General features: G+C 34.1%; 190 protein-coding genes, 3 tRNA genes and 1 rRNA gene (1 of these 194 only partly in view). 145 read left to right on the top strand and 49 right to left on the bottom strand.

Going from position 1 to position 190,991, the window contains the following annotated elements; genetic code table 11:
• Positions 1-4: 4 nt before the first annotated feature.
• The 4 genes from rrf to FDM27_RS15405 all read left to right on the top strand — a co-directional run bounded on the left by rrf (position 5) and on the right by FDM27_RS15405 (position 5,800).
• Positions 5-114: ribosomal RNA gene (rrf, locus tag FDM27_RS15420) — 5S ribosomal RNA — on the top strand.
• A 507-nt stretch (positions 115-621) separates the two neighbouring features.
• Positions 622-4,194 carry a LamG-like jellyroll fold domain-containing protein gene (locus FDM27_RS15415; protein WP_140487804.1) on the top strand — a complete coding sequence of 1,191 codons (3,573 nt, stop codon included), beginning with the start codon at positions 622-624 and terminating at the stop codon, positions 4,192-4,194.
• A 504-nt stretch (positions 4,195-4,698) separates the two neighbouring features.
• Positions 4,699-5,178, top strand: a complete 480-nt coding sequence (locus tag FDM27_RS15410; RefSeq protein ID WP_140487802.1) for a hypothetical protein — start codon at positions 4,699-4,701, stop codon at positions 5,176-5,178.
• A gap of 190 nt (positions 5,179-5,368) precedes the next feature.
• On the top strand, positions 5,369-5,800 hold the full coding sequence (locus FDM27_RS15405; protein WP_140487800.1) for a hypothetical protein: 432 nt from the start codon (positions 5,369-5,371) through the stop codon (positions 5,798-5,800).
• A 130-nt stretch (positions 5,801-5,930) separates the two neighbouring features.
• Here the strand turns inward: FDM27_RS15405 and FDM27_RS15400 are convergent, their stop codons facing one another.
• Both FDM27_RS15400 and FDM27_RS15395 read right to left on the bottom strand, forming a co-directional pair.
• On the bottom strand, positions 5,931-8,672 hold the full coding sequence (locus FDM27_RS15400; RefSeq protein ID WP_140487798.1) for an AsmA-like C-terminal region-containing protein: 2,742 nt from the start codon (positions 8,670-8,672) through the stop codon (positions 5,931-5,933).
• A gap of 54 nt (positions 8,673-8,726) precedes the next feature.
• A complete protein-coding gene (locus FDM27_RS15395; protein ID WP_071183897.1) occupies positions 8,727-9,308 on the bottom strand; it encodes a tRNA-(ms[2]io[6]A)-hydroxylase in 582 nt (193 codons plus the stop codon).
• A 107-nt stretch (positions 9,309-9,415) separates the two neighbouring features.
• Between FDM27_RS15395 and FDM27_RS15390 the strand changes: the two genes are divergently transcribed.
• The 3 genes from FDM27_RS15390 (at position 9,416) to FDM27_RS16125 (ending at position 11,320) form a co-directional block, all read left to right on the top strand.
• Positions 9,416-10,657, top strand: a complete 1,242-nt coding sequence (locus FDM27_RS15390) for a glycosyltransferase (protein ID WP_140487796.1) — start codon at positions 9,416-9,418, stop codon at positions 10,655-10,657.
• Between the two features lie 27 nt (positions 10,658-10,684).
• Positions 10,685-10,978: a hypothetical protein gene (locus FDM27_RS15385; protein ID WP_140487794.1), complete on the top strand. Its 294-nt coding sequence runs from the start codon at positions 10,685-10,687 to the stop codon at positions 10,976-10,978.
• Between the two features lie 198 nt (positions 10,979-11,176).
• The gene (locus tag FDM27_RS16125) at positions 11,177-11,320 is read left to right on the top strand and encodes a hypothetical protein (RefSeq protein ID WP_181161686.1); all 144 of its coding nucleotides are present in this window, start codon (positions 11,177-11,179) and stop codon (positions 11,318-11,320) included.
• Positions 11,321-11,538: 218 nt separating this feature from the next.
• Here FDM27_RS16125 and FDM27_RS15380 read toward each other — a convergent pair whose 3' ends face one another.
• From FDM27_RS15380 to porV, 4 genes are all read right to left on the bottom strand, one after another.
• Positions 11,539-13,179: a dihydrolipoamide acetyltransferase family protein gene (locus FDM27_RS15380; protein ID WP_140487792.1), complete on the bottom strand. Its 1,641-nt coding sequence runs from the start codon at positions 13,177-13,179 to the stop codon at positions 11,539-11,541.
• 7 nt (positions 13,180-13,186) lie between these two features.
• Positions 13,187-14,185, bottom strand: a complete 999-nt coding sequence (gene pdhA / locus FDM27_RS15375) for a pyruvate dehydrogenase (acetyl-transferring) E1 component subunit alpha (RefSeq protein ID WP_035659309.1) — start codon at positions 14,183-14,185, stop codon at positions 13,187-13,189.
• A gap of 145 nt (positions 14,186-14,330) precedes the next feature.
• The gene (gene cdd, locus FDM27_RS15370; protein WP_140487788.1) at positions 14,331-14,813 is read right to left on the bottom strand and encodes a cytidine deaminase; all 483 of its coding nucleotides are present in this window, start codon (positions 14,811-14,813) and stop codon (positions 14,331-14,333) included.
• A 75-nt stretch (positions 14,814-14,888) separates the two neighbouring features.
• Positions 14,889-16,091 carry a type IX secretion system outer membrane channel protein PorV gene (porV, locus tag FDM27_RS15365; RefSeq protein WP_071183893.1) on the bottom strand — a complete coding sequence of 401 codons (1,203 nt, stop codon included), beginning with the start codon at positions 16,089-16,091 and terminating at the stop codon, positions 14,889-14,891.
• A gap of 338 nt (positions 16,092-16,429) precedes the next feature.
• Here porV and gldJ point away from each other — a divergent pair, with 338 nt between their 5' ends.
• From gldJ to FDM27_RS15350, 3 genes are all read left to right on the top strand, one after another.
• On the top strand, positions 16,430-18,100 hold the full coding sequence (gldJ, locus tag FDM27_RS15360; protein WP_071183892.1) for a gliding motility lipoprotein GldJ: 1,671 nt from the start codon (positions 16,430-16,432) through the stop codon (positions 18,098-18,100).
• Positions 18,101-18,164: 64 nt separating this feature from the next.
• On the top strand, positions 18,165-19,451 hold the full coding sequence (locus FDM27_RS15355; protein ID WP_071183891.1) for a UDP-N-acetylmuramoyl-tripeptide--D-alanyl-D-alanine ligase: 1,287 nt from the start codon (positions 18,165-18,167) through the stop codon (positions 19,449-19,451).
• Positions 19,452-19,561: 110 nt separating this feature from the next.
• Complete coding sequence (locus FDM27_RS15350; RefSeq protein ID WP_071183890.1) at positions 19,562-21,115, top strand: glycerol-3-phosphate dehydrogenase/oxidase; 1,554 nt, start codon at positions 19,562-19,564, stop codon at positions 21,113-21,115.
• A 52-nt stretch (positions 21,116-21,167) separates the two neighbouring features.
• On the opposite strand, the gene FDM27_RS15345 is transcribed toward FDM27_RS15350, so the two are convergent.
• The 9 genes from FDM27_RS15345 to FDM27_RS15305 all read right to left on the bottom strand — a co-directional run bounded on the left by FDM27_RS15345 (position 21,168) and on the right by FDM27_RS15305 (position 28,385).
• Positions 21,168-22,340: a chromate transporter gene (locus tag FDM27_RS15345; RefSeq protein ID WP_071183889.1), complete on the bottom strand. Its 1,173-nt coding sequence runs from the start codon at positions 22,338-22,340 to the stop codon at positions 21,168-21,170.
• 4 nt (positions 22,341-22,344) lie between these two features.
• Positions 22,345-22,842 (bottom strand): hypothetical protein, encoded by a 498-nt coding sequence (locus tag FDM27_RS15340; RefSeq protein WP_071183888.1) that lies wholly within the window; start codon positions 22,840-22,842, stop codon positions 22,345-22,347.
• A gap of 60 nt (positions 22,843-22,902) precedes the next feature.
• Complete coding sequence (locus FDM27_RS15335) at positions 22,903-23,769, bottom strand: chromate resistance protein ChrB domain-containing protein (protein ID WP_071183887.1); 867 nt, start codon at positions 23,767-23,769, stop codon at positions 22,903-22,905.
• Positions 23,770-23,887: 118 nt separating this feature from the next.
• Positions 23,888-23,965, bottom strand: a tRNA-Val gene (locus FDM27_RS15330).
• A gap of 84 nt (positions 23,966-24,049) precedes the next feature.
• A complete protein-coding gene (locus FDM27_RS15325) occupies positions 24,050-25,270 on the bottom strand; it encodes a bifunctional folylpolyglutamate synthase/dihydrofolate synthase (RefSeq protein WP_140487786.1) in 1,221 nt (406 codons plus the stop codon).
• A 23-nt stretch (positions 25,271-25,293) separates the two neighbouring features.
• On the bottom strand, positions 25,294-26,091 hold the full coding sequence (locus tag FDM27_RS15320) for an energy transducer TonB (protein ID WP_140487784.1): 798 nt from the start codon (positions 26,089-26,091) through the stop codon (positions 25,294-25,296).
• Positions 26,092-26,126: 35 nt separating this feature from the next.
• A complete protein-coding gene (locus tag FDM27_RS15315; RefSeq protein ID WP_140487782.1) occupies positions 26,127-26,519 on the bottom strand; it encodes an ExbD/TolR family protein in 393 nt (130 codons plus the stop codon).
• A 2-nt stretch (positions 26,520-26,521) separates the two neighbouring features.
• Positions 26,522-27,226 carry a MotA/TolQ/ExbB proton channel family protein gene (locus FDM27_RS15310; RefSeq protein WP_140487779.1) on the bottom strand — a complete coding sequence of 235 codons (705 nt, stop codon included), beginning with the start codon at positions 27,224-27,226 and terminating at the stop codon, positions 26,522-26,524.
• Positions 27,227-27,320: 94 nt separating this feature from the next.
• Entirely contained in the window at positions 27,321-28,385 is a 1,065-nt protein-coding gene (locus tag FDM27_RS15305) for an anhydro-N-acetylmuramic acid kinase (protein WP_140487777.1), read from the bottom strand.
• A gap of 184 nt (positions 28,386-28,569) precedes the next feature.
• On the opposite strand from FDM27_RS15305, the gene FDM27_RS15300 reads away from it, so the two are divergent.
• From FDM27_RS15300 to FDM27_RS15285, 4 genes are all read left to right on the top strand, one after another.
• Entirely contained in the window at positions 28,570-29,703 is a 1,134-nt protein-coding gene (locus FDM27_RS15300) for an acyl-CoA dehydrogenase family protein (protein ID WP_140487775.1), read from the top strand.
• A gap of 72 nt (positions 29,704-29,775) precedes the next feature.
• Entirely contained in the window at positions 29,776-30,453 is a 678-nt protein-coding gene (locus FDM27_RS15295) for an SDR family NAD(P)-dependent oxidoreductase (protein WP_140487773.1), read from the top strand.
• Between the two features lie 35 nt (positions 30,454-30,488).
• On the top strand, positions 30,489-31,100 hold the full coding sequence (locus FDM27_RS15290) for a SprT-like domain-containing protein (RefSeq protein ID WP_140487770.1): 612 nt from the start codon (positions 30,489-30,491) through the stop codon (positions 31,098-31,100).
• 152 nt (positions 31,101-31,252) lie between these two features.
• Positions 31,253-31,654, top strand: coding sequence for a hypothetical protein (locus FDM27_RS15285; RefSeq protein WP_140487768.1), 402 nt, complete (start codon positions 31,253-31,255; stop codon positions 31,652-31,654).
• Between the two features lie 125 nt (positions 31,655-31,779).
• Here the strand turns inward: FDM27_RS15285 and FDM27_RS15280 are convergent, their stop codons facing one another.
• From FDM27_RS15280 to gcvP, 6 genes are all read right to left on the bottom strand, one after another.
• Positions 31,780-32,541, bottom strand: a complete 762-nt coding sequence (locus FDM27_RS15280; RefSeq protein WP_140487766.1) for an ABC transporter ATP-binding protein — start codon at positions 32,539-32,541, stop codon at positions 31,780-31,782.
• Positions 32,538-33,287 carry an MlaE family ABC transporter permease gene (locus FDM27_RS15275; protein WP_071183878.1) on the bottom strand — a complete coding sequence of 250 codons (750 nt, stop codon included), beginning with the start codon at positions 33,285-33,287 and terminating at the stop codon, positions 32,538-32,540. Before FDM27_RS15275 ends, FDM27_RS15280 begins: the two co-directional genes overlap by 4 nt.
• 54 nt (positions 33,288-33,341) lie before the next feature.
• Positions 33,342-34,190: a glycosyltransferase gene (locus FDM27_RS15270; protein WP_140487764.1), complete on the bottom strand. Its 849-nt coding sequence runs from the start codon at positions 34,188-34,190 to the stop codon at positions 33,342-33,344.
• 89 nt (positions 34,191-34,279) lie between these two features.
• Positions 34,280-34,807 carry a methyltransferase gene (locus FDM27_RS15265; protein ID WP_071183876.1) on the bottom strand — a complete coding sequence of 176 codons (528 nt, stop codon included), beginning with the start codon at positions 34,805-34,807 and terminating at the stop codon, positions 34,280-34,282.
• A gap of 192 nt (positions 34,808-34,999) precedes the next feature.
• Entirely contained in the window at positions 35,000-36,058 is a 1,059-nt protein-coding gene (locus FDM27_RS15260; RefSeq protein WP_140487762.1) for a 3-oxoacyl-ACP synthase III family protein, read from the bottom strand.
• Between the two features lie 242 nt (positions 36,059-36,300).
• Positions 36,301-39,150, bottom strand: a complete 2,850-nt coding sequence (gcvP, locus tag FDM27_RS15255; RefSeq protein ID WP_140487760.1) for an aminomethyl-transferring glycine dehydrogenase — start codon at positions 39,148-39,150, stop codon at positions 36,301-36,303.
• Between the two features lie 228 nt (positions 39,151-39,378).
• Between gcvP and FDM27_RS15250 the strand changes: the two genes are divergently transcribed.
• Complete coding sequence (locus FDM27_RS15250) at positions 39,379-40,191, top strand: hypothetical protein (RefSeq protein ID WP_140487758.1); 813 nt, start codon at positions 39,379-39,381, stop codon at positions 40,189-40,191.
• 96 nt (positions 40,192-40,287) lie between these two features.
• Positions 40,288-41,550 (top strand): cation:proton antiporter, encoded by a 1,263-nt coding sequence (locus FDM27_RS15245; protein WP_140487756.1) that lies wholly within the window; start codon positions 40,288-40,290, stop codon positions 41,548-41,550.
• An 84-nt stretch (positions 41,551-41,634) separates the two neighbouring features.
• Here FDM27_RS15245 and FDM27_RS15240 read toward each other — a convergent pair whose 3' ends face one another.
• The 6 genes from FDM27_RS15240 to FDM27_RS15215 all read right to left on the bottom strand — a co-directional run bounded on the left by FDM27_RS15240 (position 41,635) and on the right by FDM27_RS15215 (position 46,778).
• On the bottom strand, positions 41,635-43,662 hold the full coding sequence (locus tag FDM27_RS15240) for a M3 family metallopeptidase (protein ID WP_140487754.1): 2,028 nt from the start codon (positions 43,660-43,662) through the stop codon (positions 41,635-41,637).
• Positions 43,663-43,766: 104 nt separating this feature from the next.
• A complete protein-coding gene (gene purE / locus FDM27_RS15235) occupies positions 43,767-44,252 on the bottom strand; it encodes a 5-(carboxyamino)imidazole ribonucleotide mutase (RefSeq protein ID WP_140487752.1) in 486 nt (161 codons plus the stop codon).
• A gap of 92 nt (positions 44,253-44,344) precedes the next feature.
• Positions 44,345-45,508, bottom strand: coding sequence for a 5-(carboxyamino)imidazole ribonucleotide synthase (locus FDM27_RS15230; RefSeq protein ID WP_140487750.1), 1,164 nt, complete (start codon positions 45,506-45,508; stop codon positions 44,345-44,347).
• Positions 45,509-45,520: 12 nt separating this feature from the next.
• Positions 45,521-45,970, bottom strand: coding sequence for a type II toxin-antitoxin system VapC family toxin (locus FDM27_RS15225; RefSeq protein WP_255510568.1), 450 nt, complete (start codon positions 45,968-45,970; stop codon positions 45,521-45,523).
• A complete protein-coding gene (locus tag FDM27_RS15220; RefSeq protein WP_071183864.1) occupies positions 45,939-46,187 on the bottom strand; it encodes a DUF6364 family protein in 249 nt (82 codons plus the stop codon). Before FDM27_RS15220 ends, FDM27_RS15225 begins: the two co-directional genes overlap by 32 nt.
• Positions 46,188-46,220: 33 nt before the next feature.
• A complete protein-coding gene (locus FDM27_RS15215; protein ID WP_140487748.1) occupies positions 46,221-46,778 on the bottom strand; it encodes a hypothetical protein in 558 nt (185 codons plus the stop codon).
• Positions 46,779-46,878: 100 nt separating this feature from the next.
• Between FDM27_RS15215 and FDM27_RS16265 the strand changes: the two genes are divergently transcribed.
• From FDM27_RS16265 to obgE, 4 genes are all read left to right on the top strand, one after another.
• Positions 46,879-47,409, top strand: coding sequence for a phosphoribosyltransferase (locus FDM27_RS16265; protein WP_255510567.1), 531 nt, complete (start codon positions 46,879-46,881; stop codon positions 47,407-47,409).
• Between the two features lie 27 nt (positions 47,410-47,436).
• A complete protein-coding gene (locus FDM27_RS16260) occupies positions 47,437-48,009 on the top strand; it encodes an adenylate kinase (RefSeq protein ID WP_255510566.1) in 573 nt (190 codons plus the stop codon).
• An 88-nt stretch (positions 48,010-48,097) separates the two neighbouring features.
• Complete coding sequence (locus FDM27_RS15205) at positions 48,098-49,369, top strand: hemolysin family protein (protein ID WP_140487746.1); 1,272 nt, start codon at positions 48,098-48,100, stop codon at positions 49,367-49,369.
• Between the two features lie 150 nt (positions 49,370-49,519).
• Positions 49,520-50,521, top strand: a complete 1,002-nt coding sequence (gene obgE, locus FDM27_RS15200) for a GTPase ObgE (RefSeq protein ID WP_071183860.1) — start codon at positions 49,520-49,522, stop codon at positions 50,519-50,521.
• 84 nt (positions 50,522-50,605) lie between these two features.
• On the opposite strand, the gene FDM27_RS15195 is transcribed toward obgE, so the two are convergent.
• Complete coding sequence (locus FDM27_RS15195; RefSeq protein ID WP_140487744.1) at positions 50,606-51,595, bottom strand: glycosyltransferase family protein; 990 nt, start codon at positions 51,593-51,595, stop codon at positions 50,606-50,608.
• Between the two features lie 140 nt (positions 51,596-51,735).
• Here FDM27_RS15195 and FDM27_RS15190 point away from each other — a divergent pair, with 140 nt between their 5' ends.
• From FDM27_RS15190 to FDM27_RS15170, 5 genes are all read left to right on the top strand, one after another.
• Positions 51,736-52,434, top strand: a complete 699-nt coding sequence (locus tag FDM27_RS15190) for a tetratricopeptide repeat protein (protein WP_071183858.1) — start codon at positions 51,736-51,738, stop codon at positions 52,432-52,434.
• Positions 52,435-52,472: 38 nt separating this feature from the next.
• On the top strand, positions 52,473-53,828 hold the full coding sequence (locus tag FDM27_RS15185; protein ID WP_140487742.1) for a UDP-N-acetylmuramate--L-alanine ligase: 1,356 nt from the start codon (positions 52,473-52,475) through the stop codon (positions 53,826-53,828).
• Between the two features lie 122 nt (positions 53,829-53,950).
• The gene (gene radC, locus FDM27_RS15180) at positions 53,951-54,643 is read left to right on the top strand and encodes a RadC family protein (protein WP_071183856.1); all 693 of its coding nucleotides are present in this window, start codon (positions 53,951-53,953) and stop codon (positions 54,641-54,643) included.
• Between the two features lie 9 nt (positions 54,644-54,652).
• The gene (locus tag FDM27_RS15175; protein WP_140487740.1) at positions 54,653-55,342 is read left to right on the top strand and encodes a YjjG family noncanonical pyrimidine nucleotidase; all 690 of its coding nucleotides are present in this window, start codon (positions 54,653-54,655) and stop codon (positions 55,340-55,342) included.
• Between the two features lie 93 nt (positions 55,343-55,435).
• Positions 55,436-56,194 (top strand): hypothetical protein, encoded by a 759-nt coding sequence (locus tag FDM27_RS15170; protein ID WP_140487737.1) that lies wholly within the window; start codon positions 55,436-55,438, stop codon positions 56,192-56,194.
• Between the two features lie 115 nt (positions 56,195-56,309).
• Here FDM27_RS15170 and FDM27_RS15165 read toward each other — a convergent pair whose 3' ends face one another.
• Positions 56,310-57,587, bottom strand: a complete 1,278-nt coding sequence (locus tag FDM27_RS15165; protein ID WP_140487735.1) for a replication-associated recombination protein A — start codon at positions 57,585-57,587, stop codon at positions 56,310-56,312.
• A 222-nt stretch (positions 57,588-57,809) separates the two neighbouring features.
• On the opposite strand from FDM27_RS15165, the gene FDM27_RS15160 reads away from it, so the two are divergent.
• Complete coding sequence (locus FDM27_RS15160; RefSeq protein ID WP_140487733.1) at positions 57,810-58,583, top strand: rhomboid family intramembrane serine protease; 774 nt, start codon at positions 57,810-57,812, stop codon at positions 58,581-58,583.
• A 77-nt stretch (positions 58,584-58,660) separates the two neighbouring features.
• Here FDM27_RS15160 and rlmB read toward each other — a convergent pair whose 3' ends face one another.
• The 4 genes from rlmB to FDM27_RS15140 all read right to left on the bottom strand — a co-directional run bounded on the left by rlmB (position 58,661) and on the right by FDM27_RS15140 (position 65,269).
• A complete protein-coding gene (gene rlmB, locus FDM27_RS15155; RefSeq protein WP_071183851.1) occupies positions 58,661-59,395 on the bottom strand; it encodes a 23S rRNA (guanosine(2251)-2'-O)-methyltransferase RlmB in 735 nt (244 codons plus the stop codon).
• Between the two features lie 65 nt (positions 59,396-59,460).
• Positions 59,461-60,360, bottom strand: coding sequence for a hypothetical protein (locus FDM27_RS15150; RefSeq protein WP_140487731.1), 900 nt, complete (start codon positions 60,358-60,360; stop codon positions 59,461-59,463).
• A 15-nt stretch (positions 60,361-60,375) separates the two neighbouring features.
• Positions 60,376-62,070: a SusD/RagB family nutrient-binding outer membrane lipoprotein gene (locus FDM27_RS15145; protein WP_140487729.1), complete on the bottom strand. Its 1,695-nt coding sequence runs from the start codon at positions 62,068-62,070 to the stop codon at positions 60,376-60,378.
• A gap of 10 nt (positions 62,071-62,080) precedes the next feature.
• A complete protein-coding gene (locus FDM27_RS15140; protein ID WP_140487727.1) occupies positions 62,081-65,269 on the bottom strand; it encodes a SusC/RagA family TonB-linked outer membrane protein in 3,189 nt (1,062 codons plus the stop codon).
• A gap of 253 nt (positions 65,270-65,522) precedes the next feature.
• On the opposite strand from FDM27_RS15140, the gene rpsL reads away from it, so the two are divergent.
• The 73 genes from rpsL (at position 65,523) to FDM27_RS14775 (ending at position 129,791) form a co-directional block, all read left to right on the top strand.
• Positions 65,523-65,906, top strand: a complete 384-nt coding sequence (rpsL, locus tag FDM27_RS15135; protein WP_007136570.1) for a 30S ribosomal protein S12 — start codon at positions 65,523-65,525, stop codon at positions 65,904-65,906.
• 116 nt (positions 65,907-66,022) lie between these two features.
• Positions 66,023-66,499, top strand: coding sequence for a 30S ribosomal protein S7 (rpsG, locus tag FDM27_RS15130; protein ID WP_012022493.1), 477 nt, complete (start codon positions 66,023-66,025; stop codon positions 66,497-66,499).
• A 10-nt stretch (positions 66,500-66,509) separates the two neighbouring features.
• On the top strand, positions 66,510-68,666 hold the full coding sequence (gene fusA, locus FDM27_RS15125) for an elongation factor G (protein ID WP_071183847.1): 2,157 nt from the start codon (positions 66,510-66,512) through the stop codon (positions 68,664-68,666).
• Between the two features lie 11 nt (positions 68,667-68,677).
• Positions 68,678-68,983, top strand: coding sequence for a 30S ribosomal protein S10 (gene rpsJ, locus FDM27_RS15120; protein ID WP_007803605.1), 306 nt, complete (start codon positions 68,678-68,680; stop codon positions 68,981-68,983).
• Positions 68,984-69,136: 153 nt separating this feature from the next.
• Positions 69,137-69,754, top strand: a complete 618-nt coding sequence (gene rplC / locus FDM27_RS15115; protein ID WP_071183846.1) for a 50S ribosomal protein L3 — start codon at positions 69,137-69,139, stop codon at positions 69,752-69,754.
• A complete protein-coding gene (gene rplD, locus FDM27_RS15110) occupies positions 69,754-70,383 on the top strand; it encodes a 50S ribosomal protein L4 (RefSeq protein WP_071183845.1) in 630 nt (209 codons plus the stop codon). Before rplC ends, rplD begins: the two co-directional genes overlap by 1 nt.
• A gap of 6 nt (positions 70,384-70,389) precedes the next feature.
• The gene (gene rplW, locus FDM27_RS15105) at positions 70,390-70,680 is read left to right on the top strand and encodes a 50S ribosomal protein L23 (protein ID WP_071183844.1); all 291 of its coding nucleotides are present in this window, start codon (positions 70,390-70,392) and stop codon (positions 70,678-70,680) included.
• Positions 70,681-70,689: 9 nt separating this feature from the next.
• Positions 70,690-71,514 carry a 50S ribosomal protein L2 gene (gene rplB / locus FDM27_RS15100; protein WP_035659232.1) on the top strand — a complete coding sequence of 275 codons (825 nt, stop codon included), beginning with the start codon at positions 70,690-70,692 and terminating at the stop codon, positions 71,512-71,514.
• Positions 71,515-71,521: 7 nt separating this feature from the next.
• Positions 71,522-71,800: a 30S ribosomal protein S19 gene (rpsS, locus tag FDM27_RS15095; protein ID WP_024981511.1), complete on the top strand. Its 279-nt coding sequence runs from the start codon at positions 71,522-71,524 to the stop codon at positions 71,798-71,800.
• 6 nt (positions 71,801-71,806) lie between these two features.
• Positions 71,807-72,217, top strand: coding sequence for a 50S ribosomal protein L22 (rplV, locus tag FDM27_RS15090; RefSeq protein ID WP_140487725.1), 411 nt, complete (start codon positions 71,807-71,809; stop codon positions 72,215-72,217).
• A 6-nt stretch (positions 72,218-72,223) separates the two neighbouring features.
• Positions 72,224-72,973, top strand: a complete 750-nt coding sequence (gene rpsC, locus FDM27_RS15085; protein WP_071183842.1) for a 30S ribosomal protein S3 — start codon at positions 72,224-72,226, stop codon at positions 72,971-72,973.
• A gap of 18 nt (positions 72,974-72,991) precedes the next feature.
• Positions 72,992-73,417, top strand: a complete 426-nt coding sequence (gene rplP, locus FDM27_RS15080) for a 50S ribosomal protein L16 (RefSeq protein ID WP_008464295.1) — start codon at positions 72,992-72,994, stop codon at positions 73,415-73,417.
• A gap of 11 nt (positions 73,418-73,428) precedes the next feature.
• On the top strand, positions 73,429-73,620 hold the full coding sequence (gene rpmC, locus FDM27_RS15075; protein ID WP_035659227.1) for a 50S ribosomal protein L29: 192 nt from the start codon (positions 73,429-73,431) through the stop codon (positions 73,618-73,620).
• Between the two features lie 16 nt (positions 73,621-73,636).
• Positions 73,637-73,894: a 30S ribosomal protein S17 gene (gene rpsQ, locus FDM27_RS15070; RefSeq protein ID WP_024981515.1), complete on the top strand. Its 258-nt coding sequence runs from the start codon at positions 73,637-73,639 to the stop codon at positions 73,892-73,894.
• A 2-nt stretch (positions 73,895-73,896) separates the two neighbouring features.
• On the top strand, positions 73,897-74,265 hold the full coding sequence (rplN, locus tag FDM27_RS15065) for a 50S ribosomal protein L14 (RefSeq protein ID WP_026714640.1): 369 nt from the start codon (positions 73,897-73,899) through the stop codon (positions 74,263-74,265).
• An 11-nt stretch (positions 74,266-74,276) separates the two neighbouring features.
• Positions 74,277-74,591 carry a 50S ribosomal protein L24 gene (rplX, locus tag FDM27_RS15060; protein ID WP_066329357.1) on the top strand — a complete coding sequence of 105 codons (315 nt, stop codon included), beginning with the start codon at positions 74,277-74,279 and terminating at the stop codon, positions 74,589-74,591.
• A 2-nt stretch (positions 74,592-74,593) separates the two neighbouring features.
• Positions 74,594-75,145 (top strand): 50S ribosomal protein L5, encoded by a 552-nt coding sequence (rplE, locus tag FDM27_RS15055; RefSeq protein ID WP_071183841.1) that lies wholly within the window; start codon positions 74,594-74,596, stop codon positions 75,143-75,145.
• A gap of 3 nt (positions 75,146-75,148) precedes the next feature.
• The gene (gene rpsN / locus FDM27_RS15050) at positions 75,149-75,418 is read left to right on the top strand and encodes a 30S ribosomal protein S14 (protein WP_071183840.1); all 270 of its coding nucleotides are present in this window, start codon (positions 75,149-75,151) and stop codon (positions 75,416-75,418) included.
• A gap of 72 nt (positions 75,419-75,490) precedes the next feature.
• A complete protein-coding gene (gene rpsH / locus FDM27_RS15045) occupies positions 75,491-75,889 on the top strand; it encodes a 30S ribosomal protein S8 (protein WP_035659221.1) in 399 nt (132 codons plus the stop codon).
• 18 nt (positions 75,890-75,907) lie between these two features.
• A complete protein-coding gene (rplF, locus tag FDM27_RS15040; protein WP_071183839.1) occupies positions 75,908-76,450 on the top strand; it encodes a 50S ribosomal protein L6 in 543 nt (180 codons plus the stop codon).
• A 13-nt stretch (positions 76,451-76,463) separates the two neighbouring features.
• Positions 76,464-76,814, top strand: coding sequence for a 50S ribosomal protein L18 (rplR, locus tag FDM27_RS15035; RefSeq protein ID WP_140487722.1), 351 nt, complete (start codon positions 76,464-76,466; stop codon positions 76,812-76,814).
• Between the two features lie 3 nt (positions 76,815-76,817).
• Positions 76,818-77,342 (top strand): 30S ribosomal protein S5, encoded by a 525-nt coding sequence (gene rpsE / locus FDM27_RS15030; RefSeq protein ID WP_085949269.1) that lies wholly within the window; start codon positions 76,818-76,820, stop codon positions 77,340-77,342.
• Positions 77,343-77,353: 11 nt separating this feature from the next.
• Complete coding sequence (gene rpmD, locus FDM27_RS15025) at positions 77,354-77,536, top strand: 50S ribosomal protein L30 (protein WP_026707002.1); 183 nt, start codon at positions 77,354-77,356, stop codon at positions 77,534-77,536.
• Between the two features lie 11 nt (positions 77,537-77,547).
• A complete protein-coding gene (gene rplO, locus FDM27_RS15020) occupies positions 77,548-78,000 on the top strand; it encodes a 50S ribosomal protein L15 (protein WP_071183836.1) in 453 nt (150 codons plus the stop codon).
• Between the two features lie 13 nt (positions 78,001-78,013).
• Entirely contained in the window at positions 78,014-79,360 is a 1,347-nt protein-coding gene (gene secY, locus FDM27_RS15015; RefSeq protein ID WP_071183835.1) for a preprotein translocase subunit SecY, read from the top strand.
• 4 nt (positions 79,361-79,364) lie between these two features.
• The gene (infA, locus tag FDM27_RS15010) at positions 79,365-79,580 is read left to right on the top strand and encodes a translation initiation factor IF-1 (protein WP_026714631.1); all 216 of its coding nucleotides are present in this window, start codon (positions 79,365-79,367) and stop codon (positions 79,578-79,580) included.
• A gap of 11 nt (positions 79,581-79,591) precedes the next feature.
• Positions 79,592-79,708, top strand: coding sequence for a type B 50S ribosomal protein L36 (gene ykgO, locus FDM27_RS15005; RefSeq protein WP_002987490.1), 117 nt, complete (start codon positions 79,592-79,594; stop codon positions 79,706-79,708).
• A gap of 2 nt (positions 79,709-79,710) precedes the next feature.
• Entirely contained in the window at positions 79,711-80,085 is a 375-nt protein-coding gene (gene rpsM / locus FDM27_RS15000) for a 30S ribosomal protein S13 (RefSeq protein ID WP_035659214.1), read from the top strand.
• Positions 80,086-80,093: 8 nt separating this feature from the next.
• Complete coding sequence (gene rpsK, locus FDM27_RS14995; RefSeq protein ID WP_026714629.1) at positions 80,094-80,477, top strand: 30S ribosomal protein S11; 384 nt, start codon at positions 80,094-80,096, stop codon at positions 80,475-80,477.
• An 88-nt stretch (positions 80,478-80,565) separates the two neighbouring features.
• Positions 80,566-81,171: a 30S ribosomal protein S4 gene (gene rpsD / locus FDM27_RS14990; protein ID WP_035659213.1), complete on the top strand. Its 606-nt coding sequence runs from the start codon at positions 80,566-80,568 to the stop codon at positions 81,169-81,171.
• A 21-nt stretch (positions 81,172-81,192) separates the two neighbouring features.
• Entirely contained in the window at positions 81,193-82,185 is a 993-nt protein-coding gene (locus FDM27_RS14985; RefSeq protein ID WP_071183834.1) for a DNA-directed RNA polymerase subunit alpha, read from the top strand.
• A gap of 63 nt (positions 82,186-82,248) precedes the next feature.
• Positions 82,249-82,743, top strand: a complete 495-nt coding sequence (rplQ, locus tag FDM27_RS14980) for a 50S ribosomal protein L17 (RefSeq protein WP_071183833.1) — start codon at positions 82,249-82,251, stop codon at positions 82,741-82,743.
• A 192-nt stretch (positions 82,744-82,935) separates the two neighbouring features.
• Positions 82,936-84,036, top strand: coding sequence for a glutamine-hydrolyzing carbamoyl-phosphate synthase small subunit (gene carA, locus FDM27_RS14975; RefSeq protein WP_140487720.1), 1,101 nt, complete (start codon positions 82,936-82,938; stop codon positions 84,034-84,036).
• A 219-nt stretch (positions 84,037-84,255) separates the two neighbouring features.
• Positions 84,256-85,548 carry a phosphopyruvate hydratase gene (gene eno, locus FDM27_RS14970; protein WP_071183831.1) on the top strand — a complete coding sequence of 431 codons (1,293 nt, stop codon included), beginning with the start codon at positions 84,256-84,258 and terminating at the stop codon, positions 85,546-85,548.
• Positions 85,549-85,704: 156 nt separating this feature from the next.
• On the top strand, positions 85,705-86,982 hold the full coding sequence (locus tag FDM27_RS14965; protein ID WP_140487718.1) for a citrate synthase: 1,278 nt from the start codon (positions 85,705-85,707) through the stop codon (positions 86,980-86,982).
• Positions 86,983-87,071: 89 nt separating this feature from the next.
• Positions 87,072-88,007: a citrulline utilization hydrolase CtlX gene (gene ctlX, locus FDM27_RS14960; protein WP_140487716.1), complete on the top strand. Its 936-nt coding sequence runs from the start codon at positions 87,072-87,074 to the stop codon at positions 88,005-88,007.
• 288 nt (positions 88,008-88,295) lie between these two features.
• Positions 88,296-88,661 carry a CoA-binding protein gene (locus tag FDM27_RS14955; protein WP_071183828.1) on the top strand — a complete coding sequence of 122 codons (366 nt, stop codon included), beginning with the start codon at positions 88,296-88,298 and terminating at the stop codon, positions 88,659-88,661.
• A 104-nt stretch (positions 88,662-88,765) separates the two neighbouring features.
• A complete protein-coding gene (gene recR, locus FDM27_RS14950) occupies positions 88,766-89,386 on the top strand; it encodes a recombination mediator RecR (protein WP_140487713.1) in 621 nt (206 codons plus the stop codon).
• 69 nt (positions 89,387-89,455) lie between these two features.
• On the top strand, positions 89,456-90,241 hold the full coding sequence (locus FDM27_RS14945; RefSeq protein WP_071183826.1) for a polysaccharide biosynthesis/export family protein: 786 nt from the start codon (positions 89,456-89,458) through the stop codon (positions 90,239-90,241).
• Between the two features lie 15 nt (positions 90,242-90,256).
• Positions 90,257-92,710: a polysaccharide biosynthesis tyrosine autokinase gene (locus FDM27_RS14940; protein ID WP_140487711.1), complete on the top strand. Its 2,454-nt coding sequence runs from the start codon at positions 90,257-90,259 to the stop codon at positions 92,708-92,710.
• A gap of 20 nt (positions 92,711-92,730) precedes the next feature.
• On the top strand, positions 92,731-93,714 hold the full coding sequence (locus FDM27_RS14935) for an SDR family oxidoreductase (RefSeq protein ID WP_140487709.1): 984 nt from the start codon (positions 92,731-92,733) through the stop codon (positions 93,712-93,714).
• A 109-nt stretch (positions 93,715-93,823) separates the two neighbouring features.
• Positions 93,824-95,215, top strand: coding sequence for a UDP-glucose 6-dehydrogenase (locus FDM27_RS14930; RefSeq protein ID WP_140487706.1), 1,392 nt, complete (start codon positions 93,824-93,826; stop codon positions 95,213-95,215).
• 234 nt (positions 95,216-95,449) lie between these two features.
• The gene (locus FDM27_RS14925; RefSeq protein ID WP_317133616.1) at positions 95,450-95,929 is read left to right on the top strand and encodes a UpxY family transcription antiterminator; all 480 of its coding nucleotides are present in this window, start codon (positions 95,450-95,452) and stop codon (positions 95,927-95,929) included.
• Between the two features lie 282 nt (positions 95,930-96,211).
• The gene (locus FDM27_RS14920) at positions 96,212-97,501 is read left to right on the top strand and encodes a nucleotide sugar dehydrogenase (protein WP_140487704.1); all 1,290 of its coding nucleotides are present in this window, start codon (positions 96,212-96,214) and stop codon (positions 97,499-97,501) included.
• 483 nt (positions 97,502-97,984) lie between these two features.
• Positions 97,985-98,992: a mannose-1-phosphate guanylyltransferase gene (locus tag FDM27_RS14915; RefSeq protein ID WP_140487822.1), complete on the top strand. Its 1,008-nt coding sequence runs from the start codon at positions 97,985-97,987 to the stop codon at positions 98,990-98,992.
• Between the two features lie 74 nt (positions 98,993-99,066).
• Positions 99,067-100,104, top strand: coding sequence for a glycosyltransferase (locus tag FDM27_RS14910; RefSeq protein WP_140487702.1), 1,038 nt, complete (start codon positions 99,067-99,069; stop codon positions 100,102-100,104).
• On the top strand, positions 100,104-101,261 hold the full coding sequence (locus FDM27_RS14905) for a polysaccharide pyruvyl transferase family protein (protein WP_140487700.1): 1,158 nt from the start codon (positions 100,104-100,106) through the stop codon (positions 101,259-101,261). The genes FDM27_RS14910 and FDM27_RS14905 overlap by 1 nt, the downstream gene beginning before the upstream one ends.
• Entirely contained in the window at positions 101,262-102,452 is a 1,191-nt protein-coding gene (locus FDM27_RS14900) for a glycosyltransferase (protein ID WP_140487698.1), read from the top strand.
• A gap of 26 nt (positions 102,453-102,478) precedes the next feature.
• Positions 102,479-103,615: a glycosyltransferase gene (locus tag FDM27_RS14895; protein ID WP_140487696.1), complete on the top strand. Its 1,137-nt coding sequence runs from the start codon at positions 102,479-102,481 to the stop codon at positions 103,613-103,615.
• A gap of 13 nt (positions 103,616-103,628) precedes the next feature.
• Positions 103,629-104,522 (top strand): glycosyltransferase family 2 protein, encoded by an 894-nt coding sequence (locus tag FDM27_RS14890; RefSeq protein WP_140487694.1) that lies wholly within the window; start codon positions 103,629-103,631, stop codon positions 104,520-104,522.
• 6 nt (positions 104,523-104,528) lie between these two features.
• Positions 104,529-105,089: an acyltransferase gene (locus FDM27_RS14885; RefSeq protein WP_140487692.1), complete on the top strand. Its 561-nt coding sequence runs from the start codon at positions 104,529-104,531 to the stop codon at positions 105,087-105,089.
• 4 nt (positions 105,090-105,093) lie between these two features.
• A complete protein-coding gene (locus FDM27_RS14880) occupies positions 105,094-106,257 on the top strand; it encodes a glycoside hydrolase family 88 protein (RefSeq protein ID WP_219846423.1) in 1,164 nt (387 codons plus the stop codon).
• Between the two features lies 1 nt (position 106,258).
• Complete coding sequence (locus tag FDM27_RS16255; protein ID WP_140487688.1) at positions 106,259-106,906, top strand: acyltransferase; 648 nt, start codon at positions 106,259-106,261, stop codon at positions 106,904-106,906.
• A 7-nt stretch (positions 106,907-106,913) separates the two neighbouring features.
• The gene (locus FDM27_RS14870) at positions 106,914-108,446 is read left to right on the top strand and encodes a lipopolysaccharide biosynthesis protein (RefSeq protein ID WP_140487686.1); all 1,533 of its coding nucleotides are present in this window, start codon (positions 106,914-106,916) and stop codon (positions 108,444-108,446) included.
• A 120-nt stretch (positions 108,447-108,566) separates the two neighbouring features.
• The gene (locus FDM27_RS14865; protein WP_181161685.1) at positions 108,567-109,091 is read left to right on the top strand and encodes an acyltransferase; all 525 of its coding nucleotides are present in this window, start codon (positions 108,567-108,569) and stop codon (positions 109,089-109,091) included.
• A 1-nt stretch (position 109,092) separates the two neighbouring features.
• The gene (locus FDM27_RS14860) at positions 109,093-110,190 is read left to right on the top strand and encodes a glycosyltransferase family 4 protein (protein WP_181161684.1); all 1,098 of its coding nucleotides are present in this window, start codon (positions 109,093-109,095) and stop codon (positions 110,188-110,190) included.
• The gene (locus FDM27_RS14855) at positions 110,187-111,305 is read left to right on the top strand and encodes a glycosyltransferase family 4 protein (protein WP_140487680.1); all 1,119 of its coding nucleotides are present in this window, start codon (positions 110,187-110,189) and stop codon (positions 111,303-111,305) included. The genes FDM27_RS14860 and FDM27_RS14855 overlap by 4 nt, the downstream gene beginning before the upstream one ends.
• A complete protein-coding gene (locus tag FDM27_RS14850) occupies positions 111,302-112,393 on the top strand; it encodes an EpsG family protein (protein WP_140487678.1) in 1,092 nt (363 codons plus the stop codon). Before FDM27_RS14855 ends, FDM27_RS14850 begins: the two co-directional genes overlap by 4 nt.
• Before the next feature lie 9 nt (positions 112,394-112,402).
• Positions 112,403-113,452 carry a glycosyltransferase family 2 protein gene (locus FDM27_RS14845; RefSeq protein WP_140487676.1) on the top strand — a complete coding sequence of 350 codons (1,050 nt, stop codon included), beginning with the start codon at positions 112,403-112,405 and terminating at the stop codon, positions 113,450-113,452.
• Between the two features lie 4 nt (positions 113,453-113,456).
• Positions 113,457-114,569, top strand: coding sequence for a glycosyltransferase family 1 protein (locus FDM27_RS14840; RefSeq protein ID WP_140487674.1), 1,113 nt, complete (start codon positions 113,457-113,459; stop codon positions 114,567-114,569).
• Positions 114,569-115,444 (top strand): glycosyltransferase family A protein, encoded by an 876-nt coding sequence (locus FDM27_RS14835; protein WP_140487672.1) that lies wholly within the window; start codon positions 114,569-114,571, stop codon positions 115,442-115,444. The genes FDM27_RS14840 and FDM27_RS14835 overlap by 1 nt, the downstream gene beginning before the upstream one ends.
• Before the next feature lie 35 nt (positions 115,445-115,479).
• A complete protein-coding gene (locus FDM27_RS14830) occupies positions 115,480-116,583 on the top strand; it encodes a glycosyltransferase family 4 protein (RefSeq protein WP_140487820.1) in 1,104 nt (367 codons plus the stop codon).
• 4 nt (positions 116,584-116,587) lie between these two features.
• Positions 116,588-117,706, top strand: a complete 1,119-nt coding sequence (locus FDM27_RS14825; protein ID WP_140487670.1) for an acyltransferase family protein — start codon at positions 116,588-116,590, stop codon at positions 117,704-117,706.
• Entirely contained in the window at positions 117,699-118,301 is a 603-nt protein-coding gene (locus FDM27_RS14820; protein ID WP_140487668.1) for a sugar transferase, read from the top strand. The genes FDM27_RS14825 and FDM27_RS14820 overlap by 8 nt, the downstream gene beginning before the upstream one ends.
• Complete coding sequence (locus FDM27_RS14815) at positions 118,291-118,908, top strand: acetyltransferase (RefSeq protein ID WP_140487666.1); 618 nt, start codon at positions 118,291-118,293, stop codon at positions 118,906-118,908. The genes FDM27_RS14820 and FDM27_RS14815 overlap by 11 nt, the downstream gene beginning before the upstream one ends.
• Before the next feature lie 129 nt (positions 118,909-119,037).
• Positions 119,038-120,180 carry a DegT/DnrJ/EryC1/StrS family aminotransferase gene (locus tag FDM27_RS14810; RefSeq protein WP_140487664.1) on the top strand — a complete coding sequence of 381 codons (1,143 nt, stop codon included), beginning with the start codon at positions 119,038-119,040 and terminating at the stop codon, positions 120,178-120,180.
• A gap of 83 nt (positions 120,181-120,263) precedes the next feature.
• Complete coding sequence (locus FDM27_RS14805; protein WP_140487662.1) at positions 120,264-121,040, top strand: polysaccharide biosynthesis/export family protein; 777 nt, start codon at positions 120,264-120,266, stop codon at positions 121,038-121,040.
• Positions 121,041-121,045: 5 nt separating this feature from the next.
• Positions 121,046-123,385 carry a GumC family protein gene (locus FDM27_RS14800; RefSeq protein ID WP_140487659.1) on the top strand — a complete coding sequence of 780 codons (2,340 nt, stop codon included), beginning with the start codon at positions 121,046-121,048 and terminating at the stop codon, positions 123,383-123,385.
• Positions 123,386-123,479: 94 nt separating this feature from the next.
• Positions 123,480-124,028 (top strand): dTDP-4-dehydrorhamnose 3,5-epimerase, encoded by a 549-nt coding sequence (gene rfbC, locus FDM27_RS14795; RefSeq protein WP_140487657.1) that lies wholly within the window; start codon positions 123,480-123,482, stop codon positions 124,026-124,028.
• A 406-nt stretch (positions 124,029-124,434) separates the two neighbouring features.
• The gene (rfbD, locus tag FDM27_RS14790) at positions 124,435-125,295 is read left to right on the top strand and encodes a dTDP-4-dehydrorhamnose reductase (protein WP_140487654.1); all 861 of its coding nucleotides are present in this window, start codon (positions 124,435-124,437) and stop codon (positions 125,293-125,295) included.
• 252 nt (positions 125,296-125,547) lie between these two features.
• Entirely contained in the window at positions 125,548-126,597 is a 1,050-nt protein-coding gene (rfbB, locus tag FDM27_RS14785) for a dTDP-glucose 4,6-dehydratase (RefSeq protein ID WP_140487651.1), read from the top strand.
• A gap of 20 nt (positions 126,598-126,617) precedes the next feature.
• On the top strand, positions 126,618-127,487 hold the full coding sequence (gene rfbA / locus FDM27_RS14780) for a glucose-1-phosphate thymidylyltransferase RfbA (protein WP_071183792.1): 870 nt from the start codon (positions 126,618-126,620) through the stop codon (positions 127,485-127,487).
• Between the two features lie 402 nt (positions 127,488-127,889).
• Complete coding sequence (locus FDM27_RS14775) at positions 127,890-129,791, top strand: polysaccharide biosynthesis protein (protein WP_140487818.1); 1,902 nt, start codon at positions 127,890-127,892, stop codon at positions 129,789-129,791.
• A 261-nt stretch (positions 129,792-130,052) separates the two neighbouring features.
• Here the strand turns inward: FDM27_RS14775 and FDM27_RS14770 are convergent, their stop codons facing one another.
• The gene (locus FDM27_RS14770; RefSeq protein ID WP_140487649.1) at positions 130,053-130,790 is read right to left on the bottom strand and encodes a tyrosine-protein phosphatase; all 738 of its coding nucleotides are present in this window, start codon (positions 130,788-130,790) and stop codon (positions 130,053-130,055) included.
• A gap of 468 nt (positions 130,791-131,258) precedes the next feature.
• Here FDM27_RS14770 and FDM27_RS14765 point away from each other — a divergent pair, with 468 nt between their 5' ends.
• From FDM27_RS14765 to FDM27_RS14605, 33 genes are all read left to right on the top strand, one after another.
• Positions 131,259-132,098: an ABC transporter permease gene (locus FDM27_RS14765; RefSeq protein ID WP_140487647.1), complete on the top strand. Its 840-nt coding sequence runs from the start codon at positions 131,259-131,261 to the stop codon at positions 132,096-132,098.
• Positions 132,098-133,300 (top strand): polysaccharide ABC transporter ATP-binding protein, encoded by a 1,203-nt coding sequence (locus FDM27_RS14760; RefSeq protein WP_140487645.1) that lies wholly within the window; start codon positions 132,098-132,100, stop codon positions 133,298-133,300. Before FDM27_RS14765 ends, FDM27_RS14760 begins: the two co-directional genes overlap by 1 nt.
• Before the next feature lie 7 nt (positions 133,301-133,307).
• Positions 133,308-134,000 carry a sulfotransferase family 2 domain-containing protein gene (locus tag FDM27_RS14755; RefSeq protein WP_140487643.1) on the top strand — a complete coding sequence of 231 codons (693 nt, stop codon included), beginning with the start codon at positions 133,308-133,310 and terminating at the stop codon, positions 133,998-134,000.
• 4 nt (positions 134,001-134,004) lie between these two features.
• On the top strand, positions 134,005-135,108 hold the full coding sequence (locus tag FDM27_RS14750; protein WP_140487641.1) for a glycosyltransferase family 4 protein: 1,104 nt from the start codon (positions 134,005-134,007) through the stop codon (positions 135,106-135,108).
• On the top strand, positions 135,101-136,183 hold the full coding sequence (locus tag FDM27_RS14745; protein WP_140487638.1) for a glycoside hydrolase family 99-like domain-containing protein: 1,083 nt from the start codon (positions 135,101-135,103) through the stop codon (positions 136,181-136,183). The genes FDM27_RS14750 and FDM27_RS14745 overlap by 8 nt, the downstream gene beginning before the upstream one ends.
• Positions 136,176-137,261 carry a glycoside hydrolase family 99-like domain-containing protein gene (locus FDM27_RS14740; protein WP_140487636.1) on the top strand — a complete coding sequence of 362 codons (1,086 nt, stop codon included), beginning with the start codon at positions 136,176-136,178 and terminating at the stop codon, positions 137,259-137,261. The genes FDM27_RS14745 and FDM27_RS14740 overlap by 8 nt, the downstream gene beginning before the upstream one ends.
• Positions 137,262-137,278: 17 nt before the next feature.
• Positions 137,279-138,145 carry a glycosyltransferase family 2 protein gene (locus FDM27_RS14735; protein WP_140487634.1) on the top strand — a complete coding sequence of 289 codons (867 nt, stop codon included), beginning with the start codon at positions 137,279-137,281 and terminating at the stop codon, positions 138,143-138,145.
• Positions 138,145-139,047 (top strand): glycosyltransferase family 2 protein, encoded by a 903-nt coding sequence (locus FDM27_RS14730; protein ID WP_140487632.1) that lies wholly within the window; start codon positions 138,145-138,147, stop codon positions 139,045-139,047. The genes FDM27_RS14735 and FDM27_RS14730 overlap by 1 nt, the downstream gene beginning before the upstream one ends.
• A 1-nt stretch (position 139,048) precedes the next feature.
• Complete coding sequence (locus FDM27_RS14725) at positions 139,049-140,083, top strand: glycosyltransferase family A protein (protein ID WP_140487629.1); 1,035 nt, start codon at positions 139,049-139,051, stop codon at positions 140,081-140,083.
• A gap of 34 nt (positions 140,084-140,117) precedes the next feature.
• Positions 140,118-141,044, top strand: a complete 927-nt coding sequence (locus tag FDM27_RS14720; RefSeq protein WP_140487627.1) for a GT-D fold domain-containing glycosyltransferase — start codon at positions 140,118-140,120, stop codon at positions 141,042-141,044.
• The gene (locus FDM27_RS14715) at positions 141,041-141,970 is read left to right on the top strand and encodes a glycosyltransferase (RefSeq protein WP_140487625.1); all 930 of its coding nucleotides are present in this window, start codon (positions 141,041-141,043) and stop codon (positions 141,968-141,970) included. The genes FDM27_RS14720 and FDM27_RS14715 overlap by 4 nt, the downstream gene beginning before the upstream one ends.
• Before the next feature lie 18 nt (positions 141,971-141,988).
• The gene (locus FDM27_RS14710) at positions 141,989-142,939 is read left to right on the top strand and encodes a glycosyltransferase family 2 protein (protein WP_140487623.1); all 951 of its coding nucleotides are present in this window, start codon (positions 141,989-141,991) and stop codon (positions 142,937-142,939) included.
• The gene (locus tag FDM27_RS14705) at positions 142,939-144,009 is read left to right on the top strand and encodes a glycosyltransferase family 2 protein (RefSeq protein ID WP_140487621.1); all 1,071 of its coding nucleotides are present in this window, start codon (positions 142,939-142,941) and stop codon (positions 144,007-144,009) included. The genes FDM27_RS14710 and FDM27_RS14705 overlap by 1 nt, the downstream gene beginning before the upstream one ends.
• Positions 144,010-144,327: 318 nt before the next feature.
• The gene (locus FDM27_RS14700) at positions 144,328-145,464 is read left to right on the top strand and encodes a glycosyltransferase family 4 protein (RefSeq protein ID WP_140487619.1); all 1,137 of its coding nucleotides are present in this window, start codon (positions 144,328-144,330) and stop codon (positions 145,462-145,464) included.
• Between the two features lie 199 nt (positions 145,465-145,663).
• Entirely contained in the window at positions 145,664-146,485 is an 822-nt protein-coding gene (locus FDM27_RS14695; protein WP_140487617.1) for a polysaccharide pyruvyl transferase family protein, read from the top strand.
• Positions 146,486-146,753: 268 nt separating this feature from the next.
• Positions 146,754-147,911: an acylneuraminate cytidylyltransferase gene (locus tag FDM27_RS14690; protein ID WP_140487615.1), complete on the top strand. Its 1,158-nt coding sequence runs from the start codon at positions 146,754-146,756 to the stop codon at positions 147,909-147,911.
• 136 nt (positions 147,912-148,047) lie between these two features.
• Entirely contained in the window at positions 148,048-148,293 is a 246-nt protein-coding gene (locus FDM27_RS14685) for a GIY-YIG nuclease family protein (protein WP_317133615.1), read from the top strand.
• A gap of 265 nt (positions 148,294-148,558) precedes the next feature.
• Positions 148,559-149,434 (top strand): N-acetylneuraminate synthase family protein, encoded by an 876-nt coding sequence (locus FDM27_RS14680; RefSeq protein WP_140487613.1) that lies wholly within the window; start codon positions 148,559-148,561, stop codon positions 149,432-149,434.
• 303 nt (positions 149,435-149,737) lie between these two features.
• Positions 149,738-150,085, top strand: coding sequence for a GIY-YIG nuclease family protein (locus FDM27_RS14675; RefSeq protein ID WP_140487611.1), 348 nt, complete (start codon positions 149,738-149,740; stop codon positions 150,083-150,085).
• Positions 150,086-150,417: 332 nt separating this feature from the next.
• The gene (locus FDM27_RS14670) at positions 150,418-151,827 is read left to right on the top strand and encodes a UDP-glycosyltransferase (protein WP_140487608.1); all 1,410 of its coding nucleotides are present in this window, start codon (positions 150,418-150,420) and stop codon (positions 151,825-151,827) included.
• Positions 151,828-151,940: 113 nt separating this feature from the next.
• Positions 151,941-153,374 (top strand): MBOAT family O-acyltransferase, encoded by a 1,434-nt coding sequence (locus tag FDM27_RS14665; RefSeq protein ID WP_140487606.1) that lies wholly within the window; start codon positions 151,941-151,943, stop codon positions 153,372-153,374.
• Positions 153,375-153,610: 236 nt separating this feature from the next.
• Positions 153,611-153,943, top strand: a complete 333-nt coding sequence (locus FDM27_RS14660; protein ID WP_140487603.1) for a GIY-YIG nuclease family protein — start codon at positions 153,611-153,613, stop codon at positions 153,941-153,943.
• Between the two features lie 223 nt (positions 153,944-154,166).
• Entirely contained in the window at positions 154,167-155,042 is an 876-nt protein-coding gene (locus tag FDM27_RS14655) for a hypothetical protein (protein ID WP_140487601.1), read from the top strand.
• Positions 155,043-155,045: 3 nt separating this feature from the next.
• Positions 155,046-156,248, top strand: a complete 1,203-nt coding sequence (locus tag FDM27_RS14650; protein ID WP_140487599.1) for a glycosyltransferase family 4 protein — start codon at positions 155,046-155,048, stop codon at positions 156,246-156,248.
• 496 nt (positions 156,249-156,744) lie between these two features.
• Positions 156,745-158,277: a glycosyltransferase family 2 protein gene (locus FDM27_RS14645; protein WP_140487597.1), complete on the top strand. Its 1,533-nt coding sequence runs from the start codon at positions 156,745-156,747 to the stop codon at positions 158,275-158,277.
• Positions 158,277-159,065 carry a glycosyltransferase family 2 protein gene (locus FDM27_RS14640; protein WP_140487595.1) on the top strand — a complete coding sequence of 263 codons (789 nt, stop codon included), beginning with the start codon at positions 158,277-158,279 and terminating at the stop codon, positions 159,063-159,065. The genes FDM27_RS14645 and FDM27_RS14640 overlap by 1 nt, the downstream gene beginning before the upstream one ends.
• A gap of 4 nt (positions 159,066-159,069) precedes the next feature.
• On the top strand, positions 159,070-160,092 hold the full coding sequence (locus FDM27_RS14635) for a hypothetical protein (protein ID WP_181161683.1): 1,023 nt from the start codon (positions 159,070-159,072) through the stop codon (positions 160,090-160,092).
• The gene (locus FDM27_RS14630) at positions 160,089-161,081 is read left to right on the top strand and encodes a glycosyltransferase family 2 protein (RefSeq protein WP_140487590.1); all 993 of its coding nucleotides are present in this window, start codon (positions 160,089-160,091) and stop codon (positions 161,079-161,081) included. The genes FDM27_RS14635 and FDM27_RS14630 overlap by 4 nt, the downstream gene beginning before the upstream one ends.
• 5 nt (positions 161,082-161,086) lie before the next feature.
• The gene (locus FDM27_RS14625; protein ID WP_140487588.1) at positions 161,087-161,638 is read left to right on the top strand and encodes a serine O-acetyltransferase; all 552 of its coding nucleotides are present in this window, start codon (positions 161,087-161,089) and stop codon (positions 161,636-161,638) included.
• 3 nt (positions 161,639-161,641) lie between these two features.
• On the top strand, positions 161,642-162,763 hold the full coding sequence (locus FDM27_RS14620) for a glycosyltransferase family 4 protein (protein WP_140487586.1): 1,122 nt from the start codon (positions 161,642-161,644) through the stop codon (positions 162,761-162,763).
• Positions 162,760-163,842, top strand: coding sequence for a glycosyltransferase family 4 protein (locus FDM27_RS14615; protein WP_140487584.1), 1,083 nt, complete (start codon positions 162,760-162,762; stop codon positions 163,840-163,842). The genes FDM27_RS14620 and FDM27_RS14615 overlap by 4 nt, the downstream gene beginning before the upstream one ends.
• On the top strand, positions 163,835-165,175 hold the full coding sequence (locus FDM27_RS14610) for an O-antigen ligase family protein (protein WP_140487581.1): 1,341 nt from the start codon (positions 163,835-163,837) through the stop codon (positions 165,173-165,175). Before FDM27_RS14615 ends, FDM27_RS14610 begins: the two co-directional genes overlap by 8 nt.
• 453 nt (positions 165,176-165,628) lie before the next feature.
• On the top strand, positions 165,629-167,023 hold the full coding sequence (locus FDM27_RS14605; protein WP_255510562.1) for an exopolysaccharide biosynthesis polyprenyl glycosylphosphotransferase: 1,395 nt from the start codon (positions 165,629-165,631) through the stop codon (positions 167,021-167,023).
• Between the two features lie 315 nt (positions 167,024-167,338).
• Here the strand turns inward: FDM27_RS14605 and FDM27_RS14600 are convergent, their stop codons facing one another.
• Positions 167,339-168,481: a DUF4105 domain-containing protein gene (locus FDM27_RS14600; RefSeq protein WP_140487579.1), complete on the bottom strand. Its 1,143-nt coding sequence runs from the start codon at positions 168,479-168,481 to the stop codon at positions 167,339-167,341.
• 156 nt (positions 168,482-168,637) lie between these two features.
• On the opposite strand from FDM27_RS14600, the gene FDM27_RS14595 reads away from it, so the two are divergent.
• On the top strand, positions 168,638-169,360 hold the full coding sequence (locus tag FDM27_RS14595; RefSeq protein WP_140487577.1) for a CDP-alcohol phosphatidyltransferase family protein: 723 nt from the start codon (positions 168,638-168,640) through the stop codon (positions 169,358-169,360).
• Positions 169,344-170,204: a glycoside hydrolase family 25 protein gene (locus FDM27_RS14590; protein WP_140487575.1), complete on the top strand. Its 861-nt coding sequence runs from the start codon at positions 169,344-169,346 to the stop codon at positions 170,202-170,204. The genes FDM27_RS14595 and FDM27_RS14590 overlap by 17 nt, the downstream gene beginning before the upstream one ends.
• 81 nt (positions 170,205-170,285) lie before the next feature.
• Here the strand turns inward: FDM27_RS14590 and FDM27_RS14585 are convergent, their stop codons facing one another.
• The 4 genes from FDM27_RS14585 to FDM27_RS14570 form a co-directional block, all read right to left on the bottom strand.
• Positions 170,286-170,522, bottom strand: coding sequence for a DUF5808 domain-containing protein (locus FDM27_RS14585; protein WP_140487573.1), 237 nt, complete (start codon positions 170,520-170,522; stop codon positions 170,286-170,288).
• 121 nt (positions 170,523-170,643) lie between these two features.
• The gene (lptB, locus tag FDM27_RS14580) at positions 170,644-171,384 is read right to left on the bottom strand and encodes an LPS export ABC transporter ATP-binding protein (protein WP_140487571.1); all 741 of its coding nucleotides are present in this window, start codon (positions 171,382-171,384) and stop codon (positions 170,644-170,646) included.
• A gap of 84 nt (positions 171,385-171,468) precedes the next feature.
• A complete protein-coding gene (gene tatC, locus FDM27_RS14575) occupies positions 171,469-172,278 on the bottom strand; it encodes a twin-arginine translocase subunit TatC (RefSeq protein ID WP_071183751.1) in 810 nt (269 codons plus the stop codon).
• Entirely contained in the window at positions 172,278-173,243 is a 966-nt protein-coding gene (locus FDM27_RS14570; protein ID WP_181161682.1) for an SIS domain-containing protein, read from the bottom strand. The genes tatC and FDM27_RS14570 overlap by 1 nt, the downstream gene beginning before the upstream one ends.
• An 85-nt stretch (positions 173,244-173,328) precedes the next feature.
• On the opposite strand from FDM27_RS14570, the gene FDM27_RS14565 reads away from it, so the two are divergent.
• The gene (locus tag FDM27_RS14565; RefSeq protein ID WP_071183750.1) at positions 173,329-175,524 is read left to right on the top strand and encodes an ATP-dependent DNA helicase RecQ; all 2,196 of its coding nucleotides are present in this window, start codon (positions 173,329-173,331) and stop codon (positions 175,522-175,524) included.
• Positions 175,525-175,618: 94 nt separating this feature from the next.
• On the opposite strand, the gene FDM27_RS14560 is transcribed toward FDM27_RS14565, so the two are convergent.
• Positions 175,619-175,858 (bottom strand): hypothetical protein, encoded by a 240-nt coding sequence (locus tag FDM27_RS14560; protein WP_071183749.1) that lies wholly within the window; start codon positions 175,856-175,858, stop codon positions 175,619-175,621.
• A 237-nt stretch (positions 175,859-176,095) separates the two neighbouring features.
• On the opposite strand from FDM27_RS14560, the gene FDM27_RS14555 reads away from it, so the two are divergent.
• Positions 176,096-177,676 carry an NAD(P)/FAD-dependent oxidoreductase gene (locus FDM27_RS14555; protein WP_140487569.1) on the top strand — a complete coding sequence of 527 codons (1,581 nt, stop codon included), beginning with the start codon at positions 176,096-176,098 and terminating at the stop codon, positions 177,674-177,676.
• A gap of 15 nt (positions 177,677-177,691) precedes the next feature.
• Here FDM27_RS14555 and msrA read toward each other — a convergent pair whose 3' ends face one another.
• Positions 177,692-178,309, bottom strand: a complete 618-nt coding sequence (msrA, locus tag FDM27_RS14550; protein ID WP_140487566.1) for a peptide-methionine (S)-S-oxide reductase MsrA — start codon at positions 178,307-178,309, stop codon at positions 177,692-177,694.
• 32 nt (positions 178,310-178,341) lie between these two features.
• Positions 178,342-178,887, bottom strand: coding sequence for a peptide-methionine (R)-S-oxide reductase MsrB (msrB, locus tag FDM27_RS14545; protein WP_140487564.1), 546 nt, complete (start codon positions 178,885-178,887; stop codon positions 178,342-178,344).
• Positions 178,888-179,198: 311 nt separating this feature from the next.
• Here msrB and idi point away from each other — a divergent pair, with 311 nt between their 5' ends.
• From idi to FDM27_RS14510, 7 genes are all read left to right on the top strand, one after another.
• Complete coding sequence (gene idi / locus FDM27_RS14540; RefSeq protein WP_071183745.1) at positions 179,199-179,726, top strand: isopentenyl-diphosphate Delta-isomerase; 528 nt, start codon at positions 179,199-179,201, stop codon at positions 179,724-179,726.
• Between the two features lie 15 nt (positions 179,727-179,741).
• The gene (locus FDM27_RS14535) at positions 179,742-180,152 is read left to right on the top strand and encodes a 6-pyruvoyl trahydropterin synthase family protein (protein ID WP_071183744.1); all 411 of its coding nucleotides are present in this window, start codon (positions 179,742-179,744) and stop codon (positions 180,150-180,152) included.
• Positions 180,152-180,601, top strand: coding sequence for a peroxiredoxin (locus tag FDM27_RS14530; RefSeq protein WP_181161681.1), 450 nt, complete (start codon positions 180,152-180,154; stop codon positions 180,599-180,601). Before FDM27_RS14535 ends, FDM27_RS14530 begins: the two co-directional genes overlap by 1 nt.
• A gap of 84 nt (positions 180,602-180,685) precedes the next feature.
• Positions 180,686-181,654 carry a type I phosphomannose isomerase catalytic subunit gene (locus FDM27_RS14525; RefSeq protein ID WP_140487559.1) on the top strand — a complete coding sequence of 323 codons (969 nt, stop codon included), beginning with the start codon at positions 180,686-180,688 and terminating at the stop codon, positions 181,652-181,654.
• A gap of 56 nt (positions 181,655-181,710) precedes the next feature.
• Positions 181,711-181,977, top strand: a complete 267-nt coding sequence (locus tag FDM27_RS14520; RefSeq protein ID WP_140487557.1) for a hypothetical protein — start codon at positions 181,711-181,713, stop codon at positions 181,975-181,977.
• 79 nt (positions 181,978-182,056) lie between these two features.
• A tRNA-Thr gene (locus FDM27_RS14515) sits at positions 182,057-182,130 on the top strand.
• A 58-nt stretch (positions 182,131-182,188) separates the two neighbouring features.
• A tRNA-Thr gene (locus tag FDM27_RS14510) sits at positions 182,189-182,262 on the top strand.
• Positions 182,263-182,411: 149 nt separating this feature from the next.
• Here the strand turns inward: FDM27_RS14510 and lgt are convergent.
• The 6 genes from lgt to FDM27_RS14480 form a co-directional block, all read right to left on the bottom strand.
• Positions 182,412-183,338: a prolipoprotein diacylglyceryl transferase gene (lgt, locus tag FDM27_RS14505; protein ID WP_071183740.1), complete on the bottom strand. Its 927-nt coding sequence runs from the start codon at positions 183,336-183,338 to the stop codon at positions 182,412-182,414.
• Positions 183,339-183,398: 60 nt separating this feature from the next.
• Entirely contained in the window at positions 183,399-183,647 is a 249-nt protein-coding gene (gene yidD / locus FDM27_RS14500; RefSeq protein ID WP_140487555.1) for a membrane protein insertion efficiency factor YidD, read from the bottom strand.
• Positions 183,648-183,710: 63 nt separating this feature from the next.
• Complete coding sequence (gene cysS / locus FDM27_RS14495; protein WP_140487553.1) at positions 183,711-185,189, bottom strand: cysteine--tRNA ligase; 1,479 nt, start codon at positions 185,187-185,189, stop codon at positions 183,711-183,713.
• Positions 185,190-185,240: 51 nt separating this feature from the next.
• A complete protein-coding gene (locus FDM27_RS14490; RefSeq protein WP_140487551.1) occupies positions 185,241-185,630 on the bottom strand; it encodes a four helix bundle protein in 390 nt (129 codons plus the stop codon).
• 33 nt (positions 185,631-185,663) lie between these two features.
• Entirely contained in the window at positions 185,664-186,335 is a 672-nt protein-coding gene (folE, locus tag FDM27_RS14485) for a GTP cyclohydrolase I FolE (protein ID WP_140487549.1), read from the bottom strand.
• A gap of 196 nt (positions 186,336-186,531) precedes the next feature.
• Positions 186,532-187,728: a pyridoxal phosphate-dependent aminotransferase gene (locus FDM27_RS14480; protein ID WP_140487547.1), complete on the bottom strand. Its 1,197-nt coding sequence runs from the start codon at positions 187,726-187,728 to the stop codon at positions 186,532-186,534.
• Positions 187,729-187,852: 124 nt separating this feature from the next.
• Between FDM27_RS14480 and FDM27_RS14475 the strand changes: the two genes are divergently transcribed.
• Entirely contained in the window at positions 187,853-189,178 is a 1,326-nt protein-coding gene (locus tag FDM27_RS14475) for a PDZ domain-containing protein (protein WP_140487545.1), read from the top strand.
• A gap of 47 nt (positions 189,179-189,225) precedes the next feature.
• Here the strand turns inward: FDM27_RS14475 and FDM27_RS14470 are convergent, their stop codons facing one another.
• Positions 189,226-189,615, bottom strand: a complete 390-nt coding sequence (locus tag FDM27_RS14470; RefSeq protein WP_071183734.1) for a DUF1573 domain-containing protein — start codon at positions 189,613-189,615, stop codon at positions 189,226-189,228.
• A 159-nt stretch (positions 189,616-189,774) separates the two neighbouring features.
• Here FDM27_RS14470 and FDM27_RS14465 point away from each other — a divergent pair, with 159 nt between their 5' ends.
• A protein-coding gene (locus FDM27_RS14465; protein ID WP_140487543.1) for a valine--tRNA ligase crosses the window boundary here: on the top strand, positions 189,775-190,991 show its start. It continues 1,417 nt past the right edge of the window; only the first 1,217 of its 2,634 coding nucleotides appear in the window; the start codon lies at positions 189,775-189,777; its stop codon lies beyond the right edge, outside the window.

The following is a 190,991-nucleotide window of genomic DNA, read 5'->3' as shown; positions in this document are numbered from 1 at the left end:
ACCTTAAGGTGGTTATTGCGGCGGGGCTCACCTCTTCCCATCCCGAACAGAGTAGTTAAGCCCGCCTGCGCAGATGGTACTGCAGTTTTGTGGGAGAGTATGTCGTCGCCTTTCTTTGAAAACCCTATCCTAATCAGATAGGGTTTTTTGTTTTTATAGCTCAAGTCTATCGGACTTACTCCTCTTAATATCAAATGTCGTATTTAGCTTCGTTCAGTTTAGACTAACGTCCTCGAGTCTTTGAAAACCCTATCCAACCGGATAGGATTTTTTGTTTTATAGTATTATCGATATTTGTTCAAGAGATAATAGGAAACGAATCAATTATAAAAAATGATTGATACCTAATTTATGTGCAAAATTAGTAATGCTATTTTATTCCAAAATATAATTGTTTTCTAATTATTTGACCAGACCAGTTTGTGTGGCTTAGATCATAGATTTGAGCTTGTTAGCTTGTGAGGTCTTATTTTATCAATATTCTTATTCATGGGATTTTATTTTATTTCTTTGTGTCTTTCATAATTGGTTTTAATGATACAGACCAGTACAGGACGGCGCAGGATACTAATAAAATGTTAAAGTTATAGTTTTGGAATAACCAACCTTAACTATTTATTTATGAAATTTAAAACTTTACTTTTTAAACAAGTCCCAAAAGCCTTAATGATTTGCGGACTTGTATTGAGTTCTGGGAATTTATGTTCCCAAACATTAGCCTTTCCAGAGGCTACAGGATTTGGAAGGTTTACCACTGGAGCAAGAGGTGCTGCTAATCCTCAAATTTATTTAGTTACCAATTTGAATGATAGCGGCCCAGGTTCGTTTCGTGATGCGGTAAGTCAAGAAGGTCGTTTTGTGATATTTAAAGTCGGTGGTATTGTTAACTTACAATCTCAGATTGTTGTGGCAAAGAACACCACCATTGCAGGACAAACAGCACCAGGAGAGGGAATTGTTTTTTTGGGACCAAGAGTCACATTTACAGGGGCCAGTAATACTATAGCCCGTTATCTTCGTATTCGCTATGGGGGAACTGCTCAAAATCAAGATGCATCCGGTTTAGCAAATGGAGCGAATATGATTTTCGACCACATGACTTTTACCTGGGGAACTGACGAAGTGTTTTCTATTAACTGGGATAGTAAAGGAACGAGTCCTGATAATATAACTATTCAGAATTCCATTATCGGTCAGGGATTGCACCGTCATAATCATTCTGCGGGCGGTTTAATTCAGCCTTCGGCAGGTGGTAAGATTAGTTTAATTGGAAATTTATACATCTGTAATAAGACTCGTAATAACAAAATAAAAGGAATTAATGAGTTTGTAAACAACGTTGTTTATAATTGGGGTAACTATGGAAATACTTATGGACATAGTGAATCTGGAGATGCTTATATTATGGGAGGAGATTCTGCAGGAAGTTCTGATGTGAATATTATCAATAATTATTTTATTGGAGGTCCTAATACAAGTACTTCTGTTTCTACACCTTTTAACAGAGGTAATGCTAATTTCTTTTTATATGGTGCCGGGAATTATTTTGACAATAATAGAAACGGAATATTAGATGGAACACTAGTTCCTCAAGATCTAACTGGTTATCCAACCGGGGATGCAGCAAGTATTTTGCCAAATCCTTATGATTATCCAATGAAGAATCCAAATCTTACAGCTCAAGGGGCTTTTGATAAAATAGTTTCAAGCGTGGGAGCTTCATATCCAAGACGTGATCAAGTTGATAATTTAATGATCTCCGATTTGTTGTCGAAAGGAACAACTGCAACTTATGTTTATGTTCAATCAGATTTAACTTCAAAGTTTGGTTTTGTAAATGATGGTGCAGGACATGTTTATGGCGCACCAGCTCCTTTAGATACTGATAATGATGGTATGCCGGATGCTTGGGAAGATGCAAATGGATTGAATAAAAATAGTGCTGATGCTTTGGCAGTAAGCACAACGCAGGCACCTTATTTGAATATTGAAGTTTATATTAATGGCTTAACAAATCAGACGCCTCCTGATTTTATAATTCCTCCAACAGCAATTACTTTTAATGCTAGTTCAGTTGAAACTCCTCCTTCGAGTACAGTTGTTTTAAATTGGAAAGACAATTCAGATAATGAAACTAATTTTGTGATTGAACGTTCAATCGATGGAACAAACTTTACGCAAATTGCACAAGTTGCTGCAAATACAATTACATATACTAATGCGGGTTTAGTTCCTAATACTAAATATTATTATCGTATAAAGGCTATTACTGCTACAGAATCTTCAAGTTATAGCGATGTGAATTCTGTTACAACTCCAGCGATTCCTTCGGCACCAGCTAAAACTGCTAATCCGAACCCTACAAACGAATTTAACTATGCTGAGCCAACTAATGGAAGTCTTATCTTAAAATGGACTGGAAGTAGTAATACTACAACTTATGCAGTCTATATTGGTACAGATCCTTCGAACCTTAACAAAGTAGCCGACGTAAATTATGTTGCTAGCCCTTCTTATTCAGTGTCTGGTTTAAATTCAGGAACTGAATATTATTGGAGAGTAGATGCAACAAATGTTAAAGGTACAGCAACTGGGAACGTATGGAGTTTTAGAACAATTTCTGAATTTCCTTTGAACATGGTGGGGCATTGGCCATTTAAAGAAGCTGCCGGAGAAGGTGATGAAATTGCCGACTTGTCAAATTATAGTAATAATGGAAAATTAGATTCAGATTTTGATAATTCGACAGTAAAAATTATAGGGAAAGCTAATAATGCTCTTAATTTTTCGACATCAAAGAGCAATAATTATATGGCAAGTATTCCAAATGAAGATCAGATTTATTTAAATAAGAATTCATTTTCTATTTCATTTTGGATGAATGCGGCACCTAGTTTGCTACCAACTGGTTCAACAGCTTCTGCTTATTTGTTGTGCAAAGGTTCTTTTACAAAAAACGCTACAACTGGAGCAACAGGTAAACGTTATAATATTGAATTCAAAAGTGGCGAACTTCGCTTTGCTATAGATGATGATGTTATTAAAAAAGAATTAAAAGGAGTAGGTTCAAGATTCTACACTGGAAACTGGGAACATGTTGTTGTAATGCGAGATGTTACTGCCCATAAATTGCGTTTGTATTTGAATGGCGTACTTCAGAGTGAACTTGACGAAACAGGAGTAACCGGTATTGGTGAACCAACTGATTTGATTCTTGGAAATATTGGTACACTTGAATTAGCTGTAGGAACAGCTCCTGCTCCTTACAAAGGAAAATTAGATGAGTTAAAGGTATTTAATTACGCTTTATCGGCTGCTGAAATTGCTGCAATATACAACACAACAGTTATCAACGCTCCATCTAATCTAACATTCGAAACGAACACTGTGGCAACTCCGCTAGCTTCAACTACAGCTATTTTAAATTGGAATGACAATTCAAATAATGAAGCTAATTTTGTATTAGAACGTTCATTGGATGGTATTGATTTTGATCAAATTGCAGAACTTGCTGCTAATACAACTACTTATACCGATACAAATGTAGTTCATAGTACTAAATACTACTATCGATTGAAAGCAATAAACAAAACGGATTCGTCTAATTACAGCGAAGTATTTGAGGTTGTTACCGAAGCTGCTCCGGCACCGGTAAAAGCGACTAATCCAACTCCGGAAAATGGATCTTACTTTTTAGAGTTGCCTGTAGCAAATTTCAATTTAGCCTGGAAAGGAAATATAGATGCAACAAAGTACACGGTATATTTTGGAACTGATCCGGAAAATCTAAGCCCACTGACTGATGTTTCTTATTCAGAGAATTTATTTTATCAATTGCCTTCGGATTTAACTTCCAGAGTGTATTATTACTGGAGAGTAGATGCTACAAATGATTACGGAACAACAACAGGTGATGTGTGGAGTTTTAGAATAACTACAAATGAAATTGTTGTACATCCAAATCCTGTAAAAGAACAAGTGAATATTAATATTCCGAATTATAATTCTCCAAATATTACAGCTACATTGATGGATAATAGTGGAAATAAAATTTTCGAAAAAACTTTAGAAAGCAATGGTAATAGTAAAGGCAATTTTAAAATACATTTTACCGATAGAAAAATGCCGGGAGTTTATATTCTAAATATTACAGGCGAAGATTTAAACAACAATGTGAAATTATTAATCAAATAATGAAATTGTAAAAAAGCCAAGCTAATTTTAACTGCCCCATTGAACAAATGGGGCTTTTTTATGCCTAAAAAGGGTATAAAAACTCCCCTATAGGGGCTATTAATGTCCTAAAAAGCCTTTTTTTAGTCCTGTATTGCCTTTTTTAGGTAGGCTGATAGATTCTTTTTAGGACTAAATAGTCCCCTTATAGATACCATAAGGGGACTTTTTAAGTACTAAAAGACCTTTTTTAAGTACGTTATAGGGTGTTTTTAAGTCCCTTTTTGTCTTTTTTAGGGTTTATGGTAGCTAAATAACATATTTGCTTATGTTACACAATCACATCCGGAAAATGCGAATCCAGCTCGAAACCTTAAGAGAAATTATACAGAAGTAGAAATTTTGTAAGATTTATTTATATATTAGCATAAAATAAAGCGAAATAAACCTTCGTATATACACCCAAAATTGGATAGATTGGCGAAGGTTTGTTTCGACTATATACAAGTTACCAGCAATTATACTATGAAAGACAAACTTATAATTTCAATAGGAATATTTTTTTTACTCATTGCGTGTAAAAAAGAATCCAAACCAAATCCATTACTTTATATAAATCGCGTTAACAAATTAGAGATTCTTACTGTTGATGATAAATGCGGAGAATGGGGCGGAAATGAAAAAATCCTTACGATTTATAGGGATGATTTAAAGGGGCAACTTTTAGTCGATTATATTGAAAAAACGAAAAATTGTAAAAACGGAAAAGAACCTCAAATAACAAAATCTATTAATCGAATTAAGCTAACTCAAGAAGAAAACGAATTGATTCTCGAAAGCATAAACGAACTCTGTCAAACAAAATTAAACAAAGAAGAATATCCAAGTCATAGTGGAATATTTAATCGAATTATGTTTCGTGATTCTTCGATTATAATTAGTGATTTTCCTTCTGTTGAATTAAAAAGCTTAAATAATCTAGTAACAAGATTGAAGAAAAAATAACTGCTGGTAACAGCTACAACGGATTTGGGGATTTGGCTTAATGGAAAAATTGGTTTGTATTTGGGATGATTCGCTTCGCCTGTTTGCTATTGCTCGAGTGGCAACCCGATTTATTACCAGAGTGTTAGCGGTAATGCGTGAGTAACGGATAAAGACAATGAAAAACAAGATGAAAGAAAAATAGATATTTATGATAGTACGTGCAGAATATGGAATAATTTGTAATAAAGAAGACGAAAAAGAGCTTGTTAAAAGAATAAACAAATTTCTTAAAAATGATTATGAATATAGAAAAGTATATAAAAGAAATGACACTTCAATTTCGGCGTTCAATTACGACTACTATTATTTTCAATTCATAAAAGAAAACCCACGTTGGTATTTTGACATTTATCCAAATGAAGACTTGGGCGGAAAACTAAAATTTGACAACCAAGAAACGCAATGGATTTTATATTTTGACAAGCAGAATTTATCAGAAAATACGGAAATTCAAAATCAAGAAGTCAATCTTTTTTTTGAGAAACTTATTAATGCAATTGGCTATGAAACTACTCTATTGCATACATACAAAGATGACGAAGAAGAAAGAATTGGGAATATTTTTGACGAAGATGAATAGAAGCTGAAAAGCACTACCATAAAAAGTTAGAGTTTCATTGTACTCAAAAGTAACAATGAACTCTAGCTAAACTAAATCGCTGAAATCCCATATTTCGAGTATTCTAAAAAAGTTTCTAAAAAGAAACAATTTACTGAATACTATCTTTGGTTTCTTCTAAATCTTCAGATTGTCGTCCTATTTTTATCTTCGGATTGTCTTTATTTCCTGTTATGGTTAATGGAATTCCAAGGATTCCAAGTGGTGGTAAACCGAGTCTCATTTTAAGATTTAATCTTCCATCCAGACTGGTAGTTCCTTCAATTCGGGGTCTGAATCCGGCAAATTTAAACTTGAATCGTTCTACAGTAATGATGTTGTTTTTAATAGAACTCTTAATATCTACTTGGTTCAGTTCAGGGTTTTTAATACTTTCTTTATTGGTCTTTTTAGCTACGCTACCAAACATTTTCATGCCGTACATTTTGACGTTTTTTACAGAGATAACTCCATTTCCTAACAATGATGGAAACACAGGTTCCATATTAGCATTCAATCGACCTTTTAAATTATAGTCTAAAGATATAATTCCTTGTGCTTTTTCGGCAGCACTGGCCATGTCTCTAAAGAGTTTGACTTCTTTATAAGCGCGTTTGATATCAAATTCGTTTGCTTTAATATGATACTCAAATCTTGCGTTTTTAGAATCGATACTTTTGTAAGTAGCGTTCATAGCAACAGTACAACCTATTAAATCAAAACCGGTATTTTGCATGCTAAGCAAGCCGTTTTTCATGTTCAAACTTCCCTTTGCATTTTTAAGTTCCAATCCGTTGAAATTCACTTTTTGCGCATTGGCTGTAAAATGCAAATCTAAATTTGGCGGAACAATAATAACTCCTGTTTCTGTTTTAGCAGCAGTTGGATTATTGCTTGTAGTTGTTTCGGTTGTATTTGTAGTGGTATTCGACATGAATTCATCGGCATTGATGTATTTAGAATTCATAGAAAAAGAACCGTGTAAAACTCCTTTTTTTGAAGCCATGAAATTGAATACATTTTGCAAATAACCATTCAATTGAAAATCAGATTGTCCATAAGAAGCCAAAAAAGTATTGAAACGCATCTTATCATTATTGAATTTAAAAATCCCTTCTTTTATAAGAAATGTTTTTGGTAAATACTCAGATGCTAATTTGATGTTTCTAATTTCAAGCGTTCCACTATTTTTAAGTTTCGAATAGTTTCCTTTTTCGGCATCGCTTTGTTTCCCTTTTAGGGCTAAATCGGCTTTGATGAAACCGTCAACATCGAGTCCTTTTTGAGAAAAAACCTGGTAGATTTTACCAATATCCAAAGTCCCTTTGGCAGTAACATCATACACAAGATTGTCAAAATTACTCAAATTGGCTTTTACAAAAACCGGATTCCCTTCAAAAGTAAATTGTGCGGGTTGTAAAACTACTTTCAAATCTTCGAAAGTACCTTTAGGATTCGAAATAGTAGAAACAATTCCAATATTCGTTATCGGATTTGGATAATATTTCGTTTTTAGAAAACCATTGTTTAAGTTGATAACGGCATTTGTTACAGGAAATAATCCGTTTTTTTTATCGAATTTTCCTTTGGAAGTTCCGTCAGCAACTAGCATTCCTTTTAATTCAACATCAGGAATTCCGATTGCTCGATTTAGTTTTTCCAGATCTATTTTGGCGTTAAGCGCAGCATTAATATCTAAAATATTGGTTCCTGTGCTGTATAATTTTGCTTTCAAAGATTCTTTATCAATGTTGAGCGATAGGTTTCTTAAATCTACAATAAGCGAATCAGGATTCAAAGAAGGCAATTGCGTATCAAAATCAACATCTAAGTTGGTTACAGTGGCCGGACTTTGATTGTAATTGATACTTCCGTCTTTGATTTTAAAATCCAATTCCAATTTTGGCGCAATATTTTTAGAGGCAATATAATTTCCTTTTAAGGATAATATACAGTCTGTTTTTCCGGTTAATTTCGTTTTTTCAAGCCAAGTGATGAATTTTGGAGGAAAAGCAGTAAAGAAATCATGTAAGTTACTGTTTGTGGTTTTTAGGATAAAATCCATATTGTAACCTTCTTTAAGGAAATCGAATTTTCCTTTAAAATCAACAACCAGATTGTTTATTTTTAGGTCATTTTGTTCAAAAATTAATGAAAGCGAGTTTACATTTACTTTGGTAATCAAATCGGCATTGACTTTTTTGTTCATCAAATAAGGCTCGTTATCATACAAAAGATTGAGTTTTTCAATTTGTGCTTTAGATGATAAATCAAATATAGCTTTGCTTAAATCGCCTTTTCCTATATAATTAAAACCAAAAATGTCAAAGTGGAGTTTAGTCGATAAATCGTCATAAACAATTTTACTGTTGGTTATTTCGATTTTCTCCAGTTTTAAGGAGCTGTCCTCTTCTTTTTTAGTTGTTTTAGTTTTGTCAGCTTTATAGACGTTGTAATTTGCAAATCCTTCTTTGTTGACTTTTACATTAATGTCAGCATTAGAAAGAAATATTTTGTCGATATTGACTGATTTTCCAAAAATTAGACTTGGTACATCGATACCAAAAGCAATTTCTTTAGCAGTAATTAGATTTTCATTCTGGTAAGGAGCCGAACCATTGAGTTTGAAATTATCTAGACTTACAGTTAGCGATGGGAAATGATTGAAAAAAGATACGTTAGATTCAGAGTAATCCAGTTTAGCATTTAGTTTTTGATTGGCTACTTTTTTTATTTCAGCATTAATTTTATCTGCAAAAATATAAGGAGCAATAAACATAAAAGCCAATAAACTGATTAGCGTGATTCCTATATATTTTAAGATTTTAAAAAATATAGCTTTTTTTTGAGACATGATACTGAAAGTTATATGAGAAATAAGGTTAGGAACGTTTTTTAGAATAAATTATTATCCGTGAATGGTTTCGTTCTTTCCGTAGTTTGTAATTATTGAAGTTTCATACTCAATCCACTCTTTCCAGCGTTTATCCACATCAACGTTGTCGGCATATTTTCGGGCAAAGCCTAAAAAAGTAGTATAGTGGTTTGCTTCGCTTATCATTAAATCACGATAGAATTTAGCTAATTCTGGATCTTTGATGTTTTCTGATAATACTTTGAAACGCTCGCAACTTCTGGCTTCAATCATAGCCGAAAAAAGCAAACGCTCGCACAAAGCATCATTACGGCTTCCGTCTTTTTTCATGAATTTGAATAGTTCATTAACGTAGCTGTCTTTGCGTTCACGTCCAAAAGTGAGTCCTCTTTCTTTGATAAGGTCATGAACCATTTTAAAATGTTCTATTTCTTCTTGGGCAATAAGCACTAATTCAGTGACCAATTCCTCTTTTTCAGAGTTTTGGGTAATAAGACTTATAGCGTTAGAAGCTGCTTTTTGTTCGCACCAGGCATGGTCGGTTAAAATTTCTTCGATATTAGATTCTACAATGTTGACCCATCTTGGATCTGTGGCTAACTTTAATCCTAACATATCATTATAATTTTATGCAAAATTAATGTTTATTTTAGTGATTTTTGTCTAAACGAGAGGATTAACGATAAATTTAGTATTATTTTGTGACAAAATTTTATGTTGATATGAATCAGATGCAATCGCTTTTAATAATTGGTTTTGTATGGCCTGAGCCTAATTCTTCTGCTGCAGGAGGAAGGATGATGCAGTTGATTTCTTTGTTTCAAAAGCAGGACTTTGAAATTACTTTTGCAAGTCCGGCTCAGGATAGTGATTTTATGATTGATTTGAGTGAATTTGGTGTTCAAAAAGAATCAATTGAATTGAATAATTCCAGTTTTGATATTTTTATAAAGGAGTTGAATCCTTCTGTAGTTTTATTTGATCGATTTATGATTGAGGAGCAATTTGGCTGGCGTGTTACCGAAAACTGTCCAAATGCTTTACGAATTCTAGATACTGAGGATTTGCATTGTTTGCGATTAGCTAGACAAAAAGCATTTAAGGAAAAACGAGAATTTCAAATCTCGGATTTATTAGTTGAAGAAGTTGCGAAGCGTGAAATCGCCAGTATTTTACGTTGTGATTTGTCGTTGATGATTTCCGAATATGAAATCGAATTATTGACAACTGTTTTTAAAATTGATCAAAGCTTATTGTGTTATTTGCCTCTTTTATTAGAATCGAATGCAATTCCTGATTTAGCGAAATTGCCTTCTTTTGAAGAACGAAAAGATTTTGTTTTTATAGGTAACTTTCTTCATGAGCCTAATTGGAATGCGGTTCAGTATTTGAAAGAAACGATTTGGCCACTAATTAAAAAACAATTGCCTGAAGCTATTTTAAATATTTATGGTGCTTATCCTTCTCAAAAAGTTTTGCAATTAAATAATGTTAAAGAAGGTTTCCTGATTCTTGGTCGTGCAGAAAATGCCAATGATGTAGTTAAAAAAGCAGCTGTTGTTTTGGCTCCTTTGCGTTTTGGCGCCGGGATAAAAGGAAAATTACTAGAAGCAATGCAATGCGGAACGCCAAGTGTTACAACTTCTATTGGTGCTGAATCGATGCAGGGCGATTTACCGTGGAATGGTTTTGTTGAAGATAATCCGCAACATTTTGCTGATAAAGCAGTGCAATTGTATCAGGATGCAGCTACCTGGATTCAAGCTCAAAAAAATGGAGTTGAAATAATGAACCAGCGTTATTTGAGGAATTCATTTGAAGAAGATTTTACTACGCAAATTGAGTTTTTAGTTACGAATATAAAGCAACATCGTTTGAATAATTTTATGGGAGAATTGCTGCAACATCATACTTTGAAAAGTACTAAGTATATGTCGAAATGGATCGAAGAGAAGAATAAATAGTTAATTGAAATTTTTTAAATGTAATTTATGGCAAAGAAAACATTAAATAGTGGAACAGTTATTCAAGTTACATTAAATCATAATCTGGGTTATACTTATGTAAAAGTGATTAATATGTGTGATCTTTCAGAATATGATTTATCTACTACATTTCACTTAATCATTTATTCATATAATTATATTGTTCAAAAAGAAGAAGATTATAAAGAAGAAGATTTTTTAAAGTCAGAACCATTAACAGGTCCTTTGTTTGTAGATGACATATTATGGGCGATACGCAAAAAAATCTACACAGTAAAAGGGGAAGTTTCATTACGTTAATATGAAAAAAGACTTCCTGCGTTTAGAGGATTTGGAGCAAGGGTTTTTAAAGTTCATTATTATGAAGATGAAGCAACTCATTGGGATTATTTTGAAAATGGTTCGCCTAGAAAAAGGTTTGAGGCAACGTACGATCAAGTAAGGCATTTAGAAGGAAATACAGCTCTTGATTATGAAGCCATAGAAATGCGTTTATCTATGGAATTTTTACACCGTTCGGGTAAGAATATCAAAGATTATTATAAATTGGAAGATTGGCAGGAATTGTCTTTATACAATAACATGATTTATAAAACCCCGTTTAACGAAGTTCCTGATAACTTAAAAGGTGTGGTAAAATAAATATTTTATTGTTATTGCAATAATTGCATGAGGGATGGAAGCGGCATCTCCCGAAATAGAAAAACAAGGTTTTTACCGTAGTTTTTCATATTCGGGAATATAGCGAACAGCCCGACCGCGCTGTAATGATAATGGAAGCGGGGACATGCCCAAATGAAATAAAAAACCCGTCAAGTTTTTATACAAGACGGGTTTTTGGTTTTATACAAAATCAGTAATTATGCAAGCATTGTCACTGGGTTTTCAATGTATTGTTTTAATGTTTGTAAGAACTGTGCTCCAGTTGCTCCATCGATAGTACGGTGGTCACAAGCAAGAGATAACATCATCGTGTTTCCAACAACAATCTGACCGTTTTTAACCACTGGTTTTTCAACGATAGCTCCTACTGAAAGGATTGCAGAGTTAGGTTGGTTGATGATAGAATTGAATTCAGTGATACCAAACATTCCAAGGTTAGAAATAGTAAACGTACTTCCTTCCATTTCTGATGGTAATAATTTTTTGCTTTTAGCTCTACCTGCCAAATCTCTTACACTTGCTCCAATTTGAGATAAACTCATGCCATCTGTAAATGGTAGTACAGGAACCACTAAACCGTCTTCAACAGCAACAGCAACACCAATATTTACATGATAGTTGATAGTGATAGCGTCAGCAGACCATTGTGAATTGATTTTTGGGTGCTTTTTCAAAGCTAATGCGGAAGCTTTAATTACCATATCATTGAAAGATACTTTGGTGTCCGGAACGCTATTGATAATTCCTCTTGATTTCATTGCTTCGTCCATTGTTACCTCAATTACTAAATTGTAATGTGGCGCAGTAAACAATGATTCAGATAAACGTTTCGCAATGATTTTACGCATTTGCGAATTTTTGATTTCTTCAGTTGCAATTTGCCCTGCTGGAACATAAGGTTTTGGGGCTGGTGCAGGAGCGGCTTCAGCTTTTGCAGGCGCAGCAGCTTGTGGGGCGGCAGCAGCAGGAGTGAAGTTCTCGATATCGCTTTTTACGATACGTCCGTTTTCTCCAGAACCTTTTACTTGATTTAATTGAATTCCTTTGTCGCTAGCAATTTTTTTAGCTAATGGTGAAGCTATAATTCTTCCTCCGTCAGCAGCAGCTTCCTGAGCAACTGGTGCAGCAGTTTCAGCAGCTGGCGCAGCTTTAGTTTCTTCGGCAGCAGGAGCAGCCTGAGTAGATCCTCCAGCAACATAGTTATCAGCAATTCCGCTGATGTCTGTTCCTGCAGGTCCAATGATAGCTAAAAGACTATCAACAGGAGCTGTATTTCCTTCCTGAATTCCGATATATAATAAGGTTCCTTCGTTGAAAGATTCGAATTCCATAGTTGCTTTATCGGTTTCGATTTCAGCAAGTATGTCACCTTCAGCAACAGCATCACCTACTTTTTTCAACCAGGTAGCTACTGTTCCTTCAGTCATTGTATCACTCAAACGAGGCATAGTCACAACTACAACACCAGCTGGTAAAGAAGCGGCTGGTTTAGCAGCAGCTGGAGCTGGAGCAGCAGTTTCTTCTTTTTTAGCTTCAGTAGCAGCCGGAGCGGCAGCAGCTGGTGCAGCATCTCCAGAAAGTAAAGCAGAAATGTCTTCACCTTCGTTTCCGATAATTGCTAATAATGAATCTACTGGGGCTGTTTCTCCTTCCGGAATTCCAATATGTAAAAGTGTTCCTTCGTTGAAAGATTCGAATTCCATCGTTGCTTTGTCAGTTTCAATTTCAGCAAGAATATCTCCTTCGCTAATTTTGTCTCCTACTTTTTTAAGCCAAGTTGCTACCGTTCCTTCCGTCATAGTATCACTCAAACGAGGCATTGTTACTTTTATCGCCATAATATTTTTATAGTTTATGAGGTGTAAATGGATAATCTTCTTGTGCGTAAACTACGTCGTATAATTGTTCAAGTTCTGGATATGGAGAAGATTCAGCAAAATCAACACATTCCTGAACTAAGTTTTTTACTCTTTCGTCGATAGCTTCGATTTCTGCATCGGTAGCGTATTTTTTATCTTTAATGATGTCCAATACCTGAGTAATAGGGTCGATTTTTTTGTACTCTTCTACTTCTTCTTTAGAACGGTATAATTGAGCATCAGACATTGAGTGTCCTCTATAACGGTACGTTTTCATTTCTAGGAAAGTTGGTCCGTCTCCACGACGAGCTCTTTCGATAGCTTCGTGCATTGCTTCGGCAACTTTTACAGGGTTCATTCCATCAACTGGTCCACAAGGCATTTCGTATCCTAAACCTAATTTCCAGATATCAGTATGGTTTGCTGTTCTTTCAACAGAAGTTCCCATAGCGTAACCATTGTTTTCAACAATAAAAACTACTGGAAGTTTCCATAACATAGCCATGTTGAAAGCTTCGTGTAAAGAACCTTGGCGAGCAGCACCATCACCAAAATAGGTCATTGTAACTCCTCCTGTATTGAAGTATTTGTCTCCAAAAGCTAAACCTGCACCAACTGGAATTTGACCTCCAACGATACCGTGTCCACCATAAAAACGGTGCTCTTTTGAGAAAATGTGCATGGATCCACCCATTCCTTTAGAAGTTCCTGTTGCTTTTCCAAGTAACTCAGCCATTACACGTCTAGGATCAACACCCATACCAATTGGCTGAACGTGGTTTCTGTAAGCAGTAATCATTTTGTCTTTGGTTAAATCCATTGCATGCAATGCTCCTGCAAGTACGGCTTCCTGACCATTATATAAATGTAGAAAACCTCTAACTTTTTGTTGTATGTATAATGCAGCTAGTTTATCCTCAAACTTTCTCCAAAGCAGCATGTCTTCATACCACTTTAAATATACTTCTTTTGTAACTTCTTTCATCTCAAGTGTTCTTTTACTAAAGTTTTTATTGTGTTGTCAATTAGTACTTTTTTTGCAAATTGATTTTATAAGGTCGAATTTGCGAAATGCAAAAATAGGACATTCCAATTAAGAACTAAAATTATAAAGCTAATTTTTAGGTTTATTAGAGCAGTTTTTTGTTAAATATTAAAGGAAGTAAGTTTTTTAAAGATTCCGATTTGTAAATCTTACCTATTTCTCCCATGAAATAAATTTCAATTGGACTGTCTTGCTTAATCTCGTATTCGGCTATAGATTGTCGGCACGCACCGCAGGGTGTAATTGGTGATGTAATTCCTGTTGCTTCGGGTGAGGCTGTAATGATTATTTTTGAAATTGTTGCCTCCGGAAAATTTGATGCAGCCTGATATAATGCGACTCTTTCTGCGCAAAGACCGGAAGGGTAAGCGGCATTTTCCTGATTGCTTCCTAAAATTATTTCTCCATTGTCTAAAGAAATGGCTGCCCCAACCCTGAATTTCGAATAAGGAGCGTAAGCGCTTTTTTGAGCTTGTATTGCTTTTTCGAAAAGGCTTTGAATTTCATTAGGTAACTCTTCTGTAGAATTGTAAGTGATGAATTTACTTGTAATGATAATTTCTTCCATTGTATATTGAGTAAAAAAAATCCAAATTTCTTTAAATGGAAATTTGGATTTTTGGTATGCTGTTTTTGTTGAAAATTAGTATTGTTCGTATTTGTCTCCAAAATTAAGTGTTAATGAAAAACGGAGTGTGTTTTCCAAAGGATTTGGGATTTTAGAGGCAGAGAATAAATAAGATAAATCGATTTTTAATGAAGTGTATTTAAAACCTGCTCCAAGAGAAAAATATCGTAATCCGCTTTTGTTAGTGTTCTCATGATGGTACCCCATACGCATAGCAAAGGCATCCTGATAAGAATACTCGGCACCTACGGAATAAATGACTTCTTTTAGTTCTTCGCTAAATCCGTCAGGAGCATCGCCTAAAGATTTAAAAACACCAGAAAACCATCCGGTTCTTCTGTATTCGTTATTGGATAAACTAAAGTCTGTATTGTCAACAACGCCATCACCATTCATGTCGGTACCTGTGTAAGTACCGCTGTTATTGTCGTATCCTACTTTTGGGGTAGGTACAAGTAGCTTGTTGAGTTCTACGTTTAATCCTAATTTGTTATAATCGTCTAAAATAAAGTCAAAACCCGTTCCTAGTTTTAAATTGGCTGGCAAAAAGTTAGAGCTAATTTCGTCATTATCATAGCTGATTTTTGGTCCCAGATTTTGAATGTTGAATCCGGCTCTCCATCTTCCGTTGAAGCTGTTGTATGCTATTTCTTCCGATTGGTAAAAACCGGCTATATCAATTGCAAAGGAACTCGCTGCGGTAGCGTCTCCATTGTCGGTTGCAACTTTTAAATTAGAATGAATGAATCTTGCGCCAACAGCCATAGAAAATTTTTCACTTAGTTTAAGTGAGTAAGATCCATCGATGGCAAATTCATTAGGAGCGACAGTTGCAAATGCTTCGTCAGGTTCTCCTGTTCTTCTTAATTCGATGTCTCCAAAGCCAAAATAGCGAAGGCTGGCTGCAAAAGCACTACGGTCAGAAATTTTGTTGTAATAAGTAAATTGTCCTAATGAAATATCGTTAGCAAGACCTGTTAGGTAGGGTGTGTAACTGCCGCTGACACCTTGTTTGTCAATGGCAAAAGCATATTTGGCAGGGTTCCATTGTTGCGAAAAAGCATCCGCAGAGGTGGCTACCCCTATGTCGGCCATACCCGCGGCTCTTGCGTCAGCAGTAACAGATAAAAAAGGAACTGCTACTGTGATGGGTCTTTGTTGGGCTTGGATCAGCGAAATAGAAAACAAAGAAAGGGTTAAAAGTATTGTTTTTTTCATTGGTTAGAGGGTAATTAGTAGAACAAATATAGTGTTTTATTAAAAAGTTGCAAGTTTTTAGTTTTTTAGTTTTTGCAACTTAATTTACTGTTTTTTAGTTTTTGACTCATAGATAATTATAACTGCTGTTTTTGGATAATATTGTGTTTGCTTGTGTTGTATGTTTAATAAAGAAATCAAAAGAGTAAAAAAAAAGCATTAAGTATGTGAATAAATAATAAATAGTATAAATTTGCGTTTATTTTGAGTAAAGAAGCGATTATAATTATTAAAATAACATTGCAGGTTAATCGTTAATTATTATATTGCGACGCATAAATATTACCACAGTAAAGAGTATGAAAGTAGATAAAATTACAGTTTTTCGCTTGATGTTGTCAGTGATAGTAGCTTTAGGTTTTGCTAGTTGTAGTAAAAAATCTAGCTCTAAAGGTGCTTCGAGGGCAACGGGTTGGAATGTAGATAATAAGACAGCAGCCAAAAAACAAGAGGCAGGTCCGGGTTTGGTTTTTGTTGAAGGTGGAACTTTTACAATGGGAAAAGTACAGGATGATGTAATGCACGATTGGAATAATACACCTACTCAGCAACACGTCCAGTCTTTTTATATGGATGAGACTGAGGTGACTAATTTTATGTATTTAGAATATTTGGATTGGGTTAAAAATGTTTTTTCTCCTGATGATGAAAATTATAAAGATGTATATAACGGCGTTGTTCCTGATACACTTGTGTGGAGAAATCGTTTGGGATACAATGAAACTATGACCAATAACTATTTGAGACATCCTGCTTATGCAGATTATCCTGTTGTTGGGGTAAACTGGATTCAGGCTGTTGATTTTGCTAATTGGAGAACTGAGCGTGTTAACGAAGCTATTTTGGAGAAAAATGGGTATTTGAAAAAAAATGCAAAAACAGATGATGTAAATGCGGATAACGCTTTTAGTACTGAGGCTTATTTAGCATCGCCGTCAACTGCACGAGGCGGAAGCGAAGAAATTGTTTTAAAAAGAGCAAAGGGAAGAGCGGTAAAATCGAAAGACGGAAGTGTTCAGGAACAAAAAAATGTGTATGCTCAACGTTCTTCAGGAATTATTATGCCGGAATACAGGCTTCCAACTGAGGCTGAGTGGGAATATGCTGCTGCTGCTGATGTAGGTCAAAGAGAATATAATATTTATAAAGGACAAAAGAAATATCCTTGGTCAGGTGAATATACACGTTCAGGAAAAAGACAAAGCAGAGGAGATCAATTGGCCAATTTCAAACAAGGAAATGGTGATTATGGTGGAATTGCAGGTTGGTCTGATGATGGTGCTGATATTACAAACGCTGTTAAATCATATCCGGCAAATGACTTTGGATTGTATGATATGGCGGGTAACGTTGCCGAATGGGTAGCCGATGTTTACAGACCGATTATCGATAATGAGGCTAACGATTTTAACTACTTTAGAGGTAATATGTACACTAAGAATAAAATTGGTGCTGATGGAAAAGTAGAGATTGTTACCAGAGAAAACATGAAATACGATACTTTAAGTACCGGAAAGTTAATGGCTAGAAATTTTCCTGGTCAAATTGCCAGGGTTCCTGTTGATGAGCAAGAAACTTATTTGAGACAAAATTTTGATAAGAGTAACAACATAGGTTATAGAGATGGTGATAAGCAATCTTCTAAGTATTATAATTTTGGATCTTCTGAATCAGATGGTGAAAAAGAAAAAAACATTGCTAAAATGTATAATTCGCCAGTACACAATGTTACTACCGATAGTTTAGGTTCAATGGTGAGAAAATACGATAGATCAAGTAAAAGAACTACTTTGATAAACGATAAAATTAGAGTTTACAAAGGGGGGTCATGGAGAGACAGAGCGTATTGGTTAGATCCGGCTCAAAGAAGATACTTTCCTCAGGATATGGCCACCGATTATATTGGGTTTAGATGTGCGATGTCCAGAGTAGGTTCTAAAGCTGATAAAAGAAAAACACCAAGAAATTAATTTCTAAAATAAAATAAATAAAAAGCCCTTTGATTAGGGCTTTTATTTTTTAAATCATTTTTATATGGATATCAATTACATTCATAGTTTATTTTTAAAATGTAGCGGAGTTTCGATAGATACCCGAAAAATTGAACCAAAATCATTGTTTGTTGCTATTAAAGGCGATCGATTTGATGCCAATACTTTTGCTGCAGAAGCATTAGAGAAAGGTGCTTCTTGTGTGATAATTGACAATGAAGCTTACTACATTGATGAGAGAACGGTTTTAGTAGAGGATAGTTTAGTTGCTTTGCAGGAATTGGCAAAGTTTCATAGGAATTATTTGAAATTGCCTATTGTTGCTCTTACAGGAAGTAATGGGAAAACCACTACTAAGGAGTTGATTAATGTGGTTTTGGCTAAAAAATACAAGACGAAAGCTACTGTTGGGAATTTGAATAACCATATTGGTGTTCCGTTGACCTTGTTGTCTTTTGATGCAAATACCGAAATTGGGATTGTTGAAATGGGTGCCAATCACAAAAAAGAAATCGAATTTCTTTGCGAAATTGCCCAACCTGATTATGGTTATATTACTAATTTTGGTAAAGCACACTTAGAGGGCTTTGGGGGTGTGGAAGGCGTTATTCAAGGAAAGAGCGAAATGTATCAATATCTTGCAAAGAATGATAAATTAGCTTTTATTAATCTTGAAGACCCTATTCAGCTTGAAAAATCCAAAGATTTAAAACACTATTCTTTTGGAATAAATAAGAAAAACGCAAATGTTGTGATTGCTGAAGTTAAAGCTAATCCTTTTGTAGAAGTTGGTTTTGATTCGCTTCAAATCAAAACGCATTTGATAGGTTTGTATAATGCCAATAATGTAAATGCGGCTCTGACTATTGGGAAGTTTTTTGAAGTTGAGGATGAAGCGATAAAAGCAGCATTAGAGAGTTATATTCCTGAGAATAATAGATCACAATTGTTGACTAAGGGAACTAACGAGATTATTCTGGATGCTTATAATGCCAATCCAAGCAGTATGGCTGTTGCGATTGCTAATTTTTTACAGCTTGAAAAATCAAATAAAATAATGATTTTAGGAGATATGTTCGAGCTGGGTGAGGAAAGTCATAAAGAGCATGAAGCTTTGGTGAATTCGTTAGTGAACGAAGCTAATGTAAGATGTTATTTTGTTGGGAAAGCTTTTTTTGAGTGCCAGCTAGCAAAAGATAATTTTTATTTTTATGACAGTTTTGATGCTTTTTCGGTTGGTTTAGAAGGAGTAAATTTCGAAAATAATACAATACTAATAAAAGGTTCTCGTGGTATGGCTTTAGAGCGTACTTTGGATTTTATAAAATAATTTATTCTTTTTTTAAATTCAAAAAAGAATAATCCAATAATAATGAATTAACTTTAGACTTGTGGTTGTAAAATACAACAGCAAGTTTAAAGTTATTTTTTTTTTTTTTGATGAATAGAGAAGAAAAGTTTAATCAACTTCGTGAAAATACCGAATTTGATATCGTTATAATTGGTGGAGGAGCTACTGGCCTCGGTTGTGCTGTTGATGCTGCCAGTCGTGGATATAAGACCTTGCTTTTGGAGAAGTATGATTTTGCCAAAGGAACTTCCGGCAGATCTACAAAATTAGTTCATGGCGGAGTAAGGTATTTGGCTCAGGGCAATATTCATTTGGTTCGGGAAGCTTTGCTGGAACGCGGTCGAATGCTTAGAAATGCACCGCATGTTTGTCATAAATTAGGATTTGTAGTACCGGTATATTCGTGGTGGGATAAATGGTATTATGGTTTTGGTTTGTGGATTTACGAGTTTTTGTCGGCTAAATTTAGTCTGGGAAAAACACGAATACTTTCAAAAGCAGCTACTTTAAAACATTTGCCTGATTTGGATTCGACCAACTTAAAAGGAGGCGTTTTGTATTATGATGGGCAATTTGATGATAGTCGATTGGCAATTAATTTAGCTCAAACCGCAATTGAATATGGAGCACTAGTGTTGAATTATTGCGCAGTTTCTGATTTTATAAAAAAGGACAATAAGATAATTGGTTTAATTGCAAAAGACGAATTATCAAATCAGGAATATAGTATTAAAGCGAAGGCAGTTGTTAATGCAACTGGTGTTTTTGCGGATGATTTACTGCAAAAGGCGGAAGGACATGCAGAAGTAACCATTGCGCCATCGCAAGGAATTCATCTGGTATTGAATAAGTCTTATTTTGAAGGTTCTTCGGCGATGTTGATTCCTAAAACGTCTGATGGCAGGGTTTTGTTTGTAATTCCCTGGCATGATAAAATAGTGTTAGGTACTACCGATACTCCTGTTAAAGAAGTAGCATTGGAGCCAAAACCATTGGAAGAGGAAATTCATTTTATCATCAATCATTTTAATAAATATTCGAAACATAAAATTGATTATGCTGATCTAAATAGTGTTTTTGTAGGTTTGCGTCCGTTGGTGAAAGTAGGTGCTGAGAAAAAAACAGCTTTGTTGTCAAGAGAGCATAGTATTAAAGTACTTTCTTCTGGATTGATTAATGTGACTGGAGGCAAGTGGACTACTTATAGAAGTATGGCCGAACAGACTATCAATAAAGCAATTCAGGCTTCGGGATTGAAATTTGTCAGATGTAAAACCAGACGTTTGCAAATACACGGATATTCAAAAGAAAAAACGAATTCCCATTTCGCAATTTATGGTTCTGATGCTCATTTGATACAACAAATAATTGCTGCTGATGTTTCTTTATCTGAAAAAATTCATCCAGACTATCCTTATACAAAAGCAGAAGTAGTTTGGGTAGTAAAAAACGAAATGGCTCTAACTGTTGAGGATGTTTTAGCAAGAAGGATCAGATTGCTTTTTCTTGATGCAAGAGCGGCAATCCAGGCTGCTCCTGTTGTTGCAGAAATAATGGCTTTTTTGTTAGGAAAAAATACTGAGTGGAAGGAGGAGCAAATTGTTTTGTTTCATGAATTAGCTGAAGGATATTTGGTAAAATAAAAAAAATAACTCCATTATTTCTAATGAAGTTATTGAATTAGCTTAGGGATATTTACTGACTCTGGATTAGTTTTATACAAGTTCCTAAAACTGCAGCAATTACAATGATATAAGGCTCCTGGATTTTTTTGTAATAAATTAAAACCAAAACAGTAGTTGCGGCTATAAGTAAGGTTGGGATGTCTGTAATGCTTCGTTTAGCTATAATAATAACTGAGCCAACTAAAGCTCCTACAACAGTAGCAGTAATACCTTCGACAAATGCAGATACAGATTTGTTATTTGCAATCTTGTTAAAATAAGGAGCTAAGATTATGGTAAACAAATAACAAGGTAAAAATGTAGCCAATGCCGCAACTAAGGCTCCCAGAAATCCGGCAACCAGATACCCAATAAAACCTACTGTTATTACAACCGGACCTGGAGTTATCATGGCGACAGCAACCGAATCCAGAAACTGTTGTTCTGTTAACCATTGGTTTTCAGTTACGACTCCCGAATGTAAAAAAGGTACGATTGCCAATCCGCTTCCAAAGACAAAAGCTCCGGCTTCGGCAAAGAAAACGGCTATTTTTAGAAGTATTGGGTTTTCGTAATCCCAAAAGGAAATTTGACAAAGAATTACCGAATTGACAATTGCAGTATTTCGTAATCGGGGAGGGTTTTTTATAAACATGTATAACAGTCCTGCGGCTATAAAGAATAATATTTGCTCTTGCTCGGTGATATAAGTAATCACTGTAGCCAGAGTAAAAAAGAACCACAATAACCATTTTGATTTAAACGATTCGGGATTCAATTTTCCAATAGATTTTAATGTCAGTTTATAAGAGCTCAAAGTGATTATCCCTACAACGGCAGCTCCAACTCCATAGAAAACAGCTTGTATCCATGATAAACCACCGTACAATTTATAGACAATTGCCAGTAATATTACCATTATAAAAGAGGGAAGGATGAAAGCAAATCCAACTAAAGTAGCGCCAAGTAAGCCGTAATGTACGTATCCTAAATAGATTCCTAACTGGGCTGCTAAAGGTCCCGGAGCTAATTGTGCTAATGCAATTCCTTGTTTGTATTCTTCTTCGGAAATCCATTTTCGATTTTCAACTAAATCTTTGTGCATGTATCCTACTAAGGCTACCGGGCCACCAAAGCCTGTAGTTCCTAGTCTTAAAAAATATAAGACGATATCTTTTAAGCTGTATTTTGGTTTTGTTATCATAATTTTAAAAAGCTATTCCAAATTGAAAACTTGCGGTAAAAGTTGTTGGGTGATCATTGCCAAAACGAACAGGAAATGGTATGGCTACAAAATAACTGCAGTTATTGTTTTTCATGATAGTTTTGTTAAAAACAGCTGTTATTCCGTATCTGCCATTAGATTCAAATGCTGCTCTTCCTGCAAAAGTATATCCTTTTCCTAAAGCGACTAAAACTCCCGGGTGAAATAATAAGTTGGTTACTTTGCTTGTTCCCTGATCGTCTTTGATATTTGGGACAACTTCAAAGGAGAACCCGATTTTTTCGTTTTTCCAGATGTTGATTCCTGTGGGAAAACCTACGGCATAATAATCTCTGAAGTTTACTGTAGTTTCCTCTTTACTGATCGAAACTATCGGATGCAGTATGCCAAAATAGCCTGTGATTTTTGGGTAAACAGTTTGCGAAAAACCGGCAATACTTGATAATAATAAGGTAATAAAAAGAGTGGGCTTAAGTGACATAGTTTTGGATTTGATAATAAAAGCAAAGCTATGAACAGGAATAGTGCTATAAATAGAATCCTATTTACCTTTTGTATCTGGATTACTTTTTTGTATTCTTTTTCGATAAGAAGACGGGTTTTTCCCTGTGTGCAATTTGAAAATTCGGGTAAAATGGCTTTGATCTGAAAAACCGGTCATATAAGCTATTTCGGTTAATGTGTAGGATGAATTTTCGATAAGATTAATTGCTTTTTCAATTCGAAGTTTTCTAACATAATCTCCAAAATTCAAGTCTTCAAAATACTTAGAAAACTCTCTGGATAAATAAGACGGATTCAAATTCAAATCATTTGAGATTTGTTTTAAATCAAAGGTGAATTGTGTGTCAATTTGATCCTGAATGATTTCTTTTAAGTCTTTAACCCAGGAAGGAGTTTTGCTTGAATGTTTTTTGTCTTTTAGGAATTTATTGTAAACTTCATGCAGTAAGTTTTCAAAAGGACTATTTTGTAAATGCTTTTGTTGGTACAAGTGAGTAGCCCAGCTGTATAATGCGTCATAAACAATCATGCCTGTTTCCAGTAATTTATAATCGTCTGTGATGTTGTATGAAAGTCCCGCTGAAATTGCCCAAAGTCCCGCCGATTCTTTTGCAATGTCATGTCTGTCAGTGTCAGCTCCTCGCACAATTTCGGCTATAATTGAAATAGCAGGATCGTTAATTTGATACTTTTTGATAATATAATCAAAGGTGCTTTCTTGGTTATAGTGTGTGAATTCTACGTTTGGAATGTCAAACGGAATTGCATTTAATTCTTTTGCCTTGCTTAAAACAATATTGAAGGGGACATAAATGAACTCGGCTTCAGTATCGACAAATTTTTTAATCAGCCAAGGGCATGCAATTCTATCTATTTTTGGTCTTTCTCTGGTAATCCATTTCATTCCAAATAATATTAAAGGAAAATTAATTTTTAAATGTGAAGCTAAGCTACATTTATTTTAGGATTAAAAAGCTAAGATACGGCATAAAAAAAACTCCTTAATTGCTTAAGGAGTTTTTTGGTGGGCGATGAGGGGTTCGAACCCCCGACCCCCTCGGTGTAAACGAGGTGCTCTGAACCAGCTGAGCTAATCGCCCTATTTTACTAGGTTGCTGTCGTTTGTGATTGCGAGTGCAAATATACAATGCTTTTTCGAGTTTGCAAGCAAAAAACGAAAAAAATTATAAAATTTCTGCAACTACAAAGGTACTTCCTCCCACATATATGAAATCGTTGGAATTAGCTGATTCTTTTGATTTTTTATAAGCTTCTGGAACAGAGTGTAGTATTGCTCCTTTTAAGCCGAATTGTGCTGCTTTTTCTTTTAATGCCAATGCTTCGAGTCCTCGTGGAATATTTGGTTTGCAAAAATAATAAATTGCATTTTTAGGGAACAAAGGCAAAACTTCGTCTAAATCTTTGTCGTTTACAACTCCTAAAACAATATGCAATTGCTCAAATTTTTCTTTTTTAATTTGGTTTAGTACAATCTCTAATCCGTTTTTGTTGTGTGCGGTGTCACAGATGATTTTAGGGGAGCTGCCTAATTGTTGCCATCTTCCCAAAAGTCCGGTGTTTTTCACTACATTTAATAAGCCTGATTCAATGTTATTTTGATTAATAGAAAAATCAGTTTTAGTATTTAAAATTTGGATGGTTTGTAAAACCGTTTTTTTATTGTGTATTTGATAATCGCCAATTAAATCCGAGGGAAGGTTTTCTGAAATCAAATCGGAGGCGAAGTAGATTTCGGAATTGGTTTCTTTTGCTTTCGCTTCGAAAACAGGTTTTGTTTCGTCGGTGTATTCTCCAATTACAACCGGAATTTCAGTTTTGATAATTCCGGCTTTTTCAAAAGCAATTGCTTCTAAGGTGTTTCCAAGAAACTGAAGGTGATCTAATCCAATATTTGTTATCACCGATACTAAGGGAGTGATGATATTAGTAGCATCGAGTCTTCCGCCCATTCCGACTTCAATAATAGCAATATCGACTTCTTCTTTGGCGAAATAAGCAAAGGCCAATCCAACGCTCATTTCGAAAAAACTAATGTCATTGGCTTCAAAAAAAGATTTGTTTGAATTGATAAAATCACAAACAAAATCTTCAGTAATTTCGAAACCGTTTATTTTAATGCGCTCTCTGTAATCTTTTAAATGAGGCGAGGTATAAAGTCCCACTTTGTAACCCGCTTCCTGAAGTATGGAAGCCAGCATATGAGAAGTAGAACCTTTTCCGTTTGTCCCGGCAACATGAATACATTTTAACTTGGTATGCGGATTATTGAGGTGATTTATCAGTAAATGCGTATTGGTTAAATCTTTTTTGTAAGCAGAAGCTCCTTGCAATTGGTACATCGGAAGTTGATTGAACATCCAGGCTGTAGTTTCTTGATAATTCATTTTTATTGTAAAATTCTTCAATATTATTCTCCCAGTTTGAAATTCACTGTGATGAATCCTATTTGAGTTTCGGGAGCATTTGAATCGGGTTGCCATTTGTATTTTCTGGCTGTAGCCAATGCAGGTTCTATTAAACAAGGATTGGTGTTGGTAGTACCTTTGGTATATTTGGCGGCAATAACATTCCCGTTTCTATTTACCGTGATTTGAACTACAACAGTACCAAATTCGTTACATTTTTGAACTTCTTTTCCTCGGCTACTAATTTTTCTTCCATTTAATCCCCAGCCACTTCCTGTCCCTGTTCCGCTTCCAGAACCGTAATAAGTATTAGCATAAGGATTTCCGTTTAAGCTTCCTTTGTCTCCAGCCTGATTGTCATTGCCTTCGCCGCCTTTGGCTGTTCCAGTAGATTTCGGGCCATTAATTAAACTAGACAAAGCATCAGTTGTGCTTTTGGAAGGTTTCGGATTTTCTTTGGGTTTTTGTTTTACTTCCTCTTTAGCTACTTCTTTTGTAGGTTTGATTTTTTTAGCTTCTTTCATTACAACAGCTTCTTCAATGTCTTGTGATAAAACATCGTCGTTGCTTGCTGCAGCTTGTTTTGCAGCTGTGGCTTTTGGTGCCGATTGAATGGCCTCAGTAGGTTGAATGTCTCCGTTTCCAAATTCGGTTGTACCAAAATTAATAGCAATTCCGTTTTCAGGTGGAGGATCTAAAGAAGTAAGTCCTAGATATAAGAACAAAACAAATAGTATCACAAAAATGATAGATGTGATAATAAATGATTTTTTTTCTTCTTCTGTTTCTAAATATTTCATGTAGAATAAATCTGTTTTTTGAAATTTAGTGCCAATTATTTAGGTCTTACGGCTAAAACCACTTTGATTTGGTTTCTGTTAGCAATGTCTAAAACGTTAACTGCTTTTTCAATTGGAACACCTTCTTCTGCTCTTAGAATAATAGCTTTGTTTCCATCAGCGGTAACTAGTGATAGTAATTTTGATTCCAATTCGGCTTCTAAAACAGGCTCTTTATCAATAAAAAACTCTAATTTTTTATTGATACTTACAGCAATATTTTTGTTGCTGTCTGTTTTTCCTTTTGCTTTTGGTAAAACTAAATCTAGTGCGTTAGTAGTTACCATAGTTGAGGTTAGCATGAAAAATATCAACAACAGAAAGACTATGTCTGTCATGGATGACATATTAAATTCAGCACTAACTTTATTTCGTCCTCTTAAATTCATAATTATGCGGGATCATTTAATAAGTCTAAAAAGTCAACGGCATTGGCTTCCATTTGGTGCACAACTTTATCGGTTTTTACTACTAAGTGGTTGTAGCCCACATAAGCAATAATCCCAATTACTAATCCAACAACGGTAGTTGTCATAGCAGTATAAATTCCTTCAGAAAGCGCGCCTACTTCAATTTGACCACCAGCAGTAGCCATTTTGTGGAAAGCCTGAATCATTCCTACAACAGTTCCTAAGAAACCAGTCATTGGACCAGCTCCCGAAATAGTAGCAAGCATACTTACATTTTTTTCTAATTTATTTATTTCTAGTTTTCCAGCATTCTCAATAGCAGTATTGATGTCGCTTAGTGGTTTTCCAATTCTGGAAATTCCTTTTTCTATTAATCGAGCTGCTGGCGATGAGGAATGTGCACAAGCTATTTTAGCATTGTCAATACGTCCGTTTTTGATATTATCTTTAACCAGACTCATGAAATTTGAGTCAATTTTTGATGCTGCATTAATGGCCATCAAACGTTCAAAATAAAGGTATAAGGCAACAAAAAGCATTAAAAATAATGCGACCATTATTGCTTGTCCTGCTAATCCTCCACTAGTTAGGAGTTCGATAATTGATAAGGTTTTTTCAACTGGAACCGCTTCGGCTAAATTTTCACCTGCAACAGATAAGGTATCTGCTTGTAACAATATACTCATAAATTTTTTCTTTGTTATTGAAACGCTAAGATATTATAAAAATTGCGATTCTATTGGATAAAATTCGAAACAAAAATAATGCCTCTTTTGTGTTTTAAGGATAGAGGCAGCCTGAACTATGGTCTTTTTTTGCTCCAGTTACTGAACTCAGTACGTTAATTTCATCTCTTAATTTTAATACGCCAAGTAAAGCAAAAATTAAGGCTTCTTTGAATTCCAGAATTTTGTTTTCGGGAATGATGAGTTTCATTTCGGGTAAATAATATTGGATTCTGAAAATCAGAAAATCATTGTAAGCACCGCCGCCAGTAATTAATAAATTTCCTTTTTTTGTTGGCAAAGCCAATGCCGTTTGCAAAGCAATATGTTCAGTAAAAGTGTGTAATTTATCTTCGATGCTAATCTCAAATTTTTCAATAAGTGGCAATACGGATTCTTTTACAAATTCGAATCCTAAGGATTTCGGGTGTTTTTTTTGATAAAAATCGAAAGCGTTTAATTCGTTTAATAATTCAATACTGATTTTTCCGGTTTTCGAAATTTGGCCTTTATCGTCATAATTTAATCCTAGTTGATTGGCATAAAAATTCAAAACGGTGTTTACTGGCGAAATATCAAAAGCAATTCGCTGATTGTTTTCTTCGAAAGAAACATTTGAAAAACCGCCCAGATTCATGCAATAATCGTATTCGCTAAATAAAATTCGGTCACCAATAGGAACCAAAGGAGCGCCTTGTCCGCCAAGTTGAACATCCTGAACTCTAAAGTCGCAGACTATTTTTTGTTGGGTCAAAGTCGCAATTTCTGGAAGATTCCCTATTTGAAGTGTGAATCCGTTTTGAGGTTGGTGTAAAATGGTGTGACCATGAGAACAAACGGCGTCCAAATTGATTATTTGGTGTTTTTCGATAAAATCTACTATTATTTTCGAAAGAAGCTGGGTGTAATTTCGATTTAAAATTTCGAGATTTTCTTTCGAAAAATCTACTGCTGATTTTAATTGGTTCACCCAATCAGTGCTATAAGGAACGGTTTCGCTTTCCAGAATTTTAAAAGTCCATTGGTTTTGTTTTATTTCGAATTGAATGTGAGCCAAATCAACTCCGTCAAGTGAAGTTCCTGACATAACGCCAATTACGTTGTAAAATTCTTTTTTCATATATTGGAAATGAGAAACGATTAAAATATTAAAAGAGAAGTTGCTTTTTTTAAATAAAAGTAAGTAAATTTAGAAAACACAAAAGCAATAAGCGAAGATTGTGTGTGGAATTTTGAAATATTTTTTGCGTTCCAAATGCCTTTTTCATTTGTATTTGAGGACTTAATTTATAAAAAGCATTATTATGGATTTCAATTTGACCGAAGAACAAAAAATGATTCAGCAAGCTGCTAGAGATTTTGCACAAAACGAATTGTTGCCGGGAGTTATAGAGCGGGATGAGTTTTCTAAATTTCCAACGGAACAAGTTAGAAAAATGGCCGAATTGGGTTTTCTGGGAATGATGGTCGATCCTAAATATGGAGGTTCGGGGATGGACAATGTTTCTTACGTTTTGGTGCTTAGCGAAATTGCAAAAGTCGATGCTTCATCAGCGGTGATTATGTCGGTGAACAATTCTTTGGTTTGTGCCGGCATGGAAAAATATTGTAATGAAGAACAAAAACAAAAATATTTAGTTCCACTTGCCAAAGGCGAAATTATTGGTGCTTTTTGTCTTTCAGAACCCAATGCAGGTTCTGATGCTACTTCGCAAAAAACTACAGCCATCGATATGGGAGATTATTATTTGCTAAATGGAACAAAAAATTGGATAACAAATGGTTCTACAGCTTCGACGTATATTGTAATGGCGCAAACCGATGCTGAAAAAGGACATAAGGGAATTAATGCTTTTATTGTCGAAAAAGACTGGGCTGGTTTTGAGATTGGTCCTAAAGAAAAAAAAATGGGGATTCGTGGTTCAGATACGCATTCATTACTATTTACCAATGTAAAAATCCCAAAGGAAAATAGGATAGGAGAAGATGGATTTGGGTTCAATTTTGCGATGACGGTTTTAAATGGCGGTCGAATAGGAATTGCTTCTCAGGCCTTAGGAATTGCAACTGGTGCTTATGAATTGGCACTAAAATATTCCCATGTCCGGGAATCTTTTGGAAAAGAAATTTTCAAACATCAGGCCATTGCTTTTAAGTTAGTGGATATGGCAACCCAAATTATGGCTGCTAAATTGCTGTGTTTAAAAGCGGCTTTTGAGAAAGATGCGGGAATGGATATTACCCAATCGGGTGCGATGGCTAAGTTGTTTGCTTCACAAACTGCAATGGATGTAACGATTGAAGCCGTTCAAATTCACGGTGGAAATGGCTATGTAGCCGAATATCATGTGGAGCGTATGATGCGAGATGCTAAAATTACCCAGATTTATGAAGGAACATCAGAGATTCAAAAAATAGTGATTTCAAGAACTTTGTAGTTGTAAAAATAAGCCCAATATTGTTTTGGGCAAGCCAATGACTATTTTGTAGCTTTTGTTTATTTTTGTGGCATGAAGAATATTATTATCACAGGGACAAGTAGAGGAATCGGATTTGAATTGGCTTTGAAGTTTGCCAATGCAGGACATCAGGTTTTGGCCATTTCGAGAAAAACATCTCAAGAGTTAATCGTTCATGAAAATATCAGTTGTCTTTCGGTTGATTTGTCGAACGAATCAGATTTAGAAAAAGTAGAAAATTTTCTTGCTGAAACATGGAAACAGGTCGATGCTGTGATTCATAATGCGGGAAGTTTAATTTGTAAACCTTTTGAAACCTTAACCCAAACAGATTTTGAAAATGTGTATAAGGTGAATGTTTTTGCTGTTGCAAATTTGACTCGTATTTGCATTCCGTTTTTACAAAAAGGAAGTCATGTAGTTACCATCAGTTCGATGGGAGGCGTTCAGGGCAGTTTGAAATTTGCCGGTCTTGCCGCTTACAGTTCCAGTAAAGGAGCTGTAATTACGCTTTCGGAATTATTAGCCGAAGAATACAAAGAACGTGGCATTGCGTTTAATGTTTTGGCTCTTGGTGCAGTTCAGACAGAAATGTTGCAGGAAGCTTTTCCGGGTTATCAGGCACCAATTTCGGCAGAAGGCATGGCAACCTATATTTTTGATTTTACATTGAACGGAAATAAATATTTCAACGGAAAAGTATTGCAGGTTTCAACTACTAATCCGTAAAATTTAAACCTCAAATTTTAAATTCCAAATCCCAATTGAGCGATACCTTAGCAAAATATCTTCCTGATCACGCAGTCAAACCTGTTTTTGAGTTGATTGTGGAGCATGGGGTGCATTTAAAAATCGTTAACGAGCGTGCGACTCGTCATGGTGATTATCGAAAAGCCATGAACGGAAAACACGAAATTACCGTAAACGGAAGTTTGAATAAATACCGCTTTTTAATTACGCTCATTCACGAAATTGCACATTTAGTAGCTTTCGAAAAATTTGGTCGCAACATCAAACCGCATGGCAACGAGTGGAAATATGTTTTTCAGCAATTGATGGTGCCTTATATTCGTCCAGAGATTTTTCCTAATCAATTGTTACCATTATTAGCCAGGCATTTTAGAAATCCTAGTGCCAGTAGCGATACCGATACTACTTTATCACTTGCTTTGAAACAATTTGACAAGCAAAACGATAAAAATTATGTTTTTGAAATTCCCTATGGTAGTGTTTTTAGAATTAAAAATGGTAAGATTTTTAAGAAAATAGCTGTTCGTACCAAGCGTTATGAATGTCTGGAAATTAGTTCCGGACGCTTGTATTTATTTAATCCTAACGCTGAGGTTGAATTGATGCCGCAGTATGTCAATAGTTGAAATTTTTCTTTACATCCTTTCTTTTATTGCTAATAATATTTAGTTTTTATTTTTTCTATCAGAAAAAACTTGTTTTTTTGTTTTAGATATAATAAAAAAGTATATTTTTGAATCTATAGATTAACTAAATTATTAAGTATTAAAAAAATGTAATGAGAAAAATTATTTTTTTACCAATTCTAATTTTTTTATTAGGCTGTTCAAATAACGACGATGAAAATAATGAATTTATTGTAGGAAAGTGGAAAGTAGTGAAGAGGTATGATTCAGGTATTGAGACGGATTTAAGTTCATGTGATCCATTTTATATTTATGATTTTGGTGCTGATTTTTCAGTTGAAACCTATGTAGTAAATAAAAATGAAGTTCCGCAAAATGTGTTATGTGGAGTTTATTTTTCTGGGATGTTTTCTTGGGTTAAAATTGATGAAAACACCTATCAAGAGATTCGTACTTCTGATCCTTCAGATGTTAATCATACTTATACAAGAGATGGTAAATTTTTAATTATTAATTATCCTGATAATCGTAGTGCTGTTTTAAAAAGAGATTAATTGCAAAGTTTTTTTAGTGCTTTTAATTGATTAATAGAATGAATCTATTGTTTGAAAAAAAAATCCAAATTCCAATTAAAATAAACTTGGAATTTGGGATTTTGATTATTTGGAATTTAAAAGAGTTATTCTTTCAAATGTGCTTCTCTTACTTTTTTGAACAGATTAGAAGAATATACAAAAGCTACTACAGCTTCATTATCGGTTCTGAAAATTTCTTCTTTAGTACCTTCCCAGGCTTTTACACCGTTTTTTAAGAATAGGATTTTCTCACCTATTTCCATCACTGAGTTCATATCGTGTGTATTGATTACTGTTGTGATATTGTATTCTTCGGTGATTTCTTTGATGAGGTTATCAATCAATATTGAGGTGTTAGGGTCTAATCCGGAGTTAGGCTCATCACAAAACAGGTATTTTGGGTTGTTCACGATAGCACGGGCAATAGCCACACGTTTTTGCATTCCTCCTGAAATTTCAGAAGGTAATTTTTTATGAGCGTCAATTAGATTCACTCTTTTTAAAACAAAATCTACCCTGTCTTCAATTTTTGCTTTGTCGTCTTTGGTAAACATTTTCAATGGGAAAGCCACATTTTCGGCAACGGTCATCGAATCGAATAAGGCACTTCCTTGAAAAACCATTCCAATTTCGGTACGTAATTCTCTTTTTTCATCGGGATCTAATTCAGAATAAATACGACCATCGAAAGAAATCGTTCCTACTTCGGGTTGGTGAATTCCAAGTAAACTTTTTAACAATACTGTTTTTCCGGAACCACTTTGTCCAATGATAAGATTGGTTTTTCCGGTTTCGAAAATAGTGCTGACTCCTTTAAGAATTTTACTGTCTCCAAATGATTTCTCTATGTTTTTTACTTCTATCATGATCCTAGTAACAACTGAGTTAGTATATAATTGAAAAGTATGATGGAAACCGATGTCCAAACAAAGGATACTGTACTTGCTTTACCTACTTCCAATGCGCCACCTTTCATATAATAACCGTGAAAAGATGGAATTGTAGCTAATAACATGGCAAAAATGATGGTTTTAATAAAAGCATAAGTAATATGAAATGGGATAAATTCCATCTGAGCTCCATTGATAAATTCGGCACTTGAGGTAAAGCCACCATAAACGCCGGCTATCCAGCCTCCTAGGATTCCTAAAAACATACTAATTCCAATAACAAATGGATACAATAATAAGGCGATGATTTTAGGAAAAACTAAGTAGTTTAATGAATTAACTCCCATTACTTCCAGAGCGTCAATTTGTTCAGTAACACGCATGGTTCCGATACTTGAGGTAATGAATGAACCCATTTTTCCGGCCATAATTACTGAAATAAAGGTTGGCGCAAATTCCAAAATCACCGATTGGCGGGTTGCAAAACCAATAAGGTATTTTGGGATTAATGGATTGGTTAAATTCAAAGCGGTCTGAATAGAAACTACTCCACCCACAAAGAATGAAATGAAGGCAACAATACCTAGTGAGCCAATGATTAAATCGTCTATTTCTTTAAATATGAGATTGCGCATCACAGACCATTTGGTTTGTTTGTTAAAAATCTCTTTGAGCATTAGGAAATATCTTCCTATTTGCGATAAATATCGAATGAGCATCATAGTTTTTTGAATATGGGCTAATTTACAAAATTAGTTATGAGTTATGGATTTTCATTAGAAAAGCTTCTCTTTCATCTTTTTCAAGCGATAATTACGAATGAATTTAGCTTGTTCAGCAGTTACCATCAATGGTTTTTTTTCTGATTTTGCTTTGAGAAATCCCTGGATGTAATCAAAAAACAACAAAGGTTTCTTTTTCATAAAAGACAACTTAGCTGAAGCAATTGAAGTAATCCAAAATCCGTAACCCAGAGTATAAAAAGCTTCCCCCTGTTTGTAACGAGCTGTTTTATTGTAATTGGCTCCCGTTGGTTTTAGGTGTTTTACTTTCAAAGAAGCATCGGTAACGACTTTCCAATTGTAGAATTTACAAAGTAATTCATCAACAGTATCCCAACCCATTTGTGGTCTTAAACCGCCAATTTGTTTGAAAGTTTCTTTTCTGTAGGCTTTAAGCGCACCACGGATGTGATCTTTGTCAGTTAAGTTTTCCAGAACCCATTCGTCGTTTTTTTCGATATAACAAAATCCTCCCACCATTCCAATTGTTGGGTCAGAGTTAAAGTGTTTTGTTATAGTTTCGAAATAATTGTTTGGAAAAATTAAGTCGGCATCCAATTTTACAATTACATCATAATTCTCATCTAAGGTTTCAAATCCTTTTTGAAAAGCCTGAATTACTTTGCTTCCCGGCAAATGAATGGCACTCGATTTTTTTTCTACCAATGTGATAAACGGATTGTCTTTGGCGAAAGCCTGAACAATTTCGGCAGTGCTGTCGGTAGAATTATCATTTACGATAATCACTTTTTTAGGTAAAAGTGTTTGCGAAACTAAAGATTCTAAGGTCAAAGAAATAAATTCTTCTTCGTTATGAGCAGGAATAACTATGTAGTAGTTCATTTAAAAAATTTTAGATTTTAGATCTCAGATTTTAGATTTGTTTTGGTGTCATCTAAAAATCAGAAATCAAAAATCGTTAATCAACAATCTTAAATCTTAACTTTTTCAGCAAATACAATATAATATCTTGGTGTGAAATAACGTAATAAAGGTCTGAAGCCTAATTTCTTTACAGGGTGGGTAAATTTTTCTCTTGCTGTAATTTTCCAGCCAGTTTTTTCCAATAGCCAGTCCAATTGCCAATCTTCAAATTCGTGGTAATGTCTGTCCCACATGTCGGTTTTGCTTCTGTAAGCTGGCGAAAACCAAAGGCGCAACGGAATTGAAATTAACAATTTGTCGCATTTTACATTTTCTAAAACCGTATAAGGATTCAATAAATGTTCGAAAATTTCGAAAGCAGTAAAGACAGTATAAGATTCGGTTTGTAAAGCCGTTTGGTCTTTGTCTAAATCTTCTCCTGTGGTGTTTTTTACCTGATATCCATTTTCTTCCATGATTTTAGAAAAAGGATTTGGAACTCCTAAGTCAAAAATAGTTTCAGAAGTTGAAATGTGTTTTTTTAAAAAATCTAAGGTGTGTTTGAATCTTTTATTAGGAAACGTTTTTTCGTACATAGTTATTGGGAAGAACGAAGCAATCTCTCGTTCAGTATTAGGTTATGTTTTGTTCAGAAATTTTGCTTGCAAATGTACAAAGATATATGTCTTGTTTTATAGAATTTGGTCTGGGATTATTTAGCTTAAATAGAAAAATCCGCAACTTAAAATAATTTTAGGTTGCGGATTTGTATTGGATTCTAAAAAGAATTAGTATCTGTAAACAAAAGCATTAATATTCATACCTGCTCCAACAGAAGCAAAAATAAGTATGTCACCTTTATTAATTTCATGATCTTCAATTTGTCCGTTTAAAATCAAATCAAAAAGAGTAGGAACGGTAGCCACACTGCTATTTCCTAAATCGTGAATACTCATTGGCATAATGTTAGCCGGAGCAGTTTTATCATATAGTTTGTAGAAACGATCTATGATAGCTTCGTCCATTTTTTCATTGGCTTGATGAATCAGGATTTTTTTGACATCATCTATCGCGATTCCGCTTTTGTCCAAACAGCTTTTCATGGCAGCAGGAACATTACTTAGAGCGAATTCGTAAATTTTTCTACCATACATTTTGATGTATTTGGTATTTTGATCCAAGCCCGGATGATACGATTTTCCGTAGAATAAAAATCCGGCTTCTTCTTCGGTGTAAGAGGCAGTTTCATAAGAAAGCATTCCGGTTTCGTTGTCAGAAGCTTCAATGATTGTTGCTCCGGCACCATCCGAATAAATCATCGAATCACGGTCGTGGTCATCCACCACTCTCGAAAGAGTTTCGGCACCAATAACCAAACAACGATTAGCCATTCCGGATTTGATAAAAGCATTGGCTTGTAATACACCTTCAACCCATCCCGGACAGCCAAAAATAAGGTCGTAAGCCACACATTTTGGGTTTTTAATTCCTAATTTGTGTTTTACACGACTGGCTAAACTCGGTATCATATCGGATTGAACCGTTCCGTGTTTTACATCACCAAAATTATGTGCAAAAATAATATAATCAATAGTTTCAGGATCAATTCCTGCATTTTCAATTGCTTTTTGAGAAGCTAAAAAAGCCAAGTCAGAAGTGTTGTATTGACTCTCTGCATAGCGTCTTTCTTCGATTCCGGTTATTGCTTTGAATTTTTTAATAATAACTTCATTTGACTGTTTGATTGGAGTACCATCTTCATTTAGAAATTGATGAAGTTCGAAATATTTATCGGAAATTATTCTTTCTGGAATGTAACTTCCTGTACCAGTTATTTTTATTTTCATTGGGCTTTTCTATTAAAAAAAGATAGCGAAAATTTAATATTTTCAAAACAAGGAGAAAATACTAAATGCTATACGTGGGGGCAAAATTACAGATATTTTTTTAAAGAATTTTTAAAATCAACTGCTTTTAATCCAAGGGATGTGTTGCTAGGGGAATTAAAAACTTTAGAACCGTAATTTTGTGTTAGTTATAATAAAAATGCCTCGATTATTTCGAGGCATTTTTATGGTGAAATGTATGTTTAACTTTCCATATAAGCTTCAATAGGAGCACAGCTACATACTAAATTTCTATCCCCAAAAGCATCATCGGCTCTGCGAACAGAAGGCCAGAATTTGTTTTCGGCGATGTAATCCAATGGGAAAGCTGCTTGTTCTCTACTGTATGGGAAATCCCAGTTTTCAGTAGTTAACATTGCTAATGTATGAGGCGAATTTTTCAAAACATTATTCGAATCTTCGATAGATGCAGCTTCAATTTCTTTTCTGATTGAAATCATCGCATCACAAAAACGGTCTAATTCTTCTAAGTTTTCACTTTCTGTTGGCTCAATCATTAAAGTTCCGGCTACCGGGAAAGAAACCGTAGGAGCGTGGAAACCATAATCCATTAAACGTTTTGCAATATCAGTTACTTCGATTCCTTTTTGTTTGAACGGACGACATTCTAAAATCATTTCGTGAGCCGCACGACCCATTTCTCCTGAATATAAAGTGTCGTAATGACCGCTTAATTTTTCTTTGATATAGTTAGCATTCAAAATAGCGTGTTCTGTAGCTGATTTTAAACCTTCGGCTCCAAGCATTTTGATGTATCCGTAAGAAATCAAACAAACTAAAGCTGAACCCCAAGGAGCAGCAGAAATAGCCGTAATTGCATTTTCTCCACCTGTAGGAACTACGGGATTTGTTGGTAAAAACGGAGCTAATTGTGGCGCAACACATATTGGTCCCACACCAGGTCCTCCACCACCGTGAGGAATAGCAAATGTTTTGTGTAAGTTCAAGTGACAAACATCAGCACCAATAGTTGCTGGATTGGTTAATCCAACCTGAGCATTCATGTTAGCACCGTCCATATAAACCTGACCACCATTATCGTGAACAATTTTAGTGATTTCTTTAATCGCGCTTTCGTAAACACCGTGAGTGGATGGATAGGTGATCATTACACAAGATAAATTGTCTTTGTGTAAAATAGCTTTTTCGCGTAAATCCTCTACGTCAATATTTCCGTTTTCTAGGGTTTTGGTAACAACCACTTTCATTCCTGCCATAGCAGCTGATGCCGGGTTGGTTCCGTGAGCCGAAGCCGGTATCAAAGCAATATTTCTGTGGTGATCTCCTCTTGATTCATGATACGCTTGAATCACCATTAATCCTGCATATTCTCCTTGTGCACCAGAATTCGGTTGCAAAGTGGTAGCTGCAAAACCTGTAATTTCATTTAGGTATTCTTCCAGTTTGGAAAGCATTTTTTGGTATCCTTTTGCCTGATCTAATGGAGCAAATGGGTGAATACTATTCCAGCTTGGAGAACTTAATGGCAACATTTCGGCGGCGGCATTTAGTTTCATCGTACAAGAACCTAGCGAAATCATTGAGTGATTTAAAGCTAAATCTTTACGCTCTAACATTTTGATGTAACGCATCAAAGCAGTTTCCGAATGGTATTTGTTGAAAACTTCGTGTTGTAAGAACGTTGAAGTTCTGATTAAACTTTCCGGGAAATGATTCGTTTCTGATAATTCGCTAATTGTAATTGTAGCTAATTCTTTTGCAGCAGCAAAAATTGAAACTACCTTATTCAAATCGGCAAAACCGATGGTTTCATTCAATGAAATAGAAACTGAAGTTTCGTTTGGATAAAAGAAATTCACTTCGTTTGCTTCGGCAATTTCTCTTATTTTTTTAGCATCTGCTTTTATAACAATAGTGTCAAAGAAAGCAGTATTGGTTTGTTCGAAACCTAACTTAGCTAAAGTATTTGCTAAAGTCACCGCCGAAGCGTGTACTTTGTTTGCAATATATTTTAATCCTCTTGGACCGTGATAAACAGCATACATACTAGCCATTACGGACAATAAAACCTGTGCAGTACAGATGTTAGAAGTTGCTTTATCACGTTTAATGTGTTGCTCACGTGTTTGCAATGCCATACGTAACGCACGGTTACCATTAGTATCAACAGTTACCCCGATGATTCTTCCCGGCATAGAGCGTTTGTATTCTTCTTTGGTAGCAAAATAAGCAGCGTGAGGACCACCGTAACCTAACGGAATTCCGAAACGTTGTGTAGTTCCAAGTACTACGGCAGCTCCCATTTCTCCCGGAGGAGTTAATTTAGCTAAACTTAAAATATCGGCAGCAACAGCTACTTTGATATTGTTTTCAGCAGCTTTTGCAATAAAAGGAGTATAGTCATTTACCTGACCGAATTTCCCAGGATATTGTAAAATAGCTCCGAAGAATTCATCAGAAAAGTCAAAATTTTCGTGATTTCCTATTACTAATTCTACTCCAATTGGTGTAGAACGGGTTTGTAAAACCGATAAGGTTTGTGGTAAGATTTCTTCAGAAACGAAGAATTTACAAACATTAGCTTTCTTTTGCTCTCTGGTTCTTACATCAAATAATAATGCCATAGCCTCAGCTGCAGCAGTACCTTCGTCAAGAAGTGAAGCATTGGCGATTTCCATTCCGGTTAATTCGATCACCATCGTTTGAAAATTCAAAATTGCTTCCAGACGACCTTGCGCAATTTCGGCCTGATAAGGCGTGTAAGCCGTGTACCAGCCTGGGTTTTCAAACACGTTTCTTTGAATAACCGCAGGAACGATGGCTTGGTTGTAACCTAAACCTATGTAGGTTTTGAACATTTTATTTTTACTTCCTAAAAGCGTAATATGTTTTAAATATTCATATTCCGTCATTTCAGGATCTAAATTTAGAGGTGCTTTTAGACGTATATCATCCGGAAGGGTCTCATAAATGAGTTGTTCTATCGAGTCAACTCCTATTGTTTTCAACATATGTTGTAAGTCTGATTCCTCTGGACCTATGTGTCTTAAAGCAAAAGCGTCTGTTTTCATTTGTAGATAATATCTGTTTTTAATCGGAAAATGGAATTCACATAGAACTTCATTTGTTTCTTGACCAAATTTATGGTCATGCTCATTTCATGTAGCTATAAAAAAGGTTCTATTTTTCGTGGCGCAAAAATAAACATAATTCCGCTTTAAATCATTGTTTTTTAGGATTGATTTTGTTTGTTCAAAAGGAATTTATAAATATTCTTTCTAAATGATTAATTTTGTTAGATGATTCGTATTCAAGCCCTTTTTGATTTTTATCTTAAATCCAGTATTCACGTAGCTTTATCGGTGTATGCTCTGGTACGAATGACCCAATTTATGTTCGAAATTCCCTATGATGAATCCATTGCGCTTTTTTCTTTTTTTGGAACCATTGTTGGCTATAACTTTGTAAAATACGATGCTTTGGCCAGAGCCAAAAAAAGAATGATGCGCAACGAGTTGAAAATGATTGCTATTTTGAGCTTTTTTTCTTTTCTGGCTGTTGGTTATTATTTCTTCCAGTTGGAGTTGGTTACCCAATTATTCTCGGTGGGAGTTTTGCTTCTCACGCTTTTATATACCTTGCCTTTTTTTCCTAATCGCAGAAATGCCCGCAACTGGGCCGGAGTTAAAATTTATATTGTTTCCTTGTGTTGGGTAGGAGTTACTTTGTTATTACCATTAGTCAATGCACATCAGGATTTAGGTCATGATTTTTTTATCAAAAGCATTCAGCGATTTATATTGATTTTTAATTTGGTCTTGGTGTTTGAAATTATCGATTTGGCTAATGATGATCCACATCTAAAAACTGTCCCACAGCAAATAGGAGTGAAGCGAACAAAAATATTAGGTTTGCTATTGCTTATTCCTTTTTATTTTTTAGAACTTTTAAAAAATAATTTTATCCAAAAACAATTGGTAGTCAATTTGATTCTGGTTGTGATGTTGTCACTTTTCTTAATTTTTTCGAATACAAATAGATCAAAATATTACACTTCTTTTTGGGTCGAAAGTATTCCTATTCTTTGGTGGTTAATGGTGGTTTTTTATTAAGTAAAGACTATTTGTCAATTATAAAGTTATGTTAATTGAGGCTTTGAAAGTTTATATTAAATAATGAGAAAGATATTTTTGTAAAAATCACTTTTTATGGAATTATATTATACTTTTTCAGTACTCATTGTATTGGCTTCTTTTTTCGCTTATCTCAATTTAAGATTTTTAAAACTCCCGGGAACTATTGGAATCATGATTATTGCCATGTTAGTTTCAGTAGGAATTCGTGTACTTGGGGATTCTTATTTTCCTCATACTACAAAAGAGTTTTTTCAGATGATAAAAGAATTCGATTTCAATGAGATATTGATGGGTGCTATGTTGAACTTTCTTTTGTTTGCAGGTGCACTTCATGTGAATATGTCTGATCTTAAAGAGCAAAAAGTTCCTATTATAATTTATTCTACGGTTAGTGTAGTATTGTCGGCATTAATTATCTCGATATTGCTTTATAATATTGCTCCAATTTTTGGAATCAATATTCCTTATATATTTTGTTTGGTTTTTGGAACGTTAATTTCGCCAACGGATCCTATTGTAGTACTGGGAGTTTTAAAGCAGGCTAAAGTTCCTAAACGAATAGAAACTAAAATCGTTGGTGAATCCTTATTTAACGATGGAGTAGCAGTAGTGATGTTTGCCGTTGTTTTAAAAATGGCAACTAATCCTACATTTGATATGAGTTTTGGTTCAATTGCATGGTTGTTTGCTAAAGAAGGAATCGGCGGACTTTTATTAGGAGCGCTTTTAGGATTTTCAGCATCGAATGTGATGAAGAAAATAGATGATTATAAAGTTTCTGTATTGATCACGCTTTCTATTGTAATGGGTGGATTTTTAATTGCACAAAGTTTACATGTTTCTAGTCCCTTAGCGATGGTAATAGCCGGATTAATCATTGGTAATTATGGCAAAAAAGTTGCCATGAGCGAAGAAACTAAAGATTATCTAGAAAAGTTTTGGGAACTTATTGATGAGATATTGAATGCTATTCTATTCTTGTTTATTGGTTTCGAATTATTGTTGTTACCTGATTTGAATAAGCAATTATTAACTGGTTTTGTGGCGATATTTATAGTGTTATTTTCAAGAATTGCTTCTATCGTTTTACCGTGGATGTTTTTTGATTTTTTTAAGTTTTTCGGAATCAAATCAGCTTATAATAAAGGTTCGTTAATGGTTTTAGTCTGGGGAGGAATTCGTGGAGGAGTGTCGATTGCATTAGTACTTTCGATGCCTGACGGAGAATATAAAAACCTGCTGCTTGAAGTAACTTATATTGTTGTGCTATTTTCAATTTTAGTACAGGGATTGACTGTTGGAAAACTGGCCAAGAAAGTTTTAGAGAAAGAATAAAATTAGTGCAAAATAGATATAAAAAAACCGAAGCATTGTTACTTCGGTTTCTATCTGTGTTTTAAAATTTGTATTCTGCAATCTTTAAATCAATCCTGCTCTTTTTAACAAAGCCTCAGGTTTTGGTTCCTGACCTCTAAAGCGTTTGTATAAAGTCATCGGGTTTTCGGTTCCACCTTTAGAAAGTACATTGTCTTTGAATTTGGTAGCTACTTCTTTGTTGAAAATGCCATTTTCTTTGAAATATTCGAAAGCGTCAGCATCCAAAACTTCAGCCCATTTATAACTGTAATATCCTGATGAATAACCGCCTTGGAAAATATGCGAAAAAGCGGTACTCATGGCATTTTCTTTTACATCCGGATACAATTGAGTATTAGCAAATTGCTCGGTTTCAAAAGCTTTTAAATCGGTAATATTAGTCGGGTCTTGTCCGTGCCAAGCCATGTCTAGTAATCCAAAACTCAACTGACGTAACGTAGCCAAGCCTTCCTGGAAACTCGCGCTTTCTTTGATTTTTTCTACATATTCCATCGGGATAACTTCACCAGTTTGGTAATGTGTGGCAAATAAAGCTAAGGCTTCCGGTTCGTAACACCAGTTTTCCATCACCTGACTTGGCAATTCCACAAAGTCCCAAAATACCGAAGTTCCGGATAAACTTGGATAAGTTGTGTTGGCTAACATTCCGTGTAAACCATGACCAAATTCGTGAAATAAAGTCGTTACCTCATTAAAAGTCAATAAGGATGGTTTGGTTTCGGTAGGTTTTGTAAAATTACAAACATTAGAAATATGTGGTCTTTCGTTCACACCGTCTTTAATATATTGTGATTTGAATGAAGTCATCCAGGCACCGTTTCGTTTTCCTTTTCTTGGGAAAAAGTCGGCGTAGAAGATAGAAACCAAGTTCTTGTTTTCGTCTCTAACTTCATACGTCATGACTTCATCGTGGTATTTGTCAATGTCAAATACTTCGGTAAAAGTGAGTCCGTATAATTTCCCGGCGATTACAAAAGCACCATTCAATACTTTTTCTAATTGGAAATAAGGTTTTAATTTTTCGTCGTCTAAATTAAAAAGCTGTTGTTTTAATTTCTCCGAATAGTAAGCGCCATCCCATTTCTCCAATTGTTCGATGCCGTCTAATTTTTTTGCAAACTCGGTTAGTTGGGCAAATTCTTTTTGTGCAGCAGGCTTGGCTTTCGCCAATAAGTCATTTTCAAAAGCCATTACTTTCTCAGGACTTTCGGCCATGCGTTCTTCCAGCACAAAATGGGCATGGGTTTGATACCCTAATAAATTGGCTCTTTGCTGGCGTAGTTTTACAATTTTTAAAACAATTTCCTGATTGTCATATTCGTTATTTTGAAAACCTTTTGCACCAAAAGCAATTGCCATTTTTTTACGCAATTCGCGATTATCGGCATACGTCATAAACGGAAGATAACTTGGATGATCTAAGGTGAAAATCCAGCCTTCTTTTTCTTCGCTTTTTGCCAAAGAACGAGCCGCTTCGATGGTGCCTTCCGGTAAACCGGCTAAGTCTTTTTCATCGGTTAGCTGTAGCTGAAAAGCATTGGTTTCAGCCAAGACATTTTCGCCAAACTGCAAACTTAACTTAGCTAATTCTTTATCGATTTCACGTAATTCACTTTTCTTTTCTTCAGATAAATTGGCTCCATTTCGAGAAAAACTCTTGTATTTTTTGTCTAAAAGCGTAGCCTGTTCTGTATTTAAATTCAACGTGTCTTTTTGCTCGTAAACTGCTTTTACACGCGCAAACAAATCGGCGTTTAGTGTAATATCATTTCCAAATTCAGACAACAAAGGCGAAACTTGTTGTGCAATTTTTTGCATTTCGTCACTGGTTTCAGCCGAATTTAAATTAAAGAAGATACTCGAAATTCTGTCAAGAATAGCTCCCGAATAATCCATTGCTTCGATAGTGTTGGCAAAAGTGGGGGCTTCAGGATTAGTTACAATCGCATCGATTTCGGCTTTCGCCAAAGCAATTCCTTCCTGAAAAGCAGGGAAGTAATCTTTATTTTTTATTTGCGAAAAAGGAGCTGTATTGTGTTTAGTATCGAAATGTTTTGTTAGAATGCTCATGTGGATCGTTTTGTTACGCAAAGATTCGCAAAGAGAACACACGAAGAGACGCTAAATGTTTTGCGAGTCTCTATGTTTTCTTTGCGAATCTCGGTGAAATTATTTTATTTCTTTAAGCTTTCAGAAGCTTTAATTACAGCTTCTTTTAAGTTTTCTTTATAGTCAATGATTTTGTTTAAAACTGCAGCATCAGCACTTCCGATGATTTGTGCCGCTAAGATTCCGGCATTTTTTGCTCCGTTTAAGGCAACAGTAGCTACAGGAACGCCACCCGGCATTTGTAAAATAGATAAAACAGAATCCCAGCCATCAATAGAATTGCTTGATTTTACAGGAACTCCAATTACAGGAAGTGGCGACATTGAAGCAACCATTCCTGGTAAATGTGCAGCTCCACCAGCACCGGCAATAATTACCGAAATCCCTCTTTGATGTGCATTATTACTAAAGTCGAATAATTTCTCTGGTGTTCTGTGTGCCGAAACAATATCTACTTCTGTTTCGATTCCAAATTCTTTTAATATGTTGATGGCTTCCTGCATGACTGGCATGTCAGAGATACTTCCCATGATTACGGCTACTTTGCTCATTTGTTTTTATGGTTTGTAGTTTATTGTTTTTAGTTCTGTTGAGACTGAAAACTGTTATTTTATTTTAGCTTGTAACTGTTTCTGCGAACTGCTTACTTCTTACTAATTACTCTAATCGTATTCTTTACATCCTCGGCAATTTTTCTTGCTTCGGTCATGTTTTCGTTTACAATGGTTACGTGTCCCATTTTTCTAAAAGGACGCGTTTCTTTTTTACCGTAGATGTGTGGCGTAACGCCGTACCATCCTAATATTTTCTCGATGTTTTTGTACACTACATTTCCGGAAAAACCTTCTTCGCCTACTAAATTTACCATAATCCCAGCCACTTTACTGTCGGTATTTCCAAGAGGTAAATCTAAAATAGCACGTAAATGGTTTTCGAATTGAGAGGTGTAACTTGCCTCGATAGAATAGTGTCCTGAATTGTGTGGGCGGGGAGCAACCTCGTTTACTATAATCTGGTCGTCGTGTGTTTGGAACATTTCGACAGCTAAAAGTCCAACATGATTGAAGTTTTGAGAAACATTCAACGCAATAGCTCTGGCTTTTTCGGCTACTTTTTCGTCAATACGGGCAGGACAAATTACATATTCCACTTGATTGGCTTCAGGATGAAATTCCATTTCGACAACAGGGTAAGTTTTGATTTCTCCAGAAGGATTACGACAAACAATGACTGCTAATTCGTTTTTGAAAGGAATCATTTCCTCAGCAATACATTCTACATTTGGTAAGCTGTCTAAATCAGAAACTTGACGAATGATTTTAACACCATTTCCATCGTAGCCAAATTCGGTACATTTCCAGACAAAAGGTAACTTGATTGTCGATTGTTGATTAACGATTTCTGATTTTAGACTTTCTAAATCGTTAAAGCGTTTATAAGGTGCTGTCGGGATATTATTTTGGGAATAAAAATCTTTTTGAGTTCCTTTATTTTGAATCTTTCTCAGTGTTTTAGGAGAAGGATATACTTTTAGACCTTCGTCTTCCAGTTTTTCTAAAGCTTCTAAATTAACCAATTCGATTTCGAAAGTAAGTACGTCGACCTTTTTACCAAATTGATAAACGGTGTCAAAATCCATTAAATCGCCTTTAAAAAATTGGTTGCAAGCCATTCGGCTAGGAGCCTCGTCGCTTGGATCCAAAACGTAAGTTTGTATATCGAATTTTCTGGTGTCGAATAAGAGCATTTTTCCCAATTGTCCGCCTCCTAGAATTCCTAATTTAAAATCAGAAGAAAAATAATTCATCTTGTAAAATAATTATAATATTGTTGTTTTAGTTAAAAATTCATCAGGTGTGAAAACCTTAATTTCCGAATTTTTAAAATCTTTTAAATCTCTTGTAACAATGCAGTCCATGTTGTGAATGGATTGCGCAGCGGTAATTTGAATGGCGTCTTCAAAATCTTTATGACTTGATTTTAGACTTTTTCTCAAAATAGTTTCTGTAATTGGAATTATAGAAATAGTGTCTAGTAAATCCTCAATAATAGACCGAAGTTCTTTTTCATCAACATTTTTTTTTGCTATGTAATGTAAGTTGGCAATTGAAATAGAAGTCGAATACATTTTGATTTTTTTTCTCTGACAATGATCGAAAATTTCGATTGCATCCTTAGAAAAAGGTTTTCTATTGGCGACAATATCTACTAAAATATTGGTATCTAAAAAAATCTGATTAAATACCATATTTCTCTTTATAGTAGTCATCCCTTGCTTTATTCTCATCAAAATCTTCTGGAAGAGTGATTCTTCCAATCAATTTTTTAACTTTCGGATGAATATCGTCTTCTTTTTCTGTTTTTTCAGTCAGATTTTTAAAATAACTTTCCACTAGTTCAGATAAACTTCTGCCCGTTTTTTTAGCATAGGATTTTGCTTGTTCTATGACTTCTTTTTCTAACGATAAAGTGAGCTTAGTGTTCATGATACGTATATTTTTTACAAATGTACGTAATAATTATTTTTGATGGTTTATTTTCTTCAAAATATGCTTAGAAACCGATTTGTAGGCCGCAGTATGCGTACTGAAATCCTTAGCTAAAATGGTTTGCAATTCGGGATGAATCCAATGGTATTCTTTTCCTAAAAGCAGCAAACTACGCATGGCATACACTTTTGAAGCGACTTTTGTATCGGTTATAAGCCAGTCAAAATTAATTTCGATGAGTTTTTGGCGTTGGGTTTCGGTAAAATGAATTTCATTTTTCGGAGTTTTGTAATGCGCTTCGATGAGTAGAAAAATGACTTTTGAAAGCGGTCGAATAGCACTTTCGTTAGAGAGTGTTTTGCTTTTGGAACAAATTAAAGGCAGGTAATTTTGAAAGGAATCCAGTTTTTCTAAGGCAATCAATTCCATGACCCAGCAGGCTTTGTAATGGTCAGGATTGGTGTTTTCGAAACAAATTTGCATAAAATCATCCATCAGTTCAGTGTGTTTCATGACGTAATTGGCAGCGGCTTGTCGGCTGTTTTTATATCCTGTTGTTTGTGCAATAATTGTGGCTAATTCACTCATGGTTTTGTAAGAATTGGCATTAAAAATACAAATTAAGAATCAATTGCAAAACTCAATTTCGAAATCCCTATCTTTGCGCATTATTTTAAAATAAAAAATAATGATTCAACTTCACGATAAACAATTTGTTCCGTTTATTTCTGCCGAAGAAATTGACTTTGTTATCCAGAAAATGGTAGCTCAGATTGAAGCTGATTTTGTTGATGAAATTCCGGTTTTTGTTGGTGTTTTGAACGGTTCTTTCATGGTGGTTTCCGACTTTGTAAAAAGTTATAAAAAACCATGCGAAGTGAGTTTTGTGAAAATGGCTTCTTATAACGGATTGTCGTCAACTGAAAAGGTGAAAGAATTAATCGGTCTGAATCAGGATTTAACGGGGCGTTCGGTTGTGGTGATTGAAGATATTATCGATACTGGTCACACTATTGTTGAGTTGAAAGCTTTGTTTAAGAAACAAAACTTGAAACATTTTAAAATAGCGACTCTTTTTTTTAAGCCTGAAGCTTATAAAAAAGAGGTTAAAATTGATTATATTGGAATTCAGATTCCAAATAAATTTATAGTAGGTTTTGGTTTGGACTATGATGGTTTAGGCAGGAATTTACCGGAAGTATATCAGTTAAAAGAATAAATCATTAAATAAAAATTAAAAAAGTTTATGACTAACATTGTTTTATTTGGGAAACCAGGAGCAGGAAAAGGAACTCAGGCAGAGTTTTTAAAAGGAAAATACAATTTGACTCATCTTTCAACAGGTGATATTTTTAGATTTAATATCAAAAATGAAACTGAACTGGGAAAACTAGCGCAAACCTATATCAATAACGGTGAATTAGTTCCTGATGAAGTGACAATTAAAATGTTGCAAAGTGAAGTGGAAGCTAATCCGGATTCTGCAGGTTTCTTATTTGATGGTTTTCCTAGAACAATTGCTCAGGCAGAAGCTTTGGATGCTTTTTTGACTACAAAAAATCAAAAAATTACAGCTACAATTGCATTAGAAGCTGATGATGAAATTCTTGTAGCCAGATTATTAGAAAGAGGTAAAACTTCTGGAAGAGCAGATGATCAGGATGAAGAAAAAATTCGTAACAGATATCAGGAATACAATGAGAAAACAGCACCTCTTATTGGATTTTATAAAGAGCAAAATAAATTTCATGCCGTAAACGGTATTGGAACTATTGCTGAAATTACAGAGCGTTTAAGTAACGTAATTGACAATTTGTAAATAAAAAATGTTTGATGTTTAAAGTTTAAAGTTGCTAGAGTTATTTAGCGACCTTAAACTTTAAATTTTTAAACTAGCAACATACTGAATGGAACTATTTATAATTCTTTTTTTGATTTTACTTAACGGACTTTTTTCGATGTCCGAAATTGCATTGATTTCGGCAAGGAAATCAAGACTGGAAAATTCTGCTAAAAAAGGAAATAATAGTGCACAAATAGCGCTGGATTTGGCTAATTCGCCAAATAAATTTCTGTCAACAGTTCAAATTGGGATTACACTAATAGGAATTTTGACCGGTATTTTTAGTGGTGATAAGATTACGACTGATGTAGAAGTTTTTGTTTCGGGTTTTGCAATTTTAAAACCTCAAGCGCATTCTATCGCAGTAGGAATTGTGGTGGTAGTATTGACTTTTTTCTCATTAGTATTAGGTGAATTATTGCCCAAAAGAATTGGCTTGAATTATCCTGAAGCGATTGCAAAAGGAGTTGCCATGCCAATGAAAATAGTTTCGATTGTTACCGCTCCATTTATTTGGATGTTGACCCATTCGACCGAGTTTTTATTGAATATTCTTCAAATAAGACCAACGGCAGATGGGAAAGTTACCGAAGAAGAAATTAAAGCCATTATCAAAGAAGGAACCGAGGTAGGGGAAGTTCAGGAGATTGAACAGGATATTGTGGAACGCGTTTTTCATATTGGTGACCGTAAAGTAAATTCGTTGATGACCCATAGAAATTCGGTGGTGATGTTACCATTAGATTCGAATAAAAGTCAGGTCAAAGAGTTTATGCTTCAGGAATTACATTCTTTTTATCCGGTGTATAAGGATAATTTTGATGAGATTGTAGGTGTGGTGAGTCTGAAAAATATTTTTGCTACCATTGAGAAAGAAAATTTCAAATTGGAAAGTATCATGACAGAGCCGCCTTATTTAATGGAGTACACAACGGCTTACAATGCATTGGAAAATTTTAAAAAGACAGGAATCCATTATGCTGTTATTGCTGACGAATACGGTGTTTTTCAAGGAATAATCACGTTGAATGACATTTTGGAAGCATTGGTGGGTAACGCATCTGATTTTTATAAAGAAGATTTTCAATTGATCGAAAGGGAAGATGGCAGTTGGTTAGTTGACGGACATTATTCGTTACATGATTTCTTAACTTATTTTGATTTGGACGAATTGTTAAGCGATTATGAAGTAACAACTGTAAGCGGATTAATCATGACCGAATTGTCACGTATTCCAAAACAAGGAGAAAAATTGATATGGCACAGATTTGAATTGGAGGTCATCGATATGGATGGTGTGAAGATTGATAAAGTAATGGTGAAAGCCCTAAAATAAAAGTATTCAGTGTTCCCGTTTTTAGTTGGCAGTTTTTGCGATTAAAAAAATGAACATTGAAAAATGAATTAAATTGTCGAAAGATTTAGTGTTAATTTGGAGCAATCTGAAACTGAATACTAAAAAACTGATGACTGAACACTTAAAAAAATGACAGAAGGAAATTTTGTAGATTACGTAAAAATATTTGTTTCATCCGGAAAAGGAGGAAAAGGTTCTACGCATTTACATAGAGAAAAGTTCATCCAGTATGGAGGACCAGATGGAGGTGATGGAGGTCGTGGAGGACACATTTATTTAGTCGGAAATAAAGGACTTTGGACTTTGTTTCACTTGAAATTTGCACGCCATATTAAAGCGGGTCACGGTGGAGACGGTGGAGGAGATAGAAGTACCGGAGCTGATGGAGAAGATAAAATTATCGAAGTGCCATTAGGAACTGTTGTGAAAGACAAAGAAACGGGTGAAGTTTTATTTGAAGTTACTGAACATGGAGAGAAAAGAATTCTTTGCCAGGGAGGTAAAGGAGGTTTAGGAAACTGGCATTTTAGAAGTTCTACAAATCAGACTCCAAGATATGCTCAGCCAGGGTTGCCGGGTACAGAAATGGACGTTATTCTGGAATTGAAAGTTTTGGCCGATGTAGGTTTAGTTGGGTTCCCAAATGCAGGAAAATCTACTTTATTATCGGTTTTGACTTCTGCTAAGCCAAAAATTGCTGATTATCCGTTTACGACTTTAAAACCAAATCTTGGAATTGTCGCCTATAGAGATTTTCAATCTTTTGTAATTGCCGACATTCCGGGGATTATTGAAGGAGCAGCCGAAGGAAAAGGTTTGGGACATTATTTCCTGCGTCATATTGAGCGTAACTCTACGTTGCTGTTTATGGTTCCTGTAGATACGCCGGACATTAAAGCGGAGTACGATATTTTGGTTAACGAATTGACCAAATACAACCCCGAGATGTTAGACAAAGAACGCCTTTTAATCATTACTAAATGCGATATGCTGGATGATGAATTGAGAGCTGAGCTAAAAGTAGAATTGGATGCTGCTTTCAAAGATGTTCCTTATTTGTTTATTTCTTCTGTTGCCCAACAAGGATTAACAGAATTGAAAGATAAACTTTGGAAAATGTTGAATGAGTAAATAACATTTTTACAATATATAAAAACCACTAAGGAATTGAATTCGTTAGTGGTTTTTTTGTTTTAAAAAAAATCAATATTTTTCTTATTCTCTATATGTATCAAACAAATATTGCAAAGTTTCAGGGATGTTATTGGCTTGCATTTTTGGATAAATAATATCCTGGTTGAGCCAATTTTCTATAATAGTTTCAAAGTTTTTCCCAACTTCATAAACAACAGGAACACCCATTTTTTTCAAAGCAGCGGCATTGCATTCTTGTTCGTAATGGTTCATGATAGGAATAGAAAGAATCTTTTTGCCTAAGTGTAAAGCTTCGGAAGGAGTTTCAAACCCCCCGCCCGTAATAATCCCTTCGCAGAAGATTAAACTTTCGTTGAATTTTTTTTGGTTTACCGGAAAATAAGTAATGTTTCCAATGGTGTGTTTGAACTCGACACCTTGTAAAAACCAGTGAAATTCTACGTCTTTTACTTTGTTAAACGCTTTTTCAAGACAGTCTTTGTCGAAAGATGGCAAATAAACCGTAATGTGTTTTAAGTTGGTGGGTTCAGCTTGAATAATCTCGTCTTTGATGATGGGAGGAAGGATAAAAGAATCGTATTTTTCGAAATGTAAGCCAATATTTTTAGTAGATGGCGCATAGTGTTTCAGAATCATTTCGCCCATTATGCTCTTTTTTTCGGGTCTGGGAGTATTGGCAGAAATAAAACTCGCCTGATGTCCTAACTGAACCGAATGTACTTTTTGCATTTTACAAGCAAGGGAAGTAATAGAATCAAAATCATTGATGATTACATCATAATTTTTTAACGGAAGCGCATCGGCATCTTTGTATATTTGGCGTGGTTTAATGTTTTTAAGAATGTCCCAATAATTTAATCCGCCACATTTGCTGTAGTGTAAACTACAACCTTTACTCTTGAATTTTATGGGTAATTTGATGTCTAAACTGGCATTGTTTCCACTTAAAAAAAAATCTACTTTACCAAATTTTTGTAGATAAGGATACAATTGTGTTGCTCTACTGATGTGCCCATTTCCTGTTGCCTGTATGGCATAGAATATTTTCATATTTCTGAATTTTCATCTTACGAAAGTAAATTAGAGATGTTATTAAAAGGTTGTTTTAAGATTTCTATTAGGTTACTATTTATTGTTTTTATAAGAGATAAAGTTTTTATAATCCTTTTAAATTTGCTTATTTTTGGAAAATGAAACACATTCTGCTGTTATTATTTTTATTTCCTATAGTGGTTTTTTCTCAGGCAAATTTTGAGAAAGCCCAGCAATTATTTGAAGAAGGAAAATTCGAACAGGCTAAGCCTATGTTTGAAGTTCTTTTGAAAAAAAATCCATCCAATATCAAAATCATGGAATGTTTAGGGGATATTGCAGGACGCAGTAAAGCCTGGGACGAAGCCTTGTTGTATTACGGAAAACTGAAGAAAGCCAAACCTTCTGAAGCCAATTTTTATTTTAAATACGGAGGTGTTTTAGGTATGAAAGCCTTAGAAGTGAATAAATTCAAGGCATTAGGAATGATTGATGAAGTGCGGACGAATTTTGAAAAAGCCATACAGTTAAACCCAAAACACATTGAAGCCAGATGGGCTTTGATAGAATTGAATCTTCAATTGCCGGGAATTTTGGGAGGAAGTGAGAAAAAAGCCATTCAGTATTCGAATGAACTGTTGCAAATATCCGCTGTTGACGGTCATTTATCCAGAGGGCATATCGATGAATATTTTAAAAGATACACAAAAGCCGAGCAACATTATAAAAAGGCCATAGCTGTGGGGAATTCGAAGAAAACCTATCAAAAATTGGCTAATTTGTATGCCAATAAAATGAAATCTCCTGATAAGGCTCAAGCGGTTTTAGAAGAGTATAAAAAGAAAAGCGACAATTAATTAAGGAAAATAAACTTACGCATAAGCGAATAATTAATATGAAAACACATTTTATAGCTATTGGCGGAAGTGCCATGCACAATCTGGCATTAGCATTACACAACAAAGGATATCAGGTTACAGGAAGTGACGATGCTATCTTTGAACCTTCGAAATCACGTTTAGAGAAAAAAGGAATTTTACCCGCTGAATTAGGTTGGTTTCCTGAAAAAATCACTGCTGATATTGATGCTGTTATTTTAGGAATGCATGCCAAAGCCGATAATCCTGAATTGTTGAAAGCTCAGGAATTGGGATTGAAAATCTACTCGTATCCTGAGTTTTTATACGAACAATCTAAGAATAAAACCCGTGTAGTTATTGGTGGTTCGCATGGAAAAACTACTATTACTTCAATGATTTTGCATGTCATGCATTACCACGATATTGAAGTGGATTATATGGTGGGTGCACAATTAGAAGGTTTTGATACGATGGTGCATCTTACCGAAGAAAATGATTTCATGGTTTTGGAAGGTGATGAATATTTGTCTTCGCCAATTGACAGACGACCAAAATTTCATTTGTACCAACCTAATATCGCTCTGATTTCAGGAATTGCCTGGGATCATATCAATGTGTTTCCAACGTATGAAAATTATGTGGAACAGTTTGAAATTTTTATTGATAAAATTACCAATGGCGGAATTTTAGTTTACAACGAAAATGATCCCGAAGTTAAACGAGTAGCAGAAGCAGCTACAAATCCAATTCGAAAAATACCTTATTCTACACCAAATTACAGAGTAGAAAACGGAACAACTTTATTAGAAACTCCGGAAGGTGATATGCCAATAGAGGTATTTGGAGCACACAATTTGAATAATTTGGCTGGAGCCAAATGGATTTGTCAAAATATGGGTGTGGATGAAGCCGATTTTTATGAAGCGATTGCGAGTTTTAAAGGAGCTTCGAAGCGTTTGGAAAAAATTGCTGAAAGCAAAACAAAAGTAGCTTACAAAGATTTTGCACATTCTCCATCTAAGGTTTCTGCAACTACAAAAGCCGTAAAGGAACAGTATCCGGATAGAACCGTCGTGGCTTGTTTAGAGCTGCATACTTACAGCAGTTTGAACGCCGAGTTCTTGAAAGAATACGAAGGGGCTTTAGCTAATGCCGATACAGCGGTTGTGTTTTATTCTCCCGATGCGGTAAAAATTAAGCAATTGGAAGAAGTAACTTATGAGCAAATTGCCAAAGCATTCAATCGTGAAGATTTGATTATTTATACTAATCCTGCTGAGTTTAAAGAATATCTTTTCAATTTAAAACTGGATAATTCTGCTTTATTATTGATGAGTTCTGGAAATTATGGTGGATTGAATTTTGATGAAGTAAAAGGTTTGATTGAATAAAAACTAACTTCAAAGTTTGTCTTTCCATAGGAATCTCAATTTAGAGGAGTTACGAGTTTGTGTTTAAAAGATTTAGTACTATATTTACTATATGTGAGTTGTTGTAAACTGAATCTTTTGCTATGGAAAACAATCATTTCCCTATTACCAATTGGTCTGAAGACGATAAGCCTAGAGAGAAATTGATGCTCAAAGGCAAAAGTGCTTTAAGTGATGCCGAGTTAATTGCTATTTTAATTGGTTCTGGAAGCAGGAACGAATCTGCGGTTGATTTAAGCAAAAGGATTTTGTCCAAAGTAGCTAATAATTTGAATAGCCTTGGCAAATTGTCTATGGCGCAATTGATGGAATTTAAGGGTATAGGTGAGGCAAAGGCGATTTCGATAATTGCCGCCATGGAACTGGGAAGACGAAGAAGAGTAGAGGAAGCTGTTGAATTAACTAAGGTTACTTCGAGTAAGACTGTTTTTGAAATCATGCAACCCATTATTGGCGAATTGCCACATGAGGAATTTTGGATTTTGTATCTGAATAATTCCAATAAGGTGATTTCGAAAGCACAAATTAGCGTAGGCGGTATTACAGGAACAATTGTAGATGTGCGTTTGGTTTTTAAAATGGCACTCGAAAAAGGCGCAACTGCTTTGATATTGTGTCATAATCATCCATCAGGGGCTTTAGTTGCAAGTGATGCCGATAAACAAATTACTAAGAAATTAAAACAAGCAGGAGATAGTCTAGATGTTAAAGTTTTGGATCATTTGATTGTGACTGAGACAAAATATTTTAGCTTTGTGGATGAAGGGATTTTTTAAAAAGTAAAAATGAGAATTGATAATATAAAAGATGTGTTTTTTGATTTGGATCATACCCTCTGGGATTTTGATAAAAATTCGAAAATAACCTTTGAGACTATTTTTGCTCAAAGTCATCCTGAAGTAAACATCGATTCATTTATATCTCATTATATTCCTATCAATCAAGAGTGTTGGAAATTGTATCAGTATGATAAAATCACACATCAGCAGTTGCGATACGATCGATTGAAATTATCCTTTGATGCGATTGGTTATGAGATTTCAGATGCCGAAATTGATGTTATTTCGCAAGAGTACATCGATTTGTTGACTGAGAACAATCATCTTTTTGAAGGGACTTTTGAAATTTTGGAATATCTGAACAAAAAGTACAAGTTGCACGTCATTACCAATGGTTTTGCTCATGTACAAGTTAAGAAGCTTACAAATGCTAATTTAAACACTTATTTTTCGACTGTTACCAATTCGGAAATGGCTGGAGTTAAAAAACCGAATCCTATTATTTTTGAATATGCTTTGGATTTGGCAAGAGCCAAAAAAGAAACCAGTATCATGATTGGCGATTCCATTGAAGCGGATGTTTTAGGAGCTTTAGAAGCGGGAATTGATGCTATTTATTTTAACGAAAGTAAACAACTTGTAGATAATAATATTAAACAAATCAATCATTTATTAGAACTTAAAAATTACCTGTAAATTATTTTTTATTGATAGTAATCTTTGAAGCAACTAATTGAATAAGACACAATCTATATACTATAAACTAACAACAATCAAAATTAACTTAATATGAAAAAACAATTCTTATTGCTTTTATTACTGGTTTCCAGCTTTGGATTTGCACAATCTTTAAACGATTATAAAACGGTAGTTGTACCTTTAAAATACGAATTTTTAAAATCAGAAAATCAATATCGTTTGGCAACTTTATCTAAGTTTAATTTGAATAAAGTGGGTTTTGATGTGTATTATTCGAACCAGGTTGTTCCAAATGACATTAACAGATGTGCTGTGTTGAATTATGATATAGTAAAAGAAAATGCCTTTTTAACAACAAAATTATACATTACATTTAAAGATTGCTATGGCAAAATTGTCTATCAATCAGAAGTAGGTATGAGTAGAGAAAAAGAATTTCAATTAGCTTATACGGATGCTTTAAATAAGGCTTTTACTTCGGTTTATGAACTAGAATACCAGTACAATGGCGGAACAAATGTTGCTGTAGAAGCAAAACCGGCAAGACAGGAAAAAGTAGAGAAGATTGAAAAAGTAGAGAAAGTGGAAACAGTAGCACAATCGGTAGCAGCTGTTGTTATTGATCCAAACGAATTGCTTTTTGCACAGCCACTTGCAGGAGGAAATTACCAGCTTATTGACAGCAAACCAAGTGTGGTGATTAAACTTTATAAAACCTCTGATGCTAATTCTTTCTTAGCTCAAAAAGGAAATCAGCAAGGTGTTTTGATTAAAAAAGAAAACCAATGGTTTTTTGAATATTATCAAAATGATCAATTAGTTTCCGAAAAGATAAACGTTAAGTTTTAGTTCAGATTTCAGTCCCGATAGCTATCGGGTTCAGATTTCAGATTAAGAATGTTAATCATCTAGTCTGAAATCTGTTTTTTTACTTCTAACCTCTGACTTCTAATTTCTAACTTTCTTAATAGCCGTATTTGTCTTTCCAGCGGTTTTTAAGAAATTCCCGGGTTGTTTTTTCCCTGGAATTATCACCGGGAACATATATAGGAGTGTTTTTAATTTCTTCGGGTAAATATTCCTGCTCTGCAAAATTATTAGCATATTCGTGCGAATATTTATATTCTTCGCCATATCCCAGTTCTTTCATTAATTTAGTTGGTGCGTTTCGCAAATGGATTGGAACAGATAAATCTCCGGTTTGTTTCACTATTTGTTGTGCGCTATTTATTGCCATATAGGAAGCATTGCTTTTAGGTGAGGTAGCCAAATAAATAGCGCATTGGCTCAGTAAAATACGGCTTTCGGGATAGCCAATAGTCGTAACCGCCTGAAATGTATTATTGGCCATAATTAAGGCTGTTGGGTTGGCATTTCCGATGTCTTCACTGGCTGAAATCAGCAATCTTCGGGCAATAAATTTTACATCTTCGCCGCCTTCAATCATACGGGCTAACCAATAAACAGCACCGTTGGGATCGCTTCCACGAATGGATTTGATAAAAGCCGAAATAATGTCATAATGTTGTTCACCACTTTTGTCATACAAAACTGTGTTTTGTTGAACCAATTCAAGAACACGATTGTTTGTGATGATAATTTCGTCTCCAGCCGAAGCATTTACGACCAATTCGAAAATATTTAATAGTTTGCGTCCATCTCCGCCTGAAAGTCGCAACAAAGCTTCGGTTTCTTTTAATCGGATGTTTTTGGTTTTTAAATAAACATCCGTTTTCATTGCACGTTCCAATAGGGATTCCAAATCAGCTTTGGTAAAGGCATTTAAGACATAAACCTGACAGCGCGAAAGCAAAGCGGGAATGACCTCAAAACTGGGGTTTTCGGTTGTGGCACCAACTAGTGTAATCCAACCTTTTTCTACTGCAGCCAGTAGAGAATCCTGCTGTGATTTGCTAAAACGATGAATCTCATCAATAAATAAAATTGGGTTTTTGGCAGTGAAAAGTCCGCCACTTTGTTTGGCTTTTTCTATTACATCACGAATGTCTTTTACTCCCGAATTGATGGCGCTTAAGATAAAAAACGGACGTTGAGATTCCTGTGCAATAATTTGTGCCAAGGTAGTTTTCCCCGTTCCCGGTGGTCCCCAAAATATTAATGACGGAATAATTCCTTTGGAAATTTGCTGTGTCAAAGAACCATTTGGCCCAACCAAATGGGATTGACTGATGTATTCGTCCAGTTTTTGCGGGCGTATGCGTTCTGCTAGTGGTGCTTCCATGCCGTAAAATTACTATTTTTATTTGAAGCTATTCCAGTTCTCCACTATATCTTTTATCTCGTTTGGTTAACGAGATAAAAGGATGCCGCTTCGATCTGGGCTAAAATACGTGCGTGTTAAGTGGTCTAATTTCTTTTTGAAATAAAATAAATTAATTCCTGACAAAATAGCATTATCTTGACTTTGGTTACATAATTGATTGAATTTTTCAAAAAGAAACAAATGGATAAACATTTCAAATTTACAAACGCGGTTGTGGGACTCCCACTTTTTTTTGTGTTGACGCTGTGGTTTGTGTATTGGCTCCAAATTCGTTTTGATTTTGACTTTGTAGAAAAAGGAATTTATCCGCGGACTTTCTCAGGATTGCAAGGCATTATTTTTAGCCCGTTTATCCATTCCGATTTGAATCATCTTTACAATAACTCCATTCCGCTTTTGGTTTTACTGGCAGCTTTGCAGTTTTTTTATTCAAAATTGTCTATTAAAGTCATTGGTTACGGTATTTTGTTTTCGGGTGTTTTAACCTGGTTAATTGGGAGAGAAAGTTATCATATTGGCGCCAGCGGATTGATTTATGTGTTGTTTGCTTTTATCTTTTTTAAAGGAATAATGACACAATATTATCGTTTGGTGGCTTTGTCTTTAGCAGTAATTATGATGTATGGTGGAATGATTTGGTACATTTTTCCTGAGGTGGATAATAGTATTTCCTGGGAAGGGCATTTGGCAGGATTGATTACAGGTTTTGTTTTAGCTGTTTTGTATCAAACGCCTGAGTTTAAAAAAGTGCCTAAATACGAATGGGAAATGCCTGATTATAATCCGTCTGAGGACAAGTTTATGCAGCGATTTGATGAAAATGGTAATTTTGTAAATCCTCCAAGAGAAGAAGTGGAGGAATTGGATGGTTTTCAGAATTACTATATTTCCAATCAGGAAGTGAATTATGAAATTGTCCCAAAAGAAAAAGACGAATCAAAACCTGAGTCTTAATTCGCCTTTTTTATATTATTTAAATCTATCCCGATAGCTCCCGATATTTATCGGGACGGGACTGAATTCTAAAATTTTTAACTTCTCTGTCTTACCACTTCGTATAAAAATGCACCACAGGCTACAGATACGTTCAAAGAACCAATCGTTCCAAACATAGGTAGTTTAGCTTTTTCGTCAACAATTTTTAATACTGATGGATTTACTCCACGATCTTCAGAACCCATGATGATAGCTACTGGTTCGTTCATGTTAACATTATAAATAGTATCGTCTGTTTTTTCAGTAGCGGCAACGGTTTTGATTCCGCTTCCTTGCAAAAGGAAAATAGCATCTTTAATGTGTTCTACTTTACAAATAGGAATATTGAAAACTGCACCAGCCGATGTTTTAACCGTGTCCCCGTTTACTGGAGCTGAACCTGATTTTTGGATGATTATTCCGTTTACTCCGGTACATTCGGCAGTTCTGATAATAGCACCAAAATTACGGGCATCAGATATTTGATCCAATATCAAAAATAATGGTTTCTTTCCATTTTCGATTACTGTTTCTATTAAAGTTTCTAAATCAAAAAAAGAAATAGGGGAGATAGAAGCAACAGCACCCTGATGGTTGTTAGGAGTCAGTTTGTTTAGTTTTTCAACAGGAACATAAGAGAAATTTACATTAGCGCGTTTCATGACTTTCATCAAGTCTTTCATCAATTCGCCAGAGGCTTCTTTTTGAATATATACTTTGTCTATTGTTGTTCCAGCCTGAATAGCTTCAATAATGGCTCTAATTCCGAATATTTGATGTTCTTTTTCCATGGCGCAAATATATAAAAAAAATCCATCCCGTTTTAGGATGGATTTTTTTATATAAATAGCTTGTTTTATAGGGTCAAATTAGGCCAATTAGTGTTGTCGGTTCTGGTTAAAGTGGTGTCTCCAAATTCTCCAAATGAGGTTTCCCAATGAAAAGTTAATTTGTTTCCGTTTACAACTAGATTGGACATAGTGAAAGTGTCGCCATATTGATTTGATCCTTGAAATGAAATTTGGTTACAAATGTCTTTTAGTTCCACACCAATTGCAGTCTCGTCATATAAGGCAGTGTAACCGCCAAAGGTTCCGTCAGAAATTATATAAACTCCCCCTCCTTGATCTTCAAATGTAACAGTTCCAGTAAAAACGTCAGATGTAAAATAAGAACCATCTCCTATATTAGTGGTGCTGTAGTTGTATGTGCCAGCTAAATAAGATGGACAAGAAACATTGTACGTTTGGAATACTTTGTACAAATTTGAAGTAGCAATGTTTGAGCTAAAATTATTAGTCCCATCATCATTTATTATTTTTAAAACAGTGCCATCTTTCAAAGTTATGTCAGCTGAAATGATTAATTGGTCTCCTGTGGCAAAATCTTCAGAACTGTTTAGATTTTCAAAGGCATCATATAAATCGTTGCGATTAAGATTAAATGAAACAGGAAAAGAAGTGATATTTGAAGCTAGAGTTGCTTTAATTATTGTTCCGTCAGATTTAATGTATAGACCAATTATATCCATTGAAGAAATTTTACCAATGGCTAAATCAACAGAGAAACCTAAATTGATTTCCTGATTATTTTGTACAGCAACTAGATCAATAAAACTATCAGTGTTTTCTAATTTTTGGATATTAGGCAGCGCTCCTTTTTGTGTGCTTATTTTAGAATCTCCTCCGTCGTTTTCACAACATGGGAGTAAAAATAATAAGCAGAGTATCGTGATTATGTGTTGAATTTTTTTCATGACTCTTTATTTTGATTAGTTTTCCCAAAAGATTTTGTAATTCCCGGGTGTTTTTTGAGCCGGAGCATTTTTGTTTACGTTTAATTCGCTCTGTGGCCAAAATAATGAACGTGGATAGGCTGTATTGAGTACCGTTTCGGAGTCAATTAATGGAAAATTATCTTCATTGTTTAACTGGTATTCACCTGATGTTGAGTTAGGATTTGCTAAAACAGGAAATCCGGTTCTTCGGTAATCCGTGTATTGATCCATTGGGTCTCCAAAAGTGGCTACCCATTTTTGAGTCATGATAATTTCAAGCTTTTTATTATCGTTTCCACTGTTGAATTCGGTAATTATATTGTCTATGAAATCTTCCACTTCTGTACTTCCTACTAATTTAGGTACAACTTGTGTGGTTCCGCTATTAACTACTACTTGATCCACTTTTGCAAAACTGGCTTCCATTGCTTCCTGTAGTTTTGTAGCTACGTTTCCGTTTAGTAAATCAGCTTGAATTAATTCGGCTTGAATGTATAAAAATTCATCGTAGGTTAATATTCTGTGAGGTGCTACACCTGTTGCAGTTGTTGCATCCATAGTTTCTCCTTCTCCATCATCATATCTTCCTCCGCATGGGAAAATTCCAGGGTAAGTATTTGAATTTTCTGCGCTAAAATCTCTCCAGGGACCCTGGCTACCAAAACGGATACTGAAAAAACCAGTATTAGCATCCCAATAATCCGCTTTTGGATCGCCTGTATCCTCGTCTGCTAATTCAGGTAATTCTCCGGCTTCAAGTTGGTTATAGAAATAATACTTAATTCGGGGGTCAGGATTTTCATGGTGAATATTTGGATTCATTCCCATAAGTATTTCATAGAACCATGGACTCATGTAGGTGCCAAATTGAGAGCTATTGTATGATTCCAGAAATAATTTGTTTCTTTCGTCTGTAGGTGATATGTTTTTAGTGTGTTTAAATTCAAAATCATCATCAATAGACTTGAAGAAGTTGTTTTCGGCAATTAAAGCATCAAGACCATCTTGATCAAAGTTTGTTGTTAAGCGGGTTTGATTGTATAGTTTTAATTTAAAAGTATTAGCAAAACGTACCCACTTTTCAGTATCTCCACCATAGAATAAATCATCCGCTTTTGGTTTAGAACCTTGGTTGCTTTTTAAATTTGTTTTAGCGGTTTCGATTAGTTCAAATACAGCGGCGTAGATTTCTTCCTGATTATCAAATTTAGGAGCTATAATGCCGTTTTTGAGTTGATTGGCTTCTGAAAAAGGAACGTCTCCCCATAGGTCTACTGCAACCGACATTAAATAAGCTTTTTGCATTTGTGCAATTCCTACATAGATTAAATCTTCTGATTCTTGAGCTTGTGAAATAAGAGTTTCGATATTTGTAAGGGTCAGGTAAAGATTTTGCCAGTCATTTTGAACTCCGGTATTGTTTACTTTGGCTCCATATTGATCTTGTTCCTCCCTTGCGGTCATTTGATGGGTGTAAACTTGCAAAACATTACCTGATTGATCTAAAAAGTTGGTGGTTTTGTTTAAATCTACTTGTGTTCCTGTAAGTAAGAAGCTTAAAGGAGCCGTTGTTGGATTGTCTTTGTCAGTGTTAACATCCATATAGTCATTACAACTTAAAAAGAGTATCGAACTCAATAACACCACAAATTTTGAGGTATTTTTTCTTGATTTTATTAGCAGTTTCATGATGTTCTTTTTAGAAGGTTAAGTTCAATTTTAATCCTAGTCTTTTGGCTGTTGGGGCTGATGTTACTTCAACTCCTTGTAATCTGTTAGATCCAAAACTAGTTACTTCAGGGTCAAAATTTGTATGTTTTGGTACGTTTGGAGCAAAATACCAAAGGTTGCTACCTAATATACTTAAGCTTGCTTTGTCTAAAAATGATTTTTTTAATAATTGAGAAGGAAAATCGTAGGTTAGACTAATTTCTCTTAATCTAAATACGGTTCCGTCATATACTGTTGCTTCATCAACACTGTTGATTGCAAATGTATTTCCGTTTGTTCCGGGAGAGAAATACAAATCATTCATTGTGATTTGAGTCGTATTAGGAATTTTTTGATCGTTGCTGTCTAGCATTGGAGTTCCGTCAGTGTTTCCTAAATACCCTGGAATGATATAAGTGTGTTCTCTGTCTTCTGTGTCTCTGGTAACTCCTCTTCCTAATAGGCTTTCTATGGTTGTTGAATGAATGTCGCCACCTTGTTTCCAGTCAAATTGAGTTCTTAAACTTATATTTTTATACTTGAAGGTATTGATAAAACTCATTTTGAAATCGGCATTTGGATCCCCAATAATACCTGTTTCAGTAGCTGCAAGAATACCTCCGCTTGATGGATCAATTAGATAATTTCCTTCGTTGTCTCTTGCAAATTTTGTTCCGTAAAAAGTACCAAAAGCTTCTCCCTGAATGATGTAGCCTACTTGATCAATATCTATTGGGCTTCTGTCCAGACCTTCGGCAATTTTAGTTACCTTGTTTTTGTTTTTGGTAAAAGTTGAGAAAAGAGTCCATTTGAAATCCTGTGATTTAATCGGGACTAGAGTAAGGCCTACTTCGATTCCTTTGTTTTCCATTTCTCCTACATTGGTGTTGTAAGATAAAAATCCACTAGAAACAGGAACGCTAACTTCGGTAATTAAGTCAGTTGTGCGTTTTTTGTATAAACTGAAATCCAGAGCAATGCGTCTGTTAAAGAATTCTAAATCAGCACCAATCTCATATTCCTGAGTGAATTCAGGTTTTATTTGTTGATCAGATAAATAATCATTGTTTCCAATAACCGGATTTTCATTGTAAGCATCTCCAATTAATAAGGTTGAGTTTAAAAATTCGGCAGCAGCATCATTACCTACTTTAGCATAGCCTCCACGAAGTTTAGCAAATGTCAGTACTTTGCTGTCTAGTTTTAGGGCGTCTGTTACAATAAGCGAACCACTAACAGACGGATAAAAGTAAGAATTGTTGTTAGCAGGCAGAGTAGAAGAAAAATCATTACGTCCTGTAGCGTTTATAAAGAAGTAATCTTTATAAGAGAAAGTAAGGTCGGCAAATATCCCGGCATTCCTTTTTATGTCTCCCTCATCATAAAGGCTGGAGATGTTTTTAGTGTTTCGCATATTAAATATGTCAGGAACGATAAATTCTTTTCCTAAATAACTGGTTCTGCTTGTTTTTGTTTGCAGAATGTTGTTTCCAAGTATGGCTGTTAGTCCAATGTCTTTGGATAATTGATAGTTGAAATTAATTAACAGGGTAGATTCGATATCTTCATTGTTAAAGTTTTCTGTTTTTAAAACACCAATTCCACCGTAAGCGAGAGAACCTTTGTCTCTAATTTCCTGACGATTTAAGTCGTATTTATTGTAACCCATACGGTAAGAAGCAGAGATGTGTTCGTTAAATTTGTAATTCATATTAACGCCAGCTACTGTTCTGGTGGTATTGGTGGTGATTTTGTCGTGTTTCCATGACCACAGAGGATGATCAAATTGATTGCCGTTTGGGGTTACTGATTTTCCTGTTGCAGGATTTTCGAAAGGTAGGTTTAAATCCCAGTTTCTGGCTATGAATAGTGTTCTTGCGAATGATGGAGCAACTGCTTCGTCAACAAAAGAATCGTCTCCAAAAAATCCTCCAATTTGTTTAGTGTCAGAAAAGCTCATGTTTCCACCAATGGTAAATTTGTCTGAAAGATTGAAATTTCCACCAATTGAAATAGAAGTTCTGTCGTAAGTATTGTAAGGGATGTATCCGTCCTGGTTTAAGTTGGAAATAGTAGTATTGAAACTGCCATCTTGCCCAGTGTAGTTAAAGCCTAGGGTGTTGTCTGCTACTAGACCTGTGCGAAACAAATCTTTTACGTTGTTTGGTTTGGCAACATAAGGAACGGTAGATCCTAATTCCGGAGCTACTTCAGCAACGGTTGCCCATGTTGGAATGGTGCCGTCATCATTTAAGTTGTAAACGACTCCTGCTTTTCCAAAAGCAGGTCCCCAAGAGCCATTAGAAGTTTCACTGTATTTAAAATTAGCGCCTGCTCCGTATTTGTTTTGGTAATCGGGAAGGTTAGCAATGTTTTCAAAATAAATACCAGAGCCAAAAGTTACGGTTGATTTATTTGTTTTTGCTGACTTAGCAGATCCTGACTTAGTGGTGATAACAATAACACCGTTTACAGCTCTCGAACCGTATAGCGCCGATGCCGCTGCACTTTTAAGAATATTTATGGATGCAATGTCGTTTGGATCCAAGGTAGATAATGCTGATTCGTATGCTCCGCCTCCTGTAGATTGGTTGGATGTGGTAACAGAGGTGTTGTTATAGGTTACACCATCAACAACGATAAGAGGTTGGGTGTTTCCAGTAAAGGTATTGACGCCTCTTATTGTAATTTGGTTGGCCGCTCCTGCTACTCCGCTGGAAATATTTACATTAACTCCCGCTACTTTGCCTGAGAGCGAACGTATTAAATCAGGTTCGGAGTTTTCGGTGATTTCTTCTGTTTTTATAGAGCTTACCGAGTAGCCTAAGTCTTTAGGATTTCTTTTTATTCCAAAAGCAGTAATGACAACTCCTTCAAGTTCAATAGAGTCGTCTAGGAGTTTTACTGAAATGCTTGTTGAATTAGCTGGTATTTCTTGGGTTTTCATACCAATGTAGCTAAAAACTAGAGTTTGTGTCGGAGCAACTTTGATGTTGAATTTACCGTCAAAATCAGACTGTGTACTGGATTGTGTTCCTTTGACTAAGATGCTTACACCAGGTAGTGGTATTCCGGTGTTGTCTGAAACGGTTCCAGTTACAAGTCTTTCCTGTGAATAAGAAAGCTGTGTTATTATTGCTGTAAATAGCAATAATATTACTTTGAGTTTTGGTTTCATTTTTGATAATTTGGGTTCTTATTAGCAAAAATCTTAAATTATTGTTAAATATCCTAATATTTATGCTTCTTTTTGTCTTGAAAAAGAAGTTTGTTGTGGTTTTGGGGTGGGTGTTTGTTTGTTGAAAAACGCAAAGAAGATAATCTGGTTGAAAATTAATGAATTAACATTTGTAGAGTAAAAAATAATTTATACATTTGCAACCCCGTAAAAAGCGGGATTTATATTTACATAATAATTTTTAGTATTAATTATGCCAACAATTCAACAATTAGTAAGAACAGGAAGAACTCAGATAACTAAGAAGAGTAAATCGGTTGCTTTAGATTCTTGCCCTCAACGAAGAGGAGTTTGTACGCGTGTTTACACTACTACACCAAAAAAACCAAACTCAGCGATGCGTAAAGTAGCGCGTGTACGTTTGACTAATGGTAATGAAGTGAATGCTTACATCCCTGGTGAAGGTCACAATCTACAAGAGCACTCGATAGTATTAGTTAGGGGTGGAAGGGTAAAAGATTTACCAGGAGTTAGATATCACATCGTTCGTGGTGCGCTTGATACATCAGGTGTTGCTGGAAGAACGCAAAGAAGATCTAAGTATGGTGCTAAACGCCCAAAAGAAGCAAAAAAGTAATTTAAAACGTTAAGAGTTAGAGGTTAGGAGTTAAGGGTTAGGGTTGAAGCGTAAGTGGAAATCTGTAACACATAACATTTAGCGGATAGCCCATAACTTTTTATTAAAAAAAAGACATGAGAAAAAGAGCGGCAAAAAAGAGACCACTTTTACCAGATCCAAGGTTTAATGACCAACTGGTAACGCGTTTTGTGAATAACTTAATGTGGGATGGTAAAAAATCTACAGCTTTTAAAGTTTTTTATGATGCAATTGATATCATTGAAACTAAAAAGCAAAATGACGAAAAAACTTCATTAGAAATCTGGAAAGATGCTTTAACAAACGTTATGCCTCACGTAGAAGTACGTAGCCGTAGAGTTGGTGGAGCTACATTCCAAATTCCAATGCAAATTCGCCCAGACAGAAAAATTTCTATGGCAATGAAATGGTTAATTCTTTATGCTAGAAGAAGAAATGAAAAGTCTATGGCTCAAAGATTAGCTTCAGAATGTTTAGCTGCGGCTAAAGAAGAAGGAGCGGCTGTTAAGAAAAGAATGGATACTCACAAAATGGCAGAAGCTAACAAAGCATTCTCTCACTTTAGATTTTAATTCGTAAGAAATGGCTAGAGACTTAAAATATACAAGAAATATCGGAATTGCTGCTCATATTGATGCTGGTAAAACAACAACTACTGAGCGTATTCTTTTTTACACGGGTAAATCTCATAAAATTGGTGAGGTGCACGATGGTGCTGCAACAATGGACTGGATGGCACAAGAGCAAGAAAGAGGTATTACTATTACTTCGGCTGCTACAACTTGTGAGTGGAATTTCCCAACTGAGCAAGGTAAATTGTTGCCGGAATCATTACCATACCACTTTAATATTATTGATACTCCTGGGCACGTTGACTTTACTGTAGAGGTAAACCGTTCTTTACGTGTACTTGATGGTTTGGTTTTCTTGTTTTCTGCTGTTGATGGTGTTGAGCCTCAATCAGAGACTAACTGGAGACTTGCTGATCAATATAGAGTTCCTCGTATGGGATTCGTAAACAAAATGGACCGTCAGGGTTCTAACTTCTTGGCGGTTTGTCAACAAGTTAAAGATATGTTGAAATCAAACGCTGTTGCTATTACTTTGCCAATTGGTGAAGAAAATGATTTCAAAGGGGTGGTTGACTTGGTGAAGAATCAGGCTATTGTATGGCATGATGCAACTCAGGGTGCTACTTTTGATATCGTTGATATTCCAGCTGATATGATTGATGATGTGAAGCATTATCGTTCTATCCTTATCGAAGAAATCGCTACTTATGACGAGAATCTTTTAGATAAGTATATGGAAGATGAAAACTCTATTACAGAGGAAGAAATCAACAATGCGTTAAGAGCTGCTACTATGGATATGGCTATCATTCCTATGATTGCTGGGTCTTCTTTCAAAAATAAAGGAGTTCAATTCATGTTAGATGCAGTTTGTAAATATTTGCCTTCTCCAATGGATAAAGAAGGTATCAAAGGAATTCATCCGGATGATGCTGAATTGTTAGAGGAGGATCAAACTCAAATCTTACGTAAACCAGATGTAAAAGAGCCATTCGCTGCTTTAGCGTTTAAAATTGCTACTGACCCATTCGTAGGGCGTTTAGCTTTCTTCCGTGCTTATTCTGGTCGTTTAGATGCTGGTTCTTATGTTTTGAACACTCGTTCAGGAAACAAAGAAAGAATTTCTCGTATCTACCAAATGCATGCTAACAAACAAAACCCAATCGAGTATATCGAGGCTGGAGATATTGGAGCTGCTGTTGGATTTAAAGATATCAAAACTGGAGATACATTGTGTGATGAAAAACACCCAATTATTCTTGAGTCTATGAAATTCCCTGCGCCGGTAATTGGTATTGCTATTGAGCCTAAAACTAAGGCTGACGTAGATAAAATGGGTATGGCTTTGGCTAAATTAGCTGAGGAAGATCCAACATTTACTGTTAGAACTGATGAGGCTTCAGGTCAAACAATTATCTCAGGTATGGGTGAGCTTCACTTAGATATCTTGGTAGATCGTATGAAACGTGAATTTAAAGTTGAGGTTAACCAAGGTGAGCCTCAGGTAGAGTATAAAGAAGCGTTTACAAAATCTGCTCAACATAGAGAGGTTTACAAAAAACAATCTGGAGGTCGTGGTAAATTCGGTGATATCGTATTTAGAGTTGAGCCTGCTGATGAGGTTGATGGTAAAGTTCCTGTAGGATTACAGTTTGTGAATGAAGTAAAAGGTGGTAACGTTCCTAAAGAATATATTCCTGCTGTTGAAAAAGGTTTCAGAGAGGCTATGAAAACTGGTCCTTTAGCTGGGTACCAAGTTGATAGTTTGAAAGTGACTTTGTTAGACGGATCTTTCCACCCTGTGGATTCTGATGCTCTTTCTTTTGAATTAGCAGCTAGAATGGGTTATAGAGAAGTGGCTAAGGCTGCTGGAGCTGTAATTCTTGAGCCAATCATGAAAATGGAGGTTATTACACCAGAAGAAAACATGGGAGATATCGTAGGTGATATTAACCGTCGTAGAGGTCAGGTTAATGACATGGGTGATAGAAATGGTGCGAAAACTATTAAAGCTGATGTGCCTTTATCAGAAATGTTTGGATATGTAACTACATTGAGAACATTGTCTTCTGGTAGAGCTACTTCTACAATGGAATTTTCTCACTATGCAGAAACGCCTTCTAATATTTCAGAAGCAGTAATCAAAAAAGCAAAAGGAAACGCTTAATCTTTAAGAAAATGAGTCAAAAAATCAGAATAAAATTAAAATCTTACGATCATATGTTGGTAGATAAGTCTGCTGAAAAGATTGTAAAAACGGTTAAGACTACCGGAGCAGTTGTAACAGGGCCAATTCCTTTGCCAACTCACAAAAAATTGTTTACTGTATTGCGTTCTCCGCACGTAAACAAAAAAGCTAGAGAGCAATTTGAAGTAATGTCATATAAGAGATTAATTGATATTTATTCATCTTCATCTAAAACTATCGATGCTTTAATGAAATTAGAATTACCTAGTGGAGTTGAAGTAGAAATCAAAGTTTAAGTTTTTTTCAAGAGTAAATTAGAGCACTTCGTTTAAGTGAAAAGTTTTTTTGGTTTGTGTGTAAATAAGTTATACTTTTGCACCACTTTAAAAACGGCTTCACTTAAACGATTGTGTTCTGTTTTTATATTTAATAATTAATAATTAATATTTATGTCTGGGTTAATTGGTAGAAAAATCGGCATGACTAGTCTTTTTGATGAGAACGGGAAGAATATTCCTTGTACTGTTATTGAGGCAGGTCCATGTGTTGTTACCCAAGTCAGAACCAAAGAGGTTGACGGGTATGAAGCGTTGCAACTTGGTTTCGATGACAAAAACGAGAAACATTCCACTAAAGCGGCTTTAGGTCACTTTAAAAAGGCAGGAACTGTTGCTAAGAAAAAAGTCGTTGAATTCAAAGAATTTGCAACTGAACAAAAATTAGGAGATCTTATTGATGTTTCTATTTTTGCTGAAGGAGAATTTGTAGATGTACAAGGTGTGTCTAAAGGTAAAGGTTTTCAAGGGGTTGTAAAACGTCACGGTTTTGGTGGTGTTGGTCAAGCAACTCATGGTCAACATAACCGTTTAAGAGCGCCAGGTTCTGTGGGAGCTTCTTCTTATCCATCTAGAGTATTCAAAGGAATGCGTATGGCTGGAAGAATGGGAGGAGAAAATGTAAAAGTTCAAAACCTTAGAGTTTTAAAAGTAGTGGCTGATAAGAACCTACTTGTTATTAAAGGATGTGTTCCTGGTCATAACAACTCTTATGTAATCATTCAGAAGTAATGGAAGTAAAAGTATTAGATTTCAACGGAAAAGATACTGGAAGAAAAGTTCAACTTTCTGATTCAGTATTCGCAATTGAACCAAATAATCACGCTGTATATCTTGATGTTAAGCAATATCTTGCTAATCAAAGACAAGGAACGCATAAAGCTAAAGAAAGAGCTGAAGTAGCGGGAAGTACGCGTAAGATTAAAAAACAAAAAGGTACAGGTACTGCTCGTGCAGGATCTGCTAAATCACCTGTTTTTAAAGGTGGAGGAACTATTTTCGGGCCTAGACCAAGAAGTTATTCATTCAAATTGAATAAAAGCTTGAAGCGTTTGGCAAGAAAATCGGCGTTCTCGATAAAAGCAAAAGAGTCAAATATTATTGTTCTTGAAGACTTTAATTTTGAAGCTCCAAACACTAAAAATTTCATTAACGTTTTGAAAGCTTTAGAGTTAGAAAATAAAAAATCTCTATTTGTATTGGGTAATACCAATAAAAATGTATATTTGTCGTCACGTAATTTAAAAGCGTCTAACGTTGTAAGTAGTTCGGAATTAAGTACTTACGATATTTTAAATGCTAATAATTTAGTGCTTTTGGAGAGTTCTTTGGAAGTAATTGAAGAAAATTTAAGTAAATAATAGGAGATGAGTATCATAATTAAGCCTATAGTAACGGAAAAAGTAACCAAAGAAAGTGAAGTTTTAAACCGTTTTGGGTTCGTTGTTAATAAAAAAGCAAACAAAGTTGAGATTAAGAAAGCTGTTGAAGCTGCTTATGGTGTAACTGTTGTTAGTGTTAATACAATGAATGTAAGACCAGATAGAACTACTAAATACACTAAAAGTGGTTTAATCAGTGGAAAGACAAATGCAATCAAAAAAGCAATTGTTCAAGTACAAGAAGGAGAAACAATTGATTTTTACAACAATATCTAAGATATAACAATGTCAGTAAGAAAATTAAAACCTATTACCGCAGGTCAGCGATTTAGAGTTGTGAATGGTTATGACGCCATTACAACTGATAAGCCGGAACGCTCTTTGATAGCGCCGATAAAAAACTCTGGAGGTAGAAATAGTCAAGGAAAGATGACCATGCGTTATACGGGTGGTGGTCACAAGCAGAGATATCGTATCATTGATTTCAAAAGAACTAAAGATGGAATTCCAGCTACAGTGAAATCAATTGAGTACGATCCAAACAGAACTGCTTTTATTGCTTTATTAGCGTATGCTGATGGAGAGAAAACTTATATTATTGCTCAAAATGGATTGAAAGTTGGTCAGAAATTAGTTTCTGGTGCTGACGCTCAACCAGAAATTGGGAATACATTACCTTTAAGTAAAGTTCCTCTAGGAACTGTAATTTCTTGTATTGAATTGAGACCTGGTCAAGGAGCTGTTATTGCTCGTTCTGCAGGAACTTTTGCTCAATTAATGGCAAGAGATGGAAAATATGCTACAATTAAAATGCCATCTGGAGAAACAAGATTAATCTTGTTGACTTGTTCGGCTACAATTGGAGCAGTTTCTAATTCTGATCACCAATTAGTAGTATCTGGTAAAGCAGGTAGAACAAGATGGTTAGGTAGAAGACCAAGAACAAGACCAGTAGCGATGAACCCTGTTGATCACCCTATGGGAGGTGGTGAAGGTCGTTCTTCTGGAGGTCATCCACGTTCAAGAAACGGAGTACCGGCTAAAGGTTATAGAACTCGTTCTCCGAAAAACCCGAGTAGTAAGTATATCGTAGAACGTAGAAAGAAATAATTAAGATATGGCACGTTCATTAAAAAAAGGACCTTTCGTTCATTATAAGTTAGAAAAGAAAGTTGAAGAGAACATTGCAGGTGGAAATAAAGGAGTGGTTAAGACTTGGTCTAGAGCTTCTATGATTACTCCTGACTTTGTTGGACAAACTATAGCAGTTCATAACGGTCGTCAATTTGTACCGGTTTACGTAACAGAAAACATGGTAGGACACAAATTAGGAGAATTTTCACCAACTAGATCTTTTAGGGGTCATGCTGGAGCAAAAAATAAAGGTAAAAAATAAGAAGCAATGGGAGTTCGTAAAAGAGAAACAGCAGATGCGAGAAAAGAGGCTAATAAGTCTATTGCTTTCGCGAAATTGAATAACTGCCCTACTTCACCTAGAAAAATGCGCTTAGTAGCGGACTTGGTAAGAGGTCAGAAGGTAGAAAGAGCACTTAACATCTTAAGATTCAGTTCTAAAGAAGCTTCAAGAAAATTAGAAAAACTATTATTATCTGCAATCAATAACTGGGAGCAAAAAAATAGTGAAGGTAATTTAGAAGAAGCTGGATTATTTGTTAAAGAGGTCAGAGTAGATGGTGGAATGATGTTAAAAAGACTTCGTCCAGCTCCACAAGGTCGTGCACACAGAATTAGAAAACGTTCAAATCACGTAACAATCGTGTTAGGAGCTATTAATAACACACAAGCAAATTAATACAAGATGGGACAAAAGACAAATCCAATTGGAAATAGACTTGGTATCATCAGAGGATGGGACTCTAACTGGTATGGTGGAAATGATTACGGCGATAAATTAGCTGAAGATCACAAAATCAGAAAGTATGTACATGCTCGTTTATCAAAAGCTAGTGTATCAAAAGTAATTATCGAGAGAACTTTGAAACTTGTAACCGTTACTATCACTACTGCCAGACCTGGTATCATTATCGGAAAAGGTGGTCAAGAGGTAGACAAGTTGAAAGAAGAACTTAAGAAAATTACTGACAAAGAGGTTCAAATTAACATCTTTGAAATCAAAAGACCTGAGTTAGATGCTTATTTAGTTGCAACAAGCATCGCTCGTCAAATCGAAAGTCGTATTTCTTACAGACGTGCAATTAAAATGGCTATTGCTGCTTCTATGCGTATGAACGCTGAAGGTATCAAAGTTTTAATTTCTGGTCGTTTGAATGGTGCTGAGATGGCGCGTTCAGAAGGTTTCAAAGAAGGAAGAATTCCTTTGTCAACTTTCAGAGCCGATATTGATTATGCACTTGCTGAAGCGCATACTACTTACGGTAGAATGGGTATCAAAGTGTGGATCATGAAAGGTGAAGTTTACGGAAAGAGAGATCTTTCTCCGCTTGCTGGAATGGACAAAAAACAAGCTAGCGGTAAAGGTGGAGATGCTCCTCGTGGAAAATCTAACTTTTCGAAAGGTGGAAAACCAGACGCTCGTAAAAGAAAGTAATTTTTAAATTAAAGAAAAATGTTACAGCCTAAAAGAACAAAATACCGTAAGGTACAAAAAGGTAGAATGAAAGGAAACTCTCAGAGAGGGCATGAACTTTCTAACGGAATGTTTGGTATTAAATCTGTTCATGAAGATGGTATGTTCTTAACTTCTCGTCAAATCGAAGCTGCACGTATTGCTGCAACTCGTTACATGAAAAGAGAGGGACAATTATGGATTAAAATATTTCCAGACAAACCAATTACTAAGAAACCTCTTGAGGTACGTATGGGTAAAGGTAAAGGTGCCGTTGAATATTGGGCAGCTGTTGTTAAACCCGGAAGAATTATGTTTGAAGTAGGAGGAGTTCCATTGTCAGTTGCAAAAGAGGCTTTACGTCTTGCAGCTCAAAAACTTCCAGTAAAAACTAAATTCGTTGTTGCTAGAGATTTCGAAGCATAATCTATATTATTATGAAACAATCAGAAATAAAAGGTCTTTCTGCAGCACAGTTGCAAGAAAATCTTAGCCAGGCTAAGAAAACTTATGCTGACCTAAAATTAGCTCACGCAATATCTCCAATTGAGAATCCGCTTCAAATTAGAAGTTTAAGAAGAACAGTTGCTAGATTGGCTACAGAGCTTACTAAAAGAGAATTGCAATAATTGTAATCTGCGAAAGATGGAAAAAAGAAATTTAAGAAAAGAAAGAATTGGTGTTGTAACTTCAAACAAAATGGATAAATCTATTGTTGTTGCACAAGTTACTAAAGTAAAACACCCATTATATGGTAAGTTCGTATTGAAAACAAAGAAATTTGTTGCACATGACGAAACAAACGACTGTAACATTGGAGATACTGTAAGAATTAGCGAAACGCGTCCTTTAAGTAAGTCAAAATGTTGGAGATTGGTTGAAATCCTAGAAAGAGCTAAATAATTATGGTACAACAAGAATCAAGACTAAAAGTAGCAGATAACACAGGAGCTAAAGAAGTTTTAACTATCCGTGTTTTAGGAGGTACTAAAAGAAGGTATGCCTCTGTTGGTGACAAGATTGTAGTATCTATAAAAGATTCAACTCCTAACGGAAACGTGAAAAAAGGAGCTGTTTCAACTGCAGTTGTTGTACGTACCAAAAAAGAAGTGAGAAGAGCTGATGGTTCTTATATCCGTTTCGATGACAATGCATGTGTTCTTTTGAACGCTGCAGGAGAAATGAGAGGAACTCGTGTATTTGGTCCGGTAGCAAGAGAACTTCGTGAAAAACAATTCATGAAAATTGTATCATTAGCACCAGAAGTGCTTTAATTCGTTATAAGATGATAAAGCTAAAAATAAAATCAGGTGACATTGTAAGAGTAATTGCTGGAGATCACAAAGGTGCTGAAGGTAAAGTTTTACGTGTTGACCGTGAGAAAAACAAAGCGATTGTTGAAGGTGTAAACTTGGTTTCAAAACACACGAAGCCAAGTGCAAAAAACCCTCAAGGTGGTATCGTAAAGAAAGAAGCTCCTATTCAAATTTCTAATATCTCTCTAATTGATCCTAAAACTAAGGAAACAACTAGAGTAGGTGTAAGAGTAGAGGGGGATAAGAAAGTAAGATTTTCAAAAAAATCTAATCAAGTACTATAGTAATGGCGTATATACCTAGATTAAAAGAGGAATATAAGAGTAGAGTAATCTCTGCTCTTAAAGAAGAATTCGGATACACAAACGTAATGCAAGTTCCTAAACTTGAAAAAATCGTTTTGAGCCGTGGAGTTGGTGCAGCTGTATCTGATAAAAAACTAATTGACTATGCAGTTGATGAGTTAACTAAGATCACTGGACAAAAAGCAGTTTCTACAATTTCAAAGAAAGACGTTGCGTCTTTTAAATTGAGAAAAGGAATGCCTATTGGAGCAAAAGTTACTTTGCGTGGAGAAAGAATGTATGAGTTTTTAGATAGACTTATTACTTCGGCTTTACCTCGTGTAAGAGATTTTAGTGGTATCAAAGCTACTGGATTTGATGGTAGAGGTAATTACAACCTTGGAGTTTTAGAGCAAATCATTTTCCCTGAAATTGATATTGACAAAGTAAACAAAATTTCAGGAATGGATATTACTTTCGTTACTACTGCTCAAACAGACAAAGAAGCAAAATCATTATTGACTCAATTAGGTTTACCTTTTAAAAAGAACTAAGACATGGCAAAAGAATCAATGAAAGCCCGTGAGGTTAAGAGACAAAAAACGGTAGAAAAGTATGCTGAGAAAAGAAAAGCTTTGATAGAGGCTGGAGATTTCGTAGGTTTGCAAAAATTACCTAAAAATGCTTCGCCAGTACGTTTACACAATCGTTGTAAATTAACTGGAAGACCAAGAGGGTACATGCGTCAATTCGGTATTTCACGTGTAACTTTCCGTGAAATGGCTAACAGTGGATTGATACCAGGAGTTAAAAAGGCCAGCTGGTAAAAAACGAATTTTAATTGGTTAAAGGTTCAATGAGAGAGACTCAAAGAAAACCATAGCCGCAAATTAATAAATATGAACACAGATCCTATTGCAGATTATTTAACGCGAGTTAGAAACGCTGTGGCTGCAAACCACAAAGTTGTTGAGATTCCGGCATCTAATCTAAAAAAAGAAATAACTAAGATCTTATTTGATCAAGGTTATATCTTGAGTTACAAATTTGAACAGAACACCGTTCAAGGTTCAATCAAAATTGCTTTGAAGTATGATAAAGATACTAAAGAGCCAGTAATTAAAGATATCCAAAGAATTAGTAAACCAGGTTTACGTAAGTATGCAGGTGCAGCCAAATTACCAAGAATCCTTAACGGATTAGGAATTGCTATTGTTTCTACATCAAAAGGTTTGATGACAGGAAAACAAGCTAAGCAATTAAATGTAGGTGGTGAAGTAATTTGTTACGTATACTAATTTTAAAGACTAAATAAGATGTCAAGAATAGGTAAAAGCCCAATTGTAATCCCTGCTGGAGTAACTGTAGAAGTTAAAGACGGTATCATTACAGTAAAAGGAAAAAATGGTCAACTAACACAGGAGTTCTCGGACGTAACTGTAACAGTTGAAGGTGATCAAGTTTTAGTAGAAAGATCATCTGATCATAAAGATCAAAGAGCAAAACACGGTTTATATAGATCTTTAATCAGCAATATGGTTGTTGGTGTAACTGAAGGTTTTACTAAATCATTAGAATTGGTAGGGGTAGGTTACAGAGCTTCTAATCAAGGACAAAAATTAGATTTGGCACTTGGATTTTCTCATAATATTGTTTTAGAAGTTGCTCCAGAAGTAACTGTTGAAACTATATCTGAAAAAGGTAAGAACCCAATTGTAAAATTAACATCATTAGATAAACAACTTTTAGGAGCTGTAGCTGCGAAAATCAGAGGTTTCCGTAAGCCAGAACCATACAAAGGAAAAGGTGTTAAATTTGTAGGTGAAGTATTAAGAAGAAAAGCAGGTAAATCAGCTTAAAAAATAAGAGATTATGTCATTAACAAAACCTCAAAGAAGACAGAGAATCAGATTCAGAATCAGAAAAACGATTAGTGGTACTGCTACTAGTCCAAGATTATCTGTATTTAGAAGTAACAAAGAAATTTATGCTCAATTAATTGATGACGTAAACGGAGTTACATTGTTGTCTGCTTCTTCAAGAGAAAAAGAAATAGGAAAAGGTACTAACGTTGAAGTTGCAGCTGCAGTTGGAAAACTTGTTGCAGAAAAAGCGTTAAAAGCTGGGGTTGAAACAGTAAAATTCGATAGAGGAGGATACTTATACCACGGTCGTATTAAATCATTAGCAGAAGGCGCAAGAGCGGCTGGACTTAAATTCTAATATATTATGTCTAAATACAAAAATGTAGAATTAGTAAAACCAAGTGGTCTTGAACTTAAAGATCGTCTGGTAAGTGTTAATCGTGTTACTAAAGTTACAAAAGGTGGTAGAGCTTTCGGTTTTTCTGCTATTGTAGTTGTAGGTGATGAAAACGGAGTAGTTGGTCATGGATTAGGAAAATCTAAAGACGTTTCTGAAGCAATTGCGAAAGCAGTAGAAGATGCTAAGAAAAATTTAGTTAGAATTCCATTGAATGGTCAATCAGTTCCTCACGAACAAAAAGGAAAATTTGGTGGTGCACGTGTGTTCTTAATTCCTGCCTCTCATGGTACAGGAGTTATTGCTGGTGGAGCTGTTCGTTCGGTTCTTGAATCAGTAGGTATTCACGATGTATTGTCAAAATCTCAAGGATCATCAAATCCTCACAACGTAGTGAAAGCAACTTTTGATGCTTTATTACAAATGAGAAGTGCTCACACCGTTGCAAAACAAAGAGGAGTATCTTTAGAAAAAGTTTTTAAAGGTTAATCAAGGAAATTATGGCTAAATTATTAGTAAAACAAGTTAGAAGTAAAATCAACTGTCCGCTTGATCAAAAAAGAGGATTAGAGGCTTTAGGACTACGTAAAATGGGTCAAGTTGTAGAGCATGATTCAAACCCTGCAATCCTTGGGATGATAAACAAAGTTAAACACTTAGTTTCTGTTGAAGAAGCTAAATAACAAATACTGTTATGAATTTAAGTAACTTACAACCAGCTGAAGGGTCAACACACAATCAAAATAAGAGAGTTGGTAGAGGAGAAGGTTCTGGAAAAGGTGGTACCGCTGCACGTGGACACAAAGGAGCAAAATCTCGTTCTGGATATTCTAAAAAGATTGGTTTTGAAGGAGGTCAAATGCCACTTCAAAGACGTGTTCCTAAGTTTGGTTTTACAAACATCAATCGTAAAGAATACGAAGGTGTTAATCTAGATACACTTCAATTATTAGTTGATAATGGTGTGATTACAGATACTGTTGATATGACAGTTTTTGTTGCAAACCGTTTGGCTACTAAGAATGAAATTGTAAAGATTTTAGGAAGAGGAGAATTGAAAGCTAAATTAAAAGTAACTGCTCACAAATTTACTGCTACTGCAAAAGCTGCTATTGAAGCTGCTGGTGGAGAGGCTGTAACAATATAATTTTTCAATTAGTATGAAGAAATTTATTGAATCATTAAGTAATGTTTGGAAAATCGAGGAACTAAAAAACAGAATCCTAATGACCTTAGGACTGCTTTTAGTTTATCGTTTTGGAGCACACGTTACTCTTCCGGGAATTGACGCTACACAATTAAACAGCCTTGCTGGTCAGACCGAAAACGGTCTTGGATCTATCTTGGATATGTTTACTGGAGGAGCTTTTTCTAAAGCGTCAGTTTTTGCTTTAGGAATTATGCCTTATATTTCTGCATCTATCGTTGTACAGCTTATGGGAATTGCTATTCCTTATTTGCAAAAATTACAAAGTGATGGAGAAAGTGGTAGAAAAAAGATTAATCAAATTACACGTTGGTTGACTATCGTTATTACTTTAGTTCAGGGACCTACGTATATCTACAATCTTTACAGAACGCTACCAGGAAGTGCATTTTTATTAGGTTTTAATTCTTTTGAATTCTTATTTTCTTCAGTAATTATCTTAGTTACAGGTACTATTTTTGCCATGTGGTTAGGGGAAAAGATAACTGATAAAGGAATTGGTAACGGTATTTCACTATTAATTATGGTGGGTATTTTAGCAAGATTCCCTCAAGCATTTATTCAGGAATTTACAACTAGAGTTACTAATAACAACGGTGGACCAATGTTGTTAGTGATTGAAATAATTATTTGGCTTTTAGTTATCATTGCATGTGTGTTGTTAACTATGGCTATTCGAAAAATACCAGTTCAGTACGCACGTCGTACTGCTTCTGGTGATTTTGAACAAGATATGTTAGGTGGAAACAGACAATGGATTCCTTTGAAGCTTAATGCTGCTGGGGTTATGCCTATCATTTTTGCGCAAGCAATTATGTTTATTCCTGCTGCTGTAGCAGGATTGTCAAAATCCGATACTTCACAATCTATTGTAGGTGCTTTCAGTAATATGTTCGGTTTTTGGTATAATTTTGTTTTTGCAACTTTAATCGTTGTATTTACATTCTTTTATACTGCAATTACGGTTCCTACTAATAAAATGTCAGATGATCTTAAAAGAAGTGGTGGTTTTATTCCTGGTGTTAGACCAGGAGCTGAAACTTCTGATTTTCTTGACAAAGTGATGTCTTTGATAACTTTTCCAGGTTCTTTATTTCTTGCTCTAATAGCTGTGTTCCCAGCCATTGTTGTAAGTCTTATGGATGTTCAGCAATCTTGGGCAATGTTTTTTGGAGGTACCTCATTAATTATTATGGTAGGTGTTGCAATTGACACAATTCAACAAATCAACTCATACTTGTTGAATAAACATTATGATGGTTTAATGAAAAGCGGAAAAAATAGAAAAGCAGTAGCTTAATTTTATGGCAAAACAATCAGCAATAGAACAAGACGGATCAATCATTGAAGCATTATCAAATGCGATGTTCCGTGTAGAATTAGAGAATGGACATGTTGTGATTGCTCATATTTCGGGGAAAATGCGTATGCATTATATCAAATTATTACCTGGTGATAAAGTGAAACTGGAAATGAGTCCTTACGATTTGTCTAAAGCAAGAATTACTTATAGATATTAAAGATATTCACAATGAAAGTAAGAGCATCAGTAAAAAAGAGAAGTGCCGAGTGCATTATCGTACGTAGAAAAGGAAGATTATACGTAATAAACAAAAAGAATCCTAGATTTAAACAAAGACAAGGATAATTATGGCAAGAATAGCAGGGGTAGATATCCCAAAAAACAAGAGAGGTGTTATTGCACTTACCTATATCTTCGGATTAGGAAAAAGTAGAGCTATTGAGATTTTAGAGAAAGCTCAAGTTAGCCAAGATAAAAAAGTTCAAGATTGGAATGATGACGAGATCGGAGCAATTCGTGAGGCTGTTGGAGCATTCAAAATTGAAGGGGAGTTACGTTCAGAAGTATCTTTAAACATCAAACGTTTAATGGATATTGGATGTTACAGAGGAATCCGTCACAGAACTGGTCTTCCATTAAGAGGACAAAGAACTAAAAACAACTCTAGAACTAGAAAAGGTAAAAGAAAAACTGTTGCTAACAAGAAAAAAGCAACTAAATAATAAGTAATATGGCTAAAGCAACTACAAAAAAACGTAAAGTTATCGTTGAATCAACGGGAGAAGCTCATATTTCTGCTACCTTCAATAACATCATCATTTCTTTGACTAACAAAAAAGGTGAAGTTATTTCTTGGTCTTCAGCTGGTAAAATGGGTTTCAGAGGTTCTAAAAAGAACACTCCATACGCAGCTCAAATGGCCGCAGAAGATTGTAGTAAAGTAGCTCTTGAAGCTGGATTGAAAAAAGTTAAGGTTTATGTAAAAGGACCAGGAAACGGACGTGAGTCTGCTATCCGTTCTATACATAACGGTGGAATCGAAGTAACTGAAATTATTGACGTTACTCCAATGCCACACAACGGTTGTCGTCCTCCAAAGAGACGTAGAGTTTAATATTAAATTTAAGTATAACTAGGTAGAATCACGATTATCGAAGGATATGACCTGAATTCATAATCTCTACCTTAATTAATTCATTGAAATGGCAAGATATACTGGTCCTAAAACTAGAATTGCTCGTAAATTTGGCGAAGCAATCTTCGGAGATGATAAATCTTTCGAAAAAAGAAATTACCCTCCTGGACAACACGGGATGGCTAAAAAAAGAGGTAAAAAATCTGAGTACGCTATCCAGTTAATGGAGAAGCAAAAAGCTAAATATTCTTATGGGATTTTAGAAAAACAATTCAGAGGTTTATTCAAAAAAGCATCAGCTACTAAAGGTGTTACTGGTGAGGTTCTTTTGCAATTATGTGAGGCAAGATTGGATAACGTAGTATTCAGAATGGGCGTTGCTCCTTCTAGAAGAGGTGCTAGACAATTAGTTTCTCACAGACATATCACTGTTAACGGTGAAGTTGTAAACATTCCTTCTTACCACCTTAAACCTGGTGACAAAGTTGCAGTTCGTGAAAAATCTAAATCTTTAGAGGCTATCGAACGTTCTTTATCTAATTCAAGTCAAGTTTATGAATGGATTACTTGGAACAATGACGTTAAAGAAGGTACTTTCGTAGCTGTACCTGCTAGACTTCAAATTCCAGAAAACATTAAAGAACAATTAATCGTAGAGTTGTACAACAAATAATAATTGACTTAGTCGAAATTTATGGCAATATTTAATTTTCAAAAGCCCGATAAAGTTATCATGATCGATTCAACCGATTTTGAAGGTAAATTCGAATTTAGACCTTTGGAACCAGGATATGGATTGACTGTTGGTAATGCACTTAGAAGAGTTTTGCTTTCAGCATTGGAAGGGTATGCAATTACATCTGTTCGCATAGAAGGTGTAGATCATGAGTTTTCTACTATTTCAGGAGTTGTTGAAGATGTTACCGAAATTATCCTTAATCTAAAACAAGTGCGTTTCAAACGTCAAATTGAAGATATTGATAATGAATCAGTTTCTATTTCTGTTTCAGGTAAAGATCAGCTAACAGCTGGTGATTTTCAAAAGTTTATTTCAGGTTTCCAAGTTTTGAACCCAGAACTTGTTATCTGTAATTTAGATTCTAAAATCAAATTAAACCTTGATTTAACAATCGAAAAAGGTAGAGGATATGTTCCTGCTGAAGAGAACAAAAAACAGAATGCTGCAATTGGAACTATTTTTACAGATTCAATTTTTACTCCGGTAAAAAATGTAAAATACGCTATTGAAAACTTCCGTGTTGAGCAAAAAACAGATTATGAAAAATTAGTTTTTGAAATTAAAACTGATGGTTCTATTAATCCAAAAGATGCACTTACTGAAGCGGCTAAAGTTCTAATTCACCATTTCATGTTGTTCTCTGACGAAAGAATTACACTTGAGGCTGATGAAATTGCACAAACAGAATCTTATGATGAGGAATCATTACATATGAGACAATTGCTTAAAACTAAGCTTGTTGATATGGATTTGTCTGTGAGAGCCTTAAATTGTTTGAAAGCGGCTGAAGTTGATACACTTGGTGATTTAGTATCGTTCAATAAAAATGACCTAATGAAATTCCGTAATTTCGGTAAAAAATCTTTAACTGAGCTAGATGAACTTGTAGCAGTTAAGAATTTGACTTTCGGAATGGATTTAGCGAAATACAAACTAGATAAAGAATAAATAACTTCGTATTTTGCTCTCCAAAGAGGATTGTAGCAAGATGAAGGTTTAAAAAAAAATGTCATGAGACACGGAAAAAAATTCAATCACTTAAGCAGACAGACTGCGCATAGAAAATCTATGTTAGCTAATATGGCTTGTTCTCTTATCGAGCACAAACGTATTAATACTACTGTTGCTAAAGCAAAAGCACTTAAACAATTTGTTGAGCCGCTTATAACAAAATCTAAAAATGATACGACTCACAATCGTCGTATTGTTTTTGCTAACTTACGTAGCAAATATGCGGTAACTGATTTATTCAGAGACGTAGCTGCTAAAGTTGGTGACCGTCCAGGTGGGTACACTCGTATCATTAAAGTTGGAAATCGTTTAGGAGATAATGCTGATATGGCAATGATCGAATTAGTAGATTTTAACGAACTTTACAACGGAGGTAAAAAAGAAGTTAAAAAAGCAAAAAGCCGTCGTGGTGGTAAAGCTAAGAAAACAGAAGAAGCTCCAGCTACTGAAGCTCCTGCTGCAGAAACTGATACTACTGCTGAAGCTGCTGAATAATTATGAAGATAATCATTCAATAAAATCAAGGATAAACTATTTATTTAGTTTATCCTTTTTTTTTGATTTTTTGTTATCCAAAAGTTACCTTGGCAGTTAATTATAAGTTCTAATTTCAATTTTGAAATAATTTTTTAAAATTGTTGCTTTCACTGCTTTAATGAATTAAATTTGCACCATATTTAAAAACAAATGAAATACACAACACGAAAAAGCGCCGTTCTATTATTAAGTGACGGAACTATATTCCACGGAAAATCTATCGGAATCAGCGGAACCACTTTTGGTGAAGTTTGTTTTAACACAGGAATGACTGGTTATCAGGAAATTTTCACTGATCCATCTTATTTTGGACAAATCATGGTGGCCACTAACACGCACATTGGAAATTATGGCGTTAATGAAAATGAAGTAGAATCAAACGGAATTAAAATTGCTGGTTTGGTTTGTAAAAATTTCAGTTTTAACTATTCCAGAGTAGATGCTTCAGGAAGTTTAGAAGATTATTTTGCAAAACACAATCTAATCTGTATCTCTGATGTAGATACTCGTGCTTTAGTAAGTTATATTAGAGAAAACGGAGCTATGAATGCTGTAATTTGTACAGATGGTACTCCAATTGAAGAATTAAAAGCATCTTTAGCTAAGGTTCCGGATATGAAAGGTCTGGAATTAGCTTCTAAGGTTTCCACAAAAGAGCCTTATTTTTATGGAGATGAAAATGCTAAATATAAAGTTTCGGCTTTGGATTTAGGTATTAAAACTAATATTCTTCGTAATCTGGCTAAGAGAGATTGCTACATTAAGGTTTTTCCTTATGATGCATCTTATACAGATTTAGCTTCTTTCAATCCTGATGGTTTCTTTCTTTCAAATGGTCCTGGAGATCCGGAGCCTTTAGATGGTGCTATAGCTGTTGCTAAAGAAATTTTGGCTAACAATAAGCCGTTATTTGGAATTTGTTTAGGACATCAGGTTATAGGTTTGGCTAATGGAATTTCTACTTATAAAATGTTCAACGGTCACCGTGGAATCAATCATCCGGTTAGTAATTTGATTACTGGCAAAGGTGAGATTACTTCTCAAAATCACGGTTTTGCAGTAAATAGAGAAGAGTTGGAGGCTAATCCGGAAATGGAAATTACACATCTTCACTTAAATGACGGAACTGTAGCTGGTATGAGAATGAAAAATAAAAATTGTTTTTCTGTTCAATACCACCCGGAAGCTAGTCCAGGGCCACATGATTCTTCTTATTTATTTGATCAATTTGTTGAAAATTTGAAAAAATAATTTTTTGATATTCAAGTATATTGGTAGGCTAAACATTTTTTGTTTGGCCTATTTTTTTTGTCCTAAGTCTTTGTGTTGCTTATAAATTGTAAACTTTATTTTAAATTATGTTTAAAAAATGTTTTTATAACGTTTTCGTTGATAACGAATGAAAAAAATAGTGCTTTGTTTGAAAAACTTAGAATATATTTGTAACCGAAAATTTAAAAACTAAGTAATATGAGTATTATTATCAAAATTCATGCAAGACAAATTCTTGATTCAAGAGGTAATCCTACTGTAGAGGTAGATGTAATTACAGAAAATGGTGTTTTAGGTAGAGCTGCTGTACCTTCTGGAGCTTCAACTGGTGAGCACGAGGCTGTAGAATTACGTGATGGAGGAAAAGCTTTTTTAGGAAAGGGAGTTTTAAATGCAGTGAACAATGTTAATACTGTTATTGCTGAAGAACTTGTTGGAACTTCTGTTTTCGAACAAAACTTAATCGATCAAATGATGATTGATTTAGATGGTACTCCAAACAAATCTAAATTAGGAGCTAATGCTATTTTAGGAGTTTCTTTGGCTGTAGCTAAAGCTGCTGCTGCTGAATTAGGATTGCCATTGTACAGATATGTAGGTGGGGTTTCTGCTAATACATTACCTGTTCCAATGATGAACATCATCAACGGTGGTTCTCACTCTGATGCTCCGATCGCTTTCCAGGAATTCATGATTTTCCCGGTAAAAGCAACTTCTTTTACTCATTCTATGCAAATGGGTACTGAGATTTTTCATAACTTGAAAAAAGTATTACACGATAGAGGTCTTTCTACGGCTGTAGGTGATGAAGGAGGTTTTGCTCCAAACTTAGCTGGTGGAACTGAAGATGCTTTGGATACTATCAAATTGGCTGTTGAAAAAGCGGGTTATTCTTTTGGTGACGAAATTATGATTGCTTTAGACTGTGCTTCTGCTGAGTTTTATGTAGACGGTAAATATGATTACACTAAATTTGAAGGAGAAACTGGTAAAGTAAGAACTTCTGCTGAGCAAGCTGAATACTTAGCTGAATTAACAACTAAGTACCCAATTATCTCTATCGAAGACGGTATGGACGAAAATGACTGGGAAGGTTGGAAATTATTAACTGAAAAAATTGGTGATAAAGTTCAATTAGTAGGGGATGATTTGTTTGTAACTAATGTTCAACGTTTGTCAACTGGTATTGAAAAAGGAATTGCTAACTCAATCCTTATCAAAGTAAACCAAATTGGTACTTTAACTGAAACTATTGCAGCAGTTAACATGGCTAAAAATGCAGGTTATACTTCAGTAATGTCTCACCGTTCAGGAGAAACTGAAGATAATACAATTGCTGACTTAGCAGTAGCTTTAAACTGTGGTCAAATTAAAACAGGTTCGGCTTCACGTTCTGATCGTATGGCTAAATACAACCAATTGTTAAGAATTGAAGAAGAATTAGGAAATACTGCTTATTTTCCTGGATTAAAAGCATTCAAAATAAAATAAGAATAACAGTTTGTTATTTTTTAAAGCCATTCATATTAAATGAATGGCTTTATTTTTTTAAATTTAACAATATCACTGCTTTTTTCCCTTTTTAATTAATGTTATTATCCTTAGATTTGGTAAATTATTAAGTGTAAAGAATTATTTCAAATTATTATGTCAAAAACAGCTATATTAGAAATTGATGGTAAGAAGTATGAGTTTCCTGTTATTAAAGGAAGCGAGAACGAAGAAGCAATCAATATTAACAAGTTAAGAGATTTAACAGGAGCAATCACTATTGATCCAGGTTATAAAAATTCAGGTTCTTGTACTAGTGGAATTACTTTCTTAGATGGAGAACTGGGAATTTTGCGTTACAGAGGATATGCTATTGAAGATTTAGCAGATCAGGCTAACTTTTTAGAAGTTTCTTATCTTTTAATTTTTGGTGAATTGCCAACAGCTGCTCAATTAGAACAATTTGAAACAGATATTAGAAAACATACCTTAGTAAATGAGGAGATGAAAGGTATTATCGATGGTTTCCCTAAAACAGCTCACCCAATGGGAGTTTTAGCGGCTTTAACTAGTGCTTTAACTGCTTTCAATCCAAAATCAGTAAATGTTGAAAACGAAAAAGAATTATATCAGGCAGTTTGTAAAACTATGGGTAAATTCTTGGTTATCGCAACTTGGACTTATAGAAAAAGTATGGGGTATCCTTTGAATTATTATGATAATACTAAAGGATATGTAGAAAACTTTATGAGATTAATGTTTGAGTTGCCAACTGAGCCTTATAAATTAAGTCCTGTTGTAACTGAAGCTCTTGATAAATTATTTATTTTACATGCTGATCACGAACAAAACTGTTCTACTTCTACAGTAAGAATGGTAGGTTCTTCTCACGCAGGTTTATTTGCTTCTATCTCTGCTGGAGTTTCTGCTTTATGGGGACCTTTACACGGAGGTGCTAACCAGGCAGTTCTTGAAATGTTAGAAGAAATTCACCAAAATGGTGGAGATACTGAAAAGTATTTGGCTAAAGCAAAAGATAAAAACGATCCATTCCGTTTAATGGGATTCGGACACAGAGTTTACAAAAACTTCGATCCTCGTGCTAAAATCATCAAAAAAGCAGCTAATGAAGTATTAGCAACTTTAGGTGTTGATGATCCAATTTTAGATATTGCTAAAAGATTAGAAGCGGCAGCTTTAGAAGATGAATACTTTAAAGCTAGAAATTTATATCCAAACGTAGATTTCTATTCAGGAATTATCTACAGAGCTTTAGGAATTCCTACTGATATGTTTACAGTAATGTTTGCTATCGGAAGATTACCAGGTTGGATTGCACAATGGAAAGAAATGCGTGAAAACAAAGAGCCTATTGGAAGACCAAGACAGATTTACACTGGATCTCCTTTAAGAGAATTTAAAAAACCAGTATAATATAAAATTATATCAATCTAAAAGCTTCACTGAAAAGTGAAGCTTTTTTTTATCTTTGGCGTAAGCAACAAATAATAGTTTTGAATTCAATGAAACAAGTAACAAATTCAGTTTTGATGATTCGTCCTGTGGCTTTTAGAATGAATGAGCAAACGACGATTAATAATCATTTTCAAAAAGAATTAAGCGGAATGCTGCCGGCAGCAGTAAATGCTAAAGCACAACAGGAATTTGATGCTTTGGTAAGTCAGCTCCAAGGTGTGGGTGTTAATGTTGTGGTGGTAGATGATACAAAGGAAACGGATACTCCGGATAGTATTTTTCCAAATAATTGGATTTCGTTTCACGATAATGGTGATGTGGTTTTGTATCCAATGTTTGCCGAGAACCGCAGAACTGAACGTCGGGAAGATATTTTAGATATTCTGGAAGAAAAAAGTTTTGTGATTGAAAATGTAGTTGATTTTACTTCGGCTGAAGAAGAAGAAATTTTTTTGGAAGGAACCGGTAGTGTGGTTTTGGATAGAGTCAATTCGATTGCTTATTGTGCTTTGTCTCCAAGGGCCAATGAAGAACTTTTTATTGAATTCTGTGAAGATTTTGATTATGCTCCGGTTATTTTTGAAGCCTATCATATGGTTGACGGAAAACAACAACTGGTTTATCATACTAATGTGATGATGAGTGTTGGAGAACATTTTGCAATAATTTGCGCCGATATGATTGATGATAAAAAAGAGCGCAAAATGGTTTTGGATAATCTAAGAGCCAGTGGGAAAGAGATTGTTCTAATAAGTGAGCAACAAGTGGAGCAATTTGCCGGAAATGTGTTAGAACTTTCGGGTACTAATGATAAAAGGTATGTTGTAATGAGTACTACAGCTCTTGAGTCGTTGAACGCTGCACAAAAGAATCAGTTGGGGAAATATGGGAGTATTTTGAGTGCTGATTTGCAAACTATCGAAAACTGTGGCGGAGGAAGCGCCCGATGTATGCTAGCTGAGATTTTCCTTCCCAAGAATTAATGAGTTTGATAAGTTAGGTTGGTTTTAATATTCAGGGTAAATACAGGAGTTCTATTTTTGCCCCGAATTACACTAATTAACGCAAATAGTAATGATTAAAACACACACACACACACACACATTTTTTTATCTGCCTTTGGCAGATTCGTGAAATATTATGACATCCCAATTTGTGTTTTTTCGTGGAATTCGTGGTTGTTTTTTATTTTTGGAATTGGTGTATATGTCCTATTTTAATAGCTCGTTGGTAGTTCTATTTTTACTACTTTTGTAAAAAAATAATTCGAAATGAAAAATAAAAAAACTTTGGTTCTTGGAGCCTCTGCAAAAGCTCATAAACCAGTGTTTAAAGCAATTGAGCTGCTTGTTGAAAAAGGACATTCGGTCTTAGCGATTGGTCAAAATACAGCTGAAGTGGCGGGAATTAAAATTAGGACTAAAGCTATTCCTTTAAAAAATATTGATACGATTTCTTTGTATTTGAATGCCAAAAATCAGCGTGATTATTATAATTATATAGTAGAGGCACAGCCTAAACGTGTCATTTTTAATCCGGGAACAGAGAATCCGGAGTTGTACCAACTTTTAGAATTAAATAATATAAAAGTAGATGTGGCTTGTACGCTGACTTTGTTGGTAACAAATCAATATTGATTTTTACGATTTTTTAAAAAAATAAGCCGTTTTCCTAAAGAAGATGGCTTTTTCATTTTAGAATAATCAATAATTTCAATAAACAAATTGTTACATTTGCAACTATGGAATTTTCTTCAAAATTATTAGAAAAAGCAGTCAATGAAATTTCGCAATTGCCTGGAATCGGTAAGCGAACAGCTTTGCGACTGGTTTTGCATTTGTTAAAACAGCCTAAAGAGCAAACCGGTTTTTTAACACAGGCATTGGTTGCTATGCGTGAGGAGATTAAATTTTGCGAAAGCTGTCATAATATTTCGGATACAACCATTTGTGAAATATGCAGTAATACAAACAGAAATCATCAATTGGTATGTGTGGTTGAAGATATTCGTGATGTAATGGCTATTGAAAACACAGGGCAGTTTAAAGGTGTTTATCATGTTTTGGGAGGAAAAATTTCGCCTATTGACGGAGTTGGACCCAGTCAGTTAAAGATTGCGAGTTTGGTCGAAAAAGTGAAATCAGGAAAATTGAGTGAAGTTATTTTTGCACTGAGTTCTACGATGGAAGGGGATACCACCAATTTTTATATTTACAAGCAAATAGCTGATTCAGGGATAATTATTTCAACAATTGCGCGGGGAATTGCCGTGGGAGATGAATTAGAATATGCTGATGAAGTGACCTTAGGAAGGAGTATTTTGCAGCGTTTACCGTTTGAAAAAGCTATAAAAAATAATTAATCGGTTTAATACAAACGAGGCTTTCAATATAATAAATGAAAAGCTATATTTGTTATCTAAAATAATAAAATGGGTAAGTATCTATTTGGTTTATTGCTAAGTATTAGTGTGTTGTTTTCCTCCTGTATTTCAACAAGGGATTTGGTTTATTTGCAAAATAAAAACGAAACCAATGCTGAAACATCGATTTCGGCAGTGGTGTCTAAGCCTTATCGTCTGCAATCTAATGATGTTTTGAGTATTAGTATTAAAGCGAATGATCCTAAATTAGTCGAGATTTTTAGTACTACAAGTAGTGGAGAATCAGGAAAATCAGAAGCGGCTTTGTATTTTAGTGGTTTTACGGTAGATGATCACGGGAATATCAGAATGCCTATTTTAGGAGAGTTAAATGTAATAGGTTACACTCTTGATGAAGTAAGACAACGTATAGAAAAACAATTATTAGCCGAATATTTTAAGAAAGAAGCCAATATTTTTGTAATAGTAAAATTGGCCGGTTTTCGTTATACTATTAATGGCGAAATAGGAAGTACAGGGACTAAAACTTTGTTTCAGGAAAATGTAAATATCATGGAAGCCATTGCTAACGCTGGCGATATTACACTTTTAGGAAATAGAAAAGCGGTTACCATTATCCGGAAAACCCCAACAGGAAATGAAATGCACGACATTGATTTGACAGATATAAATGTGGTAAATTCACCTTATTATTATTTGCAACCCAATGATTATATTTATGTAAAACCGCTAAGACAAAAAACCTGGGGTACAGGGAAAACAGGTATAGAATCTTTAGGTACAATCTTTACATTGATATCATTAGGTACAACTGTTTTTTTATTATTAAGATAAAACACATTTTAATAAATGTTAGATATAAAAGATTTTTCCATTTTTGAAAACCAAGTTAGTTTTGACTTTAAAGGTTTGCTAATAAAAATACTGAGTTATTGGAAATGGTTTTTAATTAGTTTAATCATTACATTTACTATTGCTTATCAGGTGAATATTCGTAAAGAGAAAATTTACGAAATTGGAACTTTGATTTCGGTAAAAGAAGAGAATAATCCGTTGTTTACTTCTAATACGAGTTTGACATTCAATTGGGGAGGAGTTTCCGATCAGATGCAGACCATTTTAACCACCTTACAATCCCGCTCTCATAACGAATTAGTTGTTGATCAATTGCAGTTTTACATTGATTATCTGGTACAGGAAAAGTACAATATGGTCGATGCTTATGGTGCTGTTCCGTTTTATCTAACTATTGATAAAAACAAAGGGCAGCTTTCAGGAGCTTTGATTGCTATTCAATTTTTAAGCGAATCGGAATATCAAATAAAAATTATTTTTGAAGGCAATTCGGCTTCATTAATTACTTATTCTGATAATTCGTATAGTAATACTGCTGTAGTTGTAGGTGATTTTGTTAAGAAATACAAAGTAGGCGAACAGGTTTCGTTGCCGTTTTTACACTGGAAATTACAAATAAAAGACAATCCCGGTTTTTATAAGGGTAAAGAGTATTTTGTACGATTCAATAACTTTGACGGTACCGTTTCCCGTTACAGAGGAATAAACGTTAGTGCTGACGAAAAAGGAGCTTCGATACTTAGTTTAAAATTAACTGGGACTAATAAGGCCCGAATGGTAGAGTATCTCAATGCAACGGTGAATATGCTGATTAAAAGGCAATTGGATAAAAAGAATCGATTTGCAACCAATACCATTGCTTTTATTGATAGTACTCTTGTGGCTATGGAATCGCAATTAAAGACAGCCGGAGAAGAGCTGAAGTCTTTTAAGAAAGGAAAAGATGTTTTAAACATTGAAGATGGAGGAGCTAAGTTTTCGGATAAAATTCTTCAATATGATGTGGAAAAAGATGCTATTGTTCGAAAAATAAGTTATTATAATTCGCTTAAAGCCTATTTAAAAAACAGTGTTGATTATTCCAGACTTCCTGCGCCATCCGTTGCCGGAATTGAAGATCCTAATATTGTAGCTAATATTTCCAAGCTGATTGCTCTTTCTACCCAACGTTCGGAAATGGCTTATGCTGTAAAAAGCGATAAGATATTCCGGGATTTTGACAATCAGATGGAGGCTATTAAAAGTGTTTTGTTAGAAAATATAGCTAGCGCAAAATCATCGTTGCAATTTGACTTAGGTTTGGTGAACAGTAAAATTAATCAGGCTGAAGGGAATATTAAAAAGTTACCTGATGATCAACAGGAATTGGTTAAAATAAAGCGGAAATACGATTTAAGTGATAATATTTACAGCACTTTTCTTCAAAAAAGAAGCGAAGCCGATATTGTAAAAGCAGCCAATTTATCCGATATTCATTTTATCGATCCGGCCAAAGATGTGGGTGGAGGCTTGATAGGACCTAATTCTTCTGTAAATTATGTATCGGCACTTTTTCTGGGAATCTTAATTCCGTTGCTTTTTATTTTTGTGCTCTTTTTTATCAATAATTCGGTCCAAAACGCAGAAGATGTAAGCAAGCAAACTCAAATTCCGTTAATAGGAGTTGTAGGTGTGTATAAAGAGAATGGAGAATTGGCGGTTTTTGATAAGCCTAAATCGGCTTTATCTGAATCTTTTAGAGCCATTCGCTCGTCTTTACAGTTTTTGTATAAAAGGCAGCATGTTGAAGGAGCTAAAACCCTTATGATAACCTCTTCGGTAAGTGGTGAAGGAAAGACATTTTGTTCGATTAATATCGCTACGGTTTTTGCTTTAAGCGAAAAGAAGACAGTAATTGTTGGTTTGGATTTGAGGAAACCAAAATTGTCAGAGGAATTTAATTTAACCAATGATGTAGGTGTGGTTAATTATTTGATTAAACAAAAAAGTTTAGACCAAATAGTCAATACAACCTCTATTCCTTATCTGGATGTGATTCTTTCAGGGCCGGTTCCGCCTAATCCTTCGGAGTTGATTATTGGTGAAGCTATGGCAGAGTTGATTGAGGAGTTAAAAAAGAATTACGATTACATTATTTTAGATACTCCTCCTGTTGGTTTGGTTTCGGATTCTTTGGAGTTAGGGCAATATGCTGATGTTACTTTGTATATAGTAAGGCAAAATATTACTAAGAAAGAAATGATTCCATTATTGAATAACAGGGTTAAACGTGGAGAAATGAATAATGTGAGTATTATTTTGAATGGATTTGAAAATAAAGCCAAGTATGGATCTGCTTATGGGTACGGCTATGGCTATGGTTACGGAGATTATTCTAACGGTTATCATGAAGAGGAAAAACCAAAGAATGTTTTGAAAAAAATAATGAAGAAAATTAGAAAAGTCTAATAAGAAATTCAAATACGTCAGTGAGAGAAATAACAAAATATACCATTTTAATTACCGGAGGAGCAGGATTTATAGGTTCTAATCTGTGTGAATATTTTTTGTCCAAAGGCAATAAGGTGATTTGTCTCGATAATTTTGCCACAGGTCACCGTCATAATTTGAAAGCCTGTATTGATAATCCTGATTTTCTTTTAATCGAAGGTGATATTCGAAATTTCGAAGATTGTAAAAAAGCGGTTCAGGGTGTTGATTATGTGTTGCATCAGGCGGCTTTGGGTTCGGTTCCGCGTTCTATCAATGATCCGATTACGACTAATGATGTTAATGTTTCGGGTTTTTTGAATATGTTACAGGCAGCTACAGAGGGCAAAGTAAAACGCTTTGTGTATGCCGCCAGTTCTTCAACTTATGGAGATTCAGTAGGATTGCCAAAAGTAGAAGATGTTATCGGTAAACCACTTTCGCCTTATGCGATTACTAAATATGTAAACGAGTTGTATGCTGAAATTTTCAGTAAGACGTATGGAATAGAAACAGTAGGTTTGCGTTATTTTAATGTTTTTGGAAGAAAACAAGATCCTAATGGCGCTTATGCGGCAGTAATTCCAAAATTTGTAATGCAATTAATGAATCACGAAAGCATTACTATCAATGGTGATGGGAATTACTCACGTGATTTTACTTATATTGATAATGTAATTCAAATGAATGAATTGGCAATTTCGACAGATAAAATTGAAGCGGTCAATACGGTTTACAACACCGCTTATGGAGACAGAAATACACTGAATGATTTGGTTGGCTATTTAAAACAATATTTGAGTGTTTACGATGCTAAAATTGCAGACGTGGCTGTAATTCACGGGCCTAACAGAGCGGGAGATATTCCACATTCATTAGCGAGTATTGATAAAGCAAAAGAGTTGTTGGGGTACAATCCGCAGTATTCATTGCAGGAAGGACTTAGGATTGCGGTAGATTGGTATTGGAATAATTTGAAATGAAGTTAGAAGTTAGAAGTCAGAAGTTGGAAGTTAGAGGTTAGAAGTTAGAGGTTAGAAGTTACTGTTGCGCTTAAATCTTATGACTCGATACATAATAGAAAATAAAATAATGGGAATTACAAAAATTTGTTGCATTGGGGCGGGCTATGTTGGTGGACCTACGATGGCAATTATAGCACAAAAATGTCCGCATATACAGGTGACTGTGGTGGATTTGAACGAAGAAAGAATTGCAGCCTGGAATGATGCGGATGTGAATAATATTCCAATTTACGAACCCGGACTTTCGGAAATTGTAAAAGAGGCCAGAGGTCGTAATTTGTTTTTTTCTACCGAGGTGGATAAAGCTATCGATGAAGTAGAGATGATTTTTATTTCGGTAAATACACCCACCAAAACCTATGGAAAAGGGAAAGGGATGGCTGCCGATTTGAAATACATCGAATTGTGTGCCCGACAGATTGCCAAGGTGGCTAAGTCGGATAAAATTGTAGTTGAAAAATCGACTTTGCCGGTGCGAACTGCCGAGGCGATAAAAAGTATTTTGGATAATACAGGAAATGGAGTAAAATTCCAGATTCTTTCTAATCCGGAATTTTTGGCTGAAGGCACCGCTGTTCAGGATTTGTTAAATCCTGATCGTATTTTGATAGGTGGTGACACTAGCGATGAAGGTGAAAAAGCCATTCAGGAATTGGTTGCTGTTTATGCTAATTGGGTTCCGGTCAACCAAATTTTGACTACTAATGTTTGGTCCTCTGAATTGTCAAAATTGACAGCTAACGCTTTTTTGGCACAACGAATTTCTTCGATAAACGCCCTGTCAGAACTGTGCGAAAAAACAGGTGCCGATGTGAACGAAGTGGCGAGAGCCATAGGAATGGACAGCCGCATTGGTCCTAAATTTCTAAAAGCTTCTGTAGGTTTTGGAGGTTCTTGTTTTCAAAAAGATATTTTGAATTTGGTTTATATCGCAAAATCTTATGGCTTAAACGAGGTAGCTGATTATTGGGAACAGGTAATTATTATGAATGACCACCAAAAAAGACGTTTTTCGAGTAATATCGTTAAAACGCTTTATAATACTGTTTCTGATAAAAAGATTGCATTCCTGGGTTGGGCTTTCAAAAAAGATACTAACGATACCAGAGAGTCAGCAGCGATTTATGTAGCGGATGATTTGATTAGTGAGAATGCTAAAATTGCGGTTTATGACCCCAAAGTATCCCGAAAAAAGGTTTTAGCCGATTTGGATTACCTACAATCCAGAACAGCCGATGAGAATGTCAATAGTATTTTGTCTTTCGAAAATCCTTATGAAGCCTGTAATAAGGCTCATGCCGTTGCCATTCTTACCGAATGGGATGAGTTTGTAACTTATGATTGGCAGAAGATCTACGATTCGATGCAAAAGCCTGCCTTTGTCTTTGATGGAAGGAATATATTGGATAAAACGGTTCTGGAAAAGATTGGTTTTGTTTATCAGGCGATTGGGTCTTAAAAACCTCACTCTAGCCCTTTCCAAGTTGCTTCATACTTCGCAATGACAGAGGGAGTCGAAGTGTAGTCAGTTTAACCCAGAACTCGCATTAGGATTTTTTTGTTTTTTTTGTCCCGCAGATTATGCAGATTATCGCAGATTTTATGCTTAAAAATAATTAAAAAATCCGTTTAATCTGTGTTCCAATGCGTAATCCAGGTTTAAAATATTTAGAACTTTTATATTTCTATTTCAATGAAGAAGGAAAGTATGAATTGGTATGTAGTTTACACCAAACCGAAGTGGGAAAAAAAAGTAGCCGAACAATTAATTCAAAAAGGGATTGAGTGCTATTGTCCTTTGGTTACTCAGGTTCGTCAATGGTCGGACAGAAAGAAAAAGGTGGAAGTGCCACTTTTTAATTCCTATGTTTTTGTGCGTTTGGCAGAGAATGATCGGAATTTAGTATTTCAGTCTTCGGGAGCGGTACGTTATCTTTTTTGGTTAGGGAAACCAGCAATTGTAAAAGAGGAAGAAATTAATACCATAAAAAAATGGCTAAGTACTCCGGATCAATATGAAATTTCTGTTGCCTCAATTCGGGTAGGAGATAAGGTAACTTTGGAATCAGGACCTTTTAAATCGCATGAAGCCATTGTTCAGGAAGTCAATAAGAACAATTATGTTTTGGTATTGGAGTCTTTGGGCTGTGTGTTGAAGGTTAGAATAGTATAAAAGGGAGTTTTTTTTCTTTTTTTATTTGTGTTTTAAATAGAGAGAAAGTTCTTATATTGTTGTTTGTCTGGTTTTTAATGCTTTTTAACCGTAGCTTTTTGTTTGTTAATGTTTTTAATTTATTATTTTTCTTTCAAATTTTAAATATTTATAGGAATTCAGCTTTTTGTCGTTTATATTTGCACACGAAAAAAAATTGGATTTCTGCCCCATTTTATGTGGGTTGGAACCGCGAAGCGTTGGAGTATATTCTCGTATCTCAGCTGAAAATAGTATAAGTTAATGGATTGTAGTTCGAAAATAGCGGTTATAGGTTTGGGGTATGTAGGCTTGCCATTGGCACGATTATTTGCTACCCAATACGCTGTTGTGGGATTTGATATTAATGAAAAAAGGATAAAAGAACTTTGTTCCGGAATTGATACTACTTTTGAGGTTGAAGCAGCCATTTTGAAATCGGTTTTAGTTTCTAAAGATGAAATTAAAAATAAAAAGGGATTATACTGCAGCAATCAATTAGAAGACATAGCTGGTTGTAACTACTATATTGTGACTGTTCCTACACCTGTAGATAAAAACAATCGTCCTGATTTAACTCCGCTGTACAAAGCCAGTGAGACTGTGGCTAAGGTTTTGAAAAAAGGGGATATCGTTATTTATGAATCAACGGTTTATCCCGGGGTAACGGAAGACGAATGTGTGCCGGTTTTAGAACGAATTTCCGGTTTAAAATTTAATGTTGATTTTTTTGCGGGCTATTCCCCTGAAAGAATCAATCCGGGTGATAAGGAACATACTGTAGATAAAATTCTGAAAGTTACAGCGGGTTCTACTCCGGAAATCGGAGAAAAAGTAGATAAACTATACCAATCGGTAATTACGGCAGGAACGCATTTGGCTCCTTCTATCAAAGTAGCCGAGGCTGCTAAAGTAATCGAAAATTCCCAACGCGACATCAATATTGCTTTTGTCAACGAATTGGCTAAAATATTCCATTTGATGGATATTGATACCCAGGCGGTTTTGGAAGCAGCGGGAACCAAATGGAATTTTTTGCCCTTTAAACCGGGATTGGTTGGCGGACATTGCATAGGGGTTGATCCCTATTATCTGGCACAGAAAGCACAGGAATTAGGCTATCATCCTGAAATAATATTGGCGGGACGACGTTTAAATGACAGTATGGGGGAATATGTAGCAGCCCAGGTAGTTAAATTGATGATAAAAAAAGGAATTTCGGTTAATGGAGCTAATTTGTTAATGCTGGGGATTACTTTTAAAGAAAACTGTCCTGATGTTCGCAATACCAAAATTGTAGATGTGATCAAAGCATTGCAAGAATATGGGATTTCAGTCACTACATTTGATCCATTAGCTAATCCAACGGAAGTAGAAAAAGAATACCAATTAGTCACAACAAATCAGATACCTCAAGAAAAATTTGACGCCATCGTATTAGGAGTAGCACATACTCCATTTTTAAAAATGGATTTATCAAAACTTCAAAAAACATATAGTATCATCTACGATGTAAAAGGAGTTTTAAAGACTAATGTGGACGGGAGGTTATAATATAATAGTTGTCGGTTCTTAGTAATTCGATAACACACCCCTAACCCCTCTAACTCTATTTAATATTTTTATTAGGAATCGTTGAATCTTCGATTTCAAGAGGGGAATTCGTCCAGATTATACAAAACAAATTCCCTCCTTGAGGAGGCATGGAAAACGCACTAGTTCCAGAAATAAAAAAAGTAGCCACGAACCTGTCTGCCGACAGGCAGGTTACACGAAATAACACTAATTTGGATGTTATAATATTCCACAAATCTGTCAAAGTCAGATAAAAATTTGTGTAATTTATTTTAGAATCAATACTATTTGTGCTAATTAGTGTAATTCGTGGCAAAAATAAAACTCGTGCGTTTGCCCTGCTTGAGGAGGGTTAGGGAGGTGTAAAACTTGAAAATAAGATAAGATATAAAAAGTTTGTTTTTAATCGGCTTCTATTTTTTAACAACCGACCTGCACAACTGATAACTGATAATAGTTATGATGAATAAAAAACACACAATCATACACGTAATCCTTACCGGAGGAATAGGAAGTCGTTTGTGGCCTTTGTCGCGCAAAAGTCGTCCCAAACAATATTTAGAGATTTTCGAAGGCAAATCGTTGTTCGAATTAACAGTGGAGCGTAATAGTGATATTGCTGATAAAGTTATTGTAGTAGGGAATGTTGACAACTGTCATTTGAGTAGAAAAATTTTAGAAAAGTCTAATACAGATTATCTGGATATAGTAGAATCCACTCCCCGTAATACAGCTGCAGCAATTGCTTTTGCAGCCTTTGCAGCTGATCCGGATGCTATTTTGATTGTGACTCCTATGGATCATATTATTGAGAAAAAGGAGTTATATGATGTTGCAGTGACCGAAGCAATTGAAAAAGCTGCTGATGGCTATATTGTAACTTTTGGGATTGTACCCACCAAACCGGAAACCGGTTATGGTTATATTGAATACAAAGGAGAAAACGTACTTTCTTTTAGAGAAAAACCCAATTTAGTTACAGCTAAAGCTTTTATTGCCAAGAAGAATTTTTTATGGAACAGTGGGATGTTTTGTTTTAAGGCCAGCGTATTGTTAGACGAATTAAAAGCATTTCAACCTAAGGTTTACAAAAAAGCAAAAAAGGCATGGGAACATAATCAAAATGGTAAACTGGATTTGGAATTGTCACTTGATATTCCTTCTATAAGCGTAGATTATGCGGTTATGGAAAGGAGTAAAAAAATAAAAGTAATTCCTTCACAATTTTTATGGTCCGATTTGGGCTCGTTTGAATCGGTTTACGATTATTTAGTATCCAAGGGACATCCCGTTGACGAAAATGGAAACATGACTATTGGTACTCAAAATTACACCGCTTTTATAGGTTTAAAAAACACTATTTTAATTGCTACTGATAATGCCAATCTGGTGTTACAAAAAGAATATTCCCAAGACGTAAAGGATTTGTATAATGAGTTAGAGGTTGAGAAACCGGAGTTGTTGGAGTAATTCAGATGACTAATTTTTGTATTGAGCTTAGAATTTTTGTAAGGTTGTTTTTTTGTTTAATTAATTAATGTCAAATGTATTGTATTAGTGTAATTATTCCCGTATTTAATGCGGAAAAACACATAGAAAAATGTATTGATTCTTTATTGTCTCAAACACTATCTGCTTGCGAATTTGTTTTTGTAAATGATGGTTCTAGTGATAAAAGTCAATCTATTGTTGAATATTTTCAAAAACAAGATTCACGAATCAAGCTCATTAATCAAAAAAATCAAGGGGTTAGTATTGCTAGAAATAGTGGAATTGCGATAGCTCAAGGAGATTATATAGGCTTTGTTGATGCCGACGATTATGTTGAAAAAGATTGTTTTCAAAGATTATATGAAATTGCTATTTCAAAGAGTGTAGCTATTGTGATTTCTAATTATTTTTCTTCTCAAGAAGGACATACATTTACCTCAAAAGCTCTCTTTCGGGAGAATGAAGTTTTGAATTCTGAATTTATACAAAAACAAATCATTCCTTATCTAATAGGGAATGATAATTTGAATGCCATTTGGAATAAAATGTATAAACGGGAATTAATTACCGATAATCAAATTTGGTTTCCCAAAGGAGTTCCATTAGGTGAAGACGGTTGGTTTAATTTAAACTGTTTTAATAAAGCGGATTCTGTTTTTTTTTCGGATTATGTAGGCTATCATTATGTAGATGTTACAGGTAGTGCTACAAGGAATTTTTCGGGTAACAATTATTTTAAAAGGATAGAAGATGATTTTCAACAGGATTTTTCAAGCTTTACTAATCAATATCTTGATATTAATAAAATAGAACTACTAAAAGCGGAAAAATTTATCAAAAATACAATTGCTCTACTACATGAGTATTTTAAGGAAAAGTATCAAATTAATTCAAAGAAACGAAATGAGTTAGTAAAAGAAGTGTTTAACAGTTTGACAACAAGACAAATTATAAAGAGTCATTTTGTAGTCTTATTTTCGGGAAAATCAAAATATGAGCAAATTATACTCTTAGCAATAAAGTATAAAATTAACGTTTTATTAACTATGGCAATCGAATATAGTAAGTTTAGAAATAAAAGTAAAATATAATGAAGATTTTAATGTTTTTCCATGCAGGAAGCACTAATAGAGGATGTGAAGCAATTGTTCGATCTGGTGTTAATTTAATAAAAGAGAAGTATCCAGATGCAATTGTAAATTTAGCATCATTTAATCCTGAATCTGATAAGTTTATTCCACAAATTGATACTATTTTTGATACAGGTCAAGTTTCTGTAGACAAGTTTTCTTTTGAAGGGATTATTTCTATGCTAAAAGTAAAATTTCAAAAAGATGAAACTTACTTGTATAGATCACAGTTTAAAAAATTAATCAAATTAATTTCACAACACGACATTTTTTTATCCATTGGCGGTGATAATTACTGTTATGGAGAACAAGCTTGGATTTATGAAGTAGATCGATTAATAAAAAAAGCGGGTAAGAGGTTAGTCCTTTGGGGGACTTCTATAGGAGAAGAAGATTTATCTGAAGCTAAAATTAAAGATTTGAAAACTATGGATTTGGTTTTGGCTCGTGAAAGTTTGACTCACGAAATTTTGAAAAAAAATGGAGTGGTTAATGTAAAACTAGTAGCTGATGGTGCTTTCACGATGCAAAAACAAGAGATTGTTTTACCTGATTTATGGAAAGAAACAAGCATTGTAGGCTTTAATTTTAGTCCTTTAGTGTGGAAACGAAATCAAGCATCTAAAAAAGCAGCTTTCAATTTATTACAACATATTCTGGATACGACTGATATGACTATAGTTTTGACTCCTCATGTGATAATTTCAGGGAATGATGATTATGAGGTTTTAGAGGAGTTTTACAATGAATTTAAAGATACTGCTAGGGTCTTATTGTTGTCTAATAATTTAAATGCCATTGAGTATAAAGGTTATATTGCCAAGATGCGTTTCTTTATCGGAGCTAGGACGCATGCCACTATTGCAGCTTATTCTTCTTTGATTCCTACGATGGTTTTGGGTTATAGTGTGAAATCAAAAGGGATTGCCAAAGATATTTTTGGTGAGGAAAAATTAGTATTAAGCATTAATGAAATCTCGGATAGTGAATTACTAATTGCAAAATTTGAAGAGATGGTTTCTCAAGAGAATGAAATAAAAAGTACGCTTATAAATGAGATTCCTAGAATAAAAGAAAATGCTAAAAAAGCAGTAGATTTTTTGTCCGAACTACAATAAATGAAGAAAAAAATACTATTTGTAATTCCAAGTTTAGCAGCTGGAGGAGCAGAGAAGAGCTTGGTCAATTTACTCCACCAAATTGATTTTGATAAATATGAAGTCGATTTGTTTTTGTTTAAAAAGGCTGGTCTGTTTTTAAACTCAGTACCTACAGAAGTAACTATTCTTGAACCACCTACATTGTTTGAAAAATTCAATTCGAATTTAGTACATTCCATTTTGTATTTTCTAAGTAGAGGCAACCTCAAGTTACTTTTTTCCAGAATTCAATTTTTTGTTACGAACAGGTTGAATTCGAATAGTGCCATTGCGGAACAAAAATCATGGAAGTATTATCAGCACTCCATAAAGGGTTTGGAAAAAAAGTATGATGCAGCTATTGGTTTTTTAGAGAAATCGGCTATTTATTTTATAGTCGATAAAGTAGTTTCAAAGAAAAAAATTGGATTTATTCATAACGATTATAATCAGTTGGGTTTAGATAAAAAATTTGATAAACCATTTTTTAATCAATTAGATTCGATAGTGACAGTTTCTGAACAATGTGCGAATGTGTTAAATCAAGAGTTTCCTGAATTTAAAAGAAAAGTAGAAGTTGTATTCAATATAAATTCGGCAAAATTAATCAAACAATTAGCCTTTCAAGATAACGCAATTGAAATTAATTCTGATGTCATAAATATTGTTTCAGTTGGTCGGTTAGATTATCAAAAAGGTTTTGATATGGCTATTGATGCTTTTTGTATTATTAAATCCAAAGGTTATGATATTAAATGGTATGTAATTGGAGAAGGAAATGAAAGATTTGCATTAGAAAATAATATTCATAAATTAGGATTATCGAATAGTTTTTTCCTTTTGGGCTTGCGTGAAAATCCTTATTCCTATTTGCGACTCTGTGATTTATATGTACAGCCCTCCCGATATGAGGGAAAATCGATTGCTGTCGATGAAGCCAAAATTTTGGAAAAACCAATAGTTGTAACCAATTTTACAACAGCTAAAGATCAAATCAATTCGGGTGTCAACGGATTGATTACTGACATGAATCCAGAGGCTATAGCGGATGCTATCGTATCTATTATTAAGAATAAGGAAATGGCTGCTTCTTTTACGGCTAATTTAAGTGATGAAAAATTGGGGACAGAAGAAGAGATTAACAAATTATACCAATTGATACATAGTTAAGAATAACTTGATTATTTGAAAACAAAATGAAAATAAAAATCGCTTTTTATATCGAATCGATGGTAGTGGGTGGTGCTGAAAAGGTGTTAATCGATTTGGTTAATAATTTGGATGCTACGCTATTTGATATAACAGTAATTGCTATTTTTAAAAAAAGTGTTTATAATGATTATGAGTTTCAGTTTGAACAAAGCTTTGCAAGTCATATTCATTATCATTGGTTGGTTGATAATAGTAATCCATTAAAATATAAAGCATTCAATTTTCTTTATAATAGACTGCCGAAATCATGGTTGTATCGCGCTTTGAACAAAGAAAAATATGATATTGAAGTGGCTTTTTATGAAGGTATGCCTACTGATTTTGTTACTCATTCCATTCAAAATAGTAAAAAAACAGCATGGTTGCATACACATCAGGAACGGCTTTATCAGAATTTATCAGCAGCACAAAAACAAGAATTATATAATAGTTATAAAAAATTTGATGCTATTGCAGGAGTGTCTAAAGCGGTGTGTGATTCATTTACTAATATTTTTTATGATTTAATTCCTGTAACACTTTATAATCCTATTGATGATAAACTTATCAAGGATAAAGCAGCATTGCCTGTTGATGTCTCTTTGACTCATTTCTTATCAGCCAATTATTGGGTTACAGTTGGAAGGTTAATTCCAATTAAAGGATATGATCGATTGATTCGTGTACTTGGTAAACTTAAAAAGGAAGGCTATGATTTTAAATTGTTGATGATTGGAGCAGGATATAAAGAACAGGAATATAAAGCTTTAATTAAAGAGAATCATTTAGAAACCAATATTACTTTGTTAGGGCATATAGATAACCCTTATCCGTTTATTAAAAATGCAACAGCTTTAATAATGTCCTCGATACAGGAGGGCTTAAGTACTGTAGTAATAGAATCTTTGATTTTAAATACAAAAGTGTTTACAACTGAATGTAGTGGTATGACCGAATTAATAGATAACGGTATATCTGGTTTGATATGTCATAATAGCGAAGACGGAATTTATAGGTTACTGAAAGAAGTACTGGATAAATCACTATCGGATCAATGTAAAGCCAATTTTCAATTTTCAGAGTTTCAATTTTCTTTGGATAGTAGTATAAAAGCTATAGAAAATTTATTTGAAACCATATAATTGTTCATAACTAATGTTTATAACCATTTTTACCCCTACCTACAATCGAGCGGATTTACTCAAAAGGGTATATGATAGTTTGTTGTTGCAAGGTAATTCTAATTTTGAGTGGCTTATTGTAGATGATGGGAGTATCGATAATACCAAGGAATTTGTAGAACAATTTATTAATGAAGACAAAATTATTGTCCGATATTTCTATAAATCCAATGGAGGTAAACACACCGCTATTAATTATGGCGTTCAAAAAGCCAAGGGCGATTTGTTTTTTATTGTAGATTCCGATGATTTTTTAACAATAAATGCAGTCCAACTAAAATGGGAAGCTTGGCAAAAAATCAAAAACAACGATAAGATTGCAGGTATTATTGGTTTGTCTCAATTTACTAATGGAACTTTTGTAGGAGATGTATTCCTCGAAGACAATTGGCAAATTTCGTTTGTTGATTATTACTTAAAATACAAGTTACAAGGAGATAAATCAGTAGCTTTTAAAACAGCGGTATTAAAGCAATATCCTTTTCCTGAAAAAGAAGGGGTAAAGTTAGTTTTTGAAGCGGTAGTCTGGCATGAAATGGCTAAAAAATATGATGTACTTTGTTTGAATAAAGTTATTCAACTGAAAGAATATTTAGAAAACGGATTGACCGATAGCTCCTATAAGTTGTGGTATGCCCAATCGATGGCTTATTCATTTTATAAATTAATTGATAATGGTACTTATTCCATATCAAAATATCCAAAAGCATTTATATGGAATTATATTCATTTATGTATTAATTCTTTATTGGCTGATGAAAACTACTTTTGGCAGTTGAAAGGGATTGTCAATAAAATTATTTATGTACTGGTTTATCCAAGGGCTTATTTTTCGTATTTGAGAATGAAATCATTAATTGTAAAGTAATAAAAAGTGATAAAAAGAATTATTCAGGCTATCCAATATAAAATTAAGGGGATTTCTAACGAGCAATTAACTCTAGAAGCTAATTTAAAAGCGGGGTTAAAAGTCGGTAAAAATTGCTCCGGATTGATTAATTGTACCATTGATTATGGGCATTGTTGGTTGATAGAAATAGGCGATGATGTGATTTTTGCTCCTCAGGTTTATTTATTGGCACACGATACCAGTACGAAAAGAAGTCTAGGATACACGAAAATTGCTAAAATTAAGATAGGAAATAAATGTTTTATTGGAGCCCGGGTTTTAATCATGCCAGGTGTTACTATAGGTGAGAATTCAATAATTGGTGCTGGTAGTGTTGTTGTAAAATCCATTCCTGCTAACGTGGTTGCCGCAGGAAATCCTGCTAGAGTCATTACAACGTTATCCGATTATGAATCAAAGTTAAAACAGAGTTTTGAAAATTCTCCTCAATATGATTACAGTTATACTTTGGGAGGATTAATTACTGAAGAAAAAAAAAATAAAGTGGTTACTGATTTAGAAAATCAAGTGGGATATGTGTTGTAGTTTTTTGCTAGAATTTATAGTTAGTAGTATTGCTTTTCTTTTCTTAATTGTTCTGGCAATCGACTTTATTCCCCAATTTAATACCTGGCAGAGTCGCATCCATATTGGTCGATATACTTCAAAGGAAGTCTGGAGGGATAAGTTGGTTCAAAAATCTTTGCAATGGCTGCATAAAACACCCACTATTAAAGTTACAGATAATGATCGATTGATTATACTTGATATTTTAAAAGGCAACTACAAAAGGAATGCTATTCAAAGTTGGCAACAAGCGGCACTTTTATTGGGTTTGAATGATTATGCTACCCAAAACCCCAACGCTACAGTTAGTAAACAAATTAATGATTTTGTTCAAAGCAAGTTTGATGCCAATGGCAACTGGAAAACCAATCCTAGTGAAATAGATGATATTATATTGGCTTATGCCATTCTCAAAGTGGATACTTTAGATGTAACAAAATGCAAGCCTGCTTTTGATTTTTGTTATGAGTTGATTTTGAAATTAAAGGGTGTGGATGGGACTATTGCTTATCGCAAACATAATCCGGATTATCGCTATGTGGATACCATTGGGTTTGTTTCTCCTTTTTTAGTGCGCTATGGTTTGTTGTATAGTATAAATGAAGCCGTTGCATTAGGAATTAATCAAATAGAAGTATTTAATCAATATGGGATGTTACACAATCAATTTATTCCATGCCATACTTATCATTTAAAAACGGAGTTACCAGTAGGTTTGTTTGGCTGGGGTAGAGGCTTAGGCTGGTATGCTATAGGATTGATTGATGTTTGGCTTGAATTGACAGACAGTAATTCTGAGAAAGAGAAATTGACTCAATATATAATTTCATTTGCTAAAATAGCAATGCAGTTTCAGAATAAAAATGGAAGTTGGAATTGGTTGGTAAGTAGTCCGGAAGCACGTGCCGATTCGTCAACAACTGCCACACTGGCTTGGTTTTTAGCCAATGCTTCCACTATAGAAAGTATTAAAAAAGATTCTATCAACTCAAAGAATAATGCACTTAACTATTTAATGCAAGTTACCAGACGCAATGGAGCAATCGATTTTTCACAAGGCGATACCAAAGCAATTGGAGTACATTCACAACATTTTGATGTTTTGCCTTTTACACAAGGTTTTACTTTACGGACTTTAATTGTTTAATATGAGTTTATTAAGAAAAAAGATTTTTTTAGCTCAAATATTTAATATTAAATTGAAAAATTTATTTATCAATTTTTTAATAAAAGGAAATAGAGGTGACGATAGTGTTATTTTACCAATAGGCAGGTTGTATTATTCTGCTGAAAAAGGAGCAAAAATAAATATAGCTGGTGGAAGTTTTTTTTTAAATAGAAAAATAAGTAATCCTGATCCTTACATAGGAGTTTTAAAAATGAAAAAAAAATCTACTATTAATATTGAGAAAGGATTTTCTATATTTTCAGGGCATCATATTATTTTGATGGAAAATGCTAAATTAAATTTAGGGAGCGGTTATATAAATTATAATGTTAAGATAAGATGCTTCAAAGAAATCACTATTGGGAATAATGTAGCAATTTCAGAAAATGTTACTATTTGGGATACCGATGCTCATTCAATCGTTGGGAAAGAAGATAAAATGATCCAGCCAATTGTAATTGGTAATCATGTTTGGATTGGAAACAATGTAACTATATTGAAAGGAGTTATAATCGGGGATGGAGCCATTATAGCAGCGGGTTCTTTAGTTAATAAAAGTATTCCAGCTAGATGCTTGGCGGGTGGAGTTCCTGCAAAAGTGATAAAAGAAAATGTTGAATGGAAATAAACCTTAGATGAATAGTGATTCTCGAATAGTTAATTCGGTTAAAAATATCTCATTTGGCCTAGTCTCGCAACTTATTCAAATGATACTTGGATTTGTCAGCCGAACGGTATTTATTAAATACTTAGCTGTAGAGTATTTAGGGGTAAACGGACTATTTACTAATATATTGTCATTACTTTCTTTAGCTGAGTTAGGTGTAGGTACCGCTATGCTTTATGCTTTATACAAACCTATTGCGGATAAAGATCATAAGAAGATGACTGCATTACTTTGTTTCTATGGCAAAGTTTATACTATTATAGCAGTTATTGTTGCTGTAATTGGATTAAGTATAATTCCTTTTTTAACGATTATTGTAAAAAATCCACCTCAAATAATTGCAGATGATTTAATAATAATTTATTTATTGTTTCTTTTTAACACTGTTTCATCATATTTCTTTAGTTATAAATTAAGTCTTTTTCAAGCTGACCAACGAAGTTACATTATTTCTAAATCAAATACATTTGTATTTATTATTCAAAATTTGATACAAATACTAGTTTTAATTTGGTTTAAAAATTTTATTTTATATCTTATTGTTCAATCTTTTTTTCAGTTATCCGGAAATTTGGTAATTTCTTTTTTACTTAAGAAATATTACCCGTTTCTTAAGCAGTTTAAAAAAGAACAGGTTGATGATGTAACTAAAAAAGAAATTGTTTCTAATATTAAGTCTACTGCTTTGATAAAAATTGGAGGGCTGTTAGTTAACAGTACTGATAACTTAATTCTTAATTATTTCTCCGGTTTAGTACTAGTTGGTTTATTATCTAATTACAATTTATTAGTGGGCTTAGTTTCTGGCTTAATCATGCAAGTTTTTACTGGAATAACGGCAAGTATTGCCAATGTTAACGTTACCGAAAATCATCAAAAAAAGATAGAAACTTTTCATTTGGTCAATTTTGCCAATTTTTGGGTATTTGGTCTTGCTTCAGTTTTTTTGATTGTATTACTTAATGATTTTATCGAATTATGGATAGGGTCTAAGTTTGTTTTGCCTTTTTCGGTTTTAATTGCTCTAGTATTTAATTTCTATATCTCTGGTATGCAAAATGCCGTTTGGACGTTTAAAGCTACTTTGGGGTATTTCAAGCAAGGACAATATTTAATTATTATTACAGCTTTAATCAATTTAATATTGTCTTTTATTTTAGGGTCTTATTTTGGGTTGTTTGGAATATTGATTGCTACAGCAATAGCAAGGATACTTACTAATGCATGGTATGATCCTTATATTATTCAAACTTTAGCATTAAGGCTTAATCCTATGAAATATTTTAAAAAATATTGTAAGTATTTAATTTTACTGGTAGTTTCTTTGTTAATGATTTTTGGGGTTATTTATTTTTTACATTTTTCAAAAATAATTAACATCATTATTAAGGTATTTTTATGCTTGATAGTCCCTAATGTAATAATTTATTTGTCTTTTAAGAATGAACAAGAGTTTAAGACATTATTTAAGCTTATAAACTCACTTTTTTTAAGATTGTAAAATAAACTAGGATAAAAATAGAATTGTCTTAAGTGTGTTTTGGAAGTGTTTGCTTTTGAGTTGTTCTAATTTATTAAAATTGTTATTATATTAATTTACACTTTTCAAATGATTTATTTTTTGTTTTTATATAACGTCATTCGAGTTTCTTTTTTGAAATTTCGTTATAAAAATTTTAAAGCTTCTCTTTTCCAAAGAATAAGTCCGTCTGTTGAGATAAAACTGTTACAAAAAGGAGAAATCACATTTGGTAAAAATGTATGTGTTTCCAGAAATTCCAGTCTAGTTGCAACAAATTCAGGTTCAATTTCAATTGGAGATAGGGTTTTTATGAACCAAAATTGTATGATAAGTGCTAAATCAAAAATCAGTATTGGAGAAAACTGTAATTTTGGTCCTAATGTTTGTGTTTTTGATAATGACCATCGTTATGATGCTGTAAACGGAGTAAGTGCTTCAGAATATGCTGTCGGAGAAATTAGTATAGGTTCCGGCACTTGGATCGCCAGTAATGTTGTGATTTTACGAAATACTACTATTGGTAAGAATTGTGTTATTGGTGCCGGCTGTGTTATAAAGGGAAATGTTACTGATAACACCTTGGTGTATATGGAGAGAAATCAAATTCAAAGGAAGATTTTATAAAATGCGAATTTTATACATTACCAATCAAATATCTGGAGCAGCTGGTTTAGAACGCGTGTTGTCAATCAAAGCAAGTTATTTGGCAGATAACATGGGCTATGATGTTCATATTGTCACTTTAAACCAAGGTGAAGATTCTTTGTTTTTTGATTTTAGTAAAAGAATTAAACATCATGATATTAAGGTTGAAGGTGATTTTTTTCAATATATAAAGCAGTATTCAGTTCGATTAAAAACTATTGTAAATAGAGTAAGACCCAATGTTATTTGTGTATGTGATGATGGCTTAAAGGCATTTTTTCTTCCAATCATTTTAGGAAAACCTTGTCCGATGATTTACGAAAGACATGTTTCAAAATTGATAGAAATTAAAACCGACTCACAAAGTTTTTTTAAAAAAATTAAGTTAAAAGCAAGATTTACTTTGATGGAACTTTTAGCTAGCTCATATAATCGTTTTGTAGTATTGACAAAAGGAAATACTTTAGAATGGAATTTAAAAAATATAGAAATTATTCCAAATCCATTGTCATTCTATCCAGAGGAAGTTTCTGGTTTACAAAATAAAACTGTAATTGCTGTGGGTAAGCATTCTTTTCAAAAAGGATATGACCGATTATTGCAAAGTTGGAAATTAGTGAATCAAAGGAATCCCGATTGGAAGCTGAAAATTTATGGAACAATTGATGAAAATCAAGGTTTAACCGCTTTGGTTGAACAATTAGGGATAGAAAAAAGTGTTGAGTTTTATCCACCAGCCAGAGATATTGAAAAAGAATATTTAGCAGCTTCTGTTTTTGTTTTATCTTCAAGATACGAAGGATTTGGAATGGTGTTGATTGAAGCTATGGCTTCTGGAGTTCCTTGTGTGTCTTTCGATTGTCCACATGGTCCAAAAGATATAATCACTCATAATCAAGATGGGTATTTGGTTCAAAATGGAGATGTAAATGGTTTAGCAGTTAGTATAAATCAATTGATAGAAAATAGTAGCTTACGTGAATCAATGGGGAGAACAGCAAGAGTAAATGTAAATCGTTTTTTAGCTGAGACAGTAATGAAGCAATGGGACGAATTGTTTAAGGAGCTTGTTGTATGAGGATTTTATATTGTACAAATCAGCTCTCTACACATGGAGGTATAGAAAGAATTTTATCGCAAAAGATTAATTATTTATTACAACAAAAGCATTATGATGTGTTTTTAACCACTTTTGAGCAATCAAATCTTCCTGATGTTTATCCATTAGACAGTAAATTATTTCGTTTTGATTTAGATATTAATTATCATAGTAATCAAAGTTATTTTCATCCTAAGAATTTGCTTAAGATAGTAAAGCATTATTTTCAAATGCGAAGGTTGATAAAAAAAGTACAACCTGATATTATTGTTTCGGTTAGTTATACACCTGAACAATTTTTTTTGCCTTTCATTGAAAGAAGAATACCCAAAGTTAAAGAATTACATTCTTCGGGTGTGGTTGTTGGAATTTCAAGAGATGAAGCCAAGAAATCACTGAAATCAAAATTGACCAGTATATTCAAGAAATATAATGCTTTGGTTTTGTTGAATAAGGATGAGATTCCCTATTTCGGAGGATGTAATACGATTGTAATTCCAAATTTCACTGACTTTGAATCCGATTTACCCGAAAATGTTGTCAGAGAGAAAACGGTTATTGCAGCTGGAAGAATTGCTCCCGTAAAACAATTTCATGAATTAGTTTACATTTGGAAAATAGTTCATGAAGATTTTCCGGATTGGAAATTCAAATTGTATGGGGATGGTGATTTAAAACTAATCATTGAACTTCAGAATCTAATAAAAAGTCTTCATTTAGAATCCAGTTTTTTACTGATGCCTTCAATTAGTAATTTACAGCAAGAAATGCAAAAAGCATCACTATATGCTATGACTTCAGCAACCGAGTGTTTTCCAATGGTTTTGTTAGAAGCTCAGGTATGTGGGTTGCCCATTGTAAGTTACGATTGTCCTCATGGTCCCAGGAATATTGTTTCCAAAGGAATCAATGGATATTTAGTGAGTCTAAATGACCGCATTGCTTTTGCGAATAAACTGTCCGAACTGATGAGAGATGAAGTATCAAGAAGCCATTTTGAAAAAAAAGCAAAAGAGCATGTTGTCAATTTTTCAAAAGAAAAAGTTATGGCTGAATGGATTGATTTGTTTACCCAATTAAAAATAAAAAATTGAATACTTTAGTTCCTTTAGAATATTATACTTCGACCTATTTTAATATACTGTTGGTAATGGTTGTATTTACTTTTTTTAGATCTACTTCAACATCAATTAATTCTGCTAAGAATTTAGGGAGTGTAAAATCAATAGGAGGGTTCTTATTGTTATTTGTAGTTTCTTATATGGGACTAAGACCTATTAGTTTTCGTTTTGGGGACATGATAATCTATAATCAATCCTATGAAAACTATCTTTACGGGATGCCTTTTATCCCTGCAAATGATATTATTTTTGAGTATTTCATGTACAACTGTGCTCAAGTAATGACTGCTTCCATGTTTTTTCTTTTTTGTACTTTTTTGTACGTCTTACCTTTGTGGGCAGCTTGTAAAAAGTGGTTTGCAGCGTATAATTATTATGCCTTTCTGGCATTAGTTGCTTCTTTTTCTTTTTGGGCGTTTGGAACTAATGGAATTCGGAATGGTATTGCGACTTCTATTTTTTTATATGCCATATCAAGAGATAAAATCGTTTTCAAAGTTATTTTTATACTCATTGCTATAGGTTTTCATAAATCAGTTGTTATTCCTACTGCTGCTTTAGTATTAACCTATTTTTATGTAGATCCTAAGAAATATTTTTATGGCTGGTTAGCTTGCATTCCTTTGTCGTTAGTCTCAGGAGGTTTTTGGGAAGGATTGTTTGCTGGTTTTATGGCTGATGACCGAGTGAGCTATTTAACAGGAACCAATGAGCAGGGAGAATTTTCCAGTACAGGTTTTCGATGGGATTTCTTGCTTTATTCAGCTTCCGCAGTATATGCAGCCTATTTTTTTATATTTAAAAAGAAATTTGTTGATTTAAATTACAATCGGTTGGTTTGTATTTATTTAGCAGCCAATGGATTTTGGATTTTAGTAATACGAGCTAACTTTTCTAACCGTTTTGCTTATTTGTCCTGGTTTATGATGGGGATTATCATCGTCTATCCTTTTTTAACCAAAATCCAAATCAAAAATCAACATAGGGTTTTAGGGGGAGTTTTGTTAGCTTATTTTGCCTTTACCTATTTGATGAATGTAATTTTAATGCCAGCTGTTTAGTCATATTTTATGAACAATTTTATAATTAGTATTATTATTCCCGTTTATAATGTTTCTGCCTATTTGAGACAGTGTTTAGACAGTGTGGTGCATCAAAGTTATTCTCATTTAGAAATTATTTTGGTTAATGATGGCTCTACCGATGATAGCCTGGAAATTTGTGAAGAATATCAAGCTTTAGATTCTAGAATTAAATTAATTAATCAAGATAATAAAGGACTCTCAGGAGCAAGAAATACAGGGATAGATGCTGCAACCGGCAATTATGTTTTTTTTATAGATAGTGATGATTGGATTGATTTAGAGACATGTCAATTGTTGGTTGATAATGTAAAAAGAACCAATGCTGATGTAGTTTTATTTTCCTATGTTAAAGAATTTTCGAACCATAGCGAAGAGAAATTCATTTTGGATGGGGATTTAATTTTTAGAGAAGAGGAATCAAGAAATATTCATCGAAGAATTATTGGATTGTATGAAGAGGAATTAGCACATCCCGAAAATGCTGATTCAATAGTAACGGCTTGGGGTAAATTATATAAAACAGATTTAATTAAAAGAAATAAAATTTATTTCACCGATTGTAAGTTGATTGGTACTGAAGATATGTTGTTTAATACTTATTGTTTTAAATATGTAAAAGCCATTTCAAATATGCATCGTTGTTTGTATCATTACAGAAAGAATAATCAAACTTCACTAACGTCAGTTTATAAATCCAATTTGTTTGACCAGTGGCATACCTTGTACAGTATGCTGAAAGAATTTTTAGAACGAGAACAATTGGATTTAAAATTCCAACAAGCTTTAAATAATAGAATTTCATTAGGCATAATTGGTTTAGGATTAAATGAATTATATGCTAATAAATCGCTATATGCTAAGTATGTCAATCTAAAAAAGATACTTTCTAATAAGCGATATCAAGATGCTGTAAAAGACTTAAAATTAAATTATTTCCCAATCCATTGGAAATTGTTTTTCTTTTTTGCCAAATATAGAATGCCGTTACCCTTATTATTCATGTTGATGGGAATAAAAAAAATAATTCATAAATAAAATCATGCAAGAACCTGTAAGAGTCTTACATCTTTTTACCATATTAAATCGCGGTGGTGCTGAGACGAATGTGATGAATTATTATCGAAAATTGGATAAGAGTAAAATTCAATTTGACTTTGTAGTCCATCGGGAGGAAAAAGGAGCTTATGAAGATGAGATTTTAGCCTTAGGGGGGAAGATATTTAGGTTTCAAAATATTAATCCTTTCAAACTGAAAAGTTACAAACTTCAAATAAAGGCATTTTTTGATATTCAGGACTATCAAATTATTCATGGGCAATGCTCTGAATTGGGGTATTTTTTTTATAAGGAAGCACATAAACGTAGAGTGCCAGTCATTATAGCACATGGTCATAATTCTAAATCAAAGTTAGATTTGAAATTCCCATTCCGCTGGTTTTGGAAGAAAAGCATGATGCGCTATGTGAATACTTATTTTAGTTGTGGAGAGGAGGCGAGTGTTTGGCTTTTTGGTAAAAAAATAGCTCCTCAAGCTTTTACAATGACTAATGCTATCGATTCGCAACTATTTGCGTATAATGAAGAAAAATCGCTTCAAATACAAAAGGAATTGAGCGCAGAACAAACCAAGAATTTTATACATATAGGGCGATTTAATGTACAAAAAAATCATGAATTTTTAATCGAAGTATTTCATTTGCTTTTGCAGAAAAATCCACAACAGCAATTATTTTTGGTTGGTGAGGGCGAATTGAAATCCCAAATCCAGAAGAAAGTAAAAACGTTAGGAATGGAACAAAAAGTAATTTTCTTAGGTTCAAGAAATGATGTCAATGATTTGCTCCAAGCGATGGATGTGTTTCTTTTTCCATCCTTATTTGAAGGTTTACCAGTATCATTAGTGGAAGCTCAGGCAAGTGGTGTTCAATGTGTAATCTCAGATGGAATTCCTATAGAAGCAATTTTAATTCCAGAAAATATAACCGTGATTTCATTGAAAGAATCAGTAGTTCAATGGGCTAATAAAATTCATGCTTTGAATCAATTCGATAAAAAAGATGTTTCTTTTCTAATAAAAGAAAAAGGATACGATATTGGTGCTAATGTTCGAATCCTGGAAGAAAAATATACAGCACTTTTACAAGGAAAATAATGAAAACTTTAACGGTATTTACCCCTGCTTACAATAGAGCGCATTTATTACCAAGGTTATATGAAAGTTTGTGCAGACAAACTTCGGATGATTTTCAATGGTTGCTTGTTGATGATGGTTCATCGGATAATACTAAAGAACTAGTAGCGCAATGGATTAGTGAGAATCGTATTATTATCCGCTACATTTATCAGGAAAATCAAGGAATGCACGGGGCACATAATACGGCTTACAAAAATATAGATACCGAATTAAATACTTGTATTGATTCAGACGATTATATGCCCGATAATGCGGTGGAATTGATTTTGAAGAAATGGAATACCGTTGACAAAGAAAAATATGCGGGTATCATTGGTCTGGATGCAATAGCATCAGGTGCAATCATAGGCACTGAATTTCAAACTGCCTATACCACCTTAGAGGATTTTTATCTACAAGGAGGAAAAGGAGATAAAAAATTAGTCTATCGCACAGATGTTATCAAGCGTTATCCTGAATATCCCATTTTTGAAGGAGAAAAATATGTAGGTCTTGGTACCAAGTATTTGTTTATTGATAAAGAGTATCAATTGGCTACAATTAATGAAGTTTTAGTCATTGTTGAATATCAGGAAGACGGTTCAAGTAATACTATGTTTGCTCAGTACTTAAAATACCCCAAAGGATTTATATACAATCGTATTACAAGTATGAAGTATTCTAAATCTATGAAACGAAAGTTTATAGAAGCCATTCATTATGTTTCGAGTTGTATTATTTTGAAAAAAACTAATTTCTTAAATGAAACACCTGAAAAGCTGTTAACTCTAGTCGCTATTCCTTTTGGAGTGATGCTTTATTTGTTGATTCAATATAAAGTAAGAGTAAAGTAGAATTGAAAAAAGTAATCCGCACCTCCACCGTAGCCATGTCTTTGGATTTTTTACTCAAAGGTCAGTTGGCTTTCTTAAATCAGAATTATGAGGTAATTGCAGTTTCAGGTAAGGATGAACATCTAAACACCGTTGCCGAAAGAGAAAAAGTTAGAACTATTTCGGTTCAGATGCAAAGAAACATCAGTCCGCTAAAAGACTTGATTTCTTTGTGGAAACTTTATGTCGTATTTAAAAAAGAAAAGCCACAAATCGTACATTCCATTACTCCCAAAGCAGGTTTGTTGTCAATGATCGCCGCTAAATTAGCTGGGGTTCCTGTTCGAATTCATACTTTTACAGGACTGATTTTTCCAAGTAAAACAGGGTTTTTACAACGACTTTTAATTACTATGGATCGTGTGCTTTGTTTCTGTGCTACGCATATTTATCCAGAAGGACAAGGAGTCAAGAAGGATTTGATACAATATAAAATTACTTCTAAACCCTTGAAAGTAATTGCTAATGGTAATGTTAACGGAATTGATACCTCTTATTTCTCTAAAGAAAAGGTTTCACTTCAAGAGCAAGAATCCTTAAAAAAAGAATTAGGAATCAGTGAAAATGATTTTGTGTTTATTTTCGTGGGTCGTTTGGTAGGAGACAAAGGAATCAATGAATTAATAAGAGCTTTTTCCCAACTCCCAACTCCCAACTCCCAACTCCTTTTAGTAGGTTCTTTAGAATCAAATCTCGACCCCCTACAAGCAGAAACCCTAATTGAAATCGAGAATAACTCTAAAATCATTTCAGTTGGATTTCAAAGTGATGTACGTTCTTATTTCGCTATTGCTGATTGCCTGGCTTTTCCGTCTTATCGTGAAGGTTTTCCCAATGTGGTTTTACAGGCAGGAGCTATGGGATTGCCAAGTATTGTTACTGATATTAATGGATCAAATGAAATTATAGTCGAAGGACAGAATGGAATAATTGTTCCGTCTAAAAATATAAATGCACTTCAGGAAGCTATGTCTAAAATGATAGGCAAAGGAGCATTTTATAACCAATTGCAGCAAAATGCCCGTAAAATGATTGTTTCCATATATGAACAAAAAGTAGTTTGGGATGCTTTGTTAAATGAATATAATGAATTAAAATAATATTATGGAGAATAAACCTGTTTTTTTGTCAGGCTTAAATGGAATTCGAACGATTGCAGCTATTGGTGTTATGGTGTCTCACATAAATTTAGCATTGAATAAATTTAATATAATTAATATTTCTTTGTTTGGTTTTAATGAAGAAGGTAAACCGGGAGGTTGGTTGTTAGGGGAGCATGGAGTAACCATGTTTTTTGTTTTAAGTGGATTTCTTATAACATTTTTATTGTACAAAGAGTTAGAAAAAACAGGAACTATAAATATTAAGGCTTTTTATATTCGGCGAATATTAAGGATTTGGCCACTATATTATCTTTATTTTTTTATTGTTGTAATAACAATATTTGTTTTGTATGGAAGTTTACCGTCAATTTCAACTTTTCTTTATTATACTTTTTTTTTAGCAAATGTGCCGTTTGTAACGGAGAAGGCATTACTAGCTTTGGATCATTTTTGGTCAATTGGAGTTGAAGAACAATTTTATTTATTCTGGCCTTTTTTATTTCTTTTCTTTAAAATAAAATTAAAAAAAGTAATTTTATTTTTGATTACAGTTTTGGCTTTATTTAGAATTTTTATTTGGTATAAAATGCCTTTTAGTTTGATAGCATTGTATTCAGTAGTGAATAGATTTGATTGCATGTTGCTTGGAGCTCTTGGTGCAATTTTATATCTTGAAAAAAGTAAAATAATAGATTTTTTAAATCTAAAATGGATTCAATATTTTTCTTGGGTTATTATGTTGTTATTAATTACAAACCAACTTAATTTTTTCAACTCAATTATCGAGATTTTTTTAATTGGATTTGTGACTCTATGTATTATTATTGGCCAGATAAACATCAAAAATAGAGTTGTGAATTTAGAAAATAAAATAATGTCATATTTTGGACAATTGTCTTTTGGTATTTATGTATATCATCCTTTGCTAATTCTTTTGGTATCACATTTTTTTAAAAATACAAATCATTTGGATGAAATGATTTATACTATTTTGGTTTTTGGTCTAATTATAACATTAACAATACTAATATCTCATTTTAGTTATTTTTATTTTGAAAACCGTTTTTTGAGATTAAAATCAAAGTTTTCAATTATTCATTCAACTAATTCTAATGTATAAATATTTTTTTAAAAGAGTATTAGATTTTGTTGCAGCTTTAATAGGATTAATAATTTTGAGTCCAATATTTATTGCAGTTACTGTCTTCTTGTATTTTGCTAATGAGGGAAAACCTTTTTTCTTTCAGTTGCGTCCTGGAAAGCATGGTGAAATTTTCAAAATTGCCAAATTCAAAACTATGAATGATAAAAAAGATGCGAATGGGAATTTATTGCCAGATGCTGAGCGATTGACTAAAATAGGTAGCTTCGTTAGAAAAACCTCTTTGGATGAAATCCCGCAATTACTCAATGTTTTAAAGGGGGATATGAGTCTGATAGGCCCCAGACCTTTGTTGGTTCATTATCTGGATTTGTATTCTGATTTTCAAAACAGACGACACGAAGTGAAACCCGGTATTACCGGTTGGGCACAGGTAAATGGACGTAATGCCATTTCATGGGATACCAAATTTGAGTTGGATGTTTGGTATGTCGAGAATATTTCATTTGTTTTGGATTTGAAAATTCTATTCAAAACCGTTTTGAAAGTAATAAAAAGTGAAGGAATTAATGCGGCTGATGCTGCCACAATAGAACCTTTTAATGGAAAATAAACTATTTTTATACGGAGCCAGCGGACATTGCAAAGTAGTGATAGATATTTTGCAATCGAATAAAGAAGAGGTTCGTTTTATTGTTGATGATAATCCTAACGCAGAAATGCTATTAGGAATTCCGGTAATTCATTCGAAGGAATTTAGTACAGAAAAATCACAAAAATGTATTGTTTCAATAGGTGATAATGTGATCAGAAAAAAAATAGCCCAAAGACTTGGTGGTGGTTTTCATCTGGCGATTCATTTACAGGCTATAATTTCAAAATTTGCAACCTTAGGAGAAGGTACAGTAGTTGCTCCAGGGGCAATTATAAATGTTGATGCATCTATTGGGAAGCATTGTATAATCAACACAGCGGCAATAGTGGAACACGATTGTGTGGTGGAGGATTATGTCCATTTATCACCTAATTGTGCATTAGCAGGTGGAGTAAAAGTGGGAGAGGGTACTCATATCGGAATTGGAGCCAAAGTAATTCAGGGTATTACAATTGGCAAATGGGCTACGATTGGTGCAGGAGCGGTAATTATCAAAGATGTGCCTGATTATGCAGTTGTTGTTGGAAACCCGGGTACGATAATAAAAAGTAAAAAAAATATATAAGTTAATTGTTTTAAAAGTAGGGAGCTTCTTTGAACTTATTTAAAACTGCTATGGTTAACGAAAGAAATAAAAACTTATATGACTCCTGCCTGTCGGCAGACAGGTATATGTTTAATAATAAAAACAATAATGAATAACTCAAAAATATGGCTTTCGTCTCCTCACATGGGAGGAAGCGAACAAAAATACGTACAGCAAGCTTTTGATACTAACTGGGTAGCACCATTAGGTCCTAATGTTAACGGTTTTGAACAGGATTTAGAAAATTATTTAGGAAACGAATGTTATGTAGGAGCTTTGAGTTCCGGAACAGCAGCGATTCATTTGGGATTGATTTTATTAGGCATTCTAGCGGGTGATGAAGTCATTTGTCAGAGTATGACTTTTTCGGCTTCGGCTAATCCTATTTTGTATTTGGGTGCGACTCCTGTTTTTGTGGATTCTGAAAGTGAAACCTGGAATCTATGTCCAATAGCCTTAGAAGAAGCTATTGTTGACCGAATGGCTAAAGGTAAAAAGCCCAAAGCTATCATAGCGGTGCATTTATACGGAATGCCATTTAGAGTTGCCGAAATAAAAGCGGTAGCAGCTAAATATCGAATCCCCATTTTAGAGGACAGTGCCGAAGCCTTAGGAAGTAGGTATAAAGGAAAGCAATGCGGAACTTTTGGAGATATTGGTATTCTGTCTTTTAATGGAAATAAAATCATAACTACCTCAGGAGGTGGTGCCATTGTTACTCCCAGTAAAGAATTAAAAGACAAAGCTGTTTTTTTAGCCACTCAGGCAAGAGATAACGCGCCTCATTACCAACATTCTGAAGTGGGATATAACTATCGTATGAGTAATATTTGTGCGGGAATAGGTCGTGGGCAAATGGAAGTTTTAGATGCCCATATTGCTTTGCGAAGAAAGATGAATGATTTTTATAAAGAATTATTTAAAGATATAGAAGGAATTACAGTTTTTGACGCTCCTAATACGGATTATGTGTCTAATCATTGGTTGACAGCCATTGTGGTTGATCCAGAAAAAACGAACGGAATTACAGCAGAGCAAATCCGACTGGTATTAGAAGCAGGAGATGTAGAATCCCGTCCTTTGTGGAAACCGATGCACTTGCAGCCTGTATTTGAAGCATATCCTTATTATGGTAAAAGTATAGCTCAAAATCTGTTTGAAAAAGGCTTGTGTTTGCCTTCAGGATCTAATTTGACTGATGAAGACCGGTCAAGAATCGAAAAACTGTTTTTAGAATTTATTAAGTTGTAGATATAATTCTACAAAATAAATTGTTAGTGCATTGTTAAGCCTAGGCATCGAATTCCTTATATTTGCACCAAAAATATAATTTTATGAAATATTTCTGTTTGTCAAAAAGTACTATTTTTCTCTTTTTGATGTTCTTGTTTTTTTCCTGTACTCCTAAAAAAAACATACTTTATTATCAAAATATTGATGAAATGGCTTCGGCAAAATTAAATTCTTATGAAATAAGAATTCAGCCTGATGATTTGTTGCAGATTAATATATCCGCTGAAGATCCTAAAATCACAGCTCCTTTTAATTTGAATCCTATGAACGTAATTGCAGAAGGGAATAGTCAGACACAGTTGAATAAATCAGCTATAAATGATTATTTAGTGGATGCTGATGGCTATATCGATTTCCCGGAACTGGGAAAATTGAAATTAAGCGGAATGACGCGTTCAGAGGTATTGGCACTTTTCAAAAAGAAAATTTCGGCTTATATTAAAAATCCAATTATTACTGTTAGACTTCAAAATTTTAAAGTAGCGGTACATGGTGAAGTTAATGGGCCAGGGATTGTTGATGTAGCTTCGGATAGAATTACTTTGATTGAAGCGTTGACCAAATCAGGCGATTTAAAAACAACTGCTAATAGAAAGAATATTTTAGTGATAAGAGAAATAGATGGGGTGAAATCTTATTTTAGAGTAGATGTAACCAATGCAGATTTTATTAATTCTCCGTATTATTATCTGGCTCAAAATGATGTTGTTTATGTTGAACCAAAAAACAGAACGCTTAGTCCTGATCTTACTTTAGTGACCACATTAACTTCATTTGCGGTTAGTTTACTTTCATTTGTTTTAATACTTACAAGATAATTTCTATGGAGAATACAATGTCAAATGAAGATTTTGGACAGGATTTTGATCTAAAAGCAGAGATTAATAAGTATCTAATACACTGGAAATGGTTTGTTCTTAGTGTATTTGTAGTTTTTTTTATAACATTTTTAAAGTTAAGATACAGTAAGCCTATTTATAATGCTTCGACTAAAATCTTAATGAAGGATACTAAAAAGGGAGGCAGGCTTTCAGAAGCGGCGGCATTTTCTGATTTAGGGATCAATAGTGGAACAAGAAATGTTGATGACGAAATTGAAATTATGAAGTCAAGAACATTATCTGAATCTGTTGTTAAAAAGCTAAATTTTAATGTTTTATGTATTTCTCACGGTAAAGTATTAGATATTGAACTATTTGATAACACACCAATAGAGGTTCATTTTGTGAATCAGACGGATGCATTTTATGAACAAGATATGCATTTTGAATTTGAAGAAACCCTCTCGGGAACTTTTAAATTGTCAAGTACAAATCATTTCTTTAAAGCCAATCAATATAAATATGGTCAGTCTGTTAAAACACCTTATGGTGATTTAATTATAACTAAAAAACATAGTAGTGATGATAAAGTACAGCCGTTAACTATTTTAGTAAAACCTCTTAAAGAAGTTGCTGCCAGTTATAGAAGTAGATTACAAATAGAGCCTCTCACTAAAGGTAGTAATGTAATTGTTTTAAATATTAATGATCCTGTAGAAAAAAAAGCAGAACTGTTTTTAGATTGTTTAGTGAAGACTTACAATGAAAAAGCAGTAAGTGATAAGGAGTTTATTTCAAAGAATACTTCCGTTTTTGTCGCCAATAGATTGAAATTGATAAGCGAAGAATTAGTTGATGTTGAAAAGAATGTAGAGCAATTTAAGGTTAGTAATAAACTAACAAATTTAGAATCAGAATCCGAACTTTATGTAACAGGATCTACTGAGTTTAACAGAAAAGCTATTGATGTTCAGGTTCAACTAAATGTGTTGAATTCAGTTGTTGAATATGTCAAGAAAAGTACTAATGAGAACTTATTACCAGCTAATCTTTTTTCGGATATTGATGGGGATGCTTCTACACTGATAAGTTCATACAACGATCTGATTTTGGAAAGAAACAGAATGTTGAAATCGGCTACGGCTTCAAATCCAACAGTTATGAAGATAGATGAACAGTTGGCTAGTTTGAAATCGACCTTGTTGTCCAGTTTAGATAAAAGTCAATCTATTCTAAAAATACAAAAAAGGAATATTGAACAAAATGAAAACCTATTTAACAGTAAAATACAAAAAATACCTTCTCAGGAACGTCAATTTAGAGATATTGAGCGCCAACAGAAAGTAAAAGAAGAATTGTATTTGTATTTGTTGCAAAAAAGGGAAGAAACCGCTTTAGCCTTATCCTCAACAGAACCTAATGCGAAAGTGATTGATGCTGCCCTATCTACCGGAGCAGTTTCTATAAATCCCAGAATAATATATTTAGGCGCATTATTGTTAGGTTTGTTAATTCCTGTTGGAATTATTTTTTTAATTGATTTCTTAGATACTAAAATAAAAAGTCGTCTGGATTTACAAGGACGAACACAAATTCCTTTTATAGGCGATGTGCCTACTTCTGAGGATGCTTCGACGATTATGCAATCGGAAAGCAGATCCAGCTCTGCCGAAGCTCTGCGTATTATTAGAACCAATCTGGAATTTATGGTCAGTAGAGTTCCTGAGGGAATAGCCAAAACTATATTCCTTACCTCTACCTTCCCTAAAGAAGGAAAGACTTTTGTATCGGTGAATCTGGCAGCTACTTTTGCGCTTTCCGGTAAAAAAGTCCTGTTAGTGGGTATGGATATCAGAAATCCAAGATTAGATGATTACTTAACATTGCCGGACAGAGGTTTTACCAATTATTTGTCATCCAAAGATTTAAGTTTAGATGATTTAATAATAAAACAAAAAGGTTACGAAGACTTTCATATTCTTCCGGCAGGTGTCATTCCTCCTAATCCGGCTGAATTGTTGATGAGTAAAAAAGTTGATTCCTTTTTTGAAACGATAAAGCAACAATACGATTATATTATTGTAGATACGGCTCCGGTTAGTTTGGTTACAGACACATTATTAATAGCCAAGCATGCTGATACTTTTATATATGTAGCCCGAGCTAATTTCTTAGAAAAACGTATGCTTGATATTCCTAACGGTTTGTATCGAGATCAAAAACTACCTAATATGTGTATGTTGCTAAATGATACTGATTCTACTAAAGGTTACGGCTATGGTTATGGATACGGTGTAAAAGTAGAAAAGAAACCATGGTATAAGAAAATATTTAATTCATAATTTATTAACTCATACAGAGCATACAGCATCAAAAGTTTATAAAACATCAATTTTATGAATTTTTGATGCTTTTTAATTTATCCAATCTTATAAAATGACAATTGAAAAAACACCTATTCAGGATTTAGTAATCATTAATCCCTCTGTTTTTAATGATGAAAGAGGGTACTTTTTTGAAGCCTACAATCAAGCTAAGTTTAACCAAAACGGGATTAGCTATAATTTTATTCAGGACAATCAGTCTTTTTCTAAAAGAGGGGTTATCCGTGGTTTGCATTTGCAGATTAATCCTTTTGCTCAGGCCAAATTAGTTCGTGTGTTAGAAGGAGAAATTCTCGATGTAGCAGTCGATATTAGGAAAGATTCACCAACTTTTGGGCAGCATTTTTCGGTGGTTTTAAGTGCCGAAAACAAAAAACAGTTAATGATTCCACATGGTTTTGCTCATGGTTTTTCGGTATTGAGCGAAACGGCTTCGGTATTGTATAAAGTAGATCAGGTGTATGACAAAGAGAGTGAAAGAGGAATTCGCTATGATGATCCTGCTTTAAATATTGATTGGCAGCTAAATAAAGATGAAGTGATTGTCTCTGAAAAGGATTTGGTATTGCCGTACTTTAAGGATATTGATTGGGAGTTTTAAAATGCGAATTAAAAACGAATTATCGCGAATTGTCACGAATTTATCTAATCTAAATCGAGAATTAGTATTATATGGAGACAGGTATCAGTTATCAGTTTGTAATTTTTTCTTGTATTTATTCCTAAAAGGGAAAATAATACCATTTAGAAATATAAAATGGTCTTATTGTCAGTTCGAGCGCAGTCGAGAACCTTATATTGAATCTCGACTGCGCTCGATTTGACAAAAAACAATTAGACTTCTCTATATTTCTAAATGGTATAAATTAAGAAGTGATTATTGATCCTATACGTTATAATTTATGACTTCCGCCGCGGCGGATTGGGGAAAACAAAAAAGAATGTAGTTATTTAAGATTTAAAAAGAACCCTTTGTGTCTTCTAACTTTAGTGGTTAAAAAAAAATAATGAAAAAAATACTTGTAACTGGTGCCAATGGACAATTAGGTTCTGAATTGAGAGTGTTGTCTTATGACACAGCTTTCGAATGGGTTTTTACTGATTATCAGGAATTGGATTTGTGTGATTTGGAAAATTTAGCGGATACAATTGCTGAAATTAATCCGCAAATCATTATCAATTGTGCTGCTCATACTGCGGTGGATAAGGCGGAATCAGAATATGAATTATCGGATGTGTTGAATCATCAGGCTGTTGCTGTTATGGCTCAATGGAGTTCGGAAAACAATTGTAAATTGATTCACGTTTCGACTGATTATGTTTTTGATGGGAATTCGGCTGTGGCATTGACTGAAGATGCCCTAACTGCTCCAATAAATGTGTATGGAGTAACCAAGCTGGCAGGGGAAAAAGCCTGTATGCAGAATAATCCTAATGCGATTATTATTCGAACTTCCTGGGTGTATTCCAGTTTTGGAAATAATTTTGTAAAAACAATGTCGCGTTTAATGCAGGAACGCGATAGTCTGAATGTGGTAAACGACCAAATAGGAAGTCCGACTTATGCCGCCGATTTGGCTCAGGCTATTCTAACTATTATCAATCATTCAAATTGGCAAGCCGGAATTTATAATTTCTCCAATGAAGGTGAAATCAGTTGGTATCAATTTGCTTTAGCCATTCAGGAAATAGGAGGTTTTGATTGTACTGTTAGCGGAATTCCTTCTTCAGCATATCCAACACCGGCTAAACGCCCCGCTTATTCTTTATTGGATAAAACAAAAATCAAAACTACTTTTGGTGTTGCTGTTCCCGGATATAAGGAAAGTTTGAGAAAATGTATGGAACTATTGAAAGTTAGAGGTTAGAAGTTGGAAGTTAGAAGTTAGAAGATGGAAGTTAGAAGATGGAAGTTAGAAGATGGAAGTAGGGGGAGTTAGTAAATTTATTTTTCCACCCTTTAGGGAGGGGAAAGAAAAAGAAATTTTGAGGAAGAAGAAAAGCATAATTTTTTGTTTTTTTCAATCCGCCGAAGTTGAAGCCAAAAATTTAGAGGTAGAAAGAAAAAAAAGAATAATTAATTCGTGTCAATCCGAATTGATTCGAAAAATTAGAAATAAATGAAAAAAATACTAATTACCGGTGGTGCCGGTTTTATCGGTTCTCATGTGGTGAGACGTTTTGTTACAAGATATCCGGAGTGTCAAATCTTTAATTTGGATGCTTTGACGTATGCCGGAAATCTGGAAAATATAGCTGATATTGAAAAGTATCCTAATTACACTTTTATAAAAGGGGATATTGTTGATGCTGCTTTTATAGATCAATTGTTTGCCGAACATCAATTTGACGGCGTATTGCATTTGGCGGCCGAATCGCATGTGGATCGTTCGATAACTGACCCGATGGCATTTGTAAAAACCAATGTTATTGGGACAGTTAATTTGTTAAATGCGGCTAAAACGATTTGGAAAGACAATATTGAAGGAAAACGTTTCTATCATATCAGTACCGATGAGGTGTATGGTAGCTTAGGAGCTGAAGGTTTGTTTACTGAGACTACGGCTTACGACCCTAATTCCCCTTATTCGGCTTCTAAGGCCAGTTCCGATCATTTTGTGCGTGCTTATGGTGAAACTTATGGCTTGCCTTATGTACTGACCAATTGTTCCAATAATTATGGGCCGAATCATTTTCCGGAGAAATTGATTCCGTTGTTTATCAATAATATTATCAATAACAAGCCACTTCCGGTTTATGGCGATGGAAAATATACCCGTGACTGGCTGTTTGTAGAAGATCATGCCGTTGCGATTGATTTGGTTTTTCACGAAGGTAAAAATCACGATACCTACAATATTGGCGGTTTTAACGAATGGCAAAATATTGATTTGGTGAAGTTACTATGCAAAATTATGGACGAAAAATTAGGCAGAGCCGAAGGAACATCTGAACAATTAATTACTTATGTCAAAGACCGTCCGGGACATGATTTGCGTTATGCTATTGATGCGACTAAAATAAACAAAGAGTTAGGTTGGGAACCATCGGTTACTTTCGAACAAGGTTTGGAAAAAACTGTCAATTGGTATATGGAAAATCAAACCTGGCTGGATCATGTGACTTCCGGGGCTTATGCTTCGTATTATGAGAAACAGTATTCGAATTAATTCTCAAAATTAGTAAAACCATGAAAGGAATAATACTTGCCGGAGGTTCCGGAACCCGTTTACATCCCTTAACATTGGCTATGAGTAAACAGATGATGCCGGTGTATGACAAACCGATGATTTATTATCCTTTGTCAACGTTGATGACAGCAGGGATTAATGAAATTTTAATAATTTCTACCCCGCATGATTTGCCTAATTTCAAAAAATTATTGGGCGACGGTTCGGCTATAGGTTGCCAATTTAGCTATGCCGAACAGGCTGTTCCTAACGGTTTGGCACAGGCTTTTGTTATTGGTGAAGAATTTATAGGCAATGATAGTGTAGCCTTAGTTCTGGGAGATAATATTTTCTTTGGTTCTAATATGGATGAGTTGTTACAGTCTAATTGCAATCCCGAAGGAGGAGTTGTATTTGCTTATCATGTTTCTGATCCGGAGCGTTATGGAGTGGTTGAATTTGATAAGGATTTGAACGCTATTTCAATTGAAGAAAAACCATTGGAACCCAAATCCAATTATGCAGTGCCGGGATTGTATTTTTATGATAATTCGGTGGTAGAAATCGCTAAAAATATTCAACCAAGTGCCAGAGGTGAATATGAAATTACCGATGTCAACAAAGCCTATTTAGAAAAAGGAGCTTTAAAAGTTGGTATATTGAGTAGAGGAACGGCCTGGTTAGATACAGGAACTTTTAACAGTTTGATGCAGGCGGGACAATTTGTTCAGGTTATTGAAGAGCGTCAGGGATTAAAAGTAGGCTGCATTGAAGAAATTGCCTGGCGACAGGGATTTATTTCAGAGCAACAACTAAGAGATTTAGCCGAACCTTTGAAAAAATCAGGTTATGGAGAATATCTTTTGGGTTTGTTAAAGCATAAATTGTAAATTAACTGAATTTAAAAGTCTAAAAGCTAGCAGTGGGTTACTAATCAAAAGGGGGAGCATGGCAAACGCACCAGTTCCAGAAATAAAAAAAGTAGCCACGAAATAACACTAATTTGGATGTTATAATATTCCACAAATCTGCCAAAGGCAGATAAAAATTTGTGTAATTTATTTTAGAATCAATACTATTTGTGCTAATTAGTGTAACCTGCCTGTCGGCAGACAGGTTCGTGGCAAAAATAAAACTCGTGCGTTTGCCCTGAAAGGGGGGGCAAAAGTTTTTTTTTAACGTCTTTATATTCTATTTTTGAGGATTAAAAATAAAGAGAAAATATTTTGAGTAAAATAACGAAGAAATACAGTGCAAATGCGTTTGTTGATTTTCTTTTAAGAAGAGATTTAATGCTTACAATTCGCAATTTAAGCTATCTGCCACGATGGATTGTTTTGGGGCTGGATGTGGTAGTTTTGATTGTTAGTTTTTTCTTTTCAAGGTTGTTGATTAATGGTTTAGGTTTAAATTATATCGCTTTCGAAAATAAAGCTCCTTACATCTGTTTATTGTTAGGTGTTAATATTGTCTTCTTTTGGGTTTTCAGAACCTATGCAGGTATTATAAGGCATTCTTCTTATACTGATGCTATTAAGTTGCTGTTCTCTCAAGTTTCAGTTTTATTATTTTTTATAGGTTTAAATTTTATACACCAGTATTTTTACGGGCACAAAATTTATTTGAATACCGCCTTGTTTTTTAATATGGTATTTTCTTTTTGCAGTTTGTTTTTGTATCGGGTTGTAGTCAAAAAAGTTTTCGAACATTTTTTTTCCGATAAAAGTAATTTGAATTTACCCCGTACTTTAATTTATGGAAGTGATGCTAATGCTATTGCGGTTGCTAATGCCCTTAAACTGGAAAGACCAAGCCGATTTAGAATAGTAGGTTTTGTAGATAGGAACAGTCAAAATTCGTCCAAACGAATGATGGACTTACCTATTTTAGTCCAAAAGAAAAAAATACCTACGCTTATGCGTTCGGTAGGAGCCGAAAGTTTGATTATAGCCGATAAAAGTCTTTCTAAAGAAGAACGATTGGTTGTTGTGGAACAATGTTTGGAGTTCAATTTCAAAGTTTATATCGTTCCTTTAATCACCGATTGGGAAAATCAAAAAGAGATTTCTCAAAAAGTAAAAAGTATACAAATTGAAGATTTGCTGGATCGTAAACCGATTGTTTTAGATGGGAAAGCGATTTCTAAACAATTAAAAGATAAAACTATTTTAATAAGCGGTGCTGCGGGTTCTATAGGTAGCGAAATAGTGCGACAGGTAATGCTCTATAAGCCGGAAAATATCATAGCGGTGGATCAGGCTGAAACCCCTTTGCATAATTTGTCTATAGAATTGGCTAATTTGGGTTTACAGGAAAAATTAGTAACCATAATAGCCGATATTAGAAATAAAGATGCAATGAATGCTGTCTTTAAAAAACACCTGCCCGATGTGGTTTTTCATGCAGCAGCCTATAAGCATGTGCCTTTGATGGAAGAAAATCCATCGGAGGCCATTTTGACTAATGTGGAAGGAACTAAAATTATAGCCGATTTGTCCTGTCAGTACAAAGTGAAGAATTTTGTAATGGTTTCTACCGACAAGGCCGTAAATCCAAGTAATGTAATGGGAGCCAGTAAACGTATTGCTGAAAAATACGTACAATCTTTACAGCTCAAATCGATTGCTGAGAAAAATTTTAAACACACTAAATTCATCACCACCCGTTTTGGGAATGTGTTAGGATCTAATGGTTCTGTGGTTCCTTTGTTTGCCAAACAAATTGCCTCCGGAGGACCGATAACCATCACGCATCCTGATATTATTCGTTATTTTATGACCATTCCTGAGGCTTGTCAGTTGGTTCTTGAAGCCGGAGCTATGGGTAAAGGAGGCGAAATCTATATCTTCGATATGGGAAAACCGGTCAAGATTATCGATTTAGCCCGAAAAATGATCAAACTAGCCGGTTTTGTACCGGATGAAGAAATCAAAATCAAGATTGTAGGTTTGCGTCCGGGAGAAAAATTATACGAAGAATTACTGAATGATACTTCAAAAACAATTCCTACCCACCATCATAAAATTATGATTGCTGAAGAAGTACAGGAAGAATTCGAAATCCTGCACGACGAAATCGAAGAATTGATAACGATTGCTAATTTTCATAAAAAAGAAGCTATTGTAAGCAAAATGAAAAAAATAGTTCCTGAGTTCAAGAGCATGAATTCGGCCTATGAGGTATTGGATAAATGATGCTAAGTTAGGAGTTAGAGGTTTGGAGTTAGAAGTTAGAAGTTGGAAGTCCAGATAGCTATTGGGATTGTGGTAAAGACAAATAAACCGCAAAGTATTAATGTTAACCGCAAAGTTTCAAAGGACAGTTCTTATATTTATTTCAGGAAAGTTTAATCAGTCAGAGAGGAACTTATAAAAACTTATATGACTCCTGCCTGTCGGCAGACAGGTATATGGTTAAAAAAACACCGCAAAGTTTTGAAAGAAAAATCTGCGCAATCAGTATTTGAAAAACTGATTATTAGCAATAATATCTTTTAGCGGTTGTACCTCTTTTATTTTAATTTTTTGTTCAAAAGCGGCAATATGATTATCATGATGTACATCAGAACCTACAAAATCATACATTCCTTTTTGCAGTAAGCTCTCTGCAATTTTAGTAATGTTTTCTCCGTAATAACCCACTACAGCCAGTAAGTTGAGTTGAAACAAACAACCTGCTTTTTTAAGTTTTTCGTATTCGTTAAAATTTTTGTGATAAAACAAATACCTTTCCGGATGTGCCAAAACTGGAGTGTAACCGGCTACTCTTAAGTCGAATAAAATCGAATACAACTGAATAGGTGCATTGATATACGACATTTCAACTAACACGTGATTATCCTTCAAGGTCAATAAATCGTTCGACTGAAACAAGCGAACAAACTGATCATCCATCAAATATTCGGCAGCTGCCTGAAACGGAATTCTAATGTTGTTTTTATGGAGTTTCTCAACAGTACTGTTTTTATTGGCTATAATCTGCTCATGGGTGTTCTCCCAAACATGTTGAATAATGTGAGGTGTAGTAATGAATTGAGAAATACCAAAACTTTTCAAGGCCTGAGTTAAACGTAAGGAATCCTCAAAAGTTTTTGCCCCATCATCAATTCCGGGAAGCAGATGAGAGTGAATATCAACATGGTTATCGGGAATCAGGTCCTTTAAAACCGGCTTAGATTTGAATAGTGTAAACATGCTGCAAAGTTAAGAAAAAGAAGTCAGAAGTCAGAAGTTACAGTCAGCAGAATTTAGAATACAGAACGCAGTCGAGTTTGTCACCTCGAGCGCAGTCGAGAGGCACAACCCACAACGTCCTTTAGGGAGGGGTAAAAAAAGAAATTTTATTGGCATGATCAGGAAAAATATAATTTTTCGTTTTCCCCAATCCGCCGCGGCGGAAGCCGAAAATTATAACGTATAGGATAAGTAATTACGTCTTAATTTCTTTTCCCCCTTTAGGGGTAGGGGTAAAAAAAGAAATTTAACCCACAACCCACAACTGAGAACCGAGAAGAATTTTACTATCGAAACCGCTTTTTTCAACCATTTTTTATGCAAGTAGTCGGATATATTTGGTAATACTAAAAATTGGGTAGTATATTTACCTATAGCAGTAAGATATCGATTTTCTTTCTTAGCCAAGAATAAACAAAACAAGCAGCATTGGAAACCCGAATTTATTCAAATAGCACTAAATACAGCGTTAAAGAAATTCTGCTCAAAAGCCTCAAAGGCTACCGCAGTTCCTTTCATTTGGCCAAACAACTAGCCAGGCGCGACATTACATCCCAGCACCGTCAATCCATTTTTGGTATCTTTTGGGTGATATTGCCAGTGATTATGAATGCAATGGTTTGGATTTTTTTGCAAAGTTCAGGAACCATACAACTGACACCAACAAACATTCCCTATCCCTTATTTGCTTTGGTGGGAACTGCCATTTGGTCTATTTTTGGCGAATGCCTGAATATGCCCATGGGAACCATCAACGGCAACAGAGGAATCATTACCAAAATTAATTTTGAGAAAGAAGCTTTGATAAGCTTAGGGCTGATTAAGATAGGATTCAATTTTTTGATAAAACTGACCATGATTCTGTTTTTTATCCTTTATTTTCAGGTAATACCTGCCACATCCATGTTGTTGTTTTTACCTTTTTTGTTCCTGGTAATGCTCTTTTTTATTAGTATTGGTATTATCATTTCACCCATTGGGATTTTATATAACGATATCAGTAAATTCATTCCTATAGGACTCCAACTCCTGATGTACATAACCCCCGTATTGTATGTAGTGCCTAAAAGCGGCCTGATGCAAACCATTATGCAAATCAATCCGCTGAGTTATATTATTACCGATATTAGAAATACACTCACAGGAATGCCTATAGAATATGGTTTTTTCTGGTTGGGGTTTTTAGTAGTTACACTGTTTTTAAGTCTAATTGCCATGGTAGTGTATCGTGTTTCGATGCCTATTATCACCGAAAGAATGAGTGCCTAATGGAAGCAGAAGTATTAATAAAAGCCGAAAACGTCTCTAAGAAATTTGCCAAGAGCTTAAAGAAAAGCCTCTTCTACGGCGTACAGGATTTAATAAGCGGCATTACAGGCAGAGACCAAAACAAAGACTTGCGAAAAGACGAATTCTGGGCAGTAAAAGACATTAGTTTTGAAGTGCGCCGGGGTGAATGTCTGGGGCTAATAGGACACAACGGAGCCGGAAAAAGCACCTTGCTCAAAATGCTCAATGGCTTGATTGCTCCCGATGAAGGAACCATAACCATCAAAGGGAAAATAGGCGCTTTGATAGAATTAGGTGCGGGATTTAATCCTATTCTTTCTGGGAGAGAAAACATCTACAACAATGCCGCCGTAATAGGTTTTACCAAAAAAGAAATCGACCAAAAACTCGATGCTATCATTGCCTTTGCCGAGCTGGAAGAATTTATTGATATGCCGGTACAAAACTACAGCTCAGGTATGAAAGTACGTTTGGGTTTTGCCGTAGCCGCCCAAATGGAACCTGATGTCTTAATTATTGATGAAGTTTTGGCTGTGGGGGATTTGGGATTTATGATGAAATGTTATAAGACTATAGATAATCTTTTAAAAAACACCGCCATAATTTATGTTTCGCATTCTATGCCCACAGTTTCTAGATTGTGTAATAATATAATTTTATTAGAGCGAGGGGAAAGTTGTTTTCAAGGAGATGATGTTGGTAGAGCTATTGATATGTATTATACTAGTTTTGTAGATAATGATAGTAATATTATATATACTGATGAAACTTTAGAATTATTAGATGTTAAATTATTAGAAACATCAAAAAGCGAAGATAATATACAGCAGATAAACTGGAAAGAGGATTTGATTATTTCGTTTAATTTTAAATTAAATAAGAAGATCGAAGTTCCTCTTTTTAGAATCTTAATTTATGATAAAGAACAACGACCATTAGCAATTTTAGAGCCAAATTACAATTCAAATTTGATGAAAGTCAATAATGATTATCTAAGTTTTAAAGTACAGCATAGTAATATTCAACTTTCTAAAGGAATTTATTTTATTAATATAACAGCATTTAAAAGAAATTCTAATGAACCAATTTTACGAATTAATAATGTTATTTCGTTTCAAATAATTCATCAAGAGGATCATTTTCAACCTTTTTTGTTAAGTACTGATTTTAAAGAAATATAAATTTATTATGATTTCACATAAGCATAAATGTATTTTTGTTCATATTTCTAAATGTGCAGGTACTTCAATTGAGCACGCCTTTGGAGTAGATATTAGTAATTATGATGCAGAAGAAAATGATTGTTTGTATGGTTGGGATAGTACCAATAAACTTTGGTTGCAACATGCTACACCGCAACAATTGTTAGATTTAAAATTAATTAGTAAAGAGCATTGGGACAATTATTATAAAATAATTGTTTATAGAAATTCCTGGGATAGGGCTTTTTCTGATTTCAAATGGATGAAAGAAGTTAGGAATGTAGAAGACAGTTTTTTAAATTATTTGAATAAAAGTGGTGACTTTGAAAGAATATTAAATGATGATTCAACTAGTTTTTATGCAGGGGATCATCTTTATTCACAGAAAAAATATTTCTTTTTAAATGGAGAAAGAATAAAATATAATGCAGAAATAAATTTTGATGAATTAGATTATGGTTTAAATAATGTCATTAAAGATTTAAATTTATCTAACAATTTTTTTAATAAAAAATTAAATCAAACATTGAAAAATAGAGGGAATCACTATTCATTTTTTTATAATGATAAAAGAAAAAAAATGATAGAAAAGGTTTATGAAGAGGATATTGAATTTTTTAAGTTTGAATTTGTAGAGAAAAAAAATATGTTAGAAAAAATGAAATCACTTTTTTTATAAAATATTGAAAAAAATTCTTTTCATATCGCATGATGCTTATAGGGCTGGAGGACAAATTTTATTGATAAATTTGGCAGAACTAATACTTTTGTTTAGCGATTATGAAGTGCATTTTTTGTTGAAAAATGGTGGCGAATTAGAAAATGATTTTAAAAAGTTGGCTCCAACCTTTTGTTTATATGAACAAAAAAAAGGGAATAGGTTTTTTAAAAAAAAATCGATAATTGAGGATTCTTTGTTTTTAAATCAATATGATTGTATTGTCTCTAATACCATAACCAATGGAGATATTTTAGGGATTATTAAAGACAATTATAAAGGCAGAATAATTACTTACATTCATGAATTGTCTATGGCAAGTAAAACATTCACGACTAATAAGGATTTATTAAAAGTAATTACTAATACCGATTTGTTTTGTGTCCCTAGTAGTTTAGTAAAAGAATTTATAATTAAAGATTTGAATATTCTTAAAAACAAAACCTTTTTGTTGCCTTATTATATTCAAAATAAAGAGATTTTAGAAACTCAAATACCTTTGAAAATCCAATCATTTATTATAGGTGGTTGTGGCACTATAGACTGGAGAAAAGGACCTGATTTGTTCTTGCAAGTTGCCCAACAATTGTTTGTAAAATATCCTGATATTTCAATCCTTTTTAAATGGAGAGGAGCGACTAATGGGATTGAACTAGAAAGATTGAATTATCAATTAGAGAAAGCAAATTTAACAAACAAAGTTTTTTTTGATTTAGCTACGGATACTTTAGATTCATTTTATAATGAGATTGATTTATTGTTATTAACCTCAAGAGAAGATCCATATCCATTGGTTGTTTTAGAAGCAGCTAGTTTTGCTAAACCCACTATTTGTTTTGATGAGGTTTGTGGTAGTATAGATTTTATTAATAAATCAGACGGTGGAGTTGTTGTACCTTTTCTGGATATTCCAGCAATTGTTTCATCAATTTTATTGTTTTATGAAGATGAATTGTACCGTAAACAAAAAGGTGAAAATGCTAGAGAATATTTATTAGGAACGCATTCTAATAAGAAATACGTTTATGATAAATTTGTTGAATTAATAGAAAGAGCCATTAATGCCTAAGATAAAACCCATAGCTATATACTTACCGCAATTTCATCCTATACCTGAAAACGATGAATGGTGGGGTAAGGGGTTTACCGAGTGGACTAATGTTACTATGGCTAAGCCTTTATTTGACGGGCATTATCAACCGCATTTACCTGCCGATTTGGGTTTTTATGATTTGCGTTTGGAAGAAGCTCGTTTGGCTCAGGAACAAATGGCAAAGGCGTATGGAATACATGGTTTTTGTTATTATCATTATTGGTTTAATGGAAAACGTTTATTACACGAACCTTTAGATAGAAAATTAAAAAATCCTAAAGAAGATTTGCCTTTTATGCTCTGTTGGGCTAATGAAACATGGAGTAGGAGATGGCTGGGAGAAGAAAAGGAAATTTTAATTGAACAGACATACAGCGAGGAAGATGATTTAGCACATATAAAATGGTTAATCCCAATATTTCAAGATTCAAGATATATAAAAGTAGATGATAGACCGGTTTTTGTTTTTTATAGACCTACAGCTATGCCTGATATAGCTAAAACACTTCAGGTTTTTAGAGAAGAATGTGAAAAACAAGCAGTTGCAGAACCTTATTTTATAGCGTCTAATTCACATAATATTGCTGATTTGACTAAATTAGGATTTGATGATATATTGAATTTTCAACCACAATTAAGTGTTTTAAAAGGAGCTTTTAATGATACAGCTACAATAGGTAAATGGATAGCAAATTTGAAATTAGGAATTTTTAGTTCAAAACTAAAAGTTTATAATTACAGAGCGGCTAAACAGTTAATGAAGAAAAAATTGGATTATAAATATTTACCATGTGTATTCGTTGGATGGGATAATACCGCCCGAAGGAATGAAAAAGGAATAATAATAAAAGGACAGAATGTAATTGATTTTAAAGAAGATGTAACAGATGAAATTACCTCTTTATTAAAACAACAGAGACTTGAACAAGAAAATTTTATTTTCATAAATGCTTGGAATGAATGGGCGGAAGGAAATCATCTGGAACCAGATTCTAAAAATGGGTTATCTTATTTACAGGCATTAAAAGAAATTTTTGAAAAACATGACTAAAATAAAACCCATAGCAATCTATCTTCCGCAATTTCACCCTATACCTGAAAACGATGTGTGGTGGGGTAAAGGTTTTACAGAATGGACTAATGTTACCAAGGCTAAGCCTTTATTTGAGGGGCATTATCAGCCACATTTACCAGCTGATTTGGGTTTTTATGATTTGCGTTTGGAAGAAGCTCGTTTGGCTCAGGAACAAATGGCAAAAGAATATGGGATTCATGGTTTTTGTTATTATCATTATTGGTTCAATGGAAAACGCTTATTACACGAACCTTTAGATAGAAAATTAAAAAATCCCAAAGAAGATTTACCTTTTATGCTGTGTTGGGCTAATGAAAACTGGACACGTGCTTGGGATGGATTGGATAGAGAAGTATTGCTTAAACAAGAATATAGTTTTGAAGATGATTTGATTCATATAGAACATTTGATTAGCTATTTCAAACAAGAACATTATATTAAAGTAGAAGGCAAACCAGTATTTATAGTTTATAAACCCAATCAATTTCCAGACATATTAAAAACAATCAATATTTGGAGAAAAGCTGCTAAAGAAGCAGGTTTTCCTGATTTGTATATAGGTTATGCACTCAATGCTGACAATCAATTTGAGCCTAAAAGTAAAGGCTTTGATTTTGCCTTCGAGTTTCAACCTAATTCTATGAATTGTCCACCAAATAACTTTTTTTCTGAAACACTATTGGATAAAGTAATTAGAAAAATAAAAAAGAAATTTAAAATTAAAGTGACTGCTGTTACTAGTTTTGTGAATTATGCAGAATATGTAAAAAATCAAATCAATAAAGATTTTATTGCGAATGTTTACCCCGGTATTACACCCATGTGGGATAATTCAGCCCGGCGAAAAAAGAATCCATTTATATTACACGATTCTAGCCCTGAGCAATATAAAAATTGGTTGGGACATATAAAGAATAATTATTCCTGGGAAACAATGCCTGAAAATTTTCTTTTTATTAATGCCTGGAACGAATGGGCCGAAGGAAATCATTTAGAACCTTGTCAAAAATGGGAAACTAAATATTTAGAAGCGACTAAAGAGATATTAAAGTAATTTACAATAGTTTTTTTATGAATCAACCATTAGTGTCTATTTGTATTCCAACTTATAATGGAGAAGAATTTATTGAGCAAGCTTTGCAGTCTGCCATAAATCAGACCTATAAGAATATCGAGATAATTATTTCCGATGATAATTCTGTTGACAATACATTAGCCATTGTAAAAGAAACGCTCATTAATTCTTCAATTCCATTTTATATTTTTAACCATGAACCAAAAGGTATAGGGGCTAATTGGAATAATTGTATTAAAAAAGCCAACGGAGTTTACATTAAGTTTCTTTTTCAAGATGATTTGTTGCAATTTGATTGTATTGAAAAAATGATAGAATTAGCTCTTTCAGATAATAATATAGGTTTGATTTATTGTAAGAGAACTATTTTATATGATAGAAATAATGCTGATCATACTAAATGGATTCGTTACTGTGGTACTCTGCATACTAAATGGCATAAAATAAAAGTGAAACAAGGTGTATTAGAGGGAAGAAAATATTTGTCTGATTTATATTTAATGAATGGGCCATTAAATAAAATAGGTGAGCCAACAGCTGTTTTAATAAGAAAGGATTGTTTTGATAGAGTTGGTTATTTTGATGAAAGTTTAAAACAAACATTAGATATAGAGTATTGGTATCGTTTAATGAAATACTATAAAATAGGTTTTATTGATGAGGAATTAGTATCTTTTAGATTGCACGATAATCAGGCTACATTTGTAAATAAAAATAATTCAGTTAACGAAAGGAATTTGCTTGACCAAAAGTTATATAGAAATATTTTTTGGTATTTTCATCCACAGAGGAGGTGGAAATTATTTAAAAGTCATAGTTGGTTAGGTGATGTAGTTAGGTTTCTAAAAAGAAATAAAAAATAATGCTAGCCATAATCATCCCATATTATAAACTATCTTTTTTTGAAGCCACTTTGGAGTCTTTGGCTAATCAAACAGATAAACGATTTAAGGTTTATATTGGAGATGATACCAGCCCAGAAAATCCAGTTGTATTATTAGAAAGATACAATGACAAATTTAATTTTGTTTACCATCGTTTTAAAAACAATTTAGGAGCAATTTCATTGACCCAACAATGGGAACGTTGTATTAAAATAGCAGCTAATGAAGAATGGTTAATGATTTTAGGAGATGATGATGTATTAGCAAATAATATTGTAGAAGAATTTTATAGCAATATACAGAAAGTAGAACAAAAGGGGGTTAATGTAATTCGTTTTGCTTCTCAAAAAATAGATGAACAGGGAAAAGTAACTTCTAAAATTTATGAACATCATACAATTGAAAGAGCCGTTCAGTTTTTATTTGATAAAAGCAGAAGTTCTTTGAGTGAGTATGTTTTCAGAAAATCAGAAGTTTTAGAAATTGGATTTAAAAATTTCCCTTTAGCTTGGTATTCAGACGTTTTGGCAGTTTTTGAATTTGCAAATTTCGATAATGTTTTTTCTATAAATAATTCAATTGTTTATGTGAGAATTTCTCAATGGAGTATTTCAGGAAGTGCTAGGGATAAAGAACAAAAAATACAAGCAAAATTTGAATTTTATTATTACTTAGTAAAAAATAAACACAGCTGTTTTTCAGAAATGGAATTAAAAGAATTGTATCATAGGCTGAATAAATGTTATATCAATAATAAGAAGCAATATATGTTTTTTTTCAAAATTTCGAAAATGTATTTTCAGAAATTGCAGTTTAAAGAATACATTTTATTCATTAAAAAAATAATGTGTTTTACTAAAAAGAATAGAATAAACCTTTAAAATGAGAAAAGGAAAAAATCCATCTAAAAATATAAAACTGCAACCCAATGAATCCCAACATCGGGTTATCATTCCTTTGTATATTCCTAATGAAGAAGATTATTACAAAGAGGCTTTTACTATTTTTAACCATTGTTTAGATTCCGTTAAAAAAACGGCCTCTTCTTATCTAAAAGTTTCAGTCATCAGTAATGGTTCTTGCAATGCTGTAAATACTAAATTAGTAGATTTACAACAACAAGGACTTATTGACGAATTGATTATTGAAAAAGAGCCCGTAGGTAAAATCAACAGCATTCTAAAGGCTTTGCGAACTGCTCAGGAACGTTTAATAACCATTACCGATGCCGATGTACTTTTTGATAACGGCTGGGAGAAAGCTGTTGTGGAAGTTTTTGAAGCTTTCCCTAAAGCGGGGGCGGTGAGTCCGGTTCCTGTTTTTAGAACCCATTTGAGATTAACAGCTAACATCTGGTTTCGATATTTTTTTTCGGATAAATTACAATTTCGTCCCGTGAAAAATCCCGAAGCCATGACAAAGTTTGCTAATAGTATTGGTTGGCCTTGGCTGGATATCAAATACAAAGACGCAATAGGAACTTTACAGGCTAAAAACGGAACAATAGCGGTTTTAGGCTGCTCTCATTTTGTCGTTACTTATAAAAGAGAAGTATTTGATGCTTTGCCTAAAGAAAATTCAAAATACCAATTAGGCGGAGATAGTGAATTTTTATATACCGATGAACCTGTCTTGAAAATGGGAGGCTATCGATTAGCTACCTATGATAATTACGCCTATCACATGGGGAATGTTTTTGAAGATTGGATGAAAGATAAATACAATAATTTAAAAACCATAGACAAAAAAACAATTACTTATGAGTATTTAAACTCACTCAAACGAGCTAAATTCAATTATTTTGTAACGGAGAAATTGTTTAAAAAACTATTTATTATAAAAGGCTTTTATAAGTTTGTTTTGAAAAGGAAAGGATTAAAATCTAGTCAGTTAATGAATTTCATAAGTTATCTATAAGTTTTAAATGTTGTTGTTTTAAAAGATATTCAAAATGGTAGGAGAAAAACATATTGATTTGAGAAAGAGTATTATTAAATTAAAAAGAAAAAGTATTTTATTTGTTGATAAGCTACATTTTTCTGTAATTAAAAACCGACTGAGATATTTATTTGAAATCGAATTTATAAAGAAAATTAGCGAAAATTGTAGAATTGTTTCTCCAGAACAAACTTTAAATGAATTACAGTATGCAATACAAAATAATAATAGAGGCATCTATTTAAGATTTGGAGATGGAGATGTGTTTTTACTAAATAATCAATCAGATGCTTATCAGGAAAAATCAGTTTTACTTGCTGACGAAATGAAGGAATGTTTTTCTTTAAATGATGAAGGGATTTTTAAGTGTTTAGCTATACATTCGGAGATGTACGGTTATTCTAAAGAAATGGTTATTGGTAATCATAAAAATAAAGATGGTTTTGCATTTAATTTATTTAAGAACTGTTATGAGTATTTTAGTGGATGTAAAATATACAGTCCTGTTGCTTTGCACTTTATATCTACAATAAATCCTGTGAGAGCAAATGAATTTTTAAAAATTTTAAAATCTAAGACTACTGTTTTTATTGGTAATGAAAATGTTAGGAATAGTACCATCGAATTGTTATTTGGTAGTAAAGCAAAACATATTAAAACGCCAAGTAAAAATGCTTATAGTGAAATAGATTCTATAGAAAAAGAAGTGCTAAATGAAATTGATGATAAAACTGATTTTTTTGTTATGTGTGTTGCAATGGGATGTTCAGGCAGACCATTAATGAAAAGGCTCTGGATGAAAAGTTTAAATAAAAATTTTTTTCTATTTGATTTTGGTAGTCTGCTTGATGGTATTGAAGGTAATAATTCAAGAACTTGGCTTAAAATGAATCAAATAAACTATCAGCAATTGTTGAACGGATTGAATATTATAGAATGAAAAATTCTTTAGTAAAAGTTGTTATTGTGACATTCAATGGAATGCAATGGATTCAAAAATGTATTGATTCAATTATTTCTTCATCAATAGATGTTGAAATAATAATTGTGGACAATAATTCTGCTGATGGTACTAGAGCGTTTTTAAAAAACAATTTTTCAAATATAACGACTATTTTTTTAAATGAAAATGTTGGATTTGGTCAGGCAAATAATATTGGTATAAAAAAAGCTCTAGAATATGATTTTCAATATCTATTTCTGGTAAATCAAGATGTTTATATTGAGGTAGATACAATTAAAAATTTAGTGGAAGCACATACTCAAAATCAAGATTATGGAATCTTAAGTCCTATTCAGTTAAATGGTAGAGGATTGGGGTTAGATAGAAGCTTTTCAAATTATCTTTCGTCTCATTTGTGTGAGAATTTCATTTCTGATTTATATACAAATAAGTTAGCTAATAGGATATATTCAATCAAATTTGTTAACGCTGCTGCTTGGCTTTTATCAAGAAAATGTATTGAAATTGTTGGAGGATTTAATCCTTCTTTTTTTCATTATGGTGAAGATGATAATTATATTCAGAGAGTAAAATATCATGGTTTTAAAGTAGGGGTTTTGGCAAATACGAATGTATGTCATGATAGAGGGGAACGTAAAGAAAATAAATATTTTGATGATAAGAATCTGGTTCGTAAAAGAGATATGATTTTAAAATTATCAAATCCTTTTCTAAATGAAGCGAGTATTGATTCAGAAGTTCTAAATTTAAAACTAAGTTTATTAAAAAATTTGATTTTACTTAAATTTAAAAAATGCCAATTAATTTTATTAAATATTAAATCATTAAAGTCTTTAAACAAAAAAGAGATTTTAAAAAATAAACAACTTGGGATGATTGTTGGAAAAACATTTCTTAGTTAAACATAAACTAGTATTCGTATGGTTTCAATCATTATACCTACATATAATCGTGTCAATTTGATATTGGAAACATTGGACTCGATTGCATCACAAACTTTTACAAACTGGGAATGTATTATTGTTGACGATGGATCAACAGATGCTACAGAAGAATTAGTAAATAAATATGTTGAAAGAGATAAAAGATTTCAATTTCATCGGAGACCAGCAAATAAATTGCAAGGAGCTAATGCTGCAAGGAATTATGGATTTAAAGTAAGTAAAGGCGATTTCATTCAATTTTTTGATAGTGATGACTTAATGCATTCAGAACATCTTGAGAAAAAAATGAATGCTTTTAAATTAAATTCTGATTTGCATTTTTGTACATGTCATTCACAGAATTTTCAAGGGAATTTTTTTGAAAAAAAATTAGGAGAAAAATCAATCAATGAGCCAACTGGGGATATTTATGAAGACTACATTTTGGGGAGATGCTCTATTTTGATGATTACACCAACATGGAAAAGAGAGGTTTTGTTGAAGTTTGAATTATTTGATGAAAAATTGAAACAATCACAGGATATGGAATTGTACTCTAGAATTCTTTTAAAATATAAAAATATTGAAATCTTACCCGAAACATTAATTTATGTGAGAAGGAACAATGATTCAATAAGTACAAAAAAGGGAAAACTAAATATTCATTTGGATTCTTATCTTGAGGTAAAAAAAAGGGTTTTGAATTTAACTCCTGAGAATAGAAATATTAGAACTGCCGTAATAAAAATGGTCTTAGGTGTTTTTAGATATAAACTCGCTGCAAAAGAGTATAAAGATTGCCAACAATGCTTGGAATTTATTGATAATCATTTAGATGATAAAATGATTCAATTGAAATATTCTATGTCAAGAATAAAATTCTTTTATTATATATTTAGAATTATTGGTAGAGGAGATACTAAATTTAAAAGATTACTGAAAATCTAATGATAACCCTAGTCTTAACAAACCGCAACCGCGATTTACAAATCGTAAAAAACTGCCTGCAATCGTTGCAGCAGCAAACGCATACTAATTTCAAAGTATTTTTAGTAGATTATGGTTCTGATACAGCCTATCAATTGCAATTAGTACAATTACTGGAGGAGTATCCTCATATACATTATATCGATTGTCCGGTTCAAGGACAGCTCTGGCATAAATGCCGAGCAATTAATATAGCCTTGCAACAAACAAGTACTCCTTATTTTATTGTTGGCGATATCGATTTGATTTTTGCTCCTGGCTTCATTGCAAAAGCAACAGAATTGGCAAAATCGGATGAAGTACATTATTTTCAATACGGTTTTTTATCGCAACAAGAGTCTTTGTTAAATAAGGATTTTAGTTCGTACCAAATTGCCTTTAAAGGGAACGAGGAAGTTACAGGAACAACCTTATTTCCTACTTTGGTATTGAAAGCACTCCATGGCTACGATGAATTCTATCACGGTTGGGGAGCTGAGGATACAGATATTCACATCCGAATGAAAAATGCAGGCTTAAAAGTAATTTTTTATGATAAGGAAATCCTGCTCAAACACCAATGGCACCCAAAAGTATATCGAAGTAAGCGGAGTACACATCCTTTTCATTCCCAATTAGAGCGTATTAATCACGCCTATATGTTGCAAACGCAAAGAACACAAAGAACAGTAGTAAATCAAAACCAGGATTGGGGTAAAGTACCGCTTTTGAGCGATTACGAAAAACTAACTAAAGTAGATTATGTCTTGAAGTTAGAAGCAACAATATTAGAAATTAATGCGGTTTTAGCCCAAATGACTAATTTTAAAAATGAAGTGATTCTCTTTGAAATACAGGCTGTTTCTAGAATGGAAAAAATTAAAAATCAACTTAAAAAAATAATAGGAAAGAAATACCAACCCATTTATGATATGGATACAGTAAATAATTTGTTGTTGGAAACCATTATCAAACAGTACAGAAACAATCCTTATTCGTATAGTTTTGATCGTCAAAAAAATGCTATCCAATTCAAAATGTATTTTATATAAATGAAAAAAAAAAATTACTATTGTTGCCTGTACAGAAGTTTTTGGATGTTGAAGAGTTGTATAATAAAACGTTATTGCTAATTTTCAAAATGTTATTAATGTAATGTGTCTTCGACAAGCTCAGACTGACAGTCGAGGTCTTAAGGAAAAAATAATTCCACCATTGTCACCCTGAGCTTGTCGAAGGGTTAAGTTCAGCTGATTCTGATTTTATCGAAGAGGCAAAGTCCTTTATCTGGTAAAATGTCAATAATAGTGCTTTTTCATAAAATTAATTATAGAAAACAATTTTAAAGACTTATAAAATAGTAGCCAAGTATGAAAATCCTAATGGTCTCCATTCCTTCTCTCCATTTTTTTAGATGGACCAGTCAACTTCAGGAGTCAGGTCATGAAGTATATTGGTTTGATATTACAGGTATGAGTCAATCTGCTGAAAGAATTGATTGGGTGAAACAAAAAGTAGCTTGGAAATTACGATTGGATTTTCCGGGGAGATTTTTTATAAAAAGTAAATTTCCTCGGATTTATAGTTGGCTTCAAAGCATAAATGAAAGGGATACTGCTAAAGTATTTGAAGAATATCTCAACGAAATCAAACCCGATGTGGTGCATAGTTTTGCCTTATATGTATCCTGTACACCTATTATTTCAGTTATGGAAAAATACCCCGGTCAAAAGTGGGTCTATTCTTCCTGGGGAAGTGATTTGTTTTATTTTCAAAATGAACCAAAGTATTTAGTAGATATTAAACGGGTTTTGCCAAGAGTGAATTATTTATTTACCGATTGCCAGCGCGATTATAAAATTGCAAAACAATATGGTTTTATTGGTGAGTTTTTAGGTGTTTTTCCCGGAGGAGGTGGATTTGATATTGAAAAAATAAAGCAATATAAAATCCCTGTCAAAGAGCGAAAAACAATTTTGATTAAAGGTTTTCAAGGGCGTTCCGGTCGGGCAATTCCAGTTTTAAAAGCTATAGAACAATTACAAAATTTACTTTCTGATTTTGAAATTGTAGTTTTTGGAGCAGATGCTGAGGTTTTTGATTTTGTAAATCAATCGGCATTACAAGATTGGAATAATTTCATTGTCTTAGGTAAAATACCTCATGATGAAGTAGTACGATTGATGGGGCAATCCTTTATTTATATTGGCAACAGCAATTCAGATGGCATCCCTAATACCTTGCTGGAAGCCATTTGTATGGATGTTTTTCCTATCCAATCCAATCCGGGAGGAGCAACAGCAGAAATTATTGAAAGTGGTGTGAATGGAATTTTGATTGAAAATCCAGAAAATATTGAAGATATAAAACATTTAATTTTAGATGTTCTAAGTGATGTTTCGTTAATAGAAAAAGCTGTTTGTCATAATAAAGAAATAATAAAACCAAAGTTAAACTTTTATCAAATTAAAAATCAGATAATAAGAAAATACAGTTCAATAAGATAGAATTAGAGTTGTATATTATGGTAAAAATATAAGTTCTTATTGAGCACAGCCGAATTCCCCTCTCGAGAGGGGTTAGGGGTGTGAAAAAAGCGTAAAATCTAGCACGAAAATTCTCGTTTGGCAAGGTTTTGAACTGTACTTAAAGTAAAAAGCAAATTTCAAAACATTTGCTAAAATGAGCTCATCTAAAAATTATTCAATGAAATTTTCAAACACAATACGACTTTTCTGGTGGAACGAAAAAATAATTCAGGGCAAAGCCAAAGAAAATTATGGTGATGTATTAGGCAGTTATCTGGTAGAAAAAATATCTGGAAAAACGGTCGTTTTTGCCTGGCCAAAAAAATGGTCTGTATTGGATTATTTTATGCCTATTTATGTAACGGTAGGCAGTATATTAACCCATGTCAATCACAAATGTATAGTGTGGGGCAGTGGAATTATAAGCAAAAAATATCCAATAAAGCAAGCTCAATTTCTGGCGGTTAGAGGACCACAAACCCGAAAATTTTTAATGGAAGCAGCTTATGAAGTTCCTGAAATTTATGGAGATCCCGCCTTATTATTACCCCGGTATTTTGCTCCAAAAATAGAAAAGAAGTACAAATATGGAATAGTTCCCCATTATGACGATTACAAAATAGTGTCCAATTGGTTCCATAATAATTCAGAGATACATCTGATAGATATGATGACAACAGATGTGGAAGCGAAGACTATTGAGTTTTTGCAATGCGAAAAAATAATTTCTTCCTCCTTACACGGAATTATTGTCGCACATGCTTATGGTATTCCGGCAGTTTGGCAAAAATTTTCTAATAAAGTCTTTGGTGACGACATCAAATACCAGGATTATCTGGAATCGGTACAACTGGATTTTTACAAACCTGAAATACAAGAAGTAGTTTATACAAATGCCGAATTAGAACGGTTGTTCATTACTTATCCAAATTTGCCAGATTATGAAGTACTTGAATCATTAAGAAACGGATTGATGGAAGTTTGTCCTTTTAATAAATAATTTCGATTAGTATTCTGTCAGTCTGAGCCTGTCGAAGACCTCGTTTAGTGAATAAATAAGTACTTCGACAGGCTCAGTGTGACAGAAAATAAAATAAGAAATAAATGTAGTATTTAATATAGTTATAGGGGGTAGGGGTGTGTTAATCTTAAAAGTTGTCATGAATTACAATTTTCCTTTTAAAAAAAATCAGTGTAATCTGCGGTAAAAAAATAGTGAATTAGCTACTTCAAAATATTATATTTGTTTTGTATTCAAAACCATAAAAATGAAAAAAACAGCCATTATCCCCTTACGAAAAGACTCCAAAGGAATCCCTGCCAAGAACAAGAAAAAAATGCTGGGTCGTCCTTTGTTTTCCTGGGTGTTGGCAGAAGCTGTTTTTTCAAATCTGGATAATATTTATGTCTTTACGGATGATTCCGAAATCATTGATTACATTGATAAAGAATACCATTGGACTCCAAAAATAAAAGCATTATTGCGCTCGGATGAAAATGCTACCGATACCGCTTCTACCGAAAGTGCCATGATTGAGTTTGCCGAAAGTATCCAATACGATTTTGATATCCTATGTCTGCTGCAAGCCACTTCGCCCATGACTACGGCTGCTGATATCAATGCAGTTTTAGACAAAATAGCAATCGAAAAGTACGATTCGGCACTTACCGTAGTCAATACCCACCGTTTCACTTGGAATACCGATGGAACTCCACAAAATTACGATGTGTTTCATCGTCCAAGACGTCAGGATTTTGAGGGTTTGTTGATTGAAAATGGAGCGGTGTATGCTACAACTAAATCCACTTTTATAACTTCAAAAAATCGCCTTAGTGGCAACATAGGATTAGTCCAAATGCCCGAAAACAGCCTAGTCGAAATCGATTCGGCAACCGACTGGAAAATTGTAGAAGAACTTCTGGCAAGCCGTTTGAAAAAAGCAAAAAAACACCAACGCATCGATTATCTGGTTCTGGATGTAGATGGTGTTTTTACCAATGGGCAAGTCTTCTATTCTGCCGAAGGCGAATTGGCCAAAGCTTTTGATATGCGCGATGGCATGGGATTAGAAATCCTTCGTCAGCATCAGGTAGAAGTAGTGGTAATGACCTCAGAAAACTCACCCTTGGTGGCCCAACGTATGAAAAAACTCCAAATAGAAAATATCTTTTTAGGGGTTAAAGACAAATATGCTTTTTTACAGCAGTTTGTAAAAGAAAGGAATACAAGTTTTAGTGCTTTAGCCTACATAGGCGATGATGTTAATGATTTGACAAATATTTGTAGTGTGGGTTGGTCTTTTGCACCAGCCAATGCAACTGAAATAGTAAAACAAAATGCCGATTATTTACTGACAAAACCATCCGTCGAAGGTGCCATCAGAGAAGCATGTGAGTGGATTATGAAATATAATTGTAGATATTAATCCCACCATTGTCAGTCTGAGCCTGTCGAAGACCTATAAAAATGAAATACCACTATTGTCTCCCTGAGCTGAGCCTGTCCAGAGCTTTTGCCGAAGGGTCGAAGGGCATTAATTTTTGAAGTTAATTCAATTTAAAATGAAAACATATTTTGTCTATATATTAAAATGTGCAGATGATTCTTTTTATACAGGAATAACAAATAATTTAGAGAGAAGATTGTCTGAACATAATGCAGGGATTGATAAGGATGCCTATACTTTTAAAAGAAGACCAGTAGAATTAGTTTGGTTTGAAATGTTTACTGAACCTACCCAAGCTATTATGATTGAAAAGAAAATAAAAGGTTGGAGTAGAAGAAAAAAACAAGCATTAATTGATTGAAGATTGGGATAAATTAGTAAGATATTCAAAAAATTACACCGAGTATGGGAAAGATGATGAGTCTTCGACAAGCTCAGACTGACAGTCGAGGTTTTAAGTGAAAATAATTCCACCTTTGTCAGACTGAGCCTGTCGAAGTCCTTTGAGGATAATTCTAATGTCTTCGTCAGGCTCAGACTGACAGTTGAATAAACTGAGAATAAATATTGTTTTGTAGTAATAATTAAAGAAATTTAATTTTATTTGTTTTACCAAAAGAAATAAAATGAACAACTATAAAAAACCCTATGTCATTGCCGAAATAGGTTGCAATCACAAAGGAGAAATGGAAATCGCTAAAGAACTCATCAAAATCGCTAAAATCTTTTGCAATGCCGATGCCGTTAAATTCCAAAAAAGAAACAACAAAGAGCTATTAACGGAAGCACAATACAATGCACCCCATCCCAATAGTTCGAATGCCTATGGAGCCACCTATGGTGAACATCGCGAATATTTAGAATTCAACGTGAACCAGCACGCCGAATTAAAATCCTATTGCGAATCAATAGGAATTACTTATTCTACCTCGGTTTGGGATACCACTTCGGCAAAAGAAATTACTTCTTTGAATCCGGAGTTTATCAAAATTCCTTCGGCTTGTAATAATAATTATGCGATGCTGTCTTGGTTGTGTGACAATTATAAGGGCGAAATTCATATTTCAACGGGAATGACGACCAAAGACGAAACCGAAGATTTAGTGAATTTCTTTATTGAAAAAGGAAGAAACCAAGATTTGGTGTTGTACAACTGTACTTCGGGGTATCCTGTTCCTTTTGAAGATGTATGCTTATTAGATATTAATTTGCTGAAAGCCAAATACGGAGACAAAGTAAAACACATTGGTTTCTCAGGGCATCATTTGGGTATTGCAGTAGATGTAGCCGCTTACACCTTGGGAGCTAATATTATCGAAAGGCATTATACCTTAGACAGAACCTGGAAAGGCACAGATCATGCTGCATCCTTAGAACCCATGGGTTTGCGTAAATTGAGCCGTGATTTGAACGCTGTTTATTCGGCTTTAACATTCAAATCAACGGATATTTTACCCATCGAACAAGTCCAGAGAGAGAAGCTGAAGAATAAGAAGGGATAATAAATGATTATAATGTGTCATTCCGACGAAGGAGGAATCACATAACGTGAGTAATTAGTGCGATTCCTCATTCTTCGGAATGACAAAACACTAGGTGTTTTTCCTTAACTTAATGCCATTGCTCGAGTGTTAGCGAACAGGCAAAGCAATCACATAAAGGGAGTACGAAAAGAATAAAAAACGATATATGTGATGTGATTCCGACGAAGGAGACTCGAGCGAAAGCGAACAGGCTAAGCAAATCACATAAAAGAGAGTCTACAAAGAATGTAATTTTATGTAATAATTAATGAGAAGAAAATTATGTATGAACTAAACGAGGGATATCATACTTATTATGTTTATATAATTACAAATAGTTATAGAAGTACTTTTTACATTGGAATGACTAATAATTTGAAGCAACGATTACAACAACATCATCAGAATATAGTGGACGGAAATAAAACCTTTGCAGCCAAATACAATTTGGAGTTCTTAGTTTATTATGAAAAATTCACATGGGTACAGCAGGCTATTGTTCGAGAAAAAGAATTAAAAAACTGGAGAAGGGAGAAAAAATTAAATTTGATACGATCTTTTAATTCAGATTTTGAGTTTCTGAATTACAGATTTAATAAAGATAATGAGATTCCTCCTGCGTCGGAATGACAGACTAGGTGGGTTTTGTCATCTCGACGAAGGAGAGATCACATTAAGAAATTCCATAAAGAGAGAGAATTATTTACAATTACGTTGTATTTGATATAATCATAGAAATGAAATACAGGATGTGATTCCTCCTTCGTCGGAATGACAAAAAAAGAAGGTCAAGTGTGTCATTCCGACGAAGGAGACTCGAGACTCGAGCGAAAGCGAACAGGTTAAGCAAATAACATATAGATAGTAAATTAAGGAGTTTCATTTTTCTCAAAAATAATCTCTAATATAAACCACAATACCCTTATTTTTGCCTCAGTTTTTAAAAAACACTTTCACAGTAAATGACAAACAAAAAAATCCTTATTTTTTTTCCTGACGGTGTAGGATTACGCAATTTTGCCTTTACGCAATTTAAAGAAATCGGTGAACGAAGAGGAAACCAAATCATCTATTGGAACAATACGGCCTTTCCATTACAAGAAGAATTAGGATATGATGAGGTTAAAATTAAAACCCAAAAAATCCATCCACTAACACCTGTTTATTGTCGCATTAAAAAACACATCGAACTGAATGTAGCAACCAAAAAGTTTGCAGATTCAGTATACCAAACCTATAAGTTCCCGTTTAATTATAGCGGAATAAAAAACACTTTGATAACACTTTTTATCAGATTGTTAATCGCTTTGAATTCATCCGAAAAAGGAATTCTTCGCATCCGAAAACGAATCAATAGTCTGGAACGTTCAACCGAAAAATACAACTATTGCAAAGCCCAATTACAGGAAATCAAACCGGATTTGGTTTTTTGTACCACCCAGCGCGCTACCCAATCCATTGCAGCCTTATTGGCAGCAAAGGATTTAGGGATTCCAACACTAACTTTTGTGTATTCCTGGGACAATGTTCCTAAAGCGATGCAGCTGGTAGAAACCGATTATTATTGTGTGTGGAGCGATTTGATGAAAAAAGAAATGCAAAAGTACTATCCTTTTGTTAAGGAAAACCAATTAATAGTCACTGGAACTCCTCAATTTGAGCCACATTACGATAAAAGTTTGTTGCAAACCAGAGCAGCATTTTTCGCCCAATACAATTTGGACACCGCAAAAAAATACATTTGTTTCTCTGGGGATGACGAAACCACTTCGCCCTTAGATCAATATTATCTGGAAGATTTAGCCCATGCCGTTCGGGCTTTGAATGTTAAAGGATACCGTCTTGGAATCATTTATAGAAAATGTCCTGTAGATACGACTAATAGATATGATGCTGTGATCGAAGCTAATAAAGATATCATTGCAGTAATTGATCCTTTGTGGAAAGCAATAGGAAAGAATTGGAACGAAGTTTTCCCTACCAAAGCCGACTTACAATTACTGCACAATGTCTGTGCCCATTCCGAATTGGTAACCAATGTATGTTCCTCAACCGTATTTGATTTTGTAGCGCATGATAAATCTTGTGTCTATTATAATTATGAACAACCTCAGTTAAAGAAAGGAATTCGGGATATTGGGCAAAATTACAAATACGTTCATTTTAGATCGATGCCAAGTCCGGAAGCTGCCATTTTTTGTACCGATAAAAACCAATTAGAAAGTCAAATTGAAGCCATACTAAAAGGCAATTTGTCCAACATTCCCGAAGGAAAAAAATGGTATGAAATTGTTGCAGGTAAGTCCCCAACCCAGGCTTCAGAGAAAATTTGGGATGCCATCGATACGATTGTTAATGAAATTAAAAATTAGAAATAGTGTCAGATGTATGTCTTGAAATATCTCTTGAATCTAGCCAGCCCTGAGCCTGTCGAAGGGTCGAGGGATAACTTCTAACTTCTAACTTCTAACCTCTAACTTCAAACATGTTCTTCAACTCTTTCTCCTTTGCAATTTTCCTCCCCATAGTATTTGTACTGTACTGGTTTGTGTTTAATAAAAACAAAACCACACAAAATACCTTACTGATTATTGCCAGTTATTATTTCTATTCCTGTTGGGATTGGCGTTTCTTATTCTTGTTGGTTTTCTCTACATTTCTGGATTATTATACAGGTATCCGAATTGAAAAAAGTAAGAAAGAAAGCGGTAGAAAATTTTGGTTTTGGCTGAGTATCGGAATCAATTTGGGATTTCTGGGAATGTTCAAATATTATAACTTTTTCGCCAGTTCCTTTGCTGAAATGATGAATGGACTTGGTTTAAAAACATCACCATTTTTATTGGATGTGGTGTTACCGGTGGGGATTTCGTTCTATACTTTCCACGGTCTGTCTTATGTTATTGATATTTATTACAAAAGAATCAAAGCCGAATACAATTTTGTCGATTATTCATTGTTTGTGAGTTATTTTCCGCTTCTGGTGGCGGGGCCTATCGAAAGAGCCACCCATTTATTGCCAGAGATAAAAGAAAAACGAAGCTTTGATTTCGAACAAGCTAAGGCAGGAATTTATCAAATGATTTGGGGATTGGTCAAAAAAGTGGTCATAGCCGATACCTGTGCTACTTACGCTAATGCTATTTTTGACAACTACAGTTCTATGAATTCCTTGTCGTTGATTTTAGGTGCGGTTTATTTTGCTTTCCAAATTTATGGTGATTTTTCAGGCTATTCGGATATGGCTTTGGGAATGTCAAAATTATTTGGACTAGAATTATTGCGAAATTTCAATTATCCCTATTTCTCAAGAGACATAGCCGAGTTTTGGCGTCGTTGGCATATTTCGTTATCTTCCTGGTTTCGCGATTATTTGTACATTCCGTTGGGAGGCAGCAAGGGTGGGTTGTGGATGAAAATTCGGAATACCTTTATCATCTTCTTAGTCAGCGGTTTTTGGCATGGAGCCAATTGGACCTATGTGGCTTGGGGATTCATCAATGCGCTTTATTTTTTACCCTTACTTTTACGAAAATCAAACAGAAACAATTTGGATACCGTTGCTTTAGATAGAAGTTGGGAATCACTAAGAGTGATTGCAAGCATCTTGCTGACCTTCGCTTTGAGCTGTTTGGCCTGGGTGTTTTTCAGAGCCAAAACCATTACCGATGCCATTTTGTATATCAAGAATATGTTCACAAACGGTCATTTTACATCTCAATATTTAATTAATGAAAGGTACAATTACGAGTTAATCATTATGGTAATACTATTTGTTGCGGTCGAGTGGAACAATCGCACCAAAGAAGAACCCATTTCAGGAAAATACCAAACCATAAAACTAGCTTTGTGTTTAGCCGCAATTATGGCATTAGGTACGTATTCGGATTATAAGGAATTTATTTATTTTCAGTTTTAGATGTATTTGTCCATAAACCGAAGGCTGTTTTGAGCGATTGCCGAAATGGTACGATTAGTTGTTATTGAGTAGTTTGTCACCTCGAGCGGAGTCGAGAGGCGGGCGGAGTCGAGAGGCGGGCGGAGTCGAGAGGCGAGCGGAGTCGAGAACCTTCATTGAATCTCGACTGCGCTCGATTTGACAAAAAAAATAGACTTCTCTATATTTTTAAATGGTATTATTTAAATAAATGATTTATGAAATTCTATTATGTTTATATTTTAAAGTGTAATGATAATTCACTGTATGTAGGAGTGACATCAGATGTTGAAAGAAGATTAATGGAACACAATGCAGGGAAATATCCAGAAGCTTATACACATAGTCGAGGACCAGTTGAGATTGTTTTTTATCAGGAATTTACAGAACCTAATCAAGCTATTGACTTTGAGAAAAAGATAAAAAAATGGAGTAGACAAAAGAAACAGTCATTGATAGATGGAAATTTTGATAATTTGCAAAATCTATCAGAATGTAGAAATGCAACACATCATAAGTATAATTTGGATAATGAAGAAGAGTTGGGATGATAAATACTAATCATTGGGTCTCGACTCCAGCCTGTCTTGAGCGACAGACGAAAGGCTCGACCTGACAGTAGGATTAGTGTTTGTACATTGTCACCTCGAGCGCAGTCGAGAGGCGAGCGCAGTCGAGAGGGTGCTTAGTTGAGGTTGAGAAGCTATTAGGGTCAATCGGCGAATTAGCTTATATAAAATTTAGAAATTAACTAGCAAATTTTGATTTAAAAAAATGAAACAATTTTTAATCTTCACTATAAAAACAATAACGATACTATTAATGGCAGCAGTAATACTAGATTATTGCTACACTTCTATATACCTAAAATCCAGTAAACGAAACAAAATAGAATACGTTTACAATTCTAAAGCCAAAAATTACGATGTAGTACTTCTGGGCTCTTCAAGGGCAAATAATCATTTTGTGACCGAAATGTTCGAACAAAAAGGACTAAAAACCTTCAATTACGGCATGAGTGGGGGACATTTATTTGAAGCTTCTTTGTTATTGAAATTGATGTTAGAACGCAATTACAAAATAAAAACTCTAATTCTTGAAGCCGATTTGAATTTGTCCAATGACAAACCTTCTGAAACGGTGGGAGCTAAATTTTTACCTTATATTCACGATTCAGCAATCATTAAAAATCATTTTTTGAATGAAGCTTATTGTAATGAATGCTATTATATTCCTTTTTATCGTTATATTAAATTTGATGCTCTGATTGGTTTTCGGGAATTTTATAAAAGCGTATCAAATCAGTCCACCAATACTTTAGACAAAGGAGGATATCATGCGTTGGGAAACAAAAAAGGGAATATGAAAAACGACATTAGAGCCTTGAAACCTCTAAAAAATAAATATTACGAAGAAATCAAGAGTATTTGTGTAGCCAATAATATTAAGTTTATAGCTGTAATGACACCCATGTGTGAACACACCAAAGGAATTGATTATTTTGATAAAGTAAAGAAAAGTTATCCGGAGATTTACAATTATGAAAATGTAGTGGTGGAAGATAAATTTTTCTCCTCATGCGGTCACATGAATGATGCAGGAGCCAGAAAGTTTACGGCCAGAATTTTAAAAGATTTTTTTAAAAAATAAATGATGAAAAAACATCAAGCTTTAACTCCCCTCTCCTTTGGAGAAGGGTTGGGAGTGAGGAAAATAGCCTTCCTAACCCCCGAATACCCTCATGCTAAAATAGCTCATGCAGCAGGAATAGGTACGAGTATCAAGAACTTAGTGACAGCTTTAGTCAATGAAGGAGTTGAAGTGACAGTATTCGTTTATGGTCAGCAAAGACAGGAAGTTATAATCGGGAAAGGGATTGAAATTCATTTAATTCAAAATAAAAAATACAAATACTTTGGTTGGTTTTTTCATCGAAAATACATTCAGAATTATTGTAATGCAGTGATTAAAAAAGAAAATATAGATGTACTGGAAGTTCCGGATTGGACTGGGATTTCGGCATTCATGCGTTTTCATATTCCTGTCGTAATGCGTTTTCATGGTAGCGATACTTATTTTTGTCATTTAGAAAAAAGAAAACAAAAGTGGAAGAATTTCTTTTTTGAAAAGTTAGCTGTTTCGAATGCAGATGCTTTTATAGCGCCCACTAATTTTGCAGGAGAATTGTCAAAAAAACTATTTAAAATAAAAAACAAAACAATTCAAACCATACATCACGGATTAGATCTAACCCAATTTGAAAATAATAAACCAGAGCAATTTGAATCTGCCCTAATACTCTATGTAGGAACACTTATCAGGAAAAAAGGAGTTATGGAATTGCCAGCTATTTTTCATAAAGTTCGAAATCAATTTCCTGAAGCCCGATTACTTTTAATAGGTGCTGATGCTCCTGATGTTACGACCAATTCTAATTCGACCTGGCAATTAATGCAAAAGCAATTTAATCCATCTGATTTAAAAAATGTTGAATATTTGGGAAAAATGCCTTACGAGGAAGTACAACAATATATTAAAAAAGCAAATGTCTGTGTCTTTCCCACCTATGCCGAAACCTTGGGAATGGTAACTATAGAGGCAATGGCCATGCAAAAAGCTGTAGTGAATTCTAATATTGGCTGGGCGCAAGAACTGATTGTAGATGGTGCAAGCGGTTATTTGGTATATCCGACTGATCATGAATTGTATGCCAATAAAATTATAGAATTATTGCAAAATAAAAGTTTGTGTATGCAAATAGGCTTGCAAGCAAGGGCAAGAGTAGAAGCAAAATTTGATATAAAAAATACGGTAAAAGAAAACATTGCATTTTATCAGCAGCTAATCAATGAGTGATGAATAGAAATAAGTAGTTTGTTAATTATTAACTTTCAGGCTCCCTCTGTCATTCCGACGAAGGAGGAATCTCATTAGTTGATTACGTTATGTGATTTGCTTCGACTGTTCGCTTTCGCTCGAGTCTCCTTCGTCGAAATGACACAAAATATGTTTAACCCAAATTCAGCATTAGAAAATGCTGAATCGATAAAGTAAATGTAGTCAATGTTTTAAAAAACATTGAAACATTTTCTAATTCGGGTTTAACTTAATGATATTGCCTTTTAGGGACGGGGAAAAAGAAATTTTCTTTTTTTTTAATATATTTAAACAGGCTCTTATATGCCCTTTAGTAAAAACATAAAAAGCCCAAGTAAAATAAAGTTACAAATTATATGACCCCTGCCTGTCGGCAGACAGGTATATCGTTTTTTAAAGCGACAACATTGTTTTAATAGAAAAATTAGCGAAAATTAGTGTAATTTGCGGTTAAAAAATAAAGGATAAGCCCACTATGATTATAGTTTACCACAAAGCTAATAAAGTTCTAAAAGTCAGCAGAAACCAGGGAGACTTATCTTTTTTATCGGATACTATCGCAGCTGTTTTAGTAGATTTAGCTCAATCATATCCTAATGATTGGTTGATTTGGTGTACCATAGAATTAGAATCTTTTTTGAACCTAAACCAATTCAAAAACATTTTTCACCATCATAAAATCATGGCTTCTTTTACATCCACTACTCAAAATTATATTCCCAATGCAATTGGCTATGTCGAAGAATCCCCTTTTATAAAAATCAATAAAAAAGTCAAATACCCCAGCTGGTTAATGAGTAGTGAAGTAGGGGGGATTCACGCTTCGGTTCTAAATATTATGGGGAGCAAAATAAAACCGGAAGCTAATTTTGATTATTTTTTAAATTCAGTAGCCAAATTAGGAATGCTGGCCGGTCTTTTTTGTTATTCGGAGCCTTGTTTATTAATCAATACTACTCAGGATGTTAAAGAGATAAAAACGACTAATCATTTTGTGTTTTTCCGATTTGTAAAGCAACATTACAAAAAACGTTGGTTGCTGTTACTATTCTTCAATTTACTTCTTTTTGAAAAACGATTTCCGTTGTTGCCTTTGTGCTATTCCCTGTTTTTTAAAAGCAGAAAAAAAATACATTTCAATTTAGATATTATAAGCGTACAATCATCTTTAAAAACAATAGACAAAAAAACAATTGATGTCATTATTCCAACCATTGGTCGCAAAGAATATTTGTATGATGTTTTGCAAGATTTAGCAGGACAAACACATTTGCCTGAAAAAGTAATCATTGTAGAACAAAATCCTATTGAAGATAGTGTTTCCGAATTAGATTATTTGCAAAATGAGAAATGGCCATTTTTCATTAAACATATTTTTACCCATCAGGCTGGAGCTTGTAATGCTCGTAATTTAGCAATGGAGCAAGTAGAAAATGAGTGGGTTTTTCTGGCGGATGATGATATTAGATTTCAAACTAATTTTTTTCAAAAAGTAGTTGATAGAGTGGGGAAATATGGAGTAACAGTTTTTACGACTTCTTGTTTACAACCCAACGAAATACAACAGTATAAAACAATCCATCAATCCGGAATTTTTGGTTCGGGCAATAGTTTTGTAAAGTCAGAATGTCTAAAATCGGTTTCCTTTGATAAGGCTTTGGAGTTTGGTTACGGAGAAGATACTGATTTTGGGTTGCAATTACGTAATCAAGGTTTCGATATAGTTTATTTTCCGGATTTGAAAATTACCCATCTCAAAGCGCCTATGGGAGGATTTAGGATTCCAGTCAAAAAACAATGGGAAGCAGAGGTTGTTCAACCTAAACCATCGCCAACTATTTTGTATGTATTGCGAAAGCATTATACAATGCAACAATTAAAAAGTTATAAATTAGTACTGTTTTTAAAATTATTAAAACACGAATCATTTAAGGATTATTTAAAATTTTATAAAAGTTTTAGGCAAAAATGGGATAGAAGTGTTTATTGGGCAAATCAACTAGGATAATGAAACAAACTATACAAATAAGTTTTTTAATTACTCATTTCAATCGTCCTTTGGATTTAGCTTTGTGTATTGACGGAATTAAAAAAGTTCCAATTTCGAACTACGAAATTGTTGTGAGTGATGATGGCAGTTCCATTGAAAATATTGAAAAAATTCAATCTTATGGAGTTGATCAATTGGTGTTAGCACCAGTCAATCAAGGGTTGGCTGCTAATATCAATAAAGGACTGAAGATGTGTAAAGGCGAATATATTATATATTGTCAAGAAGATTTTATTATTAATCCTGAAATTGTAAATGTGCTGTCTGAATGTTTTGATTTATTGCAAAGTAAAAAGTTAGATATGATTCGTTTTACGTCTAATTTTTATTTCAAAAAGACAATTCCGGTAAATCCTGTTGTTAGTAGAATTCCAAAGTTTTCTATGTGTAATTTTTTATACAATTATTATCAGTATAGTGATCATCCGTTTATAACGAAGAAAAATTTTTATGATAAATATGGTTATTATCAGGAAGATACATCGGGTCGGTATGGAGAAACAGAATATGCAATTCGGATTTTAAAATCGAATGCTAAAATTGGAATTACTAATGAATTTATGGCTTTCCCAATAGCGGGTAGTCAATCAGTATTAGCTAATGAATCAAATAAAAGGAAGAACGGTAAATCAATTAATAAATCGGTACTCAAAATAGCCAGAGCTTTTAGATTATATTTGGAATGTCTGTTATATGATAAATCTAAAAGAGGACTTAAAACCTATAGGAATTTTAGAAAAAAATAAATTCATGCTAAAACTATACACAGACCAAAACTATCTTACTCCTGAAAACAGAAAATATGTTTTTCCGTTATTGTTTGATTTATGGTATGTGTCGAATGCCAATTTGTTAGATAAGTACCAAATTGTTTCAGAAATCACTAATTGTGATATTGTGGTGGTTCCCATTGATATTGCCCGTTTTGATAGCAGTAAAAGTCAGCAAAAATTGAATGCTTTTATAAATAAGGCATTAGATTTAGATAAAAAAGTATGGTTGTATTCAGCGGGAGATTATGGTAAAAGCCTAACAAATCGGGTTTATACTTTTAGATTAGGTGGTTTTGCGTCACAATTGAATACACAAACGTTTATTATGCCTTCCTTTATCAATGACCCCTATGTTTCTTTGTTAAAAGAATTTAGAACTTTAGATAAATTAGAACTGCCTCAAATAGGTTTTGTAGGTCATGCAACCAACTCTTTTGGGAAGAAAATAAAAGAGTATCTGCTTTTTTATAAATATAATTTCAAACGTTGGATTGGGAAAATTCAAACCGATTATCAGCCTTTTTATCCTTCAGCTACTAAGCGATACCGTTATTTAAAATTACTTGAAAAAAGTGATGGGATTGAAGCCAACTTTGTTTTTAGAAATAAATACAGAGCAGGAGTCAGAACAGTCGAAGAAAAGAAAAAAACAACCTTGGAGTTTCTGGAAAATATAGAATTGAATCCTTATACTTTTTGTATGAGGGGAGCTGGAAATTTCTCCGTTCGTTTTTATGAAACATTAGCTATGGGGCGTATTCCTTTGCTAGTGGATACCGATTTTAGATTGCCTCTAGGCGATAGTATTAATTGGGAAAAACATTGTATTATTGCCCAAGAACAACATATAGAAAAAACACTGATAGATTTTCACCAAAAAATAAGCCCGGGAGAATTCGAACAGATGCAGGCAAACAATCGAAAATTATGGCAAACCCATTTAGAGCGGGAAGCCTATTTTTTAAAAGTGTATTCTCTTTTTAAGACAGATAAAGAATGAAATTTACGTTAATTGTATGTACCTATATGCGTCCGGAGCCCTTGTTGCGTTTGTTGCAATCGGTTCAGGAACAAACAGTCTATCCCAATGAAATTCTAATTGTTGATGGTTCTTTAAATCAGGAAACGGAAGTTATTTTAAAAAAGAATCCATTTCAAAACTTACACTATTTTTTGGTTGCTACTGAAAATCGAGGACTGACCAGACAACGCAATTTTGGAATTTCAAAAATTGCCGAATCTTCAGAAGTAGTTTGTTTTTTGGATGATGATACGGTTTTGGAAACGGATTATTTTGAAGAAATTATAAAAACTTTTGAAACAAAGAAAGATGCTGTAGGTGTAGGAGGTGTAACTATAAATCAAAACAGCTGGAAGCTTCAAGATCCTAATGTGACTTACAATAAAACGAAATACTATTTGTTTGAAAATTATGTGTACAAAGAAGGCTTACGAAATAGAATGCGAAATTATTTAGGTTTAGCCCCTAATTTAGAATCCGGAAGAATGCCTGATTTTTCACATGGTAGAACTTCTGGATTTCCAATTACCGGAAAAACATACGAAGTAGATTTGTTAATAGGAATGGCAATGGCATTTAGAAAAAATGTTTTTAAAAGCATTCAATTTTCTAAATTTTTTGAAGGCTATGGCCTTTATGAAGATGCCGATTTTTCTTTGAGAGCCTTAGCCTTCGGAAAAAATGTAATCAATACTAACGCAAGACTTTCTCATTTTCATGCAGTATCAGGAAGGCCCGACCAATACCAGTACGGAAAAATGGTAGTGCGCAATGGTTGGTATGTATGGAGAGTAAAAAATCCCAATCCTGCGTTTAAAGATAAATTCAAATGGCATGCTATCACAATACTGTTAACAATAATTAGATTTTCAAATATATTTACAACTACAAATAAAAAAGCAGCCTTAACCGAATCCTTAGGGCGTTTTGTAGGCTGGTGGAGTTTAACTTTTAATAATCCAAAATAAATTTTATGAATTTGTTTCAATTATTGTATTCTGATTATAAAAAATATAAAAAGTATGGTGGGAATTTTGTTTCGATACTTTTTTTTACTCAAGGGTTTTGGGCTATATTTCAATATCGAATAGCAAATTTTGTTTATCAATTAAAAATTCCGGTTTTAAAACAATTATTTCAAGTTGTATGTCTAATATGGCAAAAAATAATAGAAATACTAACAGGGATTTCTATTCCTTCTTCTGCTAAAATTGGACATTCTTTTTATATTGGTCATTTTGGAGGTATCATTATTAATGCAAAAGCGGTTGTTGGTAATAATTGTAATGTTTCACAAGGAGTTACAATTGGAGTCTCAGGATTAAATGAAAATAGAGGAGTGCCTAAAATAGGAAATAATGTTTATTTGGGAGCTAATAGTGTTGTTGCAGGAAATATTTGTATTGGTGATGATGTTTTAGTAAGTGCTTGCTCATTAGTGATAAAAGATGTTGAATCTAGTAGTATAGTATCAGGAGTTCCTGCAGTTAAGATTTCTTCAAAAGGATCTAAAGAATATATTTAACTTATGAGATTAATAGTGTTTTCATCATCGCCAATTGTTCAGCTAAAAGGAAAATTATTCATGTATACTCCTTATGAAAAAGAAATGCAAATATGGGCTAAGCATACTGATGAAATTCAATTTTGCTGTCCAGTATGGGAAGAACATAAGAACTTATTAGTTTCTCAGATTAATTTTTCTACTTTAACAACTATAACTCTTGAAGAATTTAGTGTCAAAACAATAAGATCGGCTTTTTCTTCTATTAGGAAAGTATTAAAAAATAGATCCACTATTTTTAAAGCCATGCAACAGGCTGATCATATCCATCTTCGTTGTCCCGGGAATATAGGATTATTGGCTTGTATAGTGCAAATATTTTTTCCATCTAAAACAAAAACAGCCAAATATGCCGGAAATTGGGATCCTAAAAGCAAACAACCATGGAGTTATCGGTTACAGAAATGGATTTTGAATAATCCTTTTTTGACTCGGAATATGCAAGTCTTAGTCTATGGCAATTGGGAAAACCAGTCTAAAAACCTGAAACCTTTTTTTACAGCGACTTATTCAGAGCAAGAAGAAGCAGCGATTTCCAAAACAATAAATCAGCAAGAAAAAATAAGACTACTATTTGTAGGGACTTTGGTGGAAGGAAAAAATCCAATATATGCGATTCGATTAGTAGAACAAATACTTCAAACGAATCAAAATGTAGTTTTAGATATTTATGGAGAAGGGATACTTAAAACAGTTTTAGAGAAATATATTGAAGTTAATAATTTGAAAGAATATGTGTTTTTACACGGCAATCAAAATCAGCAAGTACTAAAAAAAGCCTATCAGGAAAGTCATTTTGTGATTTTGCCTTCTAAAAGTGAAGGTTGGCCAAAAGCAATTGCCGAAGGGATGTTTTGGGCTTGTGTACCAATAGCAACTGCGGTTTCCTGTGTTCCCTATATGCTAGACGAAGGTAATAGAGGGATTTTGTTACAAATGGATTTAGCCAAAGATGTAGCAAAAATTATAGCATTGATAAATCATCCGAAGGATTTTCAAGACAAAAGCAAAGCTGCACTCAATTGGTCCAGAAATTATACTTTAGAACGTTTTGAAAATGAAATTCAAAAAATAATACAAGGATGAGAATCTTACAACTCATAGATTCCCTGGAAGCCGGTGGTGCCGAACGCATGGCGGTGAATTATGCCAATGCACTTGCGGCTGAAATTGAATTTTCAGCCTTAGTAGCTACTCGTAAGGAAGGAAGTCTGAAAAAACAATTGCTTGAAAAAGCAGCTTATTTATTTTTAAATAAAAAAAGCACACTCGATTGTAAGGCAGTTTTTCAACTTAGAAATTACATTATTCAACATCAAATACAAATTATTCAGGCACATAGTTCGTCCTTTTTTTTAGCGGTATTAGTCAAATTGACTCTGCCAAAAATTAAAATTATTTGGCACGATCATTATGGAAACAGTGCTTTTTTAGAAAAGAGACCTCACTTTTTTTTACAAATAGGCAGATGGTTTTTTAGCGGAATAATAGCCGTAAATGAGAACCTTCAAAGCTGGTCAAAGACCCAATTGCATTTTAAGAATGTGATTTATTTGCCTAATTTCGCAATGGTCGAAAGTGTGGTTGAAAGGCAAACTTTTTTAAAAGGAGAATCAGGAAAACGTATTGTCTGTTTAGCTAATTTGCGGCAGCAAAAAAATCATTTTTTGTTATTGGATGTTGCTTCCAGCTTAAGAGAGTCACATCCCGATTGGAGTTTTCATTTATTGGGTAAAGATTTTAAGGACGACTATTCGGAAGCATTGAAAGAAGAACTGAAAAGTAAACAATTAGAAAATCACGTTTTTGTATATGATTCCGGTTCGGATGTTGCTGCAATTTTAGCACAAGTTCAAATAGGAGTTTTAACCTCTAATTCGGAAGGATTGCCGGTAGCACTTTTAGAATACGGATTGCATCAAAAAGCAGTTGTTGTCACTCAGGTAGGGCAGGTGGCAGCTGTTATTGCAGATACTAAAAATGGGTTTTTAGTACCGCCAAATGATAGGGTGCTGTTTTATAATCGATTAGTTGAATTAATTGATGATAGAATACTTCGGGAGCGTTTTTCAGAAAACCTGCATCAGACTGTAGTGGAGCATTTTTCGGAAGCTTCTAGTATAAAAAAATACATCCATTGGATAAGAACAACCATAAATGAATAAATCGGAAATTAATTATATCAATCTGGCACTGTTTCATGTTGGAATAGCGGTCATTATTTTTTTCATTCCTTTTTTGTCTAAAATCTACGCATTAGCAATTGCGGTTTTTGGCTTTTATTATGTTATTAAAAACAATAATAAAAACAACGAAGTCTTGTATGTTGCTGCTTATATAGTAGGTGCTGAGGTTTTTTTGCGAATGACAGGAGGGAATTTGAATAATGAATATGTCAAAGTGGTGGTTTCTTTTTTGATGTTGTTGGGTTTTGTTTTAAGTGGTTTTTCTAAAAGTAGTTTTGCATATTGGTTCTATTTTTTGTTTTTAATTCCTGCTGTTTTAATAACCATGAGCAATCAGGAGATTAATTTAGAAATAAGAAAAGCCATTACCTTTAATATTTCCGGACCAATATGTTTGGGATTGTGCGCCTTGTATTGTTATCAAAGGCGGTTGCTTTATGTTCAGTTACAAAATGTGGTAGTACTTTTTGGTTTACCTATCATAGCTACTTTAGTTTATTTGTTGTTGTACAATCCAAGTGTTCGCGATGTGGTAACGGGAACTCAGTCTAATTTTGCCACTTCCGGAGGTTTTGGTCCTAATCAGGTATCTACTATTCTGGGCTTAGGGATGTTTGTTTTTTTCTGCCAATTCGTTTTTATGTCTAAATCTGTAATTATTATGGGTTTAAATGCTTTTCTCTTTGTGTTTACGAGTTATCGGGCTATTGTTACTTTTTCAAGAGGGGGAGTAATTACAGGTTTTGCAATGATTGTTTTGGTACTTTTGGCGTCTTATTTATTCAGTAATTCATCCGGAAAAAGAAAGTTAAAGTGGATTATTGTACTCAGCGGAATTATGGCTTTGGGAATCTGGAGTTATAGTGTTGTTCAAACCAGTGGATTGATTAGTAAACGATATGCTAATCAGGATGCAGCAGGACGAGTAAAAGAAGACCGTTTGGGAGGTCGGGAACAGGTAATGAATACCGAATTGGAGCTTTTTAAAGAAAACCCAATTTTGGGAGTTGGTATAGGTTTAGGAAAATCGTATCGGGAACAAATGCTGGGACAAGAGGTGGCTTCCCATAATGAAATAACCCGATTGTTATCAGAACACGGTATGTTTGGGGTGTTTATCTTAATCATCCTTTTGATTACTCCCCTAATTCTTTTTTTAATTAATTATCAAAATGTTTATTTTTTCTCATTCTATATATTTTGGCTTCTAACCATTAATCATGCCGCCATGCGAACAGCGGCACCTGCTTTTCTTTACGCATTGGCTTTGTTGCATGTGCAGTTTGACCCCATTCAAAAAGTAAAGGAATAATACCATTTAGAAATATAAATGTTCTTAATTGTCAGTTCGAGCGCAGTCGAGAACTACTATTGAATCTCGACTGCGCTCGATTTGACAAAAAACAATTAGACCGCTCTATATTTCTAAATGGTATAATTAGATTCATGGTTTTTAACTGAAATTATGGCTTTTTAAAGAGTATTATTTTTAAAGTTAAAAGAGTTTATGATCTTAGCTTTAATTAAGGGAATACGAATGAGTTTTATTTTTGCCACGAATTACACTAATTTGCTCAAATTTTATCTGCTCTGGGTAGATTCGAGGAATATTATAATATTCGAATTTGTATAACCTGCTTGTCGGCAGACAGGTTTGTGGTTGGTTTTTTATTCCTGAAACTGATGTGTTCGTCCTGTGATTTAATTCCTTTATATTGCTTTTTTTAACGGAACAGAGTATCTTGCCAACATAAGTAAAAAGTATATGTCAAAAGACAGAATCCATTTTGAAATATCCGAAAGAAAAATGCTTTTGCATCTTGTAGATGTGTTTAGCGTGGTTGTGGCTTTATACACAGTAGGCCTTTTTTTTGAGTTAGAGTACTTAAAATCATCGGTTTTGAATTGGGTTAATCTGGTTGTTTTAATTACTTATCTTAAAATTATAGGTACCATTTTTGAACTCTATAATCTTCAGGTGGCAAGTAATGAGTTTTCAATTATAAAAAGTACGATTCTTACGGTTACTACAACGGTTTTGGCTTATTTTTTAACGCCGGTATATTCACCCGTTTTACCTTCAAACCGACTTCAGATAGTCACTTTTCTCTTTGTTGTTTTCTTTTCTCTGATTTTGTGGAGAGTGTTTTATGTGCGTTTTTTAGCATCCAAACGTTTTCATCAAAAAGCCTTATTGGTTTGTGATAAGGAGCAATTAAATGATCTTATATCGGGTTTGGAAGATATTGATCCACATTATAAAATAATTGCTTATGTAAGCCATTGCGAGTCTAATGAATCATCAGAAGATAAATTGTTGCCTGTAAAATGTATTAATCCCGGAGATTTAATTGACTTTGTAAAAGAAAATTACATTACCGAAATTGTAATTGGAACTCAAAAACCGGATAGTATTACTACTGAATTGTACCAGCAGTTGTTGAAATTGTTAGAGTCGGGAAAAGTAATCAGAGAATATTCGCAGGTGTATGAAGAAAAAACACAACGCATTCCGGTGCAGTATGTAGAGCGTGATTTTTATCGTTTTTTCCCTTTTAGCCGAAGTAATCAAAACCGTTTGTACTTGTTGATTGTTAGAATACTGGAGGTTTTAGTTTCCCTTGTAGGTTTGTTTGTTGCCGTGTTGTTGATTCCTTTTATCTTTTTAATGAATACAATAGCCAATAAGGGAAGTTTGTTTTACACTCAGGAGCGTGTAGGCAAAGATGGTGTTGTTTTTAATATTCTGAAATTTCGTACCATGATTGAAAATTCCGAATCAGCTAAGGCTGTTTTTGCTACAGTTAATGATACTAGAGTAACCGCTTTTGGAAGATTTATGCGAAAAACCAGAATGGACGAGTTTCCTCAATTTTTAAATATTCTAAAAGGCGAAATGGCAGTGATAGGCCCACGCCCGGAAAGACCATTTTTTGTAAAAGAAATTGCTTCCATAATGCCTTTTTATGAAACCCGCCACATCATAAAACCGGGACTTACCGGTTGGGCGCAGGTAAATTATTCGTATGGAGAAACTATCGAAGACAGTTTGATAAAATTGCAGTACGACTTGTATTATATCAAACACAGGAGCTTTTATCTCGATTTTAATATTGCATTAAAAACAATTACAACAGTATTGTTTTATAGAGGACAATAATTTTTTATATGACTATCTGTTTCTCATACCAATTATTGAGAATGGCACACAGGTGAAACTGATTTTAACGGATTTTCGCAAATTGTAATTTATAAAAAGCTTAAAAAATCCGTTTTTATCTCTTCAATCCGTCCCGATAGCTATCGGGATTGTGGCCTATTTTTCATTTGGTCTGCTTAGCGGACAGTCATAATTTTTAAACCCAGAATCCGCATTAGGATTTTTTTGTTTTTTTGTCCCGCAGATTATCGCAGATTTTATGCTTAATAATAATTAAAGAATCCGTTTAATCTGTGTTCCAATACGTAATCCAGGTTAAATGATGATTGGTATTGGTTTCTTGTTTTTTACTGCCAATTGTATTAAAAAATAGGCAGAAGTTAGTAACAAAGGCAGAACAATTAGTAAGTGGGCTTTGTTGATTAAAACAACTAAGTAAATCAATAACAAACAAAGGTTGAATAAGCTTAATTTATAAGTCCATGCTCTGTTGTTTGCAGCGTAAAAAAAGCATAATATTAACAATGTTGGATTGAATAATAGAACATTGTAATTATTGGCTAATTCCAAATGATTGGAATAAAATCCCATAAACAGAAAGAACAATCCCAGCAGTCCCATTGTGGCAAAATAAACATAATGCACTCTTTTTTTGTTCCAAATAACTAATAGACCCAATGCAATTAGATACGAATAAATATTATTCCACCAGGAGCTTGGATGAGATTCCTCAAAGTGTAAAAGAGTTTGGTTCTTAGGAGCTAAAGCCTGGTTTTTATATTGAATCAGCTTTAAGCTTTTTTGCAATTCTAAAGGCAGGAATAATTTTGTCCCCATTGCATCTACTTTGCTGCCAAAAATAATGCTGGTTCCTAATTTTTCATAAAAATGATGGTCAAAATAAGGATACAAAATACTTCTGTAAGTCAGTTCGGTATCTGTTTTTTTAGTAATTACAGTTTCTCCTAAAGTTTTATTGATAATGTCCACTACCATCGAAGTACAGTTTTTATCAATAAATTTATAGGTATAATGACTATCTCCTGATGCCAATGAGTTATTTAGATTTTCAAAAAGTTGTTGTTTGAGTGTAAGTGGAATTTGGAGTTCCTGCTCATCAACCGAACGGTTTTCATAGCTGTATTGATTGATAAAATCACTGTAACGATTGACTACAGCAAAATATTGAAGGTCTCCTTTGGCAAATTTTGGAACAAAATTAGGCGTATTGAAGTCAAAGGCACCGTAATTATAAACCGCATCTACAAAATTAACCGCATCTTTAATTCGAATAGCAGTATGTCCAAAAAGAGAATAAGATTCGTTTCCAACGCCACAAGTGATTACGCTTACCGAAGCTTCTTTGGATAATTGAATGCTTTGTGCACAAACAGCATTAAAAAAACTTAAAAGGAATACAAGAAATACTGTTTTTTTAGAAAGAAAAATATTCACCATACTGAGAGTCTTTTGCTAATTTTTTTCAAAAGTATCATTTTTTGATGAGCTGTTGTTATTTATCATTGTCCTTTATCCCAATTTTTATTCGACTAATTTGAATTTACAAATGCTATTGTATTAAATTTGTGAACTATTCTTAAAAACAAATCAAAAATGAATATTAAAAAGCATATTCCTAACGCCATTACTTTACTAAATCTTTTTTGTGGTTGTATTGCCATGGTTTTTGTGAGTAATCAGGATTTTGAAATGGCTTTTTTCTTTGTGTTTTTAGGGATTTTCTTTGACTTTTTTGATGGTTTTTTTGCCCGTTTATTTAAAGTTACGGGTGAATTAGGTTTGCAATTGGATTCCTTAGCCGATATGGTTACCAGCGGCGTAGTACCGGGTTATGTAATGTATTATTTGTTAGTAAACAGTCAGCACGAAATTTCGACTTGTCCTTATGTCCCTTTCCTGGGATTTATCATTACGTTGGGATCTTGTTATCGTTTGGCGTTTTTTAATATTGATACCCGTCAAACCGATTCTTTTATTGGTTTACCTACACCGGCTAATTCTTTGTTTATGTTGAGTTTGCCTTTGGTAATCAAATATTCCGATTCTTTCGCGGCATTCGAAATGCTCACTAGTCAATGGGTTTTGCTATTGATTACTGCTTTTAGTGCTTATATTTTAAATGCCGAAATTCCTTTGTTTGCTTTAAAAATCAAGAAATTCACATTAAAAGATAATTTGCTTCAAATTGGTTTTCTGACATTGTCGGTTTTGTTGTTGGTATTTTTTCAGTATGCCGGAGTCCCATTGGTAATCATTGCTTATGTATTATTATCAATTTTGAATAATAGATTTTCATTGGATGGCAAAACAAAATAATCGACGCCGAACCACTTCTGGAAAATCAAAAAAGAAGACTTCAGCTTTTCGAAAAAAACTCATTAAGTTAGCTGTTGTTGCAGTGACTGTTTTGCTGTTTTTTGGAATTATTTATCATTATCGAAATGGTTTGGCTTATTATTTTAGTTTTAAAACCGATAAGGTTTTGGACAATGAAGCCCGTGAAAAACGACTTTCGGATGTGCGGAACTTTCAGGTTTTAGAAAAAAATGAATCGAAAGCCATAGGAATTGATGTTTCGGAATATCAGGATGAAATTGACTGGGATGCCGTGCGTACTTTGGATAATGATTATGAGTTGTCTTTTGTTTTTGTCCGCGCTACTGTTGGGAACAATCGGCTAGATAAAAGATTCAGGGAAAATTGGCAGGGAGCCAAAGAAAATAATATTATCCGAGGGGCGTATCATTATTACCGACCGAATGAAAATTCGATAGAACAAGCCGAACTTTTTATAAAAACCGTTCGTTTGCAAAAAGGCGATTTACCTCCTGTTTTGGATATAGAAAAACTACCCGAAAATCAGTCTGTTGAGCGACTAAAAATTGGCTTGAAACGCTGGTTGAATAAGGTTGAGGAACATTATAAAATGAAACCCATCATTTATACAGGGGAAAGTTATTATGATGATTTCCTGAAAGAAGAATTCTCCGATTATCTTTTTTGGATAGCCAATTATAATTTTTACAGAGAAAAATTAGACGAAGACTGGCTTTTTTGGCAGTTTACCGAAAAGGCTGCTGTTTCCGGTATAAACGGCAATGTTGATGTCAATATCTTTAATGGCGATTTGCAACAATTGCAGTTTATTACTAAAGAGTAGTTCAGAATTTAGATTTTAGATTAAGAATTTTAAACATCTAATTAGGAAACTGCTTTTTGCCTTCAATTTTTTGTTGAAAATTTATTTGGTTCTTTCGATTAGTAATATCATAAAAGCAAAGAATAACATCATTCCAATTAAAGTAAGCACGGATTTAGGATTGGCAAAATTTATTGTAAATCCCATCCATGCAATTTTTTTAGGAGGAAAAATGCGTTTGTCTTTAGGATTGTAATAGAAAATTCCATAAATCCAATTGTTTGGATCTTTAGACCATTTTTCTAAGGTTTCTTTACTTGGATTGTCTGGATTTTCCATTTTATATACTAATTTTAAAAACTGCTTATTCAATAACTAAATCTTGATCGCTTTCTCGGTATTCAAACTATATTCTGTTTTCGATACTTCTAACCTCTAACTTCCAGCTTCCAACTTCATATTAAAATTCCAATTTCTTTTTTCTTAATTCGAAATTTTGTCCCAGATACACTCTGCGTACCATTTCGTCTTCCACTAATTCTTCCGGTTTTCCGGCTTTTAGAATTCCACCTTCAAACATCAAATAGGTTTTGTCGGTAATGGCTAAAGTTTCCTGAACGTTGTGGTCGGTAATTAAGATTCCGATATTTTTATTTTTTAATTGCGCTACAATTCTTTGGATGTCTTCAACAGCTACAGGATCCACTCCTGCAAAAGGTTCGTCAAGCAAAATAAATTTTGGGTCGGTAGCCAAACAACGCGCAATTTCGGTTCTACGGCGTTCACCTCCGGATAGTAAATCGCCACGATTGGTGCGAATGTGTTCCAGACTAAATTCGGCAATCAGGCTTTCCATTTTAGCAATTTGGGCTTCTTTTGAAAGCTTGGTCAGTTGTAAAACGCTCAAAATATTATCTTCGATACTTAGTTTTCTAAAAACAGAAGCTTCCTGTGCCAGATAACCAATTCCCTGCTGTGCTCTTTTGTACATTGGGAAATGGGTAATATCAATATCGTCAAGATAAATGTTGCCGGCATTTGGTTTTACTAATCCAACAATCATGTAAAAAGAAGTGGTTTTTCCGGCGCCATTAGGGCCTAATAAACCCACAATTTCTCCTTGGTTTACTTCTACCGAAATGCCTTTTACCACACTTCTTCCTTTGTATGTTTTTACTAAATTATCGGCTCTTAAAATCATCTTTTGTTTCGTTTTTGGCTTCGGTATAATTGATTTATTTGCAAATAAACAAATTCACAAATGAATCACTAGCTATATTAACAATTAATTGTTTTTTTCTTTTTTGGCCACTAAGACCGAAAGAAATATACTGGCTTCGTATATTATCAGCATCGGGATGGCTACAATTGTCTGACTTACCACATCAGGAGGAGTAACAATGGCGGCTATAATTAGTACAAGTACAATGGCGTATTTACGGTATGTTCTTAAAAAATTAGGAGTTACCAGTCCTAGTTTGGTTAAGAAATATATAATTATAGGCAATTCAAAAAATAATCCACTGGCTATTACTGAGGTTTTTACCATTCCAATGTATGAATCTAAGGTGAACTGATTGAGTACAGTAGGACTGACGGTAAAGGTTGCCACAAAGTTTACTGACATGGGGATTACTACAAAATAACCAAAAATAACTCCCAGAAAGAATAATAGCGAAGAGAAAAAGATAAACACTTTAGCGTTCTTCTTTTCGTTTTTATAAAGTGCCGGACTTATGAATTTCCAAACTTCCCATAATATGTACGGGAAACTTAAGATGAATCCAAAAAGGATACAAATCCATATAAATACATTTACCTGTCCTTCCATTTGAGTGTTCTGAATAATAAAAGGCATTTCGGTAATACAGATGCTGTCGGCAAAACCCAGACTGTGTGAGAGTTCACAAAAATAGACATAGGTGAAAAAAGTAGGTCTGGTAGGGCCAAAAATGATCGTGTCAAATAAATAATCACTAATGGTGTAGGTTACCATTGCCATAATAATTACAGCAATAGTGCTTCGAACTAATAACCATCTTAAATCTTCAAGATGATCAAGAAACGACATTTCGTTTACGTTTTTTTTTGCCATTATAGGATTCCTTCTTTTAGTATGTCATGTAGGTGTAAAACACCTTTGTATTCTTTATTGTCTATCACGATAAGTTGGGTGATGGAGTGGTTTTCCAGTATTTGCAAAGCATCAATTGCCATTGTCTCCGATTGAATCGACTTTGGGTTTTTGGTCATGATGTCTTTGGCAGTCAAATCGGTAAAAGTATCTCTGTCGTTCAGCATCCTGCGGATATCTCCATCGGTGATGATTCCCACTACTTCGTTATTTTCTACAACGGCTGTAACCCCAAGCCTTTTTTCTGAAATTTCAAAAATAACTTTCTTTACAAGGGTATCCGGACTTACAATCGGTTTTTGATTGTGTTCAATCAAGTCTTTTACTTTTAATAATAGTTTTTTTCCTAAAGCACCCCCAGGATGGTATTTAGCAAAATCTTCAGCTTTAAAATCGCGCATTTCCATTAGGCTAATGGCTAATGCGTCTCCCATAACTAATTGTGCTGTTGTGCTGTTGGTAGGAGCTAAGTTAATAGGGCAGGCTTCAGAATCTACAGTGGTGTTTAAAACGCAATCGGAACCTTTTGCAAGAGCAGAACTGCTGTTTCCGCTAATTCCTATCAATGGATTTCCATCTCTTTTTAATAAAGGTATAAGGGCTTTTATTTCAGGGCTGTTTCCGCTTTTGGAAATACAAATAATCACATCTTCTTTTTGTATCATTCCTAAATCGCCGTGGATTGCTTCGGCAGCGTGAAGAAACATAGATGGCGTGCCTGTTGAGTTAAAGGTAGCTACCATTTTTTGTCCAATAATGGCACTTTTTCCAATCCCGGTAACGACTAGCCGGCCTTTTGATTGAAAGATAATTTCTACAGCTTTTGAAAAGTTATCATCGAGGTAGTCAATGAGTTTTATAATTGCTTCACTTTCAGACAATATAGTCTTTTTGGCAATAGCCAATATATTTTCTTTGGATATCAAAACAGAATGTTTAAAATTTGTGTGTGTAAAAGAAATTTGTATCTTTATGTGATGCAAATTTATACAAAATACCAGATAATAAAGAATGAATTCAAACGAAATTGATATCCATAAAGAATTAAAGAAATATTTTGGCTTTAGTCAATTTAAGGGATTACAAGAGCAAGTGATTACAAGCTTAATGAATAAGCAAAATACATTTGTGATAATGCCTACAGGTGGAGGAAAATCGTTGTGTTACCAACTACCTGCTTTAATACAGGAAGGAACTGCAGTAGTAGTTTCTCCATTAATTGCTTTAATGAAAAATCAGGTTGATGCTATACGAAGTTTGTCTTCAGAAAATGGTATCGCCCATGTTTTAAATTCTTCGCTTACTAAAACAGAAACCGCTCAGGTTAAAAAAGACATTACTTCAGGATTGACTAAATTGCTATATGTTGCTCCAGAATCATTAACCAAAGAAGAGAATGTCAGTTTCTTAAAAAGTGTACCTATTTCTTTTGTTGCTATTGATGAAGCACATTGTATCTCAGAATGGGGGCATGATTTTAGACCGGAATACAGAAATCTAAAAAACATTATAAAACAGTTGGGCGATGTACCTGTAATAGGACTTACTGCTACAGCAACTCCAAAGGTGCAGGAAGACATTTTGAAGAATTTAGAAATGTCTAATGCTGTTACTTTTAAAGCTTCGTTTAACAGACCTAATTTGTATTACGAAGTACGTACCAAAACAAAGAACGTAGAATCGGATATTATTCGATTTATCAAACAACATAAAGGAAAATCAGGTGTAATCTACTGTTTGAGCCGAAAAAAAGTTGAGGCCATTGCTGAGGTGTTAAAAGTGAATGGTATTAGTGCTGTTCCATATCACGCCGGATTGGATGCTAAAACCCGAGCCAAACATCAGGATATGTTTTTGATGGAAGATGTAGAGGTTGTGGTTGCAACCATTGCTTTTGGGATGGGAATTGATAAACCCGATGTACGCTTTGTAATTCACCATGATATTCCTAAATCTTTAGAAAGCTATTATCAGGAAACAGGTCGCGCGGGTCGTGATGGAGGCGAAGGACATTGTTTAGCCTATTACTCTTATAAAGATGTGGAGAAATTAGAAAAATTCATGTCTGGAAAACCGGTAGCTGAACAGGAAATTGGTTTCGCTTTGTTGCAGGAAGTAGTGGCTTATGCCGAAACTTCTATGTCCAGAAGAAAATTTTTACTGCATTATTTTGGTGAGGAATTCGACAGTGAAACTGGAGAAGGAGCCGATATGGATGACAATGTCAGAAATCCAAAAACTAAGGTTGAGGCTAAGAACGAAGTTGTTAAATTGCTTGAAGTTGTTCGTGATACCAAACATTTATATAAATCTAAAGAGATTGTTTTTACTTTAATTGGTCGTGTGAATGCAGTGATAAAAGCACATAGAACCGATTCACAGTCTTTTTTTGGTTGTGGTGTGGCTCATGACGAAAAGTACTGGATGGCATTGTTGAGACAGGTTTTGGTAGAAGGCTTTTTATCAAAGGATATTGAAACTTACGGGATTGTAAAAATTACCCAAAAAGGATTGGATTTTATCGCAAATCCTACTTCGTTTATGATGTCTGAAGATCATGAATATAGTGATGCCGAAGATGAGGCAATTGTAACCGCTGCAAAATCTGCAGGTACGGCCGATGAGGCTTTGATGGAAATGTTACGTGATTTGCGTAAAAAAGTAGCCAAAAAATTAGGAGTGCCTCCGTTTGTGGTTTTTCAGGAACCTTCATTGGAAGATATGGCTTTGAAATATCCTATTTCTCAAGCGGAATTGATTAATATTCACGGGGTAGGAGAAGGTAAGGCTAAGAAATATGGCGCTGAATTTATTGCGTTAATCAACAGATATGTTGAGGATAACGATATTATCAGGCCTGATGATTTGGTAGTGAAATCTACAGGAACTAATTCAGCTAATAAATTATATATCATTCAAAACATCGATAGAAAATTGTCTTTAGATGATATTGCTAAGGCAAAAGGATTAACAATGGATGCTTTGATTAAAGAAATGGAGCAAATTGTATATGCTGGAACAAAACTGAATATCAAATATTGGATAGACGATATGCTTGATGAAGATCAGCAGGAAGAAATTCATGATTATTTTATGGAATCTAAAACTGATAAAATAGAAGAAGCTTTAAAGGAATTTGAAGGCGATTATGATATCGACGAATTGCGTTTAATGCGAATTAAATTTATAAGTGAAGTAGCGAACTAGATTTTAGAATGCAGACTTTAGAATTTAGATTTCAGATTAATGTTATAAACAATTAATCTGAAATCTTTTTTTTTGCCTACTGCTTTCTGAAATCTTAATTCTGATAGATTTCTCCACGATGCGGTTTCAAAGCATCACGTACCTGAATCATATTTTCATCGGTAACGACCATAAAGGCTATGGCTTGCATTTCGCCTTGTACTTCAAATCCGGTGATGTTTAACGGCAGTTTTTCAATGGCAATATATTCTTTTAGGTGAATTTCGTGATGTTCAGCTGTTTTTGCAGCAGCAGGTCCACGGAAATCCCAGATTAATTTTATTTTTCTAGACATTTTTATAGGTACAAAGTTTCAAAGAAGCAAAGGTACAAAGTCTATTTTGAAAATGGATTTTATATTAACGAACTAATTTCGGTTCAAAGTGTTATTTTTGCAACTTCTTTTCATATGTAGATATCTATTGTTTTTATCGGACATATGTAATTCGCATAGCTGCTATTGGTGATTACAGCCAATTTAGGGTCGTGCTCATTTCATAAAAAGAGAAGCTAATAGCATAAATAAGATACCATGCCCAAAGAACTTTTACTTCAGGTAACACCGGAAATAGCTGCCAACGAATTGTTGCTTAAAGATTATTTGTCAAAGCAAATAAAAGTTGCTCCAAAGGAAATTCAGCATGTTAGTATTTTAAAACGTTCGATTGATGCGCGCCAAAAAGCGATAAAAATCAATTTAAAAGTGCTTATTTATTTAAAAGGAGAAGCTTTTCAGGAAAACGTATTGCAGCTTCCTGATTACCCTAATGTAGCAAATGCCCAAGAAGTTATTGTTGTAGGAGCCGGTCCGGCAGGACTTTTTGCAGCTTTGCAATTGATAGAATTGGGTTTAAAACCAATAGTTGTCGAGCGTGGAAAAGACGTTCGTGGTCGTCGTCGTGATTTGAAAGCTATCAATCGCGATCATGTTGTAGATGAAGATTCTAATTATTGTTTTGGTGAAGGTGGAGCAGGAACTTATTCTGATGGAAAATTATATACCCGTTCTAAGAAAAGAGGTGATGTCAACCGAATTTTAGAATTGTTGGTTGCTTTTGGCGCTACTCCGGATATTTTAGTAGATGCACATCCGCATATTGGAACTAATAAATTGCCTAAGATTATCGAAGACATTCGAGAGAAAATCAAAGAATGTGGTGGTCAGGTTTTATTTGAAACCCGGGTAACTGATATCCAGATAAAAAATAATGAGGTAGAAGGAATCGTAACCCAAAATGGAGACAGAATTCTGGCTAACAAATTGATTTTGGCTACAGGACATTCGGCGAGGGATATCTTTGAAATGTTAGACCGAAAAAAAATATTTATAGAGGCAAAACCTTTTGCTTTAGGCGTTCGGGCTGAACACCCACAATCGTTAATAGACAGTATTCAGTATAGTTGTGATTACCGTGGTGAATTATTACCGCCGGCACCTTACAGTATTGTGAAACAGGTAGCAGGAAGAGGAATGTATTCTTTTTGTATGTGTCCGGGAGGTGTAATTGCTCCTTGCGCTACAAGTCCGGGCGAAGTGGTGACTAACGGTTGGTCGCCTTCCAAAAGAGATCAGGCTACGGCCAATTCCGGAATTGTGGTCGAATTAAAATTAGAAGATTTTAAGCCTTTTGCTAAGTTTGGTGCTTTGGCAGGAATGGAATTTCAAAAAAGTATTGAGCAAAAAGCGTGGCATTTGGCCGGTCAAACCCAAAAAGTTCCTGCCCAGAAAATGATTGATTTTACGCAATCTAAAGTTTCTGCAGCAATTCCTAAAACCTCTTATGTTCCGGGAACAACTTCTGTTGAATTAGGACAGGTTTTTCCGGGTTTTTTAACCCAAATTTTGCGTCAGGGATTTACTGAATTTGGAAAATCTATGCGTGGATATCTAACAAACGAAGCTGTTCTTCATGCACCAGAATCCAGAACATCATCGCCAGTGCGAATTCCCAGAGACGGAGTTACATTAGAGCATTTGCAAATAAAAGGCTTGTATCCTTGTGGAGAAGGAGCAGGTTATGCGGGCGGAATTATTTCTGCGGCAATTGATGGTGAAAAATGTGCTTTGATGATTGGCGAAGCTTTAAATAAAAAACCTCGAATTATAAGCTAATTCGAGGTTTAGGTCTTATTTTTTCTTTTTCAATCGGTCTTTGAAAACCTTTTCAAATTTTTCCAGTTTGGGTTGGATAACTAATCTACAGTAGGGTTTGTTTTTGTTGTACTCGTAATAATCCTGATGATTGTCTTCGGCTTCGTAAAAGTTTTTGAAGGGTTCTACTATCGTGACAATAGGATTGTTGTAAGCTTTAGATTTGTTTAAATCATTAATGATTTCCTGAGCTGTTTTTCTTTGTTCTTCATTTTTGTAAAAAATTACAGAACGATATTGTGTTCCTACATCAGCACCCTGACGATTCAATGTTGTTGGATCGTGTACGGTAAAAAAGACTTTTAGGATTTCGTCTAAATTCGTAGCATTTTTATCAAAAGTAATTTGGACTACTTCGGCATGACCTGTTTTTCCGGTGCAAACTGCTTCATAGCTTGGATTGGCGATTTTCCCACCTGAAAAGCCTGAAACGACTGTTTTTACTCCAACTAAATTTTCGAAAATAGCTTCAATACACCAATAGCAACCTCCGCCAAGTGTTATGGTCTCCAAGTTAAGATTGCTTTTTTGGGAATTATTTTGTCCTGTCATGCATAATGATAAGAAAAGAATTATTAGAAATGATTTTTTCATAATATCGTTTTTTGTCAGAGGTTAATATATTCCTATTTGTTGTCAGGGATAAAATCAAGAGCAATAGAATTCATGCAATATCTTTTTCCTGTAGGAGCTGGGCCGTCATCAAAAAGATGTCCTAAATGACCGTCGCATCTGCTGCAAAGTGCTTCTATACGCTCCATATTGTAGGAGAAGTCATTTTTAAATACAATACTTTTTTTGTTTTCTTGTTCAAAAAAGCTGGGCCAGCCGCAACTGCTTGAAAATTTAGCCGTAGAGCGGAATAACAGATTGCCGCAGGCAGCGCAATAATAAGTTCCTTTTTCTTCGGTATTCCAATATTTTCCTGTAAAAGCGATTTCGGTTTCGGCATGACGCATCACTTGGTAAACCTCGTCAGGAAGTATTTTTTTCCACTCGGCATCACTTAGTTTTAGTTTTGTGGTATCAGTGTTGGAATAATAAGGATTTCCGGGTTTGTTTATTTTGTTTGGTAGCTTTTGGTATTCCGAAGATGTTTTGGTTTGTCCACAAGCCGTAACAATGAATAAAGGCAATATAAATAGCAGGTTAATATATGGATTGGTTTTCATTGGTGATGATTTTTAGATGTTGATGTATTGTTTTTACTAAAAAAATCTTTTACAAAGATAGAATTCAAATTGGCTATTTAAGATGAGTTAGTTTGCATTTTAACAGCTATTTGTGAGTTGTTTGATGTTGTTATTTACGGATAAATTTGTTGTTTGGTTTTTTATGATACATCTGTTTGTTTGGAATTGAGTTAGTGTTTTTTTTGGAGTTTGATGCTAATTTTGAGTTTTTGATATATAATTCGAAACAGAACGTTAAAGCAGGAGTCTTTCCTTATCTTTTTTGTATTTTTGTCTAGCTATAAAAAAATATGACAGAAGAAAACGTAATACTGGTTAATGAAAAAGATGAGCAAATAGGACTTATGCCAAAATTAGAAGCTCATGAAAAAGCGGTATTGCACCGGGCTTTTTCGGTTTTTGTATTGAACGATAAGAATGAATTGATGTTGCAACAACGAGCACATCATAAATACCATTCTCCGCTTTTATGGACCAATACCTGTTGTAGTCATCAGCGTGAAGGTGAAACGAATCTCGAAGCAGGAAACAGAAGATTGATGGAGGAAATGGGGTTTCAGACAGATTTGAAAGAGTTGTTTCATTTTATTTACAAAGCACCTTTTGACAATGGGTTGACTGAGCATGAGTTAGATCATGTAATGATTGGTTATTATAATGAAAGTCCGTTGATTAATTCTGATGAAGTGGAGTCCTGGAAATGGATGGGGATTGATGCTGTGAAAGAGGATATTTTGATCAATCCGGATGATTACACAGTATGGTTTAAAATTATTTTTGACGAATTTTATCATTATTTAGAAGCGCATAAACTTTAAAAGTAAAGTGGCACTATGAGAGTAACAATAAGTAGAAAAGCACATTTTAATGCAGCGCATCGCTTGTATCGAAAAGATTGGACTTTTGAAAAAAATGATGCTGTTTTTGGTAAGTGTAATAATCCTAATTTTCACGGACATAATTATGAGTTAATTGTGAGTGTTACCGGTGCAATCGATCCTGAAACTGGTTTTGTAATGGATGCTAAGATTTTGGCAGCTATTATCAAAGAAGAGGTGGAAGATGCTTTTGATCATAAAAATTTGAATTTAGATGTAGCTGAATTTGAAAATCTAAATCCAACTGCCGAAAATATTGCAGTGGTAATTTGGAATAAAGTCAGAAAACGCATAGATTCTCAATTTGACTTAGAAGTGGTGCTTTATGAAACGCCTCGTAATTTTGTAACTTACAAAGGAGAATAATGGCACTAAAAACAGGTGATACCGTTCCAAAATTTACAGCCAAAGAGGCTAGTGGTGCTGTTTTTGAAAGTGATTCAGTAATTGGTAAAAAAGCCGTTATTATTTATTTCTATCCTAAAGATGATACGCCGCAATGTACTGCTCAGGCTTGTGGTTTTCGGGATAATTATGCTGAATTTGTTGACTTGGGTGTTGAGATTATCGGGATTTCTTCGGATGATGTTAATTCGCATCAGGAATTTATTCGAAAATACAACTTACCTTTTTTACTATTATCCGATTCAGATAAGGCTCTTCGAAAGCTTTTTGGGGTTCCATCAGCTTTTTTAGGCTTGCTTCCGGGAAGGGTTACTTATTTATTGGATAAAAACGGAGTGATACAAATGGTATTTGACAGTATGCTGGGAATGAAACATGTGAAGAAAATGATTGAAAAATTGACTGAATAATCTATAGAAATGACTAAATAGTACTTGTTGAAAGTGAGTTACGATAGTTATTTTTGTTTCGAAATAAAAAAAACAAAAAATAAAATGATACAGAATCTATATCCATTACAATTTCAACCAATTTTAAAAGAACGAATTTGGGGTGGAGAAAAATTAAAAACAGTACTTAATAAAGCAATCGAATCGGCAACAACCGGTGAAAGTTGGGAATTGTCAACTGTTGAAGGCGACGTGAGTATTGTTGCAAATGGAGTGTTAAAAGGAAAATCATTGCTTGAAGTAATTGATGAGGCTCCAAATGAGATTTTAGGAACAGCGGTTTATCAAAAATTCGGGAAGCAATTTCCGTTACTTTTTAAATATCTGGATGCTCGTGAGGATTTATCCATTCAGGTGCATCCTAATGATGCCTTGGCTAAGGAACGTCATAATTCTTTTGGAAAAACAGAGATGTGGTACATCATGCAGGCTGATGATGATGCTCGTATTATTGTGGGTTTTAAAGAAAAATCGAATGCTAATGAATATGTAGAAAATCTTGAGAACAAAAGTTTGCTTTCTATATTGGATGATGTGAAAGTAAAATCGGGAGATGTGTTTTTTCTGGAAACAGGAACAGTTCATGCCATTGGAGCAGGCTTAGTAGTTGCCGAAATCCAGCAAACTTCTGATATTACGTATCGAATTTATGATTTTGACAGAGTAGATGCTCAGGGTAATGGAAGAGAATTGCATATTGATCAAGCTCTAGATGCTATTAATTATGACAAGGTTGATACTTATAAAGAATATACAAAAGAAGTAAATCAATCCAACGTTGTTGTTGACTGTCCTTATTTTACAACCAATTTTGTTCCGTTAGACGGAGAAGTTGCTGTAGAGAAACCGGGCGAAAGTTTTACGGTTTATATGTGTGTCGAAGGGAGTTTTGAATTAGACTATAATGGTGTGAAATACAGTTACAAAAAAGGAGATACAGTGTTGATTCCGGCTGCAATCAAGACATTTGTTTTAAGCGGAAAAGCTTCTATTTTAGAAATTTACATTTCGTAGTGACTATTAAAAAGTTTATATGTACTTTTGCAAACGCAAATTAAAATTAAATAAAAATGGCAAACGTTAAGAATTTAAAGAAAGACATCAATTACGTTTTAGGAGATATTATTGAGGCGGTTTACTTGTTTGAGATTTCTACAACAGGAAAACCTACTGAAGAAACAAATAATTTAATTGACGAGGCTATTGCTGCTTTTGATAATTTAATCACAAAAGTGAATGCTAAGAATGTTGAAAATAAAAAAGCACACTTCAAGCAAATCAATGTAGAATTGGAACAAGTTGCAAATCAATTGATTGCTAAAATCAACGAATTGTAGTCAGTAAAAAGCGAAAAAAAGTGCAGATTTCCTTTGGAAAAAAGAAATTCAGCTGTATATTTGCACTCGTAATAATGACGCCGATGTAGCTCAGCTGGCTAGAGCAGCTGATTTGTAATCAGCAGGTCGTGGGTTCGAGTCCCTCTATCGGCTCTTAGTAAAACCACTTAAGGAATTAGGTGGTTTTTTATTGAAATTGACATTATTACAGGCCGATGTAGCTCAGCTGGCTAGAGCAGCTGATTTGTAATCAGCAGGTCGTGGGTTCGAGTCCCTCTATCGGCTCTTAAGTAAAACCATCTAAGAAATTAGGTGGTTTTTTTGTGAAAACAAATTCCAAATTTTTAAATTCCAATTGTTTTAAAAATTTGGAATTTTAACATAAAAAAATGCCGTCTATTGGGTTAGACGGCATTTTTTTATGTGATAAAGTTTTATATTTTGACAGGTTTCTCGGCTGTGAATATAAAATAGAAACCAATTAGGATAAACGGAATACTTAACCATTGACCTGTTGAAAGTAATCCTAAAGCATTTTCAAATCCTCCCTGACTTTCTTTTACTGATTCGACTACCATACGAACTGAAAATAAGAGCACAAGGAAAAGGCCAAATAAGAATCCGGATTTTTTTCTGGCTTCGGTTTTCCAGTATAGAAAGAATAATATAGCAAGTACAAAAACATAACAGAAGGCTTCGTATAGCTGGGTTGGGTGTTTAATGGGAACCTGCGCCAGTAAATTGGCAAATTTTGGATTTGTTGCGATGGCATTAAAGGCTTCTTTGGGATTGGCTATTTGTGTTGCGTTAACCGCATCGGCTTTGCTGTAATAGTCCTGAATAAATTTTATTCCAAAAGGTGAGTTGGTTTCTTTTCCAACAATTTCTGAATTGAAAAAATTACCCAATCTAACAAAAATAGCACCACTTGCAACGGCAATAACTACGCGGTCCAAAATCCAAAGTATTGGTCGTTTTAAGATGTTTTTACTGTAATAGTACATGGCAATTATTATCGAAATTGCAGCACCATGACTGGCTAATCCCTGAAATCCGGTGAATTCAAATTTAGGAGAAAACCTAAAAGGCAAAAAGATTTCGAGTAAATGATTTCTAAAATATTCCCAGTCGTAAAAAAACACGTGTCCCAGTCTGGCACCGATTAATGTGGCAAGTACTGTCCAAACAAATAGCGAGTCCAGTTTGTCTATGGATTCATTTTCACGTTCGAAAATGTTTTTCATAATATACCAACCTAATCCAAAAGCAACTACAAACATTAGGCTGTAAAATCGAATTACAAAGAAACCTAAATCTATACCTTCGGATGGATTCCATACTATATTTAAACTGTGTATCATGTGTTTTGTTTTATAGTTGTAAAATTAAATATTTAAAGTAAAACCAGTACTAATTAAAGGTTAATGTTTGTGATTGCATTTCTTTTCGGGTACCGGATCATAACCGCTTTTACCCCAGGGATGACAGCTTAGGATTCTTTTAATGCCTAAAAAACCTCCGTAAAACAATCCGTGCATTTTTAAAGCTTCAATCATATATGATGAACAGGTAGGTGTAAATCTGCAAGCTGCCGGCATGAGCGGAGAGATAACCAACTGATAGCAACGTACCAATAATACAAATGGAAATATGATAATTTTTGAAAACATTTTTATTGTTTTATCTAATGGTTTTGAGATTCATAAAAAAATGTTTTCAATAAAATCTCAAAACTAAATACTGAAACTTGTTCCTTCTTTACTGTCTTTTAGTTGGATTCCTAAAGCAAGCAATTGGTCTCTGATATGGTCAGACATAGCGAAATCTTTATCAGCACGCGCTTTGTTTCGCATACCAATTAACATATTGATTGTGCCTTCTAATTTGTCGTTACTGTTGTCAGTTGCTTTTTGATTTTCGAGTCCAAGGACATCAAAAACAAAAGAATGTATGGTTGTAGCAAGTGTTTCAAGATCAGCGGCACTAATACTTTCTTTGTTTTCTTTTAGTAAGTTGATAAAGCGAACACCTTCAAATAATTGCGCAATTAAAATAGGAGTGTTGAAATCGTCATTCATTGCGTCATAGCAAAGTTGTTTCCAGTCAGCAATGTCTAAGCTGCTGTTTGAGCTGGTTTTTATTTGCTTTAGCGAATCAATTGCTTCCATAAGTCTCTTGTATCCTTTTTCGGCAGCAACAATGGCTTCGTCCGAAAAGTCAAGAATGCTGCGGTAATGTGCTTGTAGCATAAAAAAACGTGCTACTGATGCCGGGAAAGCTTTGCTTAAAATGGTGTTTTCGCCGGTTAAAATCTCTCTTGGTAAAATATTATTTCCGGTTGATTTGGCCATTTTTTTACCGTTTAAGGTAAGCATGTTGGCGTGCATCCAATAATTTACCGGAGTTTGTCCTGTGCAGGCTTCGTTTTGAGCTATTTCGCATTCGTGGTGAGGGAATTTTAAATCCATTCCGCCGCCGTGAATGTCAAAATGATTGCCAAGGTATTTGGTGCTCATGGCGGTGCATTCTAAATGCCAGCCAGGGAAACCATCGCTCCACGGTGAAGGCCAACGCATGATGTGTTGTGGTTCGGCTTTTTTCCATAAAGCAAAATCCTGAGGATTTCTCTTGTCAGATTGTCCGTCAAGATCCCGGGTGTTAGCAAGCATGTCTTCGATATTGCGCCCGCTTAATTTTCCGTAATTATTGGTTTTGTTAAATTTAACCACGTCAAAATAAACCGATCCGTTGGCTTCGTAACCAATTCCCGAATCAATTATTTTTTTGATAATTTCGATTTGCTCAATAATATGGCCTGTTGCGGTAGGTTCGATACTGGGAGGCAGGAAGTTGAATGCTTTTAGAATTTCGTGAAAATCGACCGTATAACGCTGTACGACTTCCATAGGTTCTAATTGCTCTAAGCGTGCTTTTTTGGCAATTTTATCTTCTCCTTCATCTACATCATCGACGATGTGACCTACATCGGTGATGTTTCTAACATATCTTACTTTGTAGCCTAAATGTGTAAAATATCTGAAAATCACATCAAAAGACATGAAAGTTCTTAGGTTTCCAAGGTGTACATTACTATAAACGGTTGGTCCGCAAACATACATTCCAATACTGCCTTCGTTTATAGGTACAAAAGTTTCTTTTTCTCCAGAGAGCGAATTGTATATTTTTAGTGTTTGAGTATTGTAAATTGACATGTTCAACGTATTGTTTGTTGTTTTTGGTTTATTGTTTTTGGTTGTAAAGTGTTATTTGAATTTTAGGCCTTTGATTTCACAGTTGTTGAGATAGTTCATCATTGCACCAATTTTGTTCTTTACCAGTTCAATCATTTCGTTTAATTGCAAATGTTGTTCTTGAGTAATTAATTTTTTGTCGAAAGCTCTATAAGATTGTGATTTTACTTCTCCGGCAGAACCTTTTGCAATGCTTAAAAAATTAATGAATTCTCTATTGCCGTTTCGTTCAAAGCCTTCAGCGATATTATCCATGATTGAACCTGAACTTCTGTCAATTTGATCTTTCAAAGAATAATTTGTTTTTAAGTTTGTCGTTTGTATTAGATATTCAATTTGCTGACAGATTTCTCGTGCTAATCTCCAAATTTCTAAATCTTCAAATTTTTGTATTTTTCCCATAACAACAAACAATAAACAACAAACGATAAACTATTAAAATCTAGTTTCTAATTTGATATAGTCTAAAAATTCTCTTTTGCATTGTACTTCTTTGAATTTTCCACCAAATTCAGATGTAACGGTGCTGCTTTCAATATCACTGATTCCTCTTGAATTCACACAAAGATGTTTAGCGTCAATAACGCAGGCCACATCTTCGGTTCCTAAAGCTTTTTGTAATTCTTGTACAATTTGCATTGTAAGACGCTCTTGTACCTGAGGTCTTTTAGAGTAATATTCTACAATTCGGTTCATTTTTGATAAACCAATAACTCTTCCGTTTGAAATGTAAGCCACGTGAGCTCTACCTATAATTGGCAATAAGTGGTGTTCGCAGGTAGAATAAACAATAATGTTTTTTTCGACTAACATCTCACCGTATTTGTAGTTATTGTCAAAGGTAGAAGCTTTTGGTTTTTTGTTTGGATTTAGTCCGCCAAAAATTTCCTTTACAAACATTTTAGCTACACGGTTAGGTGTACCTTTTAAGCTGTCGTCGGTTAAATCCATTCCAAGAGTTAGAAGGATGTTTTCGACATCTTTTTTTATTTTGTCAATTTTTTCATCATCCGAAATTGCGAAAGCGTCTTCTCGCATTGGATTTTTTGCACTTGAACTAATATGATTGTCTCCGATTTCGTCGTGCAGTTCTTCGTTTTGTATCATTAAATACTACTATTATAGTGGGTGTATATTTTTAAGGCTGTAAAGATAATTAATATAAATTAAAGAATTTCTATAGCTTTTGATAAAAAATCAGCTCTTTTTGGTCGCTAATTTAACAATGATTTTAAACAACAAAGACAATAACTTTAAATGGGTTATTGTCTTTGTTAATAGGTTTTAAGAGAAATATAAGACCTTATCTTGCGTTGTAAGTTGCAATTGCATCTTTTAAAATATGAACAGCTCTTATCAGGTCTTCTTTGTTGAGTACATAAGCAATACGCACTTGTTTTAAACCCATTCCCGGAGTCGAATAAAATCCTGCCGCGGGAGCCACCATAACGGTTTCTTTGTTTAGGTTGTAACTTTCTAACAACCATTGTGCAAAGGTTTCGGTATTGTCAACCGGAAGTTCGGCTATACAATAAAAAGCGGCTTTAGGTGGAGTAACTTTTACACCTTCAATTTTGTGTAATTCGGTGATTAGTGTATCTCTTCTTTCTTTGTATTCTGTAATTACTTCGTCAAAATAACTTTGAGGGGTGTCAATCGCTGCTTCGCAGGCAATTTGTTCAATTGTTGGAGGACACAAACGAGCCTGCGCAAATTTCATTGCAGCTGCAATAACTTCCTTGTTTTTAGTGACCATGCAGCCAATTCGAGCACCACACATGCTGTAACGTTTTGAAACGGAATCAATCATGATTACATTTTGCTCTAAACCAATCAGATTCATTACTGAATAATGACGGTCTTTTTCATCGTATATAAATTCACGATACACTTCGTCAGCAATTAAAAACAGGTCGTGTTTTTTTACTAACTCGCCTAATTGTTGAATTTCTGTTTCCGAATATAAGTTTCCTGTTGGGTTACTTGGATTACAAATTAATATTGCTTTGGTTTTAGGCGTAATCAGTTTTTCGAAAGCTTCAATTGAAGGCAGGGTAAAGCCGCTTTCAAAATCGGAGTTTACCGGAATTACAGTAGCACTTGATTCCTCAGAGAAAGCATGGTAATTAGCGTAAAAAGGTTCCGGAATGATTACTTCGTCTCCCGGATCCATTATGCTGCCCAGGGCAAACAATAAGGCTTCCGAACCACCGGTGGTAATCATAATATCGGTATAATCAACTCTTACATTTTGATTGGTGTAAAATTGCGCTAATTTTTTACGGTAACTTTCATAACCGGCTGATGGACCATACTCAATGATGTCCATATTGATATTCTTAATGGCCTGAATGGCTATTTCGGGACTTTTTATATCGGGTTGACCTATGTTTAAATGGTACACTTTCAAGCCTTTTTTGTTAGCTATGTCAGCGTAAGGAGCCAATTTTCGAATTGGCGATTCAGGCATTCTTCGGCCTCTTATTGAAATCTCAGGCATGTTAATAAAAATTTGCTGCAAATTTGCGATTTTTTTTTTGAACTAGCCTATCTATCCCTTTACAATTTGAAAATATATGAATTTAAAAGCAGGATTTTTATTAACTTTATAGAAACTGCGATTCATGAAAAAAATAGTGCTCTTTTTTTTCTTATTTGGTTTTGTAATTCCTGTTCTTTCACAGGAGGGTTTTGAATTTGCTGAAAATAAAACTGATAAAGTCAGAGTTAAGGCTCAGGTGATTAATAATCTGGTTTTTATTCCTATTAATGTAAACGGAGAGCGGTTGTTATTTTTATTGGATTCAGGAGTTGAAGAAACCATTTTGTTTGGTTTTGAAGATCCTGAAAAGATTCATTTGCAACATGTAGAGAAAATAAAAATTAGAGGTTTAGGAGAAAATGAAGGAGTAGATGGGGTTAAATCTTCGGGGAATGTTTTGGCTATAGGTGAGATGAAATCTAAGGAGCATTTTTTATACTTAATTACCGATTTGTCTTTTGATTTGTCCAGTTTTGTAGGGATTACGGTCAATGGAATTATAGGGCATTCGGCTTTTAAAAATCATTTGGTTGCTATTGATTATCGTAATAGCGAAGTGGTTTTTTACAAGCCGAATTCTAAATTTCAGAAAAAGATGGAGAAAGAATATGCTAAAATTCCGCTACTTATTGAAAGAAGGAAGCCTTATGTAAATGCCTTAGTAAAGATGGATACTGAGGATGTTGTAGTAAAATTGCTGATTGATTCCGGAAATAGTGATGCGATTTGGCTTTTTGATAAGGTTTCGAATAAAATTAAAGTTCCTCAAAAACATTTTGATGACTATTTAGGACATGGTTTAGGAGGTGTTGTCGAGGGGAAGCGGGGACGTGTAACTCAATTTTCGATTGCCGATTTTAAATTTGATTTGCCTATTGTAGCTTTTCCGGATTCTGTTTCCATAAAAAATATTAGTTTAACTAATGACCGACTCGGCTCTTTAGGAGGGGAAATATTAAGGCGATTTTCGGTTGTTTTTGATTATGACCGTCAGTTACTGTTTTTAAAGAAAAACAAATCGTATAAAGCTTCATTTTATTATAACAAAAGCGGAATTGAATTGTGGCAATCAGGGGTACAATGGGTAAGACGCCTGATTGTAGTTGAGTATAATTCAATTGTAATAGATCGTGGGAATTTAGAAAAAAACACAGCAAATCTTAAGTATAAAATGGAGTTGAAGCCCGTTTATGAAATAGGTTATATCAGAGAAAATTCAAATGCGGCAAAAAGTGGTTTGATGACAGGTGATGTTCTGGTTGCTGTTGATGGAAAAGAGGTGTATAATTATTCGTTGCAGGAAGTTAATTCGCTTTTGTGGTCAGAGAATGAAATTTGGATTGAGTTAAAAGTGGTTAGAGAGGGAAAACAGATGACTTTTAAGTTTCAATTACTTAATATTATATAAAAAATGCTTTTTAGACCAATATCTAAAAAGCATTTTTTATATAAAAGCTACAATGAAGTAACTTCACCTTTGATTTTTAAAGGAATTCGACCATTATCATAATTAATGGCGTTTGATTCTACTGTGATTGTTTTTCTAATTGGTCCGGGAACTATGTTGTATTTAATGTCAATTTTACTTGATTTCCCCGGTAAAACAGTTTCATTTTGTTTGGATAAAACAGTACAACTGCTTGTTGATTGGACAGAGTAAATAATCAGCGGTGCGTCTCCAGTATTAGTGTATTCAAAAGAACGAATTCCGTTATCACTTTGTTTGTTAATTGTTCCGTAATCGATAGTGTTGTTTTTAGCTTTGAATTCTATTTTAGCTCCTTTTTGAGCAAATCCAATATAGCTAAATAATAAGATTGCTGCGAACGTGGCTATTTTTTTCATGGTTGTTGGTATTAATAAAGTAAATATACTTTCTTTTAATTAGTGCACAAATTTTTATTTCCCTTTTTATAGTGTGCATTATTATTTACTTTTGTTCCCGATTTATAAATGACAAAAATTAGACCAAAAGGCTATTTTGGTTTTTAAAGCTTACTTTTTATGGCTATTCCTGCACAATTTGACGCTAAAACGATTGAGAATAAATGGTATGATTACTGGATGAAGAACAACTATTTTCATTCAGAACCCGACCACAGAACACCTTATACCATTGTAATTCCTCCACCTAATGTTACCGGAGTTTTGCACATGGGGCACATGTTGAATAATACCATTCAGGATGTTTTAATTCGTAGAGCACGTTTGAAAGGATTTAATGCTTGCTGGGTGCCGGGAACCGATCACGCTTCTATTGCTACCGAAGCTAAGGTTGTTGCTAAATTGAAAGCCGAAGGAATCAATAAAAACGATTTAACTCGTGAGGAATTTTTGAAGCATGCCTGGGAATGGACTGACAAGTATGGTGGAACAATTCTAGAACAGCTTAAAAAGTTAGGAGCTTCTTGTGATTGGGAACGTACTAAATTCACCATGGATCCTGATATGTCAGCATCTGTAATTAAATCGTTTGTAGATTTATACAACAAAGGGCTGATTTATCGTGGTTACCGTATGGTAAACTGGGATCCGGAAGCTAAAACGACTTTGTCTGACGAAGAAGTTATTTATGAAGAACAACAAGGAAAATTATTTTTCTTAAAATATAAAATCGAAGGTTCTGAGGAATTTTTGACAGTTGCTACAACGCGTCCTGAAACTATTTTTGGGGATACAGCTATTTGTATCAACCCAAATGATGAGCGTTTTACACATTTGAAGGGTAAAAAAGCCATTGTTCCTATTTGTGGTCGTGTAATTCCAATTATCGAAGATGAATATGTAGATGTTGAATTCGGTACAGGATGTTTGAAAGTGACTCCTGCGCATGATATGAATGATAAAACCTTAGGAGAAAAACACAACCTTGAAATCGTTGATATTTTTAATGAAGATGCTACTTTAAATAGTTTTGGATTGCATTATCAGGGAAAAGATCGTTTTGTGGTTCGTACTGAAATTGCAAAAGAATTAGAAGAAAATGGTGCTTTGGCGAAGACCGAAATCCATTTGAATAAAGTAGGGACTTCTGAAAGAACTAAAGCCGTAATCGAACCAAGATTATCTGATCAATGGTTTTTGAAAATGGAAGATTTGGTAAAACCGGCAATCAAATCGGTTTTAGAAGATGGTGATATTAAATTGCATCCGGCTCGTTTTAATAATACTTATGCGCATTGGTTAAACAACATTCGCGATTGGAATATTTCTCGTCAATT

This window comes from Flavobacterium sp. GSA192 (genome assembly GCF_006386525.1).
Classification (GTDB): domain Bacteria; phylum Bacteroidota; class Bacteroidia; order Flavobacteriales; family Flavobacteriaceae; genus Flavobacterium; species Flavobacterium commune.
This window is presented reverse-complemented; position numbering and strand designations above follow the sequence as displayed.

Coding starts and splice junctions, on each gene's coding strand:
- FDM27_RS15415 (WP_140487804.1), top strand. CDS start 622: ATGAAATTTAAAACTTTACTTTTTAAACAAGTCCCAAAAGCCTTAATG.
- FDM27_RS15410 (WP_140487802.1), top strand. CDS start 4,699: ATGAAAGACAAACTTATAATTTCAATAGGAATATTTTTTTTACTCATT.
- FDM27_RS15405 (WP_140487800.1), top strand. CDS start 5,369: ATGATAGTACGTGCAGAATATGGAATAATTTGTAATAAAGAAGACGAA.
- FDM27_RS15400 (WP_140487798.1), bottom strand. CDS start 8,672: ATGTCTCAAAAAAAAGCTATATTTTTTAAAATCTTAAAATATATAGGA.
- FDM27_RS15395 (WP_071183897.1), bottom strand. CDS start 9,308: ATGTTAGGATTAAAGTTAGCCACAGATCCAAGATGGGTCAACATTGTA.
- FDM27_RS15390 (WP_140487796.1), top strand. CDS start 9,416: ATGAATCAGATGCAATCGCTTTTAATAATTGGTTTTGTATGGCCTGAG.
- FDM27_RS15385 (WP_140487794.1), top strand. CDS start 10,685: ATGGCAAAGAAAACATTAAATAGTGGAACAGTTATTCAAGTTACATTA.
- FDM27_RS16125 (WP_181161686.1), top strand. CDS start 11,177: ATGGAATTTTTACACCGTTCGGGTAAGAATATCAAAGATTATTATAAA.
- FDM27_RS15380 (WP_140487792.1), bottom strand. CDS start 13,179: ATGGCGATAAAAGTAACAATGCCTCGTTTGAGTGATACTATGACGGAA.
- pdhA (WP_035659309.1), bottom strand. CDS start 14,185: ATGAAAGAAGTTACAAAAGAAGTATATTTAAAGTGGTATGAAGACATG.
- cdd (WP_140487788.1), bottom strand. CDS start 14,813: ATGGAAGAAATTATCATTACAAGTAAATTCATCACTTACAATTCTACA.
- porV (WP_071183893.1), bottom strand. CDS start 16,091: ATGAAAAAAACAATACTTTTAACCCTTTCTTTGTTTTCTATTTCGCTG.
- gldJ (WP_071183892.1), top strand. CDS start 16,430: ATGAAAGTAGATAAAATTACAGTTTTTCGCTTGATGTTGTCAGTGATA.
- FDM27_RS15355 (WP_071183891.1), top strand. CDS start 18,165: ATGGATATCAATTACATTCATAGTTTATTTTTAAAATGTAGCGGAGTT.
- FDM27_RS15350 (WP_071183890.1), top strand. CDS start 19,562: ATGAATAGAGAAGAAAAGTTTAATCAACTTCGTGAAAATACCGAATTT.
- FDM27_RS15345 (WP_071183889.1), bottom strand. CDS start 22,340: ATGATAACAAAACCAAAATACAGCTTAAAAGATATCGTCTTATATTTT.
- FDM27_RS15340 (WP_071183888.1), bottom strand. CDS start 22,842: ATGTCACTTAAGCCCACTCTTTTTATTACCTTATTATTATCAAGTATT.
- FDM27_RS15335 (WP_071183887.1), bottom strand. CDS start 23,769: ATGAAATGGATTACCAGAGAAAGACCAAAAATAGATAGAATTGCATGC.
- FDM27_RS15325 (WP_140487786.1), bottom strand. CDS start 25,270: ATGAATTATCAAGAAACTACAGCCTGGATGTTCAATCAACTTCCGATG.
- FDM27_RS15320 (WP_140487784.1), bottom strand. CDS start 26,091: ATGAAATATTTAGAAACAGAAGAAGAAAAAAAATCATTTATTATCACA.
- FDM27_RS15315 (WP_140487782.1), bottom strand. CDS start 26,519: ATGAATTTAAGAGGACGAAATAAAGTTAGTGCTGAATTTAATATGTCA.
- FDM27_RS15310 (WP_140487779.1), bottom strand. CDS start 27,226: ATGAGTATATTGTTACAAGCAGATACCTTATCTGTTGCAGGTGAAAAT.
- FDM27_RS15305 (WP_140487777.1), bottom strand. CDS start 28,385: ATGAAAAAAGAATTTTACAACGTAATTGGCGTTATGTCAGGAACTTCA.
- FDM27_RS15300 (WP_140487775.1), top strand. CDS start 28,570: ATGGATTTCAATTTGACCGAAGAACAAAAAATGATTCAGCAAGCTGCT.
- FDM27_RS15295 (WP_140487773.1), top strand. CDS start 29,776: ATGAAGAATATTATTATCACAGGGACAAGTAGAGGAATCGGATTTGAA.
- FDM27_RS15285 (WP_140487768.1), top strand. CDS start 31,253: ATGAGAAAAATTATTTTTTTACCAATTCTAATTTTTTTATTAGGCTGT.
- FDM27_RS15280 (WP_140487766.1), bottom strand. CDS start 32,541: ATGATAGAAGTAAAAAACATAGAGAAATCATTTGGAGACAGTAAAATT.
- FDM27_RS15275 (WP_071183878.1), bottom strand. CDS start 33,287: ATGATGCTCATTCGATATTTATCGCAAATAGGAAGATATTTCCTAATG.
- FDM27_RS15270 (WP_140487764.1), bottom strand. CDS start 34,190: ATGAACTACTACATAGTTATTCCTGCTCATAACGAAGAAGAATTTATT.
- FDM27_RS15265 (WP_071183876.1), bottom strand. CDS start 34,807: ATGTACGAAAAAACGTTTCCTAATAAAAGATTCAAACACACCTTAGAT.
- FDM27_RS15260 (WP_140487762.1), bottom strand. CDS start 36,058: ATGAAAATAAAAATAACTGGTACAGGAAGTTACATTCCAGAAAGAATA.
- gcvP (WP_140487760.1), bottom strand. CDS start 39,150: ATGAAAACAGACGCTTTTGCTTTAAGACACATAGGTCCAGAGGAATCA.
- FDM27_RS15250 (WP_140487758.1), top strand. CDS start 39,379: ATGATTCGTATTCAAGCCCTTTTTGATTTTTATCTTAAATCCAGTATT.
- FDM27_RS15245 (WP_140487756.1), top strand. CDS start 40,288: ATGGAATTATATTATACTTTTTCAGTACTCATTGTATTGGCTTCTTTT.
- FDM27_RS15240 (WP_140487754.1), bottom strand. CDS start 43,662: ATGAGCATTCTAACAAAACATTTCGATACTAAACACAATACAGCTCCT.
- purE (WP_140487752.1), bottom strand. CDS start 44,252: ATGAGCAAAGTAGCCGTAATCATGGGAAGTATCTCTGACATGCCAGTC.
- FDM27_RS15230 (WP_140487750.1), bottom strand. CDS start 45,508: ATGAATTATTTTTCTTCTGATTTTAAATTAGGAATTCTAGGAGGCGGA.
- FDM27_RS15225 (WP_255510568.1), bottom strand. CDS start 45,970: ATGACTACTATAAAGAGAAATATGGTATTTAATCAGATTTTTTTAGAT.
- FDM27_RS15220 (WP_071183864.1), bottom strand. CDS start 46,187: ATGAACACTAAGCTCACTTTATCGTTAGAAAAAGAAGTCATAGAACAA.
- FDM27_RS15215 (WP_140487748.1), bottom strand. CDS start 46,778: ATGAGTGAATTAGCCACAATTATTGCACAAACAACAGGATATAAAAAC.
- FDM27_RS16265 (WP_255510567.1), top strand. CDS start 46,879: ATGATTCAACTTCACGATAAACAATTTGTTCCGTTTATTTCTGCCGAA.
- FDM27_RS16260 (WP_255510566.1), top strand. CDS start 47,437: ATGACTAACATTGTTTTATTTGGGAAACCAGGAGCAGGAAAAGGAACT.
- FDM27_RS15205 (WP_140487746.1), top strand. CDS start 48,098: ATGGAACTATTTATAATTCTTTTTTTGATTTTACTTAACGGACTTTTT.
- obgE (WP_071183860.1), top strand. CDS start 49,520: ATGACAGAAGGAAATTTTGTAGATTACGTAAAAATATTTGTTTCATCC.
- FDM27_RS15195 (WP_140487744.1), bottom strand. CDS start 51,595: ATGAAAATATTCTATGCCATACAGGCAACAGGAAATGGGCACATCAGT.
- FDM27_RS15190 (WP_071183858.1), top strand. CDS start 51,736: ATGAAACACATTCTGCTGTTATTATTTTTATTTCCTATAGTGGTTTTT.
- FDM27_RS15185 (WP_140487742.1), top strand. CDS start 52,473: ATGAAAACACATTTTATAGCTATTGGCGGAAGTGCCATGCACAATCTG.
- radC (WP_071183856.1), top strand. CDS start 53,951: ATGGAAAACAATCATTTCCCTATTACCAATTGGTCTGAAGACGATAAG.
- FDM27_RS15175 (WP_140487740.1), top strand. CDS start 54,653: ATGAGAATTGATAATATAAAAGATGTGTTTTTTGATTTGGATCATACC.
- FDM27_RS15170 (WP_140487737.1), top strand. CDS start 55,436: ATGAAAAAACAATTCTTATTGCTTTTATTACTGGTTTCCAGCTTTGGA.
- FDM27_RS15165 (WP_140487735.1), bottom strand. CDS start 57,587: ATGGAAGCACCACTAGCAGAACGCATACGCCCGCAAAAACTGGACGAA.
- FDM27_RS15160 (WP_140487733.1), top strand. CDS start 57,810: ATGGATAAACATTTCAAATTTACAAACGCGGTTGTGGGACTCCCACTT.
- rlmB (WP_071183851.1), bottom strand. CDS start 59,395: ATGGAAAAAGAACATCAAATATTCGGAATTAGAGCCATTATTGAAGCT.
- FDM27_RS15150 (WP_140487731.1), bottom strand. CDS start 60,360: ATGAAAAAAATTCAACACATAATCACGATACTCTGCTTATTATTTTTA.
- FDM27_RS15145 (WP_140487729.1), bottom strand. CDS start 62,070: ATGAAACTGCTAATAAAATCAAGAAAAAATACCTCAAAATTTGTGGTG.
- FDM27_RS15140 (WP_140487727.1), bottom strand. CDS start 65,269: ATGAAACCAAAACTCAAAGTAATATTATTGCTATTTACAGCAATAATA.
- rpsL (WP_007136570.1), top strand. CDS start 65,523: ATGCCAACAATTCAACAATTAGTAAGAACAGGAAGAACTCAGATAACT.
- rpsG (WP_012022493.1), top strand. CDS start 66,023: ATGAGAAAAAGAGCGGCAAAAAAGAGACCACTTTTACCAGATCCAAGG.
- fusA (WP_071183847.1), top strand. CDS start 66,510: ATGGCTAGAGACTTAAAATATACAAGAAATATCGGAATTGCTGCTCAT.
- rpsJ (WP_007803605.1), top strand. CDS start 68,678: ATGAGTCAAAAAATCAGAATAAAATTAAAATCTTACGATCATATGTTG.
- rplC (WP_071183846.1), top strand. CDS start 69,137: ATGTCTGGGTTAATTGGTAGAAAAATCGGCATGACTAGTCTTTTTGAT.
- rplD (WP_071183845.1), top strand. CDS start 69,754: ATGGAAGTAAAAGTATTAGATTTCAACGGAAAAGATACTGGAAGAAAA.
- rplW (WP_071183844.1), top strand. CDS start 70,390: ATGAGTATCATAATTAAGCCTATAGTAACGGAAAAAGTAACCAAAGAA.
- rplB (WP_035659232.1), top strand. CDS start 70,690: ATGTCAGTAAGAAAATTAAAACCTATTACCGCAGGTCAGCGATTTAGA.
- rpsS (WP_024981511.1), top strand. CDS start 71,522: ATGGCACGTTCATTAAAAAAAGGACCTTTCGTTCATTATAAGTTAGAA.
- rplV (WP_140487725.1), top strand. CDS start 71,807: ATGGGAGTTCGTAAAAGAGAAACAGCAGATGCGAGAAAAGAGGCTAAT.
- rpsC (WP_071183842.1), top strand. CDS start 72,224: ATGGGACAAAAGACAAATCCAATTGGAAATAGACTTGGTATCATCAGA.
- rplP (WP_008464295.1), top strand. CDS start 72,992: ATGTTACAGCCTAAAAGAACAAAATACCGTAAGGTACAAAAAGGTAGA.
- rpmC (WP_035659227.1), top strand. CDS start 73,429: ATGAAACAATCAGAAATAAAAGGTCTTTCTGCAGCACAGTTGCAAGAA.
- rpsQ (WP_024981515.1), top strand. CDS start 73,637: ATGGAAAAAAGAAATTTAAGAAAAGAAAGAATTGGTGTTGTAACTTCA.
- rplN (WP_026714640.1), top strand. CDS start 73,897: ATGGTACAACAAGAATCAAGACTAAAAGTAGCAGATAACACAGGAGCT.
- rplX (WP_066329357.1), top strand. CDS start 74,277: ATGATAAAGCTAAAAATAAAATCAGGTGACATTGTAAGAGTAATTGCT.
- rplE (WP_071183841.1), top strand. CDS start 74,594: ATGGCGTATATACCTAGATTAAAAGAGGAATATAAGAGTAGAGTAATC.
- rpsN (WP_071183840.1), top strand. CDS start 75,149: ATGGCAAAAGAATCAATGAAAGCCCGTGAGGTTAAGAGACAAAAAACG.
- rpsH (WP_035659221.1), top strand. CDS start 75,491: ATGAACACAGATCCTATTGCAGATTATTTAACGCGAGTTAGAAACGCT.
- rplF (WP_071183839.1), top strand. CDS start 75,908: ATGTCAAGAATAGGTAAAAGCCCAATTGTAATCCCTGCTGGAGTAACT.
- rplR (WP_140487722.1), top strand. CDS start 76,464: ATGTCATTAACAAAACCTCAAAGAAGACAGAGAATCAGATTCAGAATC.
- rpmD (WP_026707002.1), top strand. CDS start 77,354: ATGGCTAAATTATTAGTAAAACAAGTTAGAAGTAAAATCAACTGTCCG.
- rplO (WP_071183836.1), top strand. CDS start 77,548: ATGAATTTAAGTAACTTACAACCAGCTGAAGGGTCAACACACAATCAA.
- secY (WP_071183835.1), top strand. CDS start 78,014: ATGAAGAAATTTATTGAATCATTAAGTAATGTTTGGAAAATCGAGGAA.
- infA (WP_026714631.1), top strand. CDS start 79,365: ATGGCAAAACAATCAGCAATAGAACAAGACGGATCAATCATTGAAGCA.
- ykgO (WP_002987490.1), top strand. CDS start 79,592: ATGAAAGTAAGAGCATCAGTAAAAAAGAGAAGTGCCGAGTGCATTATC.
- rpsM (WP_035659214.1), top strand. CDS start 79,711: ATGGCAAGAATAGCAGGGGTAGATATCCCAAAAAACAAGAGAGGTGTT.
- rpsK (WP_026714629.1), top strand. CDS start 80,094: ATGGCTAAAGCAACTACAAAAAAACGTAAAGTTATCGTTGAATCAACG.
- rpsD (WP_035659213.1), top strand. CDS start 80,566: ATGGCAAGATATACTGGTCCTAAAACTAGAATTGCTCGTAAATTTGGC.
- FDM27_RS14985 (WP_071183834.1), top strand. CDS start 81,193: ATGGCAATATTTAATTTTCAAAAGCCCGATAAAGTTATCATGATCGAT.
- rplQ (WP_071183833.1), top strand. CDS start 82,249: ATGAGACACGGAAAAAAATTCAATCACTTAAGCAGACAGACTGCGCAT.
- carA (WP_140487720.1), top strand. CDS start 82,936: ATGAAATACACAACACGAAAAAGCGCCGTTCTATTATTAAGTGACGGA.
- eno (WP_071183831.1), top strand. CDS start 84,256: ATGAGTATTATTATCAAAATTCATGCAAGACAAATTCTTGATTCAAGA.
- FDM27_RS14965 (WP_140487718.1), top strand. CDS start 85,705: ATGTCAAAAACAGCTATATTAGAAATTGATGGTAAGAAGTATGAGTTT.
- ctlX (WP_140487716.1), top strand. CDS start 87,072: ATGAAACAAGTAACAAATTCAGTTTTGATGATTCGTCCTGTGGCTTTT.
- FDM27_RS14955 (WP_071183828.1), top strand. CDS start 88,296: ATGAAAAATAAAAAAACTTTGGTTCTTGGAGCCTCTGCAAAAGCTCAT.
- recR (WP_140487713.1), top strand. CDS start 88,766: ATGGAATTTTCTTCAAAATTATTAGAAAAAGCAGTCAATGAAATTTCG.
- FDM27_RS14945 (WP_071183826.1), top strand. CDS start 89,456: ATGGGTAAGTATCTATTTGGTTTATTGCTAAGTATTAGTGTGTTGTTT.
- FDM27_RS14940 (WP_140487711.1), top strand. CDS start 90,257: ATGTTAGATATAAAAGATTTTTCCATTTTTGAAAACCAAGTTAGTTTT.
- FDM27_RS14930 (WP_140487706.1), top strand. CDS start 93,824: ATGGGAATTACAAAAATTTGTTGCATTGGGGCGGGCTATGTTGGTGGA.
- FDM27_RS14925 (WP_317133616.1), top strand. CDS start 95,450: ATGAAGAAGGAAAGTATGAATTGGTATGTAGTTTACACCAAACCGAAG.
- FDM27_RS14920 (WP_140487704.1), top strand. CDS start 96,212: ATGGATTGTAGTTCGAAAATAGCGGTTATAGGTTTGGGGTATGTAGGC.
- FDM27_RS14915 (WP_140487822.1), top strand. CDS start 97,985: ATGAATAAAAAACACACAATCATACACGTAATCCTTACCGGAGGAATA.
- FDM27_RS14910 (WP_140487702.1), top strand. CDS start 99,067: ATGTATTGTATTAGTGTAATTATTCCCGTATTTAATGCGGAAAAACAC.
- FDM27_RS14905 (WP_140487700.1), top strand. CDS start 100,104: ATGAAGATTTTAATGTTTTTCCATGCAGGAAGCACTAATAGAGGATGT.
- FDM27_RS14900 (WP_140487698.1), top strand. CDS start 101,262: ATGAAGAAAAAAATACTATTTGTAATTCCAAGTTTAGCAGCTGGAGGA.
- FDM27_RS14895 (WP_140487696.1), top strand. CDS start 102,479: ATGAAAATAAAAATCGCTTTTTATATCGAATCGATGGTAGTGGGTGGT.
- FDM27_RS14890 (WP_140487694.1), top strand. CDS start 103,629: ATGTTTATAACCATTTTTACCCCTACCTACAATCGAGCGGATTTACTC.
- FDM27_RS16255 (WP_140487688.1), top strand. CDS start 106,259: ATGAGTTTATTAAGAAAAAAGATTTTTTTAGCTCAAATATTTAATATT.
- FDM27_RS14870 (WP_140487686.1), top strand. CDS start 106,914: ATGAATAGTGATTCTCGAATAGTTAATTCGGTTAAAAATATCTCATTT.
- FDM27_RS14860 (WP_181161684.1), top strand. CDS start 109,093: ATGCGAATTTTATACATTACCAATCAAATATCTGGAGCAGCTGGTTTA.
- FDM27_RS14855 (WP_140487680.1), top strand. CDS start 110,187: ATGAGGATTTTATATTGTACAAATCAGCTCTCTACACATGGAGGTATA.
- FDM27_RS14845 (WP_140487676.1), top strand. CDS start 112,403: ATGAACAATTTTATAATTAGTATTATTATTCCCGTTTATAATGTTTCT.
- FDM27_RS14840 (WP_140487674.1), top strand. CDS start 113,457: ATGCAAGAACCTGTAAGAGTCTTACATCTTTTTACCATATTAAATCGC.
- FDM27_RS14835 (WP_140487672.1), top strand. CDS start 114,569: ATGAAAACTTTAACGGTATTTACCCCTGCTTACAATAGAGCGCATTTA.
- FDM27_RS14830 (WP_140487820.1), top strand. CDS start 115,480: ATGTCTTTGGATTTTTTACTCAAAGGTCAGTTGGCTTTCTTAAATCAG.
- FDM27_RS14825 (WP_140487670.1), top strand. CDS start 116,588: ATGGAGAATAAACCTGTTTTTTTGTCAGGCTTAAATGGAATTCGAACG.
- FDM27_RS14820 (WP_140487668.1), top strand. CDS start 117,699: ATGTATAAATATTTTTTTAAAAGAGTATTAGATTTTGTTGCAGCTTTA.
- FDM27_RS14815 (WP_140487666.1), top strand. CDS start 118,291: ATGGAAAATAAACTATTTTTATACGGAGCCAGCGGACATTGCAAAGTA.
- FDM27_RS14810 (WP_140487664.1), top strand. CDS start 119,038: ATGAATAACTCAAAAATATGGCTTTCGTCTCCTCACATGGGAGGAAGC.
- FDM27_RS14805 (WP_140487662.1), top strand. CDS start 120,264: ATGAAATATTTCTGTTTGTCAAAAAGTACTATTTTTCTCTTTTTGATG.
- FDM27_RS14800 (WP_140487659.1), top strand. CDS start 121,046: ATGGAGAATACAATGTCAAATGAAGATTTTGGACAGGATTTTGATCTA.
- rfbC (WP_140487657.1), top strand. CDS start 123,480: ATGACAATTGAAAAAACACCTATTCAGGATTTAGTAATCATTAATCCC.
- rfbD (WP_140487654.1), top strand. CDS start 124,435: ATGAAAAAAATACTTGTAACTGGTGCCAATGGACAATTAGGTTCTGAA.
- rfbB (WP_140487651.1), top strand. CDS start 125,548: ATGAAAAAAATACTAATTACCGGTGGTGCCGGTTTTATCGGTTCTCAT.
- rfbA (WP_071183792.1), top strand. CDS start 126,618: ATGAAAGGAATAATACTTGCCGGAGGTTCCGGAACCCGTTTACATCCC.
- FDM27_RS14775 (WP_140487818.1), top strand. CDS start 127,890: ATGCTTACAATTCGCAATTTAAGCTATCTGCCACGATGGATTGTTTTG.
- FDM27_RS14770 (WP_140487649.1), bottom strand. CDS start 130,790: ATGTTTACACTATTCAAATCTAAGCCGGTTTTAAAGGACCTGATTCCC.
- FDM27_RS14760 (WP_140487645.1), top strand. CDS start 132,098: ATGGAAGCAGAAGTATTAATAAAAGCCGAAAACGTCTCTAAGAAATTT.
- FDM27_RS14755 (WP_140487643.1), top strand. CDS start 133,308: ATGATTTCACATAAGCATAAATGTATTTTTGTTCATATTTCTAAATGT.
- FDM27_RS14745 (WP_140487638.1), top strand. CDS start 135,101: ATGCCTAAGATAAAACCCATAGCTATATACTTACCGCAATTTCATCCT.
- FDM27_RS14740 (WP_140487636.1), top strand. CDS start 136,176: ATGACTAAAATAAAACCCATAGCAATCTATCTTCCGCAATTTCACCCT.
- FDM27_RS14735 (WP_140487634.1), top strand. CDS start 137,279: ATGAATCAACCATTAGTGTCTATTTGTATTCCAACTTATAATGGAGAA.
- FDM27_RS14730 (WP_140487632.1), top strand. CDS start 138,145: ATGCTAGCCATAATCATCCCATATTATAAACTATCTTTTTTTGAAGCC.
- FDM27_RS14725 (WP_140487629.1), top strand. CDS start 139,049: ATGAGAAAAGGAAAAAATCCATCTAAAAATATAAAACTGCAACCCAAT.
- FDM27_RS14720 (WP_140487627.1), top strand. CDS start 140,118: ATGGTAGGAGAAAAACATATTGATTTGAGAAAGAGTATTATTAAATTA.
- FDM27_RS14715 (WP_140487625.1), top strand. CDS start 141,041: ATGAAAAATTCTTTAGTAAAAGTTGTTATTGTGACATTCAATGGAATG.
- FDM27_RS14710 (WP_140487623.1), top strand. CDS start 141,989: ATGGTTTCAATCATTATACCTACATATAATCGTGTCAATTTGATATTG.
- FDM27_RS14705 (WP_140487621.1), top strand. CDS start 142,939: ATGATAACCCTAGTCTTAACAAACCGCAACCGCGATTTACAAATCGTA.
- FDM27_RS14700 (WP_140487619.1), top strand. CDS start 144,328: ATGAAAATCCTAATGGTCTCCATTCCTTCTCTCCATTTTTTTAGATGG.
- FDM27_RS14695 (WP_140487617.1), top strand. CDS start 145,664: ATGAAATTTTCAAACACAATACGACTTTTCTGGTGGAACGAAAAAATA.
- FDM27_RS14690 (WP_140487615.1), top strand. CDS start 146,754: ATGAAAAAAACAGCCATTATCCCCTTACGAAAAGACTCCAAAGGAATC.
- FDM27_RS14685 (WP_317133615.1), top strand. CDS start 148,048: ATGAAAACATATTTTGTCTATATATTAAAATGTGCAGATGATTCTTTT.
- FDM27_RS14680 (WP_140487613.1), top strand. CDS start 148,559: ATGAACAACTATAAAAAACCCTATGTCATTGCCGAAATAGGTTGCAAT.
- FDM27_RS14675 (WP_140487611.1), top strand. CDS start 149,738: ATGTATGAACTAAACGAGGGATATCATACTTATTATGTTTATATAATT.
- FDM27_RS14670 (WP_140487608.1), top strand. CDS start 150,418: ATGACAAACAAAAAAATCCTTATTTTTTTTCCTGACGGTGTAGGATTA.
- FDM27_RS14665 (WP_140487606.1), top strand. CDS start 151,941: ATGTTCTTCAACTCTTTCTCCTTTGCAATTTTCCTCCCCATAGTATTT.
- FDM27_RS14660 (WP_140487603.1), top strand. CDS start 153,611: ATGAAATTCTATTATGTTTATATTTTAAAGTGTAATGATAATTCACTG.
- FDM27_RS14655 (WP_140487601.1), top strand. CDS start 154,167: ATGAAACAATTTTTAATCTTCACTATAAAAACAATAACGATACTATTA.
- FDM27_RS14650 (WP_140487599.1), top strand. CDS start 155,046: ATGAAAAAACATCAAGCTTTAACTCCCCTCTCCTTTGGAGAAGGGTTG.
- FDM27_RS14645 (WP_140487597.1), top strand. CDS start 156,745: ATGATTATAGTTTACCACAAAGCTAATAAAGTTCTAAAAGTCAGCAGA.
- FDM27_RS14640 (WP_140487595.1), top strand. CDS start 158,277: ATGAAACAAACTATACAAATAAGTTTTTTAATTACTCATTTCAATCGT.
- FDM27_RS14635 (WP_181161683.1), top strand. CDS start 159,070: ATGCTAAAACTATACACAGACCAAAACTATCTTACTCCTGAAAACAGA.
- FDM27_RS14630 (WP_140487590.1), top strand. CDS start 160,089: ATGAAATTTACGTTAATTGTATGTACCTATATGCGTCCGGAGCCCTTG.
- FDM27_RS14625 (WP_140487588.1), top strand. CDS start 161,087: ATGAATTTGTTTCAATTATTGTATTCTGATTATAAAAAATATAAAAAG.
- FDM27_RS14620 (WP_140487586.1), top strand. CDS start 161,642: ATGAGATTAATAGTGTTTTCATCATCGCCAATTGTTCAGCTAAAAGGA.
- FDM27_RS14615 (WP_140487584.1), top strand. CDS start 162,760: ATGAGAATCTTACAACTCATAGATTCCCTGGAAGCCGGTGGTGCCGAA.
- FDM27_RS14610 (WP_140487581.1), top strand. CDS start 163,835: ATGAATAAATCGGAAATTAATTATATCAATCTGGCACTGTTTCATGTT.
- FDM27_RS14605 (WP_255510562.1), top strand. CDS start 165,629: ATGTCAAAAGACAGAATCCATTTTGAAATATCCGAAAGAAAAATGCTT.
- FDM27_RS14600 (WP_140487579.1), bottom strand. CDS start 168,481: ATGGTGAATATTTTTCTTTCTAAAAAAACAGTATTTCTTGTATTCCTT.
- FDM27_RS14595 (WP_140487577.1), top strand. CDS start 168,638: ATGAATATTAAAAAGCATATTCCTAACGCCATTACTTTACTAAATCTT.
- FDM27_RS14590 (WP_140487575.1), top strand. CDS start 169,344: ATGGCAAAACAAAATAATCGACGCCGAACCACTTCTGGAAAATCAAAA.
- FDM27_RS14585 (WP_140487573.1), bottom strand. CDS start 170,522: ATGGAAAATCCAGACAATCCAAGTAAAGAAACCTTAGAAAAATGGTCT.
- lptB (WP_140487571.1), bottom strand. CDS start 171,384: ATGATTTTAAGAGCCGATAATTTAGTAAAAACATACAAAGGAAGAAGT.
- tatC (WP_071183751.1), bottom strand. CDS start 172,278: ATGGCAAAAAAAAACGTAAACGAAATGTCGTTTCTTGATCATCTTGAA.
- FDM27_RS14565 (WP_071183750.1), top strand. CDS start 173,329: ATGAATTCAAACGAAATTGATATCCATAAAGAATTAAAGAAATATTTT.
- FDM27_RS14560 (WP_071183749.1), bottom strand. CDS start 175,858: ATGTCTAGAAAAATAAAATTAATCTGGGATTTCCGTGGACCTGCTGCT.
- FDM27_RS14555 (WP_140487569.1), top strand. CDS start 176,096: ATGCCCAAAGAACTTTTACTTCAGGTAACACCGGAAATAGCTGCCAAC.
- msrA (WP_140487566.1), bottom strand. CDS start 178,309: ATGAAAAAATCATTTCTAATAATTCTTTTCTTATCATTATGCATGACA.
- msrB (WP_140487564.1), bottom strand. CDS start 178,887: ATGAAAACCAATCCATATATTAACCTGCTATTTATATTGCCTTTATTC.
- idi (WP_071183745.1), top strand. CDS start 179,199: ATGACAGAAGAAAACGTAATACTGGTTAATGAAAAAGATGAGCAAATA.
- FDM27_RS14535 (WP_071183744.1), top strand. CDS start 179,742: ATGAGAGTAACAATAAGTAGAAAAGCACATTTTAATGCAGCGCATCGC.
- FDM27_RS14530 (WP_181161681.1), top strand. CDS start 180,152: ATGGCACTAAAAACAGGTGATACCGTTCCAAAATTTACAGCCAAAGAG.
- FDM27_RS14525 (WP_140487559.1), top strand. CDS start 180,686: ATGATACAGAATCTATATCCATTACAATTTCAACCAATTTTAAAAGAA.
- FDM27_RS14520 (WP_140487557.1), top strand. CDS start 181,711: ATGGCAAACGTTAAGAATTTAAAGAAAGACATCAATTACGTTTTAGGA.
- lgt (WP_071183740.1), bottom strand. CDS start 183,338: ATGATACACAGTTTAAATATAGTATGGAATCCATCCGAAGGTATAGAT.
- yidD (WP_140487555.1), bottom strand. CDS start 183,647: ATGTTTTCAAAAATTATCATATTTCCATTTGTATTATTGGTACGTTGC.
- cysS (WP_140487553.1), bottom strand. CDS start 185,189: ATGTCAATTTACAATACTCAAACACTAAAAATATACAATTCGCTCTCT.
- FDM27_RS14490 (WP_140487551.1), bottom strand. CDS start 185,630: ATGGGAAAAATACAAAAATTTGAAGATTTAGAAATTTGGAGATTAGCA.
- folE (WP_140487549.1), bottom strand. CDS start 186,335: ATGATACAAAACGAAGAACTGCACGACGAAATCGGAGACAATCATATT.
- FDM27_RS14480 (WP_140487547.1), bottom strand. CDS start 187,728: ATGCCTGAGATTTCAATAAGAGGCCGAAGAATGCCTGAATCGCCAATT.
- FDM27_RS14475 (WP_140487545.1), top strand. CDS start 187,853: ATGAAAAAAATAGTGCTCTTTTTTTTCTTATTTGGTTTTGTAATTCCT.
- FDM27_RS14470 (WP_071183734.1), bottom strand. CDS start 189,615: ATGAAAAAAATAGCCACGTTCGCAGCAATCTTATTATTTAGCTATATT.